This is a genomic window from Flavobacterium ustbae, assembly GCF_003946915.1.
Lineage (GTDB): Bacteria > Bacteroidota > Bacteroidia > Flavobacteriales > Flavobacteriaceae > Flavobacterium > Flavobacterium ustbae.
Genome location: NZ_RPOC01000001.1, coordinates 57,672 through 288,357, shown reverse-complemented (window position 1 = coordinate 288,357; position 230,686 = coordinate 57,672). Strand labels below are relative to the sequence as shown.

The following is a 230,686-nucleotide window of genomic DNA, read 5'->3' as shown; positions in this document are numbered from 1 at the left end:
CGCTGTGCGTCTAACATATAGTTTAAACGTTAAGAATTAAACCCGACAGGTTTTTATCCCGATGCTTCGGGACTGTCGGGTTTACTAAACGTAATAAAATATTAGATTAGTTATTTCCGAAACCAAATAAAACCAATCCTCTTTCTAAATGAAAAACGGCATTTTCTATATCATTTTTCTTTTATCTGCAAATGTGGTCGTATCACAACAAAAGCAATATCCTTTTCAGAATCCAAATTTAGATACTGAAAAGCGTATTGACAATTTGCTGTCTCTTATGACGCTTGATGAGAAAGTAGAGGCTTTAAGCACCAATCCATCCGTAAAAAGATTGGGCGTAATTGGTACAGGACATGTAGAAGGATTGCATGGTTTGGCTTTGGGCGGACCTGGAGAATGGGGCGGTAAAAACAAACAGCCGTTAACCACAACCACTTTTCCTCAAGCTTACGGTTTGGGAGAAACTTGGGATACAGAACTGCTTCAAAAAGTGGCAAATGTTGAAGGTTACGAAGCGCGATTTGCATTGCAAAAATACAATCGTGGCGGTTTGGTTGTTCGCGCTCCAAATGCCGATATCGCTAGAGATCCACGTTGGGGTCGTACAGAAGAAAGTTATGGGGAAGACGCATTTTTTAACGGAACCATGACGGTTGCTTTTGTAAAAGGACTACAAGGGAATCATCCGAAATATTGGCAAACGGCTTCTTTAATGAAACATTTTCTAGCCAACAGCAATGAAGATGGAAGAACCTATACATCATCTGATTTTGACGAAAGACTATGGCGTGAGTATTACGCATTGCCTTTTCAAATGGGTGTTGTCGAAGGCGGTTCGCGTGCCTACATGGCGGCTTATAATAAAGTAAACGGGATTCCGGCAATGGTGCATCCGATGCTGAAAAATATCACGCAGAAAGAATGGGGACAGAACGGAATTATTTGTACCGATGGAGGCGCTTTCAAGCTTTTGCTTTCAGACCATAAATATTATGCCGATAAAAATCTGGGAGCTGCAGCCGCAATCAAAGCGGGAATCAATCAGTTTTTGGATGAATTTACAGAAGGAATTTATGGAGCGCTTTCTAACGGATATTTAAAAGAAAAAGATCTTGACGAAGTATTGCGAGGCAATTACAGAGTGATGATTAAATTGGGAATGCTGGATGCTTCAGATGAAAATCCGTATTCGAAAATTGGAAAAGAAAAAGATACAATCGATCCTTGGAAAAGATCAGAACATAAAAAAATAGCTTTAGAGGCAACTCAAAAATCAATTGTTTTATTAAAAAACGACAAGGGGTTTTTGCCTTTACAAAAAGAAAAATTAAAAACCATCGCTATAATCGGGCCGCGTGCAGATGAAGTGCTTTTGGACTGGTACAGCGGAACTCCTCCTTATATGGTTACTCCTTTAGATGGAATTAAAAACAAATTAGGGAACAACGTAGAAATTCTTTACGCCAAAAATAACATTGACGGAAAAGCAGCTACGATTGCTAAAAAAGCCGATGCCGTAATTGTAATTGTCGGGAATCATCCAGTTTGTAATGCGGGCTGGGCCAATTGTCCGGTGCCAAGTGAAGGTAAAGAAGCGGTTGACCGTCAGTCTTTGACTTTAGAACAAGAAGATTTGATAAAAGTGGTCTATCAGGCCAATCCTGAAACGGTTGTGGCTTTGATCAGCAGTTTTCCGTATGCTATAAATTGGACTCAGGAAAATGTGCCGGCAATTGTACACATGACCCAAAATAGTCAGGAAACGGGAACGGCTTTGGCCGATGTTTTATTTGGAGATTACAATCCGGCGGGGCGTTTAACGCAAACCTGGGTTAAAGACATTACTGATCTGCCAGAATTATTAGATTACAACATTCGAAATGGCAGAACGTATATGTTTCTCCGAAAGAAACCTTTATATGCTTTTGGTCACGGATTGAGTTATACGACTTTTAAATACAATTCGGTAGCAACCGATTCGGAAATCATTGATAAAAACGGCGAAATAAAAGTGACAGTTTCCATTACAAATTCGGGAAATAAAGACGGAGACGAAGTGATCCAATTATATGTAAAACAATTAGAATCAAAAGTAGAGCGTCCGGAAAAAGAACTAAAAGCTTTTAAAAGAGTTTTCTTTAAAGCTGGAGAAACCAAAAATGTCGATTTGATTTTAAAAGCCAAAGATTTAGAATACTGGAATACTGCAAAACAAACTTTTGAGCTCGAAAAAAATAGCATCGAAATTCAGATCGGAACTGCATCGGATGTTATTTTATTGAAGAAAAATATCAACGCTAAATAAGTTAGAAAAGATTTTAAAATTTAAATATGAAAAAAAGTCTCATAATGCTATTTGCTCTTATCGGATTGACGAGCGTCGATTTGTCTGCACAAGAAGCAAATGCTCAGAACAGGATTATTAAAGTTGATTATAACAAATCGGCTGGAAAATTAAACACCATGTTTAAAGAATGTATTGGTGCTGGTCGTGCAAATGAAGGCCTTCGTGCCGATTGGCAGCAGCAATTGGCGATGGTCAAAAAAGAATGTGATTTTAAATACATTCGTTTTCATGGTTTATTTACAGATGATATGGCGATTTATCGCGAAGACGAAAAGGGAAATCCAGAATACAATTACCAATATGTAGACGTTTTGTTCGATTATATTGTGAGTTTGAAAATGAAACCTTTTGTTGAATTAGGTTTTATGCCGAATGCTTTGGCAAGCGGAAAAGAAACTATTTTTTGGTGGCGCGGCAATGTAACGCCTCCAAAAGATTATAAAAAATGGGAAGATTTAATTCGAAATCTAACCGCACATTTTAAAGAACGTTACGGAGATGAAGAAGTAAAAACATGGTATTTTGAAGTGTGGAACGAACCTAATCTTTCACCTGGATTTTGGAGCAGTACACAAGAAGAATATTATAAATTATACGATTACGCAGTTCGTGGTGTAAAAGCCGTAAATCCTGCATACAAGGTAGGCGGGCCTGCAACAGCCGGTGCAGCTTGGGTTCCGGAAACAATTGCTTTTTGCGAAAAAAATAATGTTCCGATAGATTTTATTTCGACTCATGCTTATGGAGTCAATCACGGATATTTGGACGAATTTGGGACTTCTGGAACGATATTAAGTAAAGATGAATTTAGTGTAAGTGGCGAAGTTATGAATTCACGCAAACAGATTTCAGAATCTACGAAACCAAATCTTGAATTGCATTATACAGAATGGAGCTCGTCTTATACGCCTGCAGATCCAATTCACGACAGTTATCATTCGGCAGCATACATTTTGCAAAAATTAAAACAAGTGGGAAATGCCGCAAACTCAATGTCGTATTGGGTTTTTACTGATATTTTTGAAGAAGCGGGGCCAAGATATACACCCTTTCACGGTGGTTTCGGATTATTGAATACACAGGGAATTAAAAAGCCGGCTTATTTCTCTTATTTTTTAATGAATAAATTAGGAGAAACAGAACTTCAAAATTCAGATAAAGCTTCTTGGACTTCTAAAAATGCAAAAGGCGATGTGCAAGTTTTATTGTGGGATTTTACCAATACACATCCTGGAAATAAAGAACTGAATCAAACATATTACATTAAAGATCTTCCATCAAAAGAAAAAGGAAAAGTAAAAATTGAAGTTGATGGAATGCAGAAAGGAAAATATGTATTAGAAATTTACAAAGTTGGGTACAAAGTAAATGACGTTTATGCTGATTATCTTTCGATGAATAAACCAAATCAGTTAACTCGTGAGCAAGTAAATACATTAAAAGAAAAAAATACCGGAGCGCCAATTTCAACAGAAAAAATTACAATTGACGGAAAAGGAACTTTCAGCAGAGAATTCAAAATCAATGAAAATGATGTTGTGATGCTGAATTTAATCAAACAATAAGCAGAAAATATTTAACACATAGAAACATAGATTTTTTTCTTTGTGAATAAAAAGAAAATGAAAAGAAACTAGTTTCTAACACATATTCAGTCCCGAAGTTTCGGGATGAATTTAAACAAGTGAAACGCCTTTTTTTAAAATGCAAAAACCTATGTTTCTATGTGTTTAAAAAAGTATACACGCTAAGATTCAACAATAAACTAAAAACAAGAAACCACAAACAACATAAAAATACTATCTATGAAAAACAAAATGATATACCTTTCGGCAGCTTTGTGTTTTGCATTTTTTACTTCTTGTAAAAATGATGCACAAACTTTAGCATCAAATACAGATCAAACCGAAGAATACGTAGGAAAAGAAATAGGAACAGAACATGACGCGGAAATCGACAAACTGATTTCGCAAATGACATTAGAAGAAAAAATCGGAATGCTTCACGGTAACAGTATGTTTGCAAATGCAGGCGTAAAACGTTTAGGAATTCCAGAATTAAAAATGGCTGATGGGCCACTTGGGGTTCGTGAAGAAATCTCTCGTGATAACTGGGCTCCAGCAGGATGGACAAACGATTTTGCAACTTATTATCCAGCAGGCGGAGCATTAGCAGCCACTTTTAATGCAGAAATGGCGCATACGTTCGGAACCAGTTTAGGAGAAGAACTACGTGCAAGAGATAAAGACATGTTACTTTCGCCAGCTATCAATATGGTGAGAACACCGCTTGGAGGAAGAACGTACGAATACATGTCTGAAGATCCGTTTTTGAATAAAAAAATGGCCGTGCCGTTGGTAGTTGGTTTACAAGAAAAAGATGTAATGGCTTGCGTAAAACATTATGCAGCAAACAATCAGGAAACCAATCGTGATTTTGTAGATGTTCAGATTGACGAGCGTACACTTCGTGAAATTTACCTTCCAGCTTTTGAAGCAACAGTAAAAGAAGGAAAGGCTTATAGCATTATGGGCGCTTACAATAAATTTAGAGGAGAATATTTATGTGAAAACGATTATATGCTGAATAAAATCCTTCGTGACGAGTGGGGATTCAAAGGAATCGTAGTTTCAGACTGGGCTGCGGTGCATTCTACAGCAAAATCTCTAAAGAATGGTTTAGATATCGAAATGGGAACTCCAAAACCATTCAACGAATTTTGGTTAGCCGATAAATTAATTGCTGCGGTAAAATCGGGAGAAGTTTCAGAAAAAGAAATTGATCTTCACGTAAAACGTATTTTACGCGGTTTATTTCATATTAAAGCAATGGGCGGCGGAACACGTGCAAAAGGAAGTATTGCAACCGAAGCACATTACCAAGATGCTTACAAAATTGCAGCTGAAGCTATTGTTTTATTGAAAAATGAAAACAATGCGTTGCCACTAAAATTAGACGGAGTAAAATCTATTGCTGTAATTGGAAACAATGCGACAAAGAAAAATGCTTTGGGCGGATTTGGTGCCGGAGTGAAAACAAAAAGAGAAGTAACGCCGCTTGAAGGTCTTAAAAACAGATTGCCTTCGTCAGTAAAAATTAATTATGCGGAAGGATATTTAGAGCGTTATGACGAAAAAAATAAAGGGAACTTAGGAAACATCACTTCTACAGGACCGGTTACAATTGATAAAGTTGATCCAGCGAAAATTAAAGAAGCAGTAGAGGCAGCTAAAAACTCAGATGTTGCAATCATTTTTGCGGGTTCAAACCGTGATTACGAAACAGAAGCTTCAGACAGAAGAGATTTACACTTGCCATTCGGACAAGAAGAATTAATTAAACAAGTAGTCGCTGCTAATCCTAAAACTATTGTGGTAATGATTGCCGGAGCTCCATTTGATATTAATGAAGTAAGCGAAAAATCATCAGCATTAGTTTGGAGCTGGTTTAATGGTTCTGAAGGCGGAAATGCATTGGCAGACGTTATTTTAGGAAAAGTAAATCCGTCAGGAAAATTACCTTGGACAATGCCAAAACAATTGAAAGATTCTCCTGCACACGCTACAAACAGTTTCCCTGGAGACAAAGCGGTAAAATATGAAGAAGGACTTTTAATTGGATACCGTTGGTTTGATACTAAAAACGTAGCGCCTTTATATCCTTTTGGTTACGGATTATCATATACGACTTTTGCTTTAGAAAATGCAAAAACAAACAAAGCTGAATATGCACAAAACGATGTTATCGAAGTTGCTGTTGATCTTAAAAATACAGGAAAAGTAGACGGAAAAGAAGTGGTTCAGGTATATACTTCAAAATCGGATTCTAAAGTGACGCGTGCTGCAAAAGAACTAAAAGGCTTCAAAAAAGTAGCTGTTAAAGCTGGAAGTTCAGAAACAGTAACAATTAAAGTTCCGGTTAAAGAATTAGCTTACTATGATGTAACTTCAAAAAAATGGGTAGTTGAACCAGGAAAATATACTATCAAAGTAGGAACATCTTCTAGAGATATCAAAAAAGAAATTCAGGTAAACGTTAAATAATTATTTGTTTTTCTTCTTTATATACTAATTATCAATCAACGCCAGCCTAATTAAAAGTTGGCGTTGATTTTACAAACTTCACTAACTTAAACCAACCAAACCAAATGAAAACATTAAAAGATTATCTAATTTGTACCTTGCTGTGCTTTGCTTTTTTTAGCGTTTTAGCTTGCAGTTCTGACAAAGAAACGGTGCAGGAAACTACAATCAAATCGTTAACGGCTAGTACCAATAAAATTGCAATTGACAGTAAAGAAAATGCTGTAGATGTAACAATCAATTCAGAAGCTACAGCATGGTCTTTGGCTACTTCTGTCAACTGGATCAAAGTAAGTCAGGCAGCTGGCACAAAAGGTTCGGTTATTATTAAAGTAACCGCTTTAGAAAATGCAGAAAAAACAGCGAGAACTGCGGTTATAACTATAAGTTCTAGCGAATCAAAGCCGGTAAAAATTGAGGTAACTCAGGCAGCGGGCGAAGTTTCTTCAGGTTTATTTCCAAGCTACAACACCAATCCGATTGCAGCAGACCAAAGCGGAATGTCAAGCACAGCCGTACAATTGGCGGCAAAAATGAAGTTAGGCTGGAACATTGGAAATACACTAGAAGCAACTGGCGGAGAAACTGCGTGGGGAAATCCAAAAGTTACAAAAGCTTTAATTGATTTAGTGAAAGCAAACGGGTTTAATGCCATTAGAATTCCTTGTTCTTGGAACCAATATTTGGCTAATGCCGAAAAAGCGCAAATTAAAACAGACTGGTTAAACAGGGTAAAAGAAGTGGTTCAATATTGTGTAGACAACGATATGTATGTTATTCTAAATATCCACTGGGACAATGGCTGGTTGGAGAACAATGTAACCGAAGCCAAAAAAGAAGCAAACAATGCCAAGCAAAAAGCATTTTGGGAACAAATAGCAACGCATTTACGTGATTTTGACGAACATCTTCTTTTTGCAAGTGCCAATGAACCAAATGTAGAAGATGCAACACAAATGGCGGTTCTAACTTCTTATCACCAAACGTTTATAGATGCTGTTCGTTCTACTGGCGGAAAAAATGCCTACCGTAATTTAATTGTTCAAGGTCCGTCAACAGACATTGAGAAAACTAATAAATTAATGACGGTTTTACCAACAGATAAAGTAGCCAACAGAATGATGGCCGAAGTACATTATTACACGCCATATCAGTTTGCTTTAATGGACAAAGATGCAGATTGGGGTAAAATGTTTTATTACTGGGGAAAAGACTATCACTCCACAACAGATGTTTCAAGAAATTCGACTTGGGGCGAAGAAGCAGATTTAGATAAATTTTTTCTTTCTATGAAAACCCAGTTTGTAGACAAAGGTATTCCAGTTATTTTAGGAGAATTTGGAGCAATAAGACGTTCCAATTTAACAGGCGATGATTTAAAACTACATTTAGATTCAAGAGCTTACTTCTTAAAATATGTAGTGCAAAAATCAAAAGCAAATGGACTAATTCCTTTCTATTGGGATGCCGGAAACTTGGGTGTAAATACCATGTCACTTTTTGACAGAAGTACAAATACCGTGTATGATGCTCAGGCCTTAAAAGCCTTACAAGACGGATTAAAATAGTAAAAAAAGCCCTCAAAATCATGTAAGTGATATAAGTAAAGATAAGTTTTGAATAAATAAATATCTTATTTTACTTATATCACTTATCTGGTTTTTAATATTTAAATAAATAAAAAATGAAAAAGTCAATAGTTTTTATTTTATTGATATTTAATGTAATAGCTAATGCTAACGTTAGAATGCCTTTAATATTCTCTGATGGAATGGTACTCCAAAGAGACAAACAAATTCCGATTTGGGGTTTTGCCGATGCAAATGAAAATGTCGAAGTGCATTTTAATAAACAAATCAAAAAAACAACAGCCGATAAAAACGGAAAATGGACGATAGATTTAGCTGCTGAAAAAGCCGGCGGACCATTCGAATTGATCATTATCGGAAAAAATAAAATTACCATCAAAAATGTTTTGGTTGGCGAAGTCTGGATTTGCAGCGGACAATCGAATATGGAATTTCAAGTTGTTAAAACTATGAATTCAGAAAAAGAAATTGCAGATGCCAATTATCCAATGATTCGTCATTTTGGCGTTGCACAAGATTTAAGCGGAACTCCAAAAGACGACTTAAAACAAGGAAAATGGGAAGTAGCCAACAAAGAAAATGTAGGCAACTTTACAGCAGTTGGCTATTATTTCGCCAGAAAATTATATTCGGAACTAAAAATCCCAATCGGAATCATCAATACTTCTTGGGGCGGAACGAATGTAGAAACTTGGACAAGCCGTGAAGCTTTTGAAAACAGTCCAGAATTCAAATCGATGATTGCCAATGTTCCAACCGTAGATATTAATGCCATTTTTGAAACTTATAAAAAATCGGTTTTAGACAATCTGAAAAAAGTACAGGGATTTGAGGTTTCGATGGAAAACGAAGAGCAGTTTAAAAATGCAAATTTTCAAGACAAAAACTGGCCAGAAATAAAAGTACCATCTCTTTGGGAAAACCAACAGATCGGAAATATCGATGGAATTGTCTGGATGCGTAAAACCGTTGTTTTAACAGCAGAACAAGCAAAAAAAGAAGCTGTTTTACATTTAGCCAAAGTAGACGACGAAGACAAAACGTATGTAAACGGAGTTGAAGTGGGAACGAACAATCTTTGGGATGCAAAAAGAATTTACAAAATTCCAGCAAATGTGCTGAAAGAAGGAACCAACGTAATCGCAGTTAGAATTACCGATTACAGCGGCGGTGGCGGAATCTACGGCGATCCATCCGATTTAAAAATCGATTTTAAAGACACAAATCTTCCTCTTGACGGACTTTGGAAATTCAATGTAATAAAAGTCAGAATCGAAGTTTCTCCAAACAGTTATCCATCGTTATTGTACAATGCGATGGTAAATCCGCTGGTTCCGTATGCGTTTCAGGGTGTTTTATGGTATCAGGGCGAAGCCAATGTCTGGAGAGCCAAACAATACAAAGAAGCATTTCCGTTAATGATTAAAGATTGGAGAAGCAAATTTAAACAAGGTAATTTTCCTTTTTATTTCGTTCAATTATCTACTTTCGATGAGTTCGGAGGAAACAGCCAAAAAGGAAGCCGTTGGGCAGAACTTCGCGAAGCACAATCTGAAACTTTAAAATTACCCAATACCGGAATGGCGGTTACGACCGATATCGGAAACGCAAAAGACATTCACCCAACCAATAAACAAGACATCGGATTGCGTTTGGCAGCTATTGCCATGAATAATCTTTACGGTAAAAAACAAGTGTACAGTGGGCCAACTTACAAATCGCAGGAAATAAAAGGAAACCAAATCATCCTAACTTTCGATAACATTGGCGGCGGGTTATCATCGCCAAATAACGATGAATTAAAAGGTTTTGAAATCGCAGGCGCAGACAAAGTTTTTCATTCCGCGAAAGCGATAATAAAAGACAACAAAATAATCGTTTCGAGCGATCAGGTTCAAAATCCGCTTGCCGTACATTACGGTTGGGCAGACGATGATACAAATATCAATTTGTTTAATAAAGAGAAATTTCCAGCATCGCCATTCAGAACCGATAATTGGGAAATGGTGACGGAAAATGAGGTTTATAAAGTGAGTAAATAAGTCCTTAGCTTTTAGTTCCTAGTTTTTAGTTCCTACTAGATTGGCGATAATTAGTGACACAAAATTAAAGTTTCTTTGATGAAAGTTTTTTATTTTGCAAAGTGATGTTCCGTTAGGAACAAAATATCGGCAGCAACGGATTTTAATCCGTTGAAGAGATGAAAATAAGAAATTAAGTTCCGTAGGAACGATATATTTATACATTTGTTATTCTGAGGAACGAAGAATGACAAAAACCAAAAACAACAAAGCCTATGAATTCAAACATCATAAAAAAAACATTTTACATTTTCCTTCTAACCTCTTTCTGCGCAAAAGCACAATCCACGCATAAATTGTGGTACAAACAACCCGCAGAATTCTTTGAAGAAAGCTTAGTTTTAGGAAACGGAAAAATGGGTGCGACGGTTTTTGGCGGTGTAAATTCAGATAAAATTTATTTGAACGATATTACGCTTTGGTCGGGTGAGCCTGTAAATGCCAACATGAATCCCGAAGCTTATAAAAATATTCCGGCCATTCGTGAAGCCTTAAAAAACGAAAACTACAAACTAGCCGAAGAACTGAACAAGAAAATTCAGGGTAAAAATTCAGAAAAATACGCTCCGCTTGGAACATTAGAAATTAATAATTCAGAGAAAGGAAAAGCGACAAACTATTACCGAGAGTTGGATATCGCCAGCGGAACATCAAAAGTGACCTATGAAATGGACGGCGTAAAATATACACGCGAATACTTTGTTTCGGCTCCAGATCAGGTTTTGGTTATCAAACTGACAAGTAGTCAAAAAGGCGCTTTGAACTTCGATATTAATTTAAAAAGTTTATTAAGATCAGAAATTGGAGTCAGAAACAATATTTTGATGATGAACGGAACGGCGCCAATTAATGAAAATGCAGGATATCCGGTTCCTTCTAAATATTTAGCTATCAAAGAACGAGGAACAAGATTTACAACTTTGTTACAAGTCAAAAAAACAGATGGACAACTTACAAGTTCAAGAGAATCTTTGACTTTAAAAAACGCCTCGGAGGTTACCATTTATGTTTCTGTCGCAACAAGTTTTAACGGATTTGATAAAAATCCCGCAACCGAAGGCGTAGATGAGGTGGCAATTGCAGCACAAAACCTGAATAAAGCATTTGCAAAACCATTCGATAAATTAAAAGAAAAGCATGTTTCTGATTATCAAAAATTCTATAATCGTGTTGATTTAAGTTTAGGAAAAACAACTGCACCAGATTTACCAACAGACGAACGTTTATTGCGTTATGCCGACGGAAAAGAAGATAAAAATCTGGAAATCCTATATTTCAATTACGGTAGGTATTTATTAATAAGTTCTTCCAGAACTTTGGGTGTTCCGGCTAATCTGCAAGGATTATGGAATCCGCATTTGAGTCCGCCGTGGAGTAGTAATTATACCATGAATATTAATCTGGAAGAAAATTACTGGCTGGCAGAAAACACCAATCTTTCAGAAATGCACGAATCACTTTTAAGTTTTATCAAAAATCTTTCTGTAACCGGAAAAGTTACAGCAAAAACTTTTTATGGAGTAGATAAAGGCTGGGCTGCAGGACATAATTCGGATATCTGGGCGATGACCAATCCCGTTGGACAATTTGGAAAAGAAGATCCAATGTGGGCTTGCTGGCCAATGGCGGGCGCGTGGCTGAGCACACACATTTGGGAACATTATATTTTTACGCAGGACAAAGACTATTTAAAAAAAGAAGGTTATCCGTTAATGAAAGGCGCGGCAGAATTTTGTTTGGAATGGTTAATAACGGATAAAAACGGAAATCTAATTACATCACCTTCAACTTCGCCGGAAAACCAATACAAACTGGCAGATGGTTTTGTAGGAGCAACATTATACGGCGGAACAGCCGATTTAGCAATGATTCGCGAATGCTTTGATAAAACAATTAAAGCTTCAAAAGTACTGAATACCGATGCTGCTTTCAGAGATAAATTAGAAAAAGCATTGGCAAAATTGCATCCGTATCAGATTGGTAAAAAAGGAAACCTGCAGGAATGGTATTTTGATTGGGAAGATAATGATCCGAAACATCGTCACCAATCACAGTTATTTGGACTTTTTCCTGGGGATCATATTACGCCACTGAAAACTCCCGATTTAGCGGAAGCTTCAAAGAAAACTTTAGAAATAAAAGGCGACGAAACTACAGGTTGGTCAAAAGGCTGGAGAATCAATCTTTGGGCAAGACTTTGGGACGGAAATCGTGCGTATAAAATGTTCCGCGAATTATTACGATACGTTGATCCTGACGGAAAGAAAACCGAAACGCCAAGACGTGGAGGAGGAACGTACCCGAATTTGTTCGATGCGCATCCGCCGTTTCAAATTGATGGTAATTTTGGAGGCGCTGCAGCTGTTGCTGAAATGTTAGTCCAATCTGACGAAAATGAAATTAGATTATTGCCTGCTTTACCAGACGCTTGGGAAGAAGGTTCTGTAAAAGGACTTTGCGCTCGTGGCGGATTTGAAATTGAAATGAATTGGAGTAATAAAAATCTTCAAAAACTGATTATTTCTTCTAAAAAAGGAGGCAAAACAACTTTAATTTTTGGAAATAAAAAACAGGAAATTGTTTTGAAGAAGGGAGAAAGTAAAGAGGTTGTTTTTTAGTAATTTAGATTGAAATAATAATTAATGTATTGAAAATAGTGGTTTAAAAATAAATGGCGGGTAAATGACGTGAGAAAGACGAATAAAATTGATGAAGTGTTTTAAAGTTAAGATTTAGATTTGCTTAAAAGTTTCAAAGATGATTCAGCAACCAGAACTAGGAAAGAAGATTGCAGATTACAGAAAATCAAAAGGATTTACGCAGGAAGAACTTGTGGAAAAATGTAATCTGAGTGTGAGAACTTTGCAGCGTATAGAAGCTGGCGAAGTAACACCTAGAAGTTATACAGTTAGGTTGATTTTTGAAGTATTGGAACTTGATTTTGAAAACTCCTTACAATCTCAAAATGAGAATAAACGGAGAACCAAAAAATGGCTCGAGCAAGTTTATATAAGTTTTATTGATTTATTTAATTTAAAAACAAACACTATGAAAAAAATATCAATTTTATCGCTAGCAATAATTGTTATTGTATGGGGATTTTCGTCTTTAACCAATCAGATTTTCGCCCAATCTAAAGTCCGAAATCAGATAGAAAAATCGAACGCAGATTTTGTGAAATGGTTTAACAATGGAGAGATTAATTCGATAGTCAATTTATACAGTGAAGATGCTTGTCTAGTCTCGAGAGGTTGTGGTCAAGATTTCATTAAGAATTATTACACTATAGAATCAAAGAAGTTTAAATTTACTGAAATCAAGATAGTAAATGTCGAGGTTAATGATACGGTAGCCATTGAAAAAGGCAAATGGAGCGCGATTTTAAGTTCGGGCCAATCGATTGGCGGTGAATATGTAGCAGAATGGAGATATGCAAAAGATAAATGGGTAATTGTTAGCGAAGCATCTGGATTATAATTCAATTAAAACCCGACAGGTTTCTAAAACCTGTCGGGTTTAAACTTTGTGTCGAATCAGATTAATCCAATTTATAATTATATCCCAATTGTACATAAAATGGAATCATTGGTGTGGTTTTAAAATCTTGTGTTATTATTTTTCCAGCTCGTAAAGTCAAGTCACTTTTCTTAAAAGAATAACCGCCTTGAATTCCGAAATTAAAATTTCCTCCAGTTGAAGGTTCGTACCAGCCATTTTTGACTTCAGGATAGACTTCTTCGTAAATTTGAGTATGCTTAAAATGTGTTACAATGGCTTTATCAAAACCGAATTCTCCTGCGACAAACCATTTCGGTTTATAATAACCAATTGTAATTGAAGCATCGGCGCCAAAATTTTGTAAAGTCACAATCGGATTTCCGTATCTTCTGTAAATTCCGTGAATTGCGGCGTTGAAACGGAAATTTTCAATTCGATAAATATGTATTTGTCCACCAATTTTGGTTTTAAAATCATCAAAAATAACTTCGCCAGATGCAAAAGAAATCGAACTTTCGAGAATAATTGGCATTTTGGTTTTTAGATGATAACCGTAACTTAGTCCATAAACAAAACTATATTCCCAGCCGGCGTTGACATTCAAAATATGTCTTTCTTCACTTTTTAAATTTCCCCAATTAATGGTTTGCGATTGTAAAATGTTAGAATACAGAAGTGAAAAGAGAAATGTGATTATTACTAGTATTGCTTTCATGTCAGTTATTTTAGATTATTTAAATAATTCAATACTAAAGGCTCGACATTTTCCCATTTGAAGTAAATCATTTCGTGGCCTGTTCCTTTTACTTCTTCAATTTCAGAAACAGGAAAATAAGCTGCTTCTCTTTGTGCAAAATTTAATCCGTAAGACTTGTTCAATTCTCCATATAAAAACAAAACTTTAGTCTGATATTGATCGAGATTGGTGGTGAAATCAAAACCATCATTTTCGGAAATATCGATAAAACTTTCTAAAACCGTAGTTCCGATTCGCCAGAACGGAGAAGGTCCTGGAATTCCCTCTGTATTTCCTTTTGCATAAGAAAAACTCGATGAGATTCCGTATTTATAATCTAAAATAGCATGCTGATTTTCTTTTCCGGTTATAAATTGATCGACATACAAAAGATTGCTCGTCACCTCAGAAAAAATGTTGATTTTACGGCTCATTTCGCCATATTCGTCTAATAGTTTTTTGTTGAGTCCGCCTGGTTCTGCCAAGATTAAGCCATCAATTTTATCAGGATACGAATTCACATAGGCCGTTCCGAGCATAGCACCCCAAGAATGTCCAAACAGAAAAACTTTCTGATTAGGAGAAGTTCTGTAATATTCGATAACTGCAGTTAAATCATCTAAAACCAGTTGAATCGAATAGCTTTTTTTATCGTGACGTTTGGATAATCCCGAACCACGCTGATCGTAAAAAATGACGTAATAACCGTCATCGGCAAGTTCTTGTACGTTTAATCCGTTTCGGTAATCAGAACCTGGACCGCCGTGTAAAAAGATGAGCATCGGATCGTTTGGATTCCCAAAGGTTTCAGCATGCAGTTGTGTTCCGTTTACAAAAATCGAAGGAATTGACGAATCTTCATCGACGGTTTTCGGAACTAAATATCCAGATTCATTAATGTTATTTTCATTTTCACATCCAATAAAAAAGAAAATTAAAACAGCTATTACAGCTGAGTAAAGTAAGTTGGTTTTCATTGCAAGAATTGATTAAAATTTCTGCAAAGATGTGCTCCAATACTATGCTGGTCGCCCCAACTTGTAAGGTGGGGCTTTTCTTTTAAAGCTTCTGAGATGCTAAGGAGCTAAGCTTCTAAGTTTTTTTACTGCTGAAATTTGCTCGCAAAGTCGAGAAGACGCAAAGTTTTTATTTTTTACCCAGATTTGATCAGATCAAGATTGGCAGAAAAAAACTTTGCGTCTTCGCGTCTTTGCGAGATTAAAAACAACTAAAAACTTATTTTAAATATTCAGAAGGGGAAAGTCCAGTAGCTTTTTTGAAGTTTCTATTGAAAGCCGTTTTCGAATTAAAACCACATTCGAAAGCAACAGAAAGCAGCGTGTATTTTTCGTTTTCGGGAAGAAGTATTTTTTTTTTAAATTCTTCAACACGCTGTGAATTGATATAATCGTAAAAGTTTTTTCCTTCTGCCGAATTGATAACTTGTGAAAGAATGTTAGGATGAATATGTAGTTTTTGAGATAATTCGGCTAAAGTTAGATCAGGGTTTTTATAGAGTTGTTCATTCGTCATAAGTTGCGTTAATTGTTGATGAATGGATTGAAGTTCAGCATTGCTTAAACCTGATTTCTCATATTTAATTTTTTCAGCTGTATTTTCGATTTCGGTATTTTCATTAGCAGAACCATTCGAAACTAAATTCTCAGCAATTGTCTGATTGGTAAAAATTCCAACTTGTTTGACTCCAAAATAGCCAATAAACATTAGATAAAATACCACGAAAGAAAAGATATATTCATCTTCAAAAAAAATAACGACGCACCAAATAATGCTAGAACCTAAAATTAAGTACTGTAACCATCGAAGATTGATTTTTTCGCTTGACGAAAACTGATCAGAAATATTTTTCTGGTGTTTGGAAAGTTTTCTTAGCGAAAGCAAAGCATAGGTTATTCCAGAAAGCAGAATGAAACCGTATAAAACCAAAATCAGATTTTCGTAGCCTTTGCCTTCATTTTCGAAGACCTTTAATTTTTCAGAAAAGGGAAGTGAAAAAAACGGCATCAGAAATAAAACCGCAATTATAAAAGGCAGAAAATGTAAAAGATTGTATTTTTTGTACAGATTCTGATTCGTTAAAGCTGAAGTATACAAATACAAAAATGGACCTTGTAGCAACGGCATTGGAAGTTCAAAACCTAAAAGAAAAGGAAACGAAGCAAAATCTTTTTGATAATGCAGATAATACAAAAACAAATGAAAACCGGTGCAAAATAACCAAAGCGCCAAAATTTTATCGGCTTCACTTTTGTTTCGTTTGCTTGCGAGAATAACAACCAGAAAAAAGGTAATTATAATGCCCGTTAAGTACAACATATTGGTTTTGATTTTGGATTAAATCGGTTGTTGGAAATAAGGAGCAAGATAAAATATTTCCTGCAAATATTTGAAGATGAAATGTTTTGGATTTGTTATTGTTTAAAAGTCGTTGATCCCGAATGTCACCCTGAGCGGAGTCGAAGGGCGCTCCAATAGGGATGGGGCTTCGACTCCGCTCAGCCTGACAAACGATATAATACACCCGACAGGTTTCTAAAACCTGTTGGGTGTATTAATCATTCTTCTTTTTCAGAATTTTCTTTTTCTTCCGATTTCTGAGAATGCTCTTTCTTAAAACTTTCGTACCATTTTTCTATCGACGGATACACGAAAGCGGCCACTTTTTTCACGGGATTATAAAAAACATAAGAATCCAAAGTTTCCTTTTTAGCAAAAGTGTTGTTGAAGTTTATTTTTTCGAATAAAGCAATAAAAATACTTAAGATCAAAATCGTTTTTAAAACCCTAAAAATACCTCCACCAAGTTTATTCATCCAGCCTAACATGGCAAAATCGGCAATTCCAGTTAATATTTTGGCTAAAAAATAAACGCCGATTACCACCAAGATAAAAGTTAAGATAAACGCCGTGATTTGAATATTAGTCGGATTCCAAGAAACGTGTTTTGAAATCATTCCCGTCATTAATGAAGAAAATTTTATGGCAAGATAAATTCCTAAAAGCAACGAAATAAAAGAAGCAACTTCTACAAAAAGTCCGTTTGTAATGCCTTTGTATAAACTATAACATAAAAGTACGGCAACGATAATATCAAAAAAACTCATGTTTTGGTTTGGTGTTTAATGTGGCGCAAAGATAGATTTTTTTTTGAGGGACAAAGATTCAGAGTGGCAAAGGGACAAAGGTTTTTCTTTAAGATTGAATTTTTTTTGAGGGACGAAGGTTCAAAGTGACAAAGAGACAGAGGTTCTCATTCAAGCGTTTTTTTTAACACATAGAAACATAGTTTTTATATTATTAAATAAAAGAATTTTGAAAAAGCTAGCTTTCACACATAGCTATGATTGTTTAAAAAAGTGAAACGCCTTTCACATTTGCTAAATCCTATGATTCTATGTGTTTAAAAAAAATAACTAGATAGCATATTTAACATACTTGACATATATATGCCATCTTGTATGTATCTTTGCGACTTCATATTTTAGACTTCAGATTGCAGTTTCGATGTTTCCAAATATTTAAATGACTTCGCAATCTAAAATCTACAATCAAAACTCATAAATTAAATGTCCAGAGATACACAATTAAAAGAGCGATGGGAAAAGCTCGTTGATATACTTTCTAATCAGTTTTCGCAAGGCGAAGATTTAGATTTAGATGCCATAATTTACCTAATCGGAGTTCAGGAATACGGAAAAGTGCACCGCGAATACAAAAAAGACGAAAAACTGAACTTAATGCACATCGCGATCTGCCGATTATTGGAACCATACGGATTTTACGAATTTGAATATTTCGACGATGAAGGATGGCCACATTATTTAGTAAAAGAGAATTTACCGCCACTAAAAGCTGGCGAACAATCGGTTTTAATGAAAGAAGCGATTGTAAATTATTTTTTGGAAAGAAAATTGATTGAGTAGTGTTCAGTAATCAGTTTTTTAGTGTTCTGTTGTTCGAACTAAATACCTAACGTAAACTGAATAATAAGTTCTGCCTGTTTTAATTGCTGAAAAACATTTAAAAGAAGGAAACTTTGAACTTTAAACATTAAACTTTAAACAAAATACTTAAATTTGTATTCTCAAGCATTGGAGGAAAATGATAGACAAGATAAAACAACACATAGAGGAAGCAAAAGCCTTTAATGAAAAAAACAAAGAATCTTTAGAGAAGTTCCGTATTAAATATTTAGGTAGTAAAGGTTTAGTAAAAGAACTTTTCAATGAGTTTAAAAATATTCCGAACGACCAGAAAAAAGATTTTGGACAGGTAATGAATACTTTGAAAGCGGTTGCTGAAGAAAGAGTAAAATCTATTCAGGAAGAGCTTGAAAGTAAAGAAGAATCAAAAGGAATTTTTGGTGATTTAACGCGTGCAGCAGAACCGGTAATTATTGGTTCTCGCCACCCGATTTCGATTGTTAAAAATCAGATTATCGATATTTTTGCGAATATCGGATTCAACGTTTCTGAAGGTCCAGAAATCGAAGATGACTGGCATAACTTTACGGCATTGAACTTGCCAGAATATCACCCAGCGCGTGATATGCAGGATACATTTTTCATTCAAACGAATCCAGATGTTTTATTGCGTACGCATACATCATCGGTTCAGGTGCGTTATATGGAAAATCATAAACCGCCAATTCGTACGATTTCTCCGGGAAGAGTTTTCCGTAATGAAGCAATCTCATCTCGTTCGCACTGTATTTTCCATCAAGTGGAAGGATTATACATTGACAAAGATGTTTCGTTTGCCGATTTGAAACAGACATTACTTTATTTTACAAAAGAAATGTTCGGAAAATCTAAGATTCGTCTTCGTCCGTCGTATTTCCCGTTTACAGAACCAAGTGCCGAAATTGATATTTATTGGGGACTAAAAACAGAAACCGATTACCGTATCACAAAAGGAACTGGCTGGCTGGAAATTGGAGGTTGCGGAATGGTTGATCCAAACGTTTTGAAAAACTGTGATATCAATCCAGATGAATACAACGGTTTTGCTTTCGGAATGGGAGTAGAGCGTATCGCAATGCTTTTATACCAAATTGGCGATATCCGTATGTTCTACGAAAATGATGTTCGTTTCTTGGAGCAGTTCAAGGCAAATATTTAGGAACTGTTTCCTGCTGTCCGCTGTATCTTTTGTTTTTTAAAGAAAAAAACAAAAGGATGCCGCTTCCATCAGGGCTAGGGCTTTACGTTATAAATTACGTTTACAATAAAACAAACCTTTGTTGAAGTCTTGGCTTTAACAAAGGTTTTTAAAATTTAATAAAAATGAAAAAAGATATAATAATTCCGGAAGTCGAAAACGTATTTCTTGCAGCAGTGCAGGAATGGAGTGACGATTTTATGGAAAAAGTATGGTACGCTTATCTGGTAAACGATAGCGACTTCAATTTAGACAGTGTTATGGTGGTTTCGAAAGCTTTTGGAACCATAGATGGCGAAATGAAGAAAACGTCGATCCTGCGCCATGCATTTGTTGAGGTTCCGTCTGTTTCGGTTGTAAAAATCGAATTGGTAGAGAAAAGTCTTTTAGCATTAAACAATGAGTTTATGGTGACTTTCTTTATCGGAAACACTTTGTATGATAAGAAATTTATTTTTAAAGCCAATTCGCTTGACGAAAACAATACGGAAGAAGTGCCGATTTTGTTTGTCGAAGGTGTGATGGTTAAGTAGTGTTCAGTGTTCAGATTTTTAGTGTTCAGTCTTACTTTTGAGCTTAAAAGTAAAATAAAAGAGTCCAAAATCAATTGATTTTGGACTCTTTTATTTTATTTGAAACTGATCACTAAAAATCTGAACACTGAATACTAATCTAGAGACTCCGTTAATTTTCTAAAGACAGACTTTGCATCTTTTCCTTCGTATAAAACGGCATAAACAGCGTCTATAATTGGCGTTTTAGCACCGTAACCCTGATTTAGTTTATAAGCACTTTTTGTAGCATAATAACCCTCAGCAACCATGCTCATTTCCATCATGGCAGATTTTACCGTATAGCCTTTTCCAATCATATTTCCGAACATTCTGTTTCTAGAGAAAACGGAATATCCCGTAACCAGTAAATCTCCCAAATAAGCTGAATCATTGATGTTACGTTTCATTTTGTGTACTTTTCGAATGAATTTCTTCATTTCGCGAATAGCGTTGCTCATTAAAACTGACTGGAAGTTATCTCCATAACCTAAACCGTGAGCAATTCCTGCCGCAATTGAGTAGATGTTTTTAAGCATCGCTGCATATTCAGTTCCGATGATATCGTCTGAAATTTTGGCTTTAATATAATTTCCAGAAAGAGTTTTAGCTATAGTTTTAGCTTTATCAGGATCTCCACATGCAATTGTTAAGTAAGAAAGTCTCTCTAATGCAACTTCCTCGGCGTGACAAGGACCTGTAATTACTCCGATATTGTAATAAGGAATATCATATTGAATATGAAAATGTTCGCCGACAATTAAACTTGTTTCGGGAACGATACCTTTTATGGCAGAAAAAATGATTTTATCAGCCAAAGAAACCGTCATGTTTTTTAATTCGGAATCTAAGAAAGCAGATGGAATTGCAAAAATGATATAATCTGCATATTCAATTGCTTCGTTTATATTGTTGGTTAATTTGAGTTTTTTAGTATCAAATTCAACTGAACTTAAGTAGTTTGGATTGTGTTTGTATTTCTGAAGATGCTCAATTGCAGCGTCATTACGCATATACCACGAAATTTCGGAAAGATTTACACATAACATTTTTGCAATTGCCGTTGCCCAGCTTCCACCACCAATCACTGCAAATTTTAAATTTTCGCTCATTATTTTAATAATTTAAAACAAAAGTACTTAATAATGTGCTAATAAAGCAAAATCTAGTTTAAGAAAATTTATAAAATACTAGGAATGAGTTTTTAAGCATTTCAAAATAAATTATTTTTTATATGCTACACAATAAAATCATCAGACCTTCGTTATAACACTTTATAAATTAGAATTTTAATGAATTTAAAAAGAATTGAGTTAGTTAGTTTTGTTTTAGTATTTTGAAAAGGCGTTCCTAAATATTTTAAGAACGCCTTTTTTAGTATTCAGTCATCAGTTATTTAGTGTTCATTCACATACTACGCAAAGATTTTAACCTGAATACTAAATAACTGACCACTAATAACTAAGTTCAACAATCGATTTTACTTTATCTAAAGTCACCAATTGTTTTTCTCCCAGACCTTTCCAGCCTCTTTCTTCAAAGCGATTTACAATAAAATCGGCTGTTTTAGAATAATCTTCTGTGTATTGAGAAAGTTTGGTGTCCATTCCCATTGTATGAAAGAACTCAACCGTTTTGTTGATGGCTTCTTTTGCGACTTCGTCATCAGAACCGGTTAAGTTGAAAATTCTTCTTCCGTATTGCGCTAGTTTTTCTTTTTTAGAATCAAACATCACAGTATATAAACTAGGACCAATAATCGCTAAAGTTCTCGCGTGATCAATTTCATACAATGCAGTTAATTCGTGACCAATCATGTGTGTTGCCCAATCGCTTGGAACACCCTTCTGGATTAACCCGTTAAGAGCCATCGTACAGCTCCACATAAAGTTGGAAGCCAAAGTATAATCGGTTGGATTTTCTACAACGCCTGGACCAACTTGAATTAAAGTCTGCAGAATTCCTTCGGCGATTCTGTCTTGAAGAAAAGCATCGGTAGGATACGTTAAATATTGCTCCATAACGTGCGTGTAAGCATCTACAACACCATTTTCGATTTGTCTTTTTGGTAAAGAAGCAATTACATTTGGATCGCAAATTGAGAATTGCGGAAATAAAGCGCTTCCACCAGAAGATAATTTTTCCTGAGTGGCTTCAATTGTAACGACATATCCAGAATTCATTTCGCTTCCCGTTGCAGGCAAAGTCAAAACAGTTCCGAAGGGCATCGCATTTTCTTTAATTAAAATTCTTTTCTGAAGAATATCAATCGGATTTCCATCAAAGTTTACCGCTGCAGAGATAAATTTCACGCCGTCAATTACAGATCCGCCTCCAACGGCTAAAATAAAATCTATATTTTCTGTTTTAATAACATCAACAGCTTTCATCAAAGTTTCAAATCTCGGATTTGGCTCAATTCCGCCAAATTCTACAATTTTAAACCCTTTTAAGTTTGCGATTACCTGATCGTAAATTCCATTTTTAAAGATACTTCCGCCTCCATAAGCCAAAAGCACTTTTGCGTCTTTCGGTACTAAAGTCGAAAGTTTTTCTATTTGTCCTTTTCCGAAAACTAAATTCGTCGGATTGTATAATTCAAAGTTGAGCATTTTTTTAAGGTTCTAAGATGCTAAGATTCTGAGGTTCTAAGTTTTTTAATTAGAACGTAGATTCAGAAGCTTAACATCATAATTATTTAATTACTTTTTATTTTCTCATTTTGTGGTTGGTTTTAAGTTGCCAAGAAAAAACCTTAGTGACTTAGCAACTCAGAACCTTAGTACCTTCTATTTACCTAACTTATCTAACAATTTTCCAGCTACTAATTTAGACGAAGCTGGGTTTTGACCAGTAATTAAAAGTCCATCTTCTACGGCGTATGGCGCCCAGTTTGGGCCTTTAGAAAAAATTCCGCCGTTTGAAGCTAATGCATCTTCCAATAAAAACGGAACTACTTTTGTTAAGCCAACCGCTTCTTCTTCTTCATTGGTAAAACCAGTTATTTTTTTGCCTTTTACTAAATATTCACCATTCACTTTTACGTTTTTCAAAACCGCCGGAGCGTGGCAAACAAAAGCTACAGGCTTATTACGAGTATAAAAAGATTCGATTAAAGCAATTGAGTTTCTGTCTTCGACTAAATCCCAAAGTGGGCCGTGACCTCCTGGATAAAAAACAGCATCGTAATCTTTTTGATCAACTGTAGAAAGCTTTAGTGTGTTTTTTAATTTCTCTTGTAAAACTTTATCTGCATCAAAACGTTTGGTATCTTCGGTTGCCGAAGCTGGATCAGCGCTTTTAGGATCAATTGGTGGCTGTCCTCCAAGTGGAGAAGCAATACTAATTTCGACTCCTTGGTCCAATAATTCATAATAAGGTGCAGCAAATTCTTCTGACCAAAATCCTGTTTTTTCTCCTGTATTGCCCAGTTTATCATTGCTGGTTACAACAAATAATACTTTTTTCATACCTTTTTTATTTGATTTTTGAGCTTCAGCAGAAATGCTTAAAGCTGTAAATGCAGTTATCGCGAATAGCGTTATTTTCTTCATTAATATTAAATTTTGAACAAATTTACAGCTTATGTGATATTTGTAAAAATAAAATAAACTATGTTTGTTATAAATAAATTTATGTCATGGTAAATCTAGAATGGTACAGAACTTTTAAAGCAGTTTACAAAAACGGTAATTTTTCAGTGGCTGCGAAGGAATTATTTATGAGTCAGCCTGCGGTTAGTCAGCAAATTTCAATGCTTGAAGCACACGTGGGGAATAAATTATTTAATCGAAAATCTAAGGGCGTTGAACCAACAGAATACGCTAAGTTACTGAATAATTTGATAATAGACGCTCTTGATAGACTCGAAAGTGTTGAAACCGGTTTTCGTGCAAAAGCAGAAGATGCCAACCGATTAATTTCTGTCGGAATCTCTAAACATCTTTTTGACTGCGTTGGAAACCTCCTGATTTCGAAGTTTGATTTAATCGATTTTACTTTCGCAGAAAATGATGAACTTTTTACTTTGGTAGATTCTAAAAAGCTGGATTTTGCCATAACGACCAAAAGGTTCGATACTTTTGACACCACTTATGAAATAGTTGGAAAAATTAAACTAATCATGGTTGCTCCCACAAGTTTGGACATAACAGATTTCCGTTCTAAGTTAAAAGCAGATAATTATACTGAAATAGAAAAATGGCTTAACGATCAAAAATGGTACAGTCATGATGCGAGAATTCCGCATATAAAATTATTTTGGTTGCATGCGTTTAATAAAAAACGACCTTCAATGGTTCCTAATTATATTATTCCCATAGAATCTGAAATGTTAAGACTTTTGGCCAAAAATGAAGGTGTTGCTGTAACTTGGAATTGTAATGCGAGAGACTTTATCAAAAAAAATAAATTACAATTGGTATGGAATAGTTTTCACGTTCCAGAGGAATTTGTCTATCTGTTAGCGCCAAAAAATAATAATGTCAAATCAATCTTCGATACAATAGAAAAAGAGCTAAAGCTATTTTTTGGAAATAGATTATAAGAAATTTTATATATTTAGGTAAATAATTTAAAAATCGATCCTGAAAAAAGTTAGAATCTTTTTAGCTTTATTCATTTAAACCAAATAAACAAAACAGTTAAAATTGATTATGAAAAAGTTTGCCCTAAATTTAATATTTCCATTATTGTTTTGTTTTGTCACATCCTGCGCACATGATGATGAGGTAATTGTAGATTGCTTTGCAGATTTGAAAGTGACAGAATTAAAATATTCTAAAAATCCAGTGAATCCGAGAACTGTCAACTATTCTATAGATTACGTTGGTAAAAATAAGGTGACTTATGTAAGATGGACTTTTGGAGATGGATCTCACGTAAGAAATATAAAAACTCCAGGTGCTGTGTCACATACATATAAAAATTCTGGAAATTTTGAAGTTAAGGCCGACGTTACAATTTCAAGATCTGGAGAAAGCTGTACAATGAATTTAGATACAGATGTTATAATAGATTAAACAAACGATAAAAAATATTGAGAGTCAATTATGTGATTTATGCTTTTGCATTAGATTACAAAATTGACTCTCATTCGTTATATTTGTTTGCTACGATTTAGAATTATGGAAAAATTACAAAATATTAGAATTGCTGTAGATGCTATCGTTTTTGGTTACAAAAGCAATGGCTTATATGTATTGTTGATCGAACAGCAATTTGGCTCTTCCGAAAAATACTGGGCCTTGCCAGGCGGTTTGGTTAAAGATGATGAGTCTCTAAATGACGCCGTTATACGCGAATTGCATGAAGAAACCAATGTGCAGCTAACCTTTATGGAACAGCTTTATACTTTTGGAGACGATATTCACAGAGATTCAAGAAATCGCGTGATTTCGGTAGCGTATTATGCTTTGGTAGACGCTTCTAGTTTAGAAATTAAAGCCAGTACAGATGCAGAAAGAGTGCAATGGTTTAAAATAGACGAAATTCCACCTTTGGCATTCGATCATAATTTGATTTTGAAGAAAGGCACTGAAAGACTTAAAGCCAAATTGACGTACGAGCCAATAGGTTTTGATTTACTTCCAGAGGAGTTCTTGTTTTCAGATCTTGAAAATCTTTATTGCACTATTTTAGAAAAAGAAATCGAACGTAGAAACTTCCGAAAAAAAATCCTCAGTTTCGGAATTGTAGAAGAAACAGAAAATTATTCTCCAATAAAAACGGGTCGTCCCGCAAAATTATTTCGATTTAATAAGCTGAAATATAAAGAGTTAATTGAAGAAGGTATTCACTTCGAAATAAAGTTTGCGTAATTTTTACACAAAATAAATTGTTTATTTAAAAATAAATTCTACATTTGCGTATAATTAACGCAAACTATAAAACTATGATACTAAATCTCGACCCAAAATTTGCTCCTTTTCAAAATCAGGAACAAATCAAATTTCAAAGTTTTACTTTCTCTGGAGGAGAGCCACACATTAAAATCACTCCCGATTTTGATACCAATAGAAAAGTAACTATTACGCATAGATTGAATTCATTCAACGATTTAGGGTTGTTGTGTGTTACAGTCGATGCGTTAAGAAGAATGGATGTGAAGATTATAGATCTTTTTATTCCTTATTTTCCAGCAGCAAGGCAAGATCGTGTTATGATTCCTGGCGAGCCTTTATCTGTAAAAGTATATGCAGACATCATCAATGCAATGCAATTAAATAAAGTTTTTGTTTTTGATGCGCATTCAGAAGTTACTCCCGCACTTTTAAATAATAGCACAATTATTCCAAACTATACTTTTATAAAAGAAATTTTAAGTAGACTTGGAGACAACGTAAAACTGATTTCTCCAGACGGAGGCGCTTTGAAGAAAATCTACAAAGTGTCTGAATTTTTAGGTGGAGTTGAGGTTGTAGAATGTAGTAAAAGCCGCGATGTAAAAACGGGAAAATTATCTGGTTTTAAAGTATATGAAGACGATCTAAACGGAATGGATTGTTTAATTGTAGACGATATTTGCGATGGAGGAGGAACTTTTGTTGGATTGGCAGAAGAATTAAAAAAGAAAAACGCTGGAAAATTATACTTAGCAGTAAGCCACGGAATCTTCAATAAAGGTTTTGATGTTTTAGATTGTTTCGACGGCATTTTTACAACCAATTCTTTTAAAGATTTTGACAATGAAAATGTAGAAGTTATTGGTTTAGATCAATTGATATGAAATACAATATAGAAAATATAGCTCCAGAAAGTAAGTTTTTATTTTTCTGGGGACATCAGCCCAATAAAGACGGGAGCATTTCTAAAACCTGTTTTAGTCAATGGTGGCTTTCTTCTTTTGAATTTGAAGGAGTAACTTATAAAACAGCCGAACATTGGATGATGGCTAAAAAAGCGGAATTATTCAACGATCAGGAAATTTTAGAAAAGATTATAAAAGCAAATTCTCCAGCCGAAGCTAAAAAGTTAGGCCGTGAAGTGAGAAATTACGATGACAAAATCTGGTTAGAAAATCGATTTGAAATCGTAAAACAAGGTAACTATCATAAATTCAGTCAGAATAAGGATTTAGCAGCTTTTTTAATTAATACAAATGACAGAGTTTTAGTTGAAGCAAGTCCCGTAGATCCAATTTGGGGAATCGGAATGGCGAGTGATCATACAGACGCTAGCAATCCTGAAAAATGGAAAGGATTGAATTTGCTTGGTTTTGCTTTGATGGAAGTTAGGGATGAATTGAAACTATAAAGTATAGAGCTTACTTTATAGTTTTAGATTAAGAATAAAGAAATCAAGAAATAATCAGAAGATATATAAATAAAATGAAAAACTCAATAGAATCAGGTTTGTTTGGACTTGCAATTGGCGATGCTTTGGGAGTTCCGGTTGAATTTAAATCTAGAGATTATTTAAAAGAAAATCCAGTTACAGAAATGTTTGGTTTTGGAACCCATCATCAGCCTTTAGGAACTTGGAGCGATGACAGTTCTCTTGCTTTTTGTTTAGCCGAAAGTTTAAGTAAAGGCTTTGATTTAAATGATATTGCTGAAAACTTCGTAAAATGGTATAGCTCAGATTTATGGACTCCACACGGAAAAGTCTTTGATATCGGAATAGCCACGAGACACGCAATTCTTAATATTTCAAAAGGCCATGAACCCGATTTATGCGGCGGTTTTTCTGAACAAGACAACGGAAATGGTTCATTAATGCGTATTTTGCCTTTGGTTTTTTATCTTCAAAACGAAAAAGACATAGTAGTAATTTATCAAAAAGTAAAACAAGTCTCGTCTATTACTCATGCACATTTCAGATCAATCTTTGCGTGTTTTATTTATGTGATTTATTGTTTGGAAATTCTAAAAAACAAGGATAAGTTCAATGCGTATAAAGACATGCAGCATATTATTTCGAAGTTTTTAGAAAATAAAAGTTTTAATCCTCTCGAAATTCAGTTATTTGATAAAGTACTAAAAAACGATATTTCCCAATATGAGGAAAGCGAAATACAATCTTCGGGTTATGTTTTGCATAGTTTAGAAGCTAGTATTTGGTGTTTTTTAAATTCAGATTCTTATCAAGAAACAGTTTTAAAAGCAGTAAACTTAGGAGAAGATACAGACACTACAGGAGCAATTGTTGGAGGATTGGCAGGAATTTATTATGGATTGGATAATATTCCTCAGAAATGGATCGAGAATTTAGTAAGAGTTGATGATATAAAAGATTTGACAAAACGTTTAGCAGAAAATTTAAATAAAAATATATGAACCCACTATTATTAACCGACGGTTACAAAGTTGACCACAGAAGACAATACCCAGACGGAACTACAATTGTATATTCTAACTGGACACCAAGAAAATCAAGAATCGAAACCGTTGATGAAGTCGTTTTTTTCGGATTGCAGTATTTCATCAAAAAATATATCATTCATGATTTTGAAGAGTATTTCTTTAAAAAACCAAAAGAAGAAGTGGTTCAAAAATATGCTCGAAGAATCAATAATTATTTGGGTGAAAACCAAGTGGGAACAAAACATATCGAAGATCTTCACGATTTAGGATATATTCCGATGGTTTTTAAAGCATTGCCAGAAGGAGCAAGTGTTCCGCTAAGAGTGCCCATGTTTACGATGTATAATACGATTCCAGAATTTTTCTGGCTGACGAATTATTTTGAAACCTTACTTTCTGCAGTAGTTTGGCTTCCGTGCAACTCAGCAACAATTGCGAGAGAATATAGAAAGGTATTAGACAAATATGCAGCAGAAACTTCTTCTGTTCCAGAATTTGTAGATTGGCAGGCGCACGATTTCTCAATGAGAGGAATGGGCGGAATCGAAGCGGCTTTAACTTCTGCAGCAGGGCATTTATTAAGTTTTACAGGATCAGATACAATTCCAGTAATTGATTTCTTAGAAGAATATTACAATGCCAATTCAGATCAGGAATTGGTTGCAGGTTCAGTTGCGGCAACAGAACATTCTGTAATGTGCATGGGGACGACAGAAGGCGAATACGAAACTTTCAAAAGATTAATCACAGAAGTTTACCCGAAAGGAATTGTTTCTATCGTTTCTGATACTTGGGATTTATGGAAAGTTTTAACAGATTATCTTCCAAGATTAAAAAATGAAATTGTTTCTAGAGAAGGCAAAGTTGTAATTCGTCCTGATAGTGGCGATCCAGTAGATATTATTTGTGGAAATCCGAACGGGAAAACAGAACAAGAGAAAAAAGGTGTTATAGAATTGCTCTGGGATGTTTTCGGCGGAACTACAAATGCTAAAGAATTCAAAGAATTGGTTCCGCAAATCGGAGCTATTTATGGAGACAGTATTACAGTAGCCAGAGCAACTCAAATCTGCGAAAGATTAAAAGAGAAAGGTTTTGCTTCAACCAATGTAGTTTTAGGAATTGGTTCTTTCACGTATCAATACAATACTAGAGATACTTTTGGTTTTGCCATGAAAGCAACGTACGGAGAAGTAAACGGAGAGGGAAGAGCTATCTTCAAAGATCCGATTACAGACGACGGAACTAAAAAATCGGCTAAAGGATTAATGAAAATTGATTTAATCGACGGCAAGTATCATTTAACAGATAATGTTTCTTGGGAAGAAGAAAAACAAGGTGAATTGAAGGAAGTTTTCAGAGACGGAAAACTTTTGGTAGATCAAACGTTAAGTGAGATTAGAACGAGAGTAAAAAGCGACGCGAGTATCGAAGCGTAGTTATAAAAAAACGAAAGCCTGAAATTTTTTGGATTCAGGCTTTTTTATTGGTTAGTTTTTTGTGTAAAGTTATAAAAGAGCCATCGGCTCGAAGCATATTGTAGGACCGGATTTTAATCTGGTCTAGATTGAGATCATTTTTGGCTATTGTAAATTGCTGTGGAATATGTTTTGTTCCTACGGAACTTAAGATGCGGATAATTCTAAATCGACGGATTAAAATCCGTAGCTACAATATAAATCGTTTCTCCGAAACTTTTCTCGAGATTTACTTCTTATAAAAATTATTATGATCAATATATTCCCAAACCTTTGGAGGTAATAAAGGTTGAATATTCTTCCCTTCTTTTATATTATTTCGAATAAAAGTTGAGGAAATCTCTACAATTGGCGCGTCGATGACATGAATTTTTGGATGCGATTTTATTTCCACATTTTCAGGTTCGTCTGAAATGCGCGGATAAACATAAATATCGTGATTTTCTAAAATCACTTCGTAGTTTCTCCATTTGTGAAGCGTTTTTAGATTGTCTTCACCCATGATTAACGAAAACTCATGATTTGGATATTTTTCTTGTAAATGCGCGAGAGTGATTACGGTATAACTCGGTTGAGGTAATTTAAATTCGATATCCGACGGTTTTATTTTCGGATAATCTTCTGTTGCCAGAAAAACCATTTGCAGACGCTGCTGATCGTCTAATAAAGTCGATTTCTTTTTTAACGGATTATGTGGCGTAACCACCATCCAAATCTGATCTAAATCGGCATATTCTGCCATATGATTGGCAATAATCAAATGCCCGACATGAATTGGGTTATATGTGCCGAAATAAAGACCTATTTTCATTTTTTGTTGTTTCGCAAAGAGTCGCTAAGATAACACAAAGATTCGCAAAGTTTTATTTCAACTTGGTGAATTTGTATCGTTATGTTTCACAAAGATTCACTAAGATAGCGCAAAGATTCGCAAAGTTTAAAATAATACTTGGCGAATCTCTGTGCTTTTTCTTTGTGAATCTCTGTGGAATAAAATTACTTGCTTATGAAATCTTTTACCAGTTGATGTGCTTCTTCAAGAGCAACCTCTAAATCGTAGTTTTTGATAATCACATCGAACTGAGGTGCCGTTGCCAATTCTACAGACGCTTTTGCAATACGCATATTGATTTTGTCTTCACTTTCTGTAGAGCGCTGTTTTAATCGGCGTTTTAATTCATCAACACTTGGAGGCTTAACAAAAACCGCTAGAGTTTCTTCTGGAAATTTATGTTTGATACGAAGACCGCCAACTACATCAATATCAAAAATCACATTTTTTCCTAAAGCCCAGATTCTTTCAATTTCCGATTTTAAAGTTCCGTAGAAATTATCGCGGTACACTTCTTCCCATTCCAAGAAATCTTCTGCTTTAATGTGTTTTTTGAATTCTTCTAAAGAAATAAAATAATAATCCTTTCCGTGTACTTCCTCACCGCGTGGTGCACGCGACGCTGCCGAAATCGAAAATTCAAGATTTAAATCTTCTTGTCCTAATAAGTGTTTTACGATAGTTGTTTTTCCTGATCCCGAAGGTGCCGAAAAAACAATTAATTTTCCTTTGTTCATTGTGTATGCTTTAGGCTTTAAGCAATAGGCTGAAAGCTTTAATTTTGTGTAGTAGTATTACAAGACGTTTAAAACCTGCTCCTTAATTTTCTCTAATTCATCTTTCATCATCACCACCAATTTCTGCATTTGAGCATGATTCGATTTAGAACCCATTGTATTGATTTCGCGACCCATTTCTTGAGTGATAAAACCAAGTTTTCGTCCGTTGGCTTCAGATCCGTTTAAAGTTTCTAAAAAGTAATCCAAATGATTTCCTAAACGAACTTTTTCTTCGGTGATGTCTAATTTTTCTAGATAATAGATTAATTCTTGTTCAAAACGATTTTCGTCAACATTAACCTGTAATTCTGAAATTGCAGTTTGCAAACGATCTTTAATAGCTTGTACGCGTTCTGGATCAAGTGCCAATGTATCGTTCATGTATTGACGGATATTGGCAATTCTGAAGTTGAATTCTTTTTCAAGCGAACCACCTTCATCTTTTCTGAAAGTTAAAATGTTTTGAAGTGCTTCGTCGATTATAACCTGAATTTGTTCCCAGTCATTTTCATCGATTTCCTCGCGCTCTGTTTTTAATGTATCTGGCATACGAACGGCCATTTTCATTAATTCAGTTTCGTCGGCATTAGGATTAACCTCTTTTAATTGTGCAATATAACTTTTTACAACAGGGACATTTACTTTTGTTGAAGTCTGTTCGGCAGTGCTTTCTACATAAATGGCAAAATCGATTTTTCCTCTTTCTAGTTTGGTCGAAATAAGAGTTCGTAATCCGAGTTCCATTTCGCGGTAAAGCGATGGCATTCTTACATTCAAATCTAAACCTTTACTGTTTAGGGATTTTACTTCAACGGTAATTTTTTTTGTAGGCAATTGCAAAGAAGCTTTGCCAAACCCTGTCATAGATTGTATCATATAATTGAGTATAAAGGCGCAAAGATACTAAAAAACTTTACAGCCTAATATTTTAAAAAGGTTTTGGGCGTTCCCTACGGTCGGGCTATCCGTTCCCAATCTTTTTTAGGGCAGAAAAAGCCCTAAAAAAGGATTTCCGCTTCAAATGAAATTCACTGAATTCCGATTAAAATAAAAATCAAATGAAGTAATCCCTAACGCATCAGAATTCAAGAAAACGTTCTGTGGAATTATTTTGCTAAAACCTTAATAACTTCAGCAACATTTTTCTGACTGTTACCTATGTAAATTTTGCCATCGATAATAAAAACTGGACGACTTAAAAAAGTGTAATGTTCTAAAATGTATTTTTTAAAATCAGCTTCGGTAAGCGATTTGTTTTTCAAATCCATTGATTTATATAATTGCGCTTTCTTGCTAAATAACGCTTCGTAGCTTCCAGAAAGCTTATACATTTCTTCAAGTTGTTCTTCCGTTATTGGGTTTTGGCGAATGTCTTGAAAAACTAAATCATTTTCAGGTAGACTTTTAATGATTTTACGACAAGTATCGCATGATGCTAAGTAATATATCTTGTTCATAGTTTTATGAATTTGTTAGAATGCAAAGAAAATCCATTTGAAACTTAAAAATGAGTAATTTTAGAAAAAAAAATTATGAGTTCAGTTTTTGATGTACAAAAAACAATTAGAGAAATTCTTTTAAAAATCTTAGATAGTCATTCGTTAGAACAATTAAACAAGATTCCGAATGGTTTTAGCAATAATATTATTTGGAATATTGGTCATTGTATCTCTTCTCAGCAGGTTTTGGTTTATAAATTATCGGGTCTTCCAACAATGGTTTCTGAAGATTTTATTGCCAAATACAAAAAAGGAACCAAACCAGAAGGTGATGTTTCTCAAGCTGAGGTAGATGAAATTAGAGAACTTCTCTTATCTACCTTTGAAAAAACAGTAAACGATTACGAGAGCGGACTTTTTGTAGATTACCATGAATACACTACCAGTATGGGATTCACGCTCAAAAATGTTCAGGGTGCTTTAGAATTCAACAATTATCATGAAGGTACTCATACCGGAATTGTAATGTGTATTAAAAGGTTTTTGTAAAAATGCCCCCAAATAGTGTCTAACTTTTTGGGGGCAGTTCAATTTGACAAAACGGGATTTTTTTATTCTATAATAGTTTCAATTGTGACTTTCATTGCTCCGGCACCTTTATGTTTGGTGATGTCCATAAAGGCTCTTTTAGACAAATCGATTTCGCGGGTTTTTACAAAAGGTCCACGGTCTGTAATTTTTACAATAACGAATTTGCCATTGGCTTCGTTTGTTACTTTGACTCTTGTTCCAAAAGGGAGTTTTTTATGAGCTGCGGTATAAGCGTTGTTGTTGAATCGGCTTCCGTTTGCAGTCTTTCTTCCATTAAACTTGTCGGAATAATAAGAAGCGTGAGCGTTTTTTTTATAAGATTTTAACTTTAAACCTTTGTCTGTAAAAACAGAATCCTGTAATGGGATAATTACTGGTTTTACATTAACAGTATCTTGAATGATTTTAGGTTCTGTCGTAGGTTTGGTTTGGCTTATTACATACGTAAAGCCGCTAATTAAGGTTAAAGTGATTGTGGCGAATAAAATGTTTTTTTTATTTCTCATGGGTTATTTCTTTTCAGACTTGGGGGAGTTTGTACAAATAATATGCCGAGATAAAAAAAGCCCTGTAGGAGGGCTTTAATTGGTGTTTTTTAGAACCACAGGTTCCAAGGAATTCTACTTAAAATAAGCAATAATCCTAATCCGTAAAAAATAGCAAAGGTTTTAAATTTAGCTTCACTATTAATTAGTTTTTTATGTTTAGACCATCCGATAGTAATTAAAACGATGGCAATAAGATTAATTAGAGGATGTTCTAATGATGTTAATCTTAATGCTGCGTTAGACATTTGTCCAAAAGCGTCTTTTCCAAGTGGAGAAACGAAATATAAGATTAAACCAATCAATAATTGAGTATGAGTTCCGATTAAAGCAAATAAAGCAATTTTACGATCTTTACCAGTAAACTCTTTTTTTGATGTTACTCCGATGATAGCGTTAACAACAGCAAAGACCAAAAGCAGCAATGCTAAATACGCCCAGCCAGAGTGAAATTTTTGTAGAAAATTATACATAAGGGGTGTTTTTTGTTTAAAAACAAATATAACAAAAAAGGCTATAAAAAAACGGCATTAAACTTAAAAGTCAATGCCGTTTATGGTATTTATTTAGATTCTAAATATTAGAAGTTGTAACGTAAACTAAAGTTCCAAGTTCTTCCTAAACCAAAGTAACCTGTATTTGCAACGTTGATTCCTTTGTAATTGTTTGAAGTAGCAGTTGTAGCAGTAGCAGTAGTTAATTCTGATAAATAAACTTCATCAAATACGTTATTTACGTTAACTCTGAATCCGATTGAATCATGCTTTCCTTTACCGATAAATAATTTGTATGAGATACCTGCGTCAACTAAATCGTAGCTTGGTAACTCTAAGTTAGTTTTTACAGCACCAACGTTTGAGAATAATTTGTCATAATATCTCCAGTCAGCATCAACTGAAAGGTTTTTAACAAACTCATATCTGAAACCTAAACCATAAGTAACTTGAGCTGCATCTCCAACTTTTCCACCGTCAACATCTTGTTCTGCTTTGTCTAAAGTAGATAAACTTTCGTCTCTTGTAGTAGTAACTACATTCCCTTTATATTGCCAGTCACCAACAGAGAAGAATCCTGTTAAGCTAAGATCTTGCATAGGTTTTGCAGTAAAGTCTAACTCAAGACCAGTGTGTACTTGCTCAACACCTTCATTCGTTTTGTAGATGATATCTCCTAATGTTAATGATGGGTATTTAGTAACATCAGCAGCTGTAGCAGTAGTAGATGTTGTTGTAACTCTGTCTTTCCAAGATGTTCTGTAAGCATTTACACTTGCAGATACAATTTTTGAAGTAAAAGTATAACCAGCTTCAAGACCAAATATTTTTTCGTTCTCTGTTAATGGGTTTACCGCATTTGTAAAGTTCAAGTAGATATTGTCGTGGTAAGGCTGACGGTTGTAGTAACCTGCATTTGCATAAAGACTATGGTTTTCAGCAAATTTATAGCTAGTACCAGCTTTAACGTTGTATCCTACGTTGTTAACTTTTTCAGACTTTTGATCTTCTGGTAAATAATCAAATCTATCTTCTCTTTGGTGTGATTGATTAGAAAGAGATCCTTGGAAGAACGCAGAGAAGCTGTCATTAGAATATTCTAACTGGCTAAATAAACCTCCGTAAGAAATAGTTTCTCCGTAATCGTAATCAATTCTTTGGTCTTCTGCAATTGTATTGAACGTTGCTGGCCAAGCTAATGATCTACCAGTTTGAGTAACATAGTTGCTTTTCATTATGCCAGATGGATTACTATTGCCATCTTTAAGATTTCTAGTATCAGTCCAGCTAGATAATCCTAAAAAGTCATTAACTTGTCTAAAGTGTGTTCCTTTGTAAGTTCTTAAATCAAGACCAACATTTAAAGATAAATTATCTGCAAGTTGATTTTTTAAGTTAGATACTAAACCATACCAAGAATGATTATTTACACTATTTCTAAGTACATATGCACCATTAGCGCTTTTTCCGTCAGCAGTTCCAACACCATCACCAACAATTTGGTTATTGGCAACTAAACCATCAAAATTTACTTGACCTCCAGGAGGTGTGTTAAGAGCAGGAAGTCTAGTTCCATAACCACCTGTTGATCCTCCACGACCCCAAGATCCATACAATACAGTAGAAAGTTGTGTTTTATCGCTGATATCAAAATCCCAGTTTAAGTTAGCAACTGGTTTGTGGTAGTAGTTATTTCTCTCAGTCTTGTATTTTCCGTCTAAGTATCCCCAGTTATTGTTGTATTTTCTTCCGTATTTTAAATAACTGTCAATAGATTTTGTAAAGTTTTGGTCATGCTGTTGTGGTGCACCAGTTAACAAAAAGTTGAAACTGTGTTTGTCATTAGCTTTGTAACCAACAGAAATGAAGTAAGTTTGACCTTCACCTTTTGTTCCGTCATTGTAACCGTCACCTTGCCAGTGAGAAAGCATAACACTTGTTCCCCATCCTTTTGCATTTATACCTGTATTGTAAGCAGCAGTAGTTTTAAAGTAATTGTCATTAGCAACACCTAAAGATACAAAACCACCTTCATTTTTTTCAGTAGCTTTTGTAATGAAGTTAACAGTACCTCCTACAGAAGAAATTGCTAATTTAGAAGATCCTAAACCTCTTTGAATTTGGATAGCATTCGCAATGTCAGACATACCAGACCAGTTAGACCAGTACATTTTACCATCTTCCATTCCGTTAATTGGTTGTCCATTTAACAAGAAAGCTGTGTTGTCTTGCGCAAATCCACGCACATTAATTCTTGAATCTCCGTAACCTCCTGCTTGTCCTGCAACATATACAGATGGTGTGTTAACCATTGTTTGCGTAACGTCAGCAGTACCAATTTTTGCTTGAATATCAGCAGCTTTAATTGTAGAAACTGCAATAGGAGTCTTTCTGTCTTTTGCTAAGTCAATGATTCCTTTACCCATTACTACGATCTCTGACAATTCGTTAGAGTTTGAAGAAACCAAAGTAATAGTTCCTAAGTTTGTAGTTGCGCCATTTGACACATTAAATTTCACAGTTTGGTTGTCATAACCTAAAAAAGAGATAACAATCTCTCCTGTGCTTGATGGTGAAGTAAGTGTAAACTTACCATCAAAATCTGTTGAAGTTGCTGTAGTAGATCCTTTGATCACCACATTTGCTCCTGGTAATCCACCTGTTCCGTCGGTAATAGTACCAGTAACTTTTCCTTGAGAAAATACGGTTGAAACTATCATAAAGAATAGTCCGGTCAGTAACCAATTTTTCATTTTCTTCATTTTGTTATTGAGTTTATTGTTTTTGGCAAAATTATAACAAATAAACCAGTTAATGTTATCGAAATGTTAAGAAAAATACGTTTTATTTTTTTTGTTGTAGATTAAAATGATTTCTTCTTTTTTTCTTAAATATTGTCTTGAATCTTTTAATTTTTAGGGGTGTTTTTTGTTAAAAACACAATAATTCTGTTTGTTTTGTAAGTGAAAAGGTGTAGATAAACGCTTTTTTTGTGTCTTTTGTCGGTTTTTTACTAAAAAAAACGTCTCAATTTGATCAAATTGAGACGTTTCAGAGTGTTATGAAATTTTTAAATTTCTGATTCTATTTATTTTTCAAAAAATGATTTAGCAAAAATGAAGTCGAGCTATCGTGATTTTTAACAGTTTTAGAATTGATTTCATCTAAGATAGAATTGGCCAATTGTTTACCCAATTCAACACCCCACTGGTCGAAACTGAAAATATTCCAAATAACACCTTGAACAAAAATCTTATGTTCGTATAAGGCAATTAAAGATCCTAAACTTTTTGGTGTAAGTTTTTGAATCAAAATGGTATTAGTTGGTTTGTTTCCTGTAAAAACTTTAAAAGGTTTTAAATAAGACGCTTTGTCTGCAGCAAGTCCTTGTTTGTCAAATTCTGCCTGAACCTGTTCGGCTGTTTTTCCATTCATTAAAGCTTCAGTTTGCGCAAAAAAGTTAGACATCAATTTATCATGATGGTCTTCATTGCCATATAAAGGTTTAATAAAACCAACGAAATCTGTCGGAATTAATTTCGTTCCTTGGTGAATTAACTGGAAAAAAGCATGCTGTGAGTTCGTTCCTGGTTCTCCCCAGATAATAGTTCCAGTTTGATAGTTAACAGGTTTTCCATCGCGACCAACACTTTTTCCGTTACTTTCCATAAATGCTTGCTGTAAGTAAGGAGCAAGTTTGTGTAAATATTGCGTGTACGGAATCAAAGCTTCGCTTTCAGCTCCATAAAAATTGTTATACCAAACGCTTAATAAGGCTAAAATAACCGGAATGTTTTCGTCAAATTCTGCCGATTTAAAATGCTCGTCCATTTCGTTGGCACCTTTCAATAAATCATTATAATTGTCAAAACCAACCGCCAAGGCAATACTTAAGCCAACAGCGCTCCAAAGAGAAAATCTTCCTCCAACCCAGTCCCACATTGGGAAAACGTTGTCGGGATTAATTCCGAATTCAGTTACTTTCTGAATATTGGTTGAAACTGCTACGAAATGTTTGGCAATGTCTTCTTGAGTAGCCGATTTTAAAAACCATTCTTTAATAGTTTCAGAATTTGAAAGCGTTTCTTGTGTAGTAAATGTTTTAGAAACAATCACAAAAAGAGTTGTTTCTGGATTCAGTTTTTTAATTACTTCATTAACATGGTCGCCATCAACATTTGAAACGAAATGTGTTTTTAAGTGATTTTTATAAAACTGTAAAGCTTCAACAGCCATAACAGGACCAAGATCAGAACCGCCAATTCCGATGTTTACGATATCAGTAAAAGCTTTTCCACTGTATCCTTTTCTTTCTCCAGATATAACCTCTTGAGTAAAGTTTTTGATTTTATTTTTTACTTGATAAACTTCAGGAATTACATTTTCTCCGTCTACTTTAATAACTGCAGATTCTGGAGCTCTCAAAGCTGTATGAAGAACGGCGCGATTTTCGGTTTGGTTGATCAATGCACCACCAAAATATTGTGCAATCGAATCTTTTAACCCGATTGAATTTGCTAATTCTAGTAAAAGAGAAACGGTTTCTTGACTGATATTATTTTTAGAATAATCTACTAAAAAGTCATTCCATTGCAGGTTAAATTTTGCTGCACGGTCATTATCCTGTTGAAACAATTCTTGTATCGTGGTTTCGTGAATTGCGTTATAATGGTTTTGCAGATTTTTCCACGCTTCAGTCCCAGTTGGGTTGGTTGTGTTTAAAGCCATTTTATATATAATTGAGTTTGTTTTTTATCAATACACAAAAATACTGAAATAACTTTTAATACATTAAAGGTTCACGATTATATAACAATTAGTTACGAAAACGTTTTATGGGTTTGAAATTAATTGTATGGATATTATTCCAATCTCATTAAATCAAAATACATAAATCTATGTTTGTCGTCTTTATCAGAATCAAGTAAAAAAAGAAAATCATTTTTTTGATAAGTAGAAAGCTGTACTGGCTGATTATAAGCGTCTAAAATTAATAAACGGCAGGCTGGTTTGTGTTCAATGAATGTCCATCCCTTAATGAAATCTAGAAGTTGGTGAGATAATCCTTGGCCTTTGTAGTTTTTATCAATTCCTAATCTCGCTATTTTTACCGCTGGATATTGTCTGATTCTTTTCTCATTTGGTAACTTTATCTTTCGGTGTAATTTATTCCAAATGGAATTTTCATAGCCTAAATCATTTAAGCAGTCATTTGAAATTGAAAAAAAAGCTGCAATAAGATTTTTATCCTTAAATAAATAGGTGCTTGTTATTTTTTCGTTTTGATAATTTTTAGAATCTTCAAGTAGAAATTCATTTATTTCGCTGTCTTCACAATCAAAATTTTCCAAAACGTCATCATTATTCAATGCTGAAAATGCAAAGTTAGATAAATCCATTTAAGCTTTTTTAGCCATAATTTTGCTGACTAAAGAAAATATTCTAGCTTTTTTTTCTTCAGAAATCTTATTTGTTTTACTTGAAGATATGGCCGCATTGAATCTTTCGGATTCTTTGCCTTTTACTACAGGAGTAATTTTTATTGTTGTCGCCATTTCATAAAGATTTTAAGTGTAATAATTATGCTACAAATATAGCTCTTTTTTTTTGTTTGATTTTTTAATTTTAACTTTTTACCAAATACGAAATTTTATCACCAAAACTTCCACCAAGGTTTTTTATTGATATGAATAATTTTCTTTTCTGTGTCGACTTCAATTCTTTTAAAAGTCTCAGTTTTAATTTTCGAATCATCAAAAAACAATTCGCCGTTTTCGCTCATTCCAAGAGGAAGTTTGGTTCTTTCTTTCCAATTATCGGTTTGCAATTCTGGAATCAAGTCAGCATCGATTTTTTCGCGAAAGCGTTTTTGAGCTTTTTCTGTAATTTCTTCTTCTAAATTTGAAGATGAATTTTTAAAAAGCGAAATCGAATTGTCTGGAATATTCAAAAGAAAAATCTGCGTTTTGTTTCCAATTTTTTGAATATCTAAAACTTTGAAATAAGCAATTGAGTCTAAAAGAAAATGACCGATTTTTCCTGAATCGGCATTAAATTTTGATAAATCTTTTGGATGAGCACTTGCAATCAAATATCTCAGATTTCCAGAAAGGCCGCCGCCAATCGAACTCATATCGGTAAAACCTTTTTCTTGAATGATCTGTCCTACTTTATACTTTAAAATTAAATTTTCAGGAAGATTTGTATCTCTATAAAATAACTTTAAGCCAGAAAAAGTTTCATTGTAAATAGTTCTAAGGCGTTCTTTTTTCATGATCTTGCTTTATTATTTGAATTTAATAGTGACCAAGAAATAGTGAGGAATTTTAAAATGCGTCCCAAGGTTTTCGGGCTTAACATCTGATTGTACAACTTCACAATAAGAGCTGAAGCCATCAGGATGTCTTGTTGGGGTAATAATAGCAATAATTGGTGTTTCTTGATTGGCATCAATATTCACTTCTATTTTTTTTCCGAAAAAGTCTTTTACTGCGTAATTGTCTGGATCGTCTCTTAAATCAAAATAAGATTTTTTACTTCTGCCTCCTCTGCAAATTATGTATGTTTTTAATTTTCCCTCTGCTAGTTTAAAGAAAAAGCGTACTGATTCTTTAGTTGATTTTACTGTGAAATGATCACTTTTGATTCCGGATCCGTCAAAAAGTTGAGACGTATTAACTAATTTTCCATCGGTAAATTCTTGTAGGTTTATGGTGTACAGCTTTCCTTTTAGACTTTCTCCTTCAAAATTAAACTCTTCCAAATAAATTTTTTCAAACTCCATAAAATCTTGAATGTCTTTATTGGAACTTCCGTATTCACGAGTGACTTTGGTATTGTTTTGTGCAATAGAAAGGTTTACTGCAAAAATGAAAAGCAGCAAGATATTTTTGAATTTCATAAAATTAGGAGTTTTTAGTTTTTGCTAAAATAAAGGTTTATTCTTACAAATTTCCAATACTATCCAATTCTCTCTTCAAAGGTTCAATCTGTTTCATGAAACGGGTTCTATCATTTCCAGTCAAAGATTCTCCCGTTGGAAGATTGAGTCGAAGCGCGTCTACTTGAACTCCATTTTTCCAAAAACGGTAACAAACATGCGGACCAGAAGCCAAACCTGTGCTTCCAACCAAACCAATTGTCTGGCCTTGTGTAACACGCTGTCCTCTGCGAACCAAAATTTTGGACATGTGTAAGTATTGAGTAGAGTAGGTTCCGTTGTGTTTTACTTTTACAAAGTTTCCGTTTCCAGCGGTGTATCCGGTTGCTTCAACAACTCCAGATGCTGTGGTCGAAATTGGTGTTCCTGTTGGAGCGGCATAATCGGTTCCTTTATGAGCTTTCCATCTGTGTTGTACCGGATGGTATCTGTTCATGGTAAATCTTGAAGTGATTCGGCTAAATTTAATAGGAGTTTTTAAGAAGAAGTTCTTAAGTGTTCTTCCTTCGTCATCATAATATTCAATTTTTCCAGAAGTAGTGTCTCTTTCAAAAGGAAAAGCATAAATGATTTTTCCTTTATACTCAAAAAATGCGGCTTTAAGATCTTCGACACCATCGTAAGTTTTGCCGTTGATGAATCTCTCGGTAAAAATTAACCCGTAGCGATCTCCCTTTTTAAGTTTAAAGAAATCAATAGACCAAGAAAATACTTTTGTAATTCTGCTGGCCAATGCTGTTTCGACACTTTCGTTTCCTAAAGTTTCAGATAAAGAACTTTTTAAAACACCACCAATCATTTTTCTTTTAAAAGTTACGGGTTTTGTTTTTTTGTAAGCTTTTGCAATACTGTCTCTTAAATCGATAACATAATAGGTAAGGGCGTCTGGCTGATAAATAAAAACTTGTAAATTATTAGTTTTATTTTTTGATCGGAGTAACGTAAAAGGCTTGTTGTATCGAATGGATCTTACATTGAAAGAATCTTTTACCTGTTGGACAATATCGTGTACTTTTTTGTTTCCAATATTTTGGCTTTGCAGGATTGATCCAAAAGAATCTCCTTTTGAGATAGTGTCATTAACAATATTAAAATCTGCGTAATTAAAACCGAATTCTATTTTTTTTGGTTTTGGTTTAGTGATTTTGGTTTCGACTTGTTTTTCTTCTTTTTGGTTACATGAGAAAATCGAAAACAATACAATTAAAATTACGACTGCTTTTTTCAAACTTTTGGGATTTTGTGGGAGAATTAAACGGTAGTTTCTGTTCCCCAATTGGACAATTCTTCTTCGGTCCACAATTTAGGAAAAAAGATGCGTCTTTGAAATTTTGGATGCATATATTTTTGCCAGTCGCTTCCTCCCGTTGCTTCTCCATTACCTTTTCCGCTTTCCAGAATATATTTTCTGGCCGTATTAAGATGCTGCATTACCCAAGTTATATTTACAGTTTTGTCGTAATGGCGCATCGCATCGATTAATGCTGTATTTTGTTGATCTTCAATAGGTAATTGTGTGAATTTCTGCCAGATATTTTTTGTTTTAAAATCGGACATTTGTCTCAGAAACTGAACTTTATATTTCTTCTCAAACTCCTGCAGCAAATATGATTTTTCGCCAGTATGATAATCTTTTCCAGCAGCCTGCCAATATAAATGTTCAAATGAAGTTTCTAAATCGGTATTTTCGTCAAAATTGGCTTTGTATCTGCGGTCTGTTAAATTGATAACGTCGGTTGAGGCAAATTCGATCATTCGATATTGCGCGCTCTGAAAACCGCTGGCCGGAGTAAGCGTGTTTCTGAATTTCATGTATTGATTTACTTCCATTCCGTTTTCCATAATACTGAATGAATTGGTAAGCATATCAAAATATCTGGTAATTCTTGATAATCTTTCGCTGAAAAAATCGACCCCAATGTTTTTAGTTTCAGCAATCTGATCAATTTCCCACAAAATCATTTTAAAGATCAATTCGTTTACCTGATGGTACATAATAAAAACCATTTCATCAGGAAGCGTGGTACGCTGAATTTGCAAGCTTAAAAGGGCGTCGGTCTGAATGTAGTCCCAATATGTGATAGGTTTAGACCAAAGCAATCCTTCTAATTGAACATCAGTTTTTTGATTTATGGCTTGAAATTTTAGGTCAATTTCTTTTAAAATCGCTTCAGAATTATCTGTAGGGTTCATTATTTTTTTACTTTAAGTGGACTTTGTAATCCTTTATATTCATCGAGATCAGCTTTAAGAGAACCTACAGCTAAATCTGCTTTAATTCTTATAGGAACTTTGTTTACATCATCTGTTATCCAGAGTGTTAAGCTCTCTTTTTCTTTAAATACTCTGCCTGTCTGCACCAATGGCTTAAAGACCATTGTAGAAACGGTTCCAAATTTAGTCGTAATATCTTGACGACCTACATATTTTAACTTAAATTTTGTGATTTCATCATCAAAAAACATGTCAATTGTAATGGCTTCTCCCGATTTAAGTTTGTCAATGTTTGGATGGTTTCTTAAAAAATAAAATGCTGATACAATATCTTGTACATTCTCTGTTACGATTATCGTTTTTTCTGATTTGCGTTTATAGTCTTTTACCAAAACTCTATTTTCATTTTGATTGAAAAAACCTTCTTGATTTTTGGTGTAGCCGCCTTCGTCAATTTTTCTAACATAGCGGTAAGGTTTGCCAGTTTCTTTGTCAAAATAACTTTCGTATAAATCTTCGACTTTAAAGAAAAATTTAGACATTCCAGTTGTGTAACCCTTTCCTATAGAGTGAAATACTTTTTTGTTGTTTATCGTTGCATCTTTAACTTCAAGAGTGGCGTAACCAGCATTTACAATTCCATAATGTATTCTAAATTTGAAATATTCTCCAGTATCGAAGGCATCTTCTTTTTGCGGAGTAAAGGCAAGTGTCGTTAGTGCTAATATAATGAGGATGAGCTTTTTCATAGTACATTCTTTACGTTTTATTATAAAGATAAATAAATGCAAATTCTATTCCAAATGTATCAAAACAAAAAAACTCAGTCAAAGATGACTGAGTTTTTATGCTATTAACTAACCAAAAAACTATAAATTATGAAATTTATATCAATTCGGAAGGAAACCACCCCTTCCTGATTTGCGAGTGCAAAGATAGATAGAAAGTTCAAAAATCAAATAGCAAAAGTCAAGTTTAACATAACATTTGCAAAAAAAGCATCATTTTTTGGTGAATTATGCGGTTTTCTATATCAAAATTAACATTTTATAGCGTTCCTCTCAATTCTTGCTCTCTTTCAATTGACTCAAAAAGGGCTTTAAAGTTACCTGCACCAAATCCTTTTGCACCCATTCTTTGAATAATTTCGAAGAAAAGGGTCGGACGATCCTGAACAGGCTTTGTAAAAATCTGTAAAAGGTAGCCATCTTCATCGGCATCAACCATGATCGCTAATTTTTCAATTTCGTTCAAATCTTCTTTCATCACATCCATATGAACGCCTAATCTTTCTGGGATTGCTTCATAATAGGCATGAGGCGGAGGTGATAAAAATTCTACACCGCGAGCTTTTAAAGCCGAAACGGTTTTTATAATGTCATCTGTTGCAATAGCAATATGCTGAATTCCAGGTCCACCATAGAAATCTAAATACTCTTCAATTTGAGATTTTTTCTTTCCTTCGGCTGGTTCGTTGATTGGGAATTTAATTCTTCCGTTTCCGTTAGACATTACTTTACTCATCAAAGCCGAATATTCAGTATTAATTTGTTTGTCGTCAAAAGAAAGGAAATTTACAAATCCCATAACTTCTTCGTAGAATTTAACCCAAGTATTCATTTCGTTCCAGCCCACATTTCCAACCATGTGGTCAATGTATTTTAAGCCAGTCGGTTCTGGATTAAAATCAGATTTCCATTCTTGGTAACCAGGTAAGAAAACACCTTTGTAATTTTTTCTTTCTACAAAAATGTGAACCGTTTCTCCATAAGTGTAAATTCCAGAACGGACTACTTCTCCAAATTCATCACTTTCTACAGTTGGTTCCATAAACGAACGTGCGCCACGTTTAATCGTTTCTTCGTAAGCACTTCTTGCATCTTCAACCCAAAGAGCAGCAACTTTTACACCGTCACCATGTTTTTTCAAATGTTCATTTATTGGAGAATCTGCTGTTAAAGGCGTTGTCAAAACAATTCTAATTTTGTCTTGTTTGATCACATAAGATGCTCTGTCACGAACGCCCGTTTCTAATCCTGCGTAAGCCAAAGACTGATATCCAAATGCAGATTTATAATAGTGTGCAGCTTGTTTCGCATTTCCCACATAAAATTCTACATAATCTGTTCCTAATAAGGGAAGGAAATCCTGCGCTCCTTCAAATATTTTCTCTAATCCGTATTCTACTGATTTAATTTCTTTACTCATGATGTTTTTATTTTGTTTAATCGGTTAATCGTTAATCTGTTTAACCGAAAGTGTTGTTTTTTGACTGTGTTTTTTTTTAACCGCAAAGGGCGCAAAGATTTTATAATAAGAATTTTTAAATCGCAAGGAGCGCAAAGCTTTGCGAACTTATTTTTGAAAAAAATATATTAGAAAAACTTTGTGTGCTTTGCGAAAATCCTTTGTGAACTTTGCGTTTAAATCGACTAATTACTCCGTCCAGGATTTGTAATACTGACCATCATCAAGCCCCATGGCCTCTTCAGTTACCATTAATGGGCGGAAAGTATCAACCATAACGGCTAATTCCTGAGTTTCCTTGTGCCCAATACTGCGTTCCATTGCGCCTGGCGCTGGTCCGTGCGGAATTCCTTTTGGGTGTAAAGTAATATGACCTTGCTCAATATTATTACGACTCATAAAATCGCCATCTACATAATATAGCACTTCGTCAGAATCTATATTGCTGTGATTGTATGGCGCCGGAATTGCTTTCGGATGATAATCGTAAAGTCTTGGGCAGAAAGAGCAAACGACAAAAGTGGCCGTTTCAAAAGTCTGATGTACCGGTGGCGGTTGGTGAACGCGCCCCGTTATAGGTTCGAAATTGTGAATTGAAAATCCGTATGGGAAATTGTAGCCGTCCCAGCCTACAACGTCAAACGGATGTGTAGCGTAGACCACTTCGTGGATCATGCCTTCTTTTTTGATTTTAATTAAAAAATCACCTTTTTGATCGTGCGTTTCCAATTCGTTTGGCAAAATAAAATCGCGTTCGCAAAATGGCGAATGTTCTAAATGCTGACCCGATTGATTTTTATAACGTTTTGGCGTATAAAAAGGAGAATAGGATTCTACGTAAAAAAGTCGGTTTTCATCAGTTTCAAAATCAATCTGATAAATAACACCACGCGGAATAATTAAATAATCGCCATATTCGAATGGAATATTTCCTAACATGGTTCTTAATTTTCCTTTCCCTTTATGGATGAAAAGCATTTCATCAGCATCGGCATTTTTGTAGAAATAATTTCGAAGCGATTCTTTTGGTGCGGCCAAACCGATGATACAGTCTTTGTTGACTAACATGGCTTTTCGGCTGTCCAAAAAGTCATTTTCAGGTTTCAATTCAAAACCTTTAAACAATAATGATTTTATATTTTTTCCGATTGCAATTTTGGGTTCAACCGAATAAGAGTTTAAAATTTCTTTAACCTGCGTTGGTCTGTGTACATGATAAGATAGCGAAGAATGTCCGTGAAAACCTTCTGTCCCGAACAATTGTTCGTAATAAAAACCACCGTTTGGTTTTTCGAATTGGGTGTGTCGCTTTTGCGGAAAATCTCCGAGTTTATGATATAATGGCATAGCTTTTTCAATTAGATAATTTGAAAATTAGAATTGTGTGAACAGATAATCTGATCATTTTTATATGATCTAATTATCTCAATTCGATAGCTTACTCAGGATTTCTCTTGATGAGGAATTGAAGATACTCTAATAAACCTGTCCAATTTGTTTTCATTATAACAAATGTCGTAATTTTTTCGGAGTAAAAATAAAAATTATATTATTTATAACTAAAAAATGTTCTGATTTTTTTGATTTAATTTCTACTAAGCAAAAAAATAGCTTGATTTTGTTGAAGTATTCTCTGTTATACTACTAAAATAAGAAACCAATGCTAAACCATGTAAAACTTTTTGACATTTCTGGAGACCAAGATTGTTTTACTTCTATGGGGCCAATGATCGTTTCTAAACCGTAACCAACTGCATAACCCGTGTACTTTGGCATAGAAACCCAGTCTACGGTAGAGAAAATGTCATTTCCTAAATTGGCAAAATTCGCAGAGAAGTTAATGTGGTTTTTTCTTAGAATTTCGTAATCGAGTGTAATTCCAGTTTTGATATAGCTGTTTCCGGCAATACTTAAAAAATCATAACCATAAAAATAATTGAAGTTGTTGATTTTGCTGTAACCATATCCGCCTAAAATAAAATCGAAGAAAGGAACACTGCTGTTGCCGAAAGTAAAACCTGCATCGGCATCAATTTTAAAAGTAGCTTTTCTAAATAAAGTATTTACAAAAGAGACTTCGGCTTTTGCAATTGAAAAAGGCTTAAAAGTATTGGTATAATCTGAAGAAGCCATATACGTCTGCAGATCGGTAGAAAAATACAATCCAGAACTCGGGTAATATTTTTCGTCGAGAGAATCATATTTTAAATAAGCAAAAGCACTGAAGTAGTTGCTTTTATCAATAATGTTGTTTTCATTGGCAAGGGTTGGCGAGTTGATTTTTAGATATTTATATTCTAAACCGCCACCCATTAAAAATTTCTGTACAAATATGGTCTGAAAATAAGCCTGATTGTTAACGTCCATAAAATCGACATTTATAAGACCAACATTTGGAGTTTCATTTAAAACGCTACTTAAACTTGTCGTTACATTTCGATTAAACTGATTCAATCTCGAACGGAAACCAAAGCTGATATTAAAGCCATTTTCTACATAATAATTGAAATCGTATCTAAAATTATCGCCCAAAATTATGTCCAAAGAAGTAACATCATTTTTCAAAAATGTCTTTTTATGCGTAAGATTTAATAAAATACCACTTTTATAAAGTCCGTCGTAATGAAGTCCAAGTTTTAAATACGTTTGGGTTGGATTTTCTTTTAACACCAAATCAAGATCGTCTTTTCCATCATTTGGCTGGAGACAGTAAGAAATCGTGCTAAAGTTCTGTGTCGCATTTAAGTTATTTATTCCAGTCTGAAGACCATCGTAAGTTATAGTACTTCCGGGTTTAAAACGAAGTTTACCACGAATGTATTCTTTAGTGTAATTTTCTAATCTGTCTGTATTTATGTTTTTAATCTGAAGCGTATCTGTAGCAACTTTTAACTTTGGTTTTTTATAAAAGTTATTTTCATCGGTTAGAGATTTGATTTTTTCATATACCGCAAAAGCAGCTTCTTCTCCTTTTCTAATAATTTCCTCTCCTTTGTCAAATGAGATTACGCCATAATCACGAATATCGGGTTTGATATAAATATCGGTATCCTTGATTTTGCTTTTCATCTTATCGATAGACTGCAAATTGGTAATTTGAACCAGAATTCGGGTGGCATTTTTCAGGTTTTTTCTTTTCATTAAATCATCCTGAACGTCAACGCCAATAATAATATCTGCTCCAAGATTACGAACTTCTTTTATCGGATAATTATTGACAACGCCTCCATCAACCAATAAATTTCCGTCAATTTCTACAGGAGTAAATAGAGAAGGAAAAGCCGCACTGGCCATCATCGCTTGAACAAGATTTCCTTTGTTAAGTAAAACTTCTTCGCCTGTTTCAATATTGGTTCCGATACATAAAAACGGAGTTGGCAGTTTGTTAAAATCGCGAACATGTCGCACGTTTCTGGTCAAACTGCTTAATAAATTATAATTGTACATTCCTTTTGAAAGCGCTTCTGGAATGCCTACTCTGAAATTGCTGAAAGGTAACACAATAGCATATAATTCGTCATTTTTCTTGCCGTAAAAATTCTTAGAAGAACGCGGAATATAATCGTTTATTAATTCGTCGAAATTGGTTTTTTTAAAAATAGAATCGATTTGAGAAGCATTATAACCAGAAGCATAAAGTCCGCCGATTACAGATCCCATGCTGGTTCCGCCAATATAGTCAATTTTGATTCCTGCTTCTTCCAAAACTTTTAAAACACCAATGTGAGCAAAACCTTTGGCGCCACCTCCGCTTAAAACCAAACCAATTTTTGGTCTCTTAATGCTGTCTTTTTTAATTTCTTGAGAAAATAATTTTACTGGAAGAAATAATGAAAAATAGAAAATAAAAAGAATGGTGCACCAAATGTTTCCCGAAAAATAGGGAAAGAATGAAAACCTTTTTGAAATAGACATTTTTGTTTGGAGCATAAAAACTAACTAGTTGGTTTTGTAAAAGTCGACAATTTTTTTTGCTTTAGAGACACCGATCACTTCTGAAATCTCCTTTTCTGTTGCCAATTTTAATCTTTTAACACTTTTGAAATGTTGAATTAACGTTGTCATTGTTTTTTCGCCAATTCCAGGAATACTTTCTACAGAAGAATTAAGTGCCGATTTGCTTCGTTTGTCTCTATGAAAAGTGATTCCAAATCGGTGTGCTTCGTTTCTTAAATGCTGAATAACTTTTAATGTTTCCGATTTTTTATCTAAATAAAGCGGAATCGAATCTCCGGGATAAAAAAGCTCTTCGAGACGTTTTGCGATTCCGATAATGGCAACTTTTCCTCGTAATCCTAGATCGTCGATACTTTTTAATGCTGCCGAAAGCTGTCCTTTTCCACCGTCAATAATAATTAATTGCGGAAGCGGTTCATTTTCGTCCAATAATCTTTTGTAGCGGCGATATACAATTTCGGTCATCGAGGCAAAATCGTTTGGACCTTCAACGGTTTTTACATTAAAATGGCGGTAATCTTTTTTGCTTGGTTTTCCGTCCTTAAAAACCACACAAGCCGCAACAGGATTGGTTCCCTGAATGTTCGAGTTGTCAAAACATTCTATATGTCGAGGTTCAGAAGGAAGACGTAAATCTTTCTGCATCTGAGCCATAATTCTATTTACGTGACGATCTGGATCTACAATCTGCAATTGTTTCAACTGTTCGATTCGGTAGAATTTGGCATTTCGAATGGATAAATCTAAAATCTGTTTTTTATCTCCAAGTTGCGGAACCGTGATTTTGATGTTTTCTCCCAAATCCAATTCAAAAGGAACAATAATTTCTTTGGATAATAACTGAAAACGCTCACGAAGTTCTACAATCGCTAATTCTAATAATTCTTCATCGCTTTCATCCAACTTTTTCTTCATTTCTAAAGTATGCGAACGAATAATCGAACCGTGAGAAATTTGAAGAAAATTGACATAAGCCGCACTTTCGTCAGAAACAATCGAAAAGACATCAATATTGGTAATCTTCGGATTTATAATCGTTGAGCGAGATTGATAATTCTCTAAAACTTCAATCTTTTCCTTGATTTTCTGCGCTTCTTCAAACTGAAGATTTTGTGCATAAGTGTTCATCAATTTCTTGAAATCCTTTAAACTTTCTTTAAAATTCCCTTTCAAGATTTCGCGAATCGCATTCACTTGTCTTTGATATTCTTCCAAAGGTTCTAAACCTTCACACGGCCCTTTGCAATTCCCGATATGATATTCTAAACAAACTTTAAATTTTCCAGAATTAATATTGGATTCGCTCAAATCGTAAGTGCAAGTTCGAAGCGGATACAATTCTTTAATCAAATCCAAAATCGTGTATACCATTTTGAAATTGGTGTACGGACCAAAATATTCTGAGCCGTCTTTGACCATTCTTCTCGTTAAAAATATTCTAGAAAAAGGTTCTTTTTTAATGCAAATCCACGGATAACTTTTATCATCGCGCAATAAAACATTATATCTCGGCTGCAATGTTTTAATTAAATTGTTTTCTAATAAGAGCGCATCGGTTTCTGTTGGAACTACGATGTGTTTTATTGTCACGATTTTTTTTACCAAAACATTCGTTTTCGCAGTATCGTGAATTTTATTGAAATAGGATGAAACCCTTTTTTTTAAATTTTTGGCTTTGCCGACATACAAGATTTTCCCATCTTTATCATAATATTGATAAACGCCAGGATTGTCAGGCAAAGTTAAAATTTGAAGATCTAAGGCAGGTTTTTGCATTCTATTTTGTTTCTGAAGATTGTTGGAGAAGCTTTTCAAAAACCGTTCCGATTTCCAAAAGAAGCTTAACATTGAATTAGTTTCAAATTTACAAAATCAAAAGAATAATTTCTATATTTAGATTTTATAATTCTACATGAAAAATAGTACTCCATTGGTTATTTTTGGCGAATCGATTTTGCCGGGAGAACACAGAACCATAAACGTCGAAATTGCCCGATTGCATACCACAACCAAGTTGAATATTCCTGTAATTGTGCGCCGTTCCAAGCATGAGGGGCCGACCATTTTATTTTCTGCAGGAATTCATGGTGACGAAATTAATGGTGTCGAAGTTGTTCGTCAGATCATAAGTAAAAAAATAAACAGACCTGCTCGCGGTACAATTATCTGCATTCCGGTTATTAATATGTACGGCTTTGTGAATAAATCTCGCGAGTTTCCAGACGGACGCGATTTAAATCGTGTTTTTCCAGGAAGTAAAAAAGGTTCTCTTGCCAGCCGATTTGCCTATCATATTGTCGAAGAAATCTTGCCGATTTTAGATTATGCTGTCGATTTTCATGCAGGCGGAGCAAGCCGTTTTAATGCTCCTCAAATCAGAATCACAGAAAATAATCCTGAATTGAAAGTTCTGGCCGATATTTTTAATGCGCCTTTTACGCTTTATTCTAAAAATATAAATGGCTCTTTTAGAAAAACTTCTGAAACTGCTAATGTAAAAATGCTTCTTTTTGAAGGCGGAAAATCGTTAGATATCAATAATGAAATTGCCAATCAAGGAGTTTTAGGCACCAAACGTTTGCTTCATTACTTGGAGATGCTCGATTCTAAACAAATTATGGAACCAGCATTGACACCAACTATTTATATTAAACAATCGGTTTGGTTGCGAGCAAAATGTTCGGGTTTGCTGCATGATTTTAATCTGGTTGGAAAATTTGTAACCAAAGGAACTATCTTAGCCATAATTACAGATCCGTTCGGAAAGTTTGAACAAAAAGTAAAAGCGCCTCATGATGGGTATGTAATTAATGCCAATCATTCGCCAATTGTTTACGAAGGCGATGCTATTTATCATTTATCTAAAACACCCGATAATGCCGACGAGTAAAAAAGAACTTCGAATTGAATATAAAAATTTACGTAAAGCGCTTTCTTTTGATGATATAGAAGAGAAGAGTCTGGCAATTGCGAATCAATTAATTCAAATGCCCATTTGGGATAAAATCTATTATCATGTTTTTCTGCCGATTGAAGAACAAAAAGAAATAAACACCGAATATATTCTGCATCTCCTTTCTGGAAAAGACAAAGAAATCCTGATCTCAAAAAGTGATTTTGACACCAGAAAAATGACTCATTTTCTTTTAACCGATAATACGAAAATCAAAAAAAACGAATATAATATTCCTGAACCTGTTGACGGAATCGAAGTTCCTTCATCTAAAGTGGAAGTGGTTTTCGTGCCACTTCTAGCTTTTGATATTTTCGGAAACCGTATTGGTTACGGAAAAGGTTTCTACGATAAATTCTTAGCGGAATGCAAACCCGAAACGATCAAAATCGGGGTTTCTTTTTTTGAATCGGTTAGCCAAATTGATGATGTTTTTGAATCGGATATCAAACTGGATTTCTGTGTAACGCCAGAGAAAATTTACGATTTCCGATAATTCTTTTCCGCCACAAATTACTTTTTTTCGCCACGAATTCACGAATTTATTTTGAAAGAATTAAATAAAAAATTCGTGCGAATTGGTGTAATTCGTGGCAAAAAATCAACACAAGATTTACGACAAAAAAAATTAAAATAATTCGTGAATTCGTGGCGAAAAAAAACTTTGCTCAAAAATATTCTAAACCTTATACCTTGTAAAATCTAGGTTTCTCAATTTTTCTTTCCTGTAAGAAAAACGTTTGTAATTTTTTGGCACGATTTTTAGCCTTCGAAAATTGCAAATAATCGCCTCTAGTAAATCCGGAATGCTAGTCCTTATTTGAAGTCAATAACCCATTTATTAATTTTTAAAAATTTACTTTATGAGAAATCTTAATTTCTTTATGATGGCATTCCTCGTACTTACTATTTACGGTTGTAAAAAAGGTTACGCGCCAGATCAAGCTAGCGAAACAATGGATATGACAGTTGTTGCAACTGATGAAATTCCAGAAGAAAATTATATGGAAGATCCAAACACAGAAAGCTACGCCACTTTAGAAGAAAATCCATTCGAGTCTCCGTTAAAAGAACCTCTTTCTACGTTTTCTATCGATGTTGATAATGCATCTTACACTAATATTCGCAGATTTATAAACGAAGGGCAGAAAGTTCCAAAAGACGCTGTTCGAGTAGAAGAAATGATTAATTTTTTTAAATACAAATATCCACAGCCAGATGGCGAGCATCCGTTTTCTATAAATACCGAATACAGCGATTGTCCGTGGAATAAAAACAGTCGATTACTGAAAATTGGTTTGCAGGGAAAAAACGTTCCAATGGCAAATTTGCCGGCATCTAATCTGGTTTTTCTAGTTGACGTTTCGGGCTCGATGGATGAACAGAATAAATTGCCTTTGCTAAAAGAATCAATGAAAGTTCTGGTAAAAGAACTTCGCCCAATTGATAAAGTTTCGATTGTCGTTTATGCCGGTTCTGCCGGAGTGGTTTTAGAACCAACTTCTGGTGATAGCAAAGACGAAATTATAGATGCGTTTGACGATTTGCATGCAGGCGGAAGTACGGCAGGAGGAGAAGGAATAGAATTAGCCTATAAACTGGCACAGCAGAATTTTATTAAGGAAGGAAACAATAGAGTCGTGATTGCAACTGATGGCGATTTTAATGTAGGCGCTTCGTCTGATGATGATATCTTGAAATTGATTGAACAAAAAAGAGAATCTGGCGTTTTTTTAACCGTTTTAGGATTCGGAATGGGGAACTATAAAGACAGCAAAATGGAAATTCTTGCCGATAAAGGAAATGGAAATTATGCTTATATCGATAACATTCAAGAAGCGAATCGTTTTCTAGGAAAAGAATTTAAAGGGTCAATGTTTGCTATCGCAAAAGATGTAAAAATCCAAATCGAGTTCAATCCAAATCATGTTCAAGCGTATCGATTGATTGGTTATGAAAACAGAAAATTAAATGCAGAAGATTTTAAAAATGATAAAATTGATGCTGGCGAATTAGGCAGTGGACACTCGGTTACGGCGCTTTACGAGATTGTTCCGAATGGTGTAGATAGTGATTATGTTCCATCGGATCTAAAATATACTAAAACGCAGAAATCGACTGAAAATCATAGTGATGAGTTGGCAACGGTGAAGTTTAGATATAAAAAACCTGATGGCAACAAAAGTATTGAAATTGTAAATGTTATCGCAGACAAGAAAACAGACTTAGAAAACAGTTCTCAAGATTTTAAATTCACAACGGCGGTTTCTTGGTTCGGATTAAAATTGCGCGAATCAAAATATATTGCAAACAGTTCAAGTTCGGATATCAAAAAATTAGCAAAATCTGGTTTATCAAACGATGATGATGGGTATAGATCTGAATTTGTGAGATTGGTTGATGCGGTAAATTAATATTAAATTCCAAGTTTAAAAAATCCAAATTCCAATTATTTTGGAGTTTGGATTTTTCTTTTTGAAAAAGGTTTTTAGATATGAATCCTTCGGATTCTAAAAAAAACAAACCCCAAACTCCAACTATTTTGGAATTTGGGATTTCTATATTTGAAATATAAAAACTTTTATTTTACTTCTTTAATTGTCGAAGAATCTATCCAACCTTGCGTTCCGTCTGTCAATTCGATTTTTTTCCAGCCTGCAATACTTTCCAGTACATAGACTTTTGCTCCTTCGTGTAATAAAATAATTCCATTTGAAGATTTTTCAGGTTTATGTCTAACTTGGCTTAATTCAGAAAAAACAATGGCAACACGATCATTGTCAAAATGGCTTTTTTCAGACATTCCAGCTGAAATGCTTAAAGCAAAAGCAATTAAAATAACAAACATTCCGACAAAATAAACCCTTTTAACTATTGTAGCGTTTGAGAAATAATAACCAATAAAACTCAATAAAAACACAAAACCTAGCCCAACAGAAATTTTTGCCCAAGTATTATAATCAAAAATAGAAGTAAAGTTTTGGATCATTTTTGCAAAACCCACTTTCGGAACTTCTTTGATTTCGTCAATAGTTAGTTTTTTAGCAAATTTTAAATTGTTTAAAGTCTCTGGATCGTTTGGTTTAAGAACCAAAGCTTTTTCGTAATTATAAATCGAAGGCGCAACTTGATTTAATTTATAATAACAGTTTCCGAGATTAAAATACAATTCTGCAGAATGTAATTTATCTTCTTTTATGATGTTCTCATAAACTTGCGCCGCTTCTTTGTATTGTCCTTTTTGGTACAATGCATTAGCCGATTCAAAGCGACCTTGCGCAAAGAAAACCTGCGAGATTAATAAAAAGAGATATAGTATGTTTTTCATTTTTTTATAATAAGATTTTCAACTTTGCGAACTTAAATTCGACTCAATCTAAATCAATTTTCTATTGCTCCCGATAGCTATCGGGATTGCTATAAAAATTAAACAATCTGTTTTTCTAATTCAGAAATAATCATAACCGCTTTATCATAATCTTGCTGAATTGAAGCGCTCGATGCTGGTGCATAACGTGCAAATTCACAGTTTTCAGTCAGCGCAATAAAATTCTGAACCGTTTCTGGATTTGCATTTCTAGATAGTAGCAATTCTCGAATATTATCTTTGCTCATCTCTGAAGTTTCAATGTGCAGTTTTGCTTTCAAGAAATTATGCATTGCTTTTTCAAGTGCGATATAGAAAGGCTCTTTGTTGTTAAGATGTTTCTTCGCTTGCGATAAATATTTCTTCGCCAGCTTATTGTTCATTCTAATTCTATTTCCAGTAACATCATTATCCATAGCTTCTTTTTTCTTTCTAGCTAAAATGATAATCGGAATAATGATAAACGGCGCAAACAGCAATCCTAAATAAAGTTTAGAATCATAAAAATCATTTTTAGCAACAGGAATTAATGCTGTTTTAGATTTAATGTTTTTGAATTGATCTGCTTTCTCTGCAATGTTTTTAGAAGCAGATGCATTTGTATTTGCCTCTGCAGGAGTTGGTCCGTCCAGAACATCAATCATAATTTCTTTTGAAGTGATGGTTTTGTAAGTACCAGTATTCAAATCGAAATAAGAGAATTGCATTGGTTTTATCGCATATTTTCCTCTGTATTGTGGCACGATGGTATATTTGTCTGTAATTCTTCCAGACATACCGTTTAGTGAAGTCGTTACTTGCTCATCGTGAACAGGATCGTACATTTCTAAGGCATTCGGAACAACTGGTTTTGGAAGCGTAAATAACTTCATGTTTCCAGTTCCTTGTGCGCTTACTATTAAATCTAGTCCTTCACCATTTTTAAGTGTTGTTTTTGATGGAGTGACAGTAAAATTCAATTTTCCAACAGCTCCAGTAAATCCTTCTGGTTTATTGCTTTCAGGAAGCGGCCTAACATTAATTGTTTTGGCTCCGGCAGTAACTATTTTATTGTCTTCAGCAATAATCATTTGACCAAACATATCACGACGATTAGTTGGTAATTGTACCTCAATATCTAATGAAAGAGGTTCGATAGTAAGTTTTCCTGATTTCTGCGGATATAAAATTGCTTTTTTCAAGATTACATAATAACATCGCTCGCCTTGGAAACTTCCTTCTTCCATTGACAATTGCTTGATTTCTATGTTCTGATTCCAGAAATCATTATACTTAGGTTTTGCCAATTCTTTAAAACGTGTAACTCCAATATTATTGAAATACAATTTGTAAACAACTGTAATTGGTTCGTTTAGGTATGGGTTTGTTTTTGAGATTTCGGCCACAAGAGTCAACAACTCATTTCCAGAACCAGGAGGTCTGTCGTTAGGATCTCTTTCTTGAGCAACGGCATTGGTAACCGTAACTTTTATTGGAGAAGTTTTATAAACTTGACCATTGTATTCTATAGCAGCTTGTTTGATAGTGAGCGTTCCTTTTCTTTGTGGCTGAAGAATATAAGAATATATTTTTTGAAAAGAACTGCGTCCGTTTACCCACGATTGGCTGATTTGCTGGCTTGGCCCCGCAACCATACTGAATCCTTCAAAAGGAGGTTGCTCAAAATTGTCGCCGTCGACATTCATAATGAAATCGATGCGAAGTCTTTCGTTAACTCCAAGTGTGTTTTTGCTGACTCTGGCTTCAAATTGTACTTGAGCCAAAAGTCCTTGAAAAGTGAGTAGAAATAGAATTAAATATCTTTTCATTACTTGTTTTAATCGTTGTTTTTTAATGTTTAATCGTTTAAACGTCATTTTGTTTAATCGTATTGTTTGGGTCAAATAAACAAATTAACGGTTAAACGATTAACCAAATTTTACCAGTCTTTTTCTGTTTTCTTAGGATTTCCTTTTACTTTTTGAGCGTTTACTTTGTCCTGAATTTTCTTTTCTTCATTATTTACTGCATCCAACAAATTCTGAACACGCTCTTTTGATATTCCGCCAGGTTGTGGTTTTGGCTCTCCCTTATTATCAGACTTGTCGTCTTTTTTAGGATCGTTTTGACCATCTTTTTTGTCTTTGTCCTGGTCGCCTTTATCGTCTTTTTTATCCTTGTCCTTATCTTTATTTTTGTCTTTGTCCTTGTCTTTGTTTTTATCCTTATCCTTGTCTTTGTCCTTATTTTTGTCTTTCTGATCGTTTTTAGGAGGATTCTCTTTTAGTTTTTGTTTGGCATAAGCATAGTTGTAACGCGTTTCATCATCGGTTGGATCGTTTCGCAGTGCTTGTTTGTAAGCTTCAACCGCCTGCGTATAATCTTTTTCTTTCATGAAAACGTTTCCAAGATTATGATACGCTTTATGTTTTTCAGGCCTTGTTTTGGCGTTTTTTATCGCTTTCGCGTAAGCAAATTTAGCTTCCGAAATCTGGTTTTGTCTATAAATGGTATTTCCTAAATTATAAGGCGCCGCTGAACGTTTAGGAAATTTAGATTCCGAAATTCTATAGTTTGCCTCAGCATCAACAAATTTATTCTGTTTATATTCTTCGTTGGCTGCAGGCAATGTTTTGTCTTTCTCTTGAGCAGAAACCGCAAAAGAAACCGTTAGTAAAATATAAAGAAGTAAATTTTTCATTCTAATTTTTATGTTTTTTGTTCGAAATTTCAGCACGAACATTTATTTCTTTTCATTAAATAAATCCAACTCTTTGATCCAGCTTGTTTTTCTTTCTAATAAGAAAATGTCTAGGAAAAGCAATAAAAATGCGAATCCGATAAACCATTGAAACTGCGATTGAAATTCGGCCATTTGAGTAGCTTCAAATTCTGTTTTCTGAATATTATTCAGTGCATTTTTTACGTAGTCCAAAACTTCTTTAGTGCTTCCGCCATAAACGTATCCGCCTTTTGTGGCTTTAGCAATAGTTTTTAAGCCTTCCTGATTTAGTTTTGTCGTTACCGTTTCACCATTTTGATCTTTTTGATAACCCCTTAAAACACCATTTTCTTTTAAAGGAATTGTTGCTCCTCTTTCTGTTCCAACTCCGATAGTAATAATTTTCATTCCTATTTTGTTGGCTTCTTCCGCAGCGGTAGAAGCTCCTTCAGAATGATCTTCTCCGTCAGAAATTAAAATCAGTAATTTGCTTGTTTTGCTTTTTTCATCAAAATAAGTTGTCGATAGTCTAATTGCTTCATCAAGAGAAGTTCCTTGAGACGAAACCATATCGGGATTCATGCCTTGCAAGTACATTTTTGCAACACCATAATCTGATGTTATTGGCAAAACAGGAAAAGCACTTCCCGCATAAGCTACGATTCCGATTCGGTCGCTTCCTAATTGATTGATGATCTGCGAAACCAGCTGCTTGCTCTTTGCCAAACGGCTTGGTGCAACGTCTTCGGCAAGCATACTTTTAGAAACATCTACTGCAAAAACAATATCGATTCCTTCTCTTTTTACGGTTTCCATTTTTGTTCCAATCTTCGGATTTACTAATCCGATAATTAAACAAGTTAACGCTAGAAGAATCACTACAATTTTTAAAACAGGTTTAAAAACTGATTTTTCAGGACTCAATCTTTTTACCATTTCAAGATCACCAAATTCGCGCTGCGTTCTTCTTTTCCAATACATATTGAAAAGGAAAATACAGACCACAATTGGGATCAGTAATAAGAGATATAAATATTTTTTTTCGTCTAATTCCATAAATGTTTTAAATTCCAATTTTTAAATTCCAAATTCCAATTTTTGTAATTTGGAATTTTAGGATTTGGGATTTTTTAATTTTGAAAAATTAAATAAAGCTTCTGTAAACCGTATTTCTTAATCCAACTTCAAGTAATAATAAAAAGACAGCAACAGCAACAAAGATTCTGTATTTTTCATCGTAATCATAGAATTTCAATTCCTGAATTTCTGTTGTTTCCAGCTTGTTAATAGCGTTGTATATTTCGGCTAATCTATCATTGCTTGTTGCTCTAAAATAGGTTCCGTCGGTTTTACGTGCAATACTTTTCATTAATCGTTCATCGATTTCCACTTTTTGCATTTTAAATAAAAATCCTCCGTTTGGTGCGTAGGCGTATGGAGATGAAGCCATACCGTTTGTTCCTAAACCAATTGTATAGACTTTTATTCCGTATTGTTTGGCAATATCTGCAGCAGTCTCTGGTTCGATAAATCCGGCGTTATTTACACCATCGGTCAAAAGAATAATAACGCGGCTTTTTGCTTTACTATCTTTTAGACGGTTTACAGCAGTTGCCAATCCCATTCCAATCCCAGTTCCATCTTGAAGTACAGTATCGTATTTAATTCCTTTGATAGCTTCAAGAATTATAGCTTTATCGCTTGTAACTGGAGTTTTTGTATAAGCTTCAGAAGCATATAATACCAATCCGATTCGGTCGTTTGGTCTTTCTCCAACGAAATCGGCGGCAACTCTCTTTAAAGCTTCCATACGATTTGGTTTCAAATCTTTTGCCAACATAGATCCAGAAACGTCAATTGCCATTACAATATCAATTCCTTTTGTTGTTTTGGTCTGATTGCTTATGTCTACTGTTCTTGGTCGTGCCAAAGCGATAATTAATGAACTTAAAGCTAGTATCCTAAAAATATATAAGCATGGTTTTGCTTTTGTCCAAAAAGATTCGCTGTTTTTGAAACCCGCTGTCGAACTCATTTTTAAGGTAGCCGACTGCTGGTTTCTTTTCCAGAAAAACCATATAACGGCAATTGGAATTAAAAGAAACAACCAAAAGAATTCTGGATTTAAAAAATTAATCTTACTCATTAGTTGTTCGCTCTTTGAAGTTCAACAGAATTTAATATTCGGGTCGTGATTTCGTTTGCATACGTATCTCCTTCTTCATGTAAAATCATAATTTGCTGTAAACCTTGATCTTGTTTAAATAGAAGCAATTCATAATATGCTTTTGTACTTGTCTTAGTTGCAGGATTCAAAACAGACATTGTTCCGTAACCTTTTATTCCCTGAATACCTTCGTTTGTTTGAAAATCTTCCTGTTTTACAATAATATTTTGTCCGCCCTGAGCTTCAATAATTTTTAAAGTACCTTCAAGGGTTTTGCTTAAATCTATATCGGTTGGCTGTTTGAATTTGGATGTAGAAACCGTTACATAAAAATTATCAATCATGCTTCCGTATGCAAAAAGCTGCATTTCTTTAATAAGCGCCATAGCTTCTTTTGGAAGTGCCTTCTCTGTATCCATTCTTTTTAAAACTTTTGGAGTTTCAATAAGAATAGCAGGATTTCCGTAAGCACTTTTTACCCATTCTCCTTCCAGTAATTCTTTAGAAGGATGGCCAATTAAATTGTCTTTTACATAGTTAAAACCTTTTGTTACAACAAAATAGGTTGTTGTAATAAATAGTAAAAGAATTACTGTCGCAACTGAGTAACCAATTCGTGCATTTCGTTTTTTACGTAATTGAATTTGAATTTGTTTCTGACGTTGTGCTTCATTTAATAATTGATCTTCAATGTCCTCAGGAGCTTCAGTCGGAATAGCATTGTCAAGCGTTAAAATTACTTTCTGAATTTTATTTCTATCATCAGTAATTTCAAAATCAAGCGGTTTAGATTTCGCAAATTTTACTAAATCGGCCTGACGTAAAACACGCTCTAGATTTTCAACCGTTTCTGGAGTAAGCGTCATTTTCTTTTTAGTCGATGCTTCTCTTATGGCAGTAATTAACTCAGAAGTTGTACTCTCCATTGCTGGAATATGAATGGCTTCTTCGATATAATTTCTCGCAATATCTGTCAGTTCACTATAATATTCTTTGATTTCGCCTTTTTGAACCAATTCTTTTTGCTCTAGATTGTTTAATAAACTAGTCGCTTTTTCGATTGGAGTTTTATAAACCTCTTCTTCGATTTTTTTCTTTTGATGTTTTTTGATGTACCAATAAACAAAGCCGCCAATTGCTATAATAAGTAATGCAATTAAAACATAAATCCACCAGTTGCTCATTCCTTCGTCAACGGTGGTGATGTCTTTAATATCGTACATTTTTTGCTGCAGCGTGTCTACTTTTACATTTGCAACTTCAACTTTAATGGAATCTGTTAAAAATGGTTTTTTGTCGATTAAAATTTTGATGCTTGGAATCGTATAACGACCAGAATCAAATTGTGTTAAACCATATTTTTTGATTAACTCATATGTTCCATCTTTCTTAACGGTATCAATAGGATAGGATTGAATTACTTCTAAAGCGCCGATATTTTTCAGCTTCGGAAATTCAACTTTCTGCGTTGTAGTCACAGTAGTTTTCAGCGTCAGCTTAAACTCTGCGCCAATCTTATTTTTTGTGGTATCGATACTCGTTTCTACAGGTTTCTGCTGTGCAAAAATCAAGGTAGAAAAGAGAAATAAAAATATATAAAGTTTAAATTTCATTTGATTAATGATTGTTGATTTTAGATTAACGATTTCTGATTTGTTAATCAAAACTGCCAAATTTTTATCTCGATTTGAAATAGCCTAATAATTTCGTTACGTAATTTTCGTCAACCCTTGTATTGACGATTCCTGCACCCGATTTGCGAAAAGTATCTTTAAAGTAATTCAGTTTTTCCTGATAATGTTTTTCGTAATTCATTCGAACAGTTTTGGAACTTGTATCAACCAGCTGTATGTTGCCTGTTTCGGCATCAAGCATGTGCACCATTCCTAAATTTGGAATTTTTTCTTCGCGCATATCATATACACGAACACCCGTAATATCATGTTTTTTAGAAGCAATTTTCAAAGTATGCTCGTAAGCATCAGACATAAAATCGGAGATCATGAAAATGATGGCTTTCTTTTTTTGGGTTCCAGACAAAAACTTTAAAGCTTGTGCAATATCGGTTTTGTGGCTTTTTGGTTCAAATTCGATCAATTCGCGAATAATGCGAAGTACGTGCGAACGTCCTTTTTTAGGCGGAATATATAATTCTATAGTATCAGAAAATAATATCAAACCAATTTTGTCATTATTTTGCGTAGCCGAAAAAGCCATCGTTGCCGCAATTTCGGTTACGATGTCTTTTTTGAATTGATTTTTAGAACCAAAGGATTCCGAACCCGAAATATCGACCATTAAAACCATGGTCAATTCACGTTCTTCTTCAAATACTTTAACGTGAGCTTCATTATAGCGTGCGGTCACATTCCAATCGATGTTACGAATATCATCTCCGTATTGGTATTGACGCACCTCGCTAAACGTCATTCCTCGTCCTTTAAATGAAGAGTGGTATTCTCCAGAAAAGATATGATTACTCAGTCTTTTCGTTTTGATTTCTATTTTCCGTACTTTTTTTAAAAGTTCTTTTGTATCCATTTCTTTTAGTGTTCAGTGATCAGATAGAAAGTGGTCAGTTTGCTCAAATTCTAAAAGTCATTCTGTCTTTATAAGTGTTCAGTTAAAGTTTCAGTTTGTAAACTGAATAATAATCCCGATGGCTATCGGGACTGAACACTGAGCACTTTTTTTAAGGTACCTCAATCTCGTTAACGATTTTGTTGATAATGTCTACAGAAGTAATGTTTTCTGCTTCTGCTTCGTAAGTGATTCCAACTCTGTGACGCAACACATCGTGAACAACCGCACGAACGTCTTCTGGAATTACATAACCACGACGTTTGATAAAAGCATAACATTTTGCAGCATTAGCCAAGTTGATACTTCCACGAGGAGAAGCTCCAAAACTGATAAGCGGTTTTAAATCGGCTAATTTGTATTTTTCTGGGTAACGTGTTGCGAAAATAATATCTAAGATGTATTTCTCAATTTTTTCGTCCATATAAACTTCACGAACCGCTTCTTGCGCACGTAAAATCTGGTCTACAGAAACTACTGGATTTACTTTTTCGTAAGATCCTTTTAAGTTTTGACGAATTACAAAACGCTCTTCATCAATTTTTGGGTAATCAATAACAGCTTTCAGCATAAAACGGTCAACCTGCGCTTCAGGAAGTGCATAAGTTCCTTCTTGCTCAACTGGGTTTTGCGTTGCTAATACTAAAAACGGACGATCTAATTTGAATGTAGAATCACCAATAGTAACTTGTTTCTCCTGCATTGCCTCTAATAGCGCTGACTGCACTTTTGCAGGCGCACGGTTAATCTCATCGGCAAGTACGAAATTGGCGAAAATCGGTCCTTTTTTAATAGAAAACTCGTTTGCTTTAATGTTGTAAATCATGGTTCCGATAACATCGGCAGGTAATAAATCTGGAGTAAACTGGATACGGCTGAAAGATCCTTGAACCGCTTGCGAAAGCGTATTGATGGCTAAAGTTTTTGCCAAACCAGGAACTCCTTCCAATAAAATATGCCCTTGTCCCAATAATCCGATTAATAGACGCTCGACCATATGTTTCTGACCCACAATAACTTTGTTCATTTCCATTGTAAGAAGGTCTATAAAAGCACTTTCTCTTTCAATTTTTTCATTTATCGCTCTAATGTCTAAAGTCGTTGTATTTTCTTCCATATAAATATTTTTAAAACCTTGATTTTTACGCCTAATTTTTGAGAGTGCAAATTGAATATTTTTTGATAAGTAAGATGTTAAAGAATGGTTAAAACTTCGACCAATGACCTAATTTTAAGGACTAATTGTGAATCTATTTTTATATTTTTAAGAACTTTGATGAATATGTTTTTATAAAGCATATTTATTACCAAAAATAACGCATAACTATTATGAGCAAAACAGTCTTATCGCCTATAATTTCGGGCACTATGAATTGGGGAGTTTGGGATAAAAACCTTACAACCAAAGAAATGGAAAACATGATACAGGTAAGTATCGAAAACAAAATTACGACTTTTGATCACGCCGATATTTACGGCGATTATACCACCGAAGCCGATTTTGGAAAAGCGTTTCACTCAAGTAAAATTGATCGTGAAAAATTACAATTAATTACCAAGTGCGGTATTCAGTTGATTGCTGATAAGCGCCCTGAAAACAAAGTTAAACATTATGATTATTCTAAAGACTATATTATTAAGTCTGTAGAAAAATCTTTGAAAAACTTGAAAACAGACTACGTAGATGTTTTTCTTTTACATAGGCCAAGTCCGTTAATGCAAGCTGATGAAATTGCAGAAGCAGTGGAGAAATTAAAAGGCGAAGGAAAAATTATTGATTTTGGTCTTTCAAATTTTACTAGTTCTCAAACAGATTTAATTCGTAGTAAAACAGAAGTTAGCTATAATCAAGTACAGTTTTCTGCAACGCATTACGAACCTATGTTGGACGGAAGCTTGGATTATATGCAGACACACGGAATTCGTCCGTTATCATGGAATCCGCTTGGGACTGTTTTTAGAGAAGATACTAAGAAAACACGCCGTTTGAAAAAACTGTTTTCTGAATTAGTAGAAAAATATCATTTGGGTTCTGATACTCTATTATTGGCTTGGATTTTAAAACACCCAGCAAAAATAATTCCGATTGCAGGAACAGTAAACATTGCTAGAATTCAATCTTTAATGAAAGCTGTAGAATTGGATATGGATACCCAAGATTGGTTTGCCATCTGGACAGAAAGTATGGGCGACGATGTGCCTTAATTTTTTAAGTGTTCAGTGATCAGTTTTTCAGTGGTCAGTTTAAACTAGATTCTTATCTTTCGCTTTAAGCGAAAAAAATATTTGCCACTCCCGATAGCTATCGGGATAAAAGAATTAGCACAGATTATAAAATCATTTTTAATCCTTTATCCCGATAGCTATCGGGAGTGGCAAAAAATATAAAACACATAGAAACATAGATTTTTTTGAGTTTCTTAAAGGAGGCTTTAGCGTTTCATTTACACATACATATGTGAATTAATGCAAAATAAAATGCCTTTGCACACAAAGAAAACTATGTCTCTATGTGTTAAAAAAAATAATTCAAAAATGAAGAAAACAGCTTTAATTACTGGAGCAACGAGCGGAATCGGGAAAGCAACCGCGCAGATTCTAGCCAAAAATAATTTTAAAATAGTGCTTTGCGGAAGACGTAAAGACCGTTTAGAAGAACTCGAAAAAGAACTTTCAGCTTTTACCGAAGTTCATTCTTTACAATTTGATGTTCGTGACAAAAAAGATGTTTTAGAAAAAATAAGTACTTTACCAACAGATTTTTCCGTTATAGATGTATTGATTAATAATGCAGGAAATGCCCATGGTTTAGATCCGATCCAGAATGGAGATTTGGACGACTGGGATGCCATGATCGATATTAATGTGAAAGGACTTTTGTATGTGTCAAAAGCGATAATTCCGCAGATGGTTGAGAGACAATCTGGACATATTATTAATATCGGTTCAACGGCAGCAAAAGAAGTATATCCAAATGGAAACGTGTATTGCGGTTCGAAACATGCTGTTGATGCGATTACGGCAGGAATGCGAATTGATTTGAATCCGTACGGAATTAGAGTCGGAGGAATTCATCCCGGAATGGTAGCAACAGAATTCAGCGAAGTACGTTTTAAAGGAGACGCCGATCGCGCAGCAAATGTTTATAAAGGATTTGATCCGTTAGTAGCAGAAGATATTGCCGATATCATTCATTTTGTGGTTTCAAGACCATATCATGTAAATATTGCCGATTTGGTTGTAATGAGTACCGCGCAGGCTTCTTCGACGATTGTCAAGAAGAATGTCTAGTTGATGTTTCACGCAAAGGCGCAAAGTTTTTTAAACACATAGAAACATAGATTTTCTTTGTGTTGAAAGGCATTTCATTTAGCATGAATTCATCCCGATGCTTCGGGACTATGTTTGTTGTGATAAGTGAAACGCCTTTTTATAGATTTCAACAATCTATGATTCTATGTGTTTTAAAAAATAAAATTTGTGGAATTAGTGTACTTAGTGGCAAACAAAAAAAAAGAGAATGATCAATAAACGCCTTTTAATTAAAAATCTACTCGCTCATAATGACGAAAGCAGTTTTTATGATAAAAAAAGGCAGTTGAATCTTCATTCGAGAGAAGGAAAAGGCAAATTCTTAAAACACATTTGCGCTTTATCCAATTCCAACCCAAATAATAATTCTTATATCGTTGTTGGAGTAGAAGATCAGGATAACGAAATTGTCGGCGATGACTTTTTTGACGACAGCCGAATTCAGAATCTGGTCAATGCTTTTCTAGAAAATCCACCGAAAATTCAATACGAAAATGTTCCTTTTCCTAATCTTCCAAAAGACAAAGTAATCGGTTTGGTTACTATCAAGCCTAAAAACAAGATCTCTTATTTTAAAAAAGGAATTCATACGATTCTTGCCAATAGCGTTTTTGTGAGGCGCGGCAGTAATTCAATTCCGTTAGAAGAACACGAGGAAGTTGAGAAAAATTACCAAAATACCGAAACGGTAATCGGAATTGAAAATAGTTCCAGAAACAGTATTCAGTATACTCTTGATGGCGTGATCGATTTTATGAATTTCAGACATAAAGATATGTCTCCGAAATATCGTGTTTTTAAAGAATTATTTGTGATTTGCTGGGCGGGTGTCCCCAAAACAATGAGAGATAAAACCTTCTTGTCTCGAGTAGATATCGAATTGATTAATGAACAAATCAAGCTATTTTATTCGGCGCAAGATGTTGTTACGATCGAATTTAATGATGATACTTTTACTATTACAGAATATGTTCCTTTAGGATTAAATGATAAAACAAGTTATTATCCGTTAGAAGAACAAACGATTCACTTTTTTGATAATGGATATTATAAGATTGATCGGCAGATGCTTTTTCAACCGCCAGAATTTAACCGAAAAATGCTGTACCATATTTATAACTCCAATATGGCTCTGCTGGCAAAACTTCAAAAAGAAATTGCATTGTCTGATCGTGAAATGAAAGATCTAGAAAATCTTCCTTCTACTTTTATGATTTGTTATTTGAATGGTTTTGAAGATGCAAGACAGAAATTAATAGATGCCAAATTATTTTTAAAGCCATATAAAAATATTTATTCTTCTTTTAAAGAGGCTTTGCGAATATTGCGTAAAATGAAATATGATGTGCAGTAAGGCAAAGTCTCAAAGATTCAAAGAAACAAAGTTACAGAGGTTTTCTGTAGAGACACACTGTAGTTTGTCTTAGCTGTAGTTTTCTATAAAAACGTTTTCAATTTTTTTAAGGTTGTCATTTTCTTCAAAATGTAAATGACGCATTTCGTTTACATAGAACTTTTCTATAAAAATTTTTATGATATACATGACTTCAGCTCTATTGTCACTATTAATTAGAAGCTCTTTTACTAAATAGTTGCTTAGTTTTAGTTTCTGATTTTTATATTGATCGAGCATTAATGTAGAATCAGAATCTTTGTGTATAAGAATCATTTTATCAACCTTATCTATTTCTTCAATTAGATCTAAAATGTGATATAATTTATTGTCTTTCATTTGATAAGAATTAAAAATTTATTTCTAAAAAGCCCTTTGATAACTTATTTCCTCTTATTCTTCTTGTTTTTGTAAATCGATCAAGCCAATAAGCTTTATCACTCAAAAATCTAATATTATGTTTATGGCCTTGGGGATAAACTTCAATTATATAGGCGTCGACACCATAAAGAATTTCTGAGTTCGGGTATTTAAAATCATCTAACTTTGATCCTAATTTATCTACCAATTCATAGTCTAAAATGTAATGAAATCTATATCGCCTGGATTATTTTTTTTAGTTACAAAAGAACCATTTATCCATTGATGTAATTCTTGTAAGTTACATACTTTTTTAAAATCTTCATTATATTTAATATATGCATTGAAAATTTCCACTCTTTTTTCAGAAGATGTTTTTATTACAAATTCATTTTTAAACTCTTCAAAGGTGGAACTAATCTTGTTATCTGGTACAAGTAAACCTGAATTATTGAAAGTTAACATAGATAAATATTAAATTTCAAATGTACAGATAATTTTATATTTAAGAAATTTCTTTCTTTTTTTATTATTCAAAATTCAAATATTTCTTTACTTCCTCATACGAAAACAAAAGCTCTTTTGGGCCATCTGCATAAGATGCGGCTTCATAAGAATTGTAAAATAAAAGTAAACCGTCTGAAGTATAGAAAATGTTTTGAGGCAGTTGAAATTTATCATTTTCAAACATTAAGCCTGTGGCATTAATATTTGCTTTTTCAGGAATTTTGTATTTGGTTCTGAATGCCTTTTCGGCGAAAGCCTTAAATTCTTTTTCGTTTTTAAATAACTGTTTATTGAAGATCGTTTTTCCAGTTTTTCGATCAAATAATAAAGAGCGATAGCCTTGATATCCGTGGGCGCCTCCGGTAAAAGTATAATGATCTATTTTTAGATTTAAAATCTGTTCTGATTGAAATTCTACATTTCCAATTATTTTAGCTTCCCAACCAAAGGTATCTTCAGGAAATTTCTCGTGCATTTCTTCATAAGAAGAAATAAAAGATTTTGACAATGACTGATAATCGTTAACCTTTGTTGAATCTTCACCAAAAAAGACAATCTCTTTAATTACATTAAAAACCTTTTTATTAATACTGTCGGCGACTATTTTCTGTTTTTTTGCAATCGGAATCTCCATGGTAATTACAGGGCAATCTTTCTCGCATGGAAGATTTGATTTTTCTTCAAAGGTCTCTTTTTCAAATGAAAGTTCTTTATTGCAGCCCGAAAATAAAAGCAGTAAAAAGATATAAAATGGATATTGTTTCATGTCACGAAATGTTAATTATATAAAAAGAAAAAGAAGTGGAGCTATAACAAATTAAATTAAAAGGTAAATTTGTATTCTAAAATTACGATTTTTAAAACATAAATCAAAAAAATCGCGAATATCAACAAATTTGTTGAGAAGAAATATTTAAAATAAATTTTATTTATATGAAATTCAATACCAAAGTTATACACGGAGGACAGCATCATGATCCGTCTACTGGGGCGGTTATGCCACCGGTGTATCAAACATCGACATTTGTACAAACAAGTCCAGGAAAACCTCTGGCAGATTATGAATATAGTAGAGCTTCTAATCCTACTCGTACCGCTTTGGAAGAGGCCTTGGCAAGCATTGAAAACGGAACTCGCGGACTGGCATTTTCATCTGGTCTTGCCGCTACAGATTGCGTTTTAAGATCGTTTAAAGCTGGAGACGAAATCATTGCAATGGATGATTTATATGGCGGAACATATAGAATGTTTTCTCGTGTTTATAAAGATTCTGGAATTCTATTTCACTTTGTTGATATGACAAATGTCGAAAAATTGAAAAGCCTAATCAACGAAAATACGAAGTTAATCTGGGTAGAAACGCCGACAAATCCGCTAATGAAATTGGCAGATATTCAGCAAATAGCAAAAATTACAAAGGAGAAAAAAATTCTTCTTGCAGTTGATAATACTTTTGCAACGCCTTATTTACAGAAACCATTAGATTTAGGAGCAGATATTGTAATGCATTCGGCAACAAAATATTTAGGAGGACACTCAGATGTTATTGCAGGAGCATTAATCGTAAAAGATGCAGCACTTGGAGAGCAATTGCACTTTCAGCAATTTGCGACAGGCGCAACGCTTGGTCCAATGGATAGTTTTTTGGTTTTAAGAGGAATCAAAACTTTGGCTTTAAGAGTTCAGAGACATTGCGAGAATGGAGAAAAAGTGGTTGAATATTTGAGTAAACATCCTAAAATTAAAACGGTTTATTATCCAGGTTTAGAGAATCACCCGTTTCATGAAATAGCCAAAAAGCAAATGAAAGCTTTTGGCGGAATGGTTTCTTTTGATTTTAAATCGGGAAAGAAAGAAGATTCTATCGCGTTTTTAGAGAAACTGAAAGTATTTACATTGGCAGAATCTTTGGGCGGAGTAGAATCGTTAGCGAATCATCCAGCTTTAATGACACATGCTTCTATTCCTGCAGATAAAAGAGCCGAAGTTGGTATTACCGATGATTTGGTTCGATTAAGTGTTGGTATTGAAGATGCAGAAGATTTAATTGCAGATTTAGAACAGGCGCTTTCTTAACGAAAGAAATTTCGAAATACAAAATCCCAAATTCCATTTTTAATCTTGGAATTTGGGATTTTGTATTTTGGAATTTGAAATATTTCTAGAATTCTAAATAGTAGATATATCCAAAGTTAAACCAAACCTGCCAATCGTTAGATTTGTTTTCTTTGTAAATGTCCTTATTAGGATTTAATCCGTCAATCCAGTCAGAGTTATACATCTGAAAACGAGTTTCAAACATTAAATCGCTCATTTCTGTTAGTTTGTAATGAACTCCGACAGCAGCTGTTGCAGACAAAGCTATACCAGTTTCTGTAGAAAATCCATGTGCACGTCCATCAGATGGAGTTAAGTATTTTCCTGGAGTAATTCCGGGTAATGTAATGTCGCCTAAATGAGATCCAATTTTTGTTGAATAATAATTGACTTGAAAACCTAAACTCCCGTACGGACTGAAGCTACCAATTGTGTTTTCATAATCGTGAATTTTCATAAAGGGAGAAAATTCTAGTTGAGCTCCTAAACCTAATACACTAGAACTGGCGTGCATATTTTTTAATTGCTGGGCAAATAATCCGTTAGGCTTGTTTTCTACCCATTGTCCAAAATGTTTTAAAGTGGTTTTGCTATAAGAAAGATCTGTTCTAACTTTAAAATGCTCTGTAAAAAAGCTTTCTCTATTATTATTAGAAGAAAAGTTAATAAAGTGCATGATTCCGACACCAAAACCGGTGTTTCCTACATTGGTATCGAAGTTGTTTCTTTCGCCAAAATCAGACTGTAAAGTAACTGGTCCGGCATAGATTCCGATTTCTTGAGCTAATCCTTGTGAAGATACGGCAGTAGATATACCGAACAAGGCAAGCAATGTGATAAATAGGGGTTTAGACATTTTTTAGGGCTTACAAATCATGGCAAATATATAAAAAACATACTCGATTCAAAATATTAAATTGTTGTATTGAAAAATAAGTAGCAAAATACTTAATTTACTAACTTTTAAAAGGTCTTTTGCATGTAAACACCTACATGTAAAATGTCTTTTTTTGTAATGTTTGAAAAAAACACAAATCGTTTCGAAAAAGTGAAAATTATAACATCGAATCATTATTTGATATATCTTTGTCTGTTAAAACGAAAACGTTTTCTTAAATAGAATTTCTTATTTTTATAAGAGTAAAGATTAAATCTAAATTATCTGAAAAATTTATTTCAAAGATGGAACAAAAAATAAATGAATTTATGGCTCTGGTTGAGTCAAAAAATCCAAATGAGCCAGAATTTCTTCAAGCAGTTAGAGAATTTGCAGAAACTGTAATTCCCTTTATATCTGAGCGTAAAAAGTATGATGGTAAGAATATACTTCTGAGAATTGCAGAACCGGAACGTTCTATCATTTTTAGAGTTCCGTGGGTAGATGATAAAGGTGAAATCATCGTGAATAGAGGTTTCAGAATTCAAATGAATTCTGCAATCGGACCTTACAAAGGAGGAATCAGATTTCATCATTCTGTGAATTTATCTGTTTTGAAATTTTTGGCTTTCGAACAAGTATTCAAAAATAGTTTGACTACACTTCCGATGGGAGGTGGAAAAGGAGGTTCTGACTTTGATCCAGAAGGAAAATCTGATGGTGAAATTATGCGTTTCTGCCAGTCATTCATGACAGAGTTATGCCGTCATATTGGCCCAGATCTTGACGTTCCTGCTGGAGATATTGGTGTTGGAGCAAGAGAAATTGGTTACTTATTTGGACAATACAAAAGAATTAGAAATGAATTTACTGGAGTTTTAACTGGAAAAGGTTTGGCTTACGGAGGTTCATTAATTAGACCAGAAGCTACAGGATATGGAGTAGTTTACTTTACAGACCAAATGCTTCGTACAATTGGCCACGAAATTAAAGGAAAAAGAGTTGCAATTTCTGGTTTCGGAAATGTAGCTTGGGGAGTGGCGCTAAAAGTAAATGAGTTAGGCGGAAAAGTAGTTACTATTTCTGGTCCTGACGGTTATATCTACGATGAAGAAGGTATTTCTGGAGAAAAAATTGACCATATGCTCGAAATGAGAGCAACGGGTGACAATAAAGCAGAAAGATACTTAGAGAAGTATCCAAATGCTGTTTTCCACAAAGGAAAAAGCCCATGGGAAGTAAAAGTAGACATCGCAATTCCATGTGCTACTCAAAACGAGTTGAACGGAGAAGATGCTCAGAAGTTAATTGATAATGGCGTTTTATGTGTGACTGAAGCGGCTAACATGCCTTCTACACTAGAAGCTATTAAACTTTTCTTAGATAATAAAGTATTGTTCGCACCAGGCAAAGCTGCAAATGCTGGAGGTGTTGCGGCGTCTGGATTAGAAATGACTCAAAACTCAATCCGTTTAAACTGGACTAGTGAAGAGGTAGATTTGAGATTGAAAGAAATCATGATCGGAATTCATAACCAATGTAAAAAATATGGTGCAGAAGAAGACGGATATGTGAACTACGTAAAAGGAGCAAACATTGCCGGATTTGTAAAAGTTGCCGATGCTATGCTTGCACAAGGTGTAGTTTAAGATTTAATTACAATAATTGGAAATGCCCTCGTTATCTTTAAGATATCGAGGGTATTTTATTTGGACTAAAAATTAAATGAAATCTCGTTTGTACTATATTTGTCTATTCGAATACATTAAATGATGAAAAAAATATTTTTCTGCGGTTTCTTTTTACTACTCATTCAGTTTTGCGAGGCGCAAAGCAAACTCTCTTGGCAGGGATATTTTTCATTTAATGAAATAAAAGACGTTTCAGAATCGGCTACTACTGTTTTTGCGGCTTCAGAAAATGCTTTGTTTTCAAGAAATGCTTCAACAAATATTCTAAAATCGACCACTACAGTTGATGGCCTATCAGGTCAGACAATTTCTGCAGTTTATTATAGTGAAGCTTTCAAAAAAACAATAATCGGATACGAAAATGGTTTGATGATTTTGGTTAATGATGCTGACGGAAGTATTTTAAAAGTGGTGGATATCATTAACAAACAACTGCCGGCAAATACTAAAAAGATCAATCATTTTATGGAAAATAATGGATTGATATATGTTTCTTGCGATTTCGGAATTGTTCAGTTCAATCTTAAAACCTCGCAATTTGGAGATACTTATTTTATTGGTGATAATGGTGCAGAGATTAGTGTAAAACAAACTACCTGGTTTAATGGTTTTATTTTTGCAGCAACATCAAGCGGTATTAGAAAAGCTGACAGCGCCAACACAAATCTTATAGATTATAAGCAATGGTCAATTGTAAATGGAGGAGATTGGTCTAGTGTTGAAGCATTGGATACAGAACTTATTGCAGTAAATACCTCGGGGTATATTCATAGATTTAATTCAAATAACTTTGTAGGTTTTCTTCAATTGCCTCAAGCCGCTGTCGATATGAGGGCAAAAAATCATAATTTATTTGTTACCACTGCCAATACCGTTTATGTATATAATAATCAAATGGTATTGAATCGGCAAATTGCAAATTCTCAGGTTTTAGATAATACCTTGAATTTTAGTTGCGCAACCGCTGTTGGGAATCAGATTTTTATCGGAACAAAAGAAAAAGGAATGTTTTTTTCTGATTTGAATAATGCTACTGTTTTTGAAAATACAACACCTAGCGGCCCTGTTCGAAACAATATTTTTGCTATTGATGCAGGTTCGAGTGTTTTATGGACAGTTTACGGAGATTACGATGTTACTTATAATCCTTATCCGTTAGATAATTATGGAATTAGCAGTTATAATGCGTCAGGATGGCTGAATATTCCTTACTCCGAAGTTTACGATGCAAAATCAATTACAAGAGTTTTAGTGAATCCGAACAACGAAAAACAGGTTTACGCAAGTTCTTTCTTCTCAGGATTATTAAAAATTGAAAATGATTTGCCTAGTTCATTATATAATGAAAAAAACAGCGGTTTAGAATCCATTACAACTGAAGGTCCAAATTACATCGATGTTCGTATCAATGCAACAGTTTTTGATAAAACAGGAAATCTGTGGGTAACAAACAGCCGTATTAAAAACGGATTAAAAGTTTTGAAAACCAATGGACAATGGGGAAGTTATGCAATGACATCGATTTTGGATAACGCAGAAGAAGAGAACTATTCAAGTATTGCGGTAGATCGAAATAACGTAAAATGGATTGGAACTTATAAAAATGGAGTTGTTGGGTTTAATGAAACAACTAATGCATTCAAAAAAATGACTATTGGGGCAGATGCGGGTAATTTGCCAATTGCTGATGTTAGAACAATAGCTTTAGATACAAAAAATCAGCTTTGGATTGGTACAACAAAAGGCTTGAGAGTGTTGTCCAATGTTTCGAGTTTTCAATCAGAAAGTCAGCTAAAAGCAAATCCTATTATCATTACAGAAGACGATTTGGCTCAAGAATTATTGTATGAGCAGTTTGTTACTTCTATAGCAGTAGATGGCGCAAACAATAAATGGATCGGAACAGCAGATTCTGGAGTTTTCATGGTTTCGCCAAATGGACAGGAAACTAAATATCATTTTACCATAAATAATTCGCCATTGCCAAGCAATTACATAAACGATATTAAAATAAATGCCAAAACAGGCGAAGTTTTTATTGCAACCAATAAAGGATTAGTTTCTTTTAATGGAATTGCAACAGAAGCAAATGATGATTTAAGCCATGTATATGTTTATCCAAATCCAGTGCGCCCAACATACTCTGGAACCGTTAAAGTTGCGGGATTGATTGATAAAGCCAATGTAAAAATTACAGACATTGAAGGAAATTTAGTCTACGAAATAACTTCTTCTGGAGGAACAATTGAATGGGATACAACCGCTTTTGGTAAATACAAAGTAGCTTCTGGAGTTTATATGGTTTTTATTTCGGCAGAAGACGGAGGAGAAACCAAAGTAAAAAAAGTGATGATAATTCGGTAGTCATCAGTGTTCAGTTTTTAGTAAAAACCTGAAACTTGAAACCTGAAACCTGAAACAAAAAAACAAAAAAAAGTGCTCGTCAAAACCAAAGCCATAGTAATTTCGTCTCTAAAATTTCAGGAAAAAAGCTTGATTGTAAAATGCTTTACACTTTCTAGCGGACTGAAATCTTATTTTGTGCGCGATGCTTTTTCTAGCAGAAAGGCAAGTCAGAAGATTGCATATTTTCAGCCTTTTTCAATTTTAGAAATAGAAGCGGTTCATAAAAACAAAGGCACTTTAGAAAATTTTAAAGAAATAAAAAGTGCAGTTCCGTTTCAGAGTATTCATACCGATATTGTAAAAAGTACGATGGTTATGTTTCTTTCAGAAATGTTGCATTATTCCATTCAGGAAGAAGAAAAAAATGAACAGCTTTTTTTGTTTTTAGAAACGGCATTAACATGGCTCGATCATCATGATGAAATTTCAAATTTTCACCTTATTTTGCTTTTAGAAATAACCAAATATCTTGGGTTTTATCCTGATGTTTCGGAAATTGATTTGCCTTTTTTTGAAATAAATGAAGGGGTTTTTACCCTTTTTCAAAAAGGGAATGTATTATCAGAACATGAAACAAACTTGTTTAAAAAATTGCTTGATCTAAAATTTGACAATGATCAGAAAATTTTTCATGTTGTAGAAAGACAAATTCTTCTTAGAATTTTAATTGATTATTATAGTCTGCATCTCGAAGGATTCAAAAAACCTAAATCTTTAGAGATTTTAAAAGAAGTTTTCTCTTAAAGACATCTAAAAGCAAAAAAATATTGCGGAATCTACTCGAAATTTCCTGAAATCGGTCTTTTTTCTGTCATCTTTTATCTATTTTCCTCAAAATTCCTTACTTTCGCACCTCGTTTAAGAAAAGGATAAAATGAGTACAAAATTTACTGAATACAAAGGACTTGACTTACCAACGGTAGCGTCTGAAGTTCTTGATTTTTGGAAGAAAGAAAATATATTTGAAAAGAGTGTAACAACTCGCGAAGGTGCTGAACCTTACGTATTTTTTGAAGGTCCGCCTTCAGCAAACGGATTACCAGGAATTCACCACGTAATGGCACGTGCGATTAAAGATATTTTTTGCAGATATAAAACTCAAAAAGGTTTTCAGGTAAAAAGAAAAGCCGGATGGGATACTCACGGTTTGCCTGTAGAATTGGGTACCGAAAAAGAATTAGGAATTACAAAAGAAGATATTGGTAAAACAATTTCTATCGAAGAATATAACGAAGCGTGTAAAAAAACCGTTATGCGTTATACAGACGTATGGAACGATTTGACTGAAAAAATGGGGTATTGGGTAGATATGGAAGATCCGTATGTGACTTATAAACCAAAATATATGGAATCTGTTTGGTGGCTTTTGAAACAAATTTATGATAAAGGTTTGTTGTACAAAGGATACACGATTCAGCCGTATTCTCCAAAAGCAGGAACAGGATTGTCTTCTCACGAAGTAAATCAGCCGGGAGCTTACCGTGATGTAACGGATACTACAATTGTAGCGCAGTTTAAAACGCTTCCTGAAACTTTACCTTCATTCTTGCAAGGTTTTGGAGATATCCACATTTTAGCCTGGACGACAACGCCTTGGACATTGCCTTCAAATACTGCTTTGACAGTTGGGCCAAAAATCGATTATGTTTTAGTAAAAACTTTCAATCAATATACTTTTGAGCCAATCAATGTGGTTTTGGCTAAAAATTTAGTTGGAAAACAATTCGGAAAAGGATTTTTCTTAAGTGAAGACGACGCTGATTTTGACAATGTGAAAAATGGCGACAAAAAACTTCCATACAAAATCTTAACCGAAGCAAAAGGAGCAGATTTAGTAGAAATCCGTTACGAGCAATTACTGCCTTACGTATTGCCTTATGAAAATGCTGAAAATGCCTTTAGAGTAATTTCAGGAGATTTCGTAACTACAGAAGACGGAACAGGAATTGTGCATACAGCGCCGACTTTTGGTGCAGACGATGCTAAAGTAGCAAAAGAAGCAAAGCCAGAAGTGCCGCCAATGTTGGTTTTGGACGAAGATGGAAATGCAGTGCCTTTAGTAGATTTACAAGGAAAATTTACGTCTCATTTAGGAGATTTAGCCGGTAAATATGTTAAGAACGAATATTACGATGCAGGACAAGCTCCAGAGAAATCTGTAGATGTTGAGATCGCTATTCGTTTAAAAGAAGAAAATAAAGCCTTTAAGGTTGAAAAATACGTGCACAGTTATCCGCATAGTTGGAGAACAGATGAGCCGTTGCTGTATTATCCCCTAGATTCATGGTTTATTAAAGTAACCGATGTAAAAGATAGAATGTTCGACCTGAACGAAACTATCAACTGGAAACCTAAATCTACTGGTGAAGGACGTTTTGGAAACTGGCTTAAAAATGCCAACGACTGGAACTTATCTCGTTCTAGATATTGGGGAATTCCGTTGCCAATCTGGAGAACTGAAGACAAAAAAGAAGAAGTTCTGATTGGTTCTGTTGAAGAATTATACAATGCAATCGAAAAATCGATTGAAGCTGGTTTCCAGAAAGAAAACCCATTTAAAGGTTTCGAAATCGGAAACATGTCAGAGTCTAATTATGATTTAATCGACCTGCACAAAAATGTTGTTGATGAAATTACTTTAGTTTCGGCTTCAGGAAAGCCAATGAAACGCGAAAGTGATTTGATCGACGTTTGGTTTGATTCTGGAGCAATGCCTTATGCACAATGGCATTATCCTTTTGAAAACAAAGATAAAATTGACGAAAACAAAGATTTTCCAGCCAATTTTATTGCTGAAGGAGTAGACCAGACGCGTGGATGGTTTTACACTTTACACGCAATCGGAACTTTGGTTTTTGATAAAGTTGCCTATAAAAATGTTGTTTCTAATGGTCTTGTTTTGGATAAAAACGGACAAAAGATGTCTAAACGTCTTGGTAATGCAACAGATCCTTTTGAAACAATTGCAGAATACGGTCCAGATGCTACACGTTGGTATATGATTTCAAATGCAAATCCGTGGGATAACTTGAAATTTGATATCGAAGGAATAGCTGAGGTTCGCCGTAAGTTCTTTGGAACACTATACAATACGTATTCGTTCTTCTCGTTATATGCAAACATTGACGGATTTAAGTATGCTGAGGCTGAAATTCCGTTAAACGAAAGACCAGAAATCGACCAGTGGATTATTTCTGAATTACATTCATTAATCAAATTTGTTGATGAGTGTTACGAAGATTATGAGCCTACAAAAGCAACAAGAGCTATTTCTGACTTCGTTCAAGAGAATTTGAGTAACTGGTATGTTCGTTTATGCCGTCGTCGTTTTTGGAAAGGAGAATACGCAAAAGATAAAATTGCTGCTTACCAAACGCTTTATACTTGTTTGCTTACAATCAGTAAATTAAGTGCTCCGGTCGCTCCGTTTTTTATGGATAAATTGTACCGTGATTTAACAGCTTCGACGGGAACCGAGGATTTTGCTAGTGTTCACTTGGCTGAATTCCCAAAATTTGTCGAAAACTTTGTTAATAAAACGTTGGAAAGCAAAATGCAGAAGGCGCAAACCATCTCATCTTTGGTTTTATCACTTCGTAAAAAGGAAATGATAAAAGTGCGTCAACCTCTGCAAAAGGTAATGATACCGGTACTTGACGAGAATCAGCGTGCTGAAATCGAAGCAATTTCTGACCTTGTAAAAGCTGAGGTTAACGTTAAAGAAATCGAACTTTTAGACGATGCTTCTGGTATTTTGGTAAAACAAATTAAACCTAATTTTAAGGCGCTTGGACCACGTTTTGGTAAAGATATGGGCTTGATTTCTAAGGAAATACAAGGTTTTTCTGCAGAACAAATCAATCAGTTGGATAAGCAGGGAACGCTAGATATTGTTATTTCTGGAAATAATGTAACTTTATCCTTAGAAGACGTCGAAATAACATCGCAGGATATCGAAGGCTGGTTGGTTGCAAATTCAAACGGAATTACTGTTGCGTTAGATATTACAATTAACGAAGAATTGAAAAACGAAGGAATTGCGAGAGAATTAGTAAACAGAATTCAGAATATCCGTAAAGATTCCGGATTTGAGGTTACAGATAAAATTAAAGTTCAACTTAAAAGGAACGGCCTTTTAGAAGAGGCAGTTTCAAAAAACGAAGACTATATTAAGTCAGAAACATTAACTGAAGATTTGGTTTTTGTAGACGAACTAGAAAACGGCACAGAAATTGAGTTTGATGATATTAAAACAGTGATATTAATTTCAAAATAAAGTATAAATACCATGATAGATGAAATTACAAGATACTCTGATGCAGATTTAGCAGAGTTCAAAGAGATAATCCAGGCAAAAATAAAAAAAGCACAAGAAGATCTTGATTTGATCAAAAGTGCCTATATGAACGATTTAAATAACGGAACCGACGATACGTCTCCAACTTTCAAAGCTTTTGAAGAAGGAAGCGAAACGATGTCGAAAGAAGCAAACTCTCAATTGGCAATTCGTCAAGAGAAGTTTATTCGTGACTTAAAAAACGCTTTATTCCGTGTTGAAAATAAAACATATGGTATTTGCAAGGTAACAGGTAAATTAATTAGCAAAGAAAGGCTTAAAATCGTTCCTCATGCAACAATGAGTATCGAAGCTAAAAATTTGCAACGATAAATAAGCGTAGAAATACGTGAGAAAAAACACTCCTTTAAGGGGTGTTTTTTTTGTTTAATGTTTAACTATGAGCATGTTTACTGCTAAATTGTTTCTTTGAAAGAAATTATTTATGATTAATCAAGTTAAAATTAAATGGAGATTATAAATTTTGTAAGAATCAATTTTGATTTTATATACTACCTATTTTTTGCTTTTTGAATAAAAAAAACCGTCTTAAAGAAGACGGTTTATGGTGAATTTAAATTAAGAAATTAAGCTAGGTTTTTTTCAACTTCAGCTTTATGTTTTCTTAAAATAGCTCTAGTCATACCTAAATTAGCTTTTGAAGCATCAGCGGCCAGATAGATCATAAATTTTTTGTTTGGAGAAATGTCAATAATGTGAATTTGATTAGAAAGCGTAATCAAAATATCTTCAATGTCTTGATTTAAACCTAAGGCTTTTACGGCACTCAATTTGGCTTTTACTACTTCTAAGTTATAAGCTGCGGCAAGTTCTGGGTCAAAACCTGGGTCAACAGTTAAATTTCCGAAACTTAATCCAGATTCAATTTCTGTTACCGCTACAGCGATAAAGCCGTTTACGTTAGTTTTCATTTCATTTAAAAACACGTTTAAAAAGTCATTGCTCATAGTTTATTTGGGTTATTTGTTAATAGAATTTTTATTTTAATAAAGAATTTTTACTTAATTCGGCAGAAACTTCTTCAGTAGAGCGCATCAATAAGGCAAGATTGCTTCCTTCTTTAGAAAAAGCAACAATAAAATTAGAGCCGCTTATTTTGTTTCCCACAATAACGCCTTCAGCGCTTTTGAGATATAATTGTTTTAATGAGCCTTTTTCTAAATCAATTAAGAATTTTTCGCTCATTGATAAAATTGCTGCGCTCATTGCGGCAATACTGTCTCCGTAATCGAGGTTAAGTGAGGTGATTAGTTTGCCTTTTCCATTTAAAATTAAAGCAGCAGTAGATTTTGTGCTGACAAGAAAGTCATTAAGAGTAGTTGTGATTTCATTCATGATTTGTAGGATTTTTGGGGGAATGTTAAATTCAGTTTGTTTTGGTATTGTTTTTACAAAATTATTGAACTTGTGCTAAACAAGTGTTAATTTTTATTAACAAATATAAATTAAATTATGTATCATTGTAGTACCAAATCAGTAATAATTTAAATTATTTACTATAAAAAACTTACATTATGGCTAAAGTGTTGAAATTTAAAGAGATAAACTCTGATGTAGAGCGTAGAATGAAAGAGTTTGAAAAACTGCGTGTTAAGTTTAAAGCTGATGTAAAAAAAGGAGAAGCTAAGAAATTAGCAGCAGGGAAAGAAAACAAGGGAATCTTTAAGTCGATCTCAGAATTCTTTTCCGACAGTCCGAAAACGCCAGCAAAAGCTGCCGTTAAAAAGTAAACTTTACATGGTTTAGATTAGCAGTTAAACTTGTTTAGTTTGTTACAAAAGAATTAACGCTCCTTTAGGAGCGTTTTTTTTGATTTAATTGTTATTTTTGCCCATCAAAAAATCATAAAATGTCATTACGAAAAGCGTATTTCCTTATATTCTTAGTTTTAATTGTTGATCAGCTTTCTAAAATCTATGTCAAAACAAATTTCGTTCTTGGTGAAGAATTTGTAATTGCCGATTGGTTTAGAATTCATTTTATTGAAAATGAAGGAATGGCTTGGGGAACAAAAATACCTGGAGAATACGGAAAATTAATTTTGACAGTATTCAGAATTTTTGCTGTTGTCGGAATTGGCTGGTGGCTTTCTGATTCTGTAAAAAAACGTCATTCAACTTATTTAATAGTAGCTATTGCATTAATCTTTGCAGGCGCAGCAGGAAATATTATAGATTCTGTTTTTTACGGAGTTATTTTTGATGACAGTACACATAACTTGGCAACTATTTTCTCTCCAGCTCCATACGGAACTTGGTTTCATGGTCTGGTAGTAGATATGTTTTATTTTCCTATTTGGGAAGGTGAGCTTCCATCTTGGTTGCCGATATTTGGAGGAAAACATTTTGCTTTCTTTAATGCTATTTTTAATGTAGCCGATGTGGCAATTTCTACAGGTGTAGGTATACTTTTGGTTTTCAACAAAAGAGCTTTTCCAAAACACTAAAATATTTAAAATTCCAAATAGATAAAATTCCAAATTCCAATATCTATAATGCTCCTTGCTGTAGATATTGGAATTTGGAATTTTTAATTATTGGGATTTAATTTTTTATTATCTTATTTTTACGATATAAAAAATCAAAATTATGCAAAGTCCGTCTTTTTCTATTTATGATGCTTCTGCGGGATCAGGAAAGACGTATACTTTGGTAAAAGAATATTTAAAGATTATTCTTTCTTCTCCAAAAAACGATGCATACCGAAATATTCTAGCGATTACTTTTACCAACAAAGCGGTTCATGAAATGAAAAGCCGTATTGTTGGAAACTTGTCTGAATTTGCAAAAGACGATCCATCTTCAAAAGCAGCCGATTTAATGGAAGATTTGTCACGAGAAACTGGACTTTCAATCATTAAAATTAAAACCAAATCGCAACAAATCATTAAGCACTTAATTCATAATTATGCAGCTTTTGATATTTCTACCATTGACAAATTTACCCATAAAGTAATTCGTGCTTTTGCGCACGATCTTAATCTTCCGATGACTTTTGAAGTTACTTTAGATACTGAGAATTTATTGGTCGAAGCGGTTGATGCGATTATTGCTCAAGCGGGAGAAGATGAAACATTGACCAAATTGCTCATCGATTTTACAATGGAAAAAACCGATGATGATAAAAGTTGGGATGTTTCGCGAGAAATTCTCGATACTGGTAGATTGGTTTTGAATGAAAATAATCGAAATGAAATTCTTCATTTTCAAAACAAAACAATCGAAGAGTTTGTTGAGATCAAAAAGAAAATGCAGGCGCTTTGCAAAGAACTGGAAGAAGTTAACGAAGGTCTTGCAACTAAAGCAATCGATTTGATTGATAAAAACGGCATTGACCCGAAATCATTCTCTAGAGGAACTTTTCCAAATCATTTACAAAGTATTCGAGATGGAAAATTCAATCCGAAAAATAAAACCTTTCATGAGTTTGATGATATTGCGATTAATAAAACGGCAAAAGATCGAGCATTAATTGAAAATATTATCCCAGACTTGCTTCAAATCTTAAAAGAGGTTTACCAAAACTTTGAAAAAAGAGATTTTTATAAAGCTTTCTTAAAAAATATAACACCGCTTTCTTTGTTGAACACGGTAAGTAACGAATTGGCGAAAATTCAGTCAGAACAGAATGTTTTGTCCATATCAGAATTCAATGCCATTATTCATCGCGAAATTCAGAATCAGCCGGCGCCATTTATTTACGAGCGTTTAGGAGAGCGTTATAGAAATTTCTTTATTGATGAATTTCAAGATACATCAGAAATGCAATGGCAAAATCTTATTCCGCTGATTGATAACTCGCTTTCTGGTTTAGATGATTTAGGAAATAAAGGAACTCTGATGATTGTTGGAGATCCGAAACAGTCTATTTATCGCTGGCGCGGAGGTAAAGCAGAACAGTTTATTGAGTTGAGTAAAGATGTAAACCCTTTTAATAACCCCGATAAACAGATAAGACATCTGAATACCAATTATCGAAGTTATAGTGAAGTAATTGAATTTAATAATGCTTTTTTTAAGTTGATTTCTAGCGAATTTTCAAATGAAGATTATAAAGATTTGTATGAAAATCATAGTTTTCAAAACGCAAATTCTAAAAAAGGCGGTTATGTCAATATTTCTTTTCTTCCTATAGCTGATAAAAATGAATCTGCAGATGAAGAAGAGATTATCGAAAAGTCGGATTTGTATGTTTTGGCAACTTTAGATACAATTCACGAAGTACTTAAGCAAGGTTTTGAATATAAAGACATTGTAATCTTGACTAGGAAAAGAGATCAAGGAATTGCAGTGGCAAATTATTTGACAGAACAAGGAATTCCTTTACTTTCTTCAGAAACTTTGATGATTCAAAATGCATCAGAAGTTCGTTTGATTATTCATCTTCTCCGATATTTAAATAATAATGCTGATTTAGAATCAAAAGCCAACTTTTTGCATTTTTTGGCTTCCAATAAAGATTTGGAAATGCCTGTTCACGATTTTATTGCAATGGGAATGAATCACAGGTTTGAAAAAGAGTTTGAAGAATGGCTGTTAACTTTTGATGTTTTGTTTTCTTTTGAAGATGTTCGAAAAAAATCTTTGTATGAGGCGGTTGAAATTATTATTTCTAGATTTATTCTGCCTTTTGAAGGGAATGCTTATATTCAGTTTTTTCTAGATATAGTTTTAGAAAGGGACATTCGGAATCAATCGGGAGTGGCAGATTTTTTAGTTTTTTGGGATAAAAATTCGGAAAAATTTAGTATTCCGTCTCCAGAAGGAAATAATGCGGTTCGAATTATGACCATTCATAAATCAAAAGGATTGGAATTTCCAGTTGTAATTATGCCTTTTGCAGATGAAGATTATAATCGGAAGCCAAAAGATAAATTGTGGTTAGATACAGACGAAATAGATTTGGGGGTTCCAAAAGCTTTAGTTGATAATAGCAGCGCGGTTGAAAGTTTTGGTGAAAGTGCATCGGCAGTTTTTAATCTGAAAAAACAAGAAGAGCTTTTAGATAATATTAATGTATTGTACGTTGCTCTAACTCGCGCTGAAGAACAATTATATGTGATTTCGCAATCATTAAAGCCTAAAAATGAGGGCGGATATCCAAATAATATGGCTTCTTTTTTTATTAAATATTTAATCGATCAAGGAGTTTACGACGAAGAAAAATTGAATTACGAATTTGGAAATAAAAACAGACTCTCAAAAGCGACAAAAACAGTTGACACAGTTAAATCGATTCCGATTGTTAGGGAAGTTTTAAATCCAAAAAACATTAAAATAGCCCAGCGTGAAGCTTTGATGTGGGGGACGCATCAACAAGAGGCTATTTCATATGGAAATATTGTTCATGAGATTTTGGCTTTTGTTAAAGATAAGTCAGATGTTCATTTAGCGGTGACGAAATCTATTGAGAATGGTCTGATAACTTATGACCAGCTCGATAAAGTGCAGCAAACTTTAAATGAAATTGTAAATCATCCCGAACTTAATGTTTGTTTTGATGGAAAACATACTATTTTAAATGAACAAACTATTGTTCAAAAAGAAGGAAGAATTCTGAAGCCAGATCGAGTCGTGTTTTTAGAAAGTAAAGAAGCTTACTTATTGGATTATAAAACGGGTGCTGTTAATGCTAAATATCAGCAGCAAATTCAGGAGTATCAAGATGCAATTGAAGATTTGGGATATACAGTTTTGAAAAAAGCTCTGGTATATATTGGAACAGAAATAGAAGTGGTAAATTTGTGAAAAAATTAATCAGATGTTAAAGAAAAAACGAAGCTTTATTATGGTTAAGTTGTTAATTTTTAACGTTTTAAATAAATAAAAAATGTACGGTAAAATAAAAGAACATCTGCAAAGCGAGCTGCAGACAATCGAAGAAAATGGGATTTTTAAGAGGGAGCGTATTATCACTTCTCCACAAGGTGCAGAAATTAAAATTTCGACAGGAGAGACAGTATTGAATTTTTGTGCTAATAACTATTTGGGACTTTCTTCACACCCAGAAGTAGTGCAGGCAGCAAAAGATGCAATGGATACACATGGTTTTGGAATGTCTTCTGTCCGCTTTATATGCGGAACACAAGATATTCATAAAAAATTAGAGAAAAAAATAGCAGATTTTTATGGTACAGAAGATACTATTTTATACGCTGCCGCTTTTGATGCCAATGGAGGAGTTTTTGAACCTTTGTTAGGAGAAAATGATGCAATTATTTCGGATAGTTTAAATCACGCTTCTATTATTGACGGAGTTCGTTTGTGTAAAGCGGCACGCTACCGTTATGAAAATAACAATATGGAAGATTTGGAGCAACAGTTAATTAAAGCAAATGAATCTGGTGCTCGATTTAAACTAATTGTTACAGACGGAGTCTTTTCTATGGATGGTCTTGTTGCACCTCTAGATAAAATTTGTGATCTAGCTGATAAGTATGATGCTATGGTTATGGTTGATGAGTGCCATGCGGCTGGTTTTATTGGAGCTACAGGCAAAGGAACTCTTGAAGCAAAAGGAGTGATGGGAAGAGTGGATATCATTACCGGAACTCTTGGCAAAGCCTTAGGTGGCGCAATGGGAGGATATACTACTGCCAAAAAGGAGATAATTGAGCTACTGCGTCAAAGATCTAGGCCGTATCTGTTTTCAAATTCTTTAGCACCTGCAATTGTAGGAGCTTCCATAAAAGTTTTTGAATTATTAGAAAATGACACTGCTTTGCGTGATAAATTGGAGTGGAATACCAACTATTTTAAAGAAGGTATGAAGAAAGCTGGATTTGATATAATAGACGGCGATTCTGCAATTGTTCCCGTAATGTTATACGATGCAAAACTATCTCAGACTATGGCAAACGAACTGTTAAAAGAAGGGATTTATGTTATTGGATTCTTCTTTCCCGTAGTGCCAAAAGATAAGGCCAGAATACGTGTTCAGCTGTCTGCAGCGCACGAAAAAGAGCACTTGGACAAAGCTATAAATGCCTTCACAGTTGTCGGTAAAATGTTAAAAGTTATATAATTACCACTTTGGTCAAATTTTTGTAGGTTTTTTTTAACATTTCATTTTGTATTTAAAAAATTTGGTGTTACTTTTGCTTGTAATTAACTAAATTGTAATTAAAAAAATTAAGTATGAAACATCTTAACAAACTTTTAGTTGCTGTATTGATGGCGATGGGTTTAAATGCTCACGCGCAAGACAGTAACAATCCATGGGCGATCTCTTTCGGGGTTAATGCTGTGGATACTAGAACAAGTTCAGGTTCAGGAAGTGGATTTTTTGATCAGCACTTCTCTCAGCCATTTGCAGTAAAAGATAACTGGAATATTCTTCCTTCTTTATCTTACATTGGAGTAAACAGATACGTAGGTAGCGGTTTCTCTGTTGGATTACAAGGATCTGTAAACAAAATTGATAAAGCTGTATACTTCAGACCAACTGCTCCAGGGCACGACGGAAGAGGTAACGTAGTAACTAACCCTGGTGACTTAATGTACTACGGAATTGATGCTACTATCAAGTATAGCTTCCAAGAATTAATCAAATCTAAAGTAATTGATCCTTCGTTATCTGTTGGTGGAGGTTATACTTTCCTAGGTGATGATAGTTTTGGAACTGTGAATCCAGGAGCTGGAATTACTTTCTGGTTTACAGATGCTATTGGTCTTGAGCTTGCTACAAGATATAAATGGGCTGTAGCTGCAGGTTCAGGAGATAATCCTGGAAGAAATGACTACAATGGAGAAATTGATACTCCTTCTCATTTCCAACATACTGCAGGTTTGATTTTCAAATTCGGAGGTAAAGATACTGACGGAGATGGAATCTATGACAAAGATGATGCTTGTCCAGATGTTGCAGGTTTAAAACAATTCAACGGATGTCCTGATACTGACGGAGACGGAATCGTTGATGCTTCTGATGCTTGTCCAGATGTATTTGGTTTAGCTGCATTAAACGGATGTCCTGATACTGACGGAGACGGAATTGCTGATAAAGATGATGCTTGTCCAGATGTTGCTGGTTTAGCTGCTTTAAAAGGTTGTCCTGATACTGACGGTGACGGAATCGCTGATAAAGATGACAAATGTCCTACAGTTGCTGGTCCTAAAGAAAATGGTGGATGTCCATTCTTAGACGCAGACAAAGATGGTGTTGCTGACAAAGATGACGACTGTCCTACAGTTGCAGGTCCTGCTAGTAACAGAGGATGTCCAGAAGTAACTTCTGAGGCGTTAGAAGATCTTAAAGTTCAAGCTAGAGCGGTATACTTTAACTCTGGAAAAGCTACTTTCAAATCTGGAGACAAAGAAACTCAAGCTAGATTAGATGCTATTAAAGAAATCCTTAAAAACTATCCAAACGCGAAATTCTCTATTGAAGGACACACAGATAGTACAGGTTCTGCTAAAATCAACCAAAAACTTTCTGAGGACAGAGCTAAAGCTGTAATGGATGCATTAGTTCAAAGAGGTGTTAACCCAGAGAACTTAGAGTCTAAAGGATTTGGTGCTAGCCAGCCAGTTGCAAGTAACAAAACTGCTGCAGGTAAAGCTCAAAATAGAAGAACTGAAATTAGACACATTGGTTCTAAATACCAAGGTAAACTATAATTAGTTTCTAAATAAATACTAAAAGCCATTCTTAATTGAATGGCTTTTTTTATTTTTATCCTATGGTAAATACTTCTTTTCTTCAAAAAATTGCCTCTGTCGTAATTCGGGATTATGCAGAGAAACTTTCTGAAATAACAATAATACTTCCAAATAAAAGGGCAAAAGTTTTCTTAATTGAAGCTCTTAAAAAAGAGACCTCAAAAACGATTATTGCGCCCGAAATTACTAGTATAGAAGATTTTGTTCAAAACGTGGCATCAATACGGTCGGTTGATTCTATCGAGCTTTTATTTGAGTTTTATGAAGTTTATTTATCTATTACCGAAAAAAAACATCAGCAATCTTTTGAACTGTTCGCAAATTGGGCTAAAACGTTGTTGCAAGACTTCAATGAAATCGATAGATATCTTTTAGATCCTTCGCATGTTTTATCTTACCTAAAAGATATTGAAGACATAAAAAGATGGGGGCTTGAAGTAGATCAAAAAACGAAACTTCTAGAAAATTATATTGACTTCTGGAAATTACTTCCTTTGTATTATGAGTCGTTATATAATCATTTGCTGTTTAAGTCAATTGGATATCAGGGGCTTATTTACAGAGAAGCGGTTAATAATCTTAATCATTTTTCGAATACAATTGGAAATCATACTTTTATTTTTGCAGGATTCAATGCGTTGAATGCAGCAGAAGAAAAAATAGTACAGCATTTACTTGCTTTGGACCAAGCCAAAATTTATTGGGATGCCGATCAAGCTTTTCTAAATGATCCTTATCATGATGCGGGGCTTTTTTTGAGACGTTTTAAAGAAGGCTGGAAACATTATAAGTCAAATGTTTTTGAATGGATTGTAGATGATTTTTCACAGTCAAAAAATATTCAAATTATAGGAACCCCAAAAACGATTGGGCAGGCAAAAATAGCGGGAAGTATTATTGAAAAATTGATTGATCAAAATCCAAATGCTTCTTTAGATAAAGTTGCAGTAGTACTTGGCGAGGAAAATCTGCTAGTGCCTGTTTTATATTCCCTTCCTTCTTCTGTTGGGGCTTTAAATATTACAATGGGATATTCTGGAAAAAATAATCCGTCTCAAATATTTGTTGCCAAATTGTTTAAAATGCACACCAATGCCCTTTCTCGAAAAGGAGGTAGTTATGTATTCTATTATAAAGATGTGTTGGATGTTTTAACGCATCCTTTGGTGGAGCCTTATGCAAACACACAAAGATTGGTGAAAATTATAAAAGAAAATAATTATACTTTTATTACACATCAGAAAATTTTAGAACTTCATCCTGAGCCTTCGAGTTTCTTTAGTTTATTATTTGAAAAATGGGAGAGAGGTTCTGTTGCGGTTTTAAAAAATATTTCTGACTTATTAATTGCTATTAAAGAACATTTTAGCAATGATAATGAAGAAGAAAAGATTGCTAAAGCTTTTGTTTACGGTGTTTTTAAAGTGATTAATAAGCTTATTAATTACTATTCGAAGCACGATCATATTGATAATATCGATACGCTTCATTCGATTTACAAGCAAATTATAGATTTAGCCGAAGTCTCATTTGAAGGTGAACCATTGCGTGGACTACAAATAATGGGAGTCTTGGAAAGTCGTGTTTTGGATTTTGAGACCGTTGTTATAACTTCTATGAATGAAGGAAAATTTCCGGCAGGAAAATCGCAGAATTCTTTTATTCCTTATGATGTAAAAAAAGAGCTTGGGCTTCCAACTTTCAAGGAAAAAGATGCCATTTATACCTATCATTTTTATCATTTGTTGCAAAGGGCTAAAAATATTTATTTGATTTATAACACTGAAAATGATGGATTAGATGCTGGAGAAAGAAGCCGTTTCATTACACAGCTTGAAGTCGAAAAGAAATCACAACATAATATTACTTTTGATATTTATAATCCGGAGCTTCCAAATACTGCTTATTTGCCCATTGTTGTGCCAAAATCTGAAATGGTAATGGATCGCTTGAAAGAAATTGCCGTCAGTGGTTTTTCACCATCTGCATTGACTAGTTATATTCGAAACCCAATTGAGTTTTATTTTCAAAAGATATTGAGAATTCGTGAAGTGGAAGAAGTGGAAGAGAATATTGCTTTGAATACTTTGGGAACAATTATTCACGAAACTTTGAAAGCTCTTTACGAACCTTTTATAGGGAAATTTATTTCTGAAAATGATCTTTTGAATTGTTTTAAACTACTTGACGATGAAGTTCTTAAACAGTTTAAATTGGTTTACAAAGAAGGTGAAATAAAAAAAGGTAGAAATCTTTTAGCTTTTGAAGTGGCAAAACGGAACGTTTCTAATTTTCTAAGGATGGAATTGGAGTCGGTAAGAAATAATGAAGCAATTCAGATTATTGCTTTAGAGCAAACATTTGAACGAGAGTTTATTCACCCAAAATTGCCATTTCCTGTTTTGATTAAAGGTAATGTCGATCGTATTGAACGTAGAGACGGTAAAATTCGAATTATCGATTATAAAACGGGAAAGGTTGATAAAGCGAATGTAATATTGAAATCTTGGAATGGATTGACACAAGAGCTTAAAAACGATAAAATCATTCAGGTTTTGGCGTATGCTTTTATGTTTGAAAAAGAAGCTGGAAACCTTCCGATAGAAGTTGGTATTATTTCATTCAAAAATTTAAAGTCTGGATTCTTGCCTTTTGGTTTTAAGGAAGAGAAAGATTTGAATGTTGTAGTGACAACTGAAATATTGAATTCTTACTTAGAAGAAATAGCCAATTTACTAAGAGAAATTTTTGATGTTACTATTCCATTTGAAGAGAAAATTTAAGTCTCTTTTGCTTGTTTGGAATTATTTAGTTCAGTTTTTATGAAAAACAGTTCATATCAAAAAAAGTGCTGTTTTGAGGTATTCAGTTATCTGTCGATAAACAAAAACTGCTCGTTTTGTGATGATGATCTTCTTCAAAAGCCTTTCAAATTAAAAAATAAATATCTGTTCTTTTAAGAATTAAGATATTTTTCAATTTGAATTAATGCTTTTGCAAATCAAAACTTGTTATGCTGGATGAACCTTTTTTGTCGCCAAAATGATTGAAGAAATAGTTCGTTAATTACAGAAAACTTCAAAGGAAAGGACTTCTTGATTATTTGGCTATAATTACAGGAAAGTACTTTGATTTACTACATTGTAAAGAACTTGAATAATGTTAAATTGCAGGTAATCAATAAAAAAGCCGAACTTTTTCAGGAATGTCATCTGATAAGTTCGGCAAATTTTAGGTGCTTTTAGCTAAATATTTTTTTGAAGAAACCTTTCTTAGATTTATCTCCAGAAGCTGTAGTATTAATGTTTCCGTTCTCAATACGAAATCTTCTAAATTTTTCCAGTTTTACATTTAGGTCAAAGCGTAATTCGTCAACAGTTTTCATTTGTTAAAATTTTTTGCAAAGCTATAGAAAAAGTTTTGTCAAACCCAACAATCTGCAAATGTTAATTTTAGAAATAAGTTATGTTAAGTAAAATGTTATGTTTTTGATATTATTTGCTTTTTATGTTAATTTTTTTTGCAGATTTTTTGCAAAAAAATAGGATTAATTAAATGATAAACAAAAGTGACTCAGTACGTTATATTACATCTTTTTTTAACAAGTGTTTATCGCGCAATTGTTAATATTGAAATATCTTTGGCGCTCCAAAAACATGACAAATAAAAGAATATGATTGATTTACAAACACTAGTAGAAGAGACTGGCGCAGAGTCTGGACTAAGTTTTAATATTGATGGGATCTTAAACGAGTCTGTTAATTTAGAATACGACGGAAATGTTGCAGCAATGATCGGAATGATCTTAAAGATGTGCCTTGAAATGTCTGAAGACGTTAACAATGGAGATCTCAAACAAGTAATGATTAAGAATAACGACGGAATTGTTGTAGCAAGCAAGAATCAAGATGATAATTGTGTCGCGTTGCTATCTAAAGATTTAAGTAAAATGGGTCTATTGCTAAGAAAGATGGATTCTATTTTTAACAACTAATTTAAAAACCAAATATTTTAATAACATGTCAGATTTTTTACAAAACTTTCAAAACGATTTAAAAGAAAATGTTAACGGATTTATTGCTGTTTCAGTTACAGAAGTTGAAACAGGAATGTCTTATTGCTCATTAACAGTAAAATCTGATTTTGATCCAGAATTAGCTTCAGCATATAACTTAGAAGTTGTAAAAGCTAAATTAAACGCACTTAGAGCTTTAGGATTAAATCAGAAAATCAATGACATTTTAATTACACTGACAGATCAGATTCATATTATCGATGTTTCTGAAGATGGAAGATATTTTATCTACTTAGCAGTAGATTCTACTAAAGCAAATCTTGGCTTAACAAGAGCGACTTTATCGAAATACAAAAAAGATATTACATCAAAGTTATAATGATATTTTGCCCCCAAGAATGAGAAAAAGGCTGTTTCAACTCTAAGTTAGAAATGGCCTTTTTCGATTTAAATGCGATCAGTTTTTATTGAAAAAACTCTTGCAAAACGGTTTTTAGAGCTTCTTTGTTTTCAATTTGACTCATATGCCCGTCCTTAAAAGAAACCAATTCTGCAGTTGTGTTTTCAACTTGAGAAAGACTTTCTTCGTAGTTTAATACGGGATCTTTTTTTCCTAATATCAATAAAATAGGAAATCTATTTTCTTTCAAAAGCCATTCTCTATCTTTTCTGATTTTCATTCCTTCCAAAGAAGCAACGATTCCCTGTAAAGGTGTTTTTAAAGCTTCCGATTTTACTTTCTCGATTTCTTCTGCTAAGCGCGTTCTATTGTTTTCGCTGAATAAATTCGCAATTGCCAAACTTACAAAACTCACATAGTTTTGTTTTACGGCTTTGATGGCGCGAGTTCTATTTAGTTTTTTTTCTTCGTTATCTTCTTTTGAAGTAGAATTTTGTAGAACTAATTTTTGAATTTTCTCTGGATATAATTCGGCGAAAGCTAAACCTACATACCCCCCCATTGAATGCCCGTGAACTATTGCTTTTTCTATTTCTAAATGTTTTAAAACTTCGTTTACTGCTCCCGCATTATCTTCCATAGAATGAACGTAGCCCAGACAATCCGATTCGCCATGTCCTAATAAATCGATCGTAATAACTCGATGTTTATCAGATAAAAGTGAGACGTATTCTGTCCACATTTTTTTGTTTTCCAAAAAGCCATGAAGTAAAACAATTGCATTTCCTTCTCCAGAATCTGTAAAAGAGATTTTAGTGTTTTTGTATAGAATATTTTTCAAAATAATGTTTTAAAAGGTAAAACACAAAGGTAATAATTGATTAAACCATATAAGTGATATAAGTTTATTTCAGTCAAAAAAAAATTAATCGAGTTAATTTTAAATGAACTTATATTTCTTATATGGTTTAAAAAAAACGGCTTCCATTTCTGAAAGCCATTCAATAAAATTAAAAACGATTATCGCCATCTAGAAGATTTCCTAATCCGCCGAGAAGGCTTCCTTCGTCACGGCTATTTCCTCCAGATCGTGGTGCCGATGCAATAATACGATCAGCCAATCTTGAGAATGGTAACGACTGAATGTATACCGTTCCTGGACCTTTTAAAGTGGCATAAAATAACCCTTCGCCACCAAAAATAGAATTCTTGATTCCGCCAATAAATTCAATATCGTAATCAACATCTTTAGTAAAACCTATAATACACCCCGTATCTACTTTTAATACTTCGCCATGAGCTAATTGTTTTTTAGCCATCGTACCTCCAGAATGAACAAACGCCATACCGTCTCCTTCGATTTTTTGCATAATAAAACCTTCGCCGCCAAATAAACCGCGACCTAGTTTCTGCGAAAATTCTATTCCAACAGAAACGCCTTTGGCAGCGCATAAAAAAGAACTTTTTTGGCAAATAAATTTCCCTTGAAATTCTGTCAAATCAATCGGGAGGATTTTTCCAGGATATGGCGAGGCAAATGAGACTTTACTTTTGCTATTGCCCTGATTTAAAAATGCTGTCATAAATAAGCTTTCGCCAGTAAGAACTCTTTTTCCTGCGTTTAAAAGTTTACCAAACAAACCTGATCCTTGTTGTTGAGAACCGTCGCCAAAAATGGTTTCCATCTGGATGTTGTTTTCCATCATCATAAAACTCCCCGCTTCGGCGATTACAATTTCCTGTGGATCGAGTTCTATTTCGACATATTGCATTTCTTCTCCAAAAATCTGATAATCTATTTCGTGTGATTGCATAATTTCTTAAGTTATTTGTTTTTAAAATTAGTCGAATGCCGCTTTAAAATGTTACAATTTCTATGGTTCTTATAATAGTTTAAAAATATTAACAGTATCCCTTATTTTAAATTAGTCTTAATTATGTGTTTAATTCCATTTAATTCTATATTTTTGCACCGTTAATAATTTATCAGAATGGCATTAGTTAGTGATTTGACAACCAAAGTCTTATTTGAAACCGAAAAAGGATACAGTTACCAATGTGATTTGACCAATAAAATCATTATCAATTTTGTTGATACCGTGTCAAGTTATAAAATTCAGGATTTTTTGCTATTTCAGCGAAAGGTTAATAACGTTGATATTCTTGATATGCTTTATGACTTGTCTGATAAGTCAGATGCACAATTGATTGAAACTACCAAAAGAAATTTTTCCAGAAATCTTACTATCTGCGAAATAGTGCAATTAAGAGAGTTATTAAACGGGACAAAGTTTACACTAAATCTGCATTCTATGCTTTGCAATATTGTAAACGTAGAGCTTATTTAGATTCTTACTTAGATTAAATCCAAATTTTCAGACACTTAGGGTTCTTCTGTCTAATTTTAGTAATTTTACATAATTAAAATTTACAATTATGAAAGATTTACTAAGAACTACAACTTCATTAACTGAAGGTGTAGAAAATATATTGAACTTACAGGCAAAATTAGAAAGCGACGCTTCAAACAAATATTTAGCTATGGCTGCATGGTTGGATAGAAACGGTTTTGCCAATACAGCATCTTACTTGTACAAACAAGCTGAAGAAGAAAGAGAGCACTTTCTAAAAATTTTCAAATTCATTACAGACATGGGAGGGATTGCAGTTACGCCATCTGTTCCGGAAGTACAACAAGAATTTGCTTCTTTTAGAGAAGTGTTTGAAATTGCATTACAAAACGAAATTGCTGTAACTCAGGCAATCAATAAAGTAATCGCAAAATGTAGAGCTGAAAACGACTATGCTACAGAAGATTTTATGATGTGGTACGTAGCTGAGCAAAGAGAAGAAGAGAAAAATGCAAGAAGAGCTTTAGAGCTTTTTGAGTTAATCAACGAAAATGAAGCTACTGGCAAATTCGAATTGGATGTGCAGATAGCAAAAATCGGATAATTAAAACCGAGTTTATAAAAATAAAAAGCCCTTAATATTGAATATTAAGGGCTTCTTTTATTTATTCATTCATCAAAGTCTCGATCTCATCAGCTTCAACTGGAATGTTTCTCATTAAGTTGAAAGGCTCTCCTTTTTCCTGAACGACAACATTATCTTCTAAACGAATTCCGAATTTTTCGTTCGGAATATATATTCCTGGTTCAACCGTGAAAACCATATTCGCTTTCATTGGCTCGTGAAGTAATCCGTAATCGTGCGTGTCCAGTCCCATGTGGTGAGAAGTTCCATGCATGAAATATTTTTTGTAAGCTGGCCATTCTGGGTTTTCGTTCTGAACGTCGGCTTTGTCCAATAAACCTAAACCTAGCAATTCAGAAGTCATAATTTTACCTACTTCAACATGATATTGTTTCCATAAAATTCCAGGCGTAAGCATTTTTGTTGCTTCGTTTTTAACTCTTAAAACGGCATTATAAACTGCTTTCTGACGGTCTGTAAAACGTCCAGAAACAGGAATTGTTCTTGTCATATCGCTAGAATAGTTAGCATATTCGGCAGCAACATCCAATAATAATAAATCGCCATCTTTACATTGCTGATTGTTTTCGATATAATGTAAAACATTTGCATTGTTTCCAGAAGCGATAATTGGTGTGTAAGCAAAACCTTTAGAACGGTTACGGATAAATTCGTGAGCCAGTTCTGCTTCAACTTCATATTCTGTAACGTTTGGTTTTACGAATCCTAATAATCTGCGGAAACCTTTTTCTGTAATATCACAAGCATGCTGAATCAAATCGATTTCTTCACTTTCTTTTACAGAACGAATTCTTTGTAGAATCGGATTGCTTTTCGCTACATTATGCGCTGGATAACGTTCTTTCCACCATTTTACAAAACGAGCTTCACGGGTTTCAACTTCAACAGATGCGCGGTAATGTTCGTTGGTATTGATGTACATCGTATCGGCATACGTCATCATTTCGTTCAAAACTTTATGAAAATCCTGTAACCAATAAACCGTTCTAATTCCAGAAACTTGAAAAGCGCGTTCTTTCGTCAGTTTTTCACCTTCCCAAACCGCAATATGATCGTTTGTTTCTCTTAAGAAAAGAATTTCTCTCTGGCTTTCGTAAGGCGCATCTGGAAACAAAAGCAAAACACTTTCTTCCTGATCTACACCGCTCAGATAAAATATATCTCTGTGCTGTGCAAACGGCAAAGTACTGTCTGCACTAATTGGGTAAATGTCATTAGAGTTGAACACGGCAACCGAATTAGGTTTCATTTCTGCCATGAACTTTCTACGGTTTTTTACAAAAAGACCGCTGTTTATTTGATGATATTTCATAATTATTTCGTTTTTGAACTTCGATTTTCAAAATTACGTTTTTTAAATATATAGCGGAAAATTGATTTATTAAAGTTTTCTTATTTGTTGAGGATTTAGATTCGTTTTATTTAACCGCAAAGGGGCGCTGAGTTTTTCGCAAAGTACGCGAGGATTATTTTGCTCGCAAAGTCGCTAAGACGCAAAGTTTTTTCTCAATATTGTCATCTCGACGAAGGAGAGATCTCCGCAAGTAACTCCTCAATGTAAATCGCCAATCTCTGCGGAGCGCCTAGTGCGATTGGCTTCGCCTATTCGCTATCGCTCGTGTTTCCTTTCAGTCGAAATGACAAAGATTATGTAGAAATTGAGATTTATAGAAAGTTTTGCTGTTGATTCCAAATTTAGTTTTTCAATTATTGTATTTTGTAAATTGCCAAAATATTAGAAATGATTATTAAATTTCACAAAATGGATTTTATGGATAATTTACATTGTAAAATGTTAGATTCGATTGAAAATGCTAGAAAAATTTTAGAGCAAGAGTATTTGTTTTTACCTGTTGTATTAGAAGAAGATTTAAAGGGATTTGAGAATAAATTTAAAGTAACAATACCAGAAGACTATCGATATTTTTTGTTGAATGTGGCAAATGGTATTGTAAATAAAAACAAATGGGGTTTTAATATAATTGAAGAAATTGATTTCAAAGATTTCTTTTATGAGGAAAATGAATTTAATCCTTCACTTCCTTTTGAATTAACTGATAAGGTAGTTTTTAGTAGTACTGAACGTAAAGATTCATATCCTTATAAAATAATTTATGATGTGGATGACCAGATTTTTGACAAAGGATACTCAAATGGACAAATTCATATAGCAGGTTATGGATGTGGCACAAGCTCATTTATTGTTGTTAATGGGAGTGAATATGGAAATATTTGGACAGATAACTTTTCTTCTTACAGTGAAGTCTATCCGGAATATGATTTAAAGAAAAATAAACCTCGTCTTTCTTTTGCTGAATGGTTTTTGAATGAAATCGATAGACACATTATGATTTATCATCAAAACATTCAATGGGAGAACAGAATTAAAGCTGAGGAAAAAAGTAAAGAAGATAAAATTGATCAACAAAATAGAGAACTTGAAATAAAAAGATTAGATCAAATTAAAAGGGAGGAATTTGCTCAGCGTAATAAAGAAATTGAAAGAGAACAACAAATGACATTTAAAGACAAAAAGCCTCGCAGGGATTTACTTACTTATTTAATCGATAAATTGTTTCATTAAAATTTTTAGTTTCGATACAACACAAGTTTTTCCTTGTACGATACATTTTCTAAAACATTTCAATTCTGTAAAAATACAATTTTTCTGACTCTTTGAGTTTGGTTTTGAAATTAGAATTGTGTAATCTTGATGTAGCAATCTTTTAATAGAAAATTATATGACAGAAAAAGTGAAAACAATCCAAAACTATATAGAAGCTTATAATCAATTTGATGTCAATAAAATGATTGCCGATTTTAACGAATCGATCATTTTTGAGAATGTTCAAAATGGCGAAATCAATATGTCTTTAAATGGAATAGAAGATTTTAAAGCCCAAGCCGAAAAAGCCAAGGATTATTTTTCAGTAAGAAAACAAACCATTCAGTCATTCACTCACGATTCAAATGCTGTAACAATTGAGATCGATTATTATGCAGTTCTGGCAATGGATTTTCCAAACGGACTGAAAGCGGGTCAAGAACTCAATTTAAAAGGAAAATCGGTTTTTGAATTTTTAGACAATAAGATTGTAAAGCTGACGGATATTAGTTAGAGTTATGAACTCAAAAATCAACATCAGAAAAATCCAAACTATAGACCTAAATTTCGTCTATAAATCAATATGCGAACTCGAAAATGAAGTTTTTGATTTTGAAATTTTCAAAGGAATATTCGTTGAAAATATTTCAAATCCAAATCATCTTTATCTAATTGCTGAAAGCGAAAACGAAAGCTTAGGTTTTATCACATTTCACATTCAAAATTTACTGCATCACTGCGGATTAGTCGGCGAAATTCAGGAGTTTTTTATCGATAAAAACCATCGTGGAAAAGGCGTTGGAAGAAAATTAGTTGATGAAATTCTGAAACGTTCAGAACAAAATAATCTTAAAAGTATCGAAGTAACGACAAACAAAAAGCGAGTAGAAAACGTTTTGATTTATGAAAATCTAGGTTTTACTTTGAGTCATAATAAGTTTACGATTTCCAGGTAAATGCATATATTTGAACAATAATCAACTAAAATAAATTGAAAAACCATTTAAAATACCTAATCTCTCTCTTTCTCGCTTTAGTTGTGATTGCGGGCGAGGTACTTTAAATCAGCGATCTAATTCTCCTGAATATTATCAATCTTCTCGAGTTGTTTTAAATAGTGGATTAGATTTTCAAAACTTACGGTTGTATAAATTTGGTTTTTCAAAATCAATCGGAAAATCTTCATTTTCGATATTTATAATCTACAAAAGTTTAAAAGAAGTTTTGACGCTTCAAATCAAAATGGTTTTTAAATTTTGCGAATCTCTCCATCAAAAAATAAATTCATCTATAAAACAAGCTGTTTTTGTAAATGAAATAATCCATTCAGCAAACTTCAATAAAAGTTTATACACGGCTTAAGAATTTTTTTCTGAGCTCTTATGCTTTCTCAAAGCATAAGATGATAAAATAATGTCTAATCATTTATCATTTTCAAATGTATAAACAAAATAAAACACGCTTAGAACAATCTAAGCGACCACTTCAATGGATAAAACGAAGATTACTTTAATAATAACTGCATTCATGCTCGGAATGGCAAACGGAATGCATACAGAAGATACTAGAATAAAAGGAAATCAAAATTATACTGAACAGCATAAGAAGGATTAAGGTTAATTAGATAATTGGTCAATTTGAAATTAGAAAATTCTTTTAAGTGCTTGATTTTTGCACGTGACCTATGTCAAAGTTTTAGACCTTGACATAGTTTTTTTAAATAAAATATTGAAAATCAACCTTTGTTTTTTAGCAATATTTTTCAGGTTAAAATATAATCTTCTCTTGACGCAAATTATTTACTTTAGAAGCCAAAATGTTAATTTTTTTTTAATAGTTTTGGGCAAATTCCTGTATCAAAAGTTTAATATGGATCGTAAAACCAGATTTTTTAAAAACACCCTAATACTACAATTTATTCCCCTTCTTTTACTTGGCCTTTTGATTGTTTCCAATTTCAGAGAGCAAAAAGTACTGAAAATTAGACAGCTTCATCCTTACGAATTTAATTATGGCGAATGGCTGCCATTCATTTTTTTTGCTGTCTGCTGCATCGCGTCGCTTTTTACTTTGTTTCCAAAACCTCCTGGTGCTCCAGAAGATGAAGCCGAAATTGTAAAAAGAAAACGTAAAGAGAACTTTTGGAAATTTGCCTTCTATTGCAACGTTTTTTTATTGCTGATTATAGGTGGGTTTTCAATATTGGTTTTTCAAAAAGAGCCTTTAATTATTGATCAGCCGGTTCATTTTTATGCAATAATTCTTTCTAGATCACTGCTTGTTATTATAATCAGTTTGGTTGTGGCCTCTTTTTTATTAGCAACTGGCATTTATTGGAAAACCAATAAATCATTTGCTGTGGTTGTCTTGATATTTAGTTTCATAATTATGACAGCTTCGGTTTTTTTTGAATTTATTTTTATGGTTCTATTTATACAAAACTCACAGATATATACGCTGACTAAATCTGGAAATACAGTAAATCAAGAAGAAGTTTATCAAGATTATCAACAGAGCGAAGAAACGGATGATGAAGGCGGTCAAACGGCAACTTTACTTTATGATTCATGGAATTCTCTAATTAAGGATTGGGGAGGAACAGAAGATGAAAATGAATTTTTTGGTGTTAGAAAATTAATAAACACTAGTCTGCAAAGCGATGATGTAGAAAGTGATCATTATTATCTCCTGCACTTTATAAATAATTTGAAAAATATTCCAAATGAACTTTATTCAGAATTTGAAACATACAAACCGGTGTTTTACAGTGCCGTATCTGAAGAAACCTATCATACAGCTCATTTTGACAAGATCGTAAACGCATTATTATTAGCTCACGATGATATTGGCGGCCAAAATGATAAACTCGTTGAAATGTATAAAACAATGGAGGACGATGAAGGAAACAACACAAGTCAGGATAAATATTTTTCAAAATTTGAGGGTTATTTTTCTCCAGAAACGATTCAAAAAATTAAGGAATTAAAACTTTCCAGTGATGATTTTGCTTATACAGAATCAGATTTGATGTGGTGTTACGGTTTTTGGGCCAGAAGAAATAATGAAGGAAACATACAGGAAACCGCTGCGATCTTAAAAGAAATAAAAGAACATTACGAAAATCCTGAAGAATGATAAAATCTTATAAAACAATTTTAATAGTTCAGTTTTTCGTGCTTGCCGCATTAGGTTTTATCTTTTCTAAGATAGAGTACGGCGAGTATTTTTCGGTAATTACAAAAATCCCATTATTCTTACTTGGCTTTTTTCCTCTTATTGTATTAGGAATTTCTATTCTCGTACAGCGATTGGTACTAACAGTTATTTATTCGGACGCATCAAAAAAGGACCCTGAAAAAGAAGAGGAAGATAAATTTTGGAGCTTTTCTTTCTTTACCTTTTTGACTTTTGGGAGTTTTATGTTTTTAACTTCTTTCATTGCTCTTGCTTCAAGTTTTAGAATAGCAACAGAAGCATATAAAGTTTTTGTTTTGAAGCTCTGTATTTTCATAGTTCTTTTAATTATAGCAAGCTTAATTATAGGTATTCTTTTAAAGGTAAAAGAAAAGGTCAATGAAGTAAGTAAAATGCTGGGTGCTTTACTGATTTTTCTTTCGTTAATTGTTTTTGGAGGAGCTTTGTTTGTTGGAGTCGGAAACATGGCTACTCCGAAACGCTATTTAAATGAAATGTTTGATGCTATAAAAGTAATGCCGTCAGTAGATGAAAGACTGGCTATAATTGATAGCAGTATTGTAGAAGAAACTGAAGCACTTGGACAAGGAGTAAAATGTGTTGAGGATTATTATGGTTTTATAGATATGAATACCTCTAATATAAAATCTACTGGATTTTTGAGGAATCGTTATGATGAAGAATATAGTGATTCTAGAATAAGTAACGAAATAAAATTTTATTTCAAAGATTTTTTATATTTAAAGAAAAACCAGTCTTTAACAGGTTTTAGAAATGAAACTAAAATGGGGTTACATATGGCTGAATATGTACATGACACCAGGGTTCTCACGGATCGTTTAAGAGAAAATCCTAATGAACTAAAAGAGGCATATGAAAGTTATAAACCGATTTTGTTTGCGATCTTATCAAGATATATATATAACGATGCAAATTTAGATTTACTTACAGAGGTTTTGATTTCAAGTAGAGATGATATTTCTCGCGCTGAAAATAAAAACAAGGGTAAAACCGAGGTAATAGATCTGATTTATAAAACAATGGTTTATGGTGCTGAAAAAGAGTTTCCAAATTATCATTTTACTCAAATCAGTCCTTTTGTTTCCAAAAAAACCTGGGGTTTAATTACGAGAAATTCTAAGCAGAATAAAAATACAGACTATAACAATAAAGCAGCCGCAGTTTGGATTTACAGTTTTTGGGCAAGAAGAAATCAGGAAGGAAATACGGATGTCGTTTATGCGATCTTGAAAGATGTTAAAAAACATTATGAAGAAGATTGGCTGACAGCAGAATAATATATGAATTCGCAAAAAAAAGCCTTTGCGTAAGTTTGAAATTTTGCAAAGGGTTTTCAGATTTTAATTAGAGACAAAATCCTTATTTAATTCAGTAATCTATAATATAAAAAAACCGAAGCGAAAGCTTCGGTTTTTTGTTGGAATTTGGATTTTTTTAATTGGAATTTAAATTAATCAATCCACTTATAATATCTCGCTCCAATCAAAACAGAAATTTCCTTTTCGATTCTGTCTAAAACCCATTCGTTTTTCGGAGTTCTTACGCTTTGTTTTTGTTCTTTTTTATGAAGACTTTCGTAAGTATTAAAATCAATTTCTATGCTTTCTTTTAGATTTTCAAAAAGCTTCACATTTGCCAAAGCCGATTTCCATTCTGGCTGAATAGTTCCTTCAAAAACTTTAGATTTCGATCCGCTTCCGTAAGCTAAGAAACCGAATTTTTCTCCAGTAACTTCTTTATCAGTATCATAAAAATGAGCCAAAGTCGATAATAGTCCCATAAAAATAGAACCGGTATAAAGATTTCCTATTAAAGAAGAAGCCAATTCTGCAGGCTGTAATTTCTCGGTTACAAAACTTCTGTAATCATCAGATTTTGCTACTTCTTTAATTTTAGTCTGATAATCTGCAGGTGCAATATCATCAGCAATAATTTTTTCTGCACTGTCTAAAGCATAAATTTCAGACAACATTCTGCGGCCTTGAAAAGAATACGGCAAGTGCATTACGATACTGTGCCAAGTTTTGTATAAAGTTTCGGTAGTATTTTTTAATTTTTTGAATGAAAAGTAAGCATTTCGCGTACGATCCATATAACATTGGTTGGAATATTGTCCGTCAAAAACTGGCTGATCTTTGTGGATTTCGATTTCGGCTTCTAAATTATCAAACCAAGAATCGTTGTTTGTGTTTTTCGTTATTTCTTCTTTAGAAATTGTTCTATAAGGCTTAAAGAAATCGAAAACACCTTTTGTACTTGTTGCCCAATTGTCATCAAAAGCAATGATTTTTGGGTTTGCCGTGATTAGCATTGCAACAGCTCCAGCGCCTTGAGTGTATTCTCCGCCAGAATTTAAATCGTATTTAGCAAAATCGCTGGTAACTACAATCGCTTTTTTCGTCGGATTCAATTTAACGAAATCCAAACAGTTTTGCATCGCGTCTACACCTCCAATACAAGCAAAAGTGAAATCTACAACATCACATTCTGCTAAAGCATCTTCGCCAAATTTTTGCTCCATTAGACTAATTAAATAAGAAGCAATTGGTTTTGAACTGTCAACACCACTTTCGGTACCGACGTAAATTCGGCTAATTTCGTTAAGATTTATGTTGTTGTCTTGAATCAGTTTGGTTAAAGCATTTGCTCCAAAAACAACAGCATCTTGGTGAACGTCTGGAAAAGTCATTTTTAATAATCCAAGACCTTTTTCTAATTTTTCTGGTTCAATATTTCTGGCGATTGCCAAAGTTTTTATGGGTAAATGTATGTTTGCTACATCAAACGAAATAGCATCAATTCCTGTTTTCATTCTTAATTTTTTGAGCAGCTAAAGGTAAAACTATGTTGTGGAATGACAATTTTTTACTTAGACAAAATTTCTGCCAAAGAGCACTTTTGAAGAAAACAAATCAAAACTTTGAATAAAATAACAATATCATAAATTTTTGATAATAACATAGACTCAAATTCTTGCTCAAAAGAATATAAGATAGTCTGTTGCGGATTTTTTATAGTGAATTATTCAACATGAAAAAATATTTTATACGTAAAAATACGTACACGTATGCTATTTTAAAATCATTATAAATAACAGCGAAATGGTTGTAGTTCTTTTGTAATTGAGTTATTTTTGTCTAATTTTTTAAAACAAACTACTTAACACTTATGGCACAATCTGCACAGTTGAATGCTTCCATCTTAAAGAAAGTGGCAATGGCGCTTTCGGGAATATTCTTAATCACGTTTTTAACGCTGCATGTTACCTTAAATTTTATTTCTATTTTGAGCGAAGGCGTTTTTAACGAAGTCTCTCATTTTATGGGTTACAATCCGTTAATACAATATGTAATGCAGCCAGTTTTGGCATTCGGAGTAATTTTGCACTTCGTAATGGGATTTGTTCTTACTGCTCAAAACAGCGCAGCAAGACCAATTTCGTACGCAAAATACAACGGAGCTGCAAACGCTTCTTGGAGTTCTAGAAATATGATTATTTCTGGATTGGTTATTTTGGCATTCTTAGTATTGCATTTTTATGATTTCTGGTTTCCTGAATTAAGCTATAAATATGTAGCAGGAACAGCTCCAGATGCTACAAGATATTATGGTGAGTTAGTTCACAAGTTTCATAGCCCAGTTCGTACAGGATTATACTGTATCTCTTTTATCCTTTTAGGATTTCACTTATGGCACGGGTTTGCATCTTCTCTTCAATCAATGGGGATGCACAATAAATATTCAAGATTTTTAGCAAAAGTAGGTTACTGGTTTGCAGTTGTAGTACCAGCAGCTTTTGTGATTATCGCATTATTTCATCATTTCAACCAATAATTAATATCAATTATAATGGCATTAGATTCAAAAATTCCAAATGGTCCTATAGCGGACAAATGGACAAATTATAAAGATCATATTAATTTAGTAAACCCAGCTAACAAACGTAATCTTGATATTATCGTAGTTGGTACAGGTTTGGCTGGAGGTTCGGCTGCGGCTACTCTAGCAGAGTTAGGATATAACGTAAAAGCATTTTGCTTCCAAGATTCTCCACGTCGTGCGCACTCTATTGCTGCACAAGGAGGTATTAACGCGGCAAAAAACTATAAAGGAGACGGTGACTCGGTTTACAGATTGTTCTACGATACTGTAAAAGGAGGTGACTACCGTGCTCGTGAGGCAAACGTTCACCGTTTGGCTGAGGTTTCTGCAAACATCATCGACCAATGTGTGGCTCAAGGGGTGCCATTGGCTCGTGAATATGGTGGACTTCTGGACAACCGTTCTTTTGGAGGAACTTTGGTTTCTCGTACATTCTACGCACAAGGACAAACTGGACAGCAATTATTGTTAGGAGCTTATTCTGCAATGAACCGTCAGATTGGTCGTGGAAAAATTAAAATGTACAATCGTCACGAAATGCTTGACATTGTAATCGTGAACGGAAAAGCGAGAGGTATTATCGCTCGTAACTTAATCACTGGAGAAATAGAAAGACATTCTGCTCACGCGGTAGTGATTGGTTCTGGAGGATACGGAAACGTATTTTTCCTTTCAACAAATGCTATGGGATCAAACGCAACAGCAGCTTGGAAAATTCATAAAAAAGGAGCTTTCTTCGCAAATCCTTGCTACACACAAATTCACCCAACTTGTATTCCAGTTTCTGGAGATCACCAGTCTAAATTGACTTTGATGTCTGAATCTTTACGTAATGACGGTCGTATTTGGGTTCCTGCAAAATTAGAAGATGCTCAGGCAATTCGTGAAGGAAGAAAAAAAGCAACTGATTTATCTGAAGAAGAAAGAGATTATTTCTTAGAAAGAAGATATCCTGCTTTTGGTAACCTTGTACCTCGTGACGTTGCTTCTCGTGCAGCCAAAGAAAGATGTGATGCTGGTTTTGGAGTTAACAAAACTGGTGAAGCAGTTTACTTAGATTTCGCAGCAGCAATCAAACGTTACGGAACGGAAGATGCTTACGTAAAAGGTCTAGATGATAAAGATGTTGCTTTGGTAACTAAGTTAGGAGCTGCAATCGTGAAAAGTAAATATGGAAACTTATTCCAGATGTATTACAAAATCGTCGATGAAGATCCTTATACAACACCGATGATGATTTACCCAGCGGTTCACTACACAATGGGTGGAACTTGGGTTGATTATAACTTAATGACTACAATTCCTGGATGTTTCTCAATTGGAGAATCTAACTTCTCTGACCACGGAGCAAACAGACTTGGAGCTTCTGCTTTGATGCAAGGTTTAGCTGATGGATATTTTGTATTACCATACACTATCGGAGATTATTTAGCTCCAGATATTAAAATGGGACCAATTTCTACAGATTTACCAGAATTTGTTGAAGCTGAAAAAGCAGTTATTGATCAAATTAACAAATTCATCAATAACAACGGTAAACATTCAGTTGATTATTTCCACAAAAAATTAGGAAAAATTATGTGGAATAAAGTAGGTATGGCTCGTAATGCTAAAGGTTTAACTGAAGCTATCGAAGAAATTGCTGCTTTACGTGAAGAGTTTTATAGAGATGTAAAAGTGCCAGGAAGCGCTAACGAATTTAATCAGGAATTAGAAAAAGCAACTCGTGTTGCCGATTTCTTAGAATTAGGAGAATTGTTCGCGAAAGATGCTTTACACCGTAACGAATCTTGTGGAGGTCACTTCCGTGAGGAATACCAGACAGAAGAAGGAGAAGCACTTCGTGATGACGACAACTTTGCATACGTTGCAGCTTGGGAATACAAAGGAAAACCAAGTGATGCAGTGTTGCACAAAGAACCTCTGAATTACGAAAACATTAAATTAGTTCAAAGAAGTTATAAATAAAATAGTTAAGAGTTAAGGGTTATGAGTTTAAAGTCATTCGAAGATTTAGAATGCTGGAAAGCAGCACGAGAATTAAGAATCTTTGTTTCTCAAAATATTCTTCCGAAATTTCAAATAGACGAAAAATATGCCTTGACAAGTCAGCTTAAACGATCTTCTAGATCTGTTAGTGATAATATTGCCGAAGGGTTTGGCAGATATCATTATCAAGAAAATATTCAATTCTGCAGAATTGCAAGGGGTTCTCTAACAGAAGCCTTAAATCAAGTAATAACTGCTTTAGATGAGAATTATATTGAAGAAGATTTGCTTCAGAAATTTAGAGAAAGGTTTGAAAGAACCAAAGCAATATTAAATGGATATATAAATTATTTAGCTAAGACTAAAATGCAATAGTAGCCCTATTACTTTTAACTCTTAACTTATAACCCATAACAAAATTATGAAACTTACATTAAAAATATGGCGTCAGAAAAACGCCCAAGATAAAGGAGGGATTGTAGAATATCCTATCGATGGAATCGAACCAGATATGTCTTTCCTTGAAATGCTTGATGTTCTTAACGAAGAACTAATCAACAAAGGAGAAGAGCCTGTAGCATTTGACCACGATTGTCGTGAGGGAATCTGCGGAATGTGTTCTTTATTCATCAACGGTGAGGCACACGGACCAGATAGAGGAGTAACGACTTGTCAGTTACACATGCGTATGTTTAAAGATGGTGATACAATTTTTATCGAGCCATTTAGAGCAAAAGCTTTCCCTGTAATTAAAGATTTAGTGGTTGACAGAAGTTCTTTTGATAGAATTCAACACGCAGGTGGATTTATCTCTGTAAACACTTCAGGAAATACAATCGATGCGAATACTATTCCAATTCCAAAAGACGACGCAGATAAATCATTTGATGCTGCTGCTTGTATTGGTTGTGGAGCTTGTGTTGCAACTTGTAAAAACTCTTCAGCAATGTTATTCGTTTCTGCAAAAGTTTCTCAATATGCATTATTGCCACAAGGTAAAGTTGAAGCAACTGACCGTGTATTAAATATGGTTCACCAAATGGATTTAGAAGGTTTCGGAAACTGTACCAATACAGGAGCTTGTGAAATCGAATGTCCAAAAGGAATTTCGCTTGAAAATATTGCACGTATGAACCGTGAGTATTTAGCAGCAAGCTTAAAAGGATAAGAATACAATTTAGTATATTTGAAAAACGCTTCCGTTACGACGGAAGCGTTTTTTGTTTCTATTCATAATACAATTGCGAAGCACTTATTTCTACTTTTTCTTTTCCTTCTAATTGTATAAAAGCGTTCAAAATAGTTCCGCCAGTTAAATCAAAATAACTGAGATTGATTTTATGAAAACCCTTTTCCAGTTTAACTGCACCATAAGCTTCGTTTGCCCAATGAATTTTGTCGTTGTCTACAATTAATTCGTCATCAATAAAAAGCTTCGATCCGTCATCTGAAAAGGTAGAGAAAGTATAATTTCCAGTTTCTGGTATAAAGATGTATCCGCTGAATTTTAAACCGATATAACGCTCTAATTTCGTTTTCCATTTTTCAGCAGTAATTTTGCCTTCTAAAATTCCAGAGTTTGTTGGTTTTACCAATTCTAAATCTTGTGTTTGCTGAAATAATTTTCCTCTGAAATATTCATATTGCAAACCGTTTTTCTTCGGCTGAATAGCCAAAGCTGGTTTTAAATCAGGATTTCGAATAATAATTTTATTGATCGAACTTCGTTTACCGCTTTCGCTGATTTGAATAATTTTGATGATTCTGAATTCGCCTTTTGGAATATTGATCGTTACAGGTTTTAGATACAAATTTGCTGTTTCATCAGGATTATATCCGTCAATCGTGTAGAATATTTTTCCGTTTTTGATGGTTGGTTTTAAATCTAAAATATATGTTGAAGCAATTAAAGCCGTTTCATCAGCACCAAAAGGCGTTGGAACTTTATACAATCTTTTTTGCTGTTCTAATTTTTCTAAATGATATAGTAATTGATTTTGAGTAAAATAATCGTAATCCTTGTTTTGAGGTTCTGTCCAAGCAATTTCTGCCAAAGCAAAAACTCTTGGATATAACATATAATTCAGTTTTGCTGGATTTGTCAAATATTCCGACCAAAGATTGGCCTGAACGCCGATAATATATTTTTGTTCTTCAACCGTTAAACTGTCAACCGGCGTTGGATTATAATTATAGACTTTTTCTAAAGTGCTCAATCGTCCAACTGTTAAAGGTTCGTTTGGCGAATAACCCTGATTGTAATCAAAATAAACCGTTCCTTCTGGTGTCATGACAACGGGGTGTTTCAATTTTGCAGCATGAATTCCGCCCGATTCGCCACGCCACGACATAACTGCTGCATTTGGAGCCAATCCGCCTTCAAGGATTTCGTCCCAGCCGTAGATTTGTCTTCCGTTTGCATTTAGGAATTTTTCTATTCTTTTAATGAAATAACTTTGCAGTTCATGTTCATCTTTCAGACCTAAATCCTTGATTCTTTTTTGGCAGTTCGGGCAGACTTTCCATCTTGTTTTTGGACATTCGTCTCCACCGACGTGAATATAATTACTCGAAAACAAAGTCATCACCTCTTTTAAAACATCTTCCAAAAAAGCAAAAGTCTCGTCTTTTCCAGCGCAAAAAACGTCTTCAAAAACACCCCAAGATTCTACGACTTTATAATTTCGATCTGGAAAACAAGCCAAATTTGGATAAGCCGTAACCGCCGCCGAAGCATGTCCTGGCATTTCGATTTCTGGAATAATATTCACATAATGTGCTGAAGCAAATTTGACAACATCCTTAATTTCTTCTTGTGTATAATATCCTCCGTATGGATTTCCGTCGAAAAAAAATGGTGATCTTTCAAATTTATTCCCCACTAAAGTCTGCGCTCTTTTTGAACCAATTTCGGTGAGTCTTGGATATTTTTTAATCTCAATTCGCCAGCCTTGATCGTCGGTCAAATGCCAATGAAAAGTATTTAATTTATAACTAGACATTTGTGCGATAAAATCTTTTATAACATCAACGCCAAAAAAATGACGACAAACATCAAGGTGCAAACCGCGGTAGCCGTATCGTGGTTGGTCTCGAACGATTACACATGGAAATTTTAGCTCTTTTTTGGAAGGATCATTTGGCAAAAACTGCAATAATGTCTGAACAGCGTAAAATAATCCTTCTTCTTGACCGCTTACTAAAATTTTATTCGATGAAATTTTGATTTTATAGGCTTCTTTTGAGGGGAATTTTTCGCTTGTGTCGAACTCAATTTTTAGGTTTGATTTTTTAGAATCTGAAAATGAATTGACAGCCGACTCAAAAATTTTAGCAGATTTTAATTCTTTCGAACTAAATTTATTATTCTTAAAAACAACCTGAATTTTTCCGTTTATGCGAATACTGTCTCCTGTCAATTGATAAAAATTGGGTGCAGGAATAATTGATTTATTTTGTGAATTTCCAATGGAATGAATCAGAAGCAAAAACAGTAAAACGAATTTTTTCATAAGTGAAAAATTTTAAAAAATTATTTAATAACTCCGTTGGGCGTAATTCAAAATGTTTTTTTGAACACATAGAAACATAGATTTTTCTTTTATAAAAAGATGATTGAAAGAAACTAGTTTCTCACACATAGTTCTATGTGCTAAAATATAGCCACAGATTAAAAGGATTAAAAAGATTATCTGTATGATCTTCTAGATCTGCAAGAGGAAAAAATCCTTTCGAATGATTTTATCCCGATAGCTATCGGGAGTGGCAAAAAAATAAAGCTACTCTAACTAGCTATCTCGAATGTCTTAAATAATTGTAGACAATCTATTTAGTAAAGAAACTTAAAGATAGTTAAACAACTTTAAAACAGGATTACAAACCTTTTTTATTGAGAGAAACTGTCTTTGGTTACGATGAAAATTATAATGAAATGTTTATTTTTGTAAATAGAAAAAATCAATCGGCATGAGCACTGAGAATGAAGTTTTAAATTACAGTAAAGAAGAACGTAAAAATCATATTCTAAAAGAGATTAACTTGCACACACGTGTAAGTTTTGAAACGCTGTCGGCTAAGCTTGGCGTTTCAGAAGATACTGTACGCCGTGATATCAACGAATTGGATGCTGATGCGCTTTTAATAAAAGTAAAAGGCGGTGCCATGACCAAAGGATATCACTATTCTTCATCCAATCAGACTTATGCTGTTGAGGCCAAACAGGTTATTGCTCAAAAAGCAGTTAGTCTTCTTCATGACGGAATGGTTTTGGTTGTTGACGGAGGAACCACTATTCGTGAATTCATCCGTTTAATTCCAAATGATCTTAATCTGACTGTTTTTACTATTACTGCTTTAACAGCCGTTCAACTTTTAGATAAACCGAATATCAAAACCATTATGATTGGCGGCAGCATTTCTTCGTACAGTCAGATGTGTGTGAGTGGCGAAGTTTTTCAGCAATTGGCCAACATAAAAGCCGATCTTCTGGTTTTAGGAACAAACGCCTTAGACGTTGTCGGTGGTTATTCTGATTCTGATTGGGAAACCGTTCAGGTTAAAAAAGCAATGATTCAAGCTTCTAGAAAAACAGCGGTTTTAACAATTACAGAAAAATTGAATACTGTTCTTAAAATGAAAATTGCCAATTTAGCCGATATTCATTACGTTATTACCGAAGTGGAACCAAATGACGAGAAACTAAAACCGTACAAAAAAGACGTTCCGAATTTGGTTGTCATTTAATCCCAGTTTTTCACTAAAAAGTCAATCCAATTTTGATGAAAGATTCCTTTTAAATCTTCGTCAGAATAACCATGATTTTTAAAGATCAGAACCAATTTCTGCAAATCTGCAATCGTATCTAAATCGTACGGACATTGTTCAGTTCCAAAAGCGCCGTCCAAATCAGAACCGATTCCGATATGTTTGGCGTTTCCGGCAATCTGACAGATATGATCCATGTGCTGAAAAGCCGTTTCCAGACTGCAATTCATTTTTTTAGGATCAGAAACTCCTCTTTCCCAATTCGGAACCATCATCCAAGCATCCAAAGCGCCACCGATAACAGCGCCTCTTTCGATTAAAGCTTTAATCATTTCGTCGCTGTATTGACGATTATGGTTTACTAAAGCTCTGCAATTGTTGTGGCTTGCCCAAACAGCACCGTTAAAATTATCCAAAGCCTGCCAAAAAGCATCGTCGCATAAATGTGTGGCGTCTAAAATTACATTAAGACGTTCCATCTCTTTTAATAATTCGATGCCGTTTGCATTCATTTTTCCTGTTGCATCGGTTCCATTGGCGTATCTTCCCGGACCGTAATGTGCAGGTCCAACGGCTCTTAATCCGTAATTATAAGCTCTTTCTAAATACGAAATATCTACAAACGAATCAGCGCCTTCTAAACTCAAAATATAGCCAATTGGTTTTTTATCGTTTTGAGTTCCATCATTCCATAAATCGAAATGCTTTAGTAACGAATTTTTATCTGTAAGCTGCGTCATTTCGCCAGCTTCTTCCATGCTTTTGTACCATGCCAATTGTCCTTGCGTCTGCGCCCAAGCTTGTTCTGGAGAATTCCATCCTGGAATAATGCTATCTGGTTTTACAAAACGAGCGATTTGAGTGGCGACCACAATTCCGATATTGCCACGGCGAAGATCAGGAAAAGAAACCGTTGCACGTTCGCGATCCGGTTTATCGGTCATTCCTTTTTCTAAATGACGAAGCGTAGGAACATCATTTCTTAAATCCCGGTTCCATTCCATCGCATTCATGCTGAGGTCTAAATGAGCATCTAGTATAAACATATTTTGGTTTTAAAAATTGATTTTACGCGCTCTTGCCCCAACAGGCCAGGTCGCATAAATTTGATGTTTTTTGTTTACGGCCTCCACATTATCATAAAGCGCAACGGTCGGGCATACGTGATAAGGTTCGGCATAAATAATATCTCCAATTTGATAGTCATTTTCACCTTTATTTTCGACAACCAAATGTTCTTCAGAATGTGAAATCGGAATCAGATTTTCATCATTTAAAATCACTAATCGTTTATCAATCGGATTTTCGGATGAAACAGCTTTATAGCCAATATCAATACAGAAAGTACTTTTTGTTGGTTTAGAAATAATAGTTCCTACTATAACCAAAGCAGGGTTGAAATCTTGTTCGGGCAGATTGATTTGATAATTCGAATCCCAAAAAACAAAAGTTCCCGGACTGCATTCTACATTTTTTTGTTCGGCGTAAAAAGGGAAAGTATTCGAACCGCCGACGACAATTTTTTCATTTTCATTTATTTTCGATTGAATCGAATCAAAAGCTTTTGAAGCTTCTTGTTTTCTTTCTTCAACAGTTCCTTTTATATGTCCGTCGTAAATGTGAATTCCTTCAAATTTGATGTTTTCTAATTTCTGAATTTTGTCAATTAAATCCATCCAATTTTCTGAAAGCGGAAAACCTGTTCGATTCATTCCTGTATTTAAATCTAAGTAAAGACTTAAAGTCAGCTGATTCTCTTTCGCGAAAGCGTTTAAATTTTGAGCGGTTTTTAAATTATCTACAATCGAAGAAAAATGCAGATCTGGATATTTTTTCACTAATGAAATATACCTTTCTGCTTTTAATCCGACTGGCTGATAGGAAAGCAGAATATCCGAAATTTGATGTGTTGCGGCCAATTCTGCCTCTGCAATTGTGGCACATTTTACTTTTTTAATATTGTAAATTTTGAACAATTCCAGAATCTCACCGTTTTTATGTGTTTTAATATGCGGACGAAGTTTTTGCGTATCGCCTTTTACATACGAAATCAGTTTTTCGATATTCTGCCGCACGCGATCTTCATACACCGCCAGAAAAGGCGTGTCTATCAAAGTTTCTGAATCTATTTTCCACCAGTTTTTTTGCATAATGCTTAATTTTTTTGCCACTCCCGATAGCTATCGGGATAAAATGATTCGAAAGGATTTTTTTCTCTCGCAGATTTAGCAGATAATCTTTTTAATCCTTTTAATCCTTTTAATTTGTGGCTATATTTTTTTAACACATAGAATCATAGCTTTTCTTTGTGTTGAAGGCGTTCCACTTGTTTAAATGCACATAGTAACTATGTTTTTTTTAACCACAAATTGCACAAATTTTCGCAAATTGAATTTGTGTAATTCGTGGCTACACTCAGCTATGCGTTAGAAACGAGATTCTTTTATTTTTTTCCTTTTTATAAGTCTAAAAAATCTATGTTTCTATGTGTTTAATTTTTTGCCACAAATTGCACAAATTCCACGAATTCAATTTGCGAAAATTTGTGTAATTTGTGGTTGTAATTTTTTTTCAAACACATAGAATCATAGCTTTTCTGTGTGTTGAAAAGGCGCTTCACTAATTTAAATTCATCCCGAAGCCTCGGGACTAATGTGTGAGAAACGAGTTTCTCTTTAATCTCCTTTTTATAAATCTAAAAAAACCTATGTCTCTATGTGTTAAAAAAACGTTTAGTACAATTCAAAAAGCGCTTCAACTTCGACCGGAATATTATCTGGAAGAGATCCAAAACCTACGGCACTTCTCACGCCAATTCCGTTTTCTTGTCCCCAAACTTCTGCAAATAATTCGCTGCAGCCGTTAATTACATACGGATGTCTCAGGAAATCTGATGTACAGTTTACCATTCCGAGAACTTTTATTACTCTTTTTACTTTGCTCAAACTTCCGAAATTGGTAACGATTGTTGAAAGCATTGTTAAGCCGACTTGTCTTGCTGCTAATTTTCCGGCTTCGATATCCATATCTTCTCCGATTCTGCCGATAATTAATGATTTATCATCCTGAACTGGTCCGTGTCCAGATAAATACAAATATTTTCCGTCTACCAAATACGGTTTGTATATTCCTAAAGGTTGCGGCGCTGGCGGAAGCGACAAACCTAAAATTTCGAATTTTTCTTGCGGATTTAAACTCATGATTTTAATGTATTAAAGCGTTTAAAATAAATATAAATACAATTCCTAAAACCGAAACTAGAGATTCCATTACGGTCCAGGATTTAAAAGTGTCTTTGAGACTAATGTTGAAATATTCTTTGAACATCCAGAAACTCGGGTCGTTTACGTGTGAGCACATTAGACTTCCAGCTCCAACAGATAGCACAAAAAGATTGGGATCGAGATTGTTAACTTGTAGTAAAGGTACTAAAACACTGGCAGTCATTAATCCTGCTGCCGTTGCAGAACCGACGCAAACACGAATAATGGCCGCCATCATCCAAGCCAATAAATACGGATGAATATTTACCTGGTTTAAGGTCGAAACAATGGTTTCGTTTACACCGCTTACAATCATAACTTCTTTTAAACAGCCAGCACCACCAACAATCAAAACAATTAAAGCAACATCTTTGATGGCTTGCGTGTAATCATCCATTACAGAAGACATTGTTCTGTTCATTTTAATTCCTAACGTATAGGTGCAGAGCAAAAGCGATAAAAGCATAATCATACTTGGATCGCCGATAATTTTGCAGATCGCAATCAATTTTTCATTATCTGAAATTAAGGGAAGGAGAGAAGTAATCGTTAATCCGAAAACGGGAAATAAAGCAGAAAATAAACTTAAGCCAAAACTGGGTAATTTGCCTTCGTTTTTAATTTCTTCAACGTTCAGGATTTCATGATCCGATTCTGTTTGAATGTTTTTAAATCGGGTTGAAAACCATAAGCCAGCGATTAGAATAGTCGGAATAGCGATTATGATTCCGTAAATCAAAACCAATCCTATATCTGCTTTAACAATACTGCTTAATGCCATTGGCGAAGGATGCGGCGGTAAAAAACCATGCGCTACAGAAAGTGAAGCCAGCATAGGAATTCCTAAATATACTTTTGATAATTTGAATTGATGCGCTACAGAGAATATCAGCGGAACTAAAAGCACAAAACCAACACTGTAAAAAAGCGGAATTCCAATTATGAATCCCGTAATCATTAAACCCAAGCGAACATATTTTTTACCCGTCCAATTCATAACGGTTTTAGCAATGACATTTGCGGCTCCAGATGATACGGCAAGCTTTCCGATACAGGTTCCGAAAACAATTATCAATGTGATGGAACCTAACATTTCTCCTAAACCTTTTTGCAAAACTGGCGAAATGGTATCAATTGGCAATCCAAGGAAAAGTGCTGCCAAAAGCGAAGTAATAATAAAGGCTATAAACGGATTAATTTTAAACCAAGCAATCTGTAAAATCAAGAAAATAATGCAAGCTGTGAGTATAAGAATGCTCATGGTTTGTGGTTGGTTTTTAGTTAGTTGTAATTGTGGTTGGAATTTCAAATATATAAAATAATTTCACACATCGCATTTTTTTTGCAAAAACTGCGTTTTTTTTGCAATCACAATGTTAAAATTGTTGTTGAATAATTAAAGTTTCTGTCGATGTTTTCTACCTTTATATAAAAATTATAATATGAATATTGCTTTAATCCAAACCGATCTTTTTTGGCAAGATGCCGATAAAAACCGAGAGAATTTTGATTCGAAAATCGATGAAATCGGATCAGAAGTAAATCTAATTGTGCTTCCAGAAATGTTTTCGACGGGATTTACAATGAATGTTTCTGAAGTTGCAGAAACCATGCAAGGAGAAACGATTGCTTGGATGAAATTAAAAGCAAAACAAAAAAATGCTGCCGTGACAGGAAGCGTTGTCATTACAGAAAACGGAAAATATTACAATCGAATGCTTTTTGTTTTTCCGTCTGGTGAAATTCAATATTACGATAAACGGCATTCGTTTTCTCTCGCTGGAGAAGACAAAGTTTATACACGCGGAAACCAAAAAGTTATTGTTGATTATCTAGATTGGAAAATTTGTCTTCAGATTTGTTACGATTTGAGATTTCCGGTTTTTGCACGAAATGTAGAAAACTATGATCTAATTCTCTATGTAGCCAATTGGCCAAAAGTACGCACCAATGCTTGGGATGCTTTGCTAAAAGCCCGCGCCATAGAAAATCTTTCGTATGTAGTGGGAGTAAACAGAATTGGGAACGATGCTCATGATTATGAGCATATAGGTCATTCGCAGGCAATAGATTTTTTAGGGAATTATATTTTAGAACCACAAGAAAAAAATGGTGTCTTTGCCGTAGAATTGGACAAAAACACCATGTATGAAACGCGTAAAAAATTGGATTTTTTAAGCGATAAAGATCAGTTTGAAATTAATTTTTAAAAATTATTTATAATCTAAATAGCGCTCAAGATTAAAATTTCTTCATTTGGATTTTTGGTCCGAATGGAAATCTTTTTATATTCCCATTTATTTCCGCTTTTAGTGGCATAAATATCAAGTTTGCCTTTTTTATTTGTTCCTGTTATCCTAACAGACGAATTAATAGAATTTTTATTATTTGAATAAGTGACATTTCCTTCTAGGATAGCTAGCTTATCTATTGGAGCAATTACACCAATTGTATTTAGTACTTTTGTATTTGTGTTTGCTTTTTTAATTGCATTTTGATACAGCGATTGATCTTCATATGCAAAAGCAGTATCAACTATGCCCTCTGCTGAATTATAAACAAATACTGCTCCGAAAAAAAATAATAGCACAGGAATAGTCCATATCCAGTTTTTCTTCAGCCAATTTTTATTTTCAACTAATTCATTTTCCATTGAGATCCTTTTTGCTGTTTGAACTTAAAACGCCTTCCGTTTCTTTTCTGCTTCTTTTTTCTTTTTATCGTCTTGTTTTTTCTCGACTTCTGGGTTAAACGGAATGCTCAAGTCAATTGTTTCGTTCCGATCCCAATTGGCGCGCACATCAAACTCCTGCTGATTGTAAAATACTTCTTCGGCATATTTCTTTTCTAAGAAACTACCGGTGTCATATTGTTTGTTTTTGTTGTCATCGTAAATAACACGCACAGTAAAAAGGTCAGGTTGAAGTAAATTGAATTCCAATGTCGTTGCGCCTTCAGAATAGCCTTCGGCCAAGACAACATCTCCTTTTTTATTGGTCAATTCAACAATAATAGGAAAACGTTTTACATTTTTCAGATTCAAGATAATATTCCCATAATCGGCATATTCTTTTGTACTGAGTTTATAAGACAAAGTATCATTTGTCTTTTCGTAAAAATCAGTCAAAGCGCCAGGTAAGAAAGTGAAATTGTATTTTTCTAAAGGTTCTTTTTTGAAATCAATATATAATTTCTGGTCAAATTCATCATATTCTGTAGTGTAAGGAACAGCAACAGAATCTTTATTCACCAAATTGATTTTAGATTTATCAAATTTAACTAATGGAGTTTCCGTTTCTAGCGTAAAACGTTCTCTAAAATTGATTTGACCATTTTGTACCGCTTTAATATTTAAAGTGTCTTTTTTCAAAGCTTTAATTTTGAAAGAGAACTTCTTGTTGTAGCTTCCTTTTTCAACTTCCATTGTTAAGGAATCGGCTTTAATTGGTTTGTGCCAAACTTGAAGCGAATCTTTTTTAGGGAATTGCGTTATAATAGTTTCGAGAACTTCATCACCATTTTTAAGAACTATTTTTGGTTTTGAATTTTTGAAATTCTGTTTTCCATCATACGGAAGATACAAACGGTTTCCAGAAGCCTGAATTGGTTTAAAAGCTTTTAGAGGCAATGTTTCTTTAAACAATTCTAATTCGTAAACCGTATCTGTCGGAATAGTGATATAGTTTTTTAAAAAACCGATTTTGTCATCTTTCGGGTTAAATTTATTGTTTGATCCTTTGTCTTTTAATGCCACCAAAAGATATTTTCCTTCTTTTAAATTTTCGAATTGAAAAGTTCGCATACTGTCCAAAGTGTTGGTAATGTAGCGTGGAAATTCTTTGTAAATCGTAGAATCTTTGTATTTGTCGTTTATTTCATACAGCATTACAGAAACGAAGTTGTCAACATATTTTCCGTAAGAGTCTTTAACTCTCCCGTTCAATTTAAGCGAGTCAATGTGCGATCCTGTAGAGAAAATATATTTAAACTGGTTTAAAGCATTTCCTTCATTATTATCGGTAATCGCCTGTCCAAAATTAAAACTATACGTCGTGTTTGGCTGTAAAGTATCGCGAATTTCGATCTTTATAAACTTACTTACAGTTGAAGGTGTAATTAACGGCTCGTTTTTTAAAGGAGGCGAAATAATTAGCTGTTTATTAGTGTTCTTAAGCTTGATATATTCGTCAAAATTTAAATTGATTGTATTTCCTTTAAAATTTGTAGAATAATTTTCAGGAAAGCTAGATACCAAAACAGGAGCTAATGTATCTTTTAAACCGCCGGTAATACTGCCTCGTTTAGCGCAGCTTATCATTGATATTAAAATTATAAAGGCAATATATTTTAAAGTGTTTTTCAACATAACGGTTTTTCAATTTGATTGCACAAAATAACAATTATATTTGCTTTAATTGAAATTTTTTGGGCAATTATTAGGATTTACAACTTTTGAAATTCTTCTAAAATTTTAGGGTTTCGAGTATTTTAAAACGGCATAATTTCTTACTTTTGAAGTAAAATGTAATTTTCCTAAGTTTTGTTCAAGCGATTTTTTCCAGTTTTGTTTCTCTTTTTATTGCTATCGTGCACTAAAAACGAAAAACCTGTAATCTCCTTTTATTACTGGAAAACGATGTTTAAATTCTCAAAAACAGAAAAAGAAGTTTTGAATGAAAATAACGTTCAGAAGCTTTATGTGAGATATTTTGATATCGGACTTCATCCAGAATCAAATTTTCCAATTCCGATTAGTCCTGTTCGGTTTTTAGAAAGTCCAAAAGAATATACTATTGTTCCGGTTGTATTTATCCAGAACAAAGTGATGTTGCAGCCTCATCTTGATGTGAATGATCTGGCTCAAAAAACTTTTGATTTTATAGAGCAAATTAATTCCAAAAATCAAATTCCTTGTCAAGAAATTCAAATTGATTGCGATTGGACATTAAAAAGTAAAGAGAATTATCTGAAATTTATAGAGGTTTTTAAAAACCTTTCGAAAAAGAAACTTTCCGCAACCATTCGATTGCATCAGGTGAAATATTTCAAAAAAACAAAAATCCCAAATGTCGATTCTGGAGTTTTGATGTATTATAATATGGGATCGATAGCGCCGGATTCGCTAAATTCTATTTATGATAAAAAAGTAGCAGAACGATATCTTAAAAGTTTAAAGCGATATCCGCTGCATCTTGATTTTGCGTTTCCGATTTATTCGTGGGGAGTTCATATTAGAAACAATAAAGTGATCGGACTCCGTTCTAAAATGAACAGTGCGGCGCTAGAAAAAGATGCTAATTTTGAAAAAACAAGTCCGATTTTTTTCAGAGTTAAAAAAGCCAATTATAAAAATGGTGTTTTTTATGAAGAAAATGATCTCTTGAAAATAGAAGAAATTAAAACAGAAGATTTAAAAGAAATGGCAGAAGATTTGCAAGATAATCTTGTCGAAAAGCCAAACGAAATTATATTTTACGATTTAGACGAATTCAATTTAAATAATTATGAAAAGAATATTTTTGAGCAAGTTATTTCTTGTTTCTAGTGCCGTTTTGCTTTCCGCAATCGGAATATACGCCTGTGCAGATGGAGATTGGGACTATTTAGGATCATATAATTCCAATTTTACGCCAGAAACTTTTGCCGATAAATCGTATTCGCCATTGTTTTTGTCTGGCGGAATTTTCTACGGAATTGGTTTTGATACTCAGCATAATTCTCGTTTCAATAAAAACATAAAATCCGATTGGGCAGATTACTTAAAAGGAAAAGCCGATACGACAACAGTCAATTATTTTTTGATTGGTGACGAAAAGCCTAGATATTATTCTGATGAAAAAAATGCAATCAAAAACAAAGAAGAAATAACTGATTTGCATGTTTTTTATAAAACAAAAAAGGAAAACAAAAGCTCTCAAAAATGGGGCAAAAAGCTTGATTTGAAAGATGAAAAGGTTAAAAACTTTGTCGAATTTTTGTATTTGGCGCAGAAAATAGAAACCGTTTCTATTGGAGAAGATTATTGGAGTTATGATCCTGTTGTGGCCAAAACGTTCAATGATGCCAAAATGATTCAGTCAATAGAAAATGTGTACAACACTTTGTCAGATCCGTTTTTGAAAAATAGATATTGGTTCCTGACTATGAAAGCGCGTTTTTATAGTAATGACAAGCAAAAGGCTATTGATTTTTTTAATAAAACAGAAAGTTCTGTTGCAAAAAATACGTTGTATTATCGTGCTTTGGCTTATGTAGCAGGAATCAATTTCAAGCAGAAAAAATATGCAACTTCCAACTATTTATATGCGCAGGTTTTTGATAAATGTCCAGAATTAAGAGTGGTAACGGCTTATAGTTTCCGTCCAAAAAATGAATCGGATTGGACGAAAGCTTTGGCAATGGCAAAAAATAATAAAGAAAAAGCAGCGCTTTGGGCAATTCACGGCTATTATAAAGATGAAAAGCAAGCCATTGAAAAAATCTACGAATTGGATCCAAAAAGCGAACATTTAAATTATCTCGGAACAAGATTGGTTAATTCGCTGGAGCAAAAAATCAACAATTCTTTTCAGCAGAACAGGCAAGGAGAAAATCCGCCTAAACCGCAAACCGTTGCAGAAAACAAAACCGAAAACAAAGCAAAAGTCGACAATAGCGCAGTTGATTTAATCGCGAAAATCTCTGTGGCAGGAAATACAGACAAGCCTTATTTATGGGATATTGCGCTTGGATATCTTCAAACGCTAAAAGGCGATTATGCCAACGCAGATAAGAATTATAGCAAAGCAGAAAAAACATTGCCAAAAACAGAATTGGCTGGAATGCAGCTTCGTTTATTGCGTTTTGTAAATAATTTAAGCAAAATTGATAAGCTGACAGATAAAAATGAAAAAACAATTCTAGCCGATTTGAATTGGCTGTATACAGAGCTTCCTAAAAATTATAAAGGGCAGGAATTTCGTTATCAGAATGCTTCTTCATGGAGCAGAAATTATCTGTCAAATCTCTATAAAGAAAAAGGAAATTTGGTTTTGGCCGAGATTTTTGGAGAATCACGTTACGGTTATTGGAATGATGGGAATGCTTTTTATGATAATGAAAAGAATTTACTGGGAATAAAAAGCTTTTTAGAGAAATCTGACAAATCGGAAATTGAGAAAATTGGAGCAGGAATTTATAGTTTGAAACTGAAGGATATTAATAATTTTCAGGCAATTCAGGCAACTTTCAAAAACAAAATTCCAGAAGCAATTGCCTTTATGCAACAAACAGATTCTGTTCAGCATGTTAAATTTTTAGGAAATCCGTTTAACGGAAATATAAAAGATTGCCACGATTGTGAGCATGCGGCGTATCAGAAAAGAAAATATACTTATATGGACTTTTTGACGACGATAAAATCGATGCAGGAAAAATTGGCTCAAAAAGAAGACGTTTATACCAACAGTCTTTTGTTAGGAAATGCATTTTACAATATTTCTCATTTCGGAAACGGAAGAACTTTTTACGAAATGAGTATTGTAGGTTATGGTTCAAGTCCGTATTCGTTTAGAGATTCAATGAAAGAAATGATTACGAATAATTCGGTTTCTAAAATGTATTATCAGAAAGCTTTTGAAGCAGCTTCAAACAAAGAACAAAAAGCAAAATGTTTGTACCTGATTTCAAAATGTGAGCGAAATGATTATTACAATAAAAAATACAGTGCAATAAACAGCTATTGGGAAATTAGAGACGATAAAGTTAATTTTATTGCGTGGAACTCATTCAAGGCTTTAAGAAAAGATTATTCGGATACGAAATATTATCAGGATGTAATTGCCGAATGCGGTTATTTTAATACCTATATAAATCAATAATTTAGTAAAATGGTAAACAAAATAGAACATATCGGGATTGCAGTAAAAAATATGGACGATGCCAATATTTTGTTCGAAAAAATGCTTGGTGTTCCGTCTTATAAAATGGAAGCTGTAGAAAGTGAAGGAGTATTAACGTCTTTCTTTCAAACTGGAAATAATAAAATCGAGCTTTTGGTGGCAACGAATCCCGAAAGTCCAATTGCTAAATTTTTAGAGAAAAAAGGAGAAGGAATTCATCACATCGCTTTCGACGTTGATGATATCGAAGCAGAAATTACTCGTTTAAAAAATGAAGGTTTTGTCTTGATTAACGAAGTTCCGAAGAAAGGCGCCGACAATAAATTGGTTGTTTTTCTGCATCCAAAGAACACAAATGGCGTTTTGGTGGAGCTTTGCCAAGAAATTAAATAAAAAAATGTGATTTTAATTTTTGAATAAGAGGTTGAAAATCAATTTCGTTTTTAAGATTCGAAGAAACTTTTAAAATTAAATTAAAATCATGTCTTAAAATATTTGGAGTGAATGAAAAATAGTAGTAATATTGCATCCTCTAAACCGGTCCTATAGCTCAGCTGGTTAGAGCACCTGACTCATAATCAGGTGGTCCCTGGTTCGAGCCCAGGTGGGACCACTTCTTTAGAAACACAAGCCTTTACAGAAATGTAGAGGCTTTTTTGTTTTTCAGCACTTTTCAGATGTGAAAATTGAAATATTCTGCATCAAAAATTAAACTTTATTTTCTCTAAAATCCCTTAACTTTATCTATCCGAAACAAATTTAATCTTCAGATGGATAGATTGACTCCCGAACAAAGGAGAAAAACTATGCAGGCGATAAAAAGCACTGCTACAAAAGGTGAAGTAAGGCTTGCTAAAGCATTATGGAAATTGGGTCACAGATATCGAAAAAATAACAAAAAGATATTTGGAAGGCCAGATCTTACTTTTGCCAAATATAAATTGGCCATTTTTGTCGACAGCGAATTTTTTCATGGAAAAGATTGGGAAACGCAAAAGTTAAGAATTAAATCGAATCGAGAATATTGGATTCCGAAAATTGAAAGAAATATCGAAAGAGATCAAGAAGTCAACACTTTTCTGATTTCTGAAAATTGGACTATTTTAAGATTTTGGAGCAAAGAGATAGAAAAGAATCTAGAAGTTTGTCTCGCCAAAATTGAAGGAACAATAATGCTTTTAAGTATTTAAACTTTTTCGGTTTTTAATTTCCTAGTTTCTGCTTTTTCAATGCATTTAAATATTTCAGAAGCAAGTCTTTGTATAACGGGCATACTTACCGAATTTCCAGCTTGTTTGTAAAGACTGGAATTCGAAATTTTAGGCAATTTGTAATGGTCAGGAAAGCCCTGAAAACGGAAACATTCTCTTGGGGTCAATTTTCTAAAACCAAATTCGGTTGTAATAATTGGAACATTGTGGCCGCCAGTTCCCATATTGGCAGTTAAAGTAGGGCAGACTTCTTTTTTGTTTTCGCGCACATACTGTCTTCTGAATTGATAAATTCGGTCTTCACGGACAACAGTTTCCTTTAACATGTTGTACATATATTTATCTTCGGTATAATAGAACTTTTTATCGACTTTTTCTTTGGTGATTAAATCGGTAACTTTTTTAGTTAATTCTTCTTTTTCAGGAAAATTAAATTTAAAACCTTTTTTAACGAAATCCTTATCAAAAGCAATCATGAAAATTCGTTCTCTGTTATGCGGAATGTTTCCGAAATTTTTGGTGTTCAAAATGGCGCTATCAAAAGTATAATTTCGTTTTTTAATTTCGCGCTGAATTACTTTCATGGTATTTCCTTTGTCGTGGCCTTTTAGGTTTTTTACATTTTCAAGAAATACTACTTTTGGTCTCATTTCGTCAATAAAATCCAATATTTTAAAAAAATGATTTCCTCTACTGTCTTTAAAGCCTTTTCTGTGACCAGCAAGAGAAAAAGGCTGACACGGAAATCCAGCAGTAAGAACATCAATTTTATTGAGATCTTTTACGTCTAGTTGCATTACATCGCCTTCTATAAGAGTGTGGTCGAAATTATTTCTGTAGGTAACACAGGCCTTTTTATCAAATTCATTCGCCCATTCTAATTTAAAGCCTGCATTTTCAAATCCTAAACAAATACCGCCAACACCTGCGTATAAACTTCCGACTGTATATTGATTTTTCATTTAATTAGATAAGATTGGAAATGGGTTTTAATTTTGAAGGTATTGTAACTGTGCAAATATATTAATTTGAGAACATTCTCTTAGGTGTAATTAAAGTTGAATCCAAACTTCTTTTTTTGACGTAAATTTTATTACGAGCTTTTGAAGAAAGAAAAATGCTATTCTTTGAAAATAAGGAAATTCTTATAGCCTTGAAAGTCTTGTAAATAATGGAAAAAAAGAGATTTTAACCTTCAAAGTGTTTCCTAAAAAGGATTGGAGGAATTTTGATGAAAAAATGTTAAAATTTGTTTGGTCTTTTTTGGTTTAAAAGTTGATTTTGTGCAAAAAACTTATACTTTTGTCCAAGATTTTGGAAGTTGAAGTGCATTTGTGCGAAATTTCTATTAAAGAATATTTGTCAATAATTATCTAGAGTTGCTGTTAGCAATCGCTTGAATTTATGAAAAATCTAAAAGCCCCATTTTTAGTAATTGCCTTATTATTGTTAAATGTTTCATTCGCAACGACGAAACACAATTTACCTGAACCTGATGCACAGGTAAGTAGTGATGGTACTGATGCAGGTCTAGATGATGATGGTCCTTGTGAAGGGTGTGCTCCGAATTTTCCAATAGATGAAAATATAGTTTTTCTGTTAGGAGCTGGCCTAGTTTTAGGAGCGACTATAGTATATAAAAATAAAATAAAAAAAGCTTCAATATAAATTGAAGCTTTTTTTATGAAAAATTGTCGCTCTATTTATTGATAGAATAAAGTCTAGAAATATATTTTCCAACTACATCAAACTCAAGGTTGATTTTTGTGCCAACTTTGAAATCGCTAAAATTAGTGTGCTCGTAAGTGTACGGAATAATTGAGACGCTAAATTCATTTGTTTTAGAATTCACAACAGTCAAGCTTACTCCGTTTACCGTAATCGAACCTTTTTCAATTGTAATATTGTTTAAGTTTTTATCGTATTCAAAAGTATAATTCCAGCTTCCGTTGGCTTCTTCAATTTTAATGCAGGTTCCCGTTTGATCTACGTGACCTTGTACAATATGTCCGTCTAGGCGATCTCCAAGCTTCATTCCTCTTTCCAAGTTTACAATATCACCAGTTTTCCAATCGCCAATGTTGGTTTTTAAGATAGTCTCGTCAATTGCCGTTACGGTATAAAAAGAGTCTTTGATTGCGACAACCGTAAGGCAGATTCCGTTATGCGAAACGCTCTGGTCTATCTTTAATTCATTGGTTATGGATGAGTCAACTGTTATGTGAAGATTGTTTTGGTCTTTCTGAATTTCGTGAATCCTGCCAAGTGTTTCTATAATTCCTGTGAACATTATGGTTTTATTTTACTAAATTTGCACATCAAAATTAGTAATAAATAAACTGAGCTCATGAATAAAAAAGCAGAAAATATAATTGTTGGAATTTCAGTTGGAGATTTAAACGGTATTGGAAGCGAAGTTATACTCAAAACATTCGAGGATTCTCGTATGTTGGAATTGTGTACGCCGGTTATTTTTGCAAATGCTAAAATTCTTTCATTCGTTAGAAAAAACTTTACATCGACAGTTCAGTTTCACGGAGTTGATAGATTGGACCAGGTCATTCCGGGAAAAGTAAATGTTTTGAATCTTTGGAGAGAAGGAGTCGATATAAACTTTGGAACAAATGATCCAAAAATAGGAGAATATGCAATCAAATCTTTTACAGCGGCAACAAAAGCTTTAAAGGATGGCGAAATAGATGTTTTGGTTACAGCTCCTATTAATAAATACAATATACAGTCTGAGGATTTTAAATTTCCAGGACACACAGATTATCTAGATCAGCAATTAGAAGGTAATGCCCTTATGATGATGGTTCAGGATAATTTGAGAGTAGGTTTGATTACGGATCACGTACCATTAAACGAAGTGGCGTCGCATTTGACGGAAGAATTAATTACTAAAAAAATTGAAACCATAAGAAAATCTTTGGTTCAGGATTTTAGTATAGTGAAGCCAAAAATTGCAGTTTTAGGATTAAATCCACATGCTGGCGACGGTGGTGTAATTGGTAAAGAAGATGATATGGTTTTAAAGCCTGTTTTGAAAAAAATATTTGAAGCCGGAACAATGGTTTTTGGGCCTTTTCCTGGAGATGGTTTTTTTGGAAGCGGTCAATATGAAAAATATGATGCGATTGTAGCAATGTATCATGACCAAGGATTAATTCCGTTTAAAACATTGTCTTTTGGAAAAGGAGTTAATTATACAGCAGGGTTAAACAGGGTTAGAACTTCTCCAGATCATGGTACAGCTTATGATATTGCTGGGAAAGACATGGCAGATTACAATTCTTTTAAAGAAGCAGTATATCTTGCGATTGATATTTTTCGTTCGCGTAATCAGTATGAGGAGATTAGCCAAAAACCTCTTAAAATAAAAGAAAAACAGTTATAAACAAAAAAAGGTGAATAAGATTATTAGATTTATAATAATTTTATATCTTTGCACCCCAATTCAGATATCTAGTTTTAGAACTGAATTGTTCAAATTGATGTTGAAATGAGCAAAACAAAAGAATTTTTAATTCCTTTCGTAGGATTAAAACTAGGAAAACACCATTTTGAGTATCAGATAAATAACAAGTTCTTTAAGGATTTTGAATACGAAGAGTTTCAAAATTCAGATATTAAAGTCAATTTACTTTTTGATAAAAAAAGTAATATGTTAGAGTTGGAATTCAAACACAAAGGAACAGTAAATGTGCCTTGTGATCTAACAGGCGAAGATTTTGATTTACCAATAAAAGGGAAAATGAAGTTAATAGTTCGCTTTGGAGAAGAATTTAATGATGATAACGAAGAATTATTGATTTTGCCACATGGTGAACATGAGGTAGATGTTGCGCAATATATTTATGAAATGATCGCGCTTTCAGTACCTCAAAAAAGAATTCATCCAGGAGTTAAAGATGGAACCCTTCAAACGGAAGCTTTAACCAAATTGAATGAATTAAGTGTAAAAGAACAAAAAGAAGAGAGTAAACAAGAAGAAGATATTGACCCGCGTTGGGAAAAATTAAAGAAACTATTAACGGATAAATAATATAGTAAAATGGCACATCCTAAGAGAAAAACCTCGAAAACAAGAAGAGATAAGAGAAGAACACATTATAAAGCTACTGTAGCTCAAATCGCTACATGTCCTATTACAGGTGAAGCGCATTTATACCACAGAGCTTACTGGCATGAAGGTAAAATGTACTACAGAGGGCAAGTTGTTATCGATAAATCTGAAGCGGTTGCTTAATACGTTTTTGTAAATTATACTAGAACTCTCACATAGTGAGAGTTTTTTTTGTTGGTTATAATTTTCGTTTTTTAGGAAAATATAGACAAATTCGTTACGTTTTTTTTTGTAATTTTCAAGTCTTTTAAAAATTTTTCAAATTAATCATAATTTGAAAATAAATAATAGAATATAATGAATACAATCACAGCCGCAATTACCGCTGTTGGAGCTTATGTTCCTGACTTCGTTCTTTCGAACCAAGTGCTAGAAACAATGGTTGATACCAATGATGAGTGGATTACCGCTCGAACAGGAATTAAAGAAAGAAGAATTCTTAAAGATCCTGATAAAGGTACATCGTATCTTGCTATACAAGCAGCAAAGGATTTGATTGCAAAAGCAAATATTGATCCGCTTGAGATTGATATGATTATAATGGCAACTGCAACACCAGATATGATGGTGGCTTCTACAGGAGTATTTGTTGCAACAGAAATTGGAGCAACAAATGCATTTGCATACGATTTGCAGGCTGCATGTTCAAGTTTCTTGTACGGAATGTCTACTGCAGCTGCTTATGTTCAGTCAGGGCGTTACAAAAAAGTACTTTTAATTGGTGCAGATAAAATGTCATCAATTGTAGATTATACAGATAGAGCAACTTGTATTATTTTTGGCGATGGAGCTGGTGCAGTTCTTTTCGAACCAAATTATGAAGGGCTTGGTTTACAGGATGAATATTTAAGAAGTGATGGCGTAGGTCGCGATTTTCTTAAAATTCCTGCGGGAGGTTCTTTAATTCCACCTAGTGAAGATACTGTAAAAAACAGACAGCACAATATTATGCAAGATGGTAAAACTGTTTTCAAATATGCTGTAACTAATATGGCAGATGCCAGCGAATTGATTTTACAAAGAAATAATTTGACAAATCAAGATGTTGACTGGTTAGTGCCACACCAAGCTAATAAACGTATTATTGATGCTACTTCAGGAAGATTAGAATTGGACGATTCTAAAGTTCTAGTAAACATTGAAAGATACGGTAATACTACTTCTGGAACTTTACCATTAGTTTTGGCTGATTTCGAAAATAAGCTTAAAAAAGGAGATAATGTTATCTTTGCCGCTTTTGGTGGAGGATTCACTTGGGGATCTATCTATTTAAAATGGGCTTACGATACAAAATAAATTAAAACTAAAAACGAATCATTATGGATTTAAAAGAAATTCAAAACCTAATCAAATTTGTTGCAAATTCGGGCGTTGCAGAAGTGAAGTTAGAAATGGATGATGTAAAAATCACGATTAGAACAACTTTAGAAACAAATGTAACTGAGGCAACTTACGTACAGCAATTACCAGCTCAGGCAGCTTTACCTCAAGCGGCAGTTCCACAAGTTACAGCTCCAACAGTTGTAAGTGTAACTCCAGAAGCTCCAGCAGCTAACGATTCTAAATATATTACTATAAAATCTCCTATCATTGGAACATTCTATAGAAAACCATCTCCAGACAAACCAGTTTTTACAGAAGTAGGAAGCACTGTTTCTAAAGGAGATGTTCTTTGTGTAATTGAAGCAATGAAATTATTCAACGAAATCGAATCTGAAGTTTCTGGTAAAATTGTGAAAATTCTAGTTGACGATATGTCTCCAGTAGAATTTGACCAACCTTTATTCTTAGTAGATCCATCATAATTTTTAAAAATTCCAATAGAGAAATCACAAAATCCAGTTGTTGGAATTTGGAGATTGGAATTTGTAATTTTTAATATAAATAAGATGTTTAAAAAAATATTAATTGCGAATAGAGGAGAAATTGCACTACGTGTAATTCGTACATGTAAGGAAATGGGAATCAAAACTGTTGCAGTTTACTCTACAGCCGACGCAGAAAGTTTACATGTTAAATTTGCTGATGAAGCGGTTTGTATTGGCCCTCCTCCAAGTAACTTATCGTATTTGAAAATGTCAAATATTATTGCAGCTGCTGAAATTACAAATGCAGATGCAATTCATCCAGGTTATGGATTTCTTTCTGAGAATGCTAAATTCTCAAAAATCTGTCAAGAGCACGGAATTAAATTTATCGGTGCTGCTCCAGAAATGATTGACCGTATGGGAGATAAAGCTTCTGCAAAAGCTACAATGAAAGCAGCAGGAGTTCCTTGTGTACCAGGTTCAGATGGATTGTTAGAATCTTACGAACATGCACAAAAAACAGCAGCAGAAATCGGATACCCAGTTATGATGAAAGCTACTGCTGGTGGTGGTGGTAAAGGAATGCGTGCTATCTGGAAAGAAGAAGAGCTTTTAAAAGCTTGGGAAAGCGCGCGTCAGGAAGCTGCTGCTGCGTTTGGAAATGACGGAATGTACATGGAGAAACTTATTGAAGAGCCACGTCATATCGAAATTCAAGTTGTTGGAGATGCATACGGAAAAGCTTGTCACCTTTCTGAAAGAGACTGCTCAGTACAACGCCGTCACCAAAAACTTACTGAAGAAACACCGTCTCCTTTCATGACAGACGAACTTCGCGCAAGAATGGGAGAGGCTGCTGTAAAAGCTGCCGAGTTCATTAAATATGAAGGAGCTGGAACTGTAGAGTTTTTAGTAGACAAACACAGAAACTTCTACTTCATGGAAATGAATACTCGTATTCAAGTAGAACACCCAATCACAGAACAGGTTATTGATTATGATTTGATCCGTGAGCAGATTATGGTTGCTGCCGGAATTCCAATTTCTGGTAAAAACTACCTTCCTGAATTACACGCTATCGAATGCCGTATTAATGCTGAAGATCCTTATAATGATTTTCGCCCTTCACCAGGAAAAATTACTACGCTTCATATGCCAGGAGGACACGGAGTTCGTTTAGATACTCACGTATACTCAGGATATAGCATTCCGCCAAACTACGATTCTATGATTGCAAAGTTAATTACAACAGCGCAGTCACGTGAAGAAGCTATTAGCAAAATGCGTAGAGCTTTGGACGAGTTCGTAATCGAAGGTGTGAAAACTACAATACCTTTCCACAGACAATTAATGGATGATCCAAAATATATTGCAGGAGATTACACAACTGCATTTATGGATACATTTAAAATGAAATCTATAGAGGAATAAATACAAAGGCTGTCAAAATTGACAGCCTTTCTTTTTTATATACTTCCTCTTAAATTAAATTCCAATTTTTATCCCGAAGCTTCGGGATAAAAATTTTGGAATATCATCCCAAGGTTACACTAAAAGTGTTTACTTATTACACACTTCTTTTCTCTTTTACACACATTTTAAATTTTATCTTTTTTTAGTATATTTGATGTAATGCCTTTAAAAACAGGTTTTTATAGTGTTTGGCACGGTTCTTTTCTTTTACGGCATAATAATTTCATTACTTAAAAGCGTAAACAACTATTAATTTAAATATATACGTTATGAAAAATTTATTTTTATCAGCCGCACTAGTTTTAGGAAGTTTAACTTCATTCGCTTCAACTACAACAATTACCAATACAAATGTAAAAGTGATTTCTATTGAAGACGAATATACTGAAATCAAATTAGAAGAATTACCAGCAGCTATTTCTGATGCTTTGAAAAAAGCTTATCCAGAAGCGGTAATTACTAAAGCATACAAAAATGAAAAAGCACAGTATAAACTTGACGTAACTGTTGGCGACAAAGTAGGAAACTTATTTGCTAATGCAGACGGAACTTGGATCAAACAATAATCTAAAATTGAGATTTTGTGAAAATCCAGATCAAGAATACTAAGATCAAATTAACTACATTAAAATATAACTATCATGAAAAATTTATTTTTATCAGCCGCAATCGTTTTGGGAGGTTTAACATCATTTGCTTCAACTTCGCCAATTTCAAATACAATCGTAAAAACAATCTCTATCCAAGATGATTATACAGAAATCAAATTGGAAGAAGTTCCTTCAGCTATTACAGATGCTCTTAAAAAAGCATATCCAGATGCAGTGCTTACTAAAGCATATAAAAACACAAAATCTGAGTACAAGCTTGATGTAACTGTTGGAGATAAAACAGGAAATCTTTTTGCTAACGCAGATGGAACTTGGATTAAAAAATAATTAAGTCTAACCCTTAAAAACTATTACTATGAAAAAGTTAATCTTATCGGCAGCAATTGTTTTAGGCAGTTTGTCGATGTACGCAGAGACCCCTGTAGCAACTAATCAATTAGTGTATACAGTAAATGATCAGGATGGATATAAAGAAGTGGACGGAGTTCCAGCAGCCGTAAAAAAAGGTTTAGATGAAGCTTATCCTGGTGTAGTGCTTGAAAAAGCTTGGGTTAATGATAATAAGGAGTACAAAATTGAGATAACCGTTCGAGGTGAAAAATCGATCGTTTATACAGATGCTTCTGGTAAAATTCTTAAAAAATAATTTAAACCACAATATTATGAAAAAGTTAATCTTATCAGCAGCGATCGTTTTAGGAAGTCTTTCAGTAAATGCTGCCATTCTTCCAGCGATTTCAATTTCTCAATCAGTACTTGCTCAGGATGGATATACTGAAGTTGCTTTAGACGCTGTTCCGGCAGCTGTAAAGTCTACAGTTGAAAAATCCTTCCCAAATACTAAGCTTGAAAAAGCGTATAAAAATGATAAAAACGAGTACAAGCTTGAAATTTCAAGTGGAGACAAGAAGTACACTATTTTTACAGATGCTTCTGGAAATATCATTAAAAAATAATTAAAATCAGCATCATGAAAAAGCTAATCTTATCAGCAATAGTAGTTTTAGGAACAATGTCAATTCATGCCAATGGATTGTCTGTTTCAAAAGATGCTAAAGCTACTGTAATTGTTCAGTCAGAATATACAGAAGTTACCGTAGATGCTGTTCCTGCAGCTGTGAAAACGGCTCTGCAGACTGCTTATCCAGGAGCAAAACTGGAAAAAGCATTTGTAAACGAAAAAAAAGAGTATAAACTCGAAATATCAGTTGGAGACCAAAAGGCTACTGTCTATTCAGATGTCAATGGTAACTGGTTGAAGATATAAATTAGGTGAATTTAGATTTATGTTTTTGGTGAAAAAGAGATTGCTTTGAGCAATCTCTTTTTTTTTACATATTTTACATAATTTTATGAAATAACAAGTTTAATAATATTATTTTAGCAAAAAAGTCCCTAGAAGCAAATGCCGAAGATATTAGTGATAGAAGATGATATTGCGTTTTGTAAATTATTAGAAAAATTTCTAATTAAAAAAGCGTATGATGTAAAAGTTGCTTTCTCTGCCACAGAAGCACGTGAAGCCGTTAAAAAAGAATCTTTCGATTTGATTTTGACAGATCTTCGCCTACCTGATTCTGATGGTATCGGACTTATGTCTGAATTTAAAAATTCACACCCTCATATTCCGATTATTCTAATGACGGGTTACTCTGATGTAAATACTGCTGTAAAAGCCATTAAAAATGGTGCTGCAGATTATATTTCGAAACCATTTAACCCAGATGAAGTTCTTCTTGTTATTACCAATGCTTTGCAAATGCCAAAAGTAGTAGAAGAAGAAGCTCCTGTAAAAGAAAAGAAAGCAGTAAAAAAGCAATCATCATCAGGAAGCAATGAATATGTTAAAGGGATTTCAGCCGCATCCAAAAAACTTTTAGATCACATTCAGCTGGTTAGTCCAACTGATATGTCGGTTTTAATTATTGGCGAAAGCGGAACAGGAAAAGAAATTATTGCAAAAAGCATTCATCAGCAAAGCAGAAGAAAAGACAGTAATTTTATTGCGGTAGATTGCGGAGCGATCCCAAAAGAATTGGCGGCAAGCGAATTTTTCGGTCATTTAAAAGGATCTTTCACGGGAGCCATCAATGATAAAAAGGGATATTTTGAAGCGGCAAATGGCGGAACTTTATTTTTGGATGAAATTGGAAATCTTTCTTACGAAAACCAAATTCAGTTGTTAAGAGCGCTTCAAGAAAGAAAAATCAAACCTGTAGGAAGCAATAAAGAAATAAACGTCGATATACGCATTATTACAGCTACAAATGAAGATTTGCGCGAGGCGGTAAAAAACGGTGATTTTAGAGAGGATTTATACCATAGAATCAACGAGTTTTCGATTCAGTCGCCATCTTTAAAAGATCGTGGTGAAGATTTAATGGTTTTTGCCGATTATTTCCTCGAAAAAGCCAATCAGCAATTGCATAAAGATGTTGTTGGATTTTCTCCAGAAGTAGTCTCTATTTTTCAAAATTACAATTGGCCAGGGAATTTAAGAGAATTGCAAAACTGTGTCAAACGTGCCACTCTTTTAACTAGAGGTGATTTTATTGAAAGTGATGTGCTTCCAGCAGAATTTTTTCAAGTTCAAAAACAACAATCTGCAGCAAACGAAGTTTTCTCTTTATCTGAAAACGAAAAAGAAACCATTATAAATGCGTTATCCAAAACGCAGAATAATAAATCTGAAGCAGCAAAACTGCTAAAAATTACCAGAAAAACCCTTTACAATAAATTGAAACAATATAATATCGAATAAAAAAAGCAGTCTAAATTTAGACTGCTTTTTTTGTTTCTATTAAACCTCTTGTTTTAATGCTTCAAAAAGAACTTTTATCTTTTCTTTTAAATCGATATAAGTAGTTTCTATATCAATCGTATTTAAATCTTCTTTTTCTAAATCTTTTAAAAGTTCGCCAATTTCATTTGCTTGAATTTGTTTGAACATTGGTGCAATACGATGTGCAATAGATTTTATTTCATCGTGATTTTTCTCTTGAACAGCCACTTTCAAAAAGCCTAGATTTTCTATACTTGTTTCTATAAAAGATTTTAGAACCTCTTTTAAAGCCGCTTCATCTTGGCCGAGAAAATCTTTTAAGGTTTCGAGAGAATATATTTGAGAAGTATTTTCATTGGCATTCTCAATATACTCAGTTATAGGAACTTCTTCATGATCTAAAATATGCTGAATGGTTTCTAGTAAGATTTTTGGCGAATAAGGCTTTTTTACAACAGTTGTAAATCCAGCATTTTTATAAACAGAAAGTTCAAGATCTGTTCGTCCGGTTAATGCTATTACGGGCTGATTTTTGAAAATGGTTTCAGGAAGTTCTCGAAGTTTTTCTAAAAATGAAAATCCGTCTATTTCTGGCATTTGAATATCGGTAATAACAAAATCAAACTGCGTGGTTTTAATGGTTTCTAAAGCTTTTGTAGGATTAGTAAACGAAAACACCTGATGCTGTTCTTGTTTTAGAACGCCACTGGTCAAATTCAAAAGATTAATGTCGTCGTCTACAACAATAAAAGTCTGTTTTTTATTGTTTTTGGCAATCTTAGGTTTGGTTTCGGTTACAGGGATATTTTGGCTATTGTCAAATATTAAAGGCAATCGAATAATAAACGTGCTTCCTTTTCCAAATATGCTTTCTAAAGTTAGATTACCACCCAAAATAGAAATAATCTTCTGGCAGATAGATAAGCCTAATCCAGTTCCGCCATATTTTTTTTCAATATTTTCATTCGCTTGAGCAAATTCTTCAAAAACCAATTTCTGATTTGCTTTTTCAATGCCAATTCCGGTATCTTGAATCGAAATGGTAAAAAACTGGTCTTCATTCGCGTAAGCGGCAATTCGAATATGGCCTTGTTCGGTAAATTTATAAGCATTTCCGATAATATTCGTCAGAATTTGTTTTAAACGAAACGGATCGCCAACAATACGTTTTTGAAATTGCTCGTCTACATTGATAATAAGATCAATATCTTTCTCCTTATAAACCGTTTGGATATTGCGAGCAACATCTTCAATAATTTCAGGTAATGGAAATGGAACTTTTTCTATCGAAATTTTTCCGGCCTCAATCTGAGAAAAATCCAATAAATCCTGAACAAGCTGCGAAATATATTCAGACGAATTTTTAATGTTTTTAATGAAATAAGACTGCTTGGTGTTGACATCTGAGTTTCCTAAAAGTTCAGAATAACCCACAATTGTACTCAAAGGCGTTTTTAAATCGTGACTAACGGTTGAAATTAATTGTTCTCGACTTTTGAGCAGATTCTTTGTTTTGAAATTGGCAATTTCGAGTTGCTTCTTATACAATTGAGATTTTGAATAATCGCTCACAATCAAAATCGAAAAAAAGACGGTCAGCAATAAGCCGATAACGGCAGAAGCGGTTACAATTTCGTTGACTCTTTTTAATGATTTTTCTTTTAATGAGTTGCTTTTAATCGAATTGATAATAATTTCTCGCTCAATAATTCGAAGTATTTTTCTTAGCTGATCCGAAATGGCTATTTCATTCTGAAGCAGTTTGTTTTCTTCAAAATTCAAAGATTCTTTCTTTTTTTCGGCTTTTATTTTTACAGAACTCAAAAGCTTTTTAGAATTGGCTAAGATAGAATCAGACGCTTTTTTACTTAAAGTATTAGTGCTGTCGTCTGGAATATTCGAATTTAAATAATCAACATATCGCTGTAAAACACTGCGCTGATAACTCCCAAGCTGATTGGGATTTTTGGTGAAATCCTGAAGTTCGAGTTTTCTTAGGTTAAACTCCATTTTCGTAATTTCGTCAATAGCATTATTTACAGAAGTTTCGTCGTCTGCTTTATTTTTGATTTCTTTTAATTGCTTAATATTTTCTGTCTTTTCAGACAAAAAATAAGTTACGCTATCCAAAAGTGTTTTTTGATATTCTGTAGTAACAATTTGTTTTAATGTGTCGATGCGTTTAAGTAGGGAGTCTGTTTCTCTCAGGTATTTTTTAAAATCTTGCTCCGAATTGCTTTGAATAGTTTGTCTGGCTAAACTTTCTGTTTTATACACATTAGAATACAATCTGCTGACTCTTAGGATTTTTGTTTTTTCTAATGCAATCTTATCTTCTAGGTTGTTGTAAACGACATTTTCAGAGTAAAGAAACCATCCAACCGTAACCACCAAAGCTAATAATGCAACATAGCTAAACAAAACTTTGATTGCGGTGTAACTCTTTTTAGTCTCCATATTTTGCTGAAAGATTTGGGAAAATTGTTCCGACCCCGAGACTTCGAGATGGGATTATTAAAACAGTGCAATTTATCTAAAAAAATCTGTTTTTAGAAAAGTTAATATAGTCAATATGTTACATAATTGTAAGGTTCGAAAACAAAAACAGCCGTAGATTATGTAAATCTACGGCTGTTTAAATATATTTTTATGATTTATAAAGTTTCATCTAACCATTTAAAGAATTCACCTTGCCAAACTTGTGCATTTTGAGGTTTTAAAACCCAGTGATTTTCGTCTGGGAAATAAACAAATCTACTTTTTATTCCTCTTAACTGAGCTGCTTGAAAAGCTTCTTGTCCTTGACCGATTGGCACACGGAAATCTTTCCCTCCTTGGAAAATCAAAATTGGTTTATTCCAGTTCTGAACCAAAGTTGCAGGATTGAAAGTTGTATACGCTTTTTGCGCAACCGCATTATCTTTTTCCCAATATGGTCCGCCAAAATCCCAGTTGTTAAAGAAAACTTCTTCTGTTGTTCCTAACATCGAAACCGTATTGAAAACTCCATCGTGAGCAATAAAAGTTTTGAAACGGTTTTTGTGAATTCCAGCTAAATAAAATACAGAATATCCTCCATAACTTGCACCAACACAACCTAAACGGCTTTTGTCAACATACGATTCTTTAGCCACATCATCAATAGCAGAAAGGTAATCGTCCATAACTTGTCCGCCCCAGTCTTTACTAATTTGTTCGTTCCATTCAACTCCGTGTCCTGGCATACCGCGACGGTTTGGCGCAACTACTACATAACCTTTAGCTGCCATTAAAGAAAAATTCCAACGGAAAGAATACGATTGTGTCAACGGACTTTGTGGTCCTCCTTGGCAGAATAATAAAGTTGGATATTTTTTAGAAGCATCAAAATTTGGAGGCAAGATTACCCAAACCAACATTTTTTTACCGTCAGTTGTTGTAACGTAACGTTTTTCTGTTTTGCTTAACGCTAAAGTTTTATACGTATCGGTATTTACATTCGAGATTTGTTTCCAAGTATTTTTCTTCAAGTTGAAAGAAAAAATCTCACCAGCGTGATTCATGTCAGTTCTTGTCACGATAATATCATCTCCAGAAAACCCAACCAAATCATTAACGTCAAAATCTCCGTTTGTCAATTGGCGAACATTAATCGCAATTCTAGTCAAACCTGGAAAATTAACAGAGAAAAGCTGTTTTGTTCCGTCAACAGGCGCTACAAAAAATACTGTTTTCCCGTCTTTACTCCAGATAAAATTATCTACAGTTCCGTCCCAGTTTGCCGTTAAGTTTTGTTTGATTCCTTTAAACTCAACAATAATATCGTTTTTGTCAGACTCGTAACCGTCGCGTTTCATTTGCAACCACGAAAGATTTCCTGTTGGAGAAAATTGCGGTGCTGTATCGTAACCTAAATTACCTTCCGTTTTATTAGTAGTTTTTTGAGTTTCGAAATTATACTCATAAATATCTGTGTTTGTAGAAATCGCGTAAGCAGTTCCCGCTTTTTTCTTGCAAACGTAGAAAATGCTTTTGCTGTCTGGCGACCAGATATAATCTTCGTCACCGCCAAAAGGTTTTTGCGGAGAATCGAAAGTTTCACCTTTCAAAATATCAATTCCTTTTGCTCCGTCTTTGTTTTCTTTATAAAAAACGTGATTAAATTTTCCTTCGTTCCAAGTATCCCAATGGCGATAATCTAATCCGTTGTAAATTTGAGCGTCAGATTTACTAAGCTCTGGGTAAAAATCTTTACCTAAAACACTTTCGATTTTTACTTCTTCGTTATAAACTACAAATTTTCCGTCTGGCGAAATATTCTTGTCTTTTAAAACATCTTTTGTGTCTTTAATTTCAGTGGCATTTCCTCCGTTTGCCGGAATAATATAAAGTTTAGAAGTCGATTTGTTATCGGCTACAGAAGGCGTTGAAACCTTGTAAACAATATTTTTTTCATCTTTCGAAAGTCCAAGTGGAGTTACTCGTCCTAATTTCCATAACAATTCTGGCGACATTACATTCTGTCCGATAGCGTTTAAACTCATCATTATTAAAGTTGTTACTACTACTTTTTTCATAATAAAAATTCTATTTTTTGTGGTGCCTAAAATACAACATTTTAATCCCATTTAGTTAAATCCTTAATCTCAAATATTGTTAAAGTTTCAAATTTTATTAGCCACGAATTCACGAATTTTTATTCTCAAAGATTGTCAAAAAATAATTGGTGAATTCGTGGCGAAAAACACGAATTTCTATTCTAAAAGATTATCAAAAAAAAGTGGAATTCGTCGAAAAAATACAAAATTTTTATTCTCAAAGATTGTCAAAAAATAATTGGTGAATTCGTGGCGAAAAACACGAATTTCTATTCTAAAAGATTATCAAAAAAAAGTTGAATTCGTCGAAAAAATGCAAATTTTTATTCTCAAAGATTGTCAAAAAATAATTCGTGAATTCGTGGCGAAAAAAAAATCATTATTTTTATAAAAACTCTGAAAAATGGAACTAAGCTACTGGGAACTAAAAAACTGGTTCGCAAATATCGATTACACAATTGTCGGAAGTGGAATTGTTGGGCTTCATACTGCATTACGCTTACGCGAAAGATTTCCTGTAGCTAAAATTTTGGTTCTGGAAAGAGGAATATTACCACAAGGCGCCAGTACCAAAAATGCTGGTTTTGCCTGTTTCGGAAGCCTGTCTGAAATTATGGATGATTTAAAAACACATTCAGAAGATGATGTTGTAAATCTGATCGAAAAACGTTGGAAAGGTTTGCAATTGCTTCGAAAAAGATTAGGAGATGAGGCGATAGATTTTAAGCCTTTCGGCGGATATGAATTGTTTTTGGAAGCAGACGAATCTGGATTTAGCGAATGTGTTTCTAAAATTCCGTTTATTAACGAGGTATTAAAACCGCTTTTTAAGACTGATGTTTTTTCGAAAGAAGTGGACCGATTTGGTTTTGGAAATAGCCATGAATATTTAATTTTTAATCCGTTTGAAGGTCAGATCGATACTGGAAATATGATGCAGGAATTGTTAAAACAAGCAGTTTCGGCAAATATTTTATTATTAAACCAGCAAATGGTAAAATCTTATGCCGATGCCGGAAATCATGTCGAGGTTGTGGTAAACGATTTTAGCTTTAAAACTAAAAAACTGCTTTTTGCAACGAATGGTTTTGCAGGCGAATTGACAAAAGGTGCTGTAAAACCTGCCAGAGCGCAAGTGCTTATTACAGAGCCAATTCGCAACTTAGACATCAAAGGAACGTTTCATTTAGATCGAGGTTATTATTATTTTAGAAATATTAATGACCGAATTTTATTAGGCGGAGGCCGAAACCTTGATTTTGAAGGCGAAACAACAACCGAATTTGGAGAGACGAAAATTATTCAAAATAAATTGGAAGAATTACTGAAAAATGTAATTTTACCGAATCAGGATTTCCAGATTGCGCACCGATGGAGCGGTATTATGGGAATCGGAAATAGTAAGAATCCTGTCGTGACCCAACTTTCTGAAAATGTATTTTGCGGAGTACGTTTAGGCGGTATGGGAGTGGCGATAGGCAGTTTAATAGGAACAGAATTAGCAGATTTAATAGAATAGCATGGCAGCACCCAAGAAACCAGCACCAAAAAAAGCAACAACGACAAATAAGCCCAAACCGGCTGCAAAGAAAAAAACCAATCGAAGTTTTGGAGAAAAGGTAAAATGGTTTTTTATCAAAGCGGCTTTATGGTTTTTTGGACTATCTATTGGTTCGGTGGTTTTTTTCAAATATGTGCCTGTGCCGTTTACGCCCTTAATGCTCATTCGTGCCATCGAAAATAAAATGGCAGGTAAAGAAGTTTATTTTGACCACGATTGGGAACCGATTGAAAAAATCTCCATGAATTTGCAAAAAGCGGTAATTGCCAGCGAAGACGGAACTTTTTTAACTCACAATGGTTTCGATTTTAAAGCACTTCAAAAAGCATACAAAAGCAACGAACGCGGTCGTAGAATTCGCGGTGGAAGCACGATTTCGCAACAAACGGCCAAAAATGTATTTTTATGGCAGGGAAAAAGTTATTTCCGTAAAGGCTTAGAAGCGTATTTTACCGTTTTAATCGAAATTATTTGGGGCAAAGAGCGCATTATGGAAGTTTATTTGAATAGTATCGAAATGGGAGATGGCGTTTATGGTGCCTACGCAGCAACAGAACATTGGTACCGTAGAGACGCCTCAAGTTTGACTCCGATGCAAGCTGCTGGAATTGCCGCAATTCTTCCGAATCCTAGAAAATTTAAAGCTACTGGATCTTCAAGTTATATTAATAGACGTAAAGAAAGAATTGTTCGCGAAATGCGTTACGTTGGAAAAAAAGTCAATTACAATGGTAAAGAAAAGTAAAAAAACGCTTTTTGCTTTTGTAGTATTGGCTGTAACGTTAACTTTTGGGCAAGGAAAAACAAAAGAAATAGGATTTATAACTGATAACGATTTATATACATCGTCTAAATACGATATGTATTATACGAATGGTCTTGAACTTTTTTATCGATTTCTATCTAAAAACGATAACCCGAAAATAAATAAAGAAATTACCGAATTTAGAATTGGGCAATATCTTTATAATCCGAGGTTTATAAATAAAGAAGCGGTTACGATAAACGACCGACCTTTTGTCGGGTATCTTTTTGCCGAAGTCGGAAAAAGTTTTTTTTATGAAAGCGAATCTGTTTTAAAAACCGACTTTCAAATTGGCTTTCTTGGTCCAAATGCTTTTGGTGAAGAATTACAGGAAGGATTTCATAAGATTATAGGCTATAAAAAAGTATATGGCTGGGAAAACCAAATTCATAATGCTTTAGGATTACAGGCTCATGCGATGTATTCTAAAAAAATGTTTCGAACAGAACATAATGATTTTGTTGATTTTCATTGGCAGTCCGAAGCCAATTTGGGAACTATTTTCTCAGGAGTTTCTACAGGATTTATGGCTCGATTCGGATTTAAGAAACTAATTCCAATTTATGATTCTAACATTCATGACGCGTCGATAAGTGCAGAAGCACAGCCGAATATTCGAGAGTTTTATTTCTACGCTGCACCAAGTGTCAATTATCAGTTTTATGATGCCACTATTGAAGGAAGCATGTTTAACGATACAAGTCCGGTTACTTTCGACTTAGAACCGCTTCGTTTTAATGCCGAAGCAGGTTTAAAATACCGATGCAATAATTTCAATATTTCGTATTCTTTCCTCTATCGCGGAAGAGAATTGAAAGATCCAGGTATTGATACGAATTCTGGATATTTTTATGGGTCTATTCGAATGGGGTTTTTGTTGAGGTAATCTTTTTGGAAGTGAGTATTTAAATTAAATAGAAGATGCTTTTATGTCTTCTGTACCTCGTGCACATTTTGTTGTTATTAATTTTTATGAAAGAAAAAACTTATATTTGTAAGTTTTAATGAAACAAAATTGTAAATGAAAATACTGATAGATACAAATATATTTCTTGATTTTTATCGCTCTAACGGTACATCAATTCATATTTTTAGCACACTTATTGAAAATATTGATCACTTTATAGTAACAGATCAAATAATACAGGAATTTGAAAGAAGTAGGGAAGGCGTAATTAAAAGTGTTCAGCAAAGATTTCAAATAGAATCAAAGCTTGAAAATTTTTCTAGCTCTTATCTTCAAAATTTAGAAGAATTTCAAAAACTGGTTGAAATTCAGAAACAGTATGTAACACAGCAAAAGAAAGTAGGTTTAAGTATAGCTGAAATTTTAAAGGATTCATCAAAAGATCCAATAGCAAACTATTTTAAAGAGTTTGTAAATGAATCTTTAAAACAAAATAGAATGCTTTATACTACTGATGAAATAATAAATAAAGCTATTAAAAGAAAAAATATTGGAAATCCTCCAACATCAAATAAATTTTCTATTGGTGATGAGATTAATTGGGAAATAATTATAGCTAATATTCATGAAGATATTATTCTGGTAGGACGAGATAATACGTACACAAATAATCTTACTTTTCTGCAAAAGGATTTTCATAAACAAACTGGATATAATGTTGTAGATTTGACAGAACGAATATCTGTGGCTTTAGAAAAAGCAGGTATTGAAATTACAGAGGCATTAATTAAGGAAGAAGATAAAGTAATTGAAGACTTAAAACATTATGATGAGTTTTGGAAATACAAAGTTCAAATAGAATAATTATCGTCTAAGTCAAAATCTAAAAATAATACTATATTATATATAATGGGGAGATTTGTTATAACAAAAAGAGCTAACGGTGAATTCCAATTTAGTCTTAAAGCAGGAAATGGCCAAACAATCCTAATAAGCGAAGGATATACTACGAAACCAGCATGCTTAAATGGAGTCGAATCTGTTAAAAATAATTCGCAAGATGACTCTCGATTTGATAGAAGAGAATCCTCAACAGGAAAACCATATTTTAATTTGAAAGCTGGAAATGGTCAAATTATTGGATCAAGTGAGATGTATGAAAGTGTTGCAGCGAGAGAAAACGGAATTGAATCAGTAAAAAAAAATGCTCCAGACTCAATAATTGATGAGCAACAATAATCAATAAGCCTATAAGAAAAGAGGGATTCACAAATTTTGAGAATCCCTCTTTTTTTAATGGAGAGCCGTTTTTATACGAACATTTATAACCTCTAACTAAATCTAGAGGTAATTGATTTCTTTTATAAATTGATTTTTCAGATTAATCTAAATCCATTTCTTTGGAGAATTGATCCCATTTTTTGCTAAGATAATCAGTTGTTTGTTGCATCATTTTCGGATTTACATCTGAAGTATTTTGTATTGTTGAACTTAATATCGCTTTACCATTTTCAAAATAGAGGTAAGCACTAACATCTTCATCTCCCCAAAAGAAAGGAAATACAATTGCCCTATTTTCTGCACTTTCAGTTACATACTTTTCCAGACTGATTATGAAGGAAAACATCGGTAACATTTCCACAAAGTTTTCGCTAAAAAATAACATTCCCCAATGCCATTCTTCGGTCGCTTCGTCATAATCTGAAAAAGCCATTGCTTGATCATGCTTGAGCAATTCATTAATGACTTCCCGATTGTTTTCGTTATTATAGGGACGAAGCAATTCTGAAGTCAAATCCATTTTTGAATACATTTTAAGGTTGTCCCACCATTCGATCCAGTTTTTATTTAGTTCTGGAGTTTCAACGGGATCGCTTAAAAATTTTTCTAATTGAGATTTTGAAATTTTGACTTTACAATATAAGGAGCTTAATTCAGACATAATTGTATGTTTGTTGAATAATAGTTTTATTGGGATTATCTTTTAAAAACGAAACTTTAGGCGTCTTATTTTTCTAATAAAATTTATTTTTGGCGATTATCGCACTTCAAGTAAATTTCTTCATTTGATTTATCTATAATCGAAATTCCCAAACAGCCAAAAGAAGCATTTTCGAAACCAAAAATAACGGCAGGTTTATTTTTAAAAAGTTTACCTGTCCACTGGTTTACCGTTTTAGAGCCTTCAGAATAATTTAGAGGAGAAAGAGAAATGTCTTCTTTCTGGTAGAAAAGTTTGTCTATGATAATTTCGTTGGCTTCGGTTTCTTGGTTTTTGACATCGGTTACGATAAGACGTCTGGCATAAATTATTTTATTGCTGTTTGCATACTCTTGTAAAAAATACTGATAGGTTTTAGTTTCGAAAAAATAAGAACTCCCTGTAAGTGCGTTAGTTATTATTTTTTTATATTCTTTTTTTAATTTTTCATCTGGATACTCTTTCGCAGTGATTTTTTTCCAAACAATAGGCATCATTTGTTTCTCAACAAACGGATTTTCTTTACCAACATACACTAACGAGTTTTTATAATCTGGGCTAAAACCTTTTAAATTTTTAGTATCGATTTCGAAACCAATCATATAATCTCGATGTTTGTATGGCCAGTTTTCAGTCGAAGTACGGCTATTTAGCATAGCGGCGGTTTTCAAGTTTTTAATTAGAAAAGAAGTCAGTTTGTCTTTGGCATAATCGTAAATAAACAAAGAATCCGTCTCGGAAATTTCGGTTTTAGATAAAAATCGCGTTCGATATTTATTGTCGAAAATAAAATAGGAAGCAGTTTTTTTATCCATTTTTTCTATTGGCGGTAAAAAAAGAGTATCGTTTTCCACAGCAGGATAAAGGGCAGAAAGCGAAACAAAGGCAATATCTTTGTTTTTTCTTGTAGTGAGTGCAAATAAATTTATGCCCTCTTTTTTTGGAGATTTTTCTTTAATCGCTAATGTGTCTGTAGTAACATTTTCAGGTGCAGTGGCGTTATCGTCTTTAACTTCGTATTTTTTATTACAAGAGACTAACAAAAAAAACGAAATCAGTAGAATGATTTGATATTTTGTTTTCATAATGATTTTAAGTTATAGTTTTTAAATATTCTTCAGTTTACGACAGAGTCAAATTATAATTTTTATAAAAAAAGCAGTTATTTGTTTATCATTTGACTCTGTTTCTTTTCAATATTTTTCAAATTCGCATTCAATAAAATATTAAATTTAAGAAAATATTTTATAATAAAACTCTGATTTATAAAGTATTAAGTCTGTTTTGGATTAAAAACTATAGATTAAGAATACTCTTAACGTTTTGATAATAGCATAAATAGTTTAATAAGCTACTTTTAAAATTAAAAATAACATCATGGATATTAATTGGAATATAATAGGTATCGTAGCAATTTTAGCGGTTGTTCTAGTTGTGCTAACAGTTAGAAAAAATCTGCGAGAAAAAAAGAAATTGGAAAATAAACTGAATAATGATTTTAAAAAATCAGACAAAACAGATGTTGATGCTGACGATGCAGCGAATGAAAAATAAGCGAATACAACTGAAATAATAATTGAGGAAAGACGTAATCACGATATTGTTTTTAATTATATATTTACCAAGCAATTAAAAAGGAAAAATATGAAAAAAACAATTTTAGGGTTAGTCCTATTTTTAAGTCTTGTAGGTTGTTCAAGCGATGATTCTCCGTTAGAAACTGGAGAAGCTAAAGAAGCAAATATGAAAATTGGCTTCGTAAATCCTAATGTAAAATTGACAGGTAAGGATGTTTTGAGAAACACATTGCCAGTTGAGATAGAAAGTGTTGTAGTTACTGCTGTTAATGCAGGAGTTTCTTACGATAACATTTTTACTTTAGTAGAGAATGGTACAATAGGAGCAGAGAGCGATTTTGTAATGCGAAATTTAAAAACTGGAACTTCAAATTTTTCGGTTTTGACTACAACAAATGTCGCAGCATCAGATTGGTCTAATACTGTGCCAGTTATTGAAAATGAAAACGAATCGTTAAATTCAATATCTCAAAGACTTTTAAATAAAACACCTTCAGTTGTTTATAAATCAAAACAAACCATTACTAGAGAAGTTGTCGCTGGAGACAATGATGCTATAGAATTTGAATTGGAGCCAATAAACGGAAGATTGATTTCGTTATTTCAGTTTGCAGATGATTTAAAAAATAAAGGATATAATGCAAAATTATTTTGTGGTCAAATTTCGTATGTGTTAGGAGCAGACCCAGCATGGAATCACCAATGGAATCCAACACCTACTCCTGTTGTTTTTACGAGCGAGCAAGTTGTAAGTGATTATTTAAGTGCAGCGACCAAAGTTAACGATGGTTATTTTTGGGCGACTAGTACTGGAAATGGTAGAACATATAGAATCGAAATTTACGACGTGAATAATGAGTTAGTAAAAATTACAGAATTTGAAGTGCCATATGTTAATGGTGTTTCAATCAATAATCTTTATACTATAACTTCAGACGGAATGTTAGACTTGCAAAGTGCGCAATCTACTTTTGTAATCTCAGAGCTAACGAATCTTCCATTTGTTACTGTTCCTAAATAAATAAAAATTAAAACGTAGGTTTTTAATTTACAGTTATAAAAAAACCGTATTACTAAATTGTAATACGGTTTTTCTTTTTAGTGGAGAATACCGTCCCGAAACTTCGGGAGAACCGGTCACCCTCCCGATTTATCAGGATATTGTAATCATTTGTTTTGATAAGACCTTCTATATATTTTCTGCTTTTCATTTTTTTTATTTGTAATTCCCTTTTCATAGCTTCACTTCTGGTTTCAAAGGTTTCGTAATACTTTAGTTCCCAATCTTTAGTCACTTTAGTAAATTTACTTCTGCTGTTTAAATGATCTTCCAAACGTTTTGTAATATCTTGGCACGAACCAATATAATATTTGTTAAGAATTGTTGAATAAAGAATATAAGTGAAAAACATAATGGTGTAAAATAAAAATACCCAAACACAGTATATGTTTGGGTATTTGTTTGATTTTAATATTGTGGAGAATATCGGATTCGAACCGATCGCCTCTACGCTGCCAGCGTAGCGCTCTAGCCAAATGAGCTAATCCCCCGTGTTTTTTTGAGCAATATAATATTTGAACCTTCACCTTCCCGATTTTCATCGGGACGCTCTAGCCAAATGAGCTAATCCCCCGTGTTTTTTTGAGCAATATAATATTTGAACCTTCACCTTCCCGATTTTTCATCGGGACGCTCTAGCCAAATGAGCTAATCCCCCGTGTTTTTTGAGCAATATAATATTTGAACCTTCACCTTCCCGATTTTCATCGGGACGCTCTAGCAAAATGAGCTAATCCCCATGTTTTTTTGAGCAATATAATATTTGAACCTTCACCTTCCCGATTTTTCATCGGGACGCTCTAGCCAAATGAGCTAATCCCCGTGTTTTTTTGAGCAATATAATATTTGAAGCTTCACCTTCCCGATTTTTCATCGGGACGCTCTAGCCAAATGAGCTAATCCCCCATGTTTTTTTGAGCAATATAATATTTGAACCTTCACCTTCCCGATTTTCATCGGGACGCTCTAGCCAAATGAGCTAATCCCCCAAAAGTGTAAGCAAATAAAGGCAATTAATTTTCGAAAAACAAATTTCAAATAGCGTAGTCAGAATTATTTTTCAAAAGCGTAACTTTACCTTAAATCCTATTTTTATGAGTTTAGAAAACACAAACGGAAGTTTAGAAACTTCTTTTCAAAATACAATTGCGATTGTGCAGTTTGGCCATCCTGCAAGTAATTCTTTTCCGAGTGAATTATTGAATCGGCTTACGACAGAAATTAATGATTTGAGCCGAAACGAAGCTGTTTCTGTAATTATTTTGAAAAGTGAAGGTTCTAAGGCATTTTGCTCAGGAGCTTCTTTTGATGAACTTCTAAAAGTAGAAAATGAGGAACAAGGTTTAGAATTTTTCTCAGGTTTTGCCCATTTACTGAATGCGATGCGAAATTGCAATAAAATTATAATTGGACGCGTGCAAGGAAAAGCTGTTGGTGGTGGCGTTGGAATTATTTCGGCTTGCGATTATGTTTTTGCAACGCCACAAAGCGATGTCAAATTGTCTGAATTAGCAATCGGAATTGGCCCGTTTGTTATTGAACCAGCCGTTTCCCGTAAAATTGGCAAAACAGCCATGACCGAAATGACTTTGGCCGGACATGAATGGAAATCGGCAGAGTGGGCTCTTCAAAAAGGACTTTTTTCTGCTTTATGCAAAGCTGAAAAGCTAGATGCTGAAGTTGAAAGTTTTGCTGGAAGATTAAGTTCATACAACCCTGAAGCATTGTACGAAATGAAAAAGATCATTTGGGAAGGAACTGAAACATGGGAATCGCTTCTTTTTGAACGTGCTGCGATTACAGGAAAATTGGTTTTATCTGATTTTACGAAATCAGCGTTATTGCAGTTTAAAAAATAATTTTATTTGCCACAGATTTCTCAGATTAAAAGGATTAAATCTATATAATCCTTTTAATCTGTGGCTAAAACAAAATAATAAATTGGCTTTTATTTATACTTCATAACTAACAAATGTCATAGAATTACTTTAGACGTTTATGCATCTTTGCCCAAATTAAATACTTTGGTAATCAAATAAAATATTTAAAAATGAAACTAATTTCTTTATTCCAAAAAGTAGATGTCGCAGAGAAAATAAAAAACGCGCCAGACAACGGTTATGAAATAGGCGTGGTGATCGGAACTTTTATACCGTTCCTTGTTTTAGTCGGAATTGCTTACTGGATGTATAACAGAGCTAAAAAAAGAGACAAAAACGGTTATTAATTTGTAAATTTGCAAGCTTAAAATTAAAAATCGATGAGTAATATCAGAATTACAAAACAATTTAGCTTCGAAACTGGCCACGCTTTGTACGGTTACGACGGAAAATGCAAGAACGTTCACGGACACAGTTATAAATTATCGGTAACCGTTATTGGTTCGCCAATTACAGACCGATCGAATGTAAAGTACGGAATGGTAATTGATTTTTCTGATCTAAAGAAAATTGTAAAAGAAGAAATCGTCGATCAGTTTGATCATGCAACCGTTTTCAATCAGACAACCCCGCATGTTGAACTAGCAAATGAATTGAAGAATCGCGGACATCATGTTATTTTAGTAGATTATCAGCCAACTAGCGAAAATATGGTGGTCGATTTTGCAGAAAGAATTGTAGCACGCCTTCCGGAAGGAATTTCATTATTTTCACTAAAACTTCAAGAAACGGAATCTTCTTTTGCAGAATGGTACGCTTCTGATAATCTTTAAAAAGTAAAAAGTTACGAGTTAGAGTTTATGTGTTAAACGTTATTTTGTATTTCAATTTAACGATGATACTGATAACTCTCAATCCAAAACTCATAACCCAAAACCCATAACTCACAACTTTTCTCCATGAAAAAAATATATTTTGCTTCAGATCAGCATTTTGGTGCGCCAACTCCCGAATTGAGTTTGCCGCGCGAAAAGAAATTTGTGGCTTGGTTAGATGAGGTAAAAGAAGACGCAGAAGCGATTTTTCTTCTTGGAGATTTATTTGATTTTTGGTTTGAATATAAAACCGTTGTTCCTAAAGGTTTTGTACGAATTTTGGGGAAACTGGCCGAAATTCGCGATAGCGGCATTCCGATCTATTTCTTTGTCGGAAACCATGATCTATGGATGAATGATTATTTTGAAACTGAACTCAATATTCCGGTTTATCACGATAATAAAGAATTTACTTTTAACGGAAAAACCTTTTTAATTGGTCACGGCGACGGAAAAGGTCCTGGTGATAAAGGCTATAAAAGAATGAAAAAGGTATTTACCAATCCGTTTTCAAAATGGCTTTTCCGATGGCTTCATCCAGATGTTGGCGTGAGTTTAGCACAATATTTATCGGTTAAAAACAAATTGATTTCTGGCGACGAAGATATTAAGTTTTTGGGCGAAGAAAACGAATGGCTAATTCTTTATGCCAAACGTAAACTGGAAACCAAACATTATAATTATTTTATCTTTGGGCATCGTCATTTGCCTATGATTCATCCTGTTGGAGAAAATTCAGAATATGTAAATCTAGGCGACTGGATTGGCTATTTTACTTACGGAGTTTTTGATGGTGAAAAATTTGAATTGAAGAAATTCGAAAAATAATTATTTTTTCGCATTCGGATAAATCCCTATTTTATGCGTCCTCAAAATATAATTTGACAATTGTTTGCTGTTTGAAAGCTGAAAACTGATAGCATTTGAAGCTTTCTTCGGCATGTGACATTCTACACAATTGGAAGCCAATAATTTTTCAGGCATTATTTTTAATGTTGTCTCGTTGTGTTTTAAACCCTGATGGCAGCTCATGCAGATTTTCGAATAGGAAGCCATATTTTTTGAGGCATTTTCATGCGGATTATGACACGTTATACAATCCATTTTTTCGCTTTTTACAAAACATTTGCTTTGTGCCATTAAACGAAATTGATTGCCATGAACATCAAATTTTGCGGTGTCGTTTATACTTCTGGTTTCGCGAAAGTATTCTGATAAATTGTCGCCGGGCTTAAAATCAAAGCGGGATTTTAATTTCATTCCATCATTTCCTGCATGGCACAAGGAACAAGCATCTAATTTTTGCTGGCGATTTAAGGTTTTAAAACTCGTTATACTGTTGGCAACTTTTGCATTTGGATTTTTTAAATGAAACTCTGCATGTTTTTTTGCCGGCCCATGACAACGTTCGCAGTCAATCCCGTAAACGATCGTTTTTTTGTTGATTACATCTTCTACGTCCATTGACATAAAATTTCTCTCGTCAGAGCTTTGATCCATCATTCTGGAGCTGATATTCGAGCTATGACAAGCATAACAATCCTTTACCACCATTCGGTCAAAATAAGGTTTGTCTGCAGGAAATCCCGGACTGGTTGCCCAATTGTTTATAGAATGATAAAAAGAAATTGGTAATTCGTACGTATTGTTATTTTTCCAATAAACAGAAGTCTGCGCGTGTTTGGTTCCAAAAACAATTTCAAACTTATATCTTGATGTTTCTTTTCCATTTTTATACAAAACTTGATACAAACTGTCACCGTGTTTTTCCATGACCAGTTTAGTTTCTTTATCGTAAATGAAAATATGGTTTTTGGAGTCAAAATTGCCCAAAACATTCCCTAAAATTGCTGGGGCAGTCGCTTTAAAATGCGAACTCTTAAAAACCATTTCAGACTGTACTTTATGGCATTGCACACAGCTTTCAGAACCTGCATAGTCGGTTCCGCGAGGATCAATATATTCTTCAGATTTGTTGTTGCAACTGACAAAGAGAATTGCCAGAAGTGTCATAGTAAGTAGAAATACAGTTTTTTTCATTGCTGTAAATATACTTTTTTTTGAAATGAATCAAAATATATTTCAATAATGAAAAAATGCTGTTAAAATATTTAGAATGCTTCTTAATTCATGCCAACTCCATAAACATATTCATCCAATTCAATTTTGAATAAAGAACCTTCAACCAAATCTTTAATCGATTTTAATTCGGTCATGTTCACGGCTAAATCTATTGAATTGCAAGGTGTTTTCAATAAAAACTTATGGCATGAGTACTTCATTTCGCAAGCTTCGCAGCAGGTATTTTCAATCATACTGTCTTCAATCAAATCACAAAAACGATTTAATTCATCTACTGTAAAATAAAAGCCTGTTTCCTTAAAAACCAATTGCACTTTGTCAGAAATTGTTGTGTTATGATCTTTCCAGTAAAAAGCAATTCCAAAGTTATTATGATATATTTGTTCAATTTCTCTCATCGCAAATACTTTAATTTCAACAAATATAAATATTATTTATATTAATTCTAAATAAAAAATTCATAAAAATTTGAAAAATATTTTTTGAACCATATAAGAGATATAAGTTCATATTAAAGTTTTTTTGAAGCGGTGCTTTAAAAACAAGACATAAAAAAACTCCAGATTTCTGGAGCTATTCAATTTTTAAGTTTAAATTTTTAAAATGAACTTATATGGTTAATAAGAATTTACTGACACATTGCATTTAGAAAAATAAGGTTAAACTTTGACCATTTTTGTACCAATTGCTTAGATTTTTATCTCTAAAAAAACTGGTTTCAGTGGCTGACATTGCTGTAGAAATGGCAAAAAAATTACTTTTTTCATCGGCTTTTACGCTTTCAATCCATTGAATAGTTACCGCGATATTTCCCATTTCTTTATCCAGATAAATGTCAAAAGGTTTTAGATCAAATGAATATAATCCTATAAAATTATCTTTTACTTCAAATATAACGTCTTTTTCAATTATAATTTTTGAGGGAAGTCCGTTTTCTAAATTGTAAAAATTAAGCCTGAATTTAACCGATTTAAATTCGTTTGTTGTAATGTTCATGTTGAAATCAGTCAATTTACAATCTTTAGAAATCTTAAATTGCATACCTCTTTCACGGCTCAAACGATCGTCGGCGTCTTTATCATTAACGGAGAAGAAATTAAAATGCATTAAACCCAATCCTTTTGAGCTTCTTCCGAACTGTTTCTGTTTTGGCTTTTTAAAAGAAACGACAACTTCTTTTAAAATAATTTTGGAAGGCGTCATTGTTACAATATTGTATTCAGATTTTAGCTGATTAACCACCAGCTTTTGAGTTTCAAAACCGATGCAGGAAAAAATTATTGTATCATTTAAAGAGACTTTTTGGTTTAATTTCAGATTGAAATTTCCTTTAGAGTTGGAAACCGTTCCAGTATTTTTATCTGCGATTCCGATATTGACATATTCAAGTTTTGAACCTGTTTTGGAATCTTTAATTTCTCCGGAAATGGTTTTTTCCTGAGCCGTGTTTTTTGCGAAAATGAATAAAAAGAATAGAGTAGTGGTATTTCATTTATCTATATTTTCTTATAAAGAAATGAAATAAGATTAAAATTGAATACTATTTTATTCAATCTTTAACATTTTAAAGAAACTCTCTTTCAACTATTTATCAAGTTTTACTAAGAGAAAAAAGTCTTTAATTTAAGCCTGCGCCATAAATATATTCATTGAGCTGAAGTCGAAATAAAGAACCATCCACTAAGTCTTTTATGGAATTTAATTCCATTGGAGATATTTCTAAATCGAGCGCAATGTAAGGTGTTTTTAATAAAAATTTATCGAACACACGTTTTACTCCACGGGTATCGTAATTGTTTTGATCGGTTACGCAGTCTTCAATTAAATCATGAAATTCATTTAATTCCTCAATAGAAAAATAGAATCCCATTTGTTTAAAAAGCAGCTGAATTTTATCTGATATAATTTCGTTGCCTTCTTTCCAGTAAAATGAAATTCCAAAGTCGTTTCGATATATTTGTTCGATGTCTTTCATGACATTTTTTTTAGGCCACAAAGGTACATACAGTTTGTATTAATATTGATTAAAAAAAGCATAAAAAAAAGCTAAAAAATCTTATTAATTGTTGATTGTAAGTTGTTTAGCTTTTTTTTTAAGTTTTCAGATTGACTTTTTAAAATGAACTTATATTACTTATATGGTTTAAAAATCTATTTCAGCCATTTATTAATGTTTGATAGAAATGCTGCCTGTTGGTCAACAAATAAATAATGCGAGCAATTATCTATGAAAGCAAAATTTTTCTCTCCAGTTATTGTCTTAAGAGAATTGATTTGCGCCGATGAAAAAACGCCGTCATTTTTTCCGTAAATTCCATAAATAGGAACTCCCGCAGATTTGATTTTCTTTAAAAAAGGTCTAGTGTCGATGTTATTTTGTTTTTCATTTTTATAAAAAACTAGCGGCGCATTTTTATTTCGAATATTGGTTTTATAAAATTCTCCAGCTTCATAATCGGTATATAATTTTTTAGATTCTGCAGTTGGGTTTGGCATCTTAAAAAAGCCATTTTCTCCTGCCAGTTCGTAACATCCTTTTCTATATTCGGCAGAATTTTTATTTAGATTTTCTACAATATTAATTTTCTTTAGCTGTTCAGAATCGGTACTGTATTTTTTCTTCAGCGTATTTAAAATATTATCGTAGGTTTCCTGTTGAGAAAACAAAGCGCCAGCCACAACCAAAGCACTCACATTTTGCGGGTATTTATTGGTATAAAGTGTCGCGACTAAACCGCCAAAACTGTGGCTAAGAAGAATCGCCTTCTTTAAATGATATTTTCTATAAATCAAATTTAAATCCTGAAAAGCTTCTTCAAAAGTAAATTTTGCATTTGGGTCTGCAGATCTTCCTTCGCCTCTTCGATCATAAGCGATTACATAAAAATCCTGATCGGCTAGTTTTTGAGCTGTTGTTCCTTCAAATAAAGTTGCATTTCCGCTTGGTCCGCCATGAATGAAAATTATAGCTTTATTTTTTGGGTTTCCGTATGATTTAATATAAAGATTTTGCCCTTTTGCTAAAAAAGAAAGTGCTAAAAATAAAACGGTTGCTAATAATCTCAATTTATTGATTTGAAAGTTATTTTAAATGAACTTATATTTCTTATATGGTTTCAAAAATAATCTATTCTAATTTCTGATGTTCATCCATATCTCTTTTTAGGTCTAAATTTCGAAAAGTTGGCGATTTCAGTGCAGTAAAAACTACGGTTAAAAGTGTTACACTTCCACCAAAAACAACAGATGTTACGGCTCCCATTAATTTGGCAGTTGCGCCACTTTCAAAAGCGCCTAATTCATTAGAAGATCCAACAAAAATAGAGTTTACAGCACCAACGCGTCCACGCATATGATCTGGAGTTTTTAGCTGTAAAATAGTCTGACGGATAACAACTGATATTCCATCTGCCAATCCGCTTAAAAATAAAGCGAAAACAGAAAGCCAGAAATAAGTGGATAATCCAAATAGAATAATTGATAATCCGAAAACAAAAATGGCAATTAAAAGTTTCTTTCCTGCATTTTCGTACAAAGGAACATAAGCCGAAACCAGCATCGTAATAAAAGCACCAACAGCAGGAGCGGCTCTTAAAATTCCAAAACCTTCAGAACCTACTTTTAAAATGTCTTGTGCAAAAACGGGTAATAATGCTACTGCGCCTCCAAAAAGTACAGCAATCATATCCAAAGAAAGTGCTCCTAAAACAATTTTATTTTTGAATACGAAAGTTATACCTTCCATAAGACTGTCTTTCATAGATTCTCCCACTTTCGGATTTATAATTGGTTTCTGGCTGATTTGCGATAAAGCAATTAAAGAAAGAATGGAAAACCCGAAAACTAAACACATTGACCAGTGAACGCCAATCCAGTTAATTGAAAATCCTGCCAAAGCCGGTCCCATCACGGCTCCAATTTGCCAAACCGAACTACTCCAGGTTGCAGCGTTTGGATATACTTTTTTAGGAATAATTAGTGATAAGAGAGAGAAAATAGTTGGTCCCATAAAAGAACGAACGATTCCGCCAAAAAATACCAAAGCGTAAATGGAGTACAAAATAACATGCGTAGACCAACCTCCGATTACTTTTGGCCACGTTAACAAGAAAAGTCCAAAACTTATTACTGAAAAACCTAGAATACATTTTACTAGTAAGCTTTTCTTTTCTCTTTGATCTACAATATGTCCTGCAAATAAAGACATGGAGACAGCAGGAATAATTTCCATTAAACCAATAATTCCTAAAGAAAGCGGGTTTTTAGTTAAACTGTAAACTTCCCATTCAATAACAATAAATTGCATCGACCAGGCAAAAACCATGGCAAAACGCAATAATAGAAAAACGTTGAATTCTCTGTAACGAAGTGCCTGATAAGGATCTCTTTTAGTTGATTTAATCTCTTCCATTTCTAATGTCTTTTAGCATAAGCTGTGTTGAAACAGTTCCATTCCACTCATTTTCAGCAATGCAGTATGCGAGCTGAAATGTATTTTGATTTTTTGTAATATCCAGTTTTTTTCCCAGTCCAAAACCAATTGCTGCAATTCCGTCCGAATTATATTGTTTGGCAAAAAGTCTCAAATGTTCTTCTTCTGCCCCCAGAGTTTTGGCATAACCGGTATCTTTTACATCTTTGGTCATAAAAACAGGCGTCATATTCTGAGGTCCAAAAGGTTCGAATTGTTTTAGAATCCGAATTAATTTTGGTGTGATATCAGAGAAGTTAATTTCGGCATCGATTTCAATTTCAGGTGTTCGCATTTCGGGCAGAATAGTGCTTTCTACACATTTTTCGAAAGCTTCTTTAAAAGGTTTGTAATTTTCTGCTTTTAAAGTCATTCCAGCAGCATACATATGGCCTCCAAATTGTTCCAAATGTTCAGCGCAGGCATCTAATGCATTATAAACATCAAAACCTTTTACAGATCTTGCAGAAGCGGCATATTTGTCACCACTTTTAGTAAAAACCAAAGTAGGACGATAATAGGTTTCGATTAATCTTGAAGCTACAATTCCGATTACGCCTTTGTGCCAATCTTCCTGAAAAACAACGGTAGAAAATCGCTCTTCTTCGTTGTTTTCTATAATTTGCTGAAAAGCTTCTTTAGTGATTTTTTTATCTAAATCTTTTCTGTCGGCGTTGTATTGTTCAATTTCTGAAGCAAATTGCTGCGCTTGTTCAAAATTAAATTCGGTTAATAATTCAACAGCATGATTTCCGTGTTTTATTCTTCCTGCAGCATTTATTCTTGGCGAAATAATAAAAACAACATCCGTAATATCTAAAGATTTCTTTTTTACTTGATGTGTTAACGCTTTGATTCCTGGTCTTGGTTCGCTGTTGATCACTTTCAATCCGAAATAAGCTAGAACGCGATTTTCTCCCGTAATCGGAACAATATCTGCCGCGATCGCAGTAGCAACTAAATCTAAATATGGAACCAAATCTTCAATCGTTTCATTTCGATTCTGGCCCAACGCCTGAATTAATTTAAAACCAACGCCACAGCCGCACAATTCGTCGTAAGGGTAGGAGCAGTCTTCTCTTTTCGGATCTAAAACGGCAACGGCATCTGGAAGAAATTCTCCCGGACGGTGGTGATCGCAAACAATAAAGTCTATGTTTTTGGCTTTCGCGTAGGCGATATGGTCAATTGATTTTATTCCGCAGTCTAAAGCAATAATTAAGGAAATTCCGTTGTCGTCTGCATAGTCAATTCCTTTATAAGAGATTCCGTAACCTTCGTCATAACGATCCGGAATATAAGTGGCAATGTTTGGATAATGCGATTTTAAGTACGAAGAAACCAAAGAAACTGCTGTTGTTCCGTCGACATCATAATCGCCAAAAACCATAATATTTTCTTCATTTTCAATAGCTTTTTCTATTCGCGAAACGGCTTTGTCCATATCTTTCATCAGATACGGATCATGAAGATGTTCTAAAGACGGACGAAAGAAATTTTTGGCTTCATCAAAAGTTTCAATGCCACGCTGAATTAAAAGTGAAGCGACAAAATCTTCTACATTCAAAGCCTGAGCCAAATGTTTAATTTTTTCTTCAGAAGGTTTTGGTTTTAAAGTCCAGCGCATTTTTAATTTTAGATTGTTGATTTTAGATTTTAGATTGTTGGAGTCTAAAAACGTTTAATCTGGTGTTTATTTTTTAACCACAAATTACACAAATTTCCACTAATTTAATTTGTGGAAATTTGTGTAATTTGTGGTTGAATATTTTGTGTTTGGCTTTTACTTCGCTTCCAAAGCATTTCCTTCAAACTGAATTCCGTCCCAGCCTAAGTTGATGAAATTTCTAATGTTTTGATGGTTTGTTCCGTTTGGATCGCCTAAAACTTCTTCAAAATAAAAAGCTCCAAAACAAGCTAATGTTTCTTCTTTGTTTAAATTTTGCAGTTTTGCGAAAGAAAATAATTTGCAAGAACCTGAATTTTCGCCTTCTGCGTTATGTTGTGTTCCGTTTTGAAAAGCAGTTGGAGTAAAGTTGTAATTTTCTTCGATTACTGCAATCGTTTCTGGAAATGTGATTTGTGTTGGAGTTTGTTTTACTTTTTCTAAAAAGGCTTGAATGCTCATGGTGTTATATTTGGTAATTTTTATTTAGTTTTTTGCCACGAATTTCACGAATTTCCACTAATTTTTATGTAGCCACAGATTAAAAGAATTAAAAGATTTTCACAGATTGAATCTTTTTAATTCTTTTAATCTGTGGCATGAAAATTTTAATTCGTGGTTAATTCGTGAAATTTGTGACGGAAAAAATTATTCTTCGTCTTTCGAATATTTACTTTTCTTAGCTTCTTTTTCTATTGTTTTTCCGGCAACAACCACAACAATTTCTCCTCTAGGAGCAGTTTTTTCAAAATGAGCTAAAACCTCTTTAGCAGTTCCTCGAACATTTTCTTCATGAAGTTTTGATAATTCACGCGAAACGCAAACTTGTCTGTCTTCTCCAAAATATTGAACAAATTCAGCTAAAGTTTTGACTAATTTATGTGGAGAAACATATAAAATCATGGTTCTAGTTTCTTCGGCTAAAGCTAAAAAACGAGTCTGACGCCCTTTTTTCTCCGGAAGGAAACCTTCAAAAATAAAACGATCATTTGGGAGTCCGCTATTTACTAAAGCGGGAACAAAAGCCGTTGCTCCAGGAAGACATTCTACTGCAATGTTATTTTCAACGCAGGCGCGTGTCAATAAAAATCCAGGATCTGAAATTGCGGGAGTTCCAGCGTCTGAAATTAAAGCGATCGTTTCGCCGGATTTTAATCTTGCAATTAAATTTTCGGTGGTTTTGTGTTCGTTGTGCATGTGATGGCTATGCATGTGCGTGCCAATTTCAAAATGCTTCAAGAGTTTTCCGCTTGTGCGGGTGTCTTCCGCCAAAATCAAATCGACTTCTTTCAAAACCCGAATGGCTCTAAAAGTCATGTCTTCAAGATTGCCAATTGGCGTTGGAACGATATATAATTTGGACATAATTAAGTTTAATAATTTTAAACACGAATTGTACGAATTAGCACAAATTCTAAAACTTTAAAAAATTGCACAAAGAAAAACTTGTGCTAATTCGTGCAATCTGTGTTTTTATTTTTTTAAGAAAATTTCTTCTCTATAATTCCAAGAAAACGATCTGCGTAGTCGTCTTTTCCTTCCCAGTTGTTATAATCTGGTTTTACCATATTTTCGATAAAATCTTTTGCTTCAGAATATGAATCAAAAGTCAATAATTGATTTAAAACACGACTGTAATCTTCAGTACTGTTTCCAAAAAGATTTTTAGTAAAGGCAATTCTGTCATTCAAGTCAATATGGAAACCTCTTGCCAGTTTTTCATTCAAGGTTACAGGTTTTTGTTGGGCAGGAGTTTCAAGAATAGCTGTTTCAGCTTTTTTAGGCTCTTTAAAATCATTTATAGAAGGAGTTTGGGCAGGAGGAATAGCTTCAAAACTATCCACTTTTACAAATTGCGCATCGGCATAATTAATACCGAAATCTTCAAATTGAATAGTTGGTTGTGAAGGAATTTCTGCTTTTGGCTCTATTTTAATTTCTTCTTTTTCTTCTTTGATTGGTTCCGTTTCCAATTCGAAAGCAGGCTTGAAATCTGGAATTGGTTTCAATTCATTCACAGTTGTGAACGAAAGATCATCAATAGGTTTTTGGACTTCTTCGGCTTTTTCAGCAATTGGCTCAATAATTTCTGCAACAACTGGTTTTTCAATTTCAGTAGCGATTGGTTCAGCAGTTTCTTCAATTACCGGTTCTTCAACTTCAGCAATTGGTTCTGCAGCTTCAACAACTTCTACTGGTTTTTCTTCTGAAATTTCAGGTTCGTAAGATTCTTCAAGCGCAATTACTTTTTCTGCAGCTGGAGTTTCAATTTCAATTACAGCTGGTATTATTTCTTTTTCTTTATCAAAAATAGTTTCCAACTCAGAAGTAATATCATTTTGCCCAATTGTTGGTTTTGCAGCGTCGAAATTCTCTTCTACAAATTTTAATACCGCTAATTTCTCGTATAATTTCTGAGTTTCAAGGTACAATTGATTGATATCGGATTTGTTTTTTAATTTTAAAATTCGATGTGCAATGCTAATTAAATCAGCTTCCAATTTTTTTTTCATAACTGTTGAAAATTATAGTGAATAAGGTATTTTAGTGTATTTGATGTCTGAATGTCTCTATTCTCAAGGAAATTCAAAAGATATTTTTTTATTTCTGTTAATACGCTTTCGCGAATCTAAGGTTTGATAAAAATTTTCTACTTTTGAAAAAATGTAAAACAGCACATTTTTACATCAATTTATTGCCAGTACAAAGTAATAAAAACTATTCATTTTTAAAGGTAGAAAAATACAAAATGTTTCTCGAAAATACAGTAAATCACAAAGAACAATTTGGTTGGATTGAAGTTATTTGTGGATCAATGTTTTCGGGTAAAACCGAAGAGCTGATCCGAAGATTAAAGCGCGCCCAATTTGCCAAACAAAGAGTCGAAATCTTTAAACCTGCTATTGATACCCGTTATCATGACGAAATGGTAGTATCTCACGATTCTAACGAAATTCGATCTACACCGGTTCCTGCTGCGGCAAATATTATGATTTTGGCCCAAGGATGCGACGTAATCGGAATCGACGAGGCTCAGTTTTTTGATGATGAAATTATTACCGTTTGCAATGATTTGGCCAATCAGGGAATACGCGTAATTGTTGCCGGACTGGATATGGATTTTAAAGGTAATCCGTTTGGACCAATGCCTGGACTTATGGCAACGGCCGAATATGTAACAAAAGTTCATGCCGTTTGTACGCGAACAGGAAATTTGGCCAATTACAGTTTTAGAAAAACGGCCAACGATAAATTGGTAATGCTCGGAGAAACTGAAGAATACGAGCCGCTAAGTCGTGCAGCGTATTTTAATGCTATGAAGAAAAGTCAGGAAAAATAAATTTAAAATTTCCCCCTAATAAAAAACTAAATATGAGAAAGTCGACTGCTTTATTATTGGTATTGATTGGAATTGCAGTGGCTTTTGTGGTTTATTTCCAGTTTTATCTCGCCAAAAATGCAGATGAGGTAAGCACTGAAGTAATAGAATTGGTTGCAAAATATAACAAAAGTTGTCCGTTAAATATTCAGGAAGGAATGAGGCTGGACAGCGTAAGTCTTCCAGAAGAAAGATTTGTTCAGTATAATTTAACGTTGCTAAATGTTGCAAAAGAAACCGCTGAAGTAAATGTTATTCAAGAAGAACTAAAGAAAAGCTTAATAAGTACCGCAAAAGGAAATCCAGGACTTCAAGTTTTCAGAGACAACGATTATACTCTAATTTACCATTACACCGATAAAAAGCAATCTTTTTTATTTGATGTGAAGATTTTGCCAGACGAGTATAAATAAATTAGAACGCAAAAAAAATAACCCGACAGATTTTAAATCTTTCGGGTTGTTTTTTTTGTACGTATTTACTTTGTAAATTTGTGCAGACAAAATGAATGGTTATGAAGGCAAAATTGACATTGAAGTTAGATAAGGATGTAATTGAAAAGGCTAAAATCTATGCCGCTGAGCATAAACAGAGTTTGTCGTTTTTGATTGAGAATTATTTAAGAGCAATTATTAAGCTGGAAAAAATGGATAAAAGAGAAGAAAATGAAATTAGCTCTTTTGTAAAAAGTCTTGCGGTTGGAAAAGGAAAAATTGCCAATGATTTAGATTATAAACAGAACAGAGAAAAATATTTATCTGAAAAACATAAATGATGATATTATATTGACTCGAAACGTGAAAGATTTTAAAAATTCTGAAATTTCAGTTTTGACTCCAGCAGAATTTTTGGTCAATATAAAAACAAACAAACCCCAACAAATTTCTAAAATCTGTTGGGGTTTGTTATTCTAAATAAACTTATATTTCTTATATGGTTTAAAAAAGAAAAAATCTAAATCTTCTTTCTCATTCTCGCCACCGGAATATCAAGCTGTTCACGGTATTTAGCAATCGTTCTTCTCGCAATTGGATATCCTTTTTCTTTTAAGATTTCGGCCAATTGATCATCTGGAAGCGGTTTTCTCTTATCTTCTTCTTCAATCGTATTTTGAAGAATTTTTTTGATTTCTAAAGTCGAAACATCTTCTCCCTGATCATTTTTCATTGCTTCAGAGAAGAATTCTTTAATTAGTTTCGTTCCGTATGGTGTTTCCACATATTTGCTGTTGGCTACACGCGAAATAGTCGAAATATCCAAACCAACCATATCTGCAATATCTTTTAAGATCATTGGTTTTAATTTGGTTTCGTCTCCGTCTAAGAAATATTCTTCTTGATAATGCATAATCGCATTCATTGTTACAAAAAGCGTTTCCTGACGTTGTCTTATTGCATCGATAAACCATTTAGCCGAATCCAGTTTTTGTTTGATAAACTGAACCGCATCTTTCTGCGCAGTCGATTTATCACGAGATTCTTTATACGTCTGCATCATTTCCTGATAATCTTTAGAAACGTGCAGAGAAGGAGCATTACGGCCGTTTAAAGTCAATTCTAATTCACCATCTACAATTCTAATAGCAAAATCGGGAACGATATTCTCCGTTACTTTATTGTTTCCAGTAAAAGAACCGCCCGGTTTCGGATTCAAACGCTCGATTTCGTGAATCGCTTTTTTAAGCTGTTCGTTCGAAATGCTGTATTTCTGTAATAATTTATCGTAATGTTTTTTCGTAAAAGCATCAAACTGATTTTCGATAATGTCAATCGCTAAATCAACATATTCAGTTGGCGTTTTATGTTTTAATTGTAATAACAAGCATTCCTGCAAATCACGCGCGCCAACTCCCGAAGGTTCCAGTTCGTGAATCACGGTCATCATTTTTTCGACCATTGTTTCATCAGTATAAATTCCCTGAGTGAAGGCCATGTCGTCTACAATATCCGGAATGCTTCTGCGGATATAACCCATATCATCAATACTTCCCACTAAGAATTCGGCTATTTCGCGCTCTTCATCATTCAAAATAAAAGTATTCAACTGATTGATCAAATCCTGATGAAAACTTATCGGAGCCGCAAAAGGTGTTTCGCGCTCTTCATCATCACTGTAATTATTGACCTGAGTTTTGTAATCTGGCGTATCGTCGTCGCTTAAGTATTCATCAATGTTAATATCGTCTGCTTCGATTCTGTCCGATTCTGCATCGTCGTAATCGTCGTAGTCTTCATTAGCATATTCATCAGCTTCGTATTCGTCTTCTTTTCCAGCTTCAAGCGCCGGATTTTCGTTCATTTCTTCCAATAAACGCTGTTCAAAAGCTTGCGTAGGCAATTGAATTAACTTCATCAGCTGGATTTGCTGTGGAGATAATTTTTGAGATAATTTTAAATTTAAAAATTGCTTGAGCATTTGTTTTTGTTAAAAGTTTCAAGTTTCAAGTTTCAAGTTGCCAAACTGAACGGACAAACTCAAAACTTGAAACCTGAAACAAATTTTTATAGATTTTAGTTTCAAGTTCCAGCAACCTGAAACTTGAAACCTGAAACTTTTTTAAACTAAAAAGATTAAAATTCCGCACTACCCGGAGTTCTTGGGAAAGGAATTACATCTCTAATGTTTGTCATTCCTGTAACAAACAATACCAAACGCTCAAATCCTAAACCGAAACCTGCATGTGTTGCAGAACCGAATCTTCTTGTATCTAAATACCAGTATAATTCTTCTTTGTCGATTCCTAAAGCTTCCATTTTCTGAACCAGAACATCGTAACGCTCTTCTCTTTCAGAACCACCAACGATTTCTCCGATTCCAGGGAAAAGGATGTCCATTGCACGAACGGTTTCTCTTCCAGGTTCAGTGTTGTCGTTCAAACGCATGTAAAACGCTTTAATGTTTGCTGGGTAATCGTATAAAATTACTGGGCATTTAAAGTGTTTTTCTACTAAATAACGTTCGTGTTCAGACTGTAAATCAGCTCCCCATTCGTTGATTAGATAACTGAATTTTTTCTTTTTATTTGGAGTCGAATCTCTTAAAATATCAATTGCTTCTGTATAAGAAACACGTTTGAAATTATTTTCTAAAACGAAATTCAATTTCTCCAACAAACTCATTTCGCTTCTGTCTGCCTGTGGTTTTGATTTTTCTTCTTCCAAAAGTCTTCCTTCTAAGAAAGCTAAATCATCTTTACAGTTGTCTAAAGCATATTTAATTACGTACTGAATAAAATCTTCAGCCAAATCCATATTGTCATCCAAATCATTGAAAGCAACTTCTGGCTCAATCATCCAGAATTCTGCTAAGTGACGAGAAGTATTTGAATTTTCTGCTCTAAAAGTTGGTCCAAAAGTATAAATCTGACCCAAAGCCATGGCGAAAGTTTCACCTTCTAATTGTCCAGAAACCGTTAAATTGGTATGTTTTCCAAAGAAATCTTGTTTGAAATCAATGTTTCCTTCTTCATTTTTTGGCAAGTTGTCCAATGGTAAAGAAGTTACTTGGAACATTTCTCCAGCACCTTCAGCATCAGCTCCCGTAATAATCGGCGTGTTTACGTAAACGAAACCTTTATCCTGAAAATATTTGTGAACTGCATAAGACAATACCGAACGCACACGCATAATCGCACCAAAAGCATTTGTACGTACACGCAAGTGAGCGTTTTCACGTAAAAATTCTAAAGAGTGTTTTTTAGGCTGCATTGGGAATTTCTCTGCATCAGAATCTCCAAGAATTTCCAGTTTGTTTACCTGAATTTCGTATTTCTGACCCGCACCTTTACTTTCAACCAAAGTTCCAATTACAGAAACAGAAGCTCCAGTTGTGATTCTTTTTAAAGTTTCTTCTGGAGTATTTTCAAAATCAACAACACATTGAATATTATTAATGGTAGAACCGTCATTTAAAGCGATGAACTGATTATTTCTAAAAGTTCTCACCCATCCTTTTGCATTCACTTCCTGTAACGTCGTCGTACTGTTTAATAAGTCTCTAACTTTTGTGTGTTTCATTTTTATTTTAGATTTTAGATTGCTGATTTGATATTAAATCGAACCAGTATTTTTTATATCGAATTGCAAATATAAACGATAATAATTAATTTTTGAAGTGGATTATTGTTCTTGAAATTATTTGTTTAACTAATTTCTCTCACCAGTGGTGAGAGTTTTGGAAAATCTTCATGATATTTACAAAACTACTTTATTATCAAAAGATTTATTTCTGAATAATAATTAATTTTTGAAGCTGTTTCCTGCTCTTCGCTGTATCTTTCTATTTTTAAAGAAAAAATAGAAAGGATGCCGCTTCGATCAGGGCTAGGAGACTCGTTTTCAGCTGAAGCAATTTTTTTTTACTTCACGTTTTTAATTGTTCGTGTAAATTTATAAGCCACGAATTCACGAATTATTTATTTTTTTATTCGTGAATTCGTGGCGAATTTCTAAAAGGGAATGAAAGATTACTTCTCCAAATTCTCCAAATCCTCTTTCTTCGTTTTCTTCTTTTCAAAAGTCAAAACCAAAGATGGCAGCACAACCAAATTGGCAAACATTGCAAAAACCAAAGTACAAGAAATCAATCCTCCTAAAGCGATGGTTCCGCTGAAACTTGATAAAGTGAAAGTTGCAAAACCTAAAATCAAAACTACAGAAGTATAAAAAGTACTTACTCCAGTTTCTCTTAAAGCACTGAAAACCGATTTTTTAACTTTTCCTCTGTTTTGAATCAGATCGTGTTTGTACTTCGCCATAAACTGAATCGCATTATCAACCGAAATTCCGAAAGCGATACTAAATACCAAAATCGTTGAAGGTTTTAACGGAATTCCGAAATAACCCATTAATCCAGAAGTAATACAAAGCGGTAAAATATTCGTAATCAAAGAAGCCGCAACCATTTTGAAAGAACGGAACAAATACAGCATTAAAATTGCAATTGTTGCAATAGCAAAAAGCAACGATTCGATTAAGTTGTGCGCCAAATAAGTTGTTCCTTTTTGGAAAACCAAAGCTTTACCAGTAATCGTAACTTCGTAACGATCTTTTGGGAAAATTTCATCAATTTTCTTGCGAATTTTTCCTTCTACTTTTGCCATTTCATCTGTTCCAATATCTTTCATGAAAGTTGTGATTCTGGCATATTGTCCAGTCGAATCAACGTAAGCTTTCATTAGATTTTCTTTGCTGTTTTTAGTCGCATTTTTAGCATAACTCAAAATAAAAGTCTGCTCTTGCGAAGTCGGCAATTGATAATATTCTGGATTTCCGTTGTAGAAAGCCTGTTTAGAATATTTCACTAAATTCACTACAGAAACTGGTTTTGCCAATTCAGGAATTTCTGCAATGGTGTTTTGCAGTTCGTCCATTTTACGAATCGTCGAAGCTTTCATAACACCTTTTTTCTTTTTGGTGTCAATCATGATTTCTAACGGCATTACACCATTAAATTCTTTTTCGTAAAACAAAATATCTTTAAAGAAAGAAGCTGTTTTTGGCATTTCACCAATTAAACTTCCCGAAACTTTCATTTGTCTTACACCATTTAAACTCACGATAAAAAGCACCGCATAAATAGTGTAAACAATTGTCTTTTTGCCTTTAACAATAGTGGCAACCGAATTTAAAAGCGTCGAAATATACGTTTTGTCTAAGTGGTATAAGTGTTTTGCTTTTGGCAACGGCATAAAACTGTAGATAATTGGCACGATAAAAAGTGTCAAAGTATAAACAGAAAGCACGTTGATAGAAGTGACCAAACCGAATTCAAACAACAATTCGTTTCCTGTAATCATCAAAGTTGCAAAGCCAATTGCAGCGGTTAAATTGGTCATCAAAGTCGAAGAACCAATTTTAGAAATTACACGCTGTAACGCTTTTGCCTGATTGTTGTGTATTTTAATTTCCTGCTGGTATTTATTAATCAAGAAAATACAGTTTGTAATTCCGATTACGATAATCAGCGGCGGAATTATAGCCGTTAAAATTGTGATTTTATAACCTAATAATCCAAGCATTCCAAAAGACCAAGTTACACCGACAATTAAAATACAGATCGAAATAAATGTAGCTCTGAACGAACGGAAGAAGAAAAAGAAAATTAAAGAAACCGTCAATAAAGATGCTCCAATGAATAATCCGATTTCGCCTTTCATGTTGTCGGCATTGATCGTTCTAATGTATGGCATTCCAGAAACTTTCAGATCGATTCCTGTTGTTTTTTCAAATTTATCAATCTTAGGAACCAGAGTTTTTAGTATGAAAGTTTTTCTTTCAGCCGTGTTTACTAAAGCTTTATTCATGTAAATTGCCGAACGCACACTTCCGCTTTTTTTGTTGAATAAAAGTCCTTCGTAAAAAGGCAGATTATTAAACAATTCGTCTTGAGCCTTTTTTAAATAAGCAGGATCCAAAACTTTACTCTGATCAATAAAAGGCGTTAAAACAAATTTTTGGTTAACCGTATCTTTCTCCAATTTTTTCAAATCATTCAGAGAAACGACTAAATCTACCTCTTTAGATTTTTTTAAACCAGTCATTAATTCATTCCAAGCAGCATAATTTTTAGGCGTAAAAAAGTTTTTGTCTTGAAAACCAATTACAATAAGATTTCCTTCTTCGCCAAATTTGTCTAAGAATTTTTGATAATCTTTATTTGCAATATGATCTTTAGGAAGCAGGTTTGCTTCGGTATAAGTCATAGAAAGATTTTTCCACTGATAACCAAAGAAAATAGTTAAGGCAGAAAGTATAACGAGAATTGTAATTCTGTTTTTAAGTATGATTCGGGCCAATTTTTCCCAAAATCCAACTTGAATAGTGTTTTTCATAACATCTTTAAAAAATGGTTGCAAATGTAGTGAAAAGAGCTCGAAATCATAAATAATCCATTCTATTTTACTTAATGTTAACACAAATTTGAAAGTGTTTAGAAGGGGATAATTTTCTTGGTTTTGCTCGTAAACTCAAGTGCTTTTCTCATATTTGCAATTATTTTTTATTTCTCTGGATTATATTAGCTTTCTCCAATTAAGAAAAAGGTTTTACGTAGATTTAACAGAATGAAGTAGATTTACTACATTTATTCATGAAATTTCGACGAAGACATTAACAAAAGAATATGCAGCAAAATAATACAACCACCTTTATCTTTCTAGCAATTCTTTTGCTTTTAATTGTCATCATCTGCATTATGATGTATCAATTAATGCAATCAAAAAAAGCAAAAGAAAATGCAGAACAAAGTTTTTATGCTTTAGAAGCAAAAGTCAACGATTTGCAATTGGAGAATTTAGAATCCAAACTCAATCCGCATTTGTTTAAGAATATTCTAAATTCGATTCAGTCGCACGCGTATCAAACTTATTTTGCTTTGGATAAACTAGCCAATGTTTTGGATTATATTTTATACGAAAGCAAAAAGAAGTTTGTAACGGCAAAAGAAGAAATTGATTTTGCGCTGAATTTAATCGAAATCAATAAAATCAAAATCAGTCCGCTTTTTGAATTAAAAGTCAAAACCAATATTAATCAGGAAGATAAACTGTACGATCAGCCTTTGCTGGCGCCTTTAATTTCGATAGATTTAATTGAAAATGCTTTTAAACATGCCGATCTTCAAAGTGCAGATGCTTTTATTACGGTAGTTTTTGAATTTAAAAACAATGCTTTTTTTATGACGGTTTCGAATAAAGTCTCTGATAAAAAAGTATTAAAAAAAGAACGAAGCGGTTTTGGACATGCCACGCTCGAAAATCGTCTTCGCATTATTTATAAAAATAATTTCAAATTGGACAGGTTTATAGAAAACGACGTCTATATTGCTCATCTAAAAATAGATTTACTTGAATACAAAACTGAAATGCTTGCTGCTGGACGATGAAATTCCAGGATTAACGTACCTCAAAATGCTTTGCGAACAAATTCCGGAATTGGAAATCGTAAAAACATTTAATAATCCTGAAAAACTCTTGTCGGATATTCCAGATTTAGATTTTGATCTGCTGATTTCTGACATCGAAATGCCAGGGATTGATGGGTTGCATCTTGCTGAAAAACTTCAGGATAAATTGGTGATTTTTTGTACAGCTTATAAAGAGTATGCAGCCGAAGCGTTTAATATTGATGCTGTTGATTATATTACCAAACCAGTAAAACTGGAAAGACTAGAAAAAGCGGTCGCAAAAGCATTTGAGCGTTTCGAAAAATCCAATTCAGCTAAAAAATTCATACAGCTTAATACCGACAAAGGAAAGACGTTACTCTATTTTAATACAATTCAATATATAAAAACAGCTTTGAGCGATAGTCGGGACAAAACGGTTCTGCTTACCGATGGGAGTTTGCTGAATTTGAAAAATGTAAAATTCGATACACTTCTAAACGAATTGCCCGATACCGATTTCTGTAGAATTAATAAAAAGGAAATTGTAGCTGTAAAAGCGATAAAATTCTTTAACCATACCGAAATTGTCTTGCATCATTTGGACGAAAACAATAAAAATACAGCCTTAATTTTAAGCGAAACCTACCGTTCTGATTTTTTAAAAAAAGTAAAATTATAACTTATTACAAAGTTTTTCCGACTTGTTACATACATTGAAAATTAGCTGGAAATTTGCTTTTTCACATAAAACTCAGTTCTGATATTTGCGCAAATAAATTTAAAGAACGGGTTATGAATAACATTAAGAACTCTATATTTTATGTCACAATTATTGGCGGTTTTACAGCGCTAATATATTGGGTAATTTCAAAAGGCGCTTCTCTAGAAGTGGGTCGTAATATTGTCAAAAAACAAATTGAGAGTAATCATTGGAATGATTTTCTTCATTCAATGGTCGAAAACCTGCAGCATCCTTTGGCTATTTTATTGGCTCAAATTGTGACCATCATTTTAGCTGCTCGTCTATTTGGATGGATTTTTAGGAAAATAGGACAGCCTTCGGTAATTGGAGAAATGATTGCCGGGATCGTGTTAGGCCCATCTTTAGTCGGAATGTATTTTCCAGAGTTTTCAGCCGCTTTATTTCCTGCGGCATCTTTAGGAAACTTACAGTTTTTAAGCCAGATCGGTTTAATTCTTTTCATGTTCGTAATCGGAATGGAATTGGACTTGAAAGTCCTAAAAAATAAGGCGCACGATGCTGTTGTAATTAGCCATGCCAGTATTGTCATTCCATTTGCGTTAGGTTTGTCATTAGCCTATTTTATATACGAAACTTTTGCGCCAGAAGGAGTGGAGTTTTCTTCTTTCGGATTATTTATGGGTATTGCGATGAGTATTACGGCTTTCCCCGTTTTAGCTCGAATTGTGCAAGAGCGCGGTATGCAGAAAACAAAACTTGGAACCATTGCTATTACTTGTGCCGCGGCAGACGATATTACGGCTTGGTGTATTTTGGCTGTTGTTATTGCGATTGTAAAAGCGGGTTCGCTTTCGAGTTCGCTTTATGTTATCGGAATGGCGATTTTGTATGTAATTATTATGCTAAAAATCGTTCGTCCGTTCTTAAAAAGAGTAGGTGATTTGAATGCAACGCGCGAAAGCTTAAATAAACCGGTTGTTGCGATTTTCTTCATTACACTTTTAGTATCTTCTTATGCTTCAGAATTAATCGGAATCCATGCTTTATTTGGAGCTTTTTTAGCTGGGGTAATCATGCCAGAAAACAATAAATTCAGAAACATATTTATAGAAAAAGTAGAAGATGTTGCCATTATTGTTCTATTGCCACTATTCTTCGTATTTACTGGTTTGCGTACACAAATTGGATTACTGAACGATCCTGAATTATGGAAAATTACAGGTCTGATTATTTTGGTTGCCGTAGTTGGTAAATTTTTTGGGAGTGCTTTGGCCGCAAAATTTATGGGACAAAACTGGAAAGACAGTTTGGCAATTGGTGCCTTAATGAACACGAGAGGTTTAATGGAACTCGTGGTTTTAAATATTGGTTATGATCTTGGCGTATTATCTACAGAAATCTTTACCATGATGGTCATTATGGCCTTGTTAACTACTTTTATGACGGGACCTGCGCTGGATTTTATAGAATTTATTTTTAAAGATAAAATTACAGCTGTTCCTCAGGAAATAGGAAGTAAAAGTAAATTTAAGATTCTGCTTTCGTTTGCGACTCCAGAAAAAGGAAAAAAGCTGCTCAAAATTGCCAACAGTTTGGTGAAAAAACAAGCAGACAATTCGATTGTAACGGCGATGCATATTTCGTTAAGTACAGAAGTGCACTCCTTTGATGTGAAAGAATATGAACGTAAAATGCTCGTTCCAGTTATTGAAGAATCGCATGCGCTGAACCAAAATATGTTGAGTTTGTTTAAAGTTTCTAATGATATCGATTCGGATATAATTGACACAGCAAATCATGGCGAATATGATTTGTTATTGGTTGGGTTAGGCCAGTCTATTTTTGATGGAACTTTACTGGGAAAAATACTTGGTTTTACAACCCGAATGGTAAACCCGGATCGTTTGATTGATAAGTTTACGGGAAAAGAAGGATTGTTTGAAAATTCTCCTTTTGATGAAAGAACACGCCACATTATTGCAAAGTCTAAAATGCCGGTTGGAATTTTTATTGATAAAAACCTAGAAGAAGTAAATCAGGTTTTGATGCCTATTTTTAATAGAGAAGATGCCTTTTTAATTGAATATGCCAAAAAGCTAATTAATAATAACGGTTCTCAAATTACAGTTTTAGACGCTGGCGGAGAAGTGAAAAATACAAGAGAAATTCAGGAAACAATTCGTTCTATCGAACAGATTGCGCCGAATCATATTATGATTATGAATGACAGAACGCTCAAGAAAGAATTTTTAGAAAGCCAGGATTTAATGATTATCAGTCTAGAAAGCTGGAAAAAACTAATCGAATCGCAAAGTATCTGGCTGAATAATTCTCCATCGGTTTTGATTTTGAAACCTTAAAAATTTTAGGAAATTCCAATATTTTTAAATTCCAAATTCCAATTTTCTTATTGGGATTTGGGATTTTTTTAGCCACGAATTCACGAATTTATTTCCTTAACATTACGAAAATTTTACCGATGAATTCACGAATTGTTACTAAACTATTCTGCAAGATTTGTGCAATTTGTAGAATAAGAACTTCGCAAGCAAATCATTTAAATTCGTGAATTCGTGGCTAAAAAACTGGGTGAGATTGAAATTTTAAACTATCTACAAACCAAGATCAAGTACATAAGAAATCTTAACCGCAATATTATCTTCAAATCGTAATAACTGATTTGGTCCATATCTATAAAAACCTCCTAAGCCAAAACCTTTAAAAATTTTGTTCAATTCTATTCCCGATTCAAAAAAACCTTTATCAAGCGTTTTGTAAGCTGGACCAACATGCTGTTCTGGATTTTCCATGTTCCCCCAAGCCATTCTGGTTACTAAGACTAACGAAGGTCGAACTTTTTTCATAATTCTAATTCGGTCAAAACCATGCTTAATTTGAAACATCAGATATTGGCTCGAGAAGAATTCGTTAAAATACATCGTTTCAAAAGCATTTCTTCCTGCAAAAGTAATACGCTGAATAACAGTTTCTTTTGTTAAATTATTTGGAGATGTGTTGTACAAATGAGTAATTGGCACGTCTCCCATTGCATACCCTCCTTGAAACAGTAAGCTTGTTTTCTGACGGTTCAAATATTGCTTTTCATATTCGGCCTTGAAGTCTATTTTGCTAAAAGTGAAGTCGTTTGCAAACACATCTGGCAATGACTGCGTGTATTGCAAAGTAAATCTCGGGAATTTTTTATCACTTTCATTTCGTCCAGTCGGAGTCTGCATGTAATTGCTAAATGGAGCCCAGACAATAGAAAGCATAGCTGTGGTCATTGTATAATTTGAATACAGTTTTCCGTTTAAGTTGTAGAGATAATCAAATTTTGGCTCGATATGATTTCTAGAAAGTTCTAGTACGGCTTCGGTTTTCGGAATTAATTTGGTTTGAACATTTGCACGCCAACCGATGTATTGGTAAAAAGTACTAATATTGATCGGACGAGGATCGTAGATTTTAAAAACACGTTTATCAACCGCAAAAACTGTACTCGCAATCTCGCGTACATCATTGGCATAATAGCCATTTAACCAAGTGTTTGTATGTTTATCTAGTAAGACGCCACCGCCCGCGCTGTATTTAAAAACCCCATCTTTTGTTCCATAAGCAGTATAACTTTCTAAACGAAAGCTTTTTGAAAATCGATCGTTGGTGACCCCGCCCAAACCAAGTCTGAAACCTTCGTAATTGTTGTAGCTTATAATTTTCTTTAAATCCAGATCAATTGGTCCAATTGGGTAAAAGCCGTTAATGATTTTTCGGCCAATTCCGAGACGTTTTTCAATGCGATTGCTCACAGAAATACTGTCTAGTAGTAAATACGTTTTCTGACTTTTTAAATCCAGATTTTCTTTGCGATAGGCTTCCCAGTAACTTTCAGGTTTTTTAGCTGCATCATCTTTAACTTCAATATATATTGAAGGATTTTTAATCGGAGTTTCGGTGTTGACGCGAATATCAAAGCTATTACTTTCAGAAAGTAGATACGTAAAATCTGAGGCTACTTTTTTTCTAGGTTCAAAATTTTCCTCAACATCTCCATCAAACTGAATTGTCCCGCCAAGAATTCGAATATCATCGTCATTTTTTCCTTTTACGATTTTAAAAGTCGTATTACTTTGAAACCAAATTTTTTCTTTCGCATTATATTCAAATTCGTGAATACCACTAATATCCAAAACATTTTTGACTCGCATTACGGCTTTTGCAATAGCAAAATTTTCTTTGTCAATATATAAAACCCCTTCTAAACCAGATGATTTACGTTTTGCTTTGTTTTTAAAATAAATCATATAAACGTCACGACCTCGAATACTCACAGTATCTAGCAATTTGTAATTGTAGCTTGAAGGAGCATTATTCGAAATAGGATTTTCATATTTAGTTTCAAACAATTCATATTTTGAATCGTAGATCGAAATAGATTGAAGATTAAAAGCCAAAACTTCATAAATAGGCTGCTTAAAACCAGCAATTTTTGTGGCCAAGACGGTTTCTTTCAGTTTGTTGTTTCCAAATTGATATTGAGAAACTTTCTCAGTCTGAAATAAGTGTTGTTTGCTTACAATCTCCTTAAACTTATAATCGGAAGAATCGATGTTAATGTTTTTTTTGTCGAAATCTTTGTAAGCTGCAGAAGTGTCAATGCGTCCGTCGATAGAATCAGGGTTTGCGGTTACAATAAGTTTGTTATAAGTTTTATATTCAAAATTATGGAGCTTTTTCTGCGGATTATTTGTCGATTTATTGGCTATAACTTTTCTTATTATAGTTAAAGCAGGATTTTCATTAGAAACAACTACTTCTTTTAAGTCATCGGTTTGCTCTAAAAGCGATATCGAATAAAAAGTTTTGCTGTTAATTAGGGCAATAGTTTTGGTTTGAAAACCAATATAAGAAACCGTAAGCGATGTGGCAGAATTGCTAATTTTAAAAATAAATTTGCCATCAACATCTGTAATGGCATTATTGTTTTCTGAAGTTTTAATAGTGGCAAACGGAAGAGGTTTATTGTTTGAATCGGTTACGATTCCGTTTATTTGAATTTGCGCCTGAAGAGTAAGCGTAAAAAACAAAGTCAAAAAACAAAATAGCTTCATACAGAATGATATAGTTTCAAAAACGAAAAGAATTTAATTTTCGTATGCAAAAATAACAATAAAAAAATCCGTCTGATGCAATTCACCAGACGGATTTTCTATTTTATCGCAAAACTAATTACACTTTCATGATTTCAGCTTCTTTTAAAGCTAAAAGTTCATCAATTTTTTTAATGTAAGCGTTTGTCAAGTTCTGAACTTCTTCTTCTGCAGATTTGCAGATATCTTCAGAAGTTCCTTCTTTTTCTAATTTTTTAATATCAGTATTAGCATCTTTACGAGAGTTACGAATACCAATTTTTGCATCTTCAGCTTCAGATTTTGCTTGTTTTGCCAAATCACGACGACGCTCTTCTGTTAAAGGCGGTACGCTAATGATGATAACGTCTCCGTTATTCATTGGGTTAAAACCAATGTTAGCAATCAAAATAGCTTTTTCAATAACAGACAGCATATTTTTTTCAAATGGCTGTAATGTAATTGTTCTCGCATCTGGAACGCTAATTTTAGAGACTTGAGAAAGCGGTGTAGCAGATCCGTAATAATCTACAAAAACACCTCCAAGCATAGCTGGAGAAGCTTTTCCTGCACGAATATTAAGAAATTCTTTCTCTAAGTGTGCAATAGTACCGTTCATAGATTCCTCAGTACTTTCTAAAATAAAGTCTATTTCTTCAGTCATTTTTTTTAAATTTTAGATTTTAGATGTTTGATTTTGGGTTTAAAACAGACATCTAAATTTACTAACTAATATAATTTAATTTTTTAGATTGCTTTAATGATTCTCAGAATTTATAAAATTCCAAAAAAATCTACGCAGTCTAAATGTTTACTACAGTTCCAATGTTTTCGCCTTCACAGATTTTCAAAAGGTTTCCGATTTTATTCATATCAAAAACAACAATTGGCAATTTGTTTTCCTGGCTTAATGTAAATGCAGTGGTATCCATTACATTTAATCCTTTTTTCAGAACATCATCAAAAGTGATGTAGTCAAATTTTACAGCCGAAGCATTTTTTTCTGGATCAGAATCGTAAACACCATCAACGCGAGTTCCTTTAAGGATAACATCAGCATTAATTTCGATACCTCTCAAAACAGCAGCAGTATCAGTTGTAAAATATGGATTCCCAGTTCCGGCACCAAAGATTACAATTCTGCCTTTTTCAAGGTGGCGGTCAGCTCTTCTTTTAATGTATGGTTCTGCAATAGATTCCATTTTCAAAGCCGTTTGCAGACGAGTTTTCATTCCTTTATCTTCAAGAGCGCCTTGCAAAGCCATTCCGTTAATAACAGTTGCAAGCATTCCCATATAATCTCCTTGCACTCTGTCCATTCCTGAGCTTGCTCCTGCAACGCCTCTAAAAATATTTCCTCCTCCAATAACAATAGCAATTTCTACTCCTTTGTCGTGAATCTGCTTGATTTCATCTGCATATTCGCCTAATCTTTTCGGGTCTATACCGTATTGTAAATCACCCATTAGGGCTTCGCCGCTAAGTTTTAGAAGAATTCTTTTATATTTCATGTGTGTGTTGCGTTAATTTGTGCAAATATAGACATATTCTGATTTTTAAAAATAATGTTTGCAAAAAATTAATTCGTTCCTCAATTTTAGATTCAAAACGGCTTTACAGTTATTTCATTTAAAGGTGACAATTGTCATTTTCTAAGTCTTTGGAAAATTTGTATTTTTATTCTACCAAAAAAACAAAACATGAAAAGCATCGTAGCCAAAGCATTATTCAATAGCCATCCTTATATTGAATATAGAAAAATAGTATCTGATTTATTAACTGAAGGCAAATCGACCGGAAATGAACAATCGGAAAGTCTTACCAATTATTCCAAATTGAATGAAGCCAGAATGAATAGGCTCGATAAAACAATCACTATCTCAGAAACTGTAGCAGATAAACTTCAAAATTTAGACAACCATTATATTTGGCTAGTACTTTCAGAAGGCTGGTGCGGAGATGCGGCGCAGATACTTCCAATTTTAAATAAAATGGCTTTGGCTTCTCATAAAAAAATCGATTTAAGAATTGCATTGCGCGATGAAAATGAAGATTTAATGAATCAATATTTGACCAATGGCGGAAGAGCAATTCCAAAGGTCATTATTATTTGCAAAGAAGCCGGAATCGTGCGTGCCGACTGGGGACCAAGACCAAAGGGAGCTGTCGAATTAATGGCAAAACATAAAAGAGAAGTTGGGCCTATTGACGAAAAAATAAAGACAGATCTACAGTTATGGTACCTGGCAGATAAAGCAATTTCGGTTCAGGAAGAATTGGTCGAAATTATGGAGAATATCAAATATAATAGGCTTTAACGACGTAACATGTTGATAAGCAGAATATTTGGTTGATAAAATTATCTTAAACTATTTTTAATTTATAAGAAATTTTGTAACTTAGTAAAACTAATCCCACATCTATTATAGCTTTTAGATTTACTCTTTTTATTGGTGTTATTTAATGTTCAACAATTAAAAGTACACTATTATGAAAAAGTTATTCGAAAGGTTTTATGATTTCTTCTCTGCATTTTTATTTGGAGGAAAGAATGTGCCTCACTATTGAATTTAGATAAGTATGAAATAGAATTACTTGTTTAAGAAGGAGCTTGGCACATTACAAATAAAAAAGTAATGTGCTTTTTTATTTTTAGCTATTTAAAACTTTCTTCAAACAAAGTAATATCGATCGCATTTTTTACATCGTAATCGCCAATTTTTGTTCGGCGCAAGACCGTTAAATGCGAACCAGAATTCATTGCTTTTCCAAAATCATAAGCTAGAGAACGAATGTAAGTTCCTTTAGAGCAAACTACTCTAAAGTCTACTTCTGGCAATGCGATTCTCGTAATTTCAAATTCGTGAATAGTAGTTTTTCTGCTTTCAATCTCGATAGATTCTCCTGCACGTGCATGTTCGTATAAACGAACGCCATCTTTTTTTATAGCCGAAAAAATAGGTGGTTTTTGGTCGATTTCGCCTAAAAATTGTTTTACCGTTTCATGAATCAACGCTTCATCAATATGTTCTGTTGGAAAAGTCTGATCGATTTCGGTTTCCAGATCATACGATGGAGTAGTGGCTCCAATATAAAACGTACCCGTATATTCTTTTGCCTGACCTTGAAGTTCAGAAATTCTTTTGGTAAATTTCCCAGTACAGATTAATAACAAACCTGTAGCCAAAGGGTCTAAAGTTCCGGCATGTCCAATTTTGAATTTTTTTGGAAGCCCAACTTTATTAATTAAAAGGTATTTTAATTTATTGACAGCCTGAAACGAACTCCATTTTAATGGTTTATCAATCAATAAAACCTGACCTTCTAGATATTCTTCGGGTGTCATTATATAATAGTAAGCGGGTGAATGAAAAAGTGAATCAATAATAAAACGATTCCGGCGATAATTCGGTAATAACCAAAAACCTTAAATCCGTTTTTAGTCAAAAAGCCAATAAAAGTTTTTATTGCTAAAAGTGCTACTATAAAAGCCACAACATTACCAATAATAAGCATATTGATCTGGTCACCAGATAATTCAAAACCAGCCTTATAATAATCATAACATTTTTTTGCAGTGGCACCGAGCATAGTTGGAACCGCTAAGAAAAATGAAAATTCTGCCGCTGTAGTTCTTGATAATTTTTGAGACATTCCTCCTACAATACTTGCACCGCTTCTAGAAACTCCTGGAATCATTGCTAAACATTGAAATAATCCAATTTTTAAAGCTTGTAAATAAGTGATTTCTTGAGAAGTTTCAGGTGTATTTGGATTGTTAAACCATTCGTCTACTTTTAATAAAATAACACCTCCAATTAAAAGAGAAATAGCAACGGTCACTGGGTTTTCTAATAAACCGTCAATAAAATCGCTTAATAATAACCCTAAAACAACGGCTGGTATAAAAGCAACTAAAAGTTTGAAATAAAAATCAAAACTTTGAAAGAAACGTTTGAAGTATAAAATTACAACCGAAAGTATCGCGCCAAGCTGAATTACAATGGTAAAAAGTTTAGTGAAATCGTCATGCGCAATTCCAAAAAAAGAAGACGCAATAATCATGTGACCTGTTGAAGAAACAGGCAAAAATTCTGTAATTCCTTCAATAATGGCAAGAACAATAGCTTGTAATGTGTTCATTTAAAATTTTAGATTTTAGATTTTAGATTTTAGATTGCTTCTTTCGCTACGCTCAAGTTTTTCAATTAAAATCTTAAAACTGATTTATTTTGATTTTTTGAATATAGAATAAATCGTGATTCCGAAACCGATTAAAACAGTTGTTGGCGCTAAACGAATACGTCTAAAGTTAAAAATATCCTCATTAAAAACATTTGGATCTTTACTTCCTCCGCCAGACATTAAAATAAATCCAAGAGCAATAACCGCGATTCCGATTAATAAGATTTTATAATTAATGCTGTCAAAAAGAAATTCCTGTTTTGGCTGCTGTTCTGCGTTATTGTTGTTTTTCATTTTTCTATTTTTTGTAACCTTGAGCAAAGTTCAAGGTATTTGTACTTATTTTGTCAGTCTGAGCGTAGTCGAAGGCATTTTTGAAAACTAAAATCTACACTCTACAATCTAAAATTAATAAAGATCGTCTGTTCTTAGATTCAAGAAACGCTGTGTCGCAAAATGCGTGCTTACCCAAGTAATCAAAACTCCCAATCCGAAAACGGCAACCAAAACTAAGCCCGTTAAAGCTTTGTCTTCTAGAATTCCTAAACCAGGGAAATTGTTGTCTACATAAAGCAAAAGTGCAATTAAAGCAACAATGGCAAGACCAGCGCCCAACATTCCAAGTTTTACGCTTCGCATTACAAACGGTTTACGGATAAATGCTTTTGTAGCACCAACCATCTGCATGGTTTTAATAATAAAACGATTAGAATGTATAGATAAACGAAGTGAACTATTGATTAATAAAACAGCAATTACAGTTAAGAAACCACTAATAATCAAAATCCACATACTTACTTTTCTGATGTTGTCGTTTACAAGATTTACCAATTGCTTGTCGTAAACAATGTCTGAAATCATAGTATTTTGACGAAGACGGCTTTCGATTTTGGCAATGCTGTCTCTCTCTACATAATCTGCTTTTAAGTGAATGTCGTATGAATTCAATAAAGGATTTTCTCCTAAAAAGGTTAAGAAATCTTCTCCGATAATGTCTGTATGCTCTTTTGCTGCTTTTTCTTTAGAAACATAAACATAAGATAATGCAAAAGGCGCTCTTTTTAGTTCAGTGTTAAAGGCTTTTACAATACTGTCGTTGGCTTCATTTTTGAAGAAAACAGTCATAGCGATTTTTTCTTTAAAATCGTCAGCTAGCTGTTTAGAATTAATAATGAATAGTCCTAGTACTCCTAAAAGGAATAAAACTAAGAATACACTTAATACTACCGAAAAATAAGAGGAAATTAACCTGCGCTTTTGAAATTTATCAAAGTTAGAACTCATAGTCTGCTTAAATTATGTGGTAAAAATAGTAAACAATTTTTTTATTTAGGTTAATAACGTTCAAAGTTTTGACTTTATTAGCATAAATATACAATATCGAATTGAGATTTTTTTCTGAGAGAGATTTTTTTAATCTCAAATCACGCAAAGAATTTCGCTTTAAGCCTTAAAAAAATCGCGCAAAGTCGCAAAGACGCAAAGTTTGATTAATCTTTGCGACTTTGTGAGCAAATTTTATATTCTTTTTTCAAACATAGCCCACGGTTTCAACCGTGGGAAACGTATTGTGTATTCGTTGCGTACCCAAGGTCGAAACCGTGGGCTATGTTCAAACCTTTATCCCTTTGTTGCTTTGCCTCTTTATTCCTTTGTTGCTTTGCCCCTCTGAACCTTCATTCAACTTTAAAAACTTCAATGCTTTTCAACCAATAAACATGTCTTGGGCCAGTTTTAATGTCGGTTTTGCTAATGGCAATCATTTCTCCGTTTTTAACTGGTTTTCCATTTTCTTCAAAAAGAACAAAAACATTATCTCCTGTCGGATTATTAAAAAGTTCTGCCCAAGAAAATGTTGCTTTATAATCGTCTGAAGCTCTTGCTACGATATAAAAGTTTCGGTCTTTGTGACCGTTTTGTTTGATTTTTGCTTTTTCTAAAATATCTTTCAAAAGAACACCTTTGCATATTTTATTATCTTTTTTTACTTCTCCGCTCTGGCAAACTACTTTAAAATCGTCAATGGTAACCACTTTCATCTTTTTTAAAGAATCTACTGTCAGGTTCAATGGAAATTCGACATCGCCTTTGACTTCAATCGAATGATTAACCATTTTTAAGCTGTCTTCTGGAGTAAGAACTTCGTGTTTATCATTGTCTGTTGTTACTGTTTTTTCTACAACAGTATCTTCTTTATCTTTTTTAGAAGAATTACACATTGAGCATGAAAATGCAATCAGTAAAACGAGAATATAATTTTGCGTTTTCATAATAAATATAATTTTTGAATTTAGTTAAAATTGAAAAAGCGAAGTGTCACAAAGAAATTGCGCCCTTCTTCTGGATAGCCTTCTACAAGACTATAATTTCTGTCGAATATGTTATTAATCCCTGCGTCGAGGCTGAAATTTTTTAAGATTTTGCCTGAAGCATATAAATTCAAAAGAGTGTAATCTGGAACTCTTGCCCCATAACTTGTACTGAAACGTGGCGAATTAAATTCGGCATTGGCAATTAATCGTATTATTTTAATCGGGCTGTACTCTAAAGTCCCCATAACTTTCGTATTCGGAACATCTGTAAAATGAATATTTGGATTGGTAATGTTTTTTCTTTCGATGTAAGTGTAATTCAAATTCAGCGAAAGGTTGTCTAGAATTCCATAATTTAATTGTGCTTCGATTCCTTTATAATCGGCTTCTCCAAAATTTTGCATTTGCGATTTTCCAGGTTCAACGTTGCTGACATTTAAGATGGCATCTGAAAGCGAACTGTAGAATAATGCAGTTTGAAAAGTGATTTTCTCGAAAAGATTTGCGGTATAATTCAATTCGTAATTAACTGCTTTTTCAGGTTTCAAATCTGGGTTCGGAATTGCAGTTCCCATTCTGTAAGAATAGCGGTCTTTGATTGTTGCAAATCTAGTTTTCTGAGAAATGGTAGTGCCTAATTTTTGCTGGCTATTTAATTGATAGAAAAATCCAACTTGCGCATTAAAAGCGTCACTTGCTTTAGCATCTGGAAAATCTGAAATTGTTTTTGTAGTACTATTATAATCTTCGGCTTCAAGGTTTTTTCGAATGTTGTAACTAACACCTGGAATAACGGTAAATTTTGAACTGACTTTGTAAACATCTTCAATTCCGATTAAAATCGTATTGTCTATAAAATGGCGAACAGGTTCGCCAAAATTGTTCTCACGATGCACATCTTCTTTAAAATGGAAAGCAATTTTTAAATCGTTTTTAGGAATTATTTTAGTGTTGTATTCCAGATTTCCTCCAAAAGTGTAATCGTTATAAATACTTTCAAAAGCATAAGGTTTTGTTTGTGTCGAATAAGTGGCATCGTCGTAGCTGTCGAGTGTGTTTTTGAAACGATCAAAATACAATCTGCTTTTGAAACTGTTTTTATTATCGAAAGCAGAGTTCGAAATAAAATAAAAACTTTCCTTATCCCAGTTTGGCCATTGCCAGTAGCGAGGTTTTAGCAAAAGCGAATTTTGTGTGTCGTAGCCTGTATAAACTGGATTTCCTTTTTCACCTTGCTGATTGATGTAACCAATTGCGTATTCACTTTTTTCGGTTGGAGTCCAACCAACTTTAAAGCTAATTTTTTGATCTGTTCGGTACGAATTGTCTCTTTGACCGCCGTTTTCGTTGGCTGTAGGAATGAAGTTCGAAGACATTCTGGTAGAATTTCTGTCCAAATAAGAAAATCCGCCTTGAAAATAGAATTTACCTAAGTTGGAACCGATATTTACATTTCCTCTATATCCGTTTTCATTAATCATTCCCAAAGAGCCATCGTATTCTAACTTTTTGGAAGGTTTTCTCGAAATAAGATTTATGGCGCCTCCAAGTGAATTTGGGCCATAAAGTACAGACGAAAATCCTTTTGAAACATCAACAGCAGCCAAATCAAAAGTGGTAAATCTAGCCAAATCTACATAACCATCGTAGGGCACATAAACTGGAATTCCGTCCATATAAACAGGAACCTGCCTTAAATCAAAACCTCTAATCGAAACCATAGATTCGTTTCTCGGGCCAGAAGCAGTTAAACTGACTCCAGGCAACATGTTTAAAGCTCTGGAAACCTCCATTTTGTTTTGAGATTCCATTGCTTTTGAAGTTATTCGGTTTAAAGTGTCTTTATTTTGATGATTGGTAATAATAACTTCTCCAAGATTAAAGACGTTTGAAATCTTAAGAGAATCTGTTGTTTTTGGATTGTTTTGCTGGGCAAATCCGATGAGGGGCAGAAATAAAAATGAAAGAAGTTTTAATTTCATAAAGGAGGTATTTTCAGTATGTTTTTAAAAGAATACTGCTGGTTAAAAATGGTTTAGTTATTTGTTTTTGAAATCATATCAGTATGTTTTAAAATGAATACTGATTTATAGAGCAAAAAAAATGCTTTTTGAATTTATAAAATATGATTAAAATCATAAGTGAGGCTTTAAAAATTAAAGCCTATTAGTTTTCGATTAAAATTTTAAATTCTGAGTTTCTTTCAAAGCAAATTCTTTAATACGCTTTTCGACTTCATAAAATACTTCAATCGCACGTTCGCCTGCTTCGGTCAACTTTGCGCCGCCGCCGCCTTTTCCGCCAAGAAGTTTTTCAACCAAAGGAGATTCGGCACGTTGATTCATTTCTTCGACCAATTGCCAAGCCTGACGATACGCCATTTTCATCTCTTTTGCGGCATTAGTAATCGATCCGGTTTTCTTGATGTTTTCCAAAAGCCAGATTTTTCCAATTCCAAGAAACGCCCCTTCAGCTTCTTCAATCCAAACACGGACTTCAATATTATATTTCTTATTTTCTGACATCGACAATTTATTCATTTAGCATTTTCAACACATAGTTTTTGAAATGGTTGAAAAAATGCATTTCATTTTATAAAAGTACACATAGTTTTGCTATGCGTGAGAAATATATTTCTTTTTAATAGTCTTTTTTTTAGGAATAAAAAATCTATCACGAAGCGTCGGGACTATGTGTTTAGAAAGATTTAATATTTTTCATTACGTATTTTATGATTGCAATAATACGTATTTTTACGTAATTAAAATACGTAATTTATTATTTTATTTGTTTGTCAGTAAAATAGCTTTGGAACAAGCAACAATAAATGTAAATTTGCGGATTAGAATTAAGCGACAAAGAGAGAAAAACCTCAGAACCTTTGCAACTTAGAACCTTAGTACCTTAAAAATGAAATACAATCCAAACGAAATAGAAGCCAAATGGCAGAAATATTGGGCAGAAAATCAAACTTTTGCAGCAAAAAACAACTCTGAAAAACCGAAGCATTATGTTCTCGACATGTTTCCTTATCCGTCAGGAGCAGGATTACACGTTGGGCATCCGCTAGGGTATATTGCATCAGATGTGTATTCGCGTTTCAAAAGACATCAAGGCTTCAATGTTTTGCACCCAATGGGTTACGATAGTTTCGGATTGCCAGCTGAGCAATATGCGATTCAGACGGGTCAGCGTCCAGAAGATACAACGCGTGTAAATATTGACGGAGGCGTTGACAAAGAAGGAAAACAAATTGCCGGATACAGAAAACAATTAGATAAAATCGGATTCTCATTTGACTGGGCGCGTGAAGTGCGTACGTCAAATCCAGATTATTACAAACATACACAGTGGATTTTTATTCAATTATTCAATTCTTGGTACTGCAGAAAACAAGGACAAGCTTTTGATATTTCAGAGTTGGTTACTGTTTTTGAAGAATCAGGAAATGCTTTGGTTGAAGCAGTTTGCGATGATAACGTAACTATTTTTACTGCTGAGGAATGGAATTCTTATTCGGAAGATCAAAAAGAAAAAATCTTGTTGCAATACAGATTGACTTATTTGGCAGAAACTGAAGTAAACTGGTGCCCGGGCTTAGGAACTGTTTTGGCAAACGACGAAATTGTAAACGGAGTTTCGGAGCGTGGAGGTTTTCCTGTTATAAGAAAAAAAATGACACAGTGGAGTATGCGAATTTCTGCTTATGCCGAACGTTTACTTGAAGGTCTAAATGATATTGATTGGAGTGAATCAATTAAAGAATCTCAAAGAAACTGGATCGGAAAATCGGTTGGAGCTTTAGTTAAGTTTCAAGTTTCAAGTTTCAAGTCTCAGGTTGACGCACAAAGTGAAGAAACTTTAAACGTGAAACCTGAAACAAATTTTATCGAAGTATTCACCACTCGTCCTGACACTATTTTCGGAGTTACTTTTATGACTTTGGCACCAGAACATGATTTGGTTGCTAAAATTACAACTCCAGAACAAAAAGCAGAAGTTGAAGCGTATATCGAAAAAACGTCTAAACGTTCGGAGCGTGAGCGTATGGCCGATGTAAAAACCATTTCTGGAGTTTTCACAGGAGCTTATGCTGAACATCCATTTACAAAAGAACCAATTCCGGTTTGGATTGGAGATTACGTTTTGGCAGGTTATGGAACAGGTGCTGTAATGGCGGTTCCTTGCGGAGACGAAAGAGATTACGCTTTTGCTAATTTCTTTAAAGGACAAAATGGAATGCAGGAAATCAAAAACATTTTTGCAAATGTTGATATTTCTGAAGCCGCTTACGGATCTAAAGACAACGTTGAAATAGCAAATTCTGATTTCTTAAACGGATTAAATTATAAAGAAGCAACTCAGGCTGCAATTACGGCTTTGGAAAAAATCGGTCAGGGAACTGGTAAAACAAATTACCGTTTGCGTGATGCCGTTTTCTCTCGTCAGCGTTATTGGGGAGAGCCGTTTCCTGTTTATTATGTAAACGGATTGCCAAAAATGATTGACGCGCAACATTTGCCAATTATTTTGCCAGAAGTAGAAAAATATTTACCAACAGAAGACGGTTTGCCTCCATTAGGAAACGCAGCTGTTTGGGCTTGGGACAGTGTTAAGTGTTCAGTAGTTAGTACTCAGTTGGTTGACAATGTTTCGATTTTTCCTTTAGAATTAAATACAATGCCAGGTTGGGCGGGAAGTTCATGGTATTGGATGCGTTATATGGATGCGCACAATGAAAATGAATTTGCAAGCAAAGATGCATTAAAATACTGGGAAAATGTAGATTTATACATTGGAGGAAGCGAGCACGCTACAGGTCACTTATTGTATTCTCGTTTCTGGAACAAATTCTTAAAAGACAGAGGTTATGCTCCAACAGAAGAACCATTCAAAAAACTGATTAATCAGGGAATGATTTTGGGAACGACAGCTTATGTTTACAGATTGGAAGGAACAAATACTTTTGTTTCTAAAAATAAAATCGGAGATCAAAATGTACAGCCAATTCGTGTTGATGTTAAGTTTGTGAATTCTTCAGATGAATTGGATATTGAAAAGTTTAAAAAATGGAGAGAAGATTTTAATTCAGCCGAATTTATTTTTGACGAAAACGGAAAATATATTGTAGGTCGTGAAGTCGAAAAAATGTCGAAATCATACTATAATGTGGTAACGCCAGACGATATTTGTGCAGAATACGGAGCAGATACATTACGTTTATACGAAATGTTCTTAGGTCCGTTGGAGCAGGCAAAACCTTGGAATACGGCTGGTATTTCGGGAGTTTTTGGTTTCCTTAAAAAATTATGGCGATTGTATTTTGATGATAATGGTTTAATTGTAAACAACGACGAACCAACAAAAGAAAACTTAAAATCTTTGCATAAAACGATTAAAAAAGTAGCAGATGATATTGAGAATTTCTCTTTCAATACTTCGGTTTCTCAGTTTATGATTTGTGTGAATGAATTGTCTTCTCAAAACTGTCATTCAAGAGCCATATTAGAGCCATTAGCGATTTTGGTTTCGCCTTATGCGCCGCATATTGCTGAAGAATTATGGTCACAATTAGGAAACACAACTTCTATTTCTGAAGTTTCGTTCCCAATTTTTGAAGAGAAACACTTGGTTGAAACGAATAAAGAATATCCAGTTTCTTTCAACGGAAAAATGCGTTTCACAATCGAATTACCTTTGGATTTAACCAAAGAACAAATCGAAGAAATCGTAATGAAAGACGAAAGAACACAAAAACAATTGGACGGAAGAACTCCAAATAAAGTGATTATTGTTCCAGGAAAGATCATCAATTTGGTTGGTTAACTAAATAAATTCCAATCCCGATAGCTATCGGGATAAAATTCCAAATTCCAATTTTATTGGGATTTGGGATTTTTTTTGTGCTTAGTTTTTCCGCCACGAATTCACGAATTTTTTTGTGATTAATTCGTGAATTCGTGGCGGAAAGTTACCAAATCAGTTTGTGATTAAGTCTAGTTTGTCAGTCTGAACAAAGCTTTTTTGTCACAGATTAAAAAGATTTCCACTGATTTTTTTGTTTCACGCAGATTTTAAATGATTTAAGCAGATCTATAGAGATTTCAATAAATAAAAAATCACATTAAATCTGCTCTAATCTGTAGAATCTACGTGAAAAGAATCCTTTTAATCTGTAAAATCTGTGGCAAAATACTATGTGGCTTTTCTTTGTGGAGCTACTAGCGTGGTCTTCGACTCCGCTCAGACTGACAAAAAAAGCTGACAAAAAACTTTGCGTCTTAGCGCCTTCGTGGCAAAAAAACTAGCGCCCTTTGCGAAAAACCTTTGCGCCCCTTGCGGTTAAGCCCACACCATTATTGGAATTTGGAATTTAATAATTGAAATTTTAAAAACTTTTGTAACATTTTAATAGTTCTCGTATCCAAAGCATGGATCCGATTATTTATAAACTTAAAAACTATTAAAATGAAAAAGTATATTCTATTAGTTATCGCATTCTTATTCTCAGCATTATGTTTAAATGTTTTCGGACAAACAAAATCATATCCGTTTGAAGTGGTAAAAACCGGAAACGGAAAAAAATCTATCATTTTCATTCCAGGATTTGCTTCTTCTGGCGATGTTTGGAATGAAACCAAAGATAATTTCGAGAAAAATTTTACTTGTTATACATTAACAATGGCGGGTTTCGCGGGAGTAAAACCACAATCGAATCCTTCTTTTGAAAATTGGAAAACAGAAATTGCTAATTATATAAAAGACAATAAAATAGAAAAACCAATTTTAATTGGTCATAGCATGGGTGGCGGACTGGCATTGGCAATTGCTGCAGATTATCCAGAATTAATCGAGAAAATTGTAGTTGTAGATGCGCTTCCGTGTCTGGCGGCGTTGACTGATCCTTCTTTCCAATCAAAAGAAAATAATGATTGTTCGGTAACTGTCAATCAAATGACGGCTCTGAATGAAAAGCAGTTTTACGATGTGCAGAAACAAACAATGCCAAGGCTTTTGGCAGATCAATCAAAACTGGAAATGGTTGTCGATTGGAGTTTGAAATCGGATAGAACTACATTTGGACAAATGTACTGTGATTTCTTTAATACCGATTTGCGAGTTAAGATTGGACAGATAAAATGTCCTTCGCTAATTTTATTAGAGTCTTATTTTATAAATTTAAAACCTGCAATCGACGAACAATATAAAAATTTGAAAACAGCCGATTTTAAATACGCCAATAAAGGTTTGCATTTCATTATGTACGATGATACAGCTTGGTATTTGGAGCAATTAAACAATTTTATAAAAGCTTAAAATGGAATTCGAAGAAATATATAAAACCTATTGGGATCGAATTTTTAGGCTTTGCATGGGGTTTGTCAACGATCACGATGTCGCGCAAGATTTAACTCAGGAAACCTTTATAATTGTCTGGCAGAAACTGGAAACCTTTAGAAACGAATCGGCTATTGGAACTTGGATTTTTAGAATCGCTTCTAATAATTGTTTAAGGCAGATCGAAAAGCAAAAACGTTTTCCGAAATCTGAACTTCCTATTCATCTTTCAGAAGAAAAACAAACCTCATTAGAACCTCAGATTCAATTCTTGTATAAATGTATCGCTGAGCTTCCCGAAACCGATCGTATCATTATTTCGTTAGAGTTAGAAGATATCAAGCAAACAGAAATTGCTAAAATCGTCGGACTTTCAGAAGCAAATGTTAGAGTGAAAATTCACAGAATTAAAGAAAAATTGACTCAAAAATTTAAAGAAAATGGACAACGATAATACTATAGATTTTAAAGATTTATGGAAAAAACAAACCGTAAGTCAGCCCGATATGAAAGATTTGTTGGCACGATTAAGTAAGTTTAAAAAAACGGCTTTACGCTGTTTGTGGTTCACCAATATTACGCTTTTGGCAACAAGTGCTTTTATTGCTTTTATCTGGATATATTATCAGCCACAATTTATTTCGACCAAAATCGGAATTGTACTCACCATTTTCGCTATGGTAGTTTATATGTTTGTTTACAATAAATTATTGAACGATTACAGAAACATCGATTCCACACAAACCAATCAGGAATATATTCAAAAACTGATTTTGATAAAAAAGAAACAGCAGTTTTTGCAAACCAAAATGATGACATTTTACTTTCTGTTTCTCACAATCGGAATTTGTTTGTATATGTACGAATACGCCAGCAGAATGAGCGTTTTAGCTGCGAGTTTAACTTACGGAATCACTTTATTCTGGATGCTCTTCAATTGGTTTTACCTTCGTCCTAGACAAATTAAAAAACAGCAGGATAAAATAAATAGTCTTATTGAAAAGTTTGAAGAGGTTAATCGTCAATTAGAATTATAAAAAAGAAAAGCTTCGTTTTACACGAAGCTTTTTCTTTACCAAAAACAAAAAATCTAAATTCTAAATTTTATAGTGGAAAAACGTATGGCGTAAGAGGTAGTACAATTATTCCTTCACTATTTGCTGTAGCAGTTAGTTCGTTTTCCAATTTCCCTCCAATATAAATTTTTCCAGTCAATGTCTGTCCAGCTGCACCTCCGTATCCACTTGCACTTAAAGATGCACCCATAGATTTTGCTTCAGCCGTAAATTCTTTAGTCCACGGAAGTTTAGTAACGTCTTCATTTAAAGCATTTCCTCCTTTTTCAAAATAAGTTGCAGAAAGAGTTCCTGTGTAGTTTCCAGTGATTTCGTATCTAACATCTCTTGAGTTGTTTGAGCCGCCATTATTGTCGTTATCATCGTTGTCGCTGCTGCAAGAAACTGCTGTAAAGGCAAGAGTCAATACAATTGCTAAGGTTTTCAAAATTGATTTCATAATAAATTCTTTAATTAATATTCAGATATATAACAAAATTAGCTCGTTAATAACCAGAGGTCAATACCTGATAAAATGTATTTTTTTTTACCTGATATCAGGTAAAAGCAGTTAATTTCTTTTTGAAAGTCATTAAGCTTTAATAACTTTGAGTAAATGCCACATATATGAAGAAAATCTACGCCTTTTTATTTTTTTTGTTTTTCACTGCAATTTCTCATTCACAAGTAATTCTTTCCTTAGATGATGATACTGTTTATATTGACAGTATTGTTAAAATCACAAAAAACACCAAATCAGACAGTGTCAAAAGTTTAAATAGTTTCAGATTGTCGAAACTATTTTTAATGACTCAGGATTCAAAAAAATCAAAAGAATATCTCGAACAAGCAAATCGGTTAAAGACTAAGTTCCCGTTTTTACGAGACGCTTCTGTTTTTTATAATGCGTATAGTTTTATAGAAAAAGGCGATCTGGAAGGTTTTGAAAAAGCTTTGCTTGAGGCTAATACGAAGCTTAAAAAATATCGCAATAAAGAAGCGTATAAACTTCGGGCTGTGATACTTCAGAATTATGGTATTATGCAACAGCGTAAGAATAACGAAAATGCCTATATGAAATTATTAGTAAATGAGGCTATTCCTATCGCTAAAAGAAGTGGTGATTACGAATTGATTAGTGCTTTAAATAAAGCTGTTGCAATCATTTTCATGAATAATGACGAACGCGAAAAAGCAAACGAATATCTGGATCAGGCACAGAAATATATTGAGAATACCACTAAAAAATCGGCAACTTTAGCCGAATCGAAGATGGAAACGTATATTATAAATGCAGAAAATTTAGTTGAACTCAAACATTTTTATGATGCTAAAGAAATTCTAGACAAAGCCTATTCGACTTTACAAAAATACCCAGAGTCTAACTTAAACGATTCTTATTTTTATTCGGAAGGGATTTATTATGCGAAACAAAACAAACATAGCGAAGCATTAGAAAGTTTTGCAAAAGGAATTAAATCTGCTGAAAGCCATCATAATGCTATTGCCGTCAACAGATTGAAATTTGCCGAATATGAAGTGCTTTTTAAACTCAAAAATTACGGTAAGGCCAAAAGTAATTTAGAATATTTGGTAGAAAACACGCCCTTTATTGTAGATAAGAAAAACTATTATAAAGAATTGTCTAAGGTTTATAATGCGACTAAGGAATATCCGAAAGCTTATTTTTATTCTAATAAGTACAATGTTATTAATGATAGTCTTAACGATGCGAAATTAAAGAACGAAATTGTTGAGCTTGAGGCCAAATATAAAAAAGCAGAAAGCGAAAAGAAAATCGGATTGCTTCAGTCTGAAAATGAAAAAGCCGTGTTGCAGGTAAACAACAATCGTTTGAATATGATGCTTTTTGCGGTTCTTTCGTTTGTTCTGTTTTTAATTGTTTTGTTTTTGTGGAGTTGGAATAATTATCAGAAAAAAATAAGTTTTCAAAAAGAAGTGAATCATAAGCAAGAACTAGAAGCATTAGAAAATCAGCAGAAATTATCGGTTTCGAATGCTTTGATCGAAGGAGAAGAAATTGAGCGTAAAAGAATTGCAAGAGATTTGCACGACGGACTCGGAAGTATGCTTTCTGGACTGAAAATTCATTTAAATCTCGCCGAACGCGAAAACAATGAAAATGCTCCGAATATCAACGGAATGCTGAACGATTCGATAAAAGAACTTCGTAATATTTCTCAAAATTTAATGCCTGAAAGTCTCATGAAACTTGGACTCGAACATGCTTTAAGAGATTTATGCGCTTCGCATTCAACAGCCGAAACCGCAATTGAATTTCAGTATCTGATTAAAAAAACAACTTTGCCTCAGCATTTTAAAATTATGATTTTCAGAATCATTCAAGAACTTTTAAATAATGCTTTAAAATATGCCAAAGCTTCTCAGATTCTAGTTTCGTGTTCACAGAATAAAGATGTTTTTTTTATTACGGTTGAAGATAACGGAATCGGGTTTAATGTTGAATATGCAGAAAAAAGAGACGGAATGGGCTTGCGAAATATCAAAAACCGTGTGGCTTTTTTAAACGGAAAATTAGAAATAGATTCTGTTAGCGGAAAAGGAACTTCGACTTATATCGAATTAAAATATAACCCAAATCATGAATATGAAATATAAAACGGTAATAGTAGACGATCATCCGATTGTAATTTCTGGAATTGCGGGTCTGCTATCAGATCTAAACGATATAGAAATAGTAGAAAAATTCGAATCGGGAATTGCGCTTTTAGATTATATCGAAGACAATAAAGTAGATTTGATTTTAATGGATATTTTTCTACCTGTAATAAATGGAGTTGATTTGTGTAAAACAATTAAGCAAAAGCATCCTAAAATTGTAATCCTAGGTATGAGCAGCCAGTCTGAAAGAAGTTTGGTGATGCAATTTATTCAGAACGGAGGAAACGGCTATATTCTTAAAAATGCTTCTTTTGATGAGTTTAAAGAATGTATTTACAAAGCGATTGATGGCGAAATTGTTTTTAGTGAAGAAGTAAAAACCATAATTAGCCAACCTTTGTCTGAAGATTTAGAACGAATTCCAGGTTTGAGTAGGAGAGAACGGGACATTGCTTTATTGCTTTCGCAGGGAAAATCGACTCAGGAAATTGCCGATGATTTGTTTTTAAGTTTCTTAACCGTACAAACGCATCGCCGTAATATTCTTCAAAAATATAAAATGAAAAATGTGGCAGAATTAATTGCTTTTCTGCTCAAAAACAATATGCTGAATTAAGTCAAAAGTGGTAGAAAAATGCCAAAATGACATTTTGTTAAAATGGTTCGCAATTTGCAGTTTGTTTTGTAAATTTAAAAATCAATCTAAAAAACACAAGAAAATATGGGACCTGGATATTTAATTATTGCTGGAGCTATCATGTTGTTCAGCTGGCTGGTAAGTTCACAGCTGAAGCGTAAATTTGAACTATATTCGAAATTACAATTAAGAAACGGAATGAGCGGCGCCGAAATTGCCGAGAAAATGCTTGCCGATCATGGTATTACAGATGTTCGTGTGATCTCAACTCCCGGCCGATTGACAGATCATTATAATCCATCAGATAAAACAGTAAACTTAAGTGAAGCTGTTTACAGCCATCGTAATGCGGCAGCGGCAGCCGTTGCGGCGCATGAATGTGGGCACGCTGTACAGCATGCAATAGGTTATCAATGGTTAACCATGCGTTCTAAGTTGGTGCCAATTGTAAATGTGGCTTCAAATTTTATGCAATGGATATTATTGGCTGGAATTTTAATGATTCAGGTATTTCCGCAGCTATTATTGGTTGGAATTGTGCTTTTTGCTACAACAACCTTATTCTCAATTATTACTCTACCAGTAGAGTATGATGCGAGTAACAGAGCTTTGGCGTGGCTAGAAAACAAACATATGTTAACGCAGCAAGAACAAGCAGGAGCAAAAGATGCTCTAAAATGGGCTGCAAGAACGTATCTAGTAGCGGCTCTTGGTTCAATTGCAACGTTGTTATACTATATCTCAATTTATGCAGGGAGTAATAATAGGAGAGATTAATTTCTAATTGAGACAATTAGATAATTTATGGTACACCCGATAGGTTTTAAAACCTGTCGGGTTTTTTTGATGATTTTCGAAGCCTATTGGAATTTGGAATTTAAAAATTTGGAATTTCTTTTCTAAAGCTGAATCTGCCTATCAATCTGCTGATCCAACGAAATAAAAGTTTCAGTTCTCGAAACTCCTTCAATCGCCTGAATTTTATTATTTAGAAGCTGCATTAAATGTTCATTATCGCGACAGATAATTTTAATTAAAACAGACCAGTTTCCTGTGGTATAATGGCATTCTAGAACTTCTGGAATTTTTCTAAGTTCTTTTACTGCTTCTGAGTTTCTAGAAGCTTTGTCCAAATAAACCCCAACAAAAGCCATAGTGTTGTAGCCCAAAACTTTTGGATTTACTGTAAACTTAGATCCAGAAATAACGCCAGATTGTTCCAGTTTTTTTAATCTCTGATGAATTGCAGCACCAGAAATCCCAATTTTATTAGCGATTTGTAAGATTGGTTTTCGGGCATCGTCCATTAGGTATCGAAGAATTTCTTTATCGATTCCGTCAATTTCAATTAAAAGGGAGTTGATTTTCATAACTTATAATTTGAAACTATTTTTTGTGATTTGGGTTTTGAATAGTAATCAAATGTAGTTAAAAGACGTTGGAAATAAAATTCCAATATAAAAAATTCCAAATTCCAATTTTGCTACTTGGAATTTGGAAATTTAAATATTGGAATTTATTCAAAAAAAAATCCAAATCCCAAGTGATTAGTTTGGAATTTGGAATTTTAAATATTGTAATTTCTAGGTTTATTTTCCTTTGTTTACTTCTGCAACGTATTTCTCTAAAGCCATTGTCATAGAAGGAGTTTCAGGAGTTGGAGCAAGAATATCAATTCTTAAACCATGGTCTAAAGCCTCTTTCTGCGTTGTGCTTCCGAATACGGCAATTCTGGTATCGTTTTGTTTAAAATCTGGGAAATTTTTAAACAATGATTTGATTCCTGTTGGGCTGAAAAAAGCTAAAACGTCATAATAAACATCAGCTAAATCAGATAAATCACTCATTACAGTTCTGTAAAAAATAGCTTGTGCCCAATCTACTTTTAGACCGTTTAAGGTAACAGGAGCATCTGCATTTAATTGGTCAGATGCAGGAAGTAAAAACTTCTCGTCTTTGTACTTCTTAATTAGCGGAGATAAATCTGCAAAATCTTTTGCTCCAACGTAAATTTTACGTTTTCTGTATACAACATACTTTTGAAGGTAAAACGCTACAGCCTCAGATTGACAAAAATATTTCAATCCTTCAGGAACTTTGTAACGCATTTCATCAGCCACTCTAAAAAAATGATCTACAGCATTTCGACTTGTTAAAATGATCGCAGTGTAATGATTAAGATCGATTTTTTGTAATCGAATCTCTTTTGCGCTAACCCCTTCTACATGAATAAATGGTCTGAAATCAATTTTTATTTTGTGTTTTTGTTGGAGCTCAAAGTAAGGAGAATTCTCCACTTTAGGTTCAGGCTGTGACACCAAAATTGTTTTCACTTTCATATTATAAATATTTTCTAAGCACTCCCTTTTGTAATCCAATAATAAAGAAAATAATAAGGGGCTATTTCAAGAGCGCAAAGATACAAAATAAAATAAAATAATTTGCCGATAATTACGTTTTGATACGTTTTGATAGAAATAAAGTAAGAGTATATGCTAATACACAGTGAAATGCCTATGATTACTAGGGGGATAATCTGTGGGATATTGTTGTAATAAAATAAAATAGCATTGATTGGAAGGATTAAAACACCAATATAAGTCCGATAAGTTACTTTTTGTAAGTTAAATAGCTCTACAAATTCGTCAATATTGAATGATGCTGCTACAATTTTTTCGATTAGATACTTTCCTAAAATGAAATAAAGTAGAAAAGTAGCAATCTGAATAAATAAAACCCAGTCGGTTTTTGACGCATGTCCAAAAATATTCATAGTAAGCAGAATAAAAAAAGCAAACGATACAATCTGGACAAAAAACAAACCAACTGTAAAACTATTTTTCATGTGGCTGTTGTCTCGGTAAATTTTAGCGTATTTATCAGAAAAAATAAGTTTACTAAATTCACTAAATCTTGTTTCGTAAGCAGATTTTGTCATGGCAACAACGGCAAAGGTCAGCACAAATAAAAGTGTTGCCCAGTCTTTGTTTTCAATAATTCGAGGGTGAAGTTGTTCAATCATAGCGTTACAAAATTAGTAATTTTTTGATGCAATACTTTTATTATATATTTATTATGAATCAAATGCTATAAAAAGTTTACTTTTGCGGTGAAATTACCGAGAAAAAATGAATGATAGTATTGTCATAATTCCCACATATAACGAAATTGAAAATATAGAAAGTATAGTTAGAGCTGTACTTTCGCAGCATAAATCTTTTCATCTGCTGATTATTGATGATAATTCTCCCGATCATACTGCTAATAAAGTGATCGCTCTTCAGGAAGAGTTTCCAGGAGAACTTTTTTTAGAACAAAGAACAAAAAAATCAGGATTAGGCACCGCATATGTTCATGGCTTTAAATGGGCTTTGGAACGTAACTATCAGTTTATTTTTGAGATGGATGCCGATTTTTCGCACAATCCTAATGATTTAGAAAAATTATACGATGCCTGCCATTTTGGTGGGGCAGATCTTGCCATTGGATCTCGTTATGTAACTGGAGTAAATGTAGTAAACTGGCCTTTAAGCCGAGTTTTGATGTCTTATTTTGCATCTGTTTACGTGAAGTTTATTACCGGAATGAAAATTCACGATGCGACTGCAGGTTTTGTATGTTATAAAAGAGAGGTTTTGGAAAAAATTAATCTAAACAAAATAAAATTTGTCGGGTATGCGTTTCAAATTGAGATGAAGTACAGAACTTATTGTGCTAAATTTCAAATTACCGAAGTCCCAATTATTTTTACAGATAGAACAAAAGGAGTTTCTAAAATGAGCAATGCTATTATTAAAGAAGCGATACTTGGAGTGATTTCACTTCGATTAAGAAAATTAGTCAATTCATTATAAACCAACCGAAATGAACAGGATTCTAATAAAAAATGCCAAAATTGTAAACGAAGGGACAATTTTTGAAGGTGATGTTTTAATTGAAAACGATTTGATTGTTGAAATTGCCGACAGCATTTCATTAAAAACTTCAGATTGTATTGTAATCGATGCTGAAGGAAATTATCTAATGCCGGGCGCGATAGACGACCAAGTGCATTTTAGAGAACCAGGATTAACGCATAAAGGAGATATCGAATCGGAATCTCGTGCGGCTGTTGCGGGTGGAATTACTTCTTTTATCGAACAGCCCAATACAGTTCCGAATGCGGTTACGCAGGAAATATTAGAAGATAAATATCAGATTGCTTCTGAAAAATCATTTGCGAATTATTCGTTTATGATGGGAGCAACCAATGATAATTTGGAAGAAGTTTTAAAAACGAATCCAAAAAATGTAGCGGGAATTAAAATCTTTTTAGGTTCATCAACCGGAAATATGCTGGTTGATAATGAAGCAGTTTTGGAAAAGATTTTTTCTAGCACTCCAATGTTAATTGCGGTTCATTGTGAAGATGAAACTACAATTAAAAATAATCTCGCCGCTTTTAAAGAGCAATACGGTGATGATGTTCCGGTAACGGCGCATAACTTAATAAGAAGCGAAGAAGCTTGTTACATTTCGTCTTCAAAAGCTGTGGCGTTGGCAAAACGAACTGGGGCGAGATTGCATATTTTTCATCTTTCAACAGCGAAAGAAATGGAATTGTTTACGAACAAAATTCCTTTAGAAGAAAAGAAAATTACCGCTGAGGTTTGTGTACACCACCTTTGGTTTACAGATGAAGATTATAAAACAAAAGGAAATTTCATTAAATGGAATCCTGCTGTAAAAACGGCTGCAGACCGTAAAGCACTCTGGGAAGCATTAAATGATGGAAGAATCGACGTAATTGCAACCGATCACGCTCCCCATACCAAAGAAGAAAAACAGCAGTCTTATTTGAATGCGCCTTCTGGTGGCCCGCTGGTACAGCACGCGGTTGTGGCTATGTTTGAAGCGCATCATCAAGGAAAAATTAGCGTGGAAAAAATCGTGGAGAAAATGTGCCACAATCCAGCTAAACTTTTCAAGATTGAAAAAAGAGGTTTTATTAAAGAAGGCTATTATGCCGATTTAGTAATTGTAAATCCAAGTTTGCCGTGGAGTGTAAATCAGGATAATATTTTAGCAAAATGTGGCTGGTCTCCTTTTGAAGGTTATACTTTTAGATCTAGAATTACGCATACTTTTGTAAATGGAGAATTGCTTTACAATAACTTCAAAGTAAAAGATTCGAGAGCTGGAAAAAGATTATTGTTTGATAGATAAAAAGAACTATGAAGAATTTTATCGTAATACTATTGGTTTTGTTTCTTTCTATAAGCTGTAAAAAAGAGGTTGTAAAACAGCCTGAAAAGCTTATTGAGAAAGAAAAAATGATTGATATTATGTATGATTTATCTCTTTTGGAAGCAATGAGATACCAGAAACCATTGTCTTTGGATTCGTTAGAAAATGATCCGACTAAGTTTATTTTGAAAAAATACAAAGTAGACAGTCTTCAATTTGCCCAAAACAATATGTATTATGCTTCTGATTATGATAACTATAAGGACATGTTTGATGAGGTAAACAAAAGAATTTCTGTAAATGAGAGAGCAGCAGATTCTTTAGCTAAAATTGAGGAGAAAAAAGCAGCTAAGGCAAATAAAAAGAAAGCCGAAATCTCAAAAGATTCTTTAAAAAAGACAGTTCAGAAGATTAATGTAGACTCTATAAAGAGAGCCCACATGCAAATGCAAGACAGAAGAAAGAAGCTATAGTTTGGCACTTTCTTTAATATAATGATGAATATCAGTGAAAACCGTTCCTAGAGCGGTTTTTATTTTTTCATTACTATATAGATTCTTTGAGTAAGAGGCTTTTGCTGTGGCTTTTGTAATACTTCTTTTTCTAAAAAATAAAGTAGAAAATATTCCGTCAGCAATCCATAATAAATGCATCAGGAAAGGTTTTGCGTGAATGTGCGGTCTTTTGACTTTTAAAACATCAGAAACGGTGTCTAAAAGATCTTTAAAGACGATATTATCTGAGATAAGCGTAAAACGTTCGTTTTTAACTTCGCTTTTCATCAGTTCATAACTTGTTTTTACTACATCATCAATAGAAATAAAACCAGTACTTCCTAGCGTGTAAAATGAAAGGACATTAGAAACTTTTCGATAGATTTCACTGCTTCCGTCGTTAAAGATATCCATCATTTTTGGTGGACCTAAAATGACGCCCGGATTTACAATAATAACATTTAATCCTTCCTGATGTGCACGCCAGACTTCCATTTCGGCACCATATTTAGATATGGCATAATCGCTATGTGGTTTTTCTGGATTCCAATCTGTTTCTTCGGTAATGTGTGTTTCGTGCGTAGCAATGTCGCCTAGTGCAGCAATCGAGCTAATGTAGCAGAACTTTTCGGTTTCTTTGGCAATTGCAAAATTGACCATGTTTGCAGTTCCTTCGATATTGGTTTTTCTAAGGATTTCTTCGTCTTTTGGTTCAAACGAAATAAAAGCAGCGCAATGGTATACTTGCTTGATATCGATAAAAGCAGTTTCGAGCGAAGGTATGTCTAGAATATCGGCTTCAAGCCAATTTATTTTTTCAAATAAAGCTCCTTTTTTATAAAAATCGAAAACTAATTTCGTTTTCTGAACATTGTTTTGGGTTCTGTAAATTGCCCGAACATTTTCTCCATTTTCAATTAAATGAAGTAATAAATGTGCGCCCACTAAACCAGTTCCTCCAGTTACTAAAATCATGTTGTAAAGATAAGTTTTTGTGGCAAAGGTGCAAAGGTACGAAGCAACAAAGGTTCAAAGTTTTTTGCCACAAAGATACAAAGGCTCAAAGTTTCTTTGTTTTTCTTTTTAATAGCTTTATCAAAATATTTGTGTCTTTGCGTCTTTGTGGCATAACATTTTTTTATTGCAATTGACAATCCTTATATTTGCGCAAAATATTTTAAAAAATGAAGAATCTAGTTGAAGAATTAAAATGGCGCGGGTTATATCATGATAGTATGCCTGGAACGGAAGAGCAATTACTAAAAGAAGCTACCACTGCGTATATCGGTTTTGATCCAACGGCAGATTCACTGCACATCGGAAGTATGGTTCAGATCATTTTATTGGTTCACTTAAAGAATTTCGGGCACAGACCGATTGCTTTAGTAGGTGGAGCAACAGGAATGATTGGAGATCCTTCTGGTAAATCTGATGAAAGAAACTTGCTGAATGAAGAGGCTTTGGCTAAAAACGTAGCTGGAATTAAAAGTGTTTTGTCTCGTTTCTTAGATTTTAATTCGACCGAAGCAAATGCACCAGTAATGGTGAATAACTACGATTGGATGAAAGAATTCTCTTTTATCGATTTTGCACGTGAAGTTGGAAAAAGAATCACCGTAAATTATATGATGGCTAAAGATTCTGTAAAAAAGAGATTTAGCGGAGAAGGTGAGGGAATGTCATTTACAGAGTTTACCTATCAATTAATTCAAGGTTACGATTTTTATCATTTATATAAAAACAACAATTGTATTTTGCAAATGGGTGGTTCTGACCAATGGGGTAATATTACCACAGGTACAGAATTAGTGCGTAGAATGGGAGGCGAAAATGCTAAAGCTTACGCCTTGACAACGCCTTTGATTACAAAAGCAGACGGATCTAAATTCGGAAAATCTGAAGGAGGAAACGTTTGGTTGGATGCTGATAAAACTTCGGTTTACAAATTTTACCAGTTTTGGGTAAACACTACAGATGCTGATGCAGAGAAATATATTAAAATCTTTACATTCTTAGATAAAGACACTATTGATGCCTTAATTGCCGAGCACCAAACGGCTCCGCATTTAAGAGTTTTACAAAAGAAATTGGCAGAAGAAATTACTGTTTTTGTTCACAATCGTGAGGAATTAGAAAAAGCGATTCAGGCTTCGAATATCTTATTCGGAAATTCGACTGCAGAAGATTTGAAAAAATTGGATGAAGGAACTTTCTTGGAGGTTTTTGACGGAGTTCCGCAAGCTGAAATCGCAAAAGCTGATTTAGAAAATGGATTGGATATTATTACGGTTTTAAACGAAAAAACAGGTTTCTTTAAATCAAACGGAGAAGCAAGGCGTGCTTTAACAGCAAACTCAATTTCTGTAAATAGAGAAAAGATAAAAGAAGATTTTGTTTTAACTGTAAATGATTTAATCAATAATCAATTTGTGTTATTGCAAAGTGGAAAGAAAAATTACTTTGTGATTCGAGTTAAATAAATTCATAACTTTACTAGAAATACATTTTAGTTATGAAAACACAATTTTTAACAGACGATAAAGGTAGAAAGACAGCAGTTTTGTTGCCAATTGAAAAGTATAATAAGATGATTGAGCAATTGGAAGATTTGCATGATATTAGACTTTACGATGAAGCAAAAAAAGTTGATGATGGATATCGAATATCTTTTGAGGATTATGTAAAAAGCAGAAAGGCTAAAAAAGATAATGTATAGTATTGATTTTTCAAGAAAAGCAGAGAAGAAATTAGACAAATTATCTGATGTAATTGCAAATCCAATATTGTCAGCTATTGGAAAGTTAGCTGAAAATCCCCGACCAAACGGTTATAAAAAGCTTAAAGGAAGGCCTGGATATAGAATAAGAGTAGGTGACTACAGAGTTATATATGAAATTTTTGAAGAAGTGCTTTTAATTGATGTAATTGATTTAGGTCATCGAAAGGATATTTATGAATAACTGAAAAACTTAATCCATTAGTATTATCAAAATCCCAATAACTTTGAAACAACGAGTTATTGGGATTTTTTATTTTTTTAAATATTGATATTGAAAACGTAGCAGTTTTTTGTTTATTCCCTAAAACTAACTCAATCGATACGATTGGAATTTTACTTATCTACTGGATTTGAAAAGGATATACCAATTTGGCTCTTGAATATGATAAGAACAAGTGGGGATTATTTTGCTGCTGGAATTGTCTCTTATTACGGAGGTACTCTTGTTCAGGATTTATTATTGGGCTTTTAGCTGTTCTTATTAGCGGTGTTGACAGCGTAAACGATGACAGTTTTACAAATTCAGGTTGGAATATACTTTTAGTACTTTTCGGTGCTTTGGCTTTCTACGGGGTTTACAGACTATTGGAAAATAAATGCGAAAAGGAAAAAGAGCTTCAGGAAAAAGAAGGTATTGGTAGTATTGGTGTAATTGAGGAGAATTAAGTTTTTAAATTAACTTTAAAGAACCATCAAATTACACCCACGAATATCAGAATTATCAAAACGTCCTAATACCTCAAAAGAGTTGTTGGAATATTTTTTGCCTAAATCTTGCGTCGCGATAAAAGAACAGGAATTAATGTTGGCTAAATCAATGACGTTTATTCCGCCAGTTTTTCCGTCTTTTACATACGTTAAGGCATCTTCTGGATCGCGAACTAAAATGTTCATCCAAGAAGGGCATTCAAAAACACCTTCTCCTAAAGAATACGCTTGCGCTAAAAGTTCTGTCATTCCGTATTCGGAATGAATAGAAGAAACGCCAAAACCTTTGCATAAAATGTCGTGCAATTCTTCGCGAATCATTTCTTTACGTTTTCCTTTCATTCCTCCCGTTTCCATAATAATGGTATTCTGTAGATTGAACTGATGTTTTTCAATCAAATCTAATAAAGCGTATGTAACTCCAATTAAGATTACATTTTGGCCCGCTTCGTCCAGTTCAAGAAGTTTTTTGATTAGGTCGTCATGATTGTGCAAATAAAACCCGCTTTCAGGCTGATTAGAGAGTTTTATTAAATCTTCTACCATATAAATTAACGAAGAGCCTTCGCGTTCTAAATAAGACGGCAAAAGGGCTAAAACAACGTAATCTTCGATATTGCCATAAAATTGAGAAAATCCTTTGCGGTAACTTTCCTCATATAGGGAAACATCGGTCACTAAATGTCTGCTGGTAATCATTCCAGTTGTGCCGCTGCTGGTAAAAGTTACCTGTGCAGGATCAGGAGTAGAAACTACGTCGTGGCTTTTGAAAAACTGAATGGGTAAAAAAGGAATTTGTTGCAGTGATTTTACCTGCTGCGGATTAACTTTTAAAAAATCACAGAAATCGTGATAGACTTTATTGTTCTCGTGCTGAAAACGAAACACTTTTAGTGCTATTTTTTCAAATTGTTTCTGACTCGAAATGGTAAAGATATCGCTGGCTGTAATCAAAACTTTTTTTTTGCAAAGATATTGTTTTTTAGTGTTCAGTATTCAGCCTTTAAGTGTTCAGTTCTAAACTAAATGAAAATAGTAAGTCAATACTAAAATACTGAACGCTGAATACTAAAAAAGCTCCCAATAAAAGGAGCTTTTCTATATTTTACCGAATAATGAGTTTTCGGGTTGCTGATGCATTTTGTTCGCTTATTTTGATGATGTAAACACCCGGTGGCAATTCTGCAACACTTAATTCTTTAGATGCTAAATGCGCTTGCAGGACTTTTTTGCCTAAGATGTCAAACACAATGATTTCTTTCTCTAAATCGTTTTTAGATGAGATATAGACTTTTCCGTTTGTTACTGGATTAGGATACAAACTTAGACCCTCAATAGAAGTAGATTCCTGAGTTTTTGGTAATTGCTTGCTGTCTTGCGCCGAGACGCTTACAGTAAAGAAAAATGCCAATAAGAAAGTAATATAAAAGTAGTTTTTTGCCATCGCATGTATTTGATTACTGTAAATATACAAAAAAAATTACAAAAAGTACGCCAAAAAAAAACATCCTAAATATTTAGGATGTTTTTAACATTATGTCTCATAAGACATTACAGATTTTAAACTTTATTCACTATAAAAACTCAGCGTTATATAAAAAAAACACCCTAATTTGATTAGGGTGTTTTTGAGTATGTTTTAAGCTAATATTATAGACCTTTTGTCCATCCAGCAGTCCAAGTTGGAACTCCTGATCCGTTTCCAGCTCCAGTTGCGTTAGCAGATTCTGTGAATAATTTAGAAATATCAACAGATCCACCAGCAGCAGTAGCAGTAGCTTTAGATTTAACTGTTACGTCTTCGAATTTTACGTTAGTTGCTAACAAGTCAGTTCCAGCATATTTGATGCTTTCGTCGTGTTGAACATCAAATCCAGTTTTCCAACCTTTTAATACAACGTTATCAAATTTACCTTTAGTACCAACTCTCAATTTGAAAGCTTGAGCTTCTGCACTTGTATCGTTAACTCCAGCTCCGATTAAAGTTAAGTTTTTGATTGTTGGGAAAGAAATTGGAGCTGCTAAGTGGTTGTTAGAGTTGTTATCAGCTTCGATACCTCTGTTACCAGCGTTAGTTCTGATTCCGTAGAAGTTTTCACCTGTTCCAACCCATCCTTCAGTCCAATCAAATAAATCATCACCTACTTTTTCAGCATGTTTGTTAGAAACTACTAAGTGAGATGCATTTACAGTTCCACCGAACCATTCGAATCCGTCATCTGAACTTTCGTAAACTTGAACGTAATCTACAACAGTTCCGCTTCCAACTCCGAAGAAAGAAAGTCCGTTGAATTCTTTATCACCACTGTAAGAGTAACCTGGGTATTCAATTCTTAAATATTTGATTGATCCAGAGTTGTCAGCAGCATCAGTTCCTCCGTAAGCTAACTCAGAAACTTCAGCTGTAGCAGTACTACCAATGTTTTTGTTGATTGGTGCTTTTCCGCAAAGTACTAATCCTCCCCAAGCAGATGGTATTTTGTCTTCAGAAGTCATTACAACTGGACTAGTAGCAGTTCCTTGAACATCGATTTTTCCTCCTTGTGCAACTGCAATATATCTTACAGCCTCAAATTGATTTGCTCCTAATTTAGTAGCCTCGATGATAACTCCAGGTTTAATTGTAAGTTTTGCTGTATTTTTAACAATTAATTTTCCTGTAAGTTTGTAAGTTCCAGATTCTAATACAACTTCTCCGCTGTTGATTTCTCCTTGTAAGTTGTCTCTAACTACTACGAAATCTGATTTTGGCTCTTCGTTTTTGTTGTCATCACTAGAGCAAGATGTTGTAAGTGTTGCAAGCGATAATGCCGCTAAACTGAAAATTGTTGAAATTGTTTTTTTCATTACTTTTTTAATTAGTTTGTGTTTATGCAAAGATTAGAACTTAAGCCTGAATCAACGTTAAGCCGTTGTAATCTATTTGTTATTTGTTTTTTATTGGAATGTTAAGAAATTGATAACTCAACATTTGTTTTGTGTTTCTCTTAGAACTGGTAGTTTACTCCCAATCCTAAATTGATTCCTTTTTTGTAATTGAAAACTAAAATATCTCCACCTGCATTTTCTTGAACTCTCTTAAATTCTGGGTTTAAAAGGTTTCTTGCTCCAAAGTCAATTCCAAGGTTTTTGTTAAGCTTAGTTTTGAAAACAAGATCTAGAGATCCCATAGATTTATCTACTAAATTTCCTTTTCCTTCCGTTCCAATAGCATAAAGTTTGTCAGAATAATGCGCGTATGCTAGGGTAGCCATAATTCCAGAATCGTTTCTGAAGTTTTTAGTATAAGATAAATCTGCATTTAGAATCAAATCAGAAGCTCCTGTAAATCCTGAACTGCTATCTGTTGTGTTAATGTTGATTCTTCCGTCTGTTTCATCGTTTACTTTAGCATTGTCAATATCTTGATGCGTTTTCATCAAAGAAGCGTTAAATCCAAAAGATAATTTGTTTGTATATTCTCCTTCAATTTCAAGGATATTTTTTCTTGCTTCCAATTCTACTCCGTATGCGTAACCAGTATCTCCAATGTTCACAAAAGAAATATCATTTGCAGAAGAAGCGATAATGATTTGGTTAATTGGGTCTAAAATGTATTTTCCAAAAGCAGTAACAGAGAATAACTCATCGCTTTTTGGGAACATTTCCCATTTCAGGTCAACATTGTAATTTTGTGAAGGATATAAGCTTGGATTTCCAAGTACAGATTCCATTACATCTTCGTAAATAAACAAAGCACGTTCTTTAAATTGTGGCAATGTGTACGTTTTACTAGCTGCAAAACGAAGATTTTGTTTTTCGTTTAGCTCATATTTTAAGATAGCACTTGGTAAAAATTCATTTCTGTCAAATGTATTTGTTCCTCCAGCGGCATCAAGTTGTGTTCTCCAGTTAACTGTCTGAGAAACTTTTTCATATCTAAGACCTAATACACCACTAAGTTTTTCAGATAATTTGTATTCTATCATACCAAATCCTGCGTGTATATCCTGTTTTCCATCATAAGTTTGAGGAGTCATTCCTGCAAAAGCTGCAATCGAGAATAAACCATTATCATAATTTGTCTGATTAAAGAATGCATCTAAATTATTTGGATTTAAACTTGTGTTTTGTCCTGTCTGGCTTATGTTAAAGTTAAACTGAATAGCTTCAAAGTCACGTTTTTTAAATCTACCGTTGTAACCAGCAGTTATTTTTCCTCTAGACTCGCCATTTTCTGCATCTCCTAATTTATAGCTAAAAGCGATATTAGCGGCAGCTTCGTCTTCTGTAAGATCTTGAGAATATCTTTGGTTATCTGTCGTTGTTCTTTGAGCAAGTGTATAAACGTCAGTTGTAGGGTTGTGGAACATTTTGTTTTGAGTTCTGTCTGGCATATTACCTTTTACGGTGTTGTATGAAAGACCCCAATCCAAATTAATTTTGTCTGTTATTTTATCACTTCCTAAAAGCTGGTTGATGTAAAGTGTATTTTGTGTAAACGTACCTCTTTGAACATAAAGATTAGCATCAGAATTATCAAAATCACGATCAGAACCATAATAAGTATCTCTAGTTTGTTCAGATGTATTTACGAACAAAAAGTTGTATCCAATTTTATGGTTTTTGTTCAAACGATAATTAGCGTTGAACATTCCAGTAGTATTGGTGTTGTAAGTGAATTTTTCTTGATTGAAAGATTTTAATGAAGCACCTTGAGCATTTACACTTTGAGTTAATCCTTCTCTATATTCGTAACCATTTCCAAAACCTGCAGTTGCAAAAAGGCTTAGTTTTCCTTCTTCACCAATATTGAAAGTTTTGCCTGCTTTTAGGTTGAAGTTTCCTCCAAAAGGAGCTTCTTTTTTAGGATTTAAGCTGTTTTCGAAACTATAACTAGTCAAAGGGTTGTTAGGCACTCCGTATGAAACAAAACCAGTTTTTGTAGGTCCTTGCTGTAGTAAGAAGTCACTTGAGTTTTGTACGGCATTAGTGTTCACTTTAGAACCTAAAGAAATTTCGAACATTCCTTTTCCACGGTAATCTTTAGAAACGATATCTACATTTCCTCCACCAAAATCGCCATACATTTTTGCTCCGTATGATTTGTCAATTGAGATGTATTCTACAATATCGGTTGAAAAAAGATCAAGTGCAATGTTCTTTTTCTGTGGGTCATTTGATGGGATCGGCAATCCGTTCATAGAAGTAGTATTGTAACGGTCTCCTAAACCTCTTACGTAAATGTTATTACTTCCTTCTTGTTTAGAAACTCCTGATGTTTTTACAACAGCGGCAGCCACATCTCCCACACCTTTTCTAGAAAGTTCTTGCGCACCAATTGACTGTTTGATGTCTACCGCATTTTTTTGTTCTAATAAAAGAGCTGTTTCTTTTTGTTTGCTTACTGCAGTTGCTTGAACGACTACATCTTTTAGGGTATAACTTCCTGACGAAAGTCCTTGATTAACTACTACAGTTTCGTTTGCTTTTACAGCAACTGGAGCTTCTACAGATTCATATCCTAGGAAACTAAAAATTAAAGTATAATTTCCAGGATTTACGCTTAAGGAATATTTTCCATCTACGTCGGTATTTACGCTAATATTTGTACCTTTAACTAAAACATTAGCAAATGGTAGAGGATCGTTGTTCATATCTTTATCAGTTAGAACTCCAGAAATCGTACCTTTGTTTTGCGCGATCGAAATCGTACAGATAAATAATGCAATAAAGAGAAATCTTAAATTGATTTTCATTTTTTTTCAGTGTTGTGTTTGTGTCTTAAATATTTTGGTGCAAAGAAAGAACCACTCTGTGAAGTCCATGTTACCGACTTGTTATGTTTTTGTGTTGTTAAGATTATCAAATTGTTACGAGATTAAATTACGGTTAACACCATTTTTTAAAGGTTCTTTTGTTAGTATATTTACCCTGTGAAATAAGAAATATCGAATGTTTAATGAAGAAGTTTCGATATAAAAATCTCAATTTTTGCTATTTATGAAAAAAACACAAACTAAGATTTTATTAGTTGACGACGAACCAGATATCTTAGAAATCGTTGGCTATAACCTTGCTCAAGAAGGCTACCAGATTGTTACAGCATCAAACGGAAAAGATGCTATAGCAAAGGCGCAGAAGGAGCTGCCAGAATTAATCATTATGGACGTGATGATGGCAGAAATGGACGGAATGGAGGCTTGCGAGCATATTAGAAAAATTCCAGAATTAAATAATGTTATCATAACATTCCTTACAGCAAGAAGTGAAGATTATTCTCAAGTGGCTGGTTTTGACGCTGGTGCAGATGACTACATTACTAAGCCAATTAAACCGAAATTATTAGTGTCTAAAGTAAAGGCGCTGTTAAGAAGGTTAAAAGAACAAGAAGTTGTTACAGATACGCTAAATGTAGGCGGAATCGAGATTAATCGTGAGGAATACAAAATCATAAAAGGTAATGTAGAAATCGCTTTACCAAGAAAAGAGTTCGAATTATTTTATTTATTGGCTTCAAAACCAGGCAAAGTTTTTAAAAGAGACGAAATCTTGGACAAAGTTTGGGGTAACGAAGTTGTAGTGGGAGGAAGAACAATTGACGTTCATATCAGAAAACTGAGAGAAAAAATTGGAGAAGACCTTTTTAAAACAATCAAAGGAGTAGGATATAAATTTGAGGTTTAATTATACTGTAAATATTTGAACCATATAAGCCATATGAGTTCATTTAATTTATAGTATCGATAATAAATAATTTAAGATCATCTTTGTCAAAGTTTTTAACTTTGACAAAGATTTCCTTTTTTTATGTCATAAAGTAATTTTTTAGTTTTCTACTTTAAATGAACTTATATGACTTATACGGTTCAAAATATAATTTTTAAATATTTCAATGAAGATTAATTTTAAAAAAACATACAAATTTGCTATTAAATCGGCATTGTATATCAGTCTATTTACTACAGGATTTGTGCTCATGCTGATGTCTTTGTTTTACAAAAACCAGCTAAAACATCAAGTAGCATTTGGAATAATCTTTATTATTGTCATTTATATATTCTCTTTTTTGGTTTTGCAATATCGTGTAGAACGCTTTATTTATAGAAGGGTAAAGAAAATTTACGATGAGGTTTCTTTATTAGAATCAACAACACTGATCAATCAGCCTATTAATACCGATATGGAAACGCTTTCGCGTGAAGTGAAAAAGTTTGCAACCGATAAAAAACTTGAAATCGAAATGCTCGAAATTCGTGAACAATATAGAAGAGAGTTTTTAGGAAACGTTTCGCACGAATTAAAAACCCCTTTGTTTACTGTTCAAGGTTACGTTTCTACTTTGCTAGACGGTGCAATGGATGATAAAAATATTAGAAAGAAATATTTAAAACGTGCCGAAAAAGGAGTAGAGCGACTTATATATATAGTAGAAGATCTGGACATGATTACCAAATTAGAATCAGGAGATTTAGATTTGAATATGACTGATTTTGATATTGTCGAATTGATTGAGAATGTTTTTGAACTGCTGGAAATGAAGGCAGACAAAAAGAAAATCAAATTATCTTTTGAAAGTAAAAACGTAAAATCGGTTATGATTAGAGGAGATCAGGATAGAATTCAGCAAGTGCTGGAAAACCTGATTGTAAACTCTATTAAATACGGCAAAGAAGGCGGTCTTACCGAAGTTGGCGTGGTAAACTTAACGAAGAAAAAAGTCTTAATCCGAATTAGTGATAACGGAGAAGGGGTCGAAAAGCAAAATATTCCAAGACTTTTTGAGCGTTTCTATCGAGTAGATAAAAGCGGAACACGATCTGAAGGAGGTTCTGGTTTAGGATTAGCGATTGTGAAGCATATTATTGAAGCTCATAAGGAGAAAGTTTATGTAGAAAGTGAGTTCGGAATTGGATCTGAATTCTCTTTTACACTCGAAAAAGCAAATAAATCGGTAAAAGCTGAGGTTAAATAAAGAGAATCTCAAGTAAGCCTAACGCCCTAAAGACGGGGTGTTTAACAATAAATCAACATACGGATTTAGTGCGTAACATTAAATTTTTATTATAGTAACATCTGGTTAATGATTTCTTAACATAGGTGAGTCATCTTTGCATCCTGAAATTAAGGCCATTAGAAAAAAATGATAAAAAGAATAATTGTTGCAGTAGTATTAGCGGTATCTTGGGGTGCAAATTCACAAGAAATAAATAAAGAGGATATAAAAAACGAAGTAATGCGTCTTTTAGATTCTATCAATAAAGCAAAACTTCCGGACACCAAATCTGGAGTAAGTGGAGAAGAGCATTGGTACGATAGAATTTCGTTGAGAGGATATGCTCAAATTAGATATAATGGTCTTTTTTCTACAAATGATAAAGTTTCCTGCGATCAATGTGATAAATCATGGGGAACAACTTCGACGGCTCCCGATGCAAAAGCAAACAACGGACTTTTTATTCGTCGTGCCCGTTTAGTATTTTCAGGACAGGTTCATCCGAACGTGTTTTTTTATTTTCAACCCGATTTTGCCAGTTCGCCAAGTACAGGAATTCAGAACTTTGTACAGATTAGAGACTTGTACTTTGATCTTTCTTTTGATAAGAAAAAAGAATATCGCGTACGAGTTGGGCAAAGTAAAATTCCATATGGATTCGAAAATATGCAGTCAAGTTCACAGCGTTTAACTTTAGATCGTGCAGATGGAATTAACAGTTCGATTCTAAATGAGCGTGATTTAGGAATATTCTTTTATTGGGCTCCAGCCGAAATTAGAGATCGTTTTGAAATGCTTGTTAAAGACGGTTATAAAGGTTCTGGCGATTTTGGAGTCTTTGCCTTTGGTGTTTACAATGGGCAAATCGCAAATAAGCTAGATGCAAATAGAGATTTAAACGTTGTTGCTAGAGTAACTTATCCTTTTGTAATCGGAAGTCAGATTATCGAGCCTGGTATTCAAGCCTACACAGGTAAATGGGCGTTTACAGGAGAAGTTTCACCTGGAGTTACAGTCAACAATCCACAATATGTAAAAGATCAGAGAGTAGGAGCAACCTTTGTTTTGTACCCAAGACCATTCGGAATCCAAACTGAATACAACATCGGAACTGGACCGCGATATAATACTCTTACTAACACAATCGACGAAACCGATTTGAACGGAGGTTATGTTTTGTTAAACTATAAATGGGATATTAAAAAACAGCATATTTATCCTTTTGCCAAATTTCAGTATTATGACGGAGGAAAAAAATATGAGAAAGATGCTAGAAGTTATGTCGTTAGAGACTTTGAGTTTGGTATCGAATGGCAGCCAATTAAAGCGTTAGAATTTACAGCAGAGTATGTAGTGGCAGACAGAACTTTTGAAGACAGTGCCCTTCCAATAAACAGACAGCAAGGAAATCTGCTTAGATTGCAAGCGCAGTTTAACTTCTAAAAAGATACTACGCGGATAAAACAGATTCGCTTTCGCGAAAGCGTAGATAAAAACGGATTTTTATATAATTCAAAAACCTCAAGCTTTAACTTGAGGTTTTTTTATAGGAAAAGACAAAGCTTAAATCTGTACAATCTGCGTCTTTGCGATAGCAATCTGTTTTATCCCAGTACCATTATGCTGTTTTGTCTTCGAAAACCGTAAATAACGAATCCCAGTCTATTTTGTTTTCAAATTGAGATAATCCTTTAAATGACTTTACTTTTGATAAATCTTCAATCGTAAAGTCATCCTGCATTGCATACGGAACAAGATTTTCTTCCTGAAGTTTTATCGCAAGATATTCTTGTTCGTACTGACCCGGAGTCGGAATAAAGAAAGCTTTTTTACCCAACTTTGCCAAATCCATTACAGTAGTATAACCAGAACGGCATAAAACAAATTCACTTTCGTTAAAAGTCTGCTCCAACTGTTTGGAGTTCATGAAATTATAATAGGTAACATTTCCTGCCTGCCATTTCTCCTGTGATTTTTCAACAATTCCCTGTACAAAAACTACTTTTCCAGGAAAGTTTGCCGCTTCTTTCTGTAGTTTTTCATCTAAGAAAGTTCGCTGAGGTTCTGGTCCAGACAATATAATCATTAAATCATATATTTTTGGAGTGTCCTTTTTTTTCATACGACTCAACGGACCGATGTATTTTAAATTTAGTTCGTTGTTTTTTAAGTGGCCTAAATCTCCAGTAAGGTTTACTTCCCCATTATTATCAGGAACCCAGCATTCATTGTATTTTTTAATAAAATGCTGATGGCATTTGCTCGTAAACCAAGTCGTATTTCCTGTCATTACATTTAGCTGATGCGTAATAAAAACAGAAGGCACTTTTCTGCTAAAAACGCCCAATCTGTTGTCTGAGATTATTCCGTCAATGCCATGTTTTTTTATCCAATGATTGACCATTTTTTTCTCATCCAAAATAGCCGTAATCATCTTCGGAAGATTTTTAATCAGCTTCCATTTAAAGTTTTTTCCATTCTTTGCATATTCAATATGATAAGAAGGAAGTTCTAAAGTTTGTATGTAAGGAAATTCTTTTCTTAATAATGAAAGCGCGACTCCATCAGAAGCAATAATAGGAATGTAATTATTCTCTTGAAGCGCCTTAATAATAGGAATGCATCTCGTAGCATGTCCAAGTCCCCAATTTAATGGAGCAATTAAAATAGTTTTATTCGCAGAATAATCAATACTCATTTTTAGCACGTTTTAAAAACGAAGATAGAAAAATATGTTTTTTATGTTATTTCGAGGGTATTACTAAATTATTAATTTAAGGTACTGAGGGTCTAAGGTTCTGAGGTACTAAGCTTCTAAGGTGCTGAGATTCTAAACTTTAATTTTTTTATTTTCAAAACAAAAAGACCGAACTGAAAGTTCGGTCTTTTTAGTAATCCTCACACTAAGCACTAAGCACTAAGCACTAAGCACTAATTACTAAGCACTTAGAAGCTTAGCACCTTAGTACCTTAGTAGAACCTTAATCCTGAATATACGTTTTATTGCCATTTTTGTTAATATAGTATTTACCTCCTCTTGGGCCTGTATATACTTTTTTTCCATTGTATTCACCCGTAACTTTATCTGGAACAGACGGTGCTTTTTCGTTAGTTTCTTTTAAAGTTTTAGTTGCCGATTTTTTAGCAGCTGTGGCATCTTTCTTAGCGGCGTCAGCTTTTGCGGTCGATTTTTTAGCATCGGCTTTGGTTTTGTCTGCAGTGCTTTTAGCTTTGTCAGCAGAACTTTTAGCTTTATCAGACGCTGCAGTAGCTTTTTTTGCATCAGCTTTAGCTTTTGCAGCTTCTTTATCGGCAGTCTTTTTTGCTGCGTCAGCAGATTCTTTCTTTGCTTTCGACGAAGCCGCTTTTGCGTCATCTGCCGCTTTTTTAGATTTTGTGGCTTCTTTTTTGGCGTCGGTAGCAGCTTTGTCTGCAGTAGTTTTAGCTTTTTTTGCCGAAGCTTCTGTTTTGCTTTTCGTAGTTTTTGAAGTTGTTTCCTGTGCGTAAAAATTAGAAGAGAAAACAACTAATAAACAGATTAATACTAATTTTTTCATAAGGTTATATGTTTAAATTTCAATTAAAATTAAACATTTTATTGTCATCTTTTTCGCAGTTCCTTAAAAATATGCACGAAGCTGAACGTTTCCTGTATGAATAGTCGATCCTGTTTCACTTTTACGCCCTTGATAATTTAAATTAACATCCAAAAAAGACGTAAGATTCTTTTGCAGAAGCAGTTTCCAAACCAAATTGGATCCAGCTTGAAGTCCTTCCAACATCTGAAAACCTACAGATGAAAATTCGTTTCCGTTAAATTTATTTTGATAAAAAGAAAACTCTCCATTTAGGGTTACTTTCTTTTCGCCTGCATAAGAAAAAGAAGTTCCGATTCTGTTTTGGTCTAAAGTCTCATGATTTCCAATTTGATTTTTCTTGTTTTGAAGTTCATAGAAGAAATCCAATTTGGTGTTTTTTGAAAATAAATAACTGATTTTTGGTGCCAACTGCCAGCCATTGATATCATAATTTTTTTCTACAAAATCTTCAGAAACCAAATCATTTTTTATGGTTTTGGAGAACAAATTAAACAGCCAGCTTTTTTGATATAAGTGCGTATATTGAATTTGATGCGAATAATTTTGCACATTTTGCGATCCAACAGACAGCAGACTTTTGCCTTTGTTCACTAGATAAGAATAGGTGACAGAATGTTTTTGCTTGCCTCGGTTGTAGAACAAACTGTTTCTGAAACTCGAATTTAATCCTAAAATATTCTCTTCTGACGAAGCAAACGGATTGAGTTCTAATTTTTCGCCGTCACTTTTTACCTTTCTATCCATTATAAAAGAAGTCTGATTGTAAAAATAAGACAGCAGTTTTTTGAAACCTTTTTCATTTTGCCATTGCAGCGGATTCAGCGTTAAAGATTGCGAAAATTTATTTTGGTTGGTTTTAATGTAAACTTGATTCGGCAAAAAGATCCTAACAAATCGCGCCTGATCTTGGTAAACGGCAACTTCAAATTCCTCCAATTCCTGAATGCCATTTCCGTTGTAATCATTCCAAGTGTAAACGCCTTGTCCTGTCGGAACTTCCACATACGTAAATTCTTGTTGGGCAATAGTTCCAGAGCTGGTTTCGTAAGCCGTTCCAATCTGCATTAATTGGTTAAAAAATCGATCATTGTATAAAATTCTCGAGTTTAAAGAAGGTTCGTTTTGTCTCGATTTGTCTGTAAAATCCAAATTTCTGTAACTTGCATAAACGGCTAAATCGGTCTTTTTGTTCTGAATTAATTTCGACTTTAAATAATAGGTCTGCGAATTATTTACATGCTGCAATAATCCGTTTTGCAAACTATCATTTCGTCTTTGCAGAAAACCAACTTCGACAAAAACTTTAGTGCTGTCGCCTCGTCCAGTAAAAACACCATATTCTGAGAATCTTTGGCTTAAAGCCGAAAACTGATTGGTAATTTTATCTTTTTCCTGATTGTCTTCGAGCTGCACGCTCCCGCCAATCCAGTTTTTGCCAAAATGATATTTGGTTCTGGTTTGGTTTCTAATAAATTTTGAAGTAGAAGCGGTTGCATCAGAATTAAGGAAACTTCCGTTGTTTTCAATTGTCCATCTTTTTAATTTGAAAAGCGCATTTGTCGTATGTCTGGCGCCAGAATAGCTTTCGCTAAAATCTAATTTCTCAAATTGATAGGTGAGCAAACCAATATTTGAAGTTTTATTTTTCGAAAACAAATCAAAATTCAAACCCGTGACCAAAAGACTTTGATTTCCTAAAAGGATTCCGGTTAAATTCCAGTCGCGATTAAATTCGATATTATACAAACGCTCGACCGACTTAAAATCCTGCTGCACATATTGATAATTCGCGAAAGCGTCTAAACTCCACGCTCTAGAAAAAAGGCGTTTTTTAAGATTGGTTTTAAAAGCGATTCCTTCATTATTAGAATCATCAATTCCAGAAAATAAATTCTGATCATTATTGCTGACAGCCAATTCAAAATCGACCAACGTTTTTTCATTCGGATTGTATTTTCCTAAAAATGTTGCCACTTGGAGTTTTATCGGAGCCACAAGTTGCACAATAGGTTCATAGTTTCCTTGCAGAACTCCATTCACGGGTTCAACATATTGATAAATACGCTCAACCGAATTGTTGTTCTGAATGATATAATTTCCTGTATTTGCTCCAACCTGACTGAATCTCACATTATACAAAACATCAGTAGGATTGTTCGAATATTCATAAACTTCAACCGAATTGACCAATATTTTTCTGTACAAAATTTTATTCTCGGCATAAGCATCTTCATAAGCAGAAGGCGCTTTCATCAAATTGACATCGTCTCCAGCTTCACTTAAAATTTGAACTTGTTCTGGAGAAAGATTTTGCTGCAAAGGCTGGTTTTTCATATCATTTTCAGAATACAAATAACCGCCAAAACTCCAGTTTTTGTTCTCGTGCGTTGCACCCGCGTAAGTAACTAGTCTATTATAATTTCGTTCCGAATATTGGTATTCCACATTAATACGCATTTCTGAAGTAATGGTAAAAAGAGAAGTGAAAACAATTTCTCCCGCATTGTAATCAATCACATAATCATTGTTTTCGCCACGTTTCAGCAGAACGCCATTTACATAAACACGCTCAGAACCCGAAATCACTAGAACATACAATTCGCCATTCAGACCTTTTAATTTATATGGACCTTGATTTCCTTCCTGTCCAATAAAAGTGCTTTTGGCATATTGGCCTCTTACAAAAGCAACCGAAGCAAAAACATTAGTCTTGCTTTTTTCGGTATCAAAATCAAAATTTGCAGAAAGTCCTTGAACTTTTTTATTGAAACTTAAAAATTGGGTTTTCCTATTTTCTAAAAAAACATCGCCTGCGCGAATGTTCCAATCATCACTAAAAAGTTCTATGAAAATATTATCAAATTGATCGAGTTTTTGAGAATAACCGCCGTCTTGCAGCGGAATATTACTGTCTTGCAGTGAAGCTCTCAAACTTACTTTGTCTGAAAGTTTTCCTGTAATCTGAAGATCTAAATTAGAATTTAAAACCGTACTCTGATTATTACCAACTGTAACACCCCGCGTAATGCTTCCTGAAGTTTCCAGTCCGTCAAACGGAGTTACTTTTTTACTGTTTGAATTATTATCTAATCGATACAGTTTGTCTGTTCCAACGTCGCCGCTTACAATCTGATCTGTTTTGTAGAGGCTGTATTCTTTGGTTAAAAGATCTGGATAATTAAGATAATTGACAACTAAAGTATCTGAAATTGATTGGAATTTTTCGTTTAAAAGCAGATATCCTTTTTCAAAATTTACATTATAAAAAGTCGAGTCGATCGGCTCGTTTTTAGTATTCAAAATTTGAAAAAATCCAGAGTTGATAGACATTTTTTCAAGGCGGATGGTATCTTTTGAAACAATTACTTTTTTGGTTTTGTACAGCGATTCAGTTTCCTGAGCCTGAAGCGCAGAAAACCAGAAGAAAACCGTCAAAAACAGTAATTTTTTCAACATAAATACTTAAACTCTAAAAAGCCAAAAGTAGTATTTATAATTGGGAATTGTTGTGTCGAAAATTGTAGTTTATTGGTCAGAAAGAAGTGCAAATATTTTATTTCCCATGTTTAATGAAAAGTAAAATGATCAAGGCGAAAAACGCTATAACTATAATAAAGCTAGGATTTGCATAATCATTTTCCCACTCGTTTTTAGTTTCTTCACTTGGTTCTTGTAAATTTTCCATAATTGCTGAAGGATTTGACTATTATAAAGTTAACGGATTTATTTTCATTTAGGAATAATCTTTCTAGCTTTGTTTAAGATATAACTAATTTAAATTATGGATACTAGCAAAGAACTTTTATTCTTTTTTAGTGCTTTGGGAGTTTTCAACGGAATTATTCTCGGGGTTTATTTCTTCTTTTTTACCAAGAAAAAATACCTGACGAATTATTTTCTCGGCGCACTTTTGTTTGCTTTGAGTATTCGAATAGGGAAATCTGTATTTGTTTATTTTCATCCAGAATTGCCTAAAATGTATCTGCAGTTTGGCTTGACGGCTTGTTTCTTTATAGGGCCTTGTTTGTATTATTTCATTAAATCGGCAGTCGATGAAGTTCAGATAATGCCTAAATCATGGAAATTGATATTCGCATTTTGGGGAATTTTAATTGTAGCTGTTGGTATTTTATATCCGTATGAAGTTTATCCAAAATTCTGGGGAGGTTATTTTATAAGAATCATTTACTTTCAGTGGTTCATTTATATTGTATTTGCAGGCTTTGAACTTCGCACTGTTTTGAAAAAAATCCTGAGTAGAAAAGAGAAAAATACTCCAGCCGAAATGTGGTTCGGAATGCTATTTTTAGGGAATTTTCTATTGTTTCTATTTTATTTCTTATCTATTATTGGAGCGCCAGGAGCAACTTATATAAGCGGAGCAGTTGTTTTTTCATTTATTTTGTATTTAGGAATTTCGATTCTTTTGTACAGAAAAAAAACAGACGATCTGTTTTTATTGAACGGAAAGATTTTTAATAAAAAAATAGACTTAGCAGAAGCAGTCATTTGGACTGAAAAACTAGAAAATGCCATGCGCGAAAAGGGGTTGTATAAAAACCCGAACCTGACTCTTCAAGATCTGTCTCAAGAAATTAATATTTCGAGCCATCAATTATCACAGTTCTTAAATAATAATCTAGGGAAGAATTTTACCAGTTTTGTCAATGAATTTAGAATCGCTGAAGCTTGTAAAATTATAGCCTCAAACAATAAACTAACTTTAGAATCTGTTGGTTACGATGTTGGATTTAATTCAAAATCAACCTTTTTCGCAGCATTCAAAAAACATACTGGGACGACACCTTTAAATTATCAATTACAAGAATTATCGCTTAGATAAATTTTAGTTTAGAAAAGTTTGCAGTGAATAAAAATTAAAACTTTGCGACTTTGCGCGATCGTTTCGCATTTCATAAAGAAACCTTTGTTACTCTGTCACTTTGAACCTTTGTCCCTCCCAAAAAGAAGTCCTAATTTATAATTCCGTACTCCTGATTTCGCTTTCGACGACCTTATAACGCGATTTAGAACTGACTTTTGCTCCATCAAAGTCAAACTTAATCGCTAGAATTTATGAGGTTTTTAATTTTAATTATCCTATATGTTTATTTCTTGATTTTTTCATCAATCGAAATAAAAGCACAAGCTGTAAAAAAAGTTACAGATAAATCCTTTGTTAAAGAGAAGGATTTAATTATAAAAACATTACCATTATCTGTTCAGGATTCGATAATTCCCAATGATGATGAACATAATAAATTAAATGAAGTTGTAATAAAAAACCAGCCTTCATTATTGAAATACGGAGCCGATGGGAATATTGATGTCAATGTGAACGGAACAGTTTTGGCAACGAGCAGTTCGGTAAACGAATTACTGTCGAGAGTTCCAAATGTTGTGGTTGCCGATGGCGAAATTAGTGTGCTTGGAAAAGGCGAAGTCATTATTTATCTCAATGGAGTTTTGATCAATTACGATCGGTTTTCGGCAATTCCGGTTTCGCAGATTCAGAAAATCGAAGTGATTTCAAATCCTTCTGCCAGATACGATGCTGAAGGAAAAGCGGTTATCAATATTATTACAAAAAAAAAAGTGAGAACGGAATGATGGGAACGGCCAATCAACATGTTTCGGTTTCTAAATTTGGCGGAACGAGTTACAATACGCTTTTAGATTTTAATTATTCGAAAGGAAAATTCTCTGTTATAACCAATTACGGTTTGCAGTTAGGAAGAAACCGCGAATTATTGTACACCACAAGAACGCGCCCAAATCCAGAAGATTATATGAAATCGGAATTGACAACCGACTGGAAAAGAAGATTTAATAATTACTCCAATTTCGGATTTGGACTTCAGTATAGTTTTTCTCCAGACCATTATATTTCGCTAGCGTACAGTGGAAATGTAAATGATTTGGGTGGAATTACAGAAAGCCGGAATTCGATAACTAATAAATCTGGAAACAGTTTTTATGCAACGGATGTTGACCGGAATGATGTTTTGCTGAACCAATTTGTCAATTTAAATTATAATAGGAAAACCGATGAAAAAGGTTCTGCATTATTTATAGGTTCACAATTTTCCAATTACAATCAGACAACTGGAGATTTTATTGAAGAAAATAGCTGGGTAGAAGAAACAGATGCTCAAAGATATTTGAAGAATAATGTTCGAAGCCGAATTAATATTATTGCCCTTCAAGCCGATTATTCGAAGAGAATAAATGAAAAGGCAAAGCTTGAAATAGGAGCAAAGTTCAGCCATGCCAAAATAAAATCGGGTACAGATTTCTTGATTGCCGATGCCGATGAAATGAATTACGAATTGGATGAGGAACTTTCGAGCGATTTTGAATACAACGAAAAAATCGCAGCCGCCTATATAAATTACATCGGATCATTGGGCGAAAAAGTCAATTTTTCAGTTGGTGCAAGAGCAGAAAAAACCAGTTATAATCTCTTTACAAATGCCAACGGAATTCAGCAATTTGAGAAAACGTATGGTAATTTTTTCCCTAACGCACTTTTAAATTTTAATTTTTCAGAAGATTGGAAAGGACACTTCTCTTATGTTTCCAGAATAACAAGACCGAGATATCAAGCTTTAAATCCGTATGTGATTTATCAGGATCCATTTACTACAATTGAGGGAAATCCGAATTTACTCCCAGAAAAAACGCATGCTTTTGAAATAGGCACGATGTACAAAAAGTTTGATTTTAAAATTGGTTATACGTATAAGATTGATCCGATTTCTGCAGCAGCTTTGCGCGGCGACACGCCAAACAGCTATATTTTGAGAGCTTTAAATCTCGAAAAAGGACATGTGTTTTTTACTTCGCTTTCTAGGTCTTTCAATCTCAATTGGTGGAATTCGACCAATACCATCAGCGTAACTTGGCAGAAATCTGTAGACAATTTTTATGAATTTGAATTTAGTCCCGTAAAACCGCAGTTTTATTTTTATTCGAATAATACCTTTACGATTCCGAAACTTTTTAAACTGCAGCTTTTGGCTTGGTACTTAGGAGATCGCAGCTACGGATTGGGAAGTGATAACAGCCGTTCGACCGTAACTTTAGGAATTGAGAAAGACTTTTTCAAAGACGCGTTAAAACTCAATTTTTCTGCCAATGATATCTTTCACAAGTTTATGGTTTCTGGAGATTACAATGTCGGACAAACTCAAATTTATTATCATAGAACTTATACGAGTAATTATTTTAAATTGATAGTATCGTACAATTTTGGAGATTCGAAAAAGATAAGATATAAAAAATCTGAAGTTGAGCAGTCGGAGAATAATAGGGCGAGGTGATATTTATTTTCTAAAGTTACCTTTAAAAATGTTATCAGTTATTATCTGTTTTTGCCAACATATAAAACAAGAGCAAGTTCCATATTATGAGTAATGTAAATAGAAAATGAACCCAAATAGCATCGATTTGAACAAATAATTTTCCATTACCAAAAAGTAGCAATGACGCAATAATATTAAAAGCAACAACAAATAATTTAGGAGCTCTGTTTCTCATAGTTATTATAATTTTAAAGTATTATGATATTTTTCTTCTTTTCAATTGTGTGTAAGTTACAAGAACTGCAACTGTAGATAGAAATGGTCCAATAACCAATCTAAAATCGGAATAAGAAATGTCTTTTATATCTTTCCTGAGTAACGGACTTAAAGATATGCAGATGTATAATAAACCAAGGATAATAAAAACGAGTAAAAAATTCTTTTTTGTCATTTTAAATTATAATTGTTGAATGAAAAATTCTAATCGCCTAATAGTTAATTAGTTTTGAGAAGGGTTTTTCATGAATTGAAAAGTAAATATAAGCAAAATAATTTTTTTACTTATTCTTCTTTCCAATATTCACTATAAAAATTCTTTGTTTCCATCAGCTTTTTATGACAGCCAGATTTTGATATTGTTCTATTTTCTAAAACATAGATTAAATCGGCTATATTTTTGAGCTTGTTAAGACGATGCGAAATAAATAATATAGAGCAATCTGGTTTTATTTTCTGAAGCAGTTGCATTGTAAAATTTTCCGTATTGCGATCCATTGCAGAGGTTGCCTCATCCATAATTAAAAATTGAGGTTTTTTGTACAAAGCCCTCGCTAATGCAATAATTTGTTTTTGTCCTCCACTTAAATTAATTCCTTCTTCACCAACAATCGTCAATAGACCTTGAGGCAATTGATCAAAATAATATTCAAAACCATATTCACGAATAAATAATAAGATATTTTCTAGAGCATCAGTAGTACCAAGTAAAATATTGTCGAGTATGGTTCCATTAAAAATTGAAACTTCTTGTGGAACTACTCCCAATAAATCTCTATAACTCTTGAGACTAACATCAGTCAAATTATGTTTATCATTTACAATTACATTTCCTTTTTCGAACGAATAAAAGCGTTTTAAAATTTGACCAAAAGTGCTTTTTCCACTTCCGCTTTCGCCGACAAGAGCAATAAAGCTTCCTTTTTTAATTTCTATGTTTAAATCATGAAAAAGAATGCTTCGACCTGGAAATCTAAAAGATACTTTTTTAATAGAAATGGTGTTAATTTCATAAATTTCGATTCCCTCTTCCTTTTCTTTCTCTATTGATGCAAATTCATACATTCTGCTAAATGCGATTTTAGCTTCATTTATTGGGATTGAAATAAGCGCCAGATTTGCAATAGAAGGAAGCAGTGTACCAGCTATTCCTAAAATAGCCATCAGTTCTCCAATTTTAATTTCTTTATTGAAAACCTGAATAGAGGTGTAAATTAGAATACCAACAATAAATACAACACTCGATAAGCCAGATTGCCAAGATAATACAATGTTTATTTTTCCAAGATTTAAAATTTTTTCCTGAAAACCAGAAAAGATGTTTTGATTCAACTTGTCAAAAACGGCCTGTTTATTATTGTTTTTTATAGTTGAAATTCCTTGAATCGTATTTATGAAATTACTTTCAGTCAAGGCATAATTTTGCATTACATCTATTTGGGAATTAATAGTATTTTTATTATTTCTGTATATTATATAGAAATAGACTGGAAGACCTAACAATGAAATTAGACCTAATTTTATCGAATAAGTGAACAGAATAATTAAAGAAATGATTGCCACCAAAATATCAATTACTAATGAAGAAGATAATGTTTTTATGACATTCTGTATTCGCTGAGTATCATTTAAACGAGCTGTTAATTCCCCAATTTTTCGGGTGTCAAAAAAGAATTTTGGAAGCTGTAATAATGATGAAAAAAATGTATTATTTATTCGATTATTAAAATCTTTAGATTGCTGTATTAAAAAATGTTGTCTTAAAATAGATAAGCCAACTCTTGCACAAAGCAAAATTGATAATAAAGTAATTCCGGAAATTAATTTGTGGATATTATTTGAAGGAAGAATATCGTCAATTAATTTTTGCGAAAATATAGACATTGCCATTCCGAGTAAAGCAACAAAAACGCCTAAAATGATAGAAATTAGAAGGAGTTTAAAATCATCTTTTAACAGACTAATAAAATATTTTTTCTTTGTTTTGTTAATATCTTTTTCGGCTACAAAGTTTTGATTTGGAGAAAGAAATAAACAGTTTTTTGATTCCCAGAGTTGACATAGTTTGTTTTCTGATAAATATCTTAGTCCCATAGCTGGGTCACCAATTAAAAATCCTGTTTCTTTTTGATACTCGTAACAAATCACATAATGATCATAACCATTTTCTAATTTGACTTGTAAAATGCAAGGTTCTGTATTTTCTTTCAGTATTTCAATGGAGATATTAAATCCCTCTGAATCAAAGCCAATGTTTTTGGCAACTTCATATAAACCGAGCATAGTTGTCCCTTGCGAGGTAGTACCGCTAAGCTCTCTCAGTTTTTCCAGTGAGTTATTGCCTTTATGAAATTTAATAATTGATAATAAACAAGCCACGCCACAATCAGATCTCTCAAGTTGTAGAGTGTGCGTATTTTTAATGTGTTTTGAAATCATTAGATTTATTTATGAAGGCTATATTTTATCTTTAACAATGTCATTAGGTGTGAAATAAAAAATGTTTGGAACAGGATTTAATGCGATGTGATCTTTGCAGACATTTTTTAACCGAATCAAATTGTAATACATACCTTCAAATTCATCCTTGTATAAAATAATTCCATTATCCCATTTTACGTCGCCCGGTAATCCTTCCACAATTATGAAATCGAAAAAAGCTTTAATTTTTCCTTCTTTTTCAGCTTGTTTAACAACCCAAGTCATACTTTGTATACGCTCAGGAAAATCAAATATAGATGCACCATTTTGTAACTCATAAAATAAAAAGTTGCATTCGTCAAAACAAAAATGTTCAGGGCTGCTAAAAACCATTTGATAATCTTTGCTTTGCATAAAAAGCTTATTAGTAATTTCTGCATTTCGATATAGACAAAAAGTGCCCGTAATAAAATCGTGACGACTGCTAAGTACATCATGTTCAGAAAGTAATTCTTCGGTCATAAAATCTCTAATGTTTCCGTAAACCATGTCAATATCCCCATGTCCCCAAAAATCATATTCGTGCAATATTTCCGAAAAAATAAAACCGTATGCTGGTTTGAAATCACATAATTTGTATGGATATTGAAGATTTACTGTAAAGCCAAGTTTTTCTGAAGCCAGATCACGAATGTCTTCGGGAGCTTTATAAACAATCTTAACATTTTGTGGCTTGTTCTGAATTGTATTTAGATTATTGGTAACGATGATAAAATCAACGGTTGGATTATAAGTACAAGAATGAATAAAATATGGAAAATACCATGGATAATCGCCATACCAGCAGGTAAGCATCGCAATAGAAGTTAGTTTTTTCATGGGTTTAATTTTTCAAGAATATGATCAATTTTTATCTGACCTTTTATTTTCGCGATTAATTTTTTTTGTTGATTGTAGATTACAATAGTTGGTAATCCTGTCACATCAAAAGTTGCCGTAAAAGTTGATTGTTTATCCTGTAAAAAATGAATATTTGCAGAATTAGTAAAATGATGATTTTTTGCAAACGTTTTAATTTTATTTAGATTTTCAGAAGAAATAAAAATTAACTGAACTTTCTTAAATTTTTCAAGATTACTTTTTATCATTTCGGTTTCTGTTTGACAAAAATCACATTCTGAATTAAAATAAATGAAAACAACCGAAGTGTCTTTTTTTAAGTTTTGGTTATCAAAAGTCTTTCCTTGAATATCGTAATAGGAGAATTTTGGAATGTGCTTTATGGTGTTTTCAAGCTCTTTTTTGGCAGTTATTTTAGAAACAATTTTATAAAACAATAAAGAAAAAATAATTATAAAGGTAGATGCTAAAATAGCTTTTAGAAATTTTTTCATTTTTTTTGTGTTCTTTTATTGATCATGATAACTAACATCTTGTAAACTATAGGAACTAACTGTCCTAATATTAGAATAGGATCAGGATGGTAGAAAAGTATCTAATGCCATGGAGTATAAGTATTATACAGTATACTGCAAAAAGAATGCTTTAACCTGTTTTTATTTTTAAGAATAATTAAGCGTAAAAAACATGACAGTGACAATCCATAAAAGCAATGTGGGAACATAGCTTATGGCCACAATTTTTAAACCATAATCTGTATTTGTATTTGTTATTTGGCCAATTTGAAAACCTATATAAATGATATACGCAAACTCAAAAAGATTAAGAGTTTGCAAGGGATATATGTACCACGGTTCTAAGTTGTTATATCCGACAATATTTAAAGCCGAGAGTGGATAAAAATTCTGAACATCTGATAAGGTATAAGTGGATTGAAAAAATAAAAACCAAATAATTTTAAAAATAAATACAAATAAAAAGAGAAACTCTGCATTGAGAACTATATTCCATATTTTACTGAATTTTAAATTTCGAGCACTTAGTAATAAACAAACATGAAGGGTAACAGTTATAATTGAAATTTTTATAAATATTATTATTGGTATAAATAGATAAGTTAGCCAGTACCATTTTTGATGAAAGCTTATATATGAATTTGCTTGTTCTAATGATAGTATCTTTAAAAGATGGCGTTGTAACAAGTAATCTATTTGTAATGCGTTATTTGTTACCTCGGTAATTAAAATGAATATTACAGTAAGAAAAAGATATTTGAAAATAGAGTTATTCATCTTTTTTTAAATTGGACGCCCTCTGTCTTTCTTTTCTGTACCCAATAAATATTGCAATTGACGACAGAAATGGTGCAATAGAATATTTAAAATCAGCAAATGATATATCGTCAAAATTTTCTATTTTAAAAAGCCAACTTAACGTAAGACCAGTGTAAAAGAGTGAAATTGTTAGTAAAATAAATAGTATGTTTTTTTTATATTTCATAATTTTCTCTGTAGAAATTAATTGCAACTTGGTACAAGTTGCAATTACTTGATTACTATATAAATATAAGCGTAATATCTTGAAAATTAGCGACAGCTTGCTCCCCATTGTGCGGAAGCATAAATAAAGCTTGCTGCACCAATACCAGCCCCTATTACTGAAGCTCCTCCCACACATAAGCCAGCAAAGCCTAAAGCAAGACCTACACTTGCTCCAGCACAACTTGTTAAAAATCCACTTCCTGCCATAACTTCTTCCATTTCTTCTAAAGTCAATTTTCCTTCAAGATTAGTAAGACTCATTTTTTTAATTTTAGTTTCTGATTTTTCCATGATTTAAAAATTTTAAGAAAATTAATATGAAACAAATTTAAAAATGGTATAAGAAAAGTGTTATTCAAAAAATGAATATTTAAAATCAAATTTTGCATAATTGTAAATTAAATCTTATGTTTATATTTGTGAAAAGTTATTTAATGAATATAATTGTAGGAAATAAGTTAAAAAAATTACGTATGTCTAAAAATTGGTCTCAAGAGCAAGTGGCAGATTTTTTGCACATTTCGCAATCCACTTATGCGAGAATAGAGAGAGGAGACGGAAGTTCGTGGGCAAATTATATTAGGAAGATATGTGAACTTTACAAAATTACCGCAGTAGATATTTTTGAGGAAGACGACGAACGAATAGAAAAAAAACCTCAGGAAATAGAAGAAAAGCTGGGTGACAGTATAAAGGATTTGAAGAAAATTGTAAAATCCTTGAAGAAGAAAAACGATAATAAATAAAAAGGTTTCACCAATTAAGATGAAACCTTTTATAAGGAATTCAATAATTAAGATAAGAAAATTAATTAAGTTCTTTAGTCACAATCTGCATTGTTTCACGGCTAACTTGTTTCAATAAAACTACTTTGTTTTTCTCAACCGTTTCGGCAGCGTCTTCGGTAAAGTGTCGGATCGTATATAAAGTTACATTTTCGCTGTATTCAACTTTGAACTTTTTAGAAAGAATCGCATTCAATTCTGGGAAGTTTCCAAATTTATCTTCCACACAAACAGAAAAACTAATTGCAGAGTTCTGAATTAAGTTTACTTTGATTTTAAATTCGTGGAATAATCCGAAAATCTCGCTGATGTTTTCTTCCATAATAAAAGAGAAATCAATTGAAGAAAGAGAAATCAATAACTGCTCTCTTTTTACGATAAAACACGGATATTGAGGTTCTAAATCGACACCTTTAGAAACGCAAGTTCCTTTTAGAAGCGGATTTATAAACGATTTTACATATAAAGGAATTTCTTTTTTCTGTAAAGGCTGTAATGTTTTCGGGTGAATAACCGTTGCACCGTAAAATGCCAATTCGATTGCCTCACGATACGAAATTTGGTTCAACAAACTTGCATTTTCAAAATAACGCGGATCGGCATTCATAACTCCAGGAACGTCTTTCCAGATCGTTACACTTTCGGCATTTAGGCAATATGCAAATATACCAGCAGTATAATCTGAACCTTCACGACCCAAAGTTGTTGTAAAGTTGTTTTCGTCTGCTCCTAAGAAACCTTGTGTAATATTCAATTGTTTTCTTGGTACATTTTTGCTGATGTTTTGTTGTGTAACTTCCCAGTCTACTCCTGCATCTCTGTAATTGGCATCGGTTTTAATGAAATTACGAACATCAAGCCATTGCGTCTGAATTCCCATGAAATTCATAAAATAGCTTAAGATATTAGTCGAAATCAATTCGCCAAAACTTACAACCTGATCGTAAACAAAATTGTAATTTGGAGATTTATTATGCGCTAAGAAATATTCTAATTCTGCAAACTGAGCATTTATAGCTGTAAAAACTTCGTGATTTTCGTCTTCAAACAAATCCAATAAGATTTGATTGTGGTACTTTTTGATTTCCTGAACAGAAGAACTCAATTCTGTCGATTTTTCAAAGTAATTCTTGATTACAACTTCAAGAGCATTTGTTGTTTTTCCCATAGCCGAAACTACAAGAATTACGTCTTCGTAACCTACTTTTTGTAAAACGTCGTATACGTTTTTAATTCCATCTGCATCTTTTACCGATGCTCCTCCAAATTTAAATACTCTCATTTTTAATTTATAGATTTTTAGATTTTAGATTTCAGATTGGGGCGAAATCTTATTTTTTTCTTTTGCCACAGATTTAAAAGATTAAAAACGATTTTTAAAATCTGTTGTAGTTTGCCACGAATTTCACTAATGAACACGAATTAGAATTAGTGTAATTCGAGAAATTCGTGGCAAAAAAATCCATTTTAATCCTAATAATCTGTGGCTAAATAATTTTTTTTATAATTTTTCTAAGAACGCATTAACACCTGCTTCATCCATTTGAACAACTTGCCAGTCGTCTAAGATTTTAGCGCCAGAATTTTTATAGAAATTTACCGCTGGAGTATTCCAAGCGAGAACATTCCATTCGACT

Annotated in this window: 210 protein-coding genes and 2 tRNA genes (1 of these 212 running past the window's edge); 109 read left to right on the top strand and 103 right to left on the bottom strand. The window is 33.7% G+C overall.

From position 1 onward, the window contains the following. Positions 1-148 precede the first annotated feature (148 nt). From EG814_RS01285 to EG814_RS01255, 7 genes are all read left to right on the top strand, one after another. Complete coding sequence (locus tag EG814_RS01285) at positions 149-2,305, top strand: glycoside hydrolase family 3 C-terminal domain-containing protein (protein ID WP_125718115.1); 2,157 nt, start codon at positions 149-151, stop codon at positions 2,303-2,305. Positions 2,306-2,331: 26 nt separating this feature from the next. After that, positions 2,332-3,912: a GH39 family glycosyl hydrolase gene (locus EG814_RS01280; RefSeq protein ID WP_125718113.1), complete on the top strand. Its 1,581-nt coding sequence runs from the start codon at positions 2,332-2,334 to the stop codon at positions 3,910-3,912. A gap of 240 nt (positions 3,913-4,152) precedes the next feature. Then, positions 4,153-6,390: a glycoside hydrolase family 3 C-terminal domain-containing protein gene (locus EG814_RS01275; RefSeq protein WP_125718111.1), complete on the top strand. Its 2,238-nt coding sequence runs from the start codon at positions 4,153-4,155 to the stop codon at positions 6,388-6,390. 104 nt (positions 6,391-6,494) lie between these two features. Beyond that, complete coding sequence (locus EG814_RS01270; RefSeq protein ID WP_125718109.1) at positions 6,495-7,997, top strand: cellulase family glycosylhydrolase; 1,503 nt, start codon at positions 6,495-6,497, stop codon at positions 7,995-7,997. Between the two features lie 116 nt (positions 7,998-8,113). Continuing rightward, complete coding sequence (locus EG814_RS01265; RefSeq protein ID WP_125718107.1) at positions 8,114-10,060, top strand: sialate O-acetylesterase; 1,947 nt, start codon at positions 8,114-8,116, stop codon at positions 10,058-10,060. Between the two features lie 254 nt (positions 10,061-10,314). Next, positions 10,315-12,717, top strand: a complete 2,403-nt coding sequence (locus EG814_RS01260) for a glycoside hydrolase family 95 protein (RefSeq protein WP_125718105.1) — start codon at positions 10,315-10,317, stop codon at positions 12,715-12,717. 139 nt (positions 12,718-12,856) lie between these two features. Further along, positions 12,857-13,576, top strand: coding sequence for a helix-turn-helix domain-containing protein (locus EG814_RS01255; protein WP_206430283.1), 720 nt, complete (start codon positions 12,857-12,859; stop codon positions 13,574-13,576). Between the two features lie 61 nt (positions 13,577-13,637). Here the strand turns inward: EG814_RS01255 and EG814_RS01250 are convergent, their stop codons facing one another. The 4 genes from EG814_RS01250 to EG814_RS01235 form a co-directional block, all read right to left on the bottom strand. Next, on the bottom strand, positions 13,638-14,312 hold the full coding sequence (locus tag EG814_RS01250; protein ID WP_125718103.1) for a hypothetical protein: 675 nt from the start codon (positions 14,310-14,312) through the stop codon (positions 13,638-13,640). A 5-nt stretch (positions 14,313-14,317) separates the two neighbouring features. Then, the gene (locus EG814_RS01245) at positions 14,318-15,310 is read right to left on the bottom strand and encodes an alpha/beta hydrolase (RefSeq protein WP_125718101.1); all 993 of its coding nucleotides are present in this window, start codon (positions 15,308-15,310) and stop codon (positions 14,318-14,320) included. A gap of 259 nt (positions 15,311-15,569) precedes the next feature. Further along, the gene (locus EG814_RS01240) at positions 15,570-16,670 is read right to left on the bottom strand and encodes a helix-turn-helix domain-containing protein (RefSeq protein WP_125718099.1); all 1,101 of its coding nucleotides are present in this window, start codon (positions 16,668-16,670) and stop codon (positions 15,570-15,572) included. 239 nt (positions 16,671-16,909) lie between these two features. Further along, on the bottom strand, positions 16,910-17,458 hold the full coding sequence (locus tag EG814_RS01235) for a CvpA family protein (RefSeq protein ID WP_125718096.1): 549 nt from the start codon (positions 17,456-17,458) through the stop codon (positions 16,910-16,912). A gap of 462 nt (positions 17,459-17,920) precedes the next feature. On the opposite strand from EG814_RS01235, the gene EG814_RS01230 reads away from it, so the two are divergent. The 3 genes from EG814_RS01230 to EG814_RS01220 all read left to right on the top strand — a co-directional run bounded on the left by EG814_RS01230 (position 17,921) and on the right by EG814_RS01220 (position 20,047). Beyond that, on the top strand, positions 17,921-18,277 hold the full coding sequence (locus EG814_RS01230) for a hypothetical protein (RefSeq protein WP_125718094.1): 357 nt from the start codon (positions 17,921-17,923) through the stop codon (positions 18,275-18,277). 178 nt (positions 18,278-18,455) lie between these two features. After that, positions 18,456-19,475: a phenylalanine--tRNA ligase subunit alpha gene (gene pheS / locus EG814_RS01225; protein WP_125718092.1), complete on the top strand. Its 1,020-nt coding sequence runs from the start codon at positions 18,456-18,458 to the stop codon at positions 19,473-19,475. Between the two features lie 164 nt (positions 19,476-19,639). After that, positions 19,640-20,047: a hypothetical protein gene (locus EG814_RS01220; protein WP_008465394.1), complete on the top strand. Its 408-nt coding sequence runs from the start codon at positions 19,640-19,642 to the stop codon at positions 20,045-20,047. Between the two features lie 134 nt (positions 20,048-20,181). Here the strand turns inward: EG814_RS01220 and EG814_RS01215 are convergent, their stop codons facing one another. From EG814_RS01215 to EG814_RS01205, 3 genes are all read right to left on the bottom strand, one after another. After that, entirely contained in the window at positions 20,182-21,177 is a 996-nt protein-coding gene (locus EG814_RS01215; protein ID WP_125718090.1) for an NAD(P)H-dependent glycerol-3-phosphate dehydrogenase, read from the bottom strand. Between the two features lie 342 nt (positions 21,178-21,519). After that, positions 21,520-22,677, bottom strand: a complete 1,158-nt coding sequence (locus EG814_RS01210; protein ID WP_125718088.1) for an iron-containing alcohol dehydrogenase — start codon at positions 22,675-22,677, stop codon at positions 21,520-21,522. Between the two features lie 177 nt (positions 22,678-22,854). After that, complete coding sequence (locus tag EG814_RS01205) at positions 22,855-23,619, bottom strand: type 1 glutamine amidotransferase domain-containing protein (protein WP_164515255.1); 765 nt, start codon at positions 23,617-23,619, stop codon at positions 22,855-22,857. Between the two features lie 86 nt (positions 23,620-23,705). Between EG814_RS01205 and EG814_RS01200 the strand changes: the two genes are divergently transcribed. The 7 genes from EG814_RS01200 (at position 23,706) to EG814_RS01170 (ending at position 29,807) form a co-directional block, all read left to right on the top strand. Next, entirely contained in the window at positions 23,706-24,611 is a 906-nt protein-coding gene (locus EG814_RS01200; protein ID WP_125718086.1) for a LysR family transcriptional regulator, read from the top strand. A 109-nt stretch (positions 24,612-24,720) separates the two neighbouring features. Further along, entirely contained in the window at positions 24,721-25,086 is a 366-nt protein-coding gene (locus tag EG814_RS01195; protein ID WP_125718084.1) for a PKD domain-containing protein, read from the top strand. A 105-nt stretch (positions 25,087-25,191) separates the two neighbouring features. Then, positions 25,192-25,884, top strand: a complete 693-nt coding sequence (locus tag EG814_RS01190) for an NUDIX hydrolase (RefSeq protein WP_125718082.1) — start codon at positions 25,192-25,194, stop codon at positions 25,882-25,884. Positions 25,885-25,958: 74 nt separating this feature from the next. Continuing rightward, positions 25,959-26,792 carry a ribose-phosphate diphosphokinase gene (prs, locus tag EG814_RS01185; RefSeq protein WP_125718080.1) on the top strand — a complete coding sequence of 278 codons (834 nt, stop codon included), beginning with the start codon at positions 25,959-25,961 and terminating at the stop codon, positions 26,790-26,792. After that, positions 26,789-27,319 carry an NADAR family protein gene (locus tag EG814_RS01180; protein ID WP_125718078.1) on the top strand — a complete coding sequence of 177 codons (531 nt, stop codon included), beginning with the start codon at positions 26,789-26,791 and terminating at the stop codon, positions 27,317-27,319. The genes prs and EG814_RS01180 overlap by 4 nt, the downstream gene beginning before the upstream one ends. Before the next feature lie 74 nt (positions 27,320-27,393). Continuing rightward, entirely contained in the window at positions 27,394-28,341 is a 948-nt protein-coding gene (locus EG814_RS01175; RefSeq protein WP_125718076.1) for an ADP-ribosylglycohydrolase family protein, read from the top strand. Then, positions 28,338-29,807, top strand: coding sequence for a nicotinate phosphoribosyltransferase (locus EG814_RS01170; protein ID WP_125718074.1), 1,470 nt, complete (start codon positions 28,338-28,340; stop codon positions 29,805-29,807). The genes EG814_RS01175 and EG814_RS01170 overlap by 4 nt, the downstream gene beginning before the upstream one ends. Before the next feature lie 268 nt (positions 29,808-30,075). Here the strand turns inward: EG814_RS01170 and nadD are convergent, their stop codons facing one another. The 4 genes from nadD to EG814_RS01150 all read right to left on the bottom strand — a co-directional run bounded on the left by nadD (position 30,076) and on the right by EG814_RS01150 (position 32,914). After that, positions 30,076-30,657 (bottom strand): nicotinate (nicotinamide) nucleotide adenylyltransferase, encoded by a 582-nt coding sequence (gene nadD, locus EG814_RS01165; protein WP_125718072.1) that lies wholly within the window; start codon positions 30,655-30,657, stop codon positions 30,076-30,078. A 185-nt stretch (positions 30,658-30,842) separates the two neighbouring features. Further along, complete coding sequence (gene gmk / locus EG814_RS01160; RefSeq protein WP_125718070.1) at positions 30,843-31,415, bottom strand: guanylate kinase; 573 nt, start codon at positions 31,413-31,415, stop codon at positions 30,843-30,845. A gap of 57 nt (positions 31,416-31,472) precedes the next feature. After that, the gene (locus EG814_RS01155) at positions 31,473-32,333 is read right to left on the bottom strand and encodes a YicC/YloC family endoribonuclease (RefSeq protein WP_125718068.1); all 861 of its coding nucleotides are present in this window, start codon (positions 32,331-32,333) and stop codon (positions 31,473-31,475) included. Positions 32,334-32,563: 230 nt separating this feature from the next. After that, positions 32,564-32,914 carry an arsenate reductase family protein gene (locus EG814_RS01150; protein ID WP_125718066.1) on the bottom strand — a complete coding sequence of 117 codons (351 nt, stop codon included), beginning with the start codon at positions 32,912-32,914 and terminating at the stop codon, positions 32,564-32,566. Between the two features lie 75 nt (positions 32,915-32,989). On the opposite strand from EG814_RS01150, the gene EG814_RS01145 reads away from it, so the two are divergent. Next, complete coding sequence (locus EG814_RS01145; protein WP_125718064.1) at positions 32,990-33,445, top strand: DinB family protein; 456 nt, start codon at positions 32,990-32,992, stop codon at positions 33,443-33,445. A 62-nt stretch (positions 33,446-33,507) separates the two neighbouring features. Here EG814_RS01145 and EG814_RS01140 read toward each other — a convergent pair whose 3' ends face one another. From EG814_RS01140 to uvrC, 15 genes are all read right to left on the bottom strand, one after another. Then, on the bottom strand, positions 33,508-33,993 hold the full coding sequence (locus EG814_RS01140) for a septal ring lytic transglycosylase RlpA family protein (RefSeq protein ID WP_125718062.1): 486 nt from the start codon (positions 33,991-33,993) through the stop codon (positions 33,508-33,510). 89 nt (positions 33,994-34,082) lie between these two features. After that, positions 34,083-34,505 (bottom strand): hypothetical protein, encoded by a 423-nt coding sequence (locus EG814_RS01135; RefSeq protein WP_125718060.1) that lies wholly within the window; start codon positions 34,503-34,505, stop codon positions 34,083-34,085. Positions 34,506-34,612: 107 nt separating this feature from the next. Further along, a complete protein-coding gene (locus EG814_RS01130; RefSeq protein WP_317133028.1) occupies positions 34,613-37,279 on the bottom strand; it encodes a TonB-dependent receptor in 2,667 nt (888 codons plus the stop codon). A 331-nt stretch (positions 37,280-37,610) separates the two neighbouring features. Beyond that, a complete protein-coding gene (gene pgi, locus EG814_RS01125) occupies positions 37,611-39,254 on the bottom strand; it encodes a glucose-6-phosphate isomerase (RefSeq protein WP_125718056.1) in 1,644 nt (547 codons plus the stop codon). Positions 39,255-39,388: 134 nt separating this feature from the next. Then, positions 39,389-39,925, bottom strand: a complete 537-nt coding sequence (locus tag EG814_RS01120; protein ID WP_125718054.1) for a GNAT family protein — start codon at positions 39,923-39,925, stop codon at positions 39,389-39,391. After that, positions 39,926-40,081, bottom strand: coding sequence for a hypothetical protein (locus EG814_RS20930; protein WP_164515254.1), 156 nt, complete (start codon positions 40,079-40,081; stop codon positions 39,926-39,928). A 98-nt stretch (positions 40,082-40,179) separates the two neighbouring features. Next, positions 40,180-40,800: a hypothetical protein gene (locus EG814_RS01115; protein ID WP_125718052.1), complete on the bottom strand. Its 621-nt coding sequence runs from the start codon at positions 40,798-40,800 to the stop codon at positions 40,180-40,182. Between the two features lie 12 nt (positions 40,801-40,812). Beyond that, the gene (locus tag EG814_RS01110; RefSeq protein ID WP_125718050.1) at positions 40,813-41,427 is read right to left on the bottom strand and encodes a hypothetical protein; all 615 of its coding nucleotides are present in this window, start codon (positions 41,425-41,427) and stop codon (positions 40,813-40,815) included. A 43-nt stretch (positions 41,428-41,470) separates the two neighbouring features. After that, on the bottom strand, positions 41,471-42,694 hold the full coding sequence (locus EG814_RS01105) for a peptidoglycan DD-metalloendopeptidase family protein (RefSeq protein ID WP_125718048.1): 1,224 nt from the start codon (positions 42,692-42,694) through the stop codon (positions 41,471-41,473). A gap of 23 nt (positions 42,695-42,717) precedes the next feature. Beyond that, entirely contained in the window at positions 42,718-43,659 is a 942-nt protein-coding gene (locus tag EG814_RS01100) for a tryptophan 2,3-dioxygenase family protein (RefSeq protein ID WP_125718046.1), read from the bottom strand. After that, the gene (locus tag EG814_RS01095; protein WP_125718044.1) at positions 43,659-44,429 is read right to left on the bottom strand and encodes a DUF3108 domain-containing protein; all 771 of its coding nucleotides are present in this window, start codon (positions 44,427-44,429) and stop codon (positions 43,659-43,661) included. Before EG814_RS01095 ends, EG814_RS01100 begins: the two co-directional genes overlap by 1 nt. Positions 44,430-44,727: 298 nt before the next feature. Beyond that, positions 44,728-45,888, bottom strand: a complete 1,161-nt coding sequence (hppD, locus tag EG814_RS01090) for a 4-hydroxyphenylpyruvate dioxygenase (RefSeq protein WP_125718042.1) — start codon at positions 45,886-45,888, stop codon at positions 44,728-44,730. A 228-nt stretch (positions 45,889-46,116) separates the two neighbouring features. Further along, entirely contained in the window at positions 46,117-47,274 is a 1,158-nt protein-coding gene (locus EG814_RS01085; protein WP_125718040.1) for a homogentisate 1,2-dioxygenase, read from the bottom strand. 297 nt (positions 47,275-47,571) lie between these two features. After that, entirely contained in the window at positions 47,572-49,842 is a 2,271-nt protein-coding gene (locus EG814_RS01080; protein ID WP_235830883.1) for a patatin-like phospholipase family protein, read from the bottom strand. A gap of 24 nt (positions 49,843-49,866) precedes the next feature. Then, entirely contained in the window at positions 49,867-51,660 is a 1,794-nt protein-coding gene (gene uvrC / locus EG814_RS01075) for an excinuclease ABC subunit UvrC (protein WP_125718037.1), read from the bottom strand. 136 nt (positions 51,661-51,796) lie between these two features. Between uvrC and EG814_RS01070 the strand changes: the two genes are divergently transcribed. The 3 genes from EG814_RS01070 to EG814_RS01060 all read left to right on the top strand — a co-directional run bounded on the left by EG814_RS01070 (position 51,797) and on the right by EG814_RS01060 (position 55,251). Then, the gene (locus EG814_RS01070) at positions 51,797-52,774 is read left to right on the top strand and encodes a succinylglutamate desuccinylase/aspartoacylase family protein (protein ID WP_125718034.1); all 978 of its coding nucleotides are present in this window, start codon (positions 51,797-51,799) and stop codon (positions 52,772-52,774) included. Then, positions 52,761-53,333, top strand: coding sequence for a 5-formyltetrahydrofolate cyclo-ligase (locus EG814_RS01065; protein ID WP_125718032.1), 573 nt, complete (start codon positions 52,761-52,763; stop codon positions 53,331-53,333). Before EG814_RS01070 ends, EG814_RS01065 begins: the two co-directional genes overlap by 14 nt. A gap of 367 nt (positions 53,334-53,700) precedes the next feature. After that, the gene (locus EG814_RS01060; RefSeq protein ID WP_125718030.1) at positions 53,701-55,251 is read left to right on the top strand and encodes a vWA domain-containing protein; all 1,551 of its coding nucleotides are present in this window, start codon (positions 53,701-53,703) and stop codon (positions 55,249-55,251) included. 167 nt (positions 55,252-55,418) lie between these two features. Here EG814_RS01060 and EG814_RS01055 read toward each other — a convergent pair whose 3' ends face one another. The 8 genes from EG814_RS01055 to EG814_RS01020 all read right to left on the bottom strand — a co-directional run bounded on the left by EG814_RS01055 (position 55,419) and on the right by EG814_RS01020 (position 64,769). Further along, entirely contained in the window at positions 55,419-56,165 is a 747-nt protein-coding gene (locus EG814_RS01055) for a tetratricopeptide repeat protein (protein ID WP_125718028.1), read from the bottom strand. Between the two features lie 98 nt (positions 56,166-56,263). Continuing rightward, positions 56,264-58,012 (bottom strand): BatD family protein, encoded by a 1,749-nt coding sequence (locus tag EG814_RS01050; protein ID WP_125718026.1) that lies wholly within the window; start codon positions 58,010-58,012, stop codon positions 56,264-56,266. Positions 58,013-58,122: 110 nt separating this feature from the next. Continuing rightward, complete coding sequence (locus EG814_RS01045) at positions 58,123-58,884, bottom strand: tetratricopeptide repeat protein (RefSeq protein WP_125718024.1); 762 nt, start codon at positions 58,882-58,884, stop codon at positions 58,123-58,125. A gap of 42 nt (positions 58,885-58,926) precedes the next feature. Further along, on the bottom strand, positions 58,927-59,961 hold the full coding sequence (locus tag EG814_RS01040) for a vWA domain-containing protein (RefSeq protein ID WP_125718022.1): 1,035 nt from the start codon (positions 59,959-59,961) through the stop codon (positions 58,927-58,929). 88 nt (positions 59,962-60,049) lie between these two features. Beyond that, positions 60,050-61,051 (bottom strand): vWA domain-containing protein, encoded by a 1,002-nt coding sequence (locus EG814_RS01035; protein ID WP_125718020.1) that lies wholly within the window; start codon positions 61,049-61,051, stop codon positions 60,050-60,052. Then, complete coding sequence (locus EG814_RS01030; RefSeq protein WP_125718018.1) at positions 61,051-62,685, bottom strand: phenylalanine--tRNA ligase subunit alpha; 1,635 nt, start codon at positions 62,683-62,685, stop codon at positions 61,051-61,053. Before EG814_RS01030 ends, EG814_RS01035 begins: the two co-directional genes overlap by 1 nt. Positions 62,686-62,749: 64 nt before the next feature. After that, positions 62,750-63,613, bottom strand: a complete 864-nt coding sequence (locus EG814_RS01025) for a DUF58 domain-containing protein (protein ID WP_125718016.1) — start codon at positions 63,611-63,613, stop codon at positions 62,750-62,752. A gap of 151 nt (positions 63,614-63,764) precedes the next feature. Continuing rightward, positions 63,765-64,769 (bottom strand): AAA family ATPase, encoded by a 1,005-nt coding sequence (locus tag EG814_RS01020; RefSeq protein WP_125718014.1) that lies wholly within the window; start codon positions 64,767-64,769, stop codon positions 63,765-63,767. A gap of 212 nt (positions 64,770-64,981) precedes the next feature. Here EG814_RS01020 and EG814_RS01015 point away from each other — a divergent pair, with 212 nt between their 5' ends. The 3 genes from EG814_RS01015 (at position 64,982) to EG814_RS01005 (ending at position 68,318) form a co-directional block, all read left to right on the top strand. Continuing rightward, the gene (locus EG814_RS01015; RefSeq protein WP_125718012.1) at positions 64,982-65,857 is read left to right on the top strand and encodes an aldo/keto reductase; all 876 of its coding nucleotides are present in this window, start codon (positions 64,982-64,984) and stop codon (positions 65,855-65,857) included. Positions 65,858-66,187: 330 nt separating this feature from the next. Continuing rightward, positions 66,188-66,943 carry an SDR family NAD(P)-dependent oxidoreductase gene (locus tag EG814_RS01010; protein ID WP_125718010.1) on the top strand — a complete coding sequence of 252 codons (756 nt, stop codon included), beginning with the start codon at positions 66,188-66,190 and terminating at the stop codon, positions 66,941-66,943. Positions 66,944-67,172: 229 nt separating this feature from the next. Then, a complete protein-coding gene (locus EG814_RS01005) occupies positions 67,173-68,318 on the top strand; it encodes an ATP-binding protein (RefSeq protein ID WP_125718009.1) in 1,146 nt (381 codons plus the stop codon). Between the two features lie 69 nt (positions 68,319-68,387). Here EG814_RS01005 and EG814_RS01000 read toward each other — a convergent pair whose 3' ends face one another. From EG814_RS01000 to EG814_RS00990, 4 genes are all read right to left on the bottom strand, one after another. After that, entirely contained in the window at positions 68,388-68,696 is a 309-nt protein-coding gene (locus EG814_RS01000; RefSeq protein WP_125718007.1) for a hypothetical protein, read from the bottom strand. Between the two features lie 10 nt (positions 68,697-68,706). After that, complete coding sequence (locus EG814_RS21325; protein WP_394343505.1) at positions 68,707-68,925, bottom strand: DUF6932 family protein; 219 nt, start codon at positions 68,923-68,925, stop codon at positions 68,707-68,709. Between the two features lie 8 nt (positions 68,926-68,933). Next, positions 68,934-69,182 (bottom strand): DUF6932 family protein, encoded by a 249-nt coding sequence (locus EG814_RS00995; RefSeq protein WP_125718005.1) that lies wholly within the window; start codon positions 69,180-69,182, stop codon positions 68,934-68,936. A 64-nt stretch (positions 69,183-69,246) separates the two neighbouring features. After that, complete coding sequence (locus EG814_RS00990) at positions 69,247-69,990, bottom strand: DUF3298 and DUF4163 domain-containing protein (RefSeq protein WP_125718003.1); 744 nt, start codon at positions 69,988-69,990, stop codon at positions 69,247-69,249. A gap of 167 nt (positions 69,991-70,157) precedes the next feature. Here EG814_RS00990 and EG814_RS00985 point away from each other — a divergent pair, with 167 nt between their 5' ends. After that, positions 70,158-71,300 carry a cystathionine gamma-synthase gene (locus EG814_RS00985; RefSeq protein ID WP_125718001.1) on the top strand — a complete coding sequence of 381 codons (1,143 nt, stop codon included), beginning with the start codon at positions 70,158-70,160 and terminating at the stop codon, positions 71,298-71,300. Positions 71,301-71,385: 85 nt separating this feature from the next. Here the strand turns inward: EG814_RS00985 and EG814_RS00980 are convergent, their stop codons facing one another. Continuing rightward, on the bottom strand, positions 71,386-72,177 hold the full coding sequence (locus EG814_RS00980) for a THC0290_0291 family protein (protein ID WP_125717999.1): 792 nt from the start codon (positions 72,175-72,177) through the stop codon (positions 71,386-71,388). Between the two features lie 326 nt (positions 72,178-72,503). Here EG814_RS00980 and gdhA point away from each other — a divergent pair, with 326 nt between their 5' ends. The 5 genes from gdhA (at position 72,504) to EG814_RS00955 (ending at position 80,964) form a co-directional block, all read left to right on the top strand. Continuing rightward, positions 72,504-73,847 carry an NADP-specific glutamate dehydrogenase gene (gdhA, locus tag EG814_RS00975; RefSeq protein WP_125717997.1) on the top strand — a complete coding sequence of 448 codons (1,344 nt, stop codon included), beginning with the start codon at positions 72,504-72,506 and terminating at the stop codon, positions 73,845-73,847. A gap of 123 nt (positions 73,848-73,970) precedes the next feature. Then, positions 73,971-76,253: a type IX secretion system anionic LPS delivery protein PorZ gene (gene porZ / locus EG814_RS00970; protein WP_125719067.1), complete on the top strand. Its 2,283-nt coding sequence runs from the start codon at positions 73,971-73,973 to the stop codon at positions 76,251-76,253. Between the two features lie 72 nt (positions 76,254-76,325). Continuing rightward, complete coding sequence (gene recO, locus EG814_RS00965) at positions 76,326-77,039, top strand: DNA repair protein RecO (protein WP_125717995.1); 714 nt, start codon at positions 76,326-76,328, stop codon at positions 77,037-77,039. Between the two features lie 130 nt (positions 77,040-77,169). After that, positions 77,170-80,571, top strand: a complete 3,402-nt coding sequence (gene ileS / locus EG814_RS00960) for an isoleucine--tRNA ligase (RefSeq protein ID WP_125717993.1) — start codon at positions 77,170-77,172, stop codon at positions 80,569-80,571. A 12-nt stretch (positions 80,572-80,583) separates the two neighbouring features. Further along, positions 80,584-80,964 carry a TraR/DksA family transcriptional regulator gene (locus tag EG814_RS00955; protein ID WP_012022792.1) on the top strand — a complete coding sequence of 127 codons (381 nt, stop codon included), beginning with the start codon at positions 80,584-80,586 and terminating at the stop codon, positions 80,962-80,964. Positions 80,965-81,218: 254 nt separating this feature from the next. Here the strand turns inward: EG814_RS00955 and EG814_RS00950 are convergent, their stop codons facing one another. Beyond that, positions 81,219-81,599 (bottom strand): hypothetical protein, encoded by a 381-nt coding sequence (locus tag EG814_RS00950; protein WP_125717991.1) that lies wholly within the window; start codon positions 81,597-81,599, stop codon positions 81,219-81,221. 31 nt (positions 81,600-81,630) lie between these two features. Then, complete coding sequence (locus tag EG814_RS00945; protein ID WP_091494460.1) at positions 81,631-81,987, bottom strand: roadblock/LC7 domain-containing protein; 357 nt, start codon at positions 81,985-81,987, stop codon at positions 81,631-81,633. Positions 81,988-82,166: 179 nt separating this feature from the next. Between EG814_RS00945 and EG814_RS00940 the strand changes: the two genes are divergently transcribed. The 6 genes from EG814_RS00940 to EG814_RS00915 all read left to right on the top strand — a co-directional run bounded on the left by EG814_RS00940 (position 82,167) and on the right by EG814_RS00915 (position 92,095). After that, positions 82,167-82,382, top strand: a complete 216-nt coding sequence (locus EG814_RS00940) for a hypothetical protein (protein WP_125717989.1) — start codon at positions 82,167-82,169, stop codon at positions 82,380-82,382. A 119-nt stretch (positions 82,383-82,501) separates the two neighbouring features. Next, positions 82,502-83,098, top strand: a complete 597-nt coding sequence (locus tag EG814_RS00935) for a lipoprotein signal peptidase (RefSeq protein WP_125717987.1) — start codon at positions 82,502-82,504, stop codon at positions 83,096-83,098. Positions 83,099-83,240: 142 nt separating this feature from the next. Continuing rightward, entirely contained in the window at positions 83,241-86,399 is a 3,159-nt protein-coding gene (locus EG814_RS00930; RefSeq protein WP_125717985.1) for a UvrD-helicase domain-containing protein, read from the top strand. Between the two features lie 82 nt (positions 86,400-86,481). After that, positions 86,482-87,675 (top strand): glycine C-acetyltransferase, encoded by a 1,194-nt coding sequence (gene kbl / locus EG814_RS00925; RefSeq protein ID WP_125717983.1) that lies wholly within the window; start codon positions 86,482-86,484, stop codon positions 87,673-87,675. A gap of 113 nt (positions 87,676-87,788) precedes the next feature. Beyond that, the gene (locus EG814_RS00920; RefSeq protein WP_125717981.1) at positions 87,789-89,270 is read left to right on the top strand and encodes an OmpA family protein; all 1,482 of its coding nucleotides are present in this window, start codon (positions 87,789-87,791) and stop codon (positions 89,268-89,270) included. A 62-nt stretch (positions 89,271-89,332) separates the two neighbouring features. Next, a complete protein-coding gene (locus EG814_RS00915) occupies positions 89,333-92,095 on the top strand; it encodes a PD-(D/E)XK nuclease family protein (RefSeq protein WP_125717979.1) in 2,763 nt (920 codons plus the stop codon). A gap of 458 nt (positions 92,096-92,553) precedes the next feature. On the opposite strand, the gene EG814_RS20925 is transcribed toward EG814_RS00915, so the two are convergent. Next, a complete protein-coding gene (locus EG814_RS20925; RefSeq protein ID WP_164515253.1) occupies positions 92,554-92,697 on the bottom strand; it encodes a hypothetical protein in 144 nt (47 codons plus the stop codon). A 288-nt stretch (positions 92,698-92,985) separates the two neighbouring features. Here EG814_RS20925 and EG814_RS00910 point away from each other — a divergent pair, with 288 nt between their 5' ends. Then, positions 92,986-93,306, top strand: coding sequence for a roadblock/LC7 domain-containing protein (locus tag EG814_RS00910; protein ID WP_125717977.1), 321 nt, complete (start codon positions 92,986-92,988; stop codon positions 93,304-93,306). A 25-nt stretch (positions 93,307-93,331) separates the two neighbouring features. Then, entirely contained in the window at positions 93,332-93,706 is a 375-nt protein-coding gene (locus EG814_RS00905; protein WP_095928390.1) for a hypothetical protein, read from the top strand. Between the two features lie 85 nt (positions 93,707-93,791). Here EG814_RS00905 and EG814_RS00900 read toward each other — a convergent pair whose 3' ends face one another. Further along, entirely contained in the window at positions 93,792-94,568 is a 777-nt protein-coding gene (locus EG814_RS00900; RefSeq protein ID WP_125717975.1) for an alpha/beta fold hydrolase, read from the bottom strand. 169 nt (positions 94,569-94,737) lie between these two features. After that, positions 94,738-95,541 (bottom strand): TIGR00266 family protein, encoded by an 804-nt coding sequence (locus EG814_RS00895; protein ID WP_125717973.1) that lies wholly within the window; start codon positions 95,539-95,541, stop codon positions 94,738-94,740. A 177-nt stretch (positions 95,542-95,718) separates the two neighbouring features. On the opposite strand from EG814_RS00895, the gene EG814_RS00890 reads away from it, so the two are divergent. Beyond that, a complete protein-coding gene (locus EG814_RS00890) occupies positions 95,719-96,075 on the top strand; it encodes a hypothetical protein (protein WP_125717971.1) in 357 nt (118 codons plus the stop codon). Between the two features lie 88 nt (positions 96,076-96,163). Further along, positions 96,164-96,682, top strand: coding sequence for a ferritin (locus EG814_RS00885; RefSeq protein ID WP_125717969.1), 519 nt, complete (start codon positions 96,164-96,166; stop codon positions 96,680-96,682). Positions 96,683-96,743: 61 nt separating this feature from the next. Here the strand turns inward: EG814_RS00885 and EG814_RS00880 are convergent, their stop codons facing one another. After that, a complete protein-coding gene (locus EG814_RS00880; RefSeq protein WP_125717967.1) occupies positions 96,744-98,036 on the bottom strand; it encodes an aminopeptidase P family protein in 1,293 nt (430 codons plus the stop codon). A 429-nt stretch (positions 98,037-98,465) separates the two neighbouring features. Here EG814_RS00880 and EG814_RS00875 point away from each other — a divergent pair, with 429 nt between their 5' ends. The 6 genes from EG814_RS00875 to EG814_RS00855 all read left to right on the top strand — a co-directional run bounded on the left by EG814_RS00875 (position 98,466) and on the right by EG814_RS00855 (position 103,822). Next, positions 98,466-99,308, top strand: a complete 843-nt coding sequence (locus tag EG814_RS00875) for an SMI1/KNR4 family protein (protein WP_125717965.1) — start codon at positions 98,466-98,468, stop codon at positions 99,306-99,308. Between the two features lie 157 nt (positions 99,309-99,465). Beyond that, positions 99,466-99,843 carry a nuclear transport factor 2 family protein gene (locus EG814_RS00870; protein WP_125717963.1) on the top strand — a complete coding sequence of 126 codons (378 nt, stop codon included), beginning with the start codon at positions 99,466-99,468 and terminating at the stop codon, positions 99,841-99,843. A 4-nt stretch (positions 99,844-99,847) separates the two neighbouring features. Further along, positions 99,848-100,285 carry a GNAT family N-acetyltransferase gene (locus EG814_RS00865; RefSeq protein ID WP_125717961.1) on the top strand — a complete coding sequence of 146 codons (438 nt, stop codon included), beginning with the start codon at positions 99,848-99,850 and terminating at the stop codon, positions 100,283-100,285. Positions 100,286-100,817: 532 nt separating this feature from the next. Further along, positions 100,818-100,943: a hypothetical protein gene (locus tag EG814_RS21240; protein ID WP_262699215.1), complete on the top strand. Its 126-nt coding sequence runs from the start codon at positions 100,818-100,820 to the stop codon at positions 100,941-100,943. A 255-nt stretch (positions 100,944-101,198) separates the two neighbouring features. Next, the gene (locus tag EG814_RS00860; RefSeq protein ID WP_125717959.1) at positions 101,199-102,464 is read left to right on the top strand and encodes an MFS transporter; all 1,266 of its coding nucleotides are present in this window, start codon (positions 101,199-101,201) and stop codon (positions 102,462-102,464) included. After that, positions 102,461-103,822, top strand: a complete 1,362-nt coding sequence (locus tag EG814_RS00855) for a hypothetical protein (RefSeq protein ID WP_125717957.1) — start codon at positions 102,461-102,463, stop codon at positions 103,820-103,822. The genes EG814_RS00860 and EG814_RS00855 overlap by 4 nt, the downstream gene beginning before the upstream one ends. Positions 103,823-103,995: 173 nt before the next feature. Here the strand turns inward: EG814_RS00855 and EG814_RS00850 are convergent, their stop codons facing one another. Then, the gene (locus tag EG814_RS00850) at positions 103,996-105,357 is read right to left on the bottom strand and encodes a hydroxymethylglutaryl-CoA synthase family protein (protein ID WP_125717955.1); all 1,362 of its coding nucleotides are present in this window, start codon (positions 105,355-105,357) and stop codon (positions 103,996-103,998) included. Positions 105,358-105,713: 356 nt separating this feature from the next. Between EG814_RS00850 and EG814_RS00845 the strand changes: the two genes are divergently transcribed. Genes EG814_RS00845 through EG814_RS00830 form a run of 4 tightly spaced genes read left to right on the top strand, consistent with a single transcriptional unit; the run spans position 105,714 to position 109,584 of the window. Further along, positions 105,714-106,379, top strand: a complete 666-nt coding sequence (locus tag EG814_RS00845; RefSeq protein ID WP_125717953.1) for a succinate dehydrogenase cytochrome b subunit — start codon at positions 105,714-105,716, stop codon at positions 106,377-106,379. 15 nt (positions 106,380-106,394) lie between these two features. After that, positions 106,395-108,395: a fumarate reductase/succinate dehydrogenase flavoprotein subunit gene (locus tag EG814_RS00840; protein ID WP_125717952.1), complete on the top strand. Its 2,001-nt coding sequence runs from the start codon at positions 106,395-106,397 to the stop codon at positions 108,393-108,395. A 21-nt stretch (positions 108,396-108,416) separates the two neighbouring features. Next, positions 108,417-108,791 carry a four helix bundle protein gene (locus EG814_RS00835; RefSeq protein ID WP_125717950.1) on the top strand — a complete coding sequence of 125 codons (375 nt, stop codon included), beginning with the start codon at positions 108,417-108,419 and terminating at the stop codon, positions 108,789-108,791. 46 nt (positions 108,792-108,837) lie between these two features. Next, a complete protein-coding gene (locus EG814_RS00830; protein WP_125717947.1) occupies positions 108,838-109,584 on the top strand; it encodes a succinate dehydrogenase/fumarate reductase iron-sulfur subunit in 747 nt (248 codons plus the stop codon). 58 nt (positions 109,585-109,642) lie between these two features. Here EG814_RS00830 and EG814_RS00825 read toward each other — a convergent pair whose 3' ends face one another. Continuing rightward, positions 109,643-111,928 carry a family 20 glycosylhydrolase gene (locus EG814_RS00825; protein WP_125717945.1) on the bottom strand — a complete coding sequence of 762 codons (2,286 nt, stop codon included), beginning with the start codon at positions 111,926-111,928 and terminating at the stop codon, positions 109,643-109,645. Between the two features lie 454 nt (positions 111,929-112,382). Between EG814_RS00825 and EG814_RS00820 the strand changes: the two genes are divergently transcribed. Beyond that, positions 112,383-113,159, top strand: a complete 777-nt coding sequence (locus tag EG814_RS00820) for a DeoR/GlpR family DNA-binding transcription regulator (protein WP_125717943.1) — start codon at positions 112,383-112,385, stop codon at positions 113,157-113,159. On the opposite strand, the gene EG814_RS00815 is transcribed toward EG814_RS00820, so the two are convergent. The 4 genes from EG814_RS00815 to EG814_RS00800 form a co-directional block, all read right to left on the bottom strand. Beyond that, on the bottom strand, positions 113,156-114,226 hold the full coding sequence (locus EG814_RS00815) for a dipeptidase (protein ID WP_125717941.1): 1,071 nt from the start codon (positions 114,224-114,226) through the stop codon (positions 113,156-113,158). The two genes, EG814_RS00820 and EG814_RS00815, sit on opposite strands and share 4 nt — an antisense overlap. A gap of 9 nt (positions 114,227-114,235) precedes the next feature. Beyond that, positions 114,236-115,330 (bottom strand): D-TA family PLP-dependent enzyme, encoded by a 1,095-nt coding sequence (locus EG814_RS00810; RefSeq protein WP_125717939.1) that lies wholly within the window; start codon positions 115,328-115,330, stop codon positions 114,236-114,238. Positions 115,331-115,912: 582 nt separating this feature from the next. Beyond that, positions 115,913-116,380, bottom strand: a complete 468-nt coding sequence (locus tag EG814_RS00805; RefSeq protein ID WP_125717938.1) for a RidA family protein — start codon at positions 116,378-116,380, stop codon at positions 115,913-115,915. Positions 116,381-116,384: 4 nt separating this feature from the next. Beyond that, the gene (locus tag EG814_RS00800; protein ID WP_125717937.1) at positions 116,385-117,704 is read right to left on the bottom strand and encodes a GntP family permease; all 1,320 of its coding nucleotides are present in this window, start codon (positions 117,702-117,704) and stop codon (positions 116,385-116,387) included. A 181-nt stretch (positions 117,705-117,885) separates the two neighbouring features. Here EG814_RS00800 and EG814_RS00795 point away from each other — a divergent pair, with 181 nt between their 5' ends. Then, entirely contained in the window at positions 117,886-118,653 is a 768-nt protein-coding gene (locus EG814_RS00795) for a nitrilase family protein (protein ID WP_125717936.1), read from the top strand. Between the two features lie 14 nt (positions 118,654-118,667). Here the strand turns inward: EG814_RS00795 and EG814_RS00790 are convergent, their stop codons facing one another. After that, complete coding sequence (locus EG814_RS00790) at positions 118,668-119,096, bottom strand: cytochrome c oxidase assembly factor Coa1 family protein (protein WP_125717935.1); 429 nt, start codon at positions 119,094-119,096, stop codon at positions 118,668-118,670. Positions 119,097-119,120: 24 nt separating this feature from the next. Then, positions 119,121-120,809: an Ig-like domain-containing protein gene (locus EG814_RS00785; RefSeq protein WP_125717934.1), complete on the bottom strand. Its 1,689-nt coding sequence runs from the start codon at positions 120,807-120,809 to the stop codon at positions 119,121-119,123. A 270-nt stretch (positions 120,810-121,079) separates the two neighbouring features. On the opposite strand from EG814_RS00785, the gene EG814_RS00780 reads away from it, so the two are divergent. The 5 genes from EG814_RS00780 (at position 121,080) to EG814_RS00760 (ending at position 125,513) form a co-directional block, all read left to right on the top strand. Further along, positions 121,080-121,988: a hypothetical protein gene (locus EG814_RS00780; protein ID WP_125717933.1), complete on the top strand. Its 909-nt coding sequence runs from the start codon at positions 121,080-121,082 to the stop codon at positions 121,986-121,988. Further along, positions 121,948-124,302: a hypothetical protein gene (locus EG814_RS00775; RefSeq protein WP_125717932.1), complete on the top strand. Its 2,355-nt coding sequence runs from the start codon at positions 121,948-121,950 to the stop codon at positions 124,300-124,302. The genes EG814_RS00780 and EG814_RS00775 overlap by 41 nt, the downstream gene beginning before the upstream one ends. Positions 124,303-124,311: 9 nt before the next feature. Further along, positions 124,312-124,716 (top strand): methylmalonyl-CoA epimerase, encoded by a 405-nt coding sequence (gene mce, locus EG814_RS00770; RefSeq protein ID WP_008465250.1) that lies wholly within the window; start codon positions 124,312-124,314, stop codon positions 124,714-124,716. A gap of 146 nt (positions 124,717-124,862) precedes the next feature. Then, a tRNA-Ile gene (locus EG814_RS00765) sits at positions 124,863-124,936 on the top strand. A 157-nt stretch (positions 124,937-125,093) separates the two neighbouring features. Next, entirely contained in the window at positions 125,094-125,513 is a 420-nt protein-coding gene (locus EG814_RS00760) for a very short patch repair endonuclease (RefSeq protein ID WP_125717931.1), read from the top strand. Here EG814_RS00760 and dcm read toward each other — a convergent pair. Next, on the bottom strand, positions 125,510-126,496 hold the full coding sequence (dcm, locus tag EG814_RS00755; RefSeq protein ID WP_125717929.1) for a DNA (cytosine-5-)-methyltransferase: 987 nt from the start codon (positions 126,494-126,496) through the stop codon (positions 125,510-125,512). The two genes, EG814_RS00760 and dcm, sit on opposite strands and share 4 nt — an antisense overlap. A 442-nt stretch (positions 126,497-126,938) precedes the next feature. On the opposite strand from dcm, the gene EG814_RS00750 reads away from it, so the two are divergent. Then, complete coding sequence (locus EG814_RS00750) at positions 126,939-127,202, top strand: hypothetical protein (RefSeq protein ID WP_125717927.1); 264 nt, start codon at positions 126,939-126,941, stop codon at positions 127,200-127,202. Between the two features lie 31 nt (positions 127,203-127,233). Here EG814_RS00750 and EG814_RS00745 read toward each other — a convergent pair whose 3' ends face one another. Next, a complete protein-coding gene (locus EG814_RS00745) occupies positions 127,234-127,824 on the bottom strand; it encodes a riboflavin synthase (protein ID WP_125717925.1) in 591 nt (196 codons plus the stop codon). 57 nt (positions 127,825-127,881) lie between these two features. On the opposite strand from EG814_RS00745, the gene pdxA reads away from it, so the two are divergent. The 12 genes from pdxA (at position 127,882) to EG814_RS00685 (ending at position 136,313) form a co-directional block, all read left to right on the top strand. Then, on the top strand, positions 127,882-128,931 hold the full coding sequence (gene pdxA, locus EG814_RS00740; protein WP_125717923.1) for a 4-hydroxythreonine-4-phosphate dehydrogenase PdxA: 1,050 nt from the start codon (positions 127,882-127,884) through the stop codon (positions 128,929-128,931). Between the two features lie 105 nt (positions 128,932-129,036). Next, complete coding sequence (locus EG814_RS00735; RefSeq protein ID WP_125717921.1) at positions 129,037-129,579, top strand: YceD family protein; 543 nt, start codon at positions 129,037-129,039, stop codon at positions 129,577-129,579. A gap of 9 nt (positions 129,580-129,588) precedes the next feature. Then, entirely contained in the window at positions 129,589-129,783 is a 195-nt protein-coding gene (gene rpmF / locus EG814_RS00730; protein WP_008465217.1) for a 50S ribosomal protein L32, read from the top strand. Positions 129,784-129,957: 174 nt separating this feature from the next. After that, on the top strand, positions 129,958-130,956 hold the full coding sequence (locus EG814_RS00725; RefSeq protein ID WP_125717919.1) for a beta-ketoacyl-ACP synthase III: 999 nt from the start codon (positions 129,958-129,960) through the stop codon (positions 130,954-130,956). A 23-nt stretch (positions 130,957-130,979) separates the two neighbouring features. Then, a complete protein-coding gene (gene accB, locus EG814_RS00720; protein ID WP_095928350.1) occupies positions 130,980-131,465 on the top strand; it encodes an acetyl-CoA carboxylase biotin carboxyl carrier protein in 486 nt (161 codons plus the stop codon). An 84-nt stretch (positions 131,466-131,549) separates the two neighbouring features. Beyond that, the gene (accC, locus tag EG814_RS00715; RefSeq protein WP_125717917.1) at positions 131,550-132,899 is read left to right on the top strand and encodes an acetyl-CoA carboxylase biotin carboxylase subunit; all 1,350 of its coding nucleotides are present in this window, start codon (positions 131,550-131,552) and stop codon (positions 132,897-132,899) included. 311 nt (positions 132,900-133,210) lie between these two features. Continuing rightward, positions 133,211-133,507 (top strand): hypothetical protein, encoded by a 297-nt coding sequence (locus EG814_RS00710; RefSeq protein WP_125717915.1) that lies wholly within the window; start codon positions 133,211-133,213, stop codon positions 133,505-133,507. Between the two features lie 75 nt (positions 133,508-133,582). Then, positions 133,583-133,879: a hypothetical protein gene (locus tag EG814_RS00705; protein WP_125717913.1), complete on the top strand. Its 297-nt coding sequence runs from the start codon at positions 133,583-133,585 to the stop codon at positions 133,877-133,879. A 28-nt stretch (positions 133,880-133,907) separates the two neighbouring features. Further along, entirely contained in the window at positions 133,908-134,198 is a 291-nt protein-coding gene (locus tag EG814_RS00700) for a hypothetical protein (protein WP_125717911.1), read from the top strand. Positions 134,199-134,214: 16 nt separating this feature from the next. After that, a complete protein-coding gene (locus EG814_RS00695; RefSeq protein WP_125717909.1) occupies positions 134,215-134,508 on the top strand; it encodes a PepSY-like domain-containing protein in 294 nt (97 codons plus the stop codon). Between the two features lie 14 nt (positions 134,509-134,522). Beyond that, positions 134,523-134,819: a hypothetical protein gene (locus EG814_RS00690; RefSeq protein ID WP_125717907.1), complete on the top strand. Its 297-nt coding sequence runs from the start codon at positions 134,523-134,525 to the stop codon at positions 134,817-134,819. Positions 134,820-134,957: 138 nt separating this feature from the next. Next, positions 134,958-136,313, top strand: coding sequence for a sigma-54-dependent transcriptional regulator (locus EG814_RS00685; protein ID WP_125717905.1), 1,356 nt, complete (start codon positions 134,958-134,960; stop codon positions 136,311-136,313). A gap of 39 nt (positions 136,314-136,352) precedes the next feature. On the opposite strand, the gene EG814_RS00680 is transcribed toward EG814_RS00685, so the two are convergent. Then, on the bottom strand, positions 136,353-138,791 hold the full coding sequence (locus EG814_RS00680; RefSeq protein WP_125717903.1) for a hybrid sensor histidine kinase/response regulator: 2,439 nt from the start codon (positions 138,789-138,791) through the stop codon (positions 136,353-136,355). Positions 138,792-138,988: 197 nt separating this feature from the next. Further along, positions 138,989-140,890: a S9 family peptidase gene (locus tag EG814_RS00675; protein WP_125717901.1), complete on the bottom strand. Its 1,902-nt coding sequence runs from the start codon at positions 140,888-140,890 to the stop codon at positions 138,989-138,991. A gap of 424 nt (positions 140,891-141,314) precedes the next feature. Between EG814_RS00675 and EG814_RS00670 the strand changes: the two genes are divergently transcribed. The 5 genes from EG814_RS00670 (at position 141,315) to EG814_RS00650 (ending at position 145,423) form a co-directional block, all read left to right on the top strand. After that, complete coding sequence (locus EG814_RS00670; protein WP_125717899.1) at positions 141,315-142,430, top strand: NAD(P)/FAD-dependent oxidoreductase; 1,116 nt, start codon at positions 141,315-141,317, stop codon at positions 142,428-142,430. A 1-nt stretch (position 142,431) separates the two neighbouring features. Then, entirely contained in the window at positions 142,432-143,217 is a 786-nt protein-coding gene (mtgA, locus tag EG814_RS00665) for a monofunctional biosynthetic peptidoglycan transglycosylase (RefSeq protein WP_125717897.1), read from the top strand. Next, positions 143,201-144,163: a lipid A deacylase LpxR family protein gene (locus EG814_RS00660; RefSeq protein ID WP_125717895.1), complete on the top strand. Its 963-nt coding sequence runs from the start codon at positions 143,201-143,203 to the stop codon at positions 144,161-144,163. Before mtgA ends, EG814_RS00660 begins: the two co-directional genes overlap by 17 nt. A 135-nt stretch (positions 144,164-144,298) precedes the next feature. Then, positions 144,299-145,048 (top strand): PIN-like domain-containing protein, encoded by a 750-nt coding sequence (locus EG814_RS00655; RefSeq protein ID WP_125717893.1) that lies wholly within the window; start codon positions 144,299-144,301, stop codon positions 145,046-145,048. Positions 145,049-145,093: 45 nt separating this feature from the next. Continuing rightward, complete coding sequence (locus EG814_RS00650; RefSeq protein WP_125717891.1) at positions 145,094-145,423, top strand: YegP family protein; 330 nt, start codon at positions 145,094-145,096, stop codon at positions 145,421-145,423. 142 nt (positions 145,424-145,565) lie between these two features. Here the strand turns inward: EG814_RS00650 and EG814_RS00645 are convergent, their stop codons facing one another. Beyond that, positions 145,566-146,126, bottom strand: coding sequence for a hypothetical protein (locus EG814_RS00645; RefSeq protein ID WP_125717889.1), 561 nt, complete (start codon positions 146,124-146,126; stop codon positions 145,566-145,568). A gap of 83 nt (positions 146,127-146,209) precedes the next feature. Then, on the bottom strand, positions 146,210-147,250 hold the full coding sequence (locus EG814_RS00640; protein ID WP_125717887.1) for an oxidoreductase: 1,041 nt from the start codon (positions 147,248-147,250) through the stop codon (positions 146,210-146,212). A 292-nt stretch (positions 147,251-147,542) separates the two neighbouring features. Between EG814_RS00640 and EG814_RS20920 the strand changes: the two genes are divergently transcribed. Next, positions 147,543-147,719: a hypothetical protein gene (locus EG814_RS20920; protein WP_164515251.1), complete on the top strand. Its 177-nt coding sequence runs from the start codon at positions 147,543-147,545 to the stop codon at positions 147,717-147,719. Positions 147,720-147,809: 90 nt separating this feature from the next. Continuing rightward, positions 147,810-148,763 carry a hypothetical protein gene (locus EG814_RS00635; RefSeq protein ID WP_125717885.1) on the top strand — a complete coding sequence of 318 codons (954 nt, stop codon included), beginning with the start codon at positions 147,810-147,812 and terminating at the stop codon, positions 148,761-148,763. A gap of 52 nt (positions 148,764-148,815) precedes the next feature. Here EG814_RS00635 and EG814_RS00630 read toward each other — a convergent pair whose 3' ends face one another. Both EG814_RS00630 and EG814_RS00625 read right to left on the bottom strand, forming a co-directional pair. Next, positions 148,816-149,154, bottom strand: coding sequence for a GIY-YIG nuclease family protein (locus EG814_RS00630; RefSeq protein ID WP_125717883.1), 339 nt, complete (start codon positions 149,152-149,154; stop codon positions 148,816-148,818). A 65-nt stretch (positions 149,155-149,219) separates the two neighbouring features. Beyond that, positions 149,220-149,293, bottom strand: a tRNA-Ala gene (locus EG814_RS00625). Positions 149,294-149,896: 603 nt separating this feature from the next. On the opposite strand from EG814_RS00625, the gene EG814_RS00615 reads away from it, so the two are divergent. From EG814_RS00615 to EG814_RS00605, 4 genes are all read left to right on the top strand, one after another. Then, complete coding sequence (locus EG814_RS00615; protein ID WP_125717881.1) at positions 149,897-150,661, top strand: enoyl-CoA hydratase/isomerase family protein; 765 nt, start codon at positions 149,897-149,899, stop codon at positions 150,659-150,661. Positions 150,662-150,852: 191 nt separating this feature from the next. After that, on the top strand, positions 150,853-151,029 hold the full coding sequence (locus EG814_RS20915) for a hypothetical protein (protein WP_164515250.1): 177 nt from the start codon (positions 150,853-150,855) through the stop codon (positions 151,027-151,029). A gap of 33 nt (positions 151,030-151,062) precedes the next feature. After that, positions 151,063-151,515, top strand: a complete 453-nt coding sequence (locus EG814_RS00610) for a 6-pyruvoyl trahydropterin synthase family protein (protein WP_125717879.1) — start codon at positions 151,063-151,065, stop codon at positions 151,513-151,515. A gap of 126 nt (positions 151,516-151,641) precedes the next feature. Beyond that, a complete protein-coding gene (locus EG814_RS00605) occupies positions 151,642-152,385 on the top strand; it encodes a UDP-2,3-diacylglucosamine diphosphatase (RefSeq protein WP_125717877.1) in 744 nt (247 codons plus the stop codon). On the opposite strand, the gene EG814_RS00600 is transcribed toward EG814_RS00605, so the two are convergent. The 10 genes from EG814_RS00600 to EG814_RS00555 all read right to left on the bottom strand — a co-directional run bounded on the left by EG814_RS00600 (position 152,386) and on the right by EG814_RS00555 (position 162,289). After that, positions 152,386-153,597, bottom strand: coding sequence for a cytochrome c3 family protein (locus EG814_RS00600; RefSeq protein ID WP_125717875.1), 1,212 nt, complete (start codon positions 153,595-153,597; stop codon positions 152,386-152,388). It lies immediately after the preceding gene. Between the two features lie 83 nt (positions 153,598-153,680). After that, positions 153,681-154,037 carry a hypothetical protein gene (locus tag EG814_RS00595; RefSeq protein ID WP_125717872.1) on the bottom strand — a complete coding sequence of 119 codons (357 nt, stop codon included), beginning with the start codon at positions 154,035-154,037 and terminating at the stop codon, positions 153,681-153,683. 247 nt (positions 154,038-154,284) lie between these two features. Next, positions 154,285-155,055 (bottom strand): carboxypeptidase-like regulatory domain-containing protein, encoded by a 771-nt coding sequence (locus EG814_RS00590; RefSeq protein ID WP_262699490.1) that lies wholly within the window; start codon positions 155,053-155,055, stop codon positions 154,285-154,287. A 202-nt stretch (positions 155,056-155,257) separates the two neighbouring features. Next, positions 155,258-155,614 (bottom strand): hypothetical protein, encoded by a 357-nt coding sequence (locus tag EG814_RS00585; RefSeq protein WP_125717868.1) that lies wholly within the window; start codon positions 155,612-155,614, stop codon positions 155,258-155,260. 176 nt (positions 155,615-155,790) lie between these two features. Next, positions 155,791-156,705, bottom strand: a complete 915-nt coding sequence (locus EG814_RS00580) for an alpha/beta hydrolase (RefSeq protein ID WP_125717866.1) — start codon at positions 156,703-156,705, stop codon at positions 155,791-155,793. A 61-nt stretch (positions 156,706-156,766) separates the two neighbouring features. Continuing rightward, positions 156,767-158,050 carry an MFS transporter gene (locus EG814_RS00575; RefSeq protein WP_125717864.1) on the bottom strand — a complete coding sequence of 428 codons (1,284 nt, stop codon included), beginning with the start codon at positions 158,048-158,050 and terminating at the stop codon, positions 156,767-156,769. Next, complete coding sequence (recJ, locus tag EG814_RS00570; RefSeq protein ID WP_125717862.1) at positions 158,037-159,737, bottom strand: single-stranded-DNA-specific exonuclease RecJ; 1,701 nt, start codon at positions 159,735-159,737, stop codon at positions 158,037-158,039. The genes EG814_RS00575 and recJ overlap by 14 nt, the downstream gene beginning before the upstream one ends. Before the next feature lie 156 nt (positions 159,738-159,893). Further along, positions 159,894-160,238 (bottom strand): HopJ type III effector protein, encoded by a 345-nt coding sequence (locus tag EG814_RS00565; RefSeq protein ID WP_125717860.1) that lies wholly within the window; start codon positions 160,236-160,238, stop codon positions 159,894-159,896. A gap of 186 nt (positions 160,239-160,424) precedes the next feature. Continuing rightward, the gene (gene rsmI / locus EG814_RS00560; protein WP_125717858.1) at positions 160,425-161,141 is read right to left on the bottom strand and encodes a 16S rRNA (cytidine(1402)-2'-O)-methyltransferase; all 717 of its coding nucleotides are present in this window, start codon (positions 161,139-161,141) and stop codon (positions 160,425-160,427) included. A 116-nt stretch (positions 161,142-161,257) separates the two neighbouring features. Further along, entirely contained in the window at positions 161,258-162,289 is a 1,032-nt protein-coding gene (locus EG814_RS00555) for a hypothetical protein (RefSeq protein ID WP_125717856.1), read from the bottom strand. Between the two features lie 236 nt (positions 162,290-162,525). Between EG814_RS00555 and EG814_RS00550 the strand changes: the two genes are divergently transcribed. From EG814_RS00550 to EG814_RS00540, 3 genes are all read left to right on the top strand, one after another. After that, a complete protein-coding gene (locus EG814_RS00550) occupies positions 162,526-163,116 on the top strand; it encodes a thymidine kinase (RefSeq protein WP_125719065.1) in 591 nt (196 codons plus the stop codon). Positions 163,117-163,148: 32 nt separating this feature from the next. Further along, positions 163,149-163,568, top strand: coding sequence for a hypothetical protein (locus EG814_RS00545; protein ID WP_125717854.1), 420 nt, complete (start codon positions 163,149-163,151; stop codon positions 163,566-163,568). 101 nt (positions 163,569-163,669) lie between these two features. Then, positions 163,670-163,930, top strand: coding sequence for a DUF6364 family protein (locus EG814_RS00540; RefSeq protein ID WP_125717852.1), 261 nt, complete (start codon positions 163,670-163,672; stop codon positions 163,928-163,930). Positions 163,931-164,109: 179 nt separating this feature from the next. Here EG814_RS00540 and rpoN read toward each other — a convergent pair whose 3' ends face one another. The 3 genes from rpoN to EG814_RS00525 all read right to left on the bottom strand — a co-directional run bounded on the left by rpoN (position 164,110) and on the right by EG814_RS00525 (position 169,987). Further along, complete coding sequence (gene rpoN, locus EG814_RS00535) at positions 164,110-165,570, bottom strand: RNA polymerase factor sigma-54 (protein ID WP_125717850.1); 1,461 nt, start codon at positions 165,568-165,570, stop codon at positions 164,110-164,112. 155 nt (positions 165,571-165,725) lie between these two features. Further along, complete coding sequence (asnS, locus tag EG814_RS00530; protein ID WP_125717848.1) at positions 165,726-167,171, bottom strand: asparagine--tRNA ligase; 1,446 nt, start codon at positions 167,169-167,171, stop codon at positions 165,726-165,728. 449 nt (positions 167,172-167,620) lie between these two features. Then, positions 167,621-169,987, bottom strand: coding sequence for an efflux RND transporter permease subunit (locus EG814_RS00525; RefSeq protein ID WP_125717846.1), 2,367 nt, complete (start codon positions 169,985-169,987; stop codon positions 167,621-167,623). 290 nt (positions 169,988-170,277) lie between these two features. On the opposite strand from EG814_RS00525, the gene EG814_RS00520 reads away from it, so the two are divergent. From EG814_RS00520 to EG814_RS00510, 3 genes are all read left to right on the top strand, one after another. Then, positions 170,278-171,039 carry a sensor histidine kinase gene (locus EG814_RS00520; protein ID WP_125717844.1) on the top strand — a complete coding sequence of 254 codons (762 nt, stop codon included), beginning with the start codon at positions 170,278-170,280 and terminating at the stop codon, positions 171,037-171,039. Next, positions 171,002-171,721: a LytR/AlgR family response regulator transcription factor gene (locus tag EG814_RS00515; RefSeq protein WP_125717842.1), complete on the top strand. Its 720-nt coding sequence runs from the start codon at positions 171,002-171,004 to the stop codon at positions 171,719-171,721. The genes EG814_RS00520 and EG814_RS00515 overlap by 38 nt, the downstream gene beginning before the upstream one ends. Positions 171,722-171,834: 113 nt before the next feature. Further along, on the top strand, positions 171,835-174,105 hold the full coding sequence (locus tag EG814_RS00510) for a cation:proton antiporter (protein ID WP_125717840.1): 2,271 nt from the start codon (positions 171,835-171,837) through the stop codon (positions 174,103-174,105). Positions 174,106-174,357: 252 nt separating this feature from the next. Here EG814_RS00510 and EG814_RS00505 read toward each other — a convergent pair whose 3' ends face one another. The 3 genes from EG814_RS00505 to pyrH form a co-directional block, all read right to left on the bottom strand. Further along, positions 174,358-176,853, bottom strand: coding sequence for a DUF5686 family protein (locus EG814_RS00505; RefSeq protein WP_125717838.1), 2,496 nt, complete (start codon positions 176,851-176,853; stop codon positions 174,358-174,360). Positions 176,854-176,971: 118 nt separating this feature from the next. Then, on the bottom strand, positions 176,972-177,535 hold the full coding sequence (gene frr / locus EG814_RS00500; RefSeq protein ID WP_125717836.1) for a ribosome recycling factor: 564 nt from the start codon (positions 177,533-177,535) through the stop codon (positions 176,972-176,974). A gap of 139 nt (positions 177,536-177,674) precedes the next feature. After that, positions 177,675-178,382, bottom strand: coding sequence for a UMP kinase (gene pyrH / locus EG814_RS00495; protein ID WP_125717834.1), 708 nt, complete (start codon positions 178,380-178,382; stop codon positions 177,675-177,677). A 189-nt stretch (positions 178,383-178,571) separates the two neighbouring features. On the opposite strand from pyrH, the gene EG814_RS00490 reads away from it, so the two are divergent. Next, the gene (locus EG814_RS00490) at positions 178,572-179,189 is read left to right on the top strand and encodes a thioredoxin family protein (RefSeq protein ID WP_125717832.1); all 618 of its coding nucleotides are present in this window, start codon (positions 178,572-178,574) and stop codon (positions 179,187-179,189) included. A 338-nt stretch (positions 179,190-179,527) separates the two neighbouring features. Here EG814_RS00490 and truB read toward each other — a convergent pair whose 3' ends face one another. The 7 genes from truB to EG814_RS00455 all read right to left on the bottom strand — a co-directional run bounded on the left by truB (position 179,528) and on the right by EG814_RS00455 (position 185,893). Beyond that, positions 179,528-180,217, bottom strand: coding sequence for a tRNA pseudouridine(55) synthase TruB (truB, locus tag EG814_RS00485; RefSeq protein ID WP_125717830.1), 690 nt, complete (start codon positions 180,215-180,217; stop codon positions 179,528-179,530). Beyond that, positions 180,217-181,014: an undecaprenyl-diphosphate phosphatase gene (locus tag EG814_RS00480; protein WP_125717828.1), complete on the bottom strand. Its 798-nt coding sequence runs from the start codon at positions 181,012-181,014 to the stop codon at positions 180,217-180,219. Before EG814_RS00480 ends, truB begins: the two co-directional genes overlap by 1 nt. 84 nt (positions 181,015-181,098) lie before the next feature. Next, positions 181,099-181,350, bottom strand: a complete 252-nt coding sequence (locus tag EG814_RS00475; RefSeq protein ID WP_125717826.1) for a DUF3098 domain-containing protein — start codon at positions 181,348-181,350, stop codon at positions 181,099-181,101. 114 nt (positions 181,351-181,464) lie between these two features. Further along, a complete protein-coding gene (locus EG814_RS00470; RefSeq protein ID WP_125717824.1) occupies positions 181,465-182,340 on the bottom strand; it encodes a cell division protein FtsX in 876 nt (291 codons plus the stop codon). A 392-nt stretch (positions 182,341-182,732) separates the two neighbouring features. Beyond that, positions 182,733-183,326, bottom strand: a complete 594-nt coding sequence (locus tag EG814_RS00465; protein WP_164515249.1) for a molybdopterin-dependent oxidoreductase — start codon at positions 183,324-183,326, stop codon at positions 182,733-182,735. A 20-nt stretch (positions 183,327-183,346) separates the two neighbouring features. Further along, the gene (locus tag EG814_RS00460; protein WP_125717822.1) at positions 183,347-185,350 is read right to left on the bottom strand and encodes a TonB-dependent receptor plug domain-containing protein; all 2,004 of its coding nucleotides are present in this window, start codon (positions 185,348-185,350) and stop codon (positions 183,347-183,349) included. Between the two features lie 195 nt (positions 185,351-185,545). Beyond that, positions 185,546-185,893, bottom strand: coding sequence for a winged helix-turn-helix domain-containing protein (locus EG814_RS00455; RefSeq protein WP_125719061.1), 348 nt, complete (start codon positions 185,891-185,893; stop codon positions 185,546-185,548). Positions 185,894-186,278: 385 nt separating this feature from the next. Here EG814_RS00455 and leuS point away from each other — a divergent pair, with 385 nt between their 5' ends. The 4 genes from leuS (at position 186,279) to EG814_RS00435 (ending at position 191,743) form a co-directional block, all read left to right on the top strand. Further along, positions 186,279-189,194 (top strand): leucine--tRNA ligase, encoded by a 2,916-nt coding sequence (gene leuS, locus EG814_RS00450; protein WP_125717820.1) that lies wholly within the window; start codon positions 186,279-186,281, stop codon positions 189,192-189,194. A 642-nt stretch (positions 189,195-189,836) separates the two neighbouring features. Beyond that, complete coding sequence (locus EG814_RS00445; protein ID WP_125717818.1) at positions 189,837-190,685, top strand: alpha/beta fold hydrolase; 849 nt, start codon at positions 189,837-189,839, stop codon at positions 190,683-190,685. Between the two features lies 1 nt (position 190,686). Next, positions 190,687-191,160 carry an RNA polymerase sigma factor gene (locus tag EG814_RS00440; protein WP_125717816.1) on the top strand — a complete coding sequence of 158 codons (474 nt, stop codon included), beginning with the start codon at positions 190,687-190,689 and terminating at the stop codon, positions 191,158-191,160. Beyond that, positions 191,147-191,743: a hypothetical protein gene (locus EG814_RS00435; protein ID WP_125717814.1), complete on the top strand. Its 597-nt coding sequence runs from the start codon at positions 191,147-191,149 to the stop codon at positions 191,741-191,743. Before EG814_RS00440 ends, EG814_RS00435 begins: the two co-directional genes overlap by 14 nt. Positions 191,744-191,810: 67 nt before the next feature. On the opposite strand, the gene EG814_RS00430 is transcribed toward EG814_RS00435, so the two are convergent. Then, positions 191,811-192,221 (bottom strand): MmpS family transport accessory protein, encoded by a 411-nt coding sequence (locus EG814_RS00430; RefSeq protein ID WP_125717812.1) that lies wholly within the window; start codon positions 192,219-192,221, stop codon positions 191,811-191,813. A 167-nt stretch (positions 192,222-192,388) separates the two neighbouring features. On the opposite strand from EG814_RS00430, the gene EG814_RS00425 reads away from it, so the two are divergent. The 3 genes from EG814_RS00425 (at position 192,389) to EG814_RS00415 (ending at position 195,818) form a co-directional block, all read left to right on the top strand. Beyond that, positions 192,389-194,401, top strand: a complete 2,013-nt coding sequence (locus EG814_RS00425) for a sensor histidine kinase (protein ID WP_125717810.1) — start codon at positions 192,389-192,391, stop codon at positions 194,399-194,401. After that, positions 194,391-195,020 (top strand): response regulator, encoded by a 630-nt coding sequence (locus tag EG814_RS00420; protein WP_235830881.1) that lies wholly within the window; start codon positions 194,391-194,393, stop codon positions 195,018-195,020. The genes EG814_RS00425 and EG814_RS00420 overlap by 11 nt, the downstream gene beginning before the upstream one ends. Positions 195,021-195,125: 105 nt before the next feature. Continuing rightward, positions 195,126-195,818, top strand: a complete 693-nt coding sequence (locus EG814_RS00415) for a zinc metallopeptidase (RefSeq protein WP_125717806.1) — start codon at positions 195,126-195,128, stop codon at positions 195,816-195,818. A 122-nt stretch (positions 195,819-195,940) separates the two neighbouring features. On the opposite strand, the gene EG814_RS00410 is transcribed toward EG814_RS00415, so the two are convergent. The 3 genes from EG814_RS00410 to EG814_RS00400 all read right to left on the bottom strand — a co-directional run bounded on the left by EG814_RS00410 (position 195,941) and on the right by EG814_RS00400 (position 198,063). Then, a complete protein-coding gene (locus tag EG814_RS00410) occupies positions 195,941-196,411 on the bottom strand; it encodes an Lrp/AsnC family transcriptional regulator (RefSeq protein ID WP_111365821.1) in 471 nt (156 codons plus the stop codon). A gap of 219 nt (positions 196,412-196,630) precedes the next feature. Continuing rightward, positions 196,631-197,380, bottom strand: coding sequence for a uroporphyrinogen-III synthase (locus EG814_RS00405; protein ID WP_125717804.1), 750 nt, complete (start codon positions 197,378-197,380; stop codon positions 196,631-196,633). A 14-nt stretch (positions 197,381-197,394) separates the two neighbouring features. Then, positions 197,395-198,063 (bottom strand): DUF4271 domain-containing protein, encoded by a 669-nt coding sequence (locus EG814_RS00400; RefSeq protein WP_125717802.1) that lies wholly within the window; start codon positions 198,061-198,063, stop codon positions 197,395-197,397. 106 nt (positions 198,064-198,169) lie between these two features. Here EG814_RS00400 and EG814_RS00395 point away from each other — a divergent pair, with 106 nt between their 5' ends. Genes EG814_RS00395 through EG814_RS00385 form a run of 3 tightly spaced genes read left to right on the top strand, consistent with a single transcriptional unit; the run spans position 198,170 to position 200,740 of the window. Further along, entirely contained in the window at positions 198,170-198,895 is a 726-nt protein-coding gene (locus EG814_RS00395; RefSeq protein WP_125717800.1) for a polyprenol monophosphomannose synthase, read from the top strand. Between the two features lie 10 nt (positions 198,896-198,905). Further along, a complete protein-coding gene (locus EG814_RS00390) occupies positions 198,906-200,246 on the top strand; it encodes a dihydroorotase (protein ID WP_125717798.1) in 1,341 nt (446 codons plus the stop codon). 8 nt (positions 200,247-200,254) lie between these two features. Continuing rightward, on the top strand, positions 200,255-200,740 hold the full coding sequence (locus EG814_RS00385) for a DUF4296 domain-containing protein (RefSeq protein WP_125717797.1): 486 nt from the start codon (positions 200,255-200,257) through the stop codon (positions 200,738-200,740). On the opposite strand, the gene EG814_RS00380 is transcribed toward EG814_RS00385, so the two are convergent. Further along, on the bottom strand, positions 200,735-201,736 hold the full coding sequence (locus tag EG814_RS00380) for an NAD-dependent epimerase/dehydratase family protein (RefSeq protein WP_125717795.1): 1,002 nt from the start codon (positions 201,734-201,736) through the stop codon (positions 200,735-200,737). The two genes, EG814_RS00385 and EG814_RS00380, sit on opposite strands and share 6 nt — an antisense overlap. A gap of 209 nt (positions 201,737-201,945) precedes the next feature. Here EG814_RS00380 and tyrS point away from each other — a divergent pair, with 209 nt between their 5' ends. The 4 genes from tyrS to EG814_RS00360 all read left to right on the top strand — a co-directional run bounded on the left by tyrS (position 201,946) and on the right by EG814_RS00360 (position 204,206). Further along, the gene (gene tyrS / locus EG814_RS00375; RefSeq protein WP_125717793.1) at positions 201,946-203,241 is read left to right on the top strand and encodes a tyrosine--tRNA ligase; all 1,296 of its coding nucleotides are present in this window, start codon (positions 201,946-201,948) and stop codon (positions 203,239-203,241) included. Between the two features lie 32 nt (positions 203,242-203,273). Then, positions 203,274-203,477 carry a hypothetical protein gene (locus EG814_RS00370; protein WP_125717791.1) on the top strand — a complete coding sequence of 68 codons (204 nt, stop codon included), beginning with the start codon at positions 203,274-203,276 and terminating at the stop codon, positions 203,475-203,477. After that, positions 203,470-203,721 carry a type II toxin-antitoxin system RelE family toxin gene (locus EG814_RS00365; protein ID WP_125717789.1) on the top strand — a complete coding sequence of 84 codons (252 nt, stop codon included), beginning with the start codon at positions 203,470-203,472 and terminating at the stop codon, positions 203,719-203,721. Before EG814_RS00370 ends, EG814_RS00365 begins: the two co-directional genes overlap by 8 nt. A 188-nt stretch (positions 203,722-203,909) precedes the next feature. Beyond that, positions 203,910-204,206, top strand: coding sequence for a hypothetical protein (locus tag EG814_RS00360; RefSeq protein ID WP_125717787.1), 297 nt, complete (start codon positions 203,910-203,912; stop codon positions 204,204-204,206). A gap of 15 nt (positions 204,207-204,221) precedes the next feature. On the opposite strand, the gene EG814_RS00355 is transcribed toward EG814_RS00360, so the two are convergent. From EG814_RS00355 to EG814_RS00340, 4 genes are all read right to left on the bottom strand, one after another. Beyond that, a complete protein-coding gene (locus tag EG814_RS00355; RefSeq protein ID WP_125717785.1) occupies positions 204,222-205,202 on the bottom strand; it encodes a LuxE/PaaK family acyltransferase in 981 nt (326 codons plus the stop codon). A 151-nt stretch (positions 205,203-205,353) separates the two neighbouring features. Beyond that, complete coding sequence (locus EG814_RS00350; RefSeq protein ID WP_125717783.1) at positions 205,354-205,692, bottom strand: T9SS type A sorting domain-containing protein; 339 nt, start codon at positions 205,690-205,692, stop codon at positions 205,354-205,356. 206 nt (positions 205,693-205,898) lie between these two features. Continuing rightward, positions 205,899-207,095 (bottom strand): hypothetical protein, encoded by a 1,197-nt coding sequence (locus EG814_RS00345; RefSeq protein ID WP_125717781.1) that lies wholly within the window; start codon positions 207,093-207,095, stop codon positions 205,899-205,901. A 140-nt stretch (positions 207,096-207,235) separates the two neighbouring features. Then, complete coding sequence (locus EG814_RS00340) at positions 207,236-209,986, bottom strand: TonB-dependent receptor (RefSeq protein WP_206430282.1); 2,751 nt, start codon at positions 209,984-209,986, stop codon at positions 207,236-207,238. A 244-nt stretch (positions 209,987-210,230) separates the two neighbouring features. Between EG814_RS00340 and EG814_RS00335 the strand changes: the two genes are divergently transcribed. From EG814_RS00335 to EG814_RS00325, 3 genes are all read left to right on the top strand, one after another. Further along, entirely contained in the window at positions 210,231-210,914 is a 684-nt protein-coding gene (locus tag EG814_RS00335; protein ID WP_008465097.1) for a response regulator transcription factor, read from the top strand. A gap of 208 nt (positions 210,915-211,122) precedes the next feature. Continuing rightward, complete coding sequence (locus EG814_RS00330) at positions 211,123-212,202, top strand: sensor histidine kinase (protein ID WP_125717780.1); 1,080 nt, start codon at positions 211,123-211,125, stop codon at positions 212,200-212,202. A 168-nt stretch (positions 212,203-212,370) separates the two neighbouring features. Continuing rightward, complete coding sequence (locus EG814_RS00325) at positions 212,371-213,666, top strand: porin (protein ID WP_125717778.1); 1,296 nt, start codon at positions 212,371-212,373, stop codon at positions 213,664-213,666. Between the two features lie 175 nt (positions 213,667-213,841). Here EG814_RS00325 and EG814_RS00320 read toward each other — a convergent pair whose 3' ends face one another. The 3 genes from EG814_RS00320 to EG814_RS00310 all read right to left on the bottom strand — a co-directional run bounded on the left by EG814_RS00320 (position 213,842) and on the right by EG814_RS00310 (position 219,278). Continuing rightward, complete coding sequence (locus EG814_RS00320) at positions 213,842-214,921, bottom strand: glycosyltransferase (RefSeq protein WP_125717776.1); 1,080 nt, start codon at positions 214,919-214,921, stop codon at positions 213,842-213,844. A 283-nt stretch (positions 214,922-215,204) separates the two neighbouring features. Further along, positions 215,205-215,780, bottom strand: a complete 576-nt coding sequence (locus EG814_RS00315) for a hypothetical protein (protein WP_125717774.1) — start codon at positions 215,778-215,780, stop codon at positions 215,205-215,207. 63 nt (positions 215,781-215,843) lie between these two features. Next, a complete protein-coding gene (locus tag EG814_RS00310; RefSeq protein WP_125717772.1) occupies positions 215,844-219,278 on the bottom strand; it encodes a hypothetical protein in 3,435 nt (1,144 codons plus the stop codon). 325 nt (positions 219,279-219,603) lie between these two features. Between EG814_RS00310 and EG814_RS00305 the strand changes: the two genes are divergently transcribed. The 3 genes from EG814_RS00305 to EG814_RS00300 all read left to right on the top strand — a co-directional run bounded on the left by EG814_RS00305 (position 219,604) and on the right by EG814_RS00300 (position 223,144). Further along, positions 219,604-220,665, top strand: a complete 1,062-nt coding sequence (locus EG814_RS00305; protein WP_125717770.1) for a helix-turn-helix domain-containing protein — start codon at positions 219,604-219,606, stop codon at positions 220,663-220,665. A 233-nt stretch (positions 220,666-220,898) separates the two neighbouring features. Further along, on the top strand, positions 220,899-221,432 hold the full coding sequence (locus tag EG814_RS21120) for a TonB-dependent receptor (RefSeq protein WP_235830880.1): 534 nt from the start codon (positions 220,899-220,901) through the stop codon (positions 221,430-221,432). Then, a complete protein-coding gene (locus EG814_RS00300) occupies positions 221,429-223,144 on the top strand; it encodes an outer membrane beta-barrel family protein (protein WP_235830879.1) in 1,716 nt (571 codons plus the stop codon). The genes EG814_RS21120 and EG814_RS00300 overlap by 4 nt, the downstream gene beginning before the upstream one ends. 543 nt (positions 223,145-223,687) lie before the next feature. Here EG814_RS00300 and EG814_RS00295 read toward each other — a convergent pair. The 5 genes from EG814_RS00295 to EG814_RS00275 form a co-directional block, all read right to left on the bottom strand. Beyond that, positions 223,688-225,841, bottom strand: coding sequence for a peptidase domain-containing ABC transporter (locus tag EG814_RS00295; RefSeq protein WP_164515248.1), 2,154 nt, complete (start codon positions 225,839-225,841; stop codon positions 223,688-223,690). An 18-nt stretch (positions 225,842-225,859) separates the two neighbouring features. Beyond that, a complete protein-coding gene (locus EG814_RS00290; protein ID WP_125717766.1) occupies positions 225,860-226,702 on the bottom strand; it encodes a DUF6625 family protein in 843 nt (280 codons plus the stop codon). Then, on the bottom strand, positions 226,699-227,217 hold the full coding sequence (locus EG814_RS00285) for a peroxiredoxin family protein (protein ID WP_125717764.1): 519 nt from the start codon (positions 227,215-227,217) through the stop codon (positions 226,699-226,701). Before EG814_RS00285 ends, EG814_RS00290 begins: the two co-directional genes overlap by 4 nt. A gap of 168 nt (positions 227,218-227,385) precedes the next feature. Beyond that, positions 227,386-228,015 (bottom strand): hypothetical protein, encoded by a 630-nt coding sequence (locus EG814_RS00280; RefSeq protein WP_125717761.1) that lies wholly within the window; start codon positions 228,013-228,015, stop codon positions 227,386-227,388. Positions 228,016-228,309: 294 nt separating this feature from the next. Further along, complete coding sequence (locus EG814_RS00275) at positions 228,310-228,525, bottom strand: hypothetical protein (RefSeq protein ID WP_125717759.1); 216 nt, start codon at positions 228,523-228,525, stop codon at positions 228,310-228,312. Between the two features lie 212 nt (positions 228,526-228,737). Between EG814_RS00275 and EG814_RS00270 the strand changes: the two genes are divergently transcribed. Beyond that, complete coding sequence (locus tag EG814_RS00270; RefSeq protein ID WP_235830878.1) at positions 228,738-229,010, top strand: helix-turn-helix domain-containing protein; 273 nt, start codon at positions 228,738-228,740, stop codon at positions 229,008-229,010. A 61-nt stretch (positions 229,011-229,071) separates the two neighbouring features. On the opposite strand, the gene EG814_RS00265 is transcribed toward EG814_RS00270, so the two are convergent. Together EG814_RS00265 and EG814_RS00260 are read right to left on the bottom strand one after the other, a co-directional pair. Beyond that, the gene (locus tag EG814_RS00265; protein WP_125717757.1) at positions 229,072-230,331 is read right to left on the bottom strand and encodes an aspartate kinase; all 1,260 of its coding nucleotides are present in this window, start codon (positions 230,329-230,331) and stop codon (positions 229,072-229,074) included. A gap of 219 nt (positions 230,332-230,550) precedes the next feature. Continuing rightward, a protein-coding gene (locus EG814_RS00260) for a GNAT family N-acetyltransferase (protein ID WP_125717756.1) crosses the window boundary here: on the bottom strand, positions 230,551-230,686 show its final stretch. Its footprint extends 353 nt past the window's final position; only the last 136 of its 489 coding nucleotides appear in the window; the start codon falls outside the window, past its right edge — the gene reads right to left on this strand; it ends in the stop codon at positions 230,551-230,553.

What these genes read in the sequence shown, in the direction of transcription:
- EG814_RS20915 (WP_164515250.1), top strand. Translation starts at nt 150,853, where the DNA reads ATGAAACTAATTTCTTTATTCCAAAAAGTAGATGTCGCAGAGAAAATA.
- rpoN (WP_125717850.1), bottom strand. Translation starts at nt 165,570, where the DNA reads ATGCTCAAGCAATTTTTAAATTTAAAATTATCTCAAAAATTATCTCCA.
- tyrS (WP_125717793.1), top strand. Translation starts at nt 201,946, where the DNA reads ATGAAGAATCTAGTTGAAGAATTAAAATGGCGCGGGTTATATCATGAT.
- EG814_RS01070 (WP_125718034.1), top strand. Translation starts at nt 51,797, where the DNA reads ATGAAAAATAGTACTCCATTGGTTATTTTTGGCGAATCGATTTTGCCG.
- EG814_RS01190 (WP_125718082.1), top strand. Translation starts at nt 25,192, where the DNA reads ATGGAAAAATTACAAAATATTAGAATTGCTGTAGATGCTATCGTTTTT.
- EG814_RS01215 (WP_125718090.1), bottom strand. Translation starts at nt 21,177, where the DNA reads ATGAGCGAAAATTTAAAATTTGCAGTGATTGGTGGTGGAAGCTGGGCA.
- accC (WP_125717917.1), top strand. Translation starts at nt 131,550, where the DNA reads ATGTTTAAAAAAATATTAATTGCGAATAGAGGAGAAATTGCACTACGT.
- EG814_RS00745 (WP_125717925.1), bottom strand. Translation starts at nt 127,824, where the DNA reads ATGTTCACAGGAATTATAGAAACACTTGGCAGGATTCACGAAATTCAG.
- EG814_RS00635 (WP_125717885.1), top strand. Translation starts at nt 147,810, where the DNA reads ATGAAAAAAACAATTTTAGGGTTAGTCCTATTTTTAAGTCTTGTAGGT.
- EG814_RS00565 (WP_125717860.1), bottom strand. Translation starts at nt 160,238, where the DNA reads ATGAGCATTCAAGCCTTTTTAGAAAAAGTAAAACAAACTCCAACACAA.
- EG814_RS00690 (WP_125717907.1), top strand. Translation starts at nt 134,523, where the DNA reads ATGAAAAAGCTAATCTTATCAGCAATAGTAGTTTTAGGAACAATGTCA.
- EG814_RS00950 (WP_125717991.1), bottom strand. Translation starts at nt 81,599, where the DNA reads ATGAGCAATGACTTTTTAAACGTGTTTTTAAATGAAATGAAAACTAAC.
- EG814_RS00455 (WP_125719061.1), bottom strand. Translation starts at nt 185,893, where the DNA reads ATGTCAGAAAATAAGAAATATAATATTGAAGTCCGTGTTTGGATTGAA.
- EG814_RS01200 (WP_125718086.1), top strand. Translation starts at nt 23,706, where the DNA reads ATGGTAAATCTAGAATGGTACAGAACTTTTAAAGCAGTTTACAAAAAC.
- EG814_RS00270 (WP_235830878.1), top strand. Translation starts at nt 228,738, where the DNA reads ATGTCTAAAAATTGGTCTCAAGAGCAAGTGGCAGATTTTTTGCACATT.
- EG814_RS01030 (WP_125718018.1), bottom strand. Translation starts at nt 62,685, where the DNA reads ATGAAATTTAAACTTTATATATTTTTATTTCTCTTTTCTACCTTGATT.
- EG814_RS00710 (WP_125717915.1), top strand. Translation starts at nt 133,211, where the DNA reads ATGAAAAATTTATTTTTATCAGCCGCACTAGTTTTAGGAAGTTTAACT.
- ileS (WP_125717993.1), top strand. Translation starts at nt 77,170, where the DNA reads ATGAGTACAAAATTTACTGAATACAAAGGACTTGACTTACCAACGGTA.
- truB (WP_125717830.1), bottom strand. Translation starts at nt 180,217, where the DNA reads ATGACACCCGAAGAATATCTAGAAGGTCAGGTTTTATTGATTGATAAA.
- EG814_RS00525 (WP_125717846.1), bottom strand. Translation starts at nt 169,987, where the DNA reads ATGAAAAACACTATTCAAGTTGGATTTTGGGAAAAATTGGCCCGAATC.
- EG814_RS00910 (WP_125717977.1), top strand. Translation starts at nt 92,986, where the DNA reads ATGATTGATTTACAAACACTAGTAGAAGAGACTGGCGCAGAGTCTGGA.
- EG814_RS01130 (WP_317133028.1), bottom strand. Translation starts at nt 37,279, where the DNA reads ATGAAAAATTGGTTACTGACCGGACTATTCTTTATGATAGTTTCAACC.
- EG814_RS00885 (WP_125717969.1), top strand. Translation starts at nt 96,164, where the DNA reads ATGAAAGATTTACTAAGAACTACAACTTCATTAACTGAAGGTGTAGAA.
- EG814_RS01100 (WP_125718046.1), bottom strand. Translation starts at nt 43,659, where the DNA reads ATGAACCCTACAGATAATTCTGAAGCGATTTTAAAAGAAATTGACCTA.
- EG814_RS20930 (WP_164515254.1), bottom strand. Translation starts at nt 40,081, where the DNA reads ATGGCGACAACAATAAAAATTACTCCTGTAGTAAAAGGCAAAGAATCC.
- EG814_RS01230 (WP_125718094.1), top strand. Translation starts at nt 17,921, where the DNA reads ATGTCCAGAGATACACAATTAAAAGAGCGATGGGAAAAGCTCGTTGAT.
- EG814_RS01240 (WP_125718099.1), bottom strand. Translation starts at nt 16,670, where the DNA reads ATGTTGTACTTAACGGGCATTATAATTACCTTTTTTCTGGTTGTTATT.
- EG814_RS00695 (WP_125717909.1), top strand. Translation starts at nt 134,215, where the DNA reads ATGAAAAAGTTAATCTTATCAGCAGCGATCGTTTTAGGAAGTCTTTCA.
- EG814_RS01095 (WP_125718044.1), bottom strand. Translation starts at nt 44,429, where the DNA reads ATGAAAAAGCTCATCCTCATTATATTAGCACTAACGACACTTGCCTTT.
- EG814_RS00860 (WP_125717959.1), top strand. Translation starts at nt 101,199, where the DNA reads ATGGATCGTAAAACCAGATTTTTTAAAAACACCCTAATACTACAATTT.
- EG814_RS00330 (WP_125717780.1), top strand. Translation starts at nt 211,123, where the DNA reads ATGAAGATTAATTTTAAAAAAACATACAAATTTGCTATTAAATCGGCA.
- EG814_RS00310 (WP_125717772.1), bottom strand. Translation starts at nt 219,278, where the DNA reads ATGTTGAAAAAATTACTGTTTTTGACGGTTTTCTTCTGGTTTTCTGCG.
- EG814_RS01175 (WP_125718076.1), top strand. Translation starts at nt 27,394, where the DNA reads ATGAAAAACTCAATAGAATCAGGTTTGTTTGGACTTGCAATTGGCGAT.
- rpmF (WP_008465217.1), top strand. Translation starts at nt 129,589, where the DNA reads ATGGCACATCCTAAGAGAAAAACCTCGAAAACAAGAAGAGATAAGAGA.
- EG814_RS00275 (WP_125717759.1), bottom strand. Translation starts at nt 228,525, where the DNA reads ATGAGTCTTACTAATCTTGAAGGAAAATTGACTTTAGAAGAAATGGAA.
- EG814_RS00840 (WP_125717952.1), top strand. Translation starts at nt 106,395, where the DNA reads ATGGCATTAGATTCAAAAATTCCAAATGGTCCTATAGCGGACAAATGG.
- EG814_RS00920 (WP_125717981.1), top strand. Translation starts at nt 87,789, where the DNA reads ATGAAACATCTTAACAAACTTTTAGTTGCTGTATTGATGGCGATGGGT.
- EG814_RS01000 (WP_125718007.1), bottom strand. Translation starts at nt 68,696, where the DNA reads ATGAAAGACAATAAATTATATCACATTTTAGATCTAATTGAAGAAATA.
- EG814_RS01055 (WP_125718028.1), bottom strand. Translation starts at nt 56,165, where the DNA reads ATGAAAAACATACTATATCTCTTTTTATTAATCTCGCAGGTTTTCTTT.
- leuS (WP_125717820.1), top strand. Translation starts at nt 186,279, where the DNA reads ATGAAATACAATCCAAACGAAATAGAAGCCAAATGGCAGAAATATTGG.
- EG814_RS00435 (WP_125717814.1), top strand. Translation starts at nt 191,147, where the DNA reads ATGGACAACGATAATACTATAGATTTTAAAGATTTATGGAAAAAACAA.
- EG814_RS01150 (WP_125718066.1), bottom strand. Translation starts at nt 32,914, where the DNA reads ATGAACAAGATATATTACTTAGCATCATGCGATACTTGTCGTAAAATC.
- EG814_RS00735 (WP_125717921.1), top strand. Translation starts at nt 129,037, where the DNA reads ATGAGCAAAACAAAAGAATTTTTAATTCCTTTCGTAGGATTAAAACTA.
- gdhA (WP_125717997.1), top strand. Translation starts at nt 72,504, where the DNA reads ATGGAACAAAAAATAAATGAATTTATGGCTCTGGTTGAGTCAAAAAAT.
- EG814_RS00815 (WP_125717941.1), bottom strand. Translation starts at nt 114,226, where the DNA reads ATGTTTATACTAGATGCTCATTTAGACCTCAGCATGAATGCGATGGAA.
- EG814_RS00445 (WP_125717818.1), top strand. Translation starts at nt 189,837, where the DNA reads ATGAAAAAGTATATTCTATTAGTTATCGCATTCTTATTCTCAGCATTA.
- EG814_RS00980 (WP_125717999.1), bottom strand. Translation starts at nt 72,177, where the DNA reads ATGTCTAAACCCCTATTTATCACATTGCTTGCCTTGTTCGGTATATCT.
- EG814_RS00415 (WP_125717806.1), top strand. Translation starts at nt 195,126, where the DNA reads ATGGGACCTGGATATTTAATTATTGCTGGAGCTATCATGTTGTTCAGC.
- EG814_RS00265 (WP_125717757.1), bottom strand. Translation starts at nt 230,331, where the DNA reads ATGAGAGTATTTAAATTTGGAGGAGCATCGGTAAAAGATGCAGATGGA.
- EG814_RS00550 (WP_125719065.1), top strand. Translation starts at nt 162,526, where the DNA reads ATGTTTCTCGAAAATACAGTAAATCACAAAGAACAATTTGGTTGGATT.
- EG814_RS00890 (WP_125717971.1), top strand. Translation starts at nt 95,719, where the DNA reads ATGGCATTAGTTAGTGATTTGACAACCAAAGTCTTATTTGAAACCGAA.
- EG814_RS00350 (WP_125717783.1), bottom strand. Translation starts at nt 205,692, where the DNA reads ATGGCAAAAAACTACTTTTATATTACTTTCTTATTGGCATTTTTCTTT.
- EG814_RS00520 (WP_125717844.1), top strand. Translation starts at nt 170,278, where the DNA reads ATGCAGCAAAATAATACAACCACCTTTATCTTTCTAGCAATTCTTTTG.
- EG814_RS01040 (WP_125718022.1), bottom strand. Translation starts at nt 59,961, where the DNA reads ATGGAATTAGACGAAAAAAAATATTTATATCTCTTATTACTGATCCCA.
- EG814_RS00775 (WP_125717932.1), top strand. Translation starts at nt 121,948, where the DNA reads ATGAAAAGAATATTTTTGAGCAAGTTATTTCTTGTTTCTAGTGCCGTT.
- EG814_RS01195 (WP_125718084.1), top strand. Translation starts at nt 24,721, where the DNA reads ATGAAAAAGTTTGCCCTAAATTTAATATTTCCATTATTGTTTTGTTTT.
- EG814_RS01170 (WP_125718074.1), top strand. Translation starts at nt 28,338, where the DNA reads ATGAACCCACTATTATTAACCGACGGTTACAAAGTTGACCACAGAAGA.
- EG814_RS01065 (WP_125718032.1), top strand. Translation starts at nt 52,761, where the DNA reads ATGCCGACGAGTAAAAAAGAACTTCGAATTGAATATAAAAATTTACGT.
- EG814_RS00395 (WP_125717800.1), top strand. Translation starts at nt 198,170, where the DNA reads ATGAATGATAGTATTGTCATAATTCCCACATATAACGAAATTGAAAAT.
- EG814_RS00780 (WP_125717933.1), top strand. Translation starts at nt 121,080, where the DNA reads ATGTTTAAATTCTCAAAAACAGAAAAAGAAGTTTTGAATGAAAATAAC.
- rsmI (WP_125717858.1), bottom strand. Translation starts at nt 161,141, where the DNA reads ATGTCCAAATTATATATCGTTCCAACGCCAATTGGCAATCTTGAAGAC.
- EG814_RS01220 (WP_008465394.1), top strand. Translation starts at nt 19,640, where the DNA reads ATGAAAAAAGATATAATAATTCCGGAAGTCGAAAACGTATTTCTTGCA.
- EG814_RS00810 (WP_125717939.1), bottom strand. Translation starts at nt 115,330, where the DNA reads ATGCAAAAAAACTGGTGGAAAATAGATTCAGAAACTTTGATAGACACG.
- uvrC (WP_125718037.1), bottom strand. Translation starts at nt 51,660, where the DNA reads ATGCAAAAACCTGCCTTAGATCTTCAAATTTTAACTTTGCCTGACAAT.
- EG814_RS01205 (WP_164515255.1), bottom strand. Translation starts at nt 23,619, where the DNA reads ATGAAGAAAATAACGCTATTCGCGATAACTGCATTTACAGCTTTAAGC.
- dcm (WP_125717929.1), bottom strand. Translation starts at nt 126,496, where the DNA reads ATGAAAAATCAATATACAGTCGGAAGTTTATACGCAGGTGTTGGCGGT.
- prs (WP_125718080.1), top strand. Translation starts at nt 25,959, where the DNA reads ATGATACTAAATCTCGACCCAAAATTTGCTCCTTTTCAAAATCAGGAA.
- EG814_RS00315 (WP_125717774.1), bottom strand. Translation starts at nt 215,780, where the DNA reads ATGAAAAAATTAGTATTAATCTGTTTATTAGTTGTTTTCTCTTCTAAT.
- EG814_RS00345 (WP_125717781.1), bottom strand. Translation starts at nt 207,095, where the DNA reads ATGAAAAAAACAATTTCAACAATTTTCAGTTTAGCGGCATTATCGCTT.
- EG814_RS00915 (WP_125717979.1), top strand. Translation starts at nt 89,333, where the DNA reads ATGGTAAATACTTCTTTTCTTCAAAAAATTGCCTCTGTCGTAATTCGG.
- pdxA (WP_125717923.1), top strand. Translation starts at nt 127,882, where the DNA reads ATGAATAAAAAAGCAGAAAATATAATTGTTGGAATTTCAGTTGGAGAT.
- EG814_RS00640 (WP_125717887.1), bottom strand. Translation starts at nt 147,250, where the DNA reads ATGAAAACAAAATATCAAATCATTCTACTGATTTCGTTTTTTTTGTTA.
- EG814_RS00795 (WP_125717936.1), top strand. Translation starts at nt 117,886, where the DNA reads ATGAATATTGCTTTAATCCAAACCGATCTTTTTTGGCAAGATGCCGAT.
- EG814_RS00685 (WP_125717905.1), top strand. Translation starts at nt 134,958, where the DNA reads ATGCCGAAGATATTAGTGATAGAAGATGATATTGCGTTTTGTAAATTA.
- EG814_RS00400 (WP_125717802.1), bottom strand. Translation starts at nt 198,063, where the DNA reads ATGATTGAACAACTTCACCCTCGAATTATTGAAAACAAAGACTGGGCA.
- pgi (WP_125718056.1), bottom strand. Translation starts at nt 39,254, where the DNA reads ATGGCTTTAAACACAACCAACCCAACTGGGACTGAAGCGTGGAAAAAT.
- accB (WP_095928350.1), top strand. Translation starts at nt 130,980, where the DNA reads ATGGATTTAAAAGAAATTCAAAACCTAATCAAATTTGTTGCAAATTCG.
- EG814_RS00865 (WP_125717961.1), top strand. Translation starts at nt 99,848, where the DNA reads ATGAACTCAAAAATCAACATCAGAAAAATCCAAACTATAGACCTAAAT.
- EG814_RS00870 (WP_125717963.1), top strand. Translation starts at nt 99,466, where the DNA reads ATGACAGAAAAAGTGAAAACAATCCAAAACTATATAGAAGCTTATAAT.
- frr (WP_125717836.1), bottom strand. Translation starts at nt 177,535, where the DNA reads ATGACTGAAGAAATAGACTTTATTTTAGAAAGTACTGAGGAATCTATG.
- EG814_RS00425 (WP_125717810.1), top strand. Translation starts at nt 192,389, where the DNA reads ATGAAGAAAATCTACGCCTTTTTATTTTTTTTGTTTTTCACTGCAATT.
- gmk (WP_125718070.1), bottom strand. Translation starts at nt 31,415, where the DNA reads ATGAACAAAGGAAAATTAATTGTTTTTTCGGCACCTTCGGGATCAGGA.
- EG814_RS00380 (WP_125717795.1), bottom strand. Translation starts at nt 201,736, where the DNA reads ATGATTTTAGTAACTGGAGGAACTGGTTTAGTGGGCGCACATTTATTA.
- kbl (WP_125717983.1), top strand. Translation starts at nt 86,482, where the DNA reads ATGTACGGTAAAATAAAAGAACATCTGCAAAGCGAGCTGCAGACAATC.
- EG814_RS00800 (WP_125717937.1), bottom strand. Translation starts at nt 117,704, where the DNA reads ATGAGCATTCTTATACTCACAGCTTGCATTATTTTCTTGATTTTACAG.
- EG814_RS00605 (WP_125717877.1), top strand. Translation starts at nt 151,642, where the DNA reads ATGAAAAAAATATATTTTGCTTCAGATCAGCATTTTGGTGCGCCAACT.
- EG814_RS01115 (WP_125718052.1), bottom strand. Translation starts at nt 40,800, where the DNA reads ATGAAAAAAGAACGCCTTAGAACTATTTACAATGAAACTTTTTCTGGC.
- EG814_RS00340 (WP_206430282.1), bottom strand. Translation starts at nt 209,986, where the DNA reads ATGAAAATCAATTTAAGATTTCTCTTTATTGCATTATTTATCTGTACG.
- EG814_RS00675 (WP_125717901.1), bottom strand. Translation starts at nt 140,890, where the DNA reads ATGAAAAAAGTAGTAGTAACAACTTTAATAATGATGAGTTTAAACGCT.
- EG814_RS00365 (WP_125717789.1), top strand. Translation starts at nt 203,470, where the DNA reads ATGTATAGTATTGATTTTTCAAGAAAAGCAGAGAAGAAATTAGACAAA.
- EG814_RS00325 (WP_125717778.1), top strand. Translation starts at nt 212,371, where the DNA reads ATGATAAAAAGAATAATTGTTGCAGTAGTATTAGCGGTATCTTGGGGT.
- EG814_RS00465 (WP_164515249.1), bottom strand. Translation starts at nt 183,326, where the DNA reads ATGAAAACGCAAAATTATATTCTCGTTTTACTGATTGCATTTTCATGC.
- EG814_RS01265 (WP_125718107.1), top strand. Translation starts at nt 8,114, where the DNA reads ATGAAAAAGTCAATAGTTTTTATTTTATTGATATTTAATGTAATAGCT.
- EG814_RS00545 (WP_125717854.1), top strand. Translation starts at nt 163,149, where the DNA reads ATGAGAAAGTCGACTGCTTTATTATTGGTATTGATTGGAATTGCAGTG.
- EG814_RS00700 (WP_125717911.1), top strand. Translation starts at nt 133,908, where the DNA reads ATGAAAAAGTTAATCTTATCGGCAGCAATTGTTTTAGGCAGTTTGTCG.
- EG814_RS00790 (WP_125717935.1), bottom strand. Translation starts at nt 119,096, where the DNA reads ATGGAAAATGAATTAGTTGAAAATAAAAATTGGCTGAAGAAAAACTGG.
- asnS (WP_125717848.1), bottom strand. Translation starts at nt 167,171, where the DNA reads ATGAAACACACAAAAGTTAGAGACTTATTAAACAGTACGACGACGTTA.
- EG814_RS01145 (WP_125718064.1), top strand. Translation starts at nt 32,990, where the DNA reads ATGAGTTCAGTTTTTGATGTACAAAAAACAATTAGAGAAATTCTTTTA.
- EG814_RS00505 (WP_125717838.1), bottom strand. Translation starts at nt 176,853, where the DNA reads ATGAAGCTATTTTGTTTTTTGACTTTGTTTTTTACGCTTACTCTTCAG.
- EG814_RS00630 (WP_125717883.1), bottom strand. Translation starts at nt 149,154, where the DNA reads ATGTTTTTCACTTATATTCTTTATTCAACAATTCTTAACAAATATTAT.
- EG814_RS00850 (WP_125717955.1), bottom strand. Translation starts at nt 105,357, where the DNA reads ATGAAAACAGGAATTGATGCTATTTCGTTTGATGTAGCAAACATACAT.
- porZ (WP_125719067.1), top strand. Translation starts at nt 73,971, where the DNA reads ATGAAAAAAATATTTTTCTGCGGTTTCTTTTTACTACTCATTCAGTTT.
- recJ (WP_125717862.1), bottom strand. Translation starts at nt 159,737, where the DNA reads ATGCGCTGGACTTTAAAACCAAAACCTTCTGAAGAAAAAATTAAACAT.
- EG814_RS00585 (WP_125717868.1), bottom strand. Translation starts at nt 155,614, where the DNA reads ATGAAAGACATCGAACAAATATATCGAAACGACTTTGGAATTTCATTT.
- EG814_RS01010 (WP_125718010.1), top strand. Translation starts at nt 66,188, where the DNA reads ATGAAGAAAACAGCTTTAATTACTGGAGCAACGAGCGGAATCGGGAAA.
- EG814_RS00990 (WP_125718003.1), bottom strand. Translation starts at nt 69,990, where the DNA reads ATGAAACAATATCCATTTTATATCTTTTTACTGCTTTTATTTTCGGGC.
- EG814_RS00390 (WP_125717798.1), top strand. Translation starts at nt 198,906, where the DNA reads ATGAACAGGATTCTAATAAAAAATGCCAAAATTGTAAACGAAGGGACA.
- pheS (WP_125718092.1), top strand. Translation starts at nt 18,456, where the DNA reads ATGATAGACAAGATAAAACAACACATAGAGGAAGCAAAAGCCTTTAAT.
- EG814_RS00610 (WP_125717879.1), top strand. Translation starts at nt 151,063, where the DNA reads ATGAGTAATATCAGAATTACAAAACAATTTAGCTTCGAAACTGGCCAC.
- EG814_RS01135 (WP_125718060.1), bottom strand. Translation starts at nt 34,505, where the DNA reads ATGTATAATTTTCTACAAAAATTTCACTCTGGCTGGGCGTATTTAGCA.
- EG814_RS00295 (WP_164515248.1), bottom strand. Translation starts at nt 225,841, where the DNA reads ATGATTTCAAAACACATTAAAAATACGCACACTCTACAACTTGAGAGA.
- EG814_RS00985 (WP_125718001.1), top strand. Translation starts at nt 70,158, where the DNA reads ATGAAATTCAATACCAAAGTTATACACGGAGGACAGCATCATGATCCG.
- EG814_RS00430 (WP_125717812.1), bottom strand. Translation starts at nt 192,221, where the DNA reads ATGAAATCAATTTTGAAAACCTTAGCAATTGTATTGACTCTTGCCTTT.
- EG814_RS01180 (WP_125718078.1), top strand. Translation starts at nt 26,789, where the DNA reads ATGAAATACAATATAGAAAATATAGCTCCAGAAAGTAAGTTTTTATTT.
- EG814_RS00845 (WP_125717953.1), top strand. Translation starts at nt 105,714, where the DNA reads ATGGCACAATCTGCACAGTTGAATGCTTCCATCTTAAAGAAAGTGGCA.
- EG814_RS00460 (WP_125717822.1), bottom strand. Translation starts at nt 185,350, where the DNA reads ATGAAATTAAAACTTCTTTCATTTTTATTTCTGCCCCTCATCGGATTT.
- mce (WP_008465250.1), top strand. Translation starts at nt 124,312, where the DNA reads ATGGTAAACAAAATAGAACATATCGGGATTGCAGTAAAAAATATGGAC.
- EG814_RS00440 (WP_125717816.1), top strand. Translation starts at nt 190,687, where the DNA reads ATGGAATTCGAAGAAATATATAAAACCTATTGGGATCGAATTTTTAGG.
- EG814_RS00820 (WP_125717943.1), top strand. Translation starts at nt 112,383, where the DNA reads ATGAGCACTGAGAATGAAGTTTTAAATTACAGTAAAGAAGAACGTAAA.
- pyrH (WP_125717834.1), bottom strand. Translation starts at nt 178,382, where the DNA reads ATGAAATATAAAAGAATTCTTCTAAAACTTAGCGGCGAAGCCCTAATG.
- EG814_RS00335 (WP_008465097.1), top strand. Translation starts at nt 210,231, where the DNA reads ATGAAAAAAACACAAACTAAGATTTTATTAGTTGACGACGAACCAGAT.
- EG814_RS00280 (WP_125717761.1), bottom strand. Translation starts at nt 228,015, where the DNA reads ATGAATAACTCTATTTTCAAATATCTTTTTCTTACTGTAATATTCATT.
- EG814_RS20920 (WP_164515251.1), top strand. Translation starts at nt 147,543, where the DNA reads ATGGATATTAATTGGAATATAATAGGTATCGTAGCAATTTTAGCGGTT.
- EG814_RS01260 (WP_125718105.1), top strand. Translation starts at nt 10,315, where the DNA reads ATGAATTCAAACATCATAAAAAAAACATTTTACATTTTCCTTCTAACC.
- EG814_RS00855 (WP_125717957.1), top strand. Translation starts at nt 102,461, where the DNA reads ATGATAAAATCTTATAAAACAATTTTAATAGTTCAGTTTTTCGTGCTT.
- EG814_RS00595 (WP_125717872.1), bottom strand. Translation starts at nt 154,037, where the DNA reads ATGAGAGAAATTGAACAAATATATCATAATAACTTTGGAATTGCTTTT.
- EG814_RS01045 (WP_125718024.1), bottom strand. Translation starts at nt 58,884, where the DNA reads ATGAAAAATTTACTTCTTTATATTTTACTAACGGTTTCTTTTGCGGTT.
- mtgA (WP_125717897.1), top strand. Translation starts at nt 142,432, where the DNA reads ATGGCAGCACCCAAGAAACCAGCACCAAAAAAAGCAACAACGACAAAT.
- EG814_RS01235 (WP_125718096.1), bottom strand. Translation starts at nt 17,458, where the DNA reads ATGAGTTTTTTTGATATTATCGTTGCCGTACTTTTATGTTATAGTTTA.
- EG814_RS00750 (WP_125717927.1), top strand. Translation starts at nt 126,939, where the DNA reads ATGAAAAATCTAAAAGCCCCATTTTTAGTAATTGCCTTATTATTGTTA.
- EG814_RS01005 (WP_125718009.1), top strand. Translation starts at nt 67,173, where the DNA reads ATGATCAATAAACGCCTTTTAATTAAAAATCTACTCGCTCATAATGAC.
- EG814_RS20925 (WP_164515253.1), bottom strand. Translation starts at nt 92,697, where the DNA reads ATGAAAACTGTTGACGAATTACGCTTTGACCTAAATGTAAAACTGGAA.
- EG814_RS01275 (WP_125718111.1), top strand. Translation starts at nt 4,153, where the DNA reads ATGAAAAACAAAATGATATACCTTTCGGCAGCTTTGTGTTTTGCATTT.
- EG814_RS00300 (WP_235830879.1), top strand. Translation starts at nt 221,429, where the DNA reads ATGATGGGAACGGCCAATCAACATGTTTCGGTTTCTAAATTTGGCGGA.
- EG814_RS00290 (WP_125717766.1), bottom strand. Translation starts at nt 226,702, where the DNA reads ATGAAAAAACTAACTTCTATTGCGATGCTTACCTGCTGGTATGGCGAT.
- EG814_RS00835 (WP_125717950.1), top strand. Translation starts at nt 108,417, where the DNA reads ATGAGTTTAAAGTCATTCGAAGATTTAGAATGCTGGAAAGCAGCACGA.
- EG814_RS00555 (WP_125717856.1), bottom strand. Translation starts at nt 162,289, where the DNA reads ATGAAAAAAAAATTGGAAGCTGATTTAATTAGCATTGCACATCGAATT.
- EG814_RS00575 (WP_125717864.1), bottom strand. Translation starts at nt 158,050, where the DNA reads ATGGAAGAGATTAAATCAACTAAAAGAGATCCTTATCAGGCACTTCGT.
- EG814_RS00760 (WP_125717931.1), top strand. Translation starts at nt 125,094, where the DNA reads ATGGATAGATTGACTCCCGAACAAAGGAGAAAAACTATGCAGGCGATA.
- EG814_RS00930 (WP_125717985.1), top strand. Translation starts at nt 83,241, where the DNA reads ATGCAAAGTCCGTCTTTTTCTATTTATGATGCTTCTGCGGGATCAGGA.
- EG814_RS00470 (WP_125717824.1), bottom strand. Translation starts at nt 182,340, where the DNA reads ATGAGTTCTAACTTTGATAAATTTCAAAAGCGCAGGTTAATTTCCTCT.
- EG814_RS00490 (WP_125717832.1), top strand. Translation starts at nt 178,572, where the DNA reads ATGAAAAGCATCGTAGCCAAAGCATTATTCAATAGCCATCCTTATATT.
- EG814_RS00875 (WP_125717965.1), top strand. Translation starts at nt 98,466, where the DNA reads ATGATTATTAAATTTCACAAAATGGATTTTATGGATAATTTACATTGT.
- EG814_RS00945 (WP_091494460.1), bottom strand. Translation starts at nt 81,987, where the DNA reads ATGAATGAAATCACAACTACTCTTAATGACTTTCTTGTCAGCACAAAA.
- EG814_RS00725 (WP_125717919.1), top strand. Translation starts at nt 129,958, where the DNA reads ATGAATACAATCACAGCCGCAATTACCGCTGTTGGAGCTTATGTTCCT.
- EG814_RS01085 (WP_125718040.1), bottom strand. Translation starts at nt 47,274, where the DNA reads ATGCCATTATATCATAAACTCGGAGATTTTCCGCAAAAGCGACACACC.
- EG814_RS01270 (WP_125718109.1), top strand. Translation starts at nt 6,495, where the DNA reads ATGAAAACATTAAAAGATTATCTAATTTGTACCTTGCTGTGCTTTGCT.
- EG814_RS00680 (WP_125717903.1), bottom strand. Translation starts at nt 138,791, where the DNA reads ATGGAGACTAAAAAGAGTTACACCGCAATCAAAGTTTTGTTTAGCTAT.
- EG814_RS01050 (WP_125718026.1), bottom strand. Translation starts at nt 58,012, where the DNA reads ATGAAAAGATATTTAATTCTATTTCTACTCACTTTTCAAGGACTTTTG.
- EG814_RS00705 (WP_125717913.1), top strand. Translation starts at nt 133,583, where the DNA reads ATGAAAAATTTATTTTTATCAGCCGCAATCGTTTTGGGAGGTTTAACA.
- EG814_RS00655 (WP_125717893.1), top strand. Translation starts at nt 144,299, where the DNA reads ATGAAAATACTGATAGATACAAATATATTTCTTGATTTTTATCGCTCT.
- EG814_RS01120 (WP_125718054.1), bottom strand. Translation starts at nt 39,925, where the DNA reads ATGGATTTATCTAACTTTGCATTTTCAGCATTGAATAATGATGACGTT.
- EG814_RS01025 (WP_125718016.1), bottom strand. Translation starts at nt 63,613, where the DNA reads ATGGATACAAAAGAACTTTTAAAAAAAGTACGGAAAATAGAAATCAAA.
- EG814_RS01110 (WP_125718050.1), bottom strand. Translation starts at nt 41,427, where the DNA reads ATGAAATTCAAAAATATCTTGCTGCTTTTCATTTTTGCAGTAAACCTT.
- EG814_RS00420 (WP_235830881.1), top strand. Translation starts at nt 194,391, where the DNA reads ATGAAATATAAAACGGTAATAGTAGACGATCATCCGATTGTAATTTCT.
- EG814_RS00995 (WP_125718005.1), bottom strand. Translation starts at nt 69,182, where the DNA reads ATGTTAACTTTCAATAATTCAGGTTTACTTGTACCAGATAACAAGATT.
- hppD (WP_125718042.1), bottom strand. Translation starts at nt 45,888, where the DNA reads ATGAGTAAAGAAATTAAATCAGTAGAATACGGATTAGAGAAAATATTT.
- EG814_RS01280 (WP_125718113.1), top strand. Translation starts at nt 2,332, where the DNA reads ATGAAAAAAAGTCTCATAATGCTATTTGCTCTTATCGGATTGACGAGC.
- EG814_RS00600 (WP_125717875.1), bottom strand. Translation starts at nt 153,597, where the DNA reads ATGAAAAAAACTGTATTTCTACTTACTATGACACTTCTGGCAATTCTC.
- EG814_RS21240 (WP_262699215.1), top strand. Translation starts at nt 100,818, where the DNA reads ATGGATAAAACGAAGATTACTTTAATAATAACTGCATTCATGCTCGGA.
- EG814_RS00785 (WP_125717934.1), bottom strand. Translation starts at nt 120,809, where the DNA reads ATGTTGAAAAACACTTTAAAATATATTGCCTTTATAATTTTAATATCA.
- EG814_RS00660 (WP_125717895.1), top strand. Translation starts at nt 143,201, where the DNA reads ATGGTAAAGAAAAGTAAAAAAACGCTTTTTGCTTTTGTAGTATTGGCT.
- EG814_RS00940 (WP_125717989.1), top strand. Translation starts at nt 82,167, where the DNA reads ATGGCTAAAGTGTTGAAATTTAAAGAGATAAACTCTGATGTAGAGCGT.
- EG814_RS01285 (WP_125718115.1), top strand. Translation starts at nt 149, where the DNA reads ATGAAAAACGGCATTTTCTATATCATTTTTCTTTTATCTGCAAATGTG.
- EG814_RS01020 (WP_125718014.1), bottom strand. Translation starts at nt 64,769, where the DNA reads ATGGAAGAAAATACAACGACTTTAGACATTAGAGCGATAAATGAAAAA.
- EG814_RS01060 (WP_125718030.1), top strand. Translation starts at nt 53,701, where the DNA reads ATGAGAAATCTTAATTTCTTTATGATGGCATTCCTCGTACTTACTATT.
- nadD (WP_125718072.1), bottom strand. Translation starts at nt 30,657, where the DNA reads ATGAAAATAGGTCTTTATTTCGGCACATATAACCCAATTCATGTCGGG.
- EG814_RS01015 (WP_125718012.1), top strand. Translation starts at nt 64,982, where the DNA reads ATGAGCAAAACAGTCTTATCGCCTATAATTTCGGGCACTATGAATTGG.
- EG814_RS01035 (WP_125718020.1), bottom strand. Translation starts at nt 61,051, where the DNA reads ATGAGTAAGATTAATTTTTTAAATCCAGAATTCTTTTGGTTGTTTCTT.
- EG814_RS21120 (WP_235830880.1), top strand. Translation starts at nt 220,899, where the DNA reads ATGAGGTTTTTAATTTTAATTATCCTATATGTTTATTTCTTGATTTTT.
- EG814_RS00320 (WP_125717776.1), bottom strand. Translation starts at nt 214,921, where the DNA reads ATGAGTATTGATTATTCTGCGAATAAAACTATTTTAATTGCTCCATTA.
- EG814_RS01245 (WP_125718101.1), bottom strand. Translation starts at nt 15,310, where the DNA reads ATGAAAACCAACTTACTTTACTCAGCTGTAATAGCTGTTTTAATTTTC.
- EG814_RS00410 (WP_111365821.1), bottom strand. Translation starts at nt 196,411, where the DNA reads ATGAAAATCAACTCCCTTTTAATTGAAATTGACGGAATCGATAAAGAA.
- EG814_RS01210 (WP_125718088.1), bottom strand. Translation starts at nt 22,677, where the DNA reads ATGCTCAACTTTGAATTATACAATCCGACGAATTTAGTTTTCGGAAAA.
- EG814_RS00880 (WP_125717967.1), bottom strand. Translation starts at nt 98,036, where the DNA reads ATGAAATATCATCAAATAAACAGCGGTCTTTTTGTAAAAAACCGTAGA.
- EG814_RS00480 (WP_125717828.1), bottom strand. Translation starts at nt 181,014, where the DNA reads ATGAACACATTACAAGCTATTGTTCTTGCCATTATTGAAGGAATTACA.
- EG814_RS00540 (WP_125717852.1), top strand. Translation starts at nt 163,670, where the DNA reads ATGAAGGCAAAATTGACATTGAAGTTAGATAAGGATGTAATTGAAAAG.
- EG814_RS00405 (WP_125717804.1), bottom strand. Translation starts at nt 197,380, where the DNA reads ATGAAAGTGAAAACAATTTTGGTGTCACAGCCTGAACCTAAAGTGGAG.
- EG814_RS00935 (WP_125717987.1), top strand. Translation starts at nt 82,502, where the DNA reads ATGTCATTACGAAAAGCGTATTTCCTTATATTCTTAGTTTTAATTGTT.
- EG814_RS00670 (WP_125717899.1), top strand. Translation starts at nt 141,315, where the DNA reads ATGGAACTAAGCTACTGGGAACTAAAAAACTGGTTCGCAAATATCGAT.
- EG814_RS00830 (WP_125717947.1), top strand. Translation starts at nt 108,838, where the DNA reads ATGAAACTTACATTAAAAATATGGCGTCAGAAAAACGCCCAAGATAAA.
- EG814_RS00285 (WP_125717764.1), bottom strand. Translation starts at nt 227,217, where the DNA reads ATGAAAAAATTTCTAAAAGCTATTTTAGCATCTACCTTTATAATTATT.
- EG814_RS01255 (WP_206430283.1), top strand. Translation starts at nt 12,857, where the DNA reads ATGATTCAGCAACCAGAACTAGGAAAGAAGATTGCAGATTACAGAAAA.
- EG814_RS00805 (WP_125717938.1), bottom strand. Translation starts at nt 116,380, where the DNA reads ATGAGTTTAAATCCGCAAGAAAAATTCGAAATTTTAGGTTTGTCGCTT.
- EG814_RS00955 (WP_012022792.1), top strand. Translation starts at nt 80,584, where the DNA reads ATGATAGATGAAATTACAAGATACTCTGATGCAGATTTAGCAGAGTTC.
- EG814_RS01080 (WP_235830883.1), bottom strand. Translation starts at nt 49,842, where the DNA reads ATGTCTATTTCAAAAAGGTTTTCATTCTTTCCCTATTTTTCGGGAAAC.
- EG814_RS00905 (WP_095928390.1), top strand. Translation starts at nt 93,332, where the DNA reads ATGTCAGATTTTTTACAAAACTTTCAAAACGATTTAAAAGAAAATGTT.
- EG814_RS00475 (WP_125717826.1), bottom strand. Translation starts at nt 181,350, where the DNA reads ATGAAAAACAACAATAACGCAGAACAGCAGCCAAAACAGGAATTTCTT.
- EG814_RS00825 (WP_125717945.1), bottom strand. Translation starts at nt 111,928, where the DNA reads ATGAAAAAATTCGTTTTACTGTTTTTGCTTCTGATTCATTCCATTGGA.
- EG814_RS00370 (WP_125717791.1), top strand. Translation starts at nt 203,274, where the DNA reads ATGAAAACACAATTTTTAACAGACGATAAAGGTAGAAAGACAGCAGTT.
- EG814_RS00645 (WP_125717889.1), bottom strand. Translation starts at nt 146,126, where the DNA reads ATGTCTGAATTAAGCTCCTTATATTGTAAAGTCAAAATTTCAAAATCT.
- EG814_RS00385 (WP_125717797.1), top strand. Translation starts at nt 200,255, where the DNA reads ATGAAGAATTTTATCGTAATACTATTGGTTTTGTTTCTTTCTATAAGC.
- EG814_RS00895 (WP_125717973.1), bottom strand. Translation starts at nt 95,541, where the DNA reads ATGCAATCACACGAAATAGATTATCAGATTTTTGGAGAAGAAATGCAA.
- EG814_RS00510 (WP_125717840.1), top strand. Translation starts at nt 171,835, where the DNA reads ATGAATAACATTAAGAACTCTATATTTTATGTCACAATTATTGGCGGT.
- EG814_RS01155 (WP_125718068.1), bottom strand. Translation starts at nt 32,333, where the DNA reads ATGATACAATCTATGACAGGGTTTGGCAAAGCTTCTTTGCAATTGCCT.
- EG814_RS01250 (WP_125718103.1), bottom strand. Translation starts at nt 14,312, where the DNA reads ATGAAAGCAATACTAGTAATAATCACATTTCTCTTTTCACTTCTGTAT.
- EG814_RS00305 (WP_125717770.1), top strand. Translation starts at nt 219,604, where the DNA reads ATGGATACTAGCAAAGAACTTTTATTCTTTTTTAGTGCTTTGGGAGTT.
- EG814_RS01140 (WP_125718062.1), bottom strand. Translation starts at nt 33,993, where the DNA reads ATGAGAAATAAAAAAAACATTTTATTCGCCACAATCACTTTAACCTTA.
- EG814_RS00615 (WP_125717881.1), top strand. Translation starts at nt 149,897, where the DNA reads ATGAGTTTAGAAAACACAAACGGAAGTTTAGAAACTTCTTTTCAAAAT.
- EG814_RS00650 (WP_125717891.1), top strand. Translation starts at nt 145,094, where the DNA reads ATGGGGAGATTTGTTATAACAAAAAGAGCTAACGGTGAATTCCAATTT.